Source organism: Butyrivibrio sp. MC2021, assembly GCF_000621605.1.
In the GTDB taxonomy this organism is placed as follows: Bacteria; Bacillota; Clostridia; order Lachnospirales; family Lachnospiraceae; genus Butyrivibrio.
On the sequence record NZ_JHXX01000004.1, the window covers coordinates 57,672 to 288,357 of the forward strand.

A 230,686-nucleotide genomic window follows, 5' to 3' on the forward strand; every position below is an offset into this window, starting at 1 on the left:
TAAGCCGCCCAGGCCGCCGTCATCGCCCCATCCAAGACAGGTCATGACATCACCCTGATAGAGCTTCATTGTGGCAACCTTATTGAAAGCTTCCAGCTTGGCCTTCTGCTCCATGGCGTCCTGATAGTAGCAGCCCTCTGAAGTAGTCTCGTACAGTGAGCAGGCAGCCCAGTATCTGTTGGAGTAGTCCTCAGCCTCGGGATATTCTCCGGTGTTGGAGCCCTCCGCATTTCTGAAAAGAACCTCCTTGGGATTCTCCCTGAGCCAGTCGTAGGCAAGAAGAGCCCTCTCCATGAGCTTGTCAGCATAGGCCTTGTCGTAGTCCTTGTAAATTCCGGAAGCCAGGGCAAAAACAGCTGCAATATCAGCGGTAGCCAGTGAGGAAACCGGGAACAGGAAAAGCTCGTTCTTGTCATCCTCGGGCATGATGAAATCCGCATGGTTAAAGGTTGTGACCTTGTGCCATACAGAGCCGTTTTCACGCTGCATCTTCATAAGGAAATCCAGCTCCACCTTTACCTCTGCGAGAAGATCAGGAAGCTGACCGTTGTCGCATTTTTCCTTGGGAATATCAAATTCCAGATCAAGAATATTTGGGAAAAATCTCACTGCATAGAGAAGATGTGCCACGGCAACAGCTCCTGCAGTGGAGTATCTGCCGTAGTCGCCGGCATCATGCCATCCGCCGGTAACATCCACAGGCTCTACGTCCTCCCCGTAAACAGTGGCCTTGCTCATATGGCAGGGTTCGTGATAGTATTCGCCGGCGTAGCGTCTTGCCAGGGCATCGCCGCAGCGAAGATAATAGAAGCATTTGCAAATGTCTCTTTTGAGCTTGTCAAAGCAGGCGTAGCCAACCTTAAACTCAGGCCCCTTGACGTCTCCCGCCTCAAGCCTGTAGCTGCCGGCTTCGCTCAATATAGTAAAGTCCGCAACGTAGGTATCCTCACCGGAAATATCGTCATTTCCGAAGTGCCTTGTCTTACCCTCATAGGCGGTGTCCCCGTTTTCATCCACCACCCTGAAATCCTCTGCAGGGAAGTTCAGCACCGCACGCTTAACACTCCCCGGCAGGTAACCAACCTGGTTCATGAATATCTTGTTCATAATGTTCACCCCAACTTTATAGTTTTTATCAACAGTTAGGACTATTGTACCACAAAAAAGTACCGCACACTGACGTGTACGGCACTTTCTTGTCTCATAACTTATTTCATTACTTATTTAACAACCTTGATGGTGATCTGTCTCGTGATTCCTGCGCAGTACAGGTTGTAGGATACGGTTCCCACCTCGTTGGCCTTGAACTCAAAGCTGTTGGATGTGGAGCTCTGTATCGAAATTACATTGTTGCCATCAGGAGTGTTGCTTCTGGAAATGACATTGTAAGCAGCTGTAGAGCCGTTACTTAAGTAAGCTCTGTAAGCCAGCTTACCGGTCTCACCCTTCTTGATGGTGTAGACATTGTCCTTAAATTCACCAGTATCACTGGCCTTGGTTACCTCAATACCTGTAGGAAGACTGTACTTGTAGGAAACCTCACTACTGTAGCAGGTTACGCCGTTGTGGCTGTACTTAACTCTGATCTTGTAGTTACGCTCCTCACCTCTTCTTACATTGGTGTCGTGGTATGCATTCTTGCCGGCATTGGTCCAGCTGTCACCGCCGTTGGTGCTTACCTGAACGGTAAGGTGTGAGTGGCCCTCATCCTTGGAATTGAGCTTGTAGGAAAGTCTGATTCCCGGCTCTGAGTAGGAAGCACTTACGTTGGTTACAGGCAGAGGAACATTCCTTACTCTTCCTGTATAAGCGAAGTTGATACTTGAACTACCGTCTGATGCACCCTGGATCAGATAGAAGTAATAGCTTCCGATATCAACTGTACTGTCGATAAAGGCCTTGTTGGCTTCACTCTTACCGTTTGTTGTAATGGTTTTTACATACTTCCAGTTGTAGCCGTCATATCCTGCCTTTGTTATAATGGCTTTCCATTCATCCTCTGATATCTTTGCAATATACTCTTCAAACTCTTCGTAGGTCTTGTATTTATCGGAAAATTCTTCATATATCTCAGTAAGATCCGGCTTCATATCATTAGTAAGTTTCTTGGTGCTGCTGTCCACTTCAAGTCTGAATACTCTGTAGTACTTGATGTTCTTAACCTGCTTGAAGCTGACTCTGATCTGCTCAAGGGCCTCATTGGCTGCCTTGAAGTTAGCGATCTGAGTATAAAGAGCGGATGCTTTTCCCCTAACCTCATCGGAAATGTACGGGATATAAATAGTGTTGTCCTTCTTGGCTGTGGCAACATCATAAATAGGACGTACATAGTAGTAATAATTTGTATCTATCTTGAGGTTCTTGGTGTCCTTATAAGAAATAACCTTTACTGTCTTCTTATTATTCTCATCCTCATCCGACAACTGAAGCTGATATTTCTTTGCCTTTTTAATGCCTATCTTGGCTATGAGCTCATCACCGGTCTGTCCTGCTGATTTTCTCTCAGCGCCGTTGATGGACTTAGTACCTCTGTAGAGCCAGTACTGCTTTACACAGTCATCTGCAAGCCAGGCAAGCTGGATCATGTTGGGACCGGAATCTGATGTCACAAGGCCCTGAACCACGTTCATCTCAGGCACGATCAGTTCGCCCTTGCTCCATCCACCGGGTGTATTCTTTTTGGTGGCGATAGGTCTTACGGCATAGTAAGTCATTTTTTCCGGAACGAAGTTGTTGTAGAACATTGCAAACATTCTTATGGTTGAGTAATTCTCATTCTCAAGGGTACATTCCATAAGAGAGGCACTTCCCAGAGGATAATTCTTCACCTTCTTATAGGTTCCGTTGGCGGCATTGCACTTAAGAAGCTCAAAGGACTTGATATTGGAGATATCCTTATCGGTAACAAAATAGATAAGTCCGTCCTTTGCGCAGACTTCAGTGTTGGTGTCGTGAACATATATCTCTGAAGCAGGATCTATGTTCTCTCCGTTAATGTAATCGTTAATATGCTTGTTGGCTCTTTCAAGGTTCTTGGCATTGCCATTCTTGGCATCGGTTGCATCATAGTAAACACCTGCGGTGGTCATGATAAAGCAATTGTTGGGGCCGGCCTTGCAGGAACGAACATTGGAAGGCGCAGAAACAACCCTAAGTCCGTTTACAAAAGTAACTACCTGAATACGTCCGAAATACTTATTTCCCAGAGTACAACTGGGCTCATCCAGTGTGTATGACAGCTTAACGCACTGAGGCATCTGGGTCTTACTGATAAGGAAATCACCCTCACAGTGTTCTTCATTAAAGCCCTCTTCTACAGGATAAGCTGTGTTCCAGGCCTCCTGGAATCCGTCGGGAGCCTTGGCTGCATCATATTCCTTGTTCTTGGATGCGATCTCCAGCATGTACACCTGGTTCACATCCGCTCTTTTGATCATGGTAAAATCGAAATCTCCGGTGATATCGCCACTCTGGATCTGAAGGAAATAGGGCGCTGCGCAGGTTACAAAACTATCCTTTACTGCTCCTGCAGCATCCAGACAATCAAGACGGTAGATAAGTGAATCCTTCTCGGTATCAACTTTCTTAAGGGTTACAGATTTACCCTTCTTAGGTCCCCAAAGTTCTTTTGCCTTATAACCGGTGGGCTCTGAAGCATCCGGTGTAAGGTGATAAAGCTTATACTGCTTATATTCCTTCTGCTCAGGTTTATTCTTGGTATCCGGAGCCCAGCTGATCTTAACTGATGTAAGATTCTTCTGGACAACGGCCTTCATCTTGATTCCTGTATATCCGTCCTTCCAGGTGCCATCATACTCAGAGATGGGATCTGTAGAAGGAAGGTTAACCTCGATCATATCAGCCTTTGTATACTTTGGATTGTCGTGCTCGTCAGTTTCAATTTCGCCTTCCTCAGTATAAACAGGAGTATAACCAAGGATCTTGAAACGGTAATACTCGATCTCTGAGGTCTCGTCATCCTCATAGTAATCTGATCTGCCAAGCCACAGAACATAGTCTGAAGTCTGATTGACAAAATCCTTGTTTTTTGCGGAATCATAAGCTACGGCCAGATCAGCGCTCTTGCCGGGAGCAATCTCTGTTCCAAGGACATAGAGATTACCGGCAGCGCTAACATCGGCATAAACCAGGGCAGCATAGAGATAATCCGCATCTGTATTGCCCTTTGCATTATTGGTTACACTGACATGGTCAGCAAAGCGCTTAATTGTGTACTCTGTCTCGGCAATGGGAGTCTCGCCATAGGCAGGAACTCCTACAAAGCCCTTCTCCTGAAGAGCCTTAAGAGCTATCTCTGTCTCATCCTCTGTGGGAAGCTCTACCTCTCCGTCGCCATCAATGACATCGCTGTCAAGGCCGTCCACCAGGGACTGAACCTGCTCCAATGTCAGTTCATCTCCGTCTTCCTCCTCATCGGAATAATCCTCCTCAAGGAATTCGTCCTCTGAGTCGTCCGGAACATCTTCTTCCCCCTCATAGTCCTCGTCAAACTCATAGTCGTCATCGTCGAAGACCTCAAATTCCTGGTCGAAGTCGGTATCTACCTTGCCAAACTCCGCTGCCAAAACTCGGACAGGGTCTCCGGACAGCATGAACAACGCCAGTAAAATAGCGGTCATGCGCAGGAAAATACTATGTTTCTTCTTACTACTCATCATTTCTCCCTCCTCATACTTGTGTACAGCCGCTCACCGTCTATGGTCAGCGGAAGATGAATTAATTGTACAATATTTCGTATGCGCAAATGAAATAAAAATGCAGAGTTTAGAAAGATTTAATAATAGGACATAAAAACACCCCGTGGTGCCTGGCACCGACGGGGTGTTAATGAACATTATTCAGTAATTTTGAAGCGTGCTGAAAGAGTTGTTATCTGATCGCAGTAATAAGGGCCCTTTGGAGTATCCTCCAGGAAGACATTGATCTCAATCTCTGTTCCCGGAAGAGGTCTTTCTGTGGGCTCAACCAGATCTCCTGCCCCTACTTCGGTTCCATCCTCCAAAACAGTGTCATTTACGTAGTAATAGTAGCAATGCTCGCCCTCAAGATATGCTACATCCTTGTTAAAGCCGACAGAAACAGGAATGTCTCCATCAGTGATCCTGTACTTGGAATAGAAGTAGCCGTCGCGGCCATTCTTCTTGTAGCGGACATCCTTAACCACAAGATTCAGATCATTGGCATTTCCCTTGAAGATTGTAAAGGTATCGCCCTTTATTGTTCCCTTGAAGTTGCCGGTACCCTTGACCATAACGGTGGGCGCCTTGGGATCCTGATAGGATGCTACCCTTCTGTTGTTCTTGAATCTGAGGGTATAATCCACACCTTCCTGAAGAAGGAGCTCTCCGTACTGTCCGAAGGTTACATCAACCCTTGGCACTATCCCTGCCTTGCTGTATTTTGCAGCATATGCACGTACCCCAAAGTGGTTTCTTGAATCCTTTTTGATATCGTAAGGCTTGATGGTAAAGGTCTTTCTGATCTGACCGCAGCAGCCGTTGATTCCGGTAAATACAATGCTGTACTTGCCTGCATCCTTGGCGTCCAAATAACTTACTGAATAGTCGCCGTTGCCATCAAAATTCTCTTCTGCAAGGACTGTTTTGCCCTGCTTTTCGTTTTTGTAGAGTGTGACCTTATCCCAGCCCTGATCCAGTTTTTTGTCAGCGGGATTGAACAGGTCCTCAATGGTCACATAGTAACCTGTGTACTCGATTTCTGAGGAAAGACCTGCTACCACAGCCTTGGAAATATCGTAGCCGGTAACCTCAAAGGTGCAGTACTTAACTCCGGCGTACTCTCCCAATCCCTCGAGACATACCTTGTGAGTTCCTACTTCCTTGTAGTTCTTATCAGAGTAAATAAACGCATAATCTTTTCCGTAAAAGAGCTCTTTTCCCTTGAAGAAAACATGTCCCCTGGGATTCTTGTCCCCTGTGTTGTCCAAAAGCTCTTCCATGAAGTTTTCGTCTCCAACCTCTTCATAAGGAATCTTCAGGGCATTGCCCTTGCTGTCTCCCAGCTTGAAGAAGGAAGCATTTTTACTGTTTGTAAAGTCCGCAACATCAATAAACCTGGCATCACGCTCCCCTTCGAAGTTGCTGTTTTCTAAGGCCCTGACAATAATATTATAGGTGGCACCCGCTTCTGAAAGGATCTCCTTGGAAGGATTCTCTACCGCAACAACCCCATCCTCGGTGTTCTTATAATACATATATTCAAAGTCTTTTCCGGCCTTAAGGGCAGTTCCGTTGAAGAATAAAGCCGGATGAATTGAGCTAAGTCTTGTCTTCTTTTTCTTATCAACAGTAAGGAATACTTCGTCATCGAACTCGGCCAGTTCGAGGTCTGCTTTAGCAATGGAAAAAGAGAACTCGGCCTTGGCAGAAGCATAATCACCCTTTCCGGTAATAACAGCTGATGCCTTACCCTGGGATGCATTTACGTTGTTCTTATAGGTGAGGCTGTAGTCTCTGCCCTCTATAAGAAGCTTGTTTTTGCAATAAACCATAGGTATCCCATTAATAGTGACGGGCTCACCAGTATAAATATATGCGCCACTCTCAAGAGCGGCAGACTCTGTATAAACATTGTAATCTACAAAATACCATACGCCCATGGGAATATTGGCAGGATCATCCTCAAACAGTTCCATTATATAGCCGTCGTTGATATCGCCCCAGTCATCAAGAGGCTCCTCATCAGGCTCATATCCCGGAGGAACTATTTTAAGATCCTGAGAATAAAATATGTATGAATCATCGGTTTCTACAAGGAGTGTATATTCCACGTAGGTAACCTCATCCACAGGTTCGTAAGTAAAGGTACTGTCAACAACCTCATTTCTGCCCTCGTCAGCAGAGACAGCGTCAAAACCTACCTTGTCTCTGTAAAGGTCGTAAGCTATGGCGCCGGGCTGGGGTTCCCACTTGATATAAACACTGTTGTTAGCGGCAACCTCAAAATATACCTGATCATCATTTATCTCGCCGTACATAACTGTACTGCCCTTTACTCCGTCAACCGTAACAGAGATATTGGTTTGACCAAGACCTGTAAAGGTTACAATGCCGTCCTGGTCAACGGTAGCCACAGCCTCATTGCTGCTCTCCCACGTAACGTTTCCGGGAACATAGTCCTCGGGGTCAAGGACATAGCTGCAACGGCACTTTCTGATCTTGTTTTCGAAGTAAACCTGATCAATGACGATATCTACCTGCCTGAGCTTATTTATAACGTAAACATCAAAGCTTTCGGTCTTGCCGTTTGCTGTCTCAAGAGTTATGGTTGCATTGCCCTCTGAAACGCCTGTTACTATGCGACCTGAAACTGAAGCAATCTCAGGATCGGAGCTGGTGATCTTAACAGGGCTCTTTGCTGCGGAGATAGGATAAACAGTGTAGTCTATCTTGAAATTCTCTTCGATACCAAGATTTACTCCCATCTCATCCACATTTTCAAGTATGATGCACTGGGGCTCTGTCTCCTCTTTTACCACATTGTCGGTGTAAGCCTTGATCTTGAGGTTGTCTGTCATGGAACTCCATGCGCCGTCCTCATAGCAGAAGCTCTGGCCCTCTTCAGCCATTATTGAAAGGAAGCTTCCCTCGTTAAAATCAATCTCACCGCCGGTGGATAAGTCGTAAGCTACGCCGTCGAAGGTTGTGGTAACCACAACAGCGAAGGTCTCACCGGGCTTAAGGAAAATGTCCTTATTAAGGTCAATGGTGTAGCGGCCTGCGAAGGTTGTTTTGCCTGTAACTGTGTCTTCCTTTACACCGGACTCAGGGTTGGAAGGATCTTTCAGATCTCTGTATACCTCAACGGTGTAATCGGTGTTCTCATCCAGGATGAATACTGATACAGCCTTGAGGGTCTCGCCCTCCTCAGCATTCTTTGCGTGAGCGGTGAAAACGTTGGCTCCCTTATTTACGCAGTTCATTCCATTAAAAAGGAAGCCGTCGTACTGATAGTTGTTGTCATAATCGTCGGCGGTGGTAACCTCTGCGCCGTAGATCTGCTCTCCCAGGGATGCTTCGTAATAAGACATCCAGAAATAGCCTGAGTAGTCGGGGTGCTCGATGTCTCCCTCATCTGCCCAGCTGTTTCTTACAAGGAAAGCACCGTCCTTGGGAGGTGTAATAACGAAGTTCTCCTTGGAATAGTTGTCATCCCAGCCCACCACAACAACTTCGTGGTTGACGGAAACGGACTCCGGATTGTAATAGGCGCCGGTCTCTTCATTGTAGGTGGCCTCAGCCACATCGGAAGAATAACCGTCTGTGGCACCAAAGCTGATGTCCGCAGCTCCGTACTCCATAACCATCTTCTTTAAGGGATTGAGATAAGCGGGATTCTTGAAAGTAAGGAACTTATCTCTGTTAAGGTCTGTAATATAGTAGTTCTTTACATGAGCCACATCATCATAAGCGAGATTGTCCCTGATTCCGTAGCTGTTTACCAAGGGTGCGTAGCTGTAGGGCACAAGCTCCTCTGCGGCAGCTCCGCGCCAGCTTGTCATGATGTCAAGGCCAACGATACCGTCTCCGCCGTAGTTCAGTGACTCGTAAGGGTCAATGCCTGAGAAGTAGTCTCCGTCAGTGCCTCCCAGGGGATCCACCACGCTGTGATAGTAAAAATATGCCAGATGCAGCTCAGAAAAGTCGGGATCCGGAATGAGTCCTGACTTTAACATGTTGATCTCAAGAAGACCCATAGATGCATGAGCCCAGCAGGTGCCGTAGTTGCCCTGATTGCGAAGTGGAGGAAGAAGCGGTGTTACGTACTTGGCAGGGAATTCTTCGGAAAAGAATGCCTCGTCATCATCTCCCCCTCTGTCAGTGATGTTAAACTTCATAGCGCTTCTGTGACCGGTGGCATGCATTGTGCCTCCGGTCTGGGGCTGCGCTTCTTCAGGTCCTTCCTCCTGCGCCTGTTCCTCTGATTCCTCCTCAGGCTCCTCCTGCACTTCTTCCTGCGCAAGTTCAGCTTCTTCAGAAACATCCTCTGTTTCGTCTTCGGAAAAAATCAGTTCTTCCTCTTCCTGTTCAAGAAAGAGTTCTTCCCCATCCGTGGCAAACGCTGTTGCAGCGTTTGTTGCGACAATTACCCCACTTAGTATTGCCGCCAATACTCTTTTTTTCATACTTTTTCTGCCTTTCTCCAAATTTTATCTGCACCTTCAATATTCCGCTTATTGACTACAATTGTCAAATGTAGATTTAATTGACGAATAACACCTGAAATGGGACGAATAGCAGGTGACAAAGAAGTTCAAATACAGCGATGAAGTGAAGATGTTTGATCTATACAAGGAGTTTGGAAAGAAAGGACATCCGGAGCCCTATTACAGCCTGGAGACCGGCAAGGGCACTACCGTTTATTCACTTTCTTCAGTAAATACCAAGGCAAACGGCAAGGGTAAAAAGTACCTTCTTACCAAGGGCTATTCCAAGCTCTCCACAGGAGCAAGCCCAAGCGAGTACCTGAATGTGGTAAACCTTGACCTCTACTGCCAGTGGGGCAAGACCCAGTACTACTCAATCTCCTACGATTGCAAGGGTGGAAGCCTCAAAAATCCGGTTTACGCCTACAGCTCAGCCAAGTCACTGACACTGCCAAAGCCCACCAGGGCCGACTACAAGTTCACCGGCTGGAAGCCAAGCAAGAAAGTATCAACCGCTACTGTAGTCACCAAGGGAACCTCCACCACCATCAAAAAAGGCAGTGAAGGAAATCTCGAATTCGAGGCAACCTGGGAAGCAGTTAAGAAAAAGAAATAATTAACAGCATGAAAAAGGGCTGCGCACCAATCAGTGCGCAGCCCCATTCTTATTTAGTCGAATTTTTCGAACTTGCTAATCTTGAACTTAAGTGTAGCTTTTCCGCCATACTCTCCGATACCCTGGATCATAACCTGGGCTGTGCCGGACTTGATGTTCTTCTTGTAACCAACGATTACAAAGTCCTTACCAAGAGTAAGTCCTGTGAAGTCATCAGCGGTGAGCTTAACTGCTCTTCCGGTATAATACTTATCTTTTACCTTGATCTGCTTAGCAGAGATAGCCTTCTTATTAACATTGTAGCCGGGAAGGGTAATTCCCTCTTCGCCAAAGTCATAGGTTCCCTCTGTGCCGTTTGTGATAGTTACAGCAAGAACACCATCTTCTCCAACAGCTGAAGCATAGGTGTATTTAAAGTCCTTACCTTCTGTGAGCTTTGCTCCGGTTACGCCGTCGCATACAACAGGAACCTTCTTGCCGTCAGCCTTATCTGCGCTCTTAACGTCTACAGGAATTGTATAAACGTTATTTGTAGTATTGGGTACTACCTTGAACTTGGCAGTAGCCTTGCCGTAGTTTTTACCTTTTCCTATGATGTTGAGTTCGCCGGTATCGCCGACCTTCTTGTTGTTACTGTAGGATACAGTATATTCAATGCCTTCTCTTAACAGCTTATCATAAAATCTGTAAAGTCTGAAGTTCTCAACTACCGCTCCGCCTGCCATGTAAGGAACTTCAATCATGTCCTCATCAGCAGCGTTTTTGTTGTATACTTCGTCGTTGAGTAATGCTCTGTACTCATATCCGCCAAAGTCGCTTACAGGTCTTATCTTGATATTCTTGATAATACTGCCCTCATAGATTCCTCTTCCTCTGAAGGTAATCGCCAATGTTCCGGGTTCAACCCTGCCATTAGTAGAATAATAATAGTCACTACTATCAAGTGTATTTGCAAAATCATCGAAATCCATTTCCAGTTCTTCTACCACTTCAGACAGAGACCAAGTACTTCCGGAATATGGTACTTCCGCACCATCAAGTGCTTTAAACGCATCAGGAAGCGGTAGTCCTTTAATTGTAAATTTCTGATATGCAGTTCCAACTACTCTCTTGTCACCAATCTTGCTATCTGCATTCTTTGGATATACATATAACCATCCGGTTCCTGCATTGGTGTTATAGTAAGAATAACTAAACTGGCTTGTGAAAGCTTCGTCTGTGGAACTAAGGGTTGTCTTTCCATAGGAAACTGTGAAGGCAGGTGTAGGATATTTGAGAATGCCGTCAACCTTTTCTATGGCATTGTTCTTTTCAGTAATTTTAACCTTAAGCTGGCTTGCAAATATAGTGTCATTCTTTTCATAAACTGAAATATAAATGCCTCTCTCACCCTGGAAGTATGAATTCTCAGTTGGTATAACCTTCCATTGATAGGATCCCGGTACCTTATAAGCCTGTCCAAACTGTAAATTATCTCCACCCTCAGGTGCTGAAACAAGCTCAATCTTATACTGATTCTTTTTAACCTTCTTGCCATTCAGTTTCAGAGTAATCGTAGACTTGCCGCCAACATACTGATAGCTGGAATTAAGAGATAGGCTTGTACTGGTAATGTTTGCTTTGCTGATTTCGAAGTAATAAGTTTCTGTAAATTTGTTAGCATACTGGCCCTTGCCCTTAAGGGTTACAGATGCTTCTTTACCCGGAAGCTTATTGTTAGCATATTTTACTGTATAATCAGTTCCTTCAACAAGAAGTACTCTGTCATTTCCGGTATACCAATATGCTTTCAGCGAAGGAAATGTAATAGCACTTCCTGTATATACACGATCATAGATGTTATATACAAGAAGACCTCTCTCTACAACATTTTCAGCCTGGTCTATGTCCTCAATTTCAATTTCTTGGTCATCAGCCTGCTTTATAACAGCTATTTTTGTTGAAAATTCCTGTCCTGCATAGGTCACTTTTGCAGTGTAGAGCGTTACTTTACCCTTTTCTTCAGCTGTAATATCTGTTGTTGAGATTTCCTTCTCCTCATAGCAAATGGTACAACGCATTGTTAATTCTGCCTCAGTATAATGATCATACCAATTCCAATATGCCTCTACCCAATTGTGCTCATGATCTGCCTGCTCTTCAAAGACAGCTTTAACTGCTATATAAATATCATCCTCAATATCAGTAATATCACTTCTAAGCTTAAGAACATTAGCCTCTTCACCTGTACCAAATCCGAAGTAATTTCTATATGTTCCATAAACTTCCCATCCTTCAAAGTCATAACCTTCCTTTGTAACTGTTACGCCTGAAAGATCTTTAACTACTGTTCCGGCTTTTCCGTCAACTTCTAATATTTCAGATTCAGCCAGCTCAGGAGTTGCTGTTCCACCGTCTAAACGATACTCCATAAATACAGGATATGTGGTAGCAACAGGTGTTTCAGCCTCAAGAGTAAGTCCTGTAAGACCATAAACCAAAGTCTCTGTGGAATCATCTGAATAGGTGAACTTTACAGTAACCTTCTGTGTATCCTTATCGGTAACCTTAAGAACAATGTTTCTGTCCTCGTCAAGAGTTACCAGATGATCGGGATCCTCAAAAGCCTTGCTGGGATTGATTCCTACTTCAACCTTGGCAGCATTGGGATCATCAGCCTTAAGAACAAGATAATATCCGGTCTGGAGTTCAGGATCGCTGCTAAATGTTGTCCAGTCCTTAACATACTTAAGGGTACCTGTGATAGTTCCATCAGCAGTCTCTGTAGGAGCTGTTACAACAACATCACTATACTGAAGATCGCTTGTTACCAAGTCAAAGACTACCTTAGCCTGGTCCTCAGCTGCCACTGTGATATTTTTCTCGATAGGCTCTGCAGGGTCAGTAGCTGACTTCAGAGTAAGACCTGAAATATCATAGGTAAGAAGAGTGAAATTATCATCATCATATGTGAATAAGATGTTAACCTTCTGAGTCTCTATATCAGAAACCTTAAGGACTATATTTCTGTCAGCATCAAGCTCTACAAGGCGATCAGGTTCCTCAAAGGTCTTACTGGGATTGATTCCTACTTGAATCTTGGTAGCTGCAGGATCATCAGCCTTAAGAACAAGGTAGTATCCGCTCTGTTCATCTTCCTTGCTGCTAAAGCCTGTATAACCCTCAACTGGTAAAAGAGTACCTTCGATTTTGCCATTAGCAGAATCTGTGGGTGCTGTTATCACGATATCCTCCTGGAGCTCGCTTACCAGTTTGCCAAGAACATCCGTGGTAGCAGCCTCAGGCTCAACTACCAGATTTGCTCCAGGAACAGGAGCCTCACCGGGGTCCTCCTCCAAAAGCAGAGCCTCATCGGTCTCTTCCAGTAGCTCTGCTACTTCGCTCACCGCATCTTCTTCCTGAAACAGCACCTCTGATGCATAAACCGGGAATGCTGATGTGATAGTCAGTGCTGCTGAAAGCGTTACCCCAAGCAGCTTGCAAAACACTTTACTTCTCATATTCATCTTCTCCTTTCACGGAATATCGATTGCATATTCTCTATTATATGATACTCTCATTTATGACCGATTGTCATCATATAATGTACGCAATTTTGATATTTTAAATACCTATACAATATTAGTTCGAATTTAATTTCAGCCAAAATGGTATTATCCGTTACATGGGAGAAGTTTAATAAATACTTTATATTTTATTTACTTAATTAATTTTCCGTTTTCATCGAAGGTATATTTTTTGCCCCACTTGGTGATTGTGGCGGATCTGACCATATTTCCTTCCTTATCGAAATAGTGTCTTCCATCCTCCAGGTCCACAAACTTGGACTTCACCATGTGGCCCTTGACGTCGAAGTAAAGGGTTCTGTCCTCCACAGTTACAAGGGTAGAAACTGCCTCCACCCCGTTCTCGTCAAAATAGTAGGTGGAGAGCCATTTGTTCATGAAGCCCTTTACCATATGATACTGACTGTCAAAGAAATAGCTCTTTCCGTCGATCTCTATAAAGGAGTTCTTGAGAGCCTTGTGGTTATCCTTGAAGAAATAGGTTTCATCATCCACGGTGATAAAGCCTGTGCCGTAGCTGCCATCCTCATAGATGTAGTAGAGGGCGCCCCACTTCTTTACAAGTCTTCCTGCAGGCTCTATGGGCTCTATTCCCAAGGCCTCTTCCTTAGAATAAAATCCTGTGGTAGATGAGGTTGTGAAGTAAACCTTGGTAGTGCTTTCCAGCTCTTTATCTCCCAGCTGTGAAGAGCCCATTCTGTTAAAGATGAGCTTCAGCTCTCCGTTATTTATGGCCTCTGTGGGAACATCGGTGTAGTACCAGCCGTCCTCGCCGCTGTACATGCGGGTTCCGGGCCAGGTGCCGATGCAGTTGTTGTAGGCTCCGTCATAGGACCAGGCGTAGGCTGCAACCTTGCCCCAGTTGTTCTCGTCATAGTAGTAGATCCTGGTGACTTCGGTTCCCTCAGGATAAGCGGGGATTATCTCCTCGGGCTCTGCGTTAAGGGCCTCTTCCTTGCTTCCGAAGATTCTGTCGTCGTAAACGTATCTGTGATTGATGTCAGGGATCTTCAGGTCTGAGGTCTGTGCTCCTTTTCCCCCGTTATTGAAGATAATGTTAAAATCAGCTCCGGGAGCCGCAGGAATAGTGATCTCCCACCAGCCGTCACCCTCGTCTGTGCAAGGGATTCCGGGCCACTCACCTGTGTTGTAGGCGCCCCAGGTGTAGGTGTAGACGGTATCCCACTTATCCTTATTATAGAAATGAACTGTGGTGCTGTCAGCGGAGATACCACGGGCCTCCTCAGCCTCTTTCTTGGAAGCGAATCTTGTTACCTGAAGAGATCCGCCGGGCTGCTCTGCATTGAGGGCCACATATACTTTTTCATCATCAATCTTGATATCCTGGGTCTGGGTTCCGTTGTAGTTAAAGATCACATTGTAGCCGCCCTCATGGTCCTTAGGAAGCTTAAGGTCAGCTCTGTACCAGTAATCTCCTTCGTTAACGGCTGCCTGTCCGGGCCAGCCTCCGAAGAGCTGATCGCCGCCGTCAAGCCAAGCGTAGCAGTTGACGTTCTCCCAGAGATCTGTGTTAAAGAAGTATACTGATACAACCTTAACTCCCAGGGCATCCAGAACTTCCTCTTTTGAACCGTAACATCCGTTCAAAGAAGGGTGAAAATAAGGCTCATCATACCAGTGACGGTAGTCGTAAAGATAGATTGCTGAGCAATCATCCAAGTTTTCGGCATTACAGAAGTTGATATCATATGCAGCTGCAGGAATATTAAATCTGTACCAGCCATCCCCTTCACTGACGCCATTAATGAGATGCTCTGAGGCAGCATAGAATACTCTGGCTGTGATTTCCTTCCAACCATAAGCATTGTAAAAATGGCAGATTGAGTAGTCCACATCAGACTTTTCTGTAAGAACTACTACTGACTCAGGCTGAAGCATTCCGCTGATGACACCGTCTTCAACAACGAATACGTCTCCTGTTCCTTCCACCTGATTTACATAGCTTCCGTCGGGAAGTCTTGTCTCCCCTTTTATATTGATAACATTGGATGAATTATTCACAAGAACTGCGCCGTCAGCAGCATCTGCGCCGGCGTCAAGTCTCTCGATCATGAGGACATGCTTGTCGCCGTCGGGATTGGAGAGGTACTCCTCCTTGCCTGCCATGGCGGTTCTGAACTTGTTAACAGCTGCCACTGCGGGGTCCTTGTACAGGTCGTTGCCGGCTGCTCCAAGGATGTTGTTACCGAAGGGCTCAGAAGCTGAGCTTCCGTCGGGTCTTGAGAAGAACAGCGGGGTTCCGCTCTTTCTTGCGGCGATGATGGCCCAGCCAAGGACTGTGTCGCGGTCATCGATCACTGCGTAGCTCTTGTCATTGATGTAGTTGTCGTGGGACTCAACCCAGGTAACGAGCTTGTTCTCGTCGGCCTTGTAATCCCCTTCGTCGTAGATTTTGTAGCTGAGAATATTGGAAGTGGAAAAATTGTCATTTGAAAGGGCTGATCTGATGGAGCTGCCGTAATTGCTGGCTGTGGTGCCTCCGATGTACTGCTGATAAGCGGCAAATCTGTCCATATCCCCCTGAAGAACTTCACCGTATACAAAAAGGTTGTCATAGTCCTTTCTGCCGGTCTCTGCAGCGTACTGATCCAGTGCTGCAGTCATGTTGGGATAAAAATTGTTTCTGTCCTCTTCTCCCTCATAAGAAGCAGGCACGCCATCATCGGGAAGGGCGATGTGCTTGGCGGTATCGATTCTGAAACCGTCAGCGCCGCAGTTGATGCAGTCCTCCAGATATGCGTAGAAATAGTTCTGGAAATCAGGGTTCTCTGTATCTACGTCGTAGAGTCCCCCCATGGCGTTGTAGGTTACGCTGACACGGTCATTGTAATTAACGCCGTCTCTGTAGCCTTTATGAAAAAGCTTATCCCAGCCACCTGCAGCATCGATGAGGCTCTGAGATATCTGGTCATCTGTAGGTGTTGTGTGGTTGGGCAAAATATCAACGATGACGCCGATGCCGTATTTGTCAGCTTCGTCGCACATAGCCTTGAACTCTTCTCTGGTGCCCAGCTGGTAGTTGCCGATCTTCCAGTCTGTGGGCTGGTAGTGGTAATACCACATGCCGTCGGTTCCGTTGAGGGTTCCGTCCAGGGAAAGTGCGTCGTGAGTGCTGAGGCACTCATTTATAGGTGATGTCTGAACTGCGGTAAATCCTGCCTCCGCAATGGCAGCCATATTCTCTTTGATGGTGTTAAAGTCCCAGCAGAAAGCATGCAAAATAGCTCCGTCGTGGATGGATGCTCTGTTTACATCGGGGCTGTCGTTTATTTCTTCAAGTTCATGATACTGAGATTCAAGAGCATCCTCTTTAGTGCCCTGAAGCTCTGCCTCAAGCTCCGGTTCTTCCTCAATTTCCGTGGCCTGTTCAAGTACTATCTCCTGTACCTGCTCCTGCTCAAGGGCCAACTCCTGAGCCTGTGCGCTAAGCGAAGTCCCGGTTCCCCCAAGGATCAAAGAAAGACTAAGCCCAGCGGCAAGAATTCGTTTTAATCCGCCAATACCTTTAAACATTGTTTCCTCCCTTTTAGAAAATGTGGTTATTTTTAACAATTAAAGTATAGTTCGGTAACGTTTCCAGTGTCAATTGTGCATAATTATAGTCTTTGGAAAACGTTTTTTGTGGAAAATTTATATAATCGAAAATGGCTACCGGTCATAAATGTATGTCTATTCCCCACTTGTTCTGTGAATTGTGCTTTTTTAGTAACAAATAAATGGATATTTGTGGTATCTTATATCCTTACACTGCTATTTGTTGTAGCATTTTGAGATTTTTGCTCAGAGTCTACGATATTATCTTGATATACATTGTTTCATTTGAGGAGGGTGCTATGAAAGATACTCCATTGGCGAAATATTTACGAATGCTTAGAGACAGCCATGCTCTCAAGCAGGATGACATAGCCAAACAGCTGGGAATAACCCGGGGGACCTATTCCCACTACGAGAACGGAAGGCTCACGCCTCCTGCAGATGCGTTATACAAGTTATCTTCTATCTATCATGTCTCGCTGGATCAGCTGGTAAGACTTTCCATGGAGAAAGATGGGGAGGAACTGATGAAGTTCCATTCGTCGGAGTTTGTGGAAAGTGATGATGATATCAAATTTAATTCTGATGCTCTTTACAATAACTTTCTGACCGAGTGTGCAGATATGTCGAAGGATGAGCTGGCGAAGTGGGTCACCATTGAAGACCGGGAGCTCCTCCACTACTATCATCGCCTATCCGGCCGTGACAAACGGATCGTGAAGTTCTTCCTGAAGGCCGTTGCAATCATGAAGTGATGGTCTTAGGACGAGTGTACCGGGGGAGGCTTCGGCGCACCATGAGAGGATGGAAAATATTCGCATCGTCCGAGTCCGGGCTCACCTATCGGACGATGCACCATGGTAAAATGCAAATATACTCGCATCAGCCCCACCGGTGATTTAGGGCGCTTCATCTGTCCAGAGGTCCTCATTTCACGTTGCTCAAAACACTCGGCCCTCTGGCCATCTGAAGCGCTCCTAAATCATCCGCTGTTCCTGAATGTCTCGCAATTTACATTTCCCCATGGCACATCGCCCGATATGTAAGCCCTCACTGGCAAGCGTAGTTCTTTTCATCCTCCCACGGCACGCCAAAGCCTCCCCCGGTACACTCTGTGCTATGGCAACCTTTCATGAATTACAATGGCTTTTTGCATTATCTGCGTGGCTCCCTTTGTCACGGCTTCCCACTCCAAGCCCGGCTCGCAGAGTCCGGTGAGGGGCGAAGACATAGGCACACATTATGTATTCTGAATTGCTTATGGGGGTGAAAAATCAGGAAAATAGGATAAGAATGCAGATTTCAAGTGGTTTTATCCTACTTTTTTTCTTGAGAAGTAGGATAAGATCAATAGTTTTGCACTATCTTATCCTATAATTTTTCAAAAAACACTTCAAAGCACACAGCAATACACGTATTAACGATAAAATATAGGATAAGACGAACCATTCTGGTGCATCTTATCCTATTTTGCTTGCAGAAAGTGAATTCATCGCCCCACTTCGCCGGTGCGATGAAGAACCCATATTTCAGTTCCTTGGAGGAGGCCGGGGTGCAGGGGCAGAGCCCTTGCAGAAAACAAGTCTCAGCCATAGAGTGAGTGGAGTGTCCCACCTGCGTACAATAGATGAGCGATAACGGGTCAACCTGAATTATGTCTCAGTTCCCCGTTATCGGCATGATGTGTGCTCGCAGGTGGGCAAGGATGTCAAGAGGATCGTGGAATACCGCAGCAGCTCGCTCAATAGCTTAAACTGGTTCAAATCAATGACTGCGAGCTGCGAGGATATGCCGCGAAAGCCTCTTTACAGCCGCAGAACAAAACGCCTCCTGGCCAAATGAGACAACAGAAACGGTTCTTGATGACTCACTTTTCCCTTTTCATACATCAAAGATTTTTAATGATATTTCTATAGAAATCCATATAATCAATGGCTCCGGTGTCGGGGTCGTAGTAGAAGTTGAAGGACCCTTCCGGAACGCGATAAACACGCTTGCCGGTCACGAGTTTTCCGTCTTTAAGGCAAAAATACAATGTAATCCGTGCTCCGGTAGAGGGGTCAACGTAAGTGGAGGTGCAGTCGCCGCTCAGGGGCTTGCCTGTGGATGCGTCCATGAACTTACCCAGCTTCATGTTATTATCCCAGGAAAATGTCATTGTGCATTTTATAGAGTAGGAACCTCTGTTATTAAGGGTATAGGTCTCCCAAGCCATGCTTCCGGCCTCGGTGGCTGCGGTGTAGTACCAGTCTTTTCCTTCTCTTCTGAAGGGTGACAGATCCTCAAGGCAAACACCATGCTTTACATGAACCAAACTCTCGCCCCGGTCCATGGTTCCTTCAAATACAGAGCCGTCGTCGTTCACATAGATGGGAAGGTTGTAATCCTCAAGCTCCCCTGTGTATCTGATGGGGGAGTATATACAGTGCTGGGACTGGTATCTCTCCATTACCGCCAGATCAGCCTTTGGAAGTCTTGAGAAGTCGCTGACCTCATATGCCTTTGTGCTGTCCTTTACAGGCTCACCACCTTGCATTACATAAATCTTCTTACCCTTCTTAACCAAAAAGGTTTTATTTGCATACGCAGATCTCTTGTAGTAGCAAAGTCCGTCGCTTTCCACATAGGTAAATACATCAACATCCTTTGAAATAAGCTTCTGGTTAATAACACCAGTAGTCAAATTTCCGTTTTTACCGATAAAGTAATAGCTTGCCCCAAGGGTAAAGGCTCTTCCTGAAACCTTTTTGCCATTCTCGTATTTAAAGCCCCCAAGGCTTCCATCCTTTTTATAGGTAACAAAAGCTGTTAAGTCATCATCAAGAGTCACCTCTGTAAGGGCTGTGCTCTCCTTGCCGTCCTTGCCGTAGTAGTACCACTTTTTAGAGGAGCATCTGATAACGTTCTTAAGCTGATAGCCTGTGGAAGGATCATAGTAGCTGCCATCTATCCTTCCGGTGGCGATGCTTCCGTCGGCTTTCCTGTAAATTGTCTCTCCCTCTTCTGATACAACGCCTTCCTCAAGTAGTTTTGCCACTCCGGCGCCGTCTGTAACGTAGGCCTTGCCATCTACGACATATTTACTGTTTCTTACCAGAAAGCCTTCATGTAAATACGGGTTCCTGGTCTCTCTGTTTGCAAAGCAGAGCTCTGCCTTTTTTCCGGTGGTGACAACATTTCCCGCGGAATCGAGAACTATATCGCCATTTTTATCAAGCTTGGGAACAGGCACGGTTGCTATTCCTGTTACTGCGCAGGCATCATCAGGAGAAAAATACAAATATGCCCCTGACATTATGACAGATCCACCGCTAAAGCTTGTACGCAGCAATCCCTCTTCAGGAATCCTGAACCATCCGCTCGTTACCGCGCTGCCTTCTCCGATAAGATAGCATTTTTCATCCACAATCATTACAAAAGGAGGGGTAAGATTAAAGACTTTATTGTAATGGGCCGGCTCTCCCTGGAAATAAAGGTATTTCTTGCCATCAACAGTCTTTAAGCCGTTAAGAAGGGTTCCGTCGGTATCAAAAGCAAAATCCTTATAGGCAGCACCCTCCGGTGTAGTAAGGAACTTCTCAACTTCAGCATCATTGGTAAGAACAAAATGATCCTCCGGCCCCTTGATCTCCGGATTCTCATAATTACTATGGTTTACCACGTGCTTCACAAAATTATCTGAATAATCGTTAACTCTCAGACAGCAATAACTGTCAAAGGAGTATCTCTTTCCCTTGGGATATTGCTTGGTCTTGATGAAAACATCGCCCTTGGCCAGCTCACCGGAGTTGTTCAGCACATAGTAGTAGCTGTGCTGAAATTTATTATAGAAAAATCCTTTCTTTGTCACCATGACTCCGTTCAGGATAAAGCATGTAGTTCCGTCCTTCTTCCTATAAATACCTTCATAGGACTGCTGGTAAACAGTGCTGTTATTTGCACCGGACTCCCCGAAAAGATAGTACTTGCTGCCAATTTTGGTCAGACCGGTGACCAATTCTCCGTTCTTGTCCAGGTAGTACATTTTATTTTTTTCTACAATCTCGCGGGGATAATATATCCAGCAGGAGGTAAGCATCTTTTTACGATCTGCATCAGCAAAGAAGCATCTGCCTTCCTCCGGCTTATTGGGATTCTTGTTAAGAAGATACGCCTGAGCTGCCTCGGTCTTACCATTCTTCTTTGCAGCGTAATAGAAAATCTGCGTTTCGTCCTCTACACTGCTAATAGAATAATCCTCATTGAACCTGTAGTATTTTCCGTCTATGATCAGGTACCTATCGCTATAAAGAAGTGGTCCTTCCTCTGAGGCATAGTAGGACTTGCCATTAAGGCTAAAGCCCTTGCCCTTTAAAATGACACCTTTTTTATCCGCATAGTAATAGTTATTGTTATAAGAAAAAATGGTGTTGTATCTGATAAGGCCGTAGGATTTGGCATCGGACAGTGCGTAGTATTCCTTTCCCTCCACCGCAAACATGCCGGTCTTAAGGATTCCGGACACAGGGTCGCAGTATCTTGCGCTCTTTGCATTTTTGGAGGTGGCAAAAAAGCCGTCTTCATCAAAATAGATAAAGCCGGTGCACATATAGCCGTCTTTGAAATAATAGAAATTCTCACCGATATGGGCCACGTTGTCGGTAAGGGGATTGCCGTCGTCGTCCTTGGCTTCTCCCTTGGCATTTTCGTAGGTCCATTTATTCTTTTTGAGTATCCAGCTTCCCTTGGCGGAGGCTGCATATAAGGCGGGATTTGCGATCATCCCGGTAAAGATTGTATCCTCTTCGAGGATTTCCTCTGAAACGCTGTTATCAACTGAGGCTTCATCTGCGGCTTCTTCAATAACTTCTTCCACCACTTCCTCAGAAACCTCTTCCTCAACATCAATTACTTCCTCAGAAGCATCCTCAGAAACTTCCTCAGAAGCCTCTTCTGTAACAGACTCTTCTTCAATGAGCATCTCTTCCTCAAAAGAGAGCTCCTCCGCAGCATAGCTCGTTCCCCCAAATGCCACACTGCCCGCGGCAACAGTGATTGCCGTGATCATGGCTAAAACTCTTTTTTTCATACTTCCTACCCTTTTAATTCGTGAATTTCAAAAATAAAGCAACGAAATTATACTATCAAACCGGCATAAAATAAAGCCAAAAATAAAGGTGAGACAGCAACTGCTGTCCCACCTGGCATTAACTTATTCTGCGGGATAAATACTGAATACTTCCTTGGCGCTTCCTGTGAAACTTCCCTTACCTTTGATCACTACTGTAGGGGACTTCTTGTCCTCAGGATCACCGTCCTTCACCTTCTTGTTGTTCTTGTAGGAAACTGTGTAATCAACGCCTTCCACCAGCTGCTCTGATTCTCCGTTGGCATTGGTGAAGTATACCTTTACAGCGGGCTTGGCCCCTTTCTTATTGTACTCGGCATCCTCCACCTCAATACTGATGCGGCCTGCCTCGTCATTTCCGATGTTGTAGGGAGTTACCTTGAAGGTTACCACCTTGCTTCCAACGATATTGGACTCTCCCTCCATACCCACGATGCGGATCTTGTGGGTTCCTGCTTTGGTATAGTCATACTCCATATGCTCTATGGAATAATCCTCACCGTAAACAAGGGCTTTTTTCTGATAATATACAACGGCGGTGCCATCCTCAAAGAAAGCTGAAAGGTCAGCCTCGGTGCCGATTACGCCGTAGCCAATCTTGAGGGCCTTGCGTTTTGCATCTCCCATGGAGAGCTTGGATGCGGAAATGATCTCCTTGGGGTTCACAACCTTAACGGTCACAAACTGCAGGGTATTATCTGTAAAATTGCTGTCCTCAAGGGCATCAACCCAGATGTAGTAATCAGTGTCTGCTTCCTTAAGGGCTGTCTTGGAAGGCTCTTCAATCTCTCCCTCCGGGCCCTCATAGCGCAAAACATAGTCTTTTCCTGCCTTGAGGGTCTTGCCCATATAGGTCACCTTAACCTTGATGCTGCTGAGCTTCTTATTTCCCTTGGATACGGGAATTACGGTCTCGGAAGCGATATAGGCTGCCTCCAGTGTGGCTTTTTCTATGTTAAAATAGAAAGTCTTTCTGCAGTTATATGCGCCTTTTCCCTTGATGAAGAATGAAGGCATAACCTCATCATAATTGGCTGAAATGTTGTTTTTGTAAGTTACTGTATAATCACTGTCCGCAAGTCTGTCTTTTGCATAGTATACAGAGATATCGTCGTTAAAAGTGATCTTGCTGCCGGTATAGGTTGCTGCATAGCCAAGGGTGGTCTCCGCCTCAGAGTCTGTGATGATCTCCTCATCCACCACGTACCAGATTCCTGTAGGCACATTGGAGGGATCATACTCAAAGCGTTCCATAATGAACTCATCGGTTATGTCACCCCAGTTATCATTTATATCTATTACATCTATATCTTCTTCCTCGTCCCCGGTCTCAGGATCAGGGTCAGGAGTCGGTTCCGGCTCGGGCTCAGGAGTAGGTTCCGGCTCGGGCTCAGGAGTAGGTTCAGGGTCAGTCTCAGGGTCGGTCTCAGGGTCAGGCTCCGGAGTGGGAGTCGGCTCAGGGTCAGGCTCCGGTGTTGGTTCAGGCTCGGGCTCTGGCTGAACATCTATATCAGCGTCATCGGTAAAGGCCTTGATCCTGAAGTTGTCCTCGAACTCCTGATAGTAAGACTCAAAATACATGATATAGCTCTCGCCTTCATGGGCAATGGTCTGGCAATAATCGCTGCTCCAGCTGGCATCAAACACAAGTCCGGAAGCATCAAGAGAAACAACTACCGCGAACTTGGTGCCTGCAGGCAGGGTAACGCTGTTTTTCAAAGGAACGGTGACATATCCCGCAAGTCCGGTGGTTCCTGTGGTTGTGGCCTCAGAAACCAGGGTTCCGCTGTTGGGCTTGTCCACAACGTCCTTATAAATCCTGATTGTATAGCCGGTATTCTCGGCCATTGACTGGAAAGCAACTGCCTTTAATACTTCGTAGTTACTTCCGGAATGGGTTGTGAAAACATTGGCTCCGGCGTTTGTATATCCGTAGGCACCGTTGAAAAAGCCGTCGTACTGATAGTTGTTATCATAGTTGTCCACTGTGGTAGCCTTGACACCATAGACATTGTTGTCAATGGAGGGCTCGTAGTAGGACATCCAGAAATAGCCTGCGTAGTCAAGGTCAGAAAGACTTCCGCTTGAGGCCCAGCTGTTTCTTATAAGAAAGGCTCCGTCACCGGGGGCTTTTTTTGCAAAATTCTCCTTGGGGAAATTGTCATCCCAGCCCACTACCACAACAGCATGGTTGGGCTGAATATAGGAAGAATTGTAATAGCTGTCATAGGTGTCACTGTAGATCTTGGTGTTCTTGGCAGCCTGAAGACTGTTCTCAGCGCCAAAGCAGATGCCTGCGGCGCCGTTCTCAGTTACAAGCTTCTTCAGGATGTTAAGATATGAAATATCACCGGTGGATCTGAATCTGTCGAAGTCCGCCCGGGAAGTATAGGAATCCTCAATATGGAAAGAATCATTGTAGGCCAGATCCTCGGAAAGGCCTGTCTTGATGATCTTGGAAGCTGATGAGTAAGGAACCAGAGTCTCATCTGCCACTCCAGTCCACTTATGAAGGGTGGTAAAGCCCTGCTCAAAGTTGCCGCCTTCGTTAAAGAAGTTGTAGCCTCTGTTCCTCATTGAATAGTCCCCCTCTGTTCCTTCCAGGGGATCCAAAGCGGTATTATAGGCAAAATATGCAAGATGAAGCTCTGAAAGATCGGGATCTGCGGAAAGTCCCTGCTTCATAAGAGATATCTCGGTGAGGGCTATTGTGGAAAAAGCCCAGCAGGTTCCATAATTTCCCTGGTTACGAAGATCAGGGAGATTGCGGTTTATATAGTATGAAGGATATGTTTCCTGAAAAACTGCATCCTCGTAGTCGTCACTTCTTATTACTTCATAGTCCATGCCCGCCGGGTTAAGTCCTGTGGCATAGATGATATCCTTTGCTTCCTCAGAAGGGGTCTCTTCCACCTCTTCAAAATCTGCCTGGGCGATGTCCTCAACTTCCTCTTCAGGCTCTTCCTCAAGCTCTTCCCCGGAGGCGATCTCAGCCTCCATCAGGATCTCATCGGTGTCATTTTCAAGAAATGCCTCGCCATCCGTTGCAAAAGCAGTTCCCGCATTAGAAAATACCATGGCACCGCTCAAAATCACTGCTAAAAATCTCTTATTCATACGCAAATTTCCCTTTCCAAACAATTTCCTTATTAGGTCCGTCTAAACCAAAAATTGAAGGCCGCATTTGCCACAATCATAACCGAAACCTCTTTTTTTCCTGTGAATTAATCATTAAAAACCTATAAAATAAGCCCTTTTCAGGGACTTTATTTCACGGATATTTTTGCAAATGAATTTATACTTCAAAAAAAGTGCCGGGCTTAATACCCGGCACTGAAAACATCTTATTTATAGATTGTAAAAGTCTTTTTGAAGGTTCCCTTGAACTGTCCCTTGCCCTTTATAACCACTGTGGGAGGATTCTTGTCCTTGGAGGTGGCCACCTTCTTGTTGTTCTTATAGGTGATGGTGTAATCAACACCCTTTTGCAGAGTCACCTTCTTGCCGTCGAGGCCAACGAAGTAAACAGTTGTTTCAGGCTTGGCGCCGTTCTTATTGTACTTTGCGCTCTTAACGGTCACTGTAAATCTGCCGCCCTTATTGGCTGCGATGTCAAAGGGCACAACCTTAAAGGTAAGGGTCTTGGTTCCCGCATACTTTCCGGAACTTCCGATGCACTCGATGCGGATCCTGTGGACTCCGATGGAGGAATAGTCGCTGTCGATGAGCTCCACCTTGTAGTCCTTATTGTATCTCAGGACTTCCTTCTTGTAATAGACATTGGCGATGCCCTGGGAAAGAAGTGTCTTAACATCGGTTCCGGAGTAGATCTCGCAGTAGCCAACCTTCAGCTTTTTCCCGGGTTCTGAGCCCAGAGTGAGCTTGGAGACAGCCACAGTCTCCTTGGGATTTATTACCATGACCTTGACGGTCTGGCCCAGCTTTCCTGTAAAGCTGCTGCCGGGAGCTGCCACAATGTTTATGCTATAGGTGGTTCCCGCCTTGGTGAGACCTTCCTTGGAGGGGGTCGCCACCGTTCCCACTGAGGATGAATACTCCAGGTCATAGTCCTTTCCTGCCTTCAGTGTCCTTCCGTTCCAGACAAGCTTTGGCTTAACGCCACTTAACTTCTTATCTCCCTTAGCCACGGTCACCACCGGCTCCGAGGTCAGCTTTGCCGCCGTCAGGGATACCTTTTTTATGGCAAAAAAGAAGGTCTTTTTAACAGGGTTCTTATCCTTGGTCTTGATGGTAAAAGAAGGCCTTGTGCTGTCGTCATAGGCAGCGGAAATGTTGTTGGCGTAGGTAATGGAATAGTCTGATTTTCCAAGCTTCTTTTTACCGTTGTATACTGCAATATTTCCGGTATAGGAGATCTTCTCTCCGGTGTAGCTTGCGCTGTAGCCTATGTATGAAGAACTTTTCTGAAGGAGGACATTTTTACCTATCACATACCATACGTCATTGGGGACGTTATAGGCTGAGTTGTTAAAATACTCCTTGATAAAGCTGTCTTTTATATCACCCCAGTCATTGTTGCCGGGATCGTCATCATAGATAGGAACAGGTTCCGGTTCCGGCTCAGGCTCAGGCTCCGGAGTTGGCTCGGGCGCAGGTGTGGGGGTAGGGTCAGGATTGGAGGCTGATACATTATTGGTATAGGCCTTGATCCTGAAATTGTTGGTGAGCTCGTTCCACTTTTCATTTCTGTAAACATAACTCTCACCTTTGTGTCCAACGATCTCAAAGCTGTTTCCGGAGTGGCTGAGATCCATTATAAGGGTGGGCTCACTCAGAGTGACAACCACCGCAAATTTGCTGTTTTCCTTAAGGCTCACAGGCTTGGTCAATGTAACTGTGTGATAACCTGAAAACTCCGCAGTCCCCTTGGTGGTGGATGCAGAGACCAGGGTTCCCGAATCCGGAATGTCTTTTACATCGGTATAAACTTCTATGGTATAGCCGATCTGTTCACCCATGGAGTAAAAGGAAACGGCCTTCAGCTGCTCACTGCCGCTCTTATTGGCGTGGGCTGTGAAAATATTGGCACCCTTGGATACCTGGCTGTAGTAGCCGTAGGTAAAGCCGTCATACTGATAGTTGTTGTCGTAGTTGTTGGCCTTCCCCACCTTCACGCCGTAAAAGTACTGATAAATGCTGGGCTCGTAATAGGACATCCAGAAATATCCGCTGTAGTCCTTGTTATCCAGGTCTCCGGTACTGCTCCAGCTGTTTCTTATAAGAAAGGCTCCGTTTCCGGGAGCTGTGGTAGCAAAGTGCTCCTTGGGAAAATTGTCGTCCCAGCCCACTATGACAACGGCGTGGTTGACACTGATATTGCCGGGATTATAGTAGCTCTTGTAGGTCTCGTTATATATCTTATTGGCAACGACAGCCTTCATGCTGTTCTCGGCGCCATAGCTCATGCCTGCTGCCCCGTAGTCGGTGATAAGCTTCTTGATGGGATTCAGGAAGCTGACATTTTTGCTGCTCCTGAAGGACTTAAGGTCCGCTGTGACCTCATAGAAGCCCTCAATATGGACCTGATCCTTGTAGGCCAGAGATGAAGACAGTCCCTTGGTCACGGCCTCGGAAGCCATGGAATAGGGCACGCTGCTCTCACTGGCGGCGCCGGTCCATTTCTGCAGGGTCAAAAAAGCTGTGTCGTAGTTGCCGCCGGCATCAAGAAGCCCTGCGGTTCTGTTCCTTATATAGTCCCCTTCTGTTCCTCCCAGGGGGTCCACCACTGAATTGTAGGCGAAATAAGCCAGATGAAGCTCTGACAGATCGGGACTTGAATAATAGCCCCTTTTCATAAGATTTATCTCAGCAAGGGCTGTGGTCGCAAAGGCCCAGCAGGTGCCGTAGGGACTCTGATTTCTAAGGGGCGGGAGCTTTTTGTTGATATAGCTGGATGGATAAGACTCCTGGAACATGGCCTCATCATCATAATCTCCCCGGAGGATCTCATGCTCCGTCTCAGGAACCTCATAGCCTGTCGGAAAAACAGTGTCCTCTGTCACTTCAAAATCCGAATCATAATCTGTGTCTGAATCAATGTCCGGCTCAGAAACCGGCTCCTCAGAAGATTCTTCCTCCTGAATGAGAAGCTCCTCATAGGGCTCCTCTTCCTCGGTATCCTCTTCGCTTTCCTGAAGGATGAGCTCTTCCCCGTCAAGCTCCTCCCCGGCCGCTAAACTCGTAAATCCTGTTCCCATGCTGCCAACAGCAATTGAGGCTGCCATCAGCACAGTAATTAGTCTTTTCTTCATACCTTCTCCTGTTTATAAGCTGTTTTTACTCTTAAAGCACAACATGTAAAAAATTATACTATGCAATTGAATTTAGCGCAATAAAGTTTCAGGCACCTTAGAATCCTAAAGTGCCTGAAGAAAAATATTACTTTGTTATATCAAAATTCTCTTTTGCTGTACCTGTAAAGCTGCCCTTCCCCTTGATGAGAACTGTAGGTGCCTTCTTGGCATTCTTGCCGGCAACCTTCTTGTTGTTCTTGTAAGAGATAGTGTAATCAACACCCTTTACAAGCTCCATTGTCTTTCCATCCAGGCCCTTGAAAGTTACTACAGTTCCCGGAATAGCACCCTTTGAAGAATACTTGGCAGGATTAACTTTGATAGTAATTCGTCCGTCAGGATCTTCTCCGATGTTATAAGGAAGTACCTTGAAGGTCAGGGTCTTACTACCACAGTACTCGCCCTTACCAATAATGCGGACTTTGTGGATTCCAACAGTGGTGTAGTCGCTCTCAACAAGCTCAACAGTGTAGTCCTTGTTATATACAAGAACTGCCTTCTTGTTAAATACAAAAGCCTTATTCCTAAATAAGGTCTTAACATCAGTATTGGGACCGATATCACCAAAGTCAAACTGAAGGGCCTTGCCGCTATCATTGCCAAGCTTGAAGTTTGCTGCGGTCACATACTGTTTTGAAGCGATGACCTTAACGGTTACCTTGGTTGAAAGCTCAGCAACCTTGAAGTTACCGTCTTCTAAGGCCTTAACGGAGATGTAGTACTCTTGTCCTGCCTCGTTAAGTACTGTCTTGGCAGGGTCTTCAACTACTGATTTGCTCTTATCTCTGTAGATCAGCTCGTAGTCCTTGCCGGCCTTCAGTGTCTTGCCCTTATAGCTTACCTTGGGCTTGATGCTTCCAAGCTTCTTTTTGCCTGCTGTCACAGGAATAACTGTCTCTGAATCAATGCTTGCCCCTGAGAAATCAGCCTGCTTGATTGTGAAGTTAAAGGATCTCTTGGTCTTGGAGATCTTGCTGGTGCTGATGGTTACTGTAGGAACGCCGGTTGCTGCCAGGTTGGCGTTAACATTTCCCTTGTAGCTGATCTTGTAATCCTTTTTCCTGATAAGCTTGTAATTGTTGTAGTAAACATCGATCCTGTCGTCAAAGGTGATCTTGTCTCCCGTGAAGGTAGCGCTGTATTTCAGGACGTCAGTATCATAATCTGCAATTACCTGCTTATTTACTACATACCAGAAATCATAAGGAATCTCGTCGGGGTTACCGAAGTATTTCTGCAGATCAGGGTCTGTTACATCTCCCCATCCGTCGGCATCATCTGTGTCGGTTCCTCTGGGCTCTACGGTTACATCATAGGAATAGTCACGGTAGGACTCTTCACCAAAATTGGCCTCAATTCTGAGGATGTAGTTAACTTTCTTGTCCTTACTTACAGGATTCTCATAAAAATATGTATCAGTAAAGGAGAGTGATACATCGCTGCCGTTGTCCTTATTGGTTGCAGTATAGATCAGTTCCTGATCACCGGTTGCTCTATAGAGCTTATAGCCTTTAGCTCTGGGGCTCTTTTTCCAACTAACCGTTACCTTACCAAGGGACTGCTCCAGCTCCACATTGGGGATAACCTCATAGGCAAGGTCTCCTGAAATGCCGTCTATAGTCAGGCCTACGGAAACATCTCCCACATCTATGAATTTAACGAGACCGTTCTGATCTATGGTAGCCACGGTTGTATCGGAGCTGAACCATTTTTTGGATATGGGCACATAGTCGTAAGGACTTGTGATGTAAAAGAGCTGAGCCCATCCTGCGCCTCTGTCACTCTCATGAACTGTGACTCTCTGGAGCTTCTCCCTTGTGGGAAGCTTGAGGTAGAAGAATCCGCCGAACTGGTTCTTGTTAATGATAGCATAGAAACCGTAAAATACTGTTTCTCCGGCATATTCATCTTTGTTCTTGTAAAAATCGTCTGTATATGTGTAGGTGCTCTGACCGTTGCTGGTGATCTTGGCGATCTGCTGCTGTTCATACTCAACGGATCTGATGAGGATATATTCAGTAGCTCTGTTTACCGCATTCCATTGGAAGTGAACAGTGCCGTCGCCGTCTACGGTGTATTTTACATAATCATCCGGAAGGTTTTTTCTGAGATATAACTCTCCGGTCTTTCCGTCTACAGTGGCCTTGATGTATGTGTAGCCGTAATTCTTAAAGGTAACAATTCCGGAATTGTCTACTGTAGCGGTAGTTGTATCAGTACTGCTCCACTTAATGGCTGACTTTGGAACATAGTCAGAGGGGGTATAGGAAACCTGGACCTGTACTCTGCCGTCTGACAGCTCTTTTTTGGTAAGTTTAACCTCTTTAAGTGTAGGGTCCGGATCCGGCTCGGGCTCCGGTGTAGGTGACGGATCATCTCCGCCGGAGGATACGTTATTGGTGTAGGCCTTGATCTTGAAATTGCTATCAAGGGCCTGCCAGCTGCTTCCTGTGTAATAATAGCTTTCTCCCGAATTGGCAGTTACCTTATAGCCTGAACCTGAACAAGATTTATCAAAGGCAAGACCATCGCTTGTAAGAGAAACAACAACCGCAAATTTGGTTCCTGCGGTGAGGTTTACAGCTTTTTTCAGCGGAACTGTAATGTATCCGGCATAGGGAATGGTTCCGGAGGTGGTAGCCTCGGAAACAAGGGTTCCGGTACCCGGGGTGCTCTTTACATTCTTGTAAATCTGAACAGTATAGCTGGTATTGAAGGCCAGAGACATGAATGAAACAGCTTTTAATGTCTCCCCTTTGCTTCCGCCTGACGCATGGGCAGTGAACACATTTGCGCCCTTGATACCTGATCTGATTGCACTCAGGTTATCGGACATATATCCGTCATACTGGTAGTTGTTATCATAGTTCTTATTGGTATTAGCCTTTACAGCATAAACATATGGATGAATTGAAGGCTCGTAATATGACATCCAGAAGTATCCGGTATAATCAAGGTTGGAAGTGCTTCCTTTGGTTGTCCAGCTGTTTCTTATAAGGAATGCGCCGTTTCCCGGAGCTGTTGTTGCAAAATCATATTTTGAAAAATTATCATCCCAACCAACAATAACAACTGCATGATTGGTATCGATTTTGCTGGGATTGTAATAACTGCAATATTTCTGGCTGTAAATCTTGTCATTTACAACACCCTGCATACTGTTAACGGCACCAAAGGAGATTCCGACAGCACCGTATTCTTTGACCATCTTTTTGATAGCATCAAGATATGACACATTCTTGGTGCTTCTGAAGGTATCAAAATCGATATTGCTCATGTATAAGCTCTCAACATGGGCCACATCATCATAGGCAAGAGAAGTGCTAAGTCCTGACTTCAGTGCAGTCTTGGCATTGCTGTAAGGAACCTTGGACTCGCTGGCAGCTCCTGTCCACTTCTGATAGGTGTCAAAGGCTGTAATATAGCTTCCGCCTTTGTCCAGGAGATCACTGCTTCTGTTGGAAATATAGTCGCCCTCTGTTCCCTTCAGAGGGTCAACAACTGAATTGTATGCGAAATACGCAAGATGGAGCTCGGACAGATCAGGATTCTTGATTATCCCGGTCTTCATAAGGTTGATCTCCATAAGTGAATTGGATGCGAAGGCCCAGCAGGTTCCGTAAGGATACTGGTCTCTGAGGGCAGGCAGATTCTGGTTTATATACTTGCTCTCATAGGTTGCTTCAAACTCCGCTTCATCATGTTCATTTCCCTCGATAAGAGTGAAATTGGTGTCGGAAAGATCAAGACCTGTAGGAAATATAGTATCTTCTACTGTCTCAGATACCTCTGAAGGATCCTCGGCAGGAGCCTCTTCAGACTCTTCCGGATCAGGAATCTCAAGCTCAATGTCGATCTCTTCCTGAGCATCTTCAGAATCTTCGGCATCTTCGATAAATAATTCTGTCTCTTCGGAAGCATCCTCACTGCCGTCGCCGGCATCAAGGAATTCATCCTCAGACATCTCGAGAACAATTTCTTCCCCACGACTGTTCTCGGCGAAGCTCTCACCTTCGGTGGCAAGAGCCGTCATGGAACCTGATACCATCATGATTCCACTTAGAAACAAAGCCAACAATCTTTTTTTCATATCATACTTCTCCCTAATTTTTACTAGCTTCGAAATTTTAACACATTTTTATGGAGAATTATAGTAATAAAATTGTGAAATGAGCGTGAACTTTTCGCCGATTTAGGGGTTGAAAATAGCCAGGTATTTCAATGCTTTGAAACACCTGGCTCTATGATTATCTTACGGGTCTTGGAACGATCTTGAAGGTAACTACCTTCATGCCTCCGAAGCCCTTTTCGGGATTGCCCCAGAGGATTACACTGGCGGTTCCCTTGGAACTATTTTTTGTGTAGGTAAAATCCATTATATCGAAGGAGTCTTTATCAAAGCCCTCCTTGTTCTTGGCTGTGAAGGTGATGTCATCCTTGGAAATGGTGACCGCATCTCCGGTGTAAACCTGATCTGCCACCTTGAAGGTAATATCCTTACCGATATGCTTTTTGCTGTCATAAACGCCGTAGTCAGCATGGATCAACGTACCGCTGTAGGCATTTATTCCGGTGACGGTGGCCATGATCTTGGCTCCCGGTGCCGGGGCTTCGCTGTCAGTGATCTCAATGCCTGTATCCGCCCCTGTGTCCGGATCGCAGCGGGTATACTTTATGTTCTTGTCATAGTCCTTGCCGGCCACCAGCTTCTTACCGCTTATGTCGTAGATGTTCACCGGTGATTTCCACTTGCCGGGCTTGGGATTATATACCACGTCATCCGCATATACCAGCACCCCGATCCTGGCCTGGATTTTTGCTGCCACAATGGAGAAGAAGGCTTTCTTTTTGCCCGAATAATTTCCTTTTCCCGTGATGGTCACTGTGGGAGCCTTCTTGTCATCTCCCGAATATGTAAATAACTGATCGTTACCGGTCACCTTATAGGTGTAGTCGATGCCCTCTGTGAGTTCATTTTCTCCCAGGGTTACCGTAAACTCCGGTATAACTCCGCCCTTTACATAGGGCTCAACGCCCTTGTCACCGCCTTTTTTGAAGGAAACAACAGCTTTCTCAAGGCTGGCGGCGGTGATGGTATAGGTCTTCTTGGAAAAGCCGCTGTATTTTCCAAGACCTGATACCATAACAATGGCTTTGCCCTTGGCAATATTGTTTAGATAAGTAAGCTCATAGTCGGTGCCCTCTGTCAGCACACTACCTGCGCCTTTGGATGCCCTTACGGTTACTGCTGGCTTATGAGCTGTTCCGTCATAGGTAAAAGAGCTCTGGGAAAGGGTGATGTCTGCTTTGCTGAGGCTTATGCCTGTTATCTTGTAGGAGAGGGTCTTACTTCCTGTGAAGCCGCCGATTCCTGTTACTGTGACAAAAGCGGTTCCTATCTCAAGGTTGTCCCGGTGAATGAGCTTGTAGTCCCTACCTTCTGTAAGGATGATCTTGCCGCTCTTAACCACAACCTCCGGGATTATCTCTTTGCCTGTGTACTCATAGCTCTTACCCACAGTGACCTTGCACTTGGATATAGGTGACAGGTCGTTTCTTGCTATGGTCTGAACAAGGCTTATGGTGCCTGCAAAATTCCCTCCCTCTATGGCCTTGATGACCACGGTGTTCTGTCCGGCCTTTAAGTAGTCACCGGACTCAGAGTCGGGATATGCATATTCGAAATCTTTGCCTGCCTTAAGGGCTTTTTTGCCAAACTTTACAACAGGGGCCGCATGCTGGATCTTGCCGTTGGCTGTGAGGTAAAGTCCTGCGTTGTCCACAGTCACATCGCTGTCAGAAAGGCTCTTTGGAAGGATTCTGAAGGATGCTGTGGTGGTGCCTGAGAAATTGCCCTTTCCCTTGACGGTAACTGTGGGAGCAAGGCTCTCAGTAAAGCCCTTGTCTCCTGCTGATAAGGCGTAGGCCAGTTTGTTGTTCTTGTATTTTATCGTATAGTCTTTTCCCTGGGTAAGGAGCTTGTCTCCAAGGAAAACCCGGACTGCGGGCTTAACTGCCTTGCCGGTGTAGGTCAGGTCTTCTATGGGAAGAATGGTGAACTCTCCTGCCACGGCCTCCTTGTAGCCCGCGTAGAGGATGAAGTCATCTCCCATTACGGATCTTGTAAGCAATGTGCTCTCTGAAACCTTGTTGCCGGTGCAGTCCTTGCCGGTGTACCAGCCAAGGAAAACATGGCCCTCGTAGGAAGGCTCAGGAAGTTTTCCGATGGTCAGTCCGTATATTCCGAAAATGGAATCAGGGTCAGTGTCAAGTTTTGTGCCTCCCTGATAATCCAGTTTTATGTCGGCGGAAAGAATTGTTATCTGCCTGTCAGCGGTAAAGCCGTCCACTTCAACGCTTATCTTGGTGGTTCCGACCTTTTTTCCGGTGACGGTGACAGAGTCTCCGGAGGAAGAAAGCTGCAGGGAAACCGCTTCAGGATCCTCGGCATTCCAGCTGTAGCCGCCCTTAACATCGCTCTTTTTCGGGGATACAACTGCATTAAAAGTTGTGCTCTCTCCAAGGTAGATCTCCTGGTCCTCAGGGATTACAGTAACACCTGTTATTGGTGTAAAGGTGGTAACTCTGCAGGTTGCGGTCTTGGACATGCACTTGGCTGTGACGGTGGCAACGCCGGATCCGACAGCTGTTATCCTGGCGGTGTTAAGGCCTGTGGCTTCAACCTTTACCACGGTCTCGTCGGAGCTGGTCCAGGTGACGGTCTTGTCATCGCAGGTCTTCTCCGGGTTGTAGGTGACGGTGAGGATGTCGGAATCGCCGTTATTAAGGTTGGCAGTGGACTTATCCAGGGTGATGGATTTGATGACTGCGGTGTGATCCCAGTCTGCCACCAGGTAGTACATGAAGGTATCCCAGACGTAGTTGGCGAATGTCTCTGTTATGAACTCGCCGGCGTAGCTATTGGCAAACTGTACTACGTTGTACTCATCCACCATTACAACAAAGGGAGAATAATAACCACCGTAATATTTAAAGGCCTCGGTGGAATCCTGGTTAAAGGATGCAAATCTTATGGATGAGCCGAAATTATTGGCCTTTATATATTTCTTTACCGCGTCTGCATCACTGTTTACATCAATGGCGTAGACCTCGATCTTTTTATTCTTAAGGACCTTGTGCTTCTCCAGAGATTTCAGCATCTGGGCGGGATATTTGGAGGTATTGCTTTCACCGTAGTGGTAAAAGAGCATGATCTTGGGAATTCCGCTATCAACATCCACGGTGGAGAGCATGGGTTCTCCGTCAATGGAGTTAAAGGAATATTCTTTATTCTCCTTTTCAAGGCCGGCTGTGGTCATGCCCCAGTTGTACAGTGAAATGGGGTGCTTTTTCTGGAAAGCGGCGGTATTGTACTCCTTATCCCTGGGGTGATCCAGGAATTCTATGTCGTTCTCAAGGAATCTCTCCCAGGTGGTGTCGTTGTTGTACCAAGGTCTTTCGGGGTCTGTGCCGTTCCTGACCTTTACGATATTCCAGGCGTGGTTGATCTTCATGCCCACAATGTATTTGGAAGCCACACCGGCTTCTCTTGTAAGGCGCAGGAAAGCTGTGGAATAGCCCTGACATACGCATTTTCCCCTGACCAGAGCAGCATAGGTGCCGTGACAGCCGTAGGTGTTGTCATCGGTGTAGGTAATGGTTTTCCTCAGGTAGTCATCGATCCTTTTTACCTTCTCATAATCGGAAAGAGAGGAGTTTGTGAGGTCAAGGTCCTTTTTGATATCAGCAACCTTGCTGTTTACCTGCTTCTCCTCATTTGCGGGATTGCTGTAGGAAGCGTACATGAAGGTGATGGTGATGTTCCAGGTAGAGCCGTAGCCTTTTCCCGATGCATTGTAACCGATGAGGTTACCCTTGATGTAGTCGCCGCCGGTGGGGTCTGTCTCATTTGAGTCCACCAGAGCTTGCTGCACAAGGCCTTTGGGATTAAAACTGGAATCGGTGTAGGAGTATGAGGTCTCCCTTCTTTTCATAGCTTCCTTGACGTCAGAGGCGGAGGCAGTGAACTCCGCACCATCATTATCGGCGGCTTCCTGTGCAGCCTCCGTGAGCTCGTACTCATTTTCAAAGAAGTACCGAACATCATCCTCTGTATAGGTGCCTTCGTAGCCGGGAGCCACATAGAATTCAAGGGCTTCCTTGGCAGGGTCCTCAGGATTCTCCTCTTCGATAAGGATTTCCTCTTCGGTGGTGCTATCTTCCCCGGGTTCCTGGGATTCCTCATCCCGGATCAGGATCTCTTCGGTTTCTTCAGCGGGTTCCTCATCATAGTCCTCAAGGACCGCCTCGGATGCCTCGACGGAAGCTTCCTCTGTGGCTTCAGTCAGCTCCATGGCCTTTGAAGTTGTGGGAAACATTGTGACTGCTGTGAGAATGGCAAGACCTGCAGACAGCAATCTTTTGGAATAAGACTTTCGCATACTCTTCTCCTCATAATGTTTGATTTATATTTTTAGACTGCAATTTATCTGAACTTAAGGTAGGGCACAATTTCTCCTGCGGCAAAGCCGGCTTCGTAGTCAGCCTTTGAGGTGGCTGTCCTGGCACTGTTGATGCCGATGCGGACAAAGGCGCAGCCGGAGGGTATCTCCACGGTTCTTTCCGTGAAACCGTTCCACTCGTTGACCTTGGATAAAAGGTTTCCGGCGCTGTCAAAAAGATAGATATAGTGAATGGCCTGGGTGCCCATGGAGCCGCTTCTGGATAGCTGTACATAGAAGTCCGATGCTCCCTGGGGAACGGGGATGTTGCCGGAGCCGTCGGTGGAAAGAAGTATGGTTCCCCAGTGTTTGTCCTCCTTTATGGCCCCTGTTTTCTGGTCAATGGTCTTGTAAAGGAAATTTGCAGCGTTAAAAACTATCTCGGTGCCGCTGGAGGTGTAGGCCCGGGGATGTGTAATGGCATCCACCATATCCCGGTTGCAGGTAAGGGCCTTTCTGTCCACAATGGCATAGTTGCTGCCGTTGTCCCAGTATATGCACTTAAGGCCGTGGGCCGTGGCTCTGGCGATATAGTTGGAGGCATGGACGCCTCTGAACTGGGCCGGAGAATACTTGGTATTGCTGCCCCACTCTCCGATGACGATGCCGGTTCCGATCTTTTTGGAAAAATTCTCAAGGCCGGAAAAGATATTTTCGATGGCCTGGTCATACTGCTGGGAATAACAGTGCACTGTCACCAGGAGTCTGTCGCTGACGCTGTCCCTGGGAAGGACGAAGCTGGTCAGGAAGTCACCGCTGTTTTTATCAAGAAGGGTGGGAACCATCAGGACTCTGTCGGCGTTATTGCCACCGGTGCTCCTTACGGTGTCCACAAAGATCTGGTTCATCTCATTGACCTGCTCTGCGGCTTTTTTGCCGTACTGCCAGGACTTGGCGATGTTGTCCACTTCGTTGTAGCTCTCGAAAATGAGTCTGTAATCGGAGCCTGCAAAATAGGTGGCGATCTCACGCCAGAGGGCTGCCGAATCGGCTTTTACCTGATTGAATTCGCTGTCGGATACTCCCGCACGGATGATTGAGCCGTCGTGATGGGTGTCCAGGAAGACGTAGAGATTGTCAGCGAGGCAATAGTCCACCACCTCTTTTACCCTGGCAAGCCACTCCTGTCTCACATGGAGGGTGCCGTTTTCGTCCCTGTAGCTGTGGTTATACCAGGTCACAGGAACTCTTATGGTATTAAAGCCAAGGGATGCCACGTAGTCGATGAGCTGCTGGGTGACCCTGGGCTGTCCCCAGATGGTCTCCTGGCTGAGGTTGGGCTCTCCTGCCTTGACGGACTTGGCGTGGTGGGCGTCAAGAGAATTGCCCAGGTTCCAGCCTACTCCGATGGCGGCGTGGATCTCACGGGCTGTGGGCCCGGCGGCTTTGGTTTCAATGGGATTGGTTATGAATAAGCTTGCGACAATTATGGATATCGCAAGTAATACAGACATTAGTTTACGCATAGATCTCCCCCCGAAGTGCGAACTGTAACACTTATATCATATCACTAATGCGTATATTATTGCACCGTTTGGTAGAGAATTATCGTATAGTTTGAATGGTATCCTGAGAAATAAAAAATGTATTAAAAGATATTTTTTGTATTATTTTATATTGAAGTATATTTATAATATCGTACAATAATATTAGTGATACCCACAATATCACTAAAGATGACTATCAAAAGTCAATCTTTCACAACACATACGAAGCCGGATGACTGTCCCGTCATCCGGCTTCATTCTTTTGTTTTATATTTTTATGTATGATTTTAGGCTCTTCATTGCACAGGCCAAGTGGTAAGAGCCATGAGTACTGCTCCTTGACCCCAAGGATAATTTCCATATGTCTGGTAGTGGACTCCGAAATCATCACAAGAACTTAATGCTGCTGTAACGATTCCCTTGGGTGAGTTCTCAAGCATTGAGTGCTGCGCTTTGAGGATGGCTTCCCGGACGGGAGTTTCGTCCTCGAAGATGCCGGCATTGAGGCCCTGCTCCAGGGCGTAGGTGATCATTCCGGTGGCGGACATATCGATGTGTCCCTCCACAGCCTGGAGCTGCCAGCTAAAGCCGCCGTCCTCCCTCTGATATTCGATGGCCTTAAAAGCCAGCTCCCTGTACCAGTTAAGGAGCTCTCCCCGAAGGCCTATCTTCTCACTGAGATACACCACCGTCTCAGAAAGCCCCAGCATCAGCCAGCCATAGGCTCTGCCCCAGCCAAGAAGACCTTTCTTCTCGCTTCTGTAGGCATCCTTGCCGAAGTCATTGGCCCTTTCCTCTAAGAGCTCGTAGCCGTGGTAATTAAGGCCTGACTTTTTGTCCATGCCGTAGAGCTTGAAGCAGCGAACCTGCTTCACAGCCCTATCAAGATACTCCGTATCTCCCACAAACAATGATGAATAGGCGGCATAGAACATGCTCACCTGTCCGATTCCGTCCGCAAAGATATTGGTGCTTCTCTCTCCGTTGTAGATTATGGCCCCTTCAGAATCCCTGGGAGCCTTTTCAAGATAAGCTGAGATACGATCCGCAGCCTTTTTATACTTCTCCTCCCCGGTGAGCTTATAGAGCCTTACAAAGGCCACTCCCGCCAGGGCGTCGTCCACAAAATCAAGCTTTCCCTGATACTTTTCCATCCACAGCTGAGTGTGGGCGTTCAGGGCATGAAGGATAGCATCCCTCACCTGGATATATTTCTTATCCTCCTCGGATGCATCCTCAGCTGCTGCCTTCTTCTCGCACCAGGCCGCTGCCTCCGAAAGGCCCAGCATCAACATTCCCGCAGGCCAGAACAGCGGGTCCTTGGTCCTTACGGATCTGCCCAGGGCCTTTTTAACCACATCCTTGGCAGCCTGCTTCGGAGACACCACCATGATGTCCCCCAGCTCCCTTGCGGATTCATGTATTATCTTTTTGATTCTGTCATCTCTTGTCATAACTATGCCTCTAAACTATCACTTTCCGGCAAATCTCTGCTTTATCTTGCCCCAGAGATACTGAAATTCCGGACTTCTTCCGTACAGGATAAAATAGCTGCCGTTAAACACCACTGTAATTATCATGGCCATAAGAATAACGGTTCCGATATTCAATGTAGCCAGCACCTTCTCGCTGATCAGCATGCAAATTCCAAGAACCACCACCATACTGCAGAGGTACTCCAGAGTCTCAATAAAGTACCTTCCTGCACTCTTGTCAAAGCAGGCTTTATAAATAATGATGGGCTTGGTGATATTGGCAATAAGTCCTGAAACCACGGTTCCGATATATACGCCGGTGATTCCAAGGGGAGTCTGCACCAGTGTGATAGAGATCACCAGATTGACAAAGCCCTGGAAAAGAGCCAGATACTTGTCCTGCTCAAATACTCCCGCCGCTGTCTTGTAATTACTGAGGACAATTCTGTCCCCCTTAAAATAATAATCCGTCAAAAAGCAGTAAACCGCCGCCGGGGCCAGTATCCAGTTATCTCCAAGCCACACTCTGATAAGAGGTGTCAGGAGCACCATAAAGCCCACTGCGGAAAAACCGTATACCCAGGAGGCAAAGAAGCGGTAGACCTTGAACATCTCATACTGCTTCTCCCGGGACTCCGTGGCGATAAGATTGCCAAAGCCTGAGATAACCGAGTTAAAAATGATATTAACAAAATTGGAAACCGTGCTGACGATCATGTTGTAGTTGTCCACAACTCCCGCCATGGCCACCTCGATAAAGGATGAGATGATAAGAGCGTCGGTCTGAAGTCTTGCCACATCTCCCACCTTGTGGAAAACCAGGGCCTTGGTCTTACTCCATACGGTGTCGCTCTCCTCTTTTGACAGAGGCTGAATGTCCTTTTCCTTAAGGTAAGGATAGAGCTTGTCCAGATACCCGGATACAAAGATCTTCTGTATGAGCTGAAGGACCGCGTCCGTTATCAGGAAAAGATAGAAGTTTCCTGTGGTCAGCACCACGATTATCTGGCAGAACACCACAGCGATCTTGGTTATGGTGTTGATATTGGTCTGAATGTAATTCTTTTGCTCAGCATTGATAAGACTGTACTTGTAGGCCACAAAATAGCTGCTGACGGTATTAAACAAAAAGATCAGATAGTACAGGATCATGTCCTGCTTGGTGATGTTTCCGGGCTTTTTTACCAGATATTCCAAAAAGGGAATAAGGGCGATTCCGATGCCCGCCACCACCATGGCAATTATGTGGTAGGCCTTCCTGTAGAGCTGCATGTAGGACTTGATCTTTTCCCGCTCCCCCCGGGCCACGGGGCCGTAGAGGCTGAAGTTCAAGGCCGTGCCGATACCCAGCTCCGCCATGTTCAGAATGGACAGAACGTTGGTGTAAAGGCTGTTGATTCCCAGCAGCTGCTCGCTGAGGCGCATGATAAAAATGGTACGCAAAATAAACGACATAAGCGCCGTTGCTATCTGGCCCACGTAGCCAAAGGCTATATTTCTTGCTGCCTGTTTGGTTCTTCCCATTTATCTTAACACCTCTAGATTATATTTCCTTTTTCGTCGATAAGTACCCAACCCTTCCAGTAATCATGCATGGTTCCTGCTTCCACAGGCTGGTTGTTTCTCATCTTGAAGGTTCTTACCATGATCTTGTCGGGCCTCTGATTGAGCCTTGCTCCCCAGAAGCTGAAGGTGGAGTTGGCGCAAATATTGCCCTGGCAGTGGTTCATGAGACGGATGTCCTGAAGGCTGTCCTTGCCGGTGTTCCAGTCCACGATCGTGTACCTGGATTGGTCGGAAAAATGCTCCCTGGCATACTCATGGTCACTGGTAAAAATGTAAAAATGCGTATCCGGATACTTGTCGGTAAAATACTTCATGGCGCTGTCGTAATACTCATCTGTGGCGATATTTCCAAGGATCTTGAAATTCACGGGATCCAGGTAATCGCCGCGCCTGATGTGAACGCTGACGGAGTGCTCTTTCTCCATTTTCTCCATGAGCTCCTGGTTCTTCTTTTCAAGCTCAGGATTGGAATGCTCTGGATATTCAAAGAGATTGCAAAGGTCCCCCATGATATCGTCATAGTACTTCTGGCAGGCAAAATAGCCGGTGATGTACTTGTTGTCCATGTCAAAGATCTCGGGATGATACATCTCGCTCTCGGAAAAGACGTTGGGATTGTCGCTTTTTCTAAGGCCCAGCTTTTTGAGGACTTTGCCTGTGACCTTCCGGAAGGCATTCCTCTTAAGAAAAGCCTCCTTCTCCTCCGGCTTACATTCCACATAGGGGAGGTTCTTAAAAAGGGCCAGCTCAAACTCCCTGGGAGCCAGCATATTCTTTTGTATATCCGCAGCAAACCAGGACAGGTCAAGCCTTACCCCGTCGGGATGGATCTTAAGAAGCTTCCTGTAAAGGGCGTACTGCTGCATCTGATTGCCCAGGCCGCCTGCTATCTGAATTATCAGCATATCTCTCCTCCAAAAAAGTTCAGGCCATGCGTTTGTAGGCCTCTGTCAAAGCCATGGGATTACTGAGCTCCTGAACCGGAAGCACATATCCCTCGTAGTCCCCGTAAAGGTCCTTGGCTATGCCCCTGCTCTTGACGGAATAGCCTATGACCAGTGTCTTTACGCCGCTGCTGTAGGCGGCTATGGTGCTGTGGGTTCTTGCCCCCACAAAGAAATTACATTGGGAAATAAAGCCCTTGAGCTCCTCAGCGGGAGCATCCTCCAAAAGCACCACTCTTCCGGTGCTGTAAAAGGCGTCATAGAGCTCCTTTAACGGCTTTCTGTCATCATTGTTGGCCCATACCACGTGGGGAACCAGAGCAATGTTGTTATCTGTATTATCAAGGACATACTTTATAAGATTCCTGTAGCACTCCATGGTGATTCCGGGCTTGGACTCCCTCTGCTGAACCATGGGGCTTAGGTTGATGCCCACCATCTTGCCGGGGATGAAGTTCTCGGGATATCTTCCGGGAAGCTCTGTCTCCAGTTCAAAAGCCGGGTCCTTTCTAAGAACCAGTCTGTCCTCTGAGATTCCTGCGCCGCGAAGAGCCTCATAGGTAATGGACTCCCTGGCATATATCTTTTCAAAGCCCTGAAGGTCCTCCACAAGCTTTTTATCCTTGAGAGAAGAAGGCTCGATGGAACAGCCCCAGAGCACGGTCTCAAAGCCCTTTTTCCTGAATACTCTGTCAGAGAGGATGAGATCAGGAACCATCTCGGGATAGCAGTAGTTGTCGCCGCCGATGGAAATAGCCAGGGGCCTCACAGTCTCCTGGTCGTAGGCCTTCAGTTCCTTAAACACGGGAGCAAAGCGATATCTCAGGAATGACTCCCAGTCCTTGGTCAGCATTCTCCAGCCGTAGAGGGCCACATGGGTAAAAAAGTGCCTGTCGATGTGGTTCTCTTCCACAATGACGCAAAGTCCTCTCTCCTCCAGCTCCTTCAGGGAATATCTCCTGTCCTCGGCCAGGCTGTTGGTCACCAGGATAACGGGAAAAGCAGTGCAGGCCCCGGGGCAGCCCATCTCTTTCCTGAGTCTGTAGATCATCTTCAGGGTGCTGTTGGCGATGGCCTCGCAGCCGTGGTTGCCGCTTCCCGCGTGCATATACATGATTATCGGTCTGTTAAGATTCAAATTCTCCATAATACTCAGGCTCCCTTATGTCTTGCATAGAGCCTTAAATAAAGCTCCGGACTTATTCTGAAAACAATTACCTTAAGCTTGTGGGAAAAAGGAAGGGAAGCAAAGGTTCCTCTCCTCTTAAGGGCGTGGTTTATCTGCTGCCTTGACATGTCGATTGCCCTGGCGGCAAGGTCCTTGTCCACCTGCCCCTCTCCTGCAACGGCCACCTTTCCCACCACCAGAAAAGCTGTAAGGATCTGGCATACGCTCAAGGTCACCAGGGTGTAGGGAGAGATGTACTCCTGCACGGAAAGAATCCTATCCTCCGCCATCTGCCAGCAGGTTATCTGGTCAAGAAAGCTTTCTTTGAAGGCCCTGTTCATGGCCCCCTCCGCGTTATCTGTATAGATGTAATCCCCCTCGGGGATGCATCTGATGTCTCTTCTCTTTTCTCTGGAGATGGCAAAATCCAGAAGGAACAAAAGGTCCTCTCCTATGGTCATTCCCTCGGGAAAACGGATATTTCCCTCCCTCAGGGCTTCAAGGCTAAAGAGCTTGCCCCAAACATGGGTGTTGGCGTTCATGATAGAATTCTCAAGATACTGAAAACCGCTGATCCTGGTGGAACATTCATAGCTTTTGGTCTCATCGATAAGGGATGTGCCCTCATCGGCGTGCTTAAGCATATTTTCAAGAAAGCCCTCTTTCACCTCGTCATCAGAGTCCACAAATACAACGAATCTGCCTGTGGCTCTGTCGATTCCTGTGTTTCTTGCGCAGGACACACCGCGGTTTTCGGTGTGAATGACCACAAGGCCGTGCTTTGCAGCCAGCTCGTCCGCCAGCTCAGCGCTTCCGTCGGTGGAACCGTCGTCCACAAGGATGATCTCGGTCTCCCCCTCTTCAATGTATTTCTGTTTTAAACAAGATAAGACACACCTCTCCAGTGTGCCTTTTGCCTGATAAACAGGGATTATTATGCTGAATAAAACTTCTTTCTTATCTCCCATCAATACTCAGTCCAGTCCTCTCTCTCTACTCCTGAAACCGTATCCAGGTGGAAGTGGGTGGAATAAAACATATTGATCCAGTAGTGCCAGTCCTCCTCAATATCGGAGACATAGGCCATGGTGTATCTGTTATCCCACTCAGGGCGAAGCCTGGGGGCAAAAACGTCCACTTCCCCGGCATCCGCCATCTGCTGAAGATATGTATTTCTCTCGTCAAACTCTCTCTTGATCCTGGCAAGGTTGGCTCCCTGCTGGATATAGGTGAATATAAAGAACACAAGGCCCAGAATTACAATTCCCGAAAAGGCCGCCTCAGTGAGCTTGCTGACTATGGATTCCCTTCCCTCTGCGGTGATGAGATCTGTCACAGTAACAAGGCCCTGACAGGCCGCAACCATAAGGAAAATGCTGGCTCCGTAATAGGAACGAAGCTCTGAACTGGGCACCATGATAAGTGCGTAGCAGGTTGCAAAAAACAGCACTGTAAAAAGTATGATGCTCTTACTCTTTTCCCAGAATCCGGCAATGCTTCCGGTGAGGTAAAAGATGATGGTAAGGCTCAGTATAACCACTGCAAGAAGCACAAGGTAGTTGTTCTTGATGTTCAGGGTTATCTTAAGGAATCTGGCCACCATAGCCATGAGTCCTGTGTGCTCCTCCTCCAAGACATCCAGTCTTCCGTAGTTGCCGGGGGATAAAAGGAGCATGATAAATCCGATAAAGGTTCCCGCAAGACCGCTGACCATGGGACCTGTCAGGAAAGAAAAGCTCTTTTTGTTCTCGAAGAAATAATAGCCTATGATGATGAGCTCAAAGAGGATAAGGCCTCCTGAGGTGTTCTCGTTGCACCAGCCCGCCAGGATTCCCAGAAGGAGCATGCCGATGATCCGGGGAATGCCGCCGGAAATCTTTTTCCTGAAAAGGGTCAGAAAACTCATGATGATGGTGGTTGTGAAAAGGTAATTGCAAGCTCCGGACTCCCAGAAAACGGTGTTACTGATGGCGGGTTCAAAGAGCCACAAAAGAAGGGTTATCAGGGCAAAAAGCCTTACGTCGTACTCTTTTTTGCCCCGGACATTGGCATAGATAAGAAGGGCCATGGCAGTGAAGGTCAGGGCTGCCGCCACATTGAAGGTAGCCTTGGTGCCGGTAAAGAAGAATATCCTCAGGATAAAATGGGCTACGCTTCTGCCGGTGTGGTCCATGTAATGGGCATACTCCTGGGCGAAGAGGTCAAAAAAGCTCTTTGCCTCCGCCACCGCATCTCCGTAAACAATGTCGTCGGACATGTAGGGTGTCAGAAACTCATAGATCATAACCCCCAGGGCAGTAAGTGCCGCCAATATGTAAAAAAGTCTTTTTCTGACATTTTGTGTCATTGGATTTCCTCGTCTATTCCAGCTCCTCTAATAAGGGCCCACATGTAAACGCCGATGACCGGCAGAAGGAAATTCCTTCCGATGTAGACTGAAACAAAGGTAGCTTCAATAACAGTATAAACCGACAGGGACACAAGTAAAGCCACTGTCATAAGGTCTTTCTTTCTGCAGCAGATGTAGATAAATACCAGCACCAGGATGCAGATAACAGCTGCCGGGATGATTCCGTACCAGTAATAGAGCCTCACCCAGCCCATGTCGAAGTACTCGGTGCTGAGTCTGTCGGAAAAGAGCTTCCAGGTCTCCAGGGAGCCCGCATGTCTCTCATTGGCTCTGTAGAGGTTGTGGATCCTGTTGTTAAGAAGTTCATCAAGTCTGGTGATAAACTTCTCCGTCCTGGTCTTGTTAAAATATCTGGGAAGCTCGCTGATTGAGGCTGCCCAGCAGGAAAAGGCCACGCAGGCTATAGGGGTTACAATACCTGCCAGAATATAGGTGGCTGCCCATTTCTTAAGAGGCTTGGCATATCTGGCGATCACTGTCATGAAAACCGTTGCCAGGCCGATGATAAGGCTGGTCCTGGAAGCCGTGATCATATACAGTCCGCCGTTTATAAGAAGAAGCACCAGGAACTGCCAGAGTCCTGCCTTTCTTCCGTAGATCCAGAGCCACATAAGCATCAGAGCGTAGGCACATCCGTACAGTGTGTTGGGATGTCCGAAGCCGAAGACGTATCTAAGCTCATGACCGCCCTCTCTTCCAAAATCCGCCACCATGCTGATGTCACCCATGATTCCTGTGACAGACAAAAGAACGATAAGGGCAAAGCCCGCAAGGCTTACATCAAACATAAATCTCACGGCCTTCCTAAGGTCTATATCAGAGGTTGCCATGGCAAAGGTTGAAAAGCGAAGAAGCTCGTTCCTTCCGCTGATTCGATAACACATAAAGGTAAAGCCCCAGACCAGAAGGATAATGGCCCATTCCTTTTTGTCATGCTTTCTGATAAGCACTGACACAAAAGTCAGAAGGAAGGTGAGTCTGAAGACGTGGCTCTCCATGGAAAAGGTCAGCTCGCTCTTTTCCGCGATCATAAGAACCACCTCCACCAGAAGGGCCAGGTCAAACAGGAACCTGCCTATCTTGATTCTGTTGCTCTCTGTAAAATACTGATTAAAAACGTCCTTTGCGGTTCTCTTATTTATTCCCATGGCTGATGATCCTTAAAATCTTGTGATATGCCTTCCTGCAAAATCTTCCAACTGTGATGTCAAATCTATGGGTAAAACGGGAAAAAGCGGTTATAGGAGGCATAACAAGGTATTCCAGCTCTCCCAGATGCTCTCTTACGTAGTCGGGATAGGAATCGTCGATCTCAACCCTCTCGAATCTGCCGTCCCTGTCGAAAATATCCCTGCCAAGCACCAGCTTGTCCATGGTCTCCGCCAGGATCTCCCTGTCGTTGTACTCCTGATGGGCTGCTGCCTTGATCTTGTCTCCAATCCTCTTGATGGGATTGGTCTCGTGATAGCCTCCCATGTATCCGAAGTGCCAGCCTCCGTCAGCCACTCTGACGGACCTCTTGTCGCAAACGGAAATAAGGTCCCTGAGCCTTACAATTCCCTCCTTGGGAATGTTCTGAAGGGAGGTGATCTTGGTTCCCAGCCACTTTCTGTTCTCTCCCTTGAAATCCGGGAAATCTCCGGTTATGGAAAGGATATTGCCGGACTTCTCCTCCATATTGAGGAAGGCGTAGAAGTTGCGCTGAGCCAGGTGATAGACCTTTGTCTTGTCAAAATTATTGATGATCTCCTGAAGAACCTTGGGATTGGGGATCTCGTCGCAGTCCCCGAAGATAATGATGTCGTCCTCGGTGGCCCCTGCCTGGCGAAGCCCCTTAAGAAGATAGTTCTTCTGGAAATAGTCTCTTTCGTGGGTTGTGACATCCTTGGGTGTATCCGTCACCACCATGTATTCGATCTTATCAAGGTAGTCCCTGAAAAGGTGTTTGTGTTTCTCAAAGCACAGCTCTTTTTCCACACCGGAAAAGGTCATGGTGGCCTCCTCTATGATGAACTTGTCAACATAGGGATCCAAGACACTGAGCCTCATTTTCAATATATCAACTTCGTTAAAAAAAGGTATGCAATCGTAAACCATAAGCGTCCTGCTATTATTACTTTCTTCTGATGATGCGTTTCACTGCCTGTCGGAATCTGTTGCTCCTGCTGGATGAAAGGAGCTTTTTCAGGGGCTGACTGTCCTTCATAAGGGCATGTACAAAAACATCCTCCTCGGGAGCCCAGTCAGGAAGCGCCCCAAAAGCGTACTGTTTATAAAAGGGATCCTCCAGCATGGCTGTCAGCTCTCTTTTGATGACAGCACCGGAAAGCCTTGAATAAATGAGCTTGGATACGCTGATGCAGCAGGTGAGGGTCTTTCTCTCATCGATTATCTCTTTATACTCATCTCCTGACCACCTGCGGGCGAAAGATTCAAAGGCGCTCCAGGCCCTTGCCTGATTCTCCAGGGCTTCACTGTGATAGGTGCCAGTAAGCCCCTCACTGTTCTCTCTGTAATAATATAAAATCCTGTCCAAAAAAGCTATGGAAACAGCCAAATCCAGGATCTGGGCTGTCTGAAGAAGGTCCTCTCCGTGATTCAAAAGTTCCTCAGGGCCTGCCCCGGAATCCTCCTGATCGATTATCCTCTTCACCAGTGTGCCGCTGAGAGCCTTGTTCCACAGGGCATTGAGAGAATCGTTCCTCTGCATGATCTCATAAAAGTCGTTCTTATCCTGATAGACCTTGTTCTCCTCAAAGGGAAAATCGAAGAGTCTTTTATCCCTGTTATCGTAGGATGCTGCGTTGTAGAGGATCACATCCGCTCTTTTCCCCCTGTCATGGAAAAAGGATATGTAGTCCTCAAGCTCTGAAAAAAGATCCTCGGAGATACCATCATCCACATCAAAAAATACCAGATAATCTCCGGTGGCGGCTCTCATGCCCTCACGCCTTGCATTGTAGGCTCCTATCTTTCCGAAATGAAGGGCACTGACAAACTCGTAGTCACCGGCGTATCTGTCACAGATAATGGCCGAATCGTCCTCTGAGCCGTTCTCCACAAGAATGACCTCAGGAGAAGTCTCCATATCCTGTGACTGCTCCAGAATATGACTCATCAACTCATCTATATATTTTTCACCATTGTGCACCGGCACAATGACGGAAAACTTCACATTCATGTAATGTTATGCTCCTCTTTCCACTTCCTGGTTCTTCTCCAGAAAAGAAGCGGTCTGATCATCATCTTAAGTCGTTTCTTGGGACTGTAGAATCTGGGATAGTTCTCATTTTCTCCCCACCATTTGTGGAAGACAAAGGGCTCTACGCCCTTGTTCTCGGGAAGAGGATGCTCTCGTCCGAACTGAACTGCCAGTTCAAAGGGCGCCCATCTGATGCCCTCTTTTTCCATGTCGTTCTTCAGATGACAGCAGATAAAGATATCCTCGTTGTAGAAGCCGTCGTAGACCTTCTCCCACTTGCAGTTATGAACCTTGGGATATTCCATAAGGCGCTTGGACCTGATGGATACGGAATTGCCCACACGGCAGATGTTACCTGCTTTGTCTCTGTAGGCGTAGTCGTTCTTTGGGAGGGGCCAGGGGGATCCGATGTAGTCATAGTCCAGGAACTCATCCCTCCAGTTCTCGGGATGGATAACGAATCCGTCGGCGTGAACTATCAGGGCAAAGTCAGTCCTGATGTGGTCTCCCAGCTCGTAGGTCATCTTATAATTAAATTTGTCTATGCCATCCAATATGTCTGTGTGGCTGTATCTGATGCCCTTCGGAAGATAAAAGGGCTTCTTGTGGGTTATAAGCACCGCATCTCCGAATTCAATGTCCCTCATGCTGTACTTCATAGCCTGCACAGTCTCATATATATCCACACTGGTCATGGCCACAAGGGTGACCCTTGGAAGCTTAAGTTTCTTCTCTTTTCCCATCTATAAATATCACTCTTAGATCTCTAAATTCATACATGAAATACTTTTATAAGTCCGGTTCTGCGCTCTAAGCTGCGCCATATCTTCTTGCCCATATAGACTGCATAGAGGTAGGAGGCACGGATCTTCTGGAAAAAGCTCCTGACCTTGCCCGGGTGCTTGTTAAGTCTCTTGTAGGTTGCTGATTTGGCCTTGTACTCTTCCAGCTCAGCCCTGCACTCCTCAGGGGTAAAAAGCCTTCCTTTTTTGTCCATATAGTTAAAGCAGCTGTAGATATTCTGCTCTGAAGCCCAGAATCCATCGGATACGTTATGTCTTGCCCAGTATTTGGGAGCGATGGCATACTGAAGCTCATCACTGGTAAGGGCAGGAAATACAGCAAAGGATGAGTTGGACAGCAGCAGATATCTGGCATTCTTCAGGGTCACATAGTCCTTGCCGATATCATTTCGTACAGCCTTAACCTCAGGAAGGATCTTGTGTGCAGCCTCCACATCGTCGGTAACCGCAAGGAATTCCATATCGGGTCTTATCTTACGCATGTTTCTTATGCCGTTTACCCAGTACTTCCTGTCAAGCCACAGCTCAGGGGAATTGGAATAATCGCCGCAGCGAAGATGAATGATACAGAGATTATCCCTGGTAAATTCGTGGGAATCATACTCAGGCTTCACCTTGAGCCAGTCCTTGATCTCATCCCTGTATTTTTCAAAATAGGCCTCTGCCTGAAGGTTGCCGTAAAGAAGGGTGTTATCCTCCATATCCTTGAACCTGGGGTCCACGCCGCTGACATAGGCTCCGTGCTCCATATCGTGGTCGGAGCTGCCTATATACAGTCTGTTGTCATTGTCCTCAAATATCTTGAAGTTCTTCTTGTCTTCTTCAGTTATCTCTTTTCCCAGGTCAATGTCCATAAAATACATTCCGCTGGTGGAGTGCATGTTATTGGCCAAGGCCTTGGGATTACAGATTCCGAACTCGTAGCCGTGGTCCTTGGCTGCGGCTCTTGTGGCCACATACCAGAAAAGCTGATTGCCCAGTCCGAATCCATGTAAAAACTCTGTTCCTATCATAATCTTTCACCCGATAAATCCGTAGTTACTGCCACTCAGTGCACTATCATTCTGCCCTCAAGGCTGGTCTGATTGATCTTCTCATCCTTAACCTCATAGATGATGTCGCACTTCTCAATGGTGTTAAGTCTGTGGGCAATGATGACCATGGTCTTCTTGCCGTGGAAGCCGTTGATGGCCTCCATAACCGCTGCCTCGGTCTCGTTATCAAGAGCCGATGTAGCCTCGTCAAATACCAGAATCTCAGGGTTGTGATAAAGAGCTCTGGCAATACCGATCCTCTGTCTCTGTCCGCCGGAGAGTCTCACACCTCTGTCACCGATCTTGGTGTCCAGTCCCTCGGGAAGAGATCTTACGAAGTCAGCCAGCTGGGCCTCCTCCATAACCTTCCAGATTCTGTCGTCATCAATCTGGTCCGCATCGATACCAAAGGCGATGTTCTCTCTGATGGACTCGTCCACAAGATAGATGGACTGAGGAATATATCCGATCTGGGCAAGCCAGGACTCGTAGTTACTGAAAATGTTGCTGCCGTCGCAGAGGATATCTCCGCTCTGAACATGCAAAAGTCCAAGAAGAATATCAACAATGGTAGACTTGCCGGCACCGGAAGGTCCCATGATTCCCACAGATTTGCCCTTGGGAACCACCATGTTGGCCTTGGTAAAAATGTTGATCTCGGCATCAGGATAAGCAAAGGTAATATCCTTAAGCTCGATCTTGTCCTCAAGATGAAGAGCAGGGCCAGCGATAGCAGCTCTCTCCGCTCTCATGGCCTTGTCAGTCTTCATGGATTCTGTGAGATTATCATATACATAATCCAGTGAATACTGGTTATAAGCAATCTCTGTCATATAGGTGTTAATGCGGTTGGCGGAAGGCATGATTCGCATTGCCGCCAGACCAAAGGCTGTGAACTGAGGGATAAGAAGAGTAGCATCTCCGCCCCTCCAGACATATAGCAGGATGTACAGAATAACCGTAACCATGAACACTGTCTCGATCATAAGCCTTGGAACAGAGTTGAGCACAGCATAGTCTCTTGCTATGTTGGCGCCAATCTTGCCCTGTTCGTAATAATTTCTGATAAAAAAGTCCTGTCTGTTAAGAACCTTAACATCCTTAAGTCCGTAAATGGCCTGAAGTCTCCATTTGGCAATTCTGGACTGGGTCTCCTGATTCTGTCTGCCGATATCATTGAGCCTTGGCTTTAAGCCCTTGATGCTGATCAAGGTCATAACAAGAAGCACCGCAATCATAAGGATTGTCATCTGCCAGTTTACGAATAAAAGAACTGTACCAAGTGACACCGAAACCACCAGCTCTGTTGACAGAGAAAGCAGTGCCAGCATCAGTGAAAATACTCTGGGAATATCACTGTCCGTAATTCTGAAAACTGTGGGGATATCTGCCCCAAGGTAGTCCTCGTAAGGCCTGTTAAGGAACTCTCTCATGACACGGCTTATCATGTCATTTCTTGCTCTTGCCACAAAGGTATTCTGTCTGTGGATAAGGAAAAGCAGATACAGGTTCTTTACCACAAAAAGGATCACCATCAATAAAAGAAGTGCTATGGAAATCTTTCTGTCATCGGTAAGTCCCAGGGTCTGAATCAGGATCTGCAGCTTTTCATGATCTTTAATGAATTTATGCAATGTTTCAGGGACAATGATGGTAGAAACCACAGGAAGCATGGCTGTAACGCTCAGAGTCTCGAAAACACCGCCGATCAGAATAAGAACCGCCAAAACAGCCAGCTGTCCTCTCTGCTTCTTATCAAAAATATAATTAATCTTAGAAAAAAGGCTGACCTTGCCAGCCTTCTTCTCATTTACTTCATTGTTCATATTCAATCCTTTTATATCGCTATCTTAGTCATCCTGTCTGTGTAGATATCATCCATATCCCTATTATTGATCCACTTCTCGGGGACGATGACCATCTTATCCGGTGTGTCGTTGAGCCATGCTGCCCACCAGCTGAAGGAGGAGTTGGCACAGATGTGATGCTTGCAGGAGCTCATAAGGAGCATCTCAGCGATGTCTGTGTTCTCGTTCTCATCCAGTTCAACCACAAAGAAGTTGGGGCCTCTGAAGTGGCTCTTGCACCATTCCTTGTCGTCGGTAAAGATAAAGAATACCGCGCAGGGATACTTGGCCCTGATCCTGTCTATGGCGCCTTTGTAATATTTCTCGGTGCAGAGATTGTGAATGTGGTTGTGCTCCGCATCGATATAGTCTGTTCTTCTGATGTGAAGGCTCACGGACTCGCAGCACTCGATCTGCTGAAGGGTTGCCCAGCTGGCTGAGTCTGTCATAACCTCCTGGGGTCTCTTCTGGAAGTCGTTATGAAGCTGGCTGATGACACGCTCGTCTCTGAAATACTTGTCGCTCTGCCAATAGCCCACAAGATAGGCGTCGTTCAGTTCCAGAATATCCGGATTAAACTTGCCGGACTCCTCATCTATTCTGAAGGTCTTCCTGCCGGTGAGTTTCCTCCTGATACGGCTGAAGATGTCCATCCTGGAATCTGTTATCTTAACCACTTCCTCCTTGGTGGCCTTCTCATATTCAATACCGAATCTCTGCAAAACCGGGATCCTGAGCTTATCATCCACAAAGCCGGTGACGTCGTCGATCTTGACTTCTTTCCCCCTGATTTGCAGTTCTTTATAAAGAGCATACTGGAACATCTGATTGCCCAGTCCGCCCTTAAGCTGAATTATTATCATGTTATCCGCCCCTCAAAAAAACTCAAAGTGATGCATTGTTATTCTTTCGCCATATTAGTATAACTTAAAATGCGCATATTCTCAATCATCCACAACTTCGTACCAGATTTCATGGGCAATGTTGTAGTCTATTTCCTCTTTAGCCTGCTCCAGAGCTTCATTGTACAGGCTATAGGCCTTGTCCCAGGAACGGTACTTAGCATCATTTCTGTGGTCTTTGGTAAGTACTCCTGTAGCCACAAAATGCTCGGAGAGATAATTCTCAAACCACTCTGTAACCTTGTCAGCTCCCACCGCATTGGTGTGGGTTCCGTAGTCCCTGAAGTCTCTCGCAAAATCCAGACCCATTTCATCAGCGTAGCTGTTCATATCAAGAAAATCGTAGCCGTAGCCTTCGATTATGTCCGCCAGATAATTGATCTTTTCCTGCTCATCCTCCCTGACGTTGTAGGGGGCGATGACAAAAAGGGCCTTTAAGTTCTTGCCCTTCAGGTAATCAAGAAGGTCACGAAGGTAGGCCTCCTGCTCCGCAGGCATGGGGATGCGCTCCTTTGAAAGATAAAAATCTGTTCTCTCCACGGGACCCACGGTGGACAGGGGAACAAAGCCCTTGAGGTCGTCGGGATATGCGTAAAACGCAGTCCTAAGCTGGGACCAGAGGGCCAGTGTCTTCCAGTTGGAGTGATACTTGAATATGTCAAAATAATAGGTAAGACGCTCTTCCTTGTCCTCAACCATGGCATTTATGGTCTTTATCCTGTTTACAGAGTACTTCATGTTGTCCGTAACTTCCCTGGTGTGGGCCATATTGCCCAGAAGGTCCTCATCCGCAGCGGTCCACATCCTCATATCGAAGATAAAAAGATCCGGGGACTGGCTCTTTAAGGCTTCCTCCACCAGATACTTTGTGGCCACGGGTCTTTGCATATTTGAAGATAAGGGATACATGGCAATTCCCATGTCCCCATAGATCTTGGGCGTAGCAAAGCAGGGGTACACCGGGCTGGAGCCGATAAGTACCGCATCGATGGTGTTGTTCTTTTCCGCATAAAAACCTACAAATCTGTCCTTCACATCACCGTTGGTGCGGATGGCGTAGGTCACATGCACAAGAAGAAAAAGAACAAGTGCCAAAAATATTAAAATCTTACAGGTTTGTTTTTTATTCATTCCACATCCCTATATCATCAAAAATCTTTGTAAATAAACTCTGCTGCACTATAGCCCGGGCCGTACTTGGCAAGAAGGATCACGTAGAACAAAAATCCCACATAGAGGATCCATCTGATAACAACGGGCCTTTCTGCGATAAGCATTCTCACATTTTTCTTTTCTCCGGCCTCTTCCATTCTGTAGTTCAGAACAGAGACGCAGATAAGGATTGCCATGGAGACAATAACTATTCCCCATTCGATAATATCAAGTCCCAGATTCAGAAGACTTCCGTCCACAAGGATTCCGGGATTAAATACAGATACGCTTTCCTTCAGCATTCTGAGGGCGTGGGGGACATTGTCGGACCTGAAGAACAGGTCTCCTATAAGCACCAGGAAGAAGGTCCTGACAACTCTCACTCTGTCAGCGAATTTACTCTTTAGATCAATATGCATTTTGTCCGCAAAAAGCCATGTAAAAAGCGGCAGTGTAAGCTCTCCGATGACGATATAAGTCCAGTGAAGAAGGCCGGAACCGATGACATATTTGAACTCGCCGCCGTGCCACATACCTACGCAGAACCAGAGAATAAACATGGCCACATAGGTGGTGTACTGCTTGCCCTTCTTTTTGCCGATCTTGTTCTTAAGAAGCTTTCCAAGGGATGTGATGGGCTTGGAGCGAAGAAGGGGATAAAAAACGTTATCCTTCATCCAGCTGCCCAGGGTGATATGCCAGCGTCTCCAGTACTCGCTTATGTTCTTAGCAAAAAACGGAGTTCTGAAGTTCTCCGGAAGGATGATGCCAAAGCACTCGGAAAGACCGATGACGATGTCCATACAGCCGGAGAAATTGGTGTAGAGCTGGAATGCAAAGCACAGGGTTCCGAGCCAGATATAGGCTCCCTGATACTGAGTATCGTTGCCATAGATGGTATTAACCACAGTGGCAAGCCTTTCGGAAATAACCAGCTCCTTGAAAAAGCCCCAGAGCATGCGCTGCATTCCGAAGGTGATATTCTTATAGTCCAGAGGATGGTACTCAAAAAACTGCTCTCCGTCCTCTCTTGTTTTCATAATGGGGCCTGAGATCATAAGAGGAAAATACATGCCGTAAAGGGCTGTCTTAAGAAAAGAGCCCTGTGCCTTGCCTATTCCGTTGTAGACCTCGATGAAATATCCCAGAAGAATAAAGGTATAAAAAGAAAGTCCCAGGGGAGTAAGTAAGCTTCCTCCCGCTGTGAGCTTCAGATATTTAAGTATGATAAGAACTCCTAAAAGGAGCGTGAGCTCGGTGCCAAGAATAATGCGCCTCTTTACCAGCTCTTTTTCCCCGGTCCCTGACAGGATCCGAAGAAGCAGCCAGGTGACGAAGGAAGCCGCCACCGGGTACAGTATCAAAGCCCCGTTGCCGGACAGCAGATAATAGGCTACGCTGGCCGCAAGAAGCACTACCCACTGTCCCTTTTTCTTGGTAAAGACAGGGACCAGGTAATATAAAATTAAAACCAGTGCAAAAAAGCACAGGAATTTAAAGCTTGTAATTCCCATAAAACCTCAATTATCCAATATACTCATCCTGATACCACTGCTGGAACATCAGTATATACCAGATCTCAATCCTGTATATACCACGGTCGGTGAAGTCCTTCCAGATGCGTTCCACCACGTCGGGATCAAGGATTCCCTGGGCCTTTACCTTATTCTTTTCTATAAGGTTCTCTGCCCATTCTCTGACTCCGGGATCCAGGAGCCATTTCTGTATCGGTATGGAAAAGCCCTTCTTGGGTCTCTCCATCATTTCCCTGGGAACATAGCGATAGAGCACGTCCCTAAGGACCTTTTTACCCACCTTGCCCTCTCTTAAGAGCTCCACAGGAAGGGTCCAGGCAAATTCCACCACATCCTTGTCCAGCATGGGCACACGGGTCTCCAGGGACACTGCCATGGCAGTTCTGTCCACCTTCACAAGAATGTCGTCGGGGTGATAGACCAGCATATCCATAAGCATGGTCTCGTGGTTAACTTCCTTCAGGTAATCGTTGGGAAGGGTTGTATAAACGTAGGGAAGGGTTCCCTTGGTAAGGGCAATGGTCTTGGTGATGGGGTCCGTCTCATGCTCCATGCGATGGATGTCACGGGGGCCCTTGGCTCCAAGAAGTGTTCCCTTTATCCTGTAAACGTCCTTTTTAGCCAGTGGAGAGTGCAGAACTATGGCACTGGCGGGCTTTCTGATAAAGTAGGGGATGTTTCTCATTTTTCCCCAGATCCTGTCGATGGACTCGTAGGAGGTATAGCCGCAAAAGAGCTCATCTCCCCCGTCTCCTGAAAGAGAAACCGTCACATGGTCCCTTGTCATCTTACTTACAAGGTAAGTGGGGATCTGTGAAGAATCCGCAAAGGGCTCTCCGAACATGCCTGAAAGCTTGGGGATGACCGCCTTGGCATCGCTCTCTGTGATATAGAGCTCAGTGTGCTCTGTGCCCAAGTGGGCCGCTATCTCCTTGGCATAAACTGCCTCGTTGTACTCCTTATCCTCCATGCCGATGGTGAAGGTACGAACCTTGCCTGGAGCCAGGGACTGCATCAAAGATACGACGGTGCTGGAATCAATGCCCGCAGAAAGGAAAGCTCCAACCGGAACATCAGCAACCATCTGTCCCTTTATGGACTCCTTGAGAAGTCTCTCAAGTTCATCGGCAGCCTCTGCAGCATTTCCCTTAAAGAGGTTGTCCTGTCCTTTTTTGGCCACCTCCATCATGGACCAGTAGGTGGTCTTTTTTGTCTCAAAGCTGTCGATATCCACCGTGAGGATGGTTCCGGGCTCAAGCTTGTTTATGCCCTTATATATGGAATAGGGCGCAGGGATATATCCTTCTGTAAAATAGATATCCAGCACCTCAGTGTTTATGGCATTGTCAAAGCCCTCGATGACGCGAAGGCAACCGATATCGGAAGCAAAAGCAAAGCCTCCTGCCACCATGCCGTAGTAAAGGGGCTTTTCTCCCACTCTGTCACGGGAGAGGGTTACGGTGTTCTTCTCCTTGTCATAGACAGCGATGGCGAACATTCCCTTGCAGAGGGAAATGGCCTTCTTTGCGCCGAAGTGCTCAATGGCTTCAAGGAGGATCTCTGTGTCGGAGGTTCCTCTGTAGTTTTCCTTAAAACCTGCATCCTCAAGGGCCTTTTTAACCTCGCCGCTGTTATAGATCTCGCCGTTATAAACGATCACATTTTTCCCGGAATGGGATACCATGGGCTGTGCACCGTTCTTGGAAAGGTCCACAATAGAAAGGCGCCTGTGTCCAAGCGCCACTTTGTTGTCTTCACTTATAAAAATACCGCCATCATCGGGGCCTCTGTGGAGCATACGCTCATTCATCCTGTGAATGTTTGCCCTGGCGTCGCCCTTATAGCGAAGAAGTCCTGCAATTCCGCACATAAAAAACCTCTGTCCTGTAATATGGTCAAATCAATCTCATTTTCAAAGATTGTACCATACTTGGGGGCTATTCAGAAAGGTACACGTTAATTAACCTTAATTACGTGATTCTTATTCTCATAGCCGTCCTTAATATCAAGCCTGTAGGTCCTGTTGCCCTCATTATCCTCCCAGACCATCTCAAAGCCCTGAAGGCTGTAGAAATCTTTAACCATCTTGTTCTTGGCTGTAGGATAATAGTAACCGAATATTTTATCTATGCCGCGGGCCTTAGCCTCGGAAACAAGGCAGTCCATCATGGCAAACTCCATATCTCTCTTAAGCACTCTGCAGCTCATAAGCCACAGGTCGATGTGGAGCTGATCTTCCCTCTGCTTGGCAACCACCAGGGATACGATTCCGTTGTCGCCGAACTTATCCTTAAGTCTGCCGTAAAGGGTAATATTGGCCGCATCATTCGCTGTCTTCTCGATATCATCCGCAGAATAGCGCTTGGTGGTCAGGTTGAACTGATTGCTCTTGTTGGTGAGCTGCGCAATTCTCGGGATATACATCTCCTCGAAGGGCTTAATCTCAGCCTCCATCTCAAGGCTCTTTAGATATTCGCTGTAATCCGCAAAGCTCTCCTGTAATTTGGCCCTCTCTTTGTTGGCCATATACATCTCATTTCTCTTTCTGTCGTCCTCGGAAATGGATGTGGTCTCGAAATATCCGCCGTGATCAAGAATGCGGATGTAGTGCTCGGGACTGTCGAGAGCAGGAACCGCAGCGCCCGGGATCTGACCGGAGACGATCTCCCTCTCTGCGGGATTGTCGTCCACAAAAACCAAAGACTCCGGCAGGAGGCTCAGCTCTGCGGCAATTTTTTTCATATTTTCGCTCTTGGGCTCCCAGTTGGCCTTGATGGCTACGAAGTCATCGGGCTTAAGGACGCCGTCGGGGTGGTTGAGGCCCGCCAGAGCGTTCTCTTCCTCATTTTTGGAATCCACGGTGAGGATAATTCCCAGGTCCTTCTGAAGCTTCAGATACTGCTGGAATTCGTAGTATACCTGACCCAGGTTGGTCTCCTGTCCGATCTCGATGCCGTCCACGCCGTCATCTCCCACGATGCCGCCCCAGAGGGTGTTATCAAGGTCAAGAACCAGACCCTTTTTATTCTTGCCATAAATAGATTTGATTATATTGGCAATATTAAAGCTAAGATACGGAATGGCTGGTATGCACAGAGCATACTTGTACATATGCCAGGCCAGAGGATCCGACCAGGCATCCAGTCCGTAGCAGGAGGAAAGGTAGTTGATATCGTTGATGTAAAAGCTGATTCCCTCCTTCTCAGCGCTTCTTGCGTATTCATAAAACTTCTCGTTAAGTCTTGTTATAAAAGAAAGTCTTCCGTGAATGTCGAAGCTGTCCCTGTTTCCCATGATTCTGAAAAAGGGCGCCTCGAAGTTGTTCTGGATGATGGGACAGTGATAAAGTTCCGTGAGCTTTTTCCACATGGTCTCAAAGTGCTGATAGGTGGCGGAAAGCTTGCTCTCCACAGCCTCAGTGCTGTCATCCATAACGGGATAGTCCGTGATATTTCTATTACTGGTGTGAATATAGATTATGTCGGGATTAAAAGATGAAAGCTCCGGGCCCGGGAACATGGCATCCTGAAAATACTGGCCATACTCGGACTCGTAGAACTCAGGCTCTATACCGTAGTTCAGTAAAAAGAGCTCCAGGATCCTGATGACATCATGGGTGGTGGAGCCTCCGAGAACCGCGATCTTTTTGTGGATGCGGCTGGTGCCGTCCGCAAGAAGAGCCTTCTTGATGGTCTTGGACTTTTTTAATATATAGTTATTGTCAAAGGGATATTCTAATTCTTTCATCCTTTATTCCTTTTAATTCATAAGCATATCGAAATAATTTTTCCACTGAATGTAGGTGGCCTCGGGATTATAAAGATCCTGGACCGCGGTGGCATTTTTGCCAAGCTTGTCCGCATATTCCCTGTCATCAAGGAGCTTCTTGATAGCGGCCTTCATGGCATCCTTGTCCTTGATGGGAACGAGAAGACCGTTAACTCCGTTGGTTATAAGATCTGCGGGACCGCCGCAGGGACAATCGGTGGAGATGCAGGGAAGTCCCAGGGACATGGCCTCAATAAGGGAGTTGGGCATACCCTCCTGACTTGATGCCAGGACGTAAATGGCAGCCTTCTCTATGTGCTCAGCCACGTGGGATACGTTGCCCTTGAATTCCAGGCTCTCGTCGAGACGAAGCTCAGCGGAAAGCCTCTGGAGCTTGAGCCTGTCGGGGCCGTCTCCGTAGATGATGAGCTTGTAGTCCTTGTAGCCTTCCTTTTTGAGCTCTGCAAAGGCCTCCATGACCATGGCCTGATTCTTGTTCTCATCAAGCCTTCCCACCATCACTATTCTCTTTTCCCGCTCACCCATGAACCTCTTTCTTATAAAAGAGGGATTGATGGCGTTGGGAAGTATGATGCATTTCTTTTGAATAAATCTCGGGAACTTGGCTCTGGCCCCCTTGGACTGAACCACGATTCCCGCAGCCTTGCCGAAGGTGGAAAGCATGCCTGCCTTCAGGGCTGTGGTGTCATATTCCATATCCGGGTCTGCCCTTACTGATACCACCACCTTGTAGCCTTCCTTGGTGGCTGTGGACAGGGCCATAATATTGTTCTTTCCGATAAAGCTGAGGATAAGGTCCGGATCAAGCTCCTTCCAGATCTCCTCCAGCTTTCTGTGGCGAAGAGACAGGTTCTTGATTCGTCCCTGCTGCTCGGATTTAAGAAGGGCTGAAAAGACTCTTTTTATGCCGTCCTTCTCACCGCCCTCCGGGTCAACCCAGGCGGGATTTTCCTCGGTATCTGCCACCAGCACGGCGTTGTCTGCGCCGGCGGGAACTCTCTTCCAGGCAGCGTGCTTGACCTCGTACTCCTCCGCCGCCAGATATGTGGTAACAAGGGTCACCTGATATCCGGACTCAAAAAAGAAGTCCGCGAGATTCACCATGACTCTCTCGGCGCCGCCCTTTTGCAGGGAGCCTATATACATTGCAATGTGTTTTTTTCCGGTTTTTTCGTTCTGCATTATATAATCACATTTCCGTTGCTGATGTTGATGTTGACGCCGTTTAAGTAGTTGCTGTCCTCAGATAACAAAAAGCAGATGGAAGGCACCACGTCATCCACTGTGGCATTTCTGCTCTCGGGGCTCTCCCCGGCAGCCATCTCGATTATCCTTGGATCTATTTCGCTCAAAAGCCTGGTTTCTATCATTGAAGGTGAAACCGAATTGATATTTATAAGCTTGCCCTCATTGTCTGCGGCCAGCTGTCTGATAACACCGTGAAGCATTGATTTTACCATGGTGTATTCCAGCATGGAGCGTGGGGGCTTTCCCAGTACCACGGAGGATAAGACCGCCACCACCTTGTTGTGGTCCTTTCTCTTGACCATGGCAGGTAAAAAGGCCTTCAGGATCTGCACAAAGGAATAAACCTGGATCTTGAGATTTCTCTCAAGGTGCTCCTGATCGTAATCCTTAAGCCTTGTATAGTGGAGCTTGTCCGCAGGAAGATGCACGATGTGGGTGGGAATGAGGTCCTCATCCTTAAGGGTCTTGATAAGACTTCCTACCTCTTCGTCACTGGTAAAATCAGCCTTAATAAGCCTTGCGGTATTGCCATCTTTTAGCTCAAGCTCCTTTAGAGAAGCGTCGGAGCTGTTGTAGTGAAGGCAGAATACGCTGTTTTCATATTGGTCATTGAGCTTTTTAACCAGAGCAAGCCCCAGATCGGAGGATGCCCCCAGTATTAAAAATGTCTTGTTTGAATTCATTCAAGAAACCCCGCTAAAATCTTGGCCTTTCCAACCTTGGTGCCATCCTGATTGACTATTTTTGCAGACACCTCGATAACCCTGGTGCTCTCATATTTTACTTTGACAAAGCCGGAAACCGTGAGCTCATCCCCCACAAAAACCGGCGCATGAAAAGAAGACTCCACGCTGTGAAGTATACAGTTTCTGCCGGGGAGATAAACTCCCGCAAGCCTTGAGTAAAAGGAGGCTGTGAGCATGCCGTATACCACTCTGTCCCTGAAGCCCTTGTCTGTCGCAAAAGTGCTGTCCCTGTGAAGGGGATTGTCATCTCCGGATATTTCCAGAAATTTATCCATCATCTCGTCTGTTACCGCAGCCTTAAACTCAGCCCTGGTATAGTTTTCCGGATCATCCTTTTTGGAGACGATATCGTCAAATGTGAAAGTATTCATATCCCCGCCTTATTCAAGATTGCTGAGGATGATGTCCACCATCTCGCCAACGTTCTTCATCTCAACGATCTGGCCCATGGAGAACTTTATGTCAAACTCTTCCTCAATGGCGTTCACCAGATTGATATGCTCCAGTGAATCCCAGTCGTCGATATCAGCTGCTGTGGTCTCCTCATCAACTGTGATATCCTCATCATCAAAAACATCTCTGAATACTTCGTTTACTCTCTCGAAAACTTCTTCTCTTGTCATAATTACTCCTTAATGATAAAAGTTGTACCACTGCTGGAAAATGAAGAAGGACCAGGCAATCTTGCTGTAGTTGGCTCCCGTTGCGGGGCCTCCGTCTCCCTTAACCACGTAGTTATTTATAAATTTGGAAACATACTCGGCATCAAAGATACCCTGTTTTTTCAAAAATGCGGTGCTGCTGAAATCAAGAAGCTGCTCCTTCAAGGGGCCTCTGAGCCACTGATCCATGGGAACTCCAAAACCGGTCTTTGGTCTGTCCAGGAGCTCTCTGGGGATATAGTCATAGGTGATATCCTTGAGGATATGCTTTTTGTCACCCTTGAAATACTTGTACTTGTGAGGGATTCTGAAGGAATACTCCATTACCTCTGTATCCATGATAGGGCATCTGTTCTCCAGGGAATACTTCATGGAGGCTCTGTCCATCTTCACCAGGATGTCCTCGGGAAGATAGGTGTCCATATCAAGAAGCATGCGCCTGATCTGGAAATTGCTCACACCGTAGCTGCTCTCAATGGGATAAAGAGTAGGTGCGATGCTGCTGCCATTATTTAAGTCCATTCCAAAGAACTCCTCGGCAGTCATGGAGACATCCAAGGTCTCATCTCCCGTAATAAAGGCATGGGAGGATCTGACATACCCCTCCGATACCAGCTGGGTCTTGGTCTCCGGGTCTCTGTTCTTGGCCACAACCTTTACTCTGAAGGGCATCTTATCAAGGAGCTTTCCTCCCCCCACAGGGATCTGGCCAAGGCCGTAGGCTATGGCTCCCGGGATCTCCAGCTTCTGGGCAAGGCCCACGTTGTCATATACGTTGTAACCGCAGAAGAACTCATCTCCGCCGTCTCCCGACAGGGCTACGGTCACATCCTTTTTTGCCAGCTTGCTGACCAGCATGGAAGGAATCTGTGAGTTGTCCGCGAAGGGTTCGTCATAGTACTGAGGAATGCTTGAAACCAGTTCAAACATCTCCTTCTCTGAAATATAAAGCTCTGTATGGTCGGTGCCAAGGTGCTGTGCCACCTCCTTGGCGTACTGGGCCTCGTTGTACTGAGGAACGTCAAAGCCGATGCAGAAGGTCTTAACAGGCTGCTCAGAGTGCTCCTGGGCAATGGCTGTAACCAGTGAGGAATCGTAGCCTCCGGAGAGGAAGGTTCCCAGGGGAACGTCCGCGATCATTCTGTCTGCCACAGACTTCTTAAGTCTCTCCTTAAGGCCCTCTTTGGCCTCCTCATAGCTCTTTACAGGGTCTGCACTCTTTTCACTGTAGACCTTTTTGATGTCCCAGTATTTCCATTTCTTAATCTGACCGTTATTAAACTTAAGGATGCCGCCGGCCTCCAGCTTGTACACATCCCTGAAGATGGTGTCGGGAGCTGCGATATACTGCTGATACAAAAATCTGGGGATCAGCTGTCTTCTGATCTCTCCCTTAAAGCCCGGGCACTTCATAATGGGCTTAAGCTCTGAGGCAAAGACGATATTCTCGCCGTCTATCCAGTAAAAAAGCGGCTTCTTGCCGATACGGTCTCTTATAAGATAAACATCCTGAGTATCCCTGTCGTAGATGGCAATGGCGAACATTCCGTGAATGTGGTCCACCATATCAATGCCCCATTTAAGGTAAGCCGCCAGGATAACCTCTGTATCGCAGGTGGACTTGTAGGGATAATCCGAAAGCTCCTTTTTGAGCTCCAGGAAGTTATAAACTTCTCCGTTAAAAGTAATACTCAGCCTTCCGTCAGCGGAATGCATGGGCTGATGTCCCAGGGGAGATAAGTCCTGAATGGAAAGACGTCTCTGGGCAAAGCCGATGGCATAGCCCTCCTTTCCCTCGTAGATCTCCACGCCGGCATCATTGGGGCCACGGTGATACATGGTATCATTCATGACCTTCAGTTCTTCTTCTGTTATTCTCTTTTTAGATATAAATCCGCAAATTCCGCACATTTAAGGCACGTTCTCCAGTTGTTTATTCAAGAGGAAGCTTATCGAAGTTGTCACGAAGAGGGCCGAAATCCTTGCACTCGTTGTCTATTGAATCAAGAAGCTCCACATACTTCTCATTGATAAGGGTCTTATAGTTCTCCATATTGTCATAGCCCTTCTTGGTCCAGGCGAAGGGATGGGTCAGGATCTGAATCTTCTTGTGGGACTTGATGGTCTCCTCATCGGGATAGCCGTAGCGCCAGATGTGGTTTGCATCGGACATGTACTTGATCTCCAGCTGTGACTCCGGTGTAGCCTTGGGATCAAAGGAGAAAAACTCGTCCTGATAAGCGTTCAGTATTCCGGGAAGCTTGATATTCTCTGCAAGAACGTCCGGTGAGGGTCTGTGAATAGAAAAAGAATTGATCTGGAATCCCAGCATATTGCTGAGCATATCCATCTCCTGCTTGATCCTCTCTCTTACAAGCTTCATATCGGTCATGCCGTTAAGGGCAAAGTGAAGACCGATGTGCTGGCCTCTCTCATGCATGTCGGTCAAGATATCCCTGTTTTTCCTGGAAAGGATGTTGTAGGAATTGTTGGTCCACTGGAAAAAGAAGGTGGATCTGAAGTCCATGCTCTCCTCAACCTTGGAAAGGGCATAGGCTCTCTCTACGGAATACTCAACGTCATGACGCATGATGATAAAAGAATCCCTGGTAAGAGCCTCCTCATAGGTGGCATAAAGGCCGGTATCCTTGATGGCTCTAAGTATTTCTCTGTAATCGTTATATGAAAACATGTGTTACTCCTTATTTCTTACCCTTAGCTGCGATGACCTTCTCCAGGTAATCTCTCCACTGAACAAATACAGCATCGCCGTTGGTTATCTCTTCTATTCTGGCAGCCTCTTTACCAAGTCTTGCAGCCAGCTCCTTGTCCTCTATAAGTCTGCAAAGGCCTGCTGCCAGTGCATCCTCGTCCTTGATGGGAACCAGAAGTCCGTTCTTTTCATTCTCCATAACGGTCCTGGGTCCGCCGCAGGGACAATCCGTGGCCACACAGGGCATTCCCATGGCCATGGCCTCCAGAAGGGAATTGGGAAGTCCCTCCCAGTCTGAAGAAAAGGCATATACCTCTCCCTTGGGAATCTCCTTCTCCAGTTCGTCGCTGCCTCCCATCAGAAGGATGTAATCCTCTGCGTGGTTGTCGGCAATTATCTTATCCAGGATCTCCTTGGTTCCGTCAAAGGAATCCGGGCCGTAGATCTTGAGCTTGTAATCCGGGTGCTTCTCATGAACCTTGATAAAGGCTCTGCAGAGCATGGGCTGATTCTTGAAGTCCACAAGCCTTGCGTGATGCACCACAGTCTTTTCCTTGACCTCGGGGTGTGTGACTCCGAAGTACTTGGGGTTAACCGGGTTAAGTATTATGGTGGAGTTATCCTGCAGATAGGGCTTGAAAAACTCCTTCTGGCCGGTGGTCTGGAATACGCAGCCCGCAGCCTTGGGGAACAGCCACTTGATCTGTACCTTGTCGGAAAAAGCATCGTAATGTCCCACCGGGTCTGTTCTGATGGATATTACCACCGGAACATCGCTGTTACCTGCTGCCATCAGAGCTCTGTAATTGGCTCTCTGGGCAAAGGCTATAAGAACATCCGGGTGATAGGTCTTTACGAACTCCTTGAGATACTTAACTCTCAGGAAAAACTTGGTTATTCTGTTTTTCTTTTCATCTTCTGCCCTGAGTCCCACGTGAACTCTTGTAACCTCAGGCAGGAGCTTGAATTCGTTCTCATCCTCCCATTCGGTGGCCACATAAACCTTGTAGCCCTCCTTGGAAAACTGATTGGCGAGGTTGGAAACTACTCTCTCGGCGCCGCCCTGAACCAGGCAGTTTAAGTGAAATGCTATTGTCTTCATTTAGATAAGGATGTCTCCTGTTTTTACTTCTCTGGTGCTCTCAAACTTGTCGATAAGAAGGGAACCGTCCACGGTCCTTACCACAAGCTTGCCGTCAAATATATCAACCACTTCTCCCGGTGCAAAAGCGGAGAAATTGATCATCTCGTCAAAGGGGTGGGCCTGCCAGATGGTGACTTTGTTGTCCTCACTTTCCTCGTTTACATAGCAAAAAGCCCCGGGGAACGGAGCAGCCACGCCTCTTATAAGGTTGTAGATGTTTCTGGTCCTCTCCTTGAAGTCAACCTTTCCATCTGCAGCCGTACGTTTATTGTACCATGAATCGTAATCTTTTGAATCGGTACGGATGGTTATCTTACCGGTTTCCATATAGGTGGTAAGAAGCTTTTTTATCAGATTCTTGGAACAGATCATGTTCTTGTACTGAGCTGTTCTGATGTCGTCGTGCTCGTTGATCTGGAACATCTCTGTGGCAAAAACATTGGGACTGTCCGCATGTTCGTCGTATTTGAAGAGATTCAGGTTAAATCTGGTATCTCCCAGGATCATGGACCAGTTAAGGGGTGAGCGTCCTCTTCCGAAGGGAAGGTATCCGCAGTTGCCGTGGAAGCCGAAGATTCCCTGGGAAAAGGCATCCAGAACCTCCTTGGGGATAAGCCTCTGCCAGCCCATTACAAGGCCCAGGTCAAAGGTGTTCTCTGAAATGAACTTCTTTGTCTTCTCATCATTGAGGAAATAGCTGTCCGCCTCATGGACAGGGATCCCATATTTCTCAGTAAGGAAGGAAAGTCCCTTAAAGCCTGAAACCTGGTTGTGCTCAAGGACCTTGGGGGCAATGGTGATAACAAGATCAACCTTGCAGATCTCCTTCTCGATAAAATCAATAATATTTTCTGAGGTGTCTTTAACACCGAATACAACTACCTTATAGTGCATTACTCATACCTCTTTAATATCTCATGGATACTGTCTTTATATTTGTCAGGGGCATAAAAAAGCGCTCTGGATGCGGCCTTTTCGGAATACTTAGCCGCCAGCTCCTTATCCCTGATAAGCCTTAATATCTGCTGTGCCAGGATCTCCTCCTCCGGTGTCACATGGGTTATGTCCATATCGACCTGCTCTCCCATGTCGGGAACAAGGATTCCGTACTCCCCGAGAACCGGCTCTGTTACGCTGCTGCCGTTGGGCTTTCTGGTTATAAGCTCCTGATACTGTTCATCAGATAAAAGAATCTCTCTGGGTCCTGTCTTGCAGTCCGCAGAAATAACAGGCTTGTTGAGGGCCAGGGCCTCCAAAACCGCATTGGGAAAGCCCTCGTGGTTGGAGCTGCAGACATAGATGTCAGATCCTGAAACGTAGGCGAAGGGGTTCTTACGAAGTCCAGGGAATGCGGCCTTATCGGCAATTCCCATTTCCTCTGCCATCTTCTTGTAGGCTGACCAGTCACCGGAGCCAAAGATCTGAAGTCTTGCCTTTGGGTACTCCTTCTGAACAAGGTTAAAAGCCTTCACCAGATGCCAGTTGCCCTTGATGTAATCATTTCTTCCCATGTTGGAAATAATGATGATATCGCTGTCCTTTTCCTTCTCAGCGGCAAAGGGTGCGTCCTCCACGGGCTGAGCGCCCTTGGTCCGGATCTCATTTACATCAAGAGGATTGTATATATATGTGCTCTTGTCATAGTTATAGTCGGATTTAAGCTGCCTCAGGATCTCCTTGGAGCAGGAGAGGACCTGATCGGACTTTTTGCAAAAAAGTCTTACCTGCCTGGGCTTTTCCATATCGGTCTGGCAGCGAAGTCCTGTCAGGACTCTGCCGGGGCCGCCGGACAAAACATTGGAATAATTGGCGCTTCCAAAGCTGTAGGCTATGTCGCAGTTAAGTTCTTTTTTTACTTTCTTTATCTTGTTTGCACGTTTGAATACGTTTAAAACCTTCTTCACAAGGCCCTTTTCCGAAGGGACATTTATGTCGATGACATTGAGTCCCGTGACATCATAGTTGATATCCTTGGAGGAAAAGATAACGATATAAACGTTGTAAAACTCCTGCATGAGGCGGGCTGTGGTGACGCAGACCCTCTCAAAGCCGCCCTGATGAAGCATCGGGCACAGGAGGAGTAAATTTTTCTTGTCGCTCATAGTTTACCTTTCAGTCATAAGGAAGTTCTGCTCTCACATGCGAGCATGTGAGCCAGAACGAAGAAGCTCACTAAGCTCGAAAGGACCTCGCTAAGTAATCATAAGGTAGTTCTGCTCTCACATGCGAGCATGTGAGCCAGAACGAAGAAGCTCACTAAGCTCGAAAAGACCTCGCTAAGTAATCATAAGGTAGTTCTGCTCTCACATGCAAGCATGTGAGCCTGAACGAAGAAGCTCACTAAGCTCGAAAGGACCTCGCTAAGTGATCTTCTTCAAAAATGCCCATGTTCGTAGAAATACTCCAATTCCTTCGCCTGAGTCTTAACATCAAAGCCGGCGCTTCGAAGCTTGCCGATGATGTACTTGGAGGACTGCTGTCTGTCTCCGATGGAGTACTCGATGCGGCGATGCATTCTTGTAGGAATCTTCTCATCCGCAGCCTGCTTTGCAAACTGCATCCTGTCTTCCTCTGACATGGTATTTAAGGTTTCAAAACCGGTGCCTTCATCAAGAAGGTCCATATCCGGTGTATCATCTGTTTCAAATATGCTCTCTCTGCGCTCTCCGGTGATGGCGGTGAGGGTCTGATTGAGCTTGATCTCCTCCAAAAGAGGCTCTGAGCCGTAGTCCTCATGAAGCATGAGATCGTCCAGGATCTTTCTGGCCCAGTCTCTGGCCTCGGACTTGATGCTCATCATGGAAACCAGCTCCGTCACATTTACCTCAGGGGTTACGGAGTCGGACACAAGGCACTGCAGGCCTGCTGCCTGGGCCTCCACAACGCTGCCGGGAAGTCCCTCGTATCTTGAAGGGAAGCAGAAGTAGTCCATGGCCTGATAATAGTCGCTGGCGTTACTCTTATTTCCCGCAAAAATACATCTGTCGTAGATATGGAGCTTCTGAGCCAGCTTCTCCATCTCATCCATCAAAGGGCCATTGCCCAGCATAAGGAGCCTGATCCTCATGCCGTGGAGAATACTGTATTGGTTAAGGTCGTCGTTATCAAGAAGACGACACACATTGGCAAAAACGTTCAGAAGGAACTCGTGGTTCTTGGCATAGCGGAAGCTTCCCACGTGACCGATGACGAGAGCATTGGATACTCCCAGCTCCTGCCTGATCCTGTTCCTCTTTTCCTCATCATAAGCAAAATGTCCCAGGTCCACAGCGTTGGGGACAATGCGGACATTGCCGATATCCATGAGGTGCTTGCCGAATACGGAATATCCGGCTTCTCTTGAGCAGGCGAAGTTCCAGTCTGTGGAGCCTTCCCTCTGAAGAGGGGTTCTGAGGATCCTGGTGGCCAGGCCCTTGACTCCCGCATCCACTCCGGCGCTTCTGGCGTGGGCTATGCAGATGGGAACTCCGGACTTTCTGGCAATAGGAAGATAAATGGCTGCGGTGCTGGTCATATGGCCCTGAACCACCTTCCACTCGCCCTCGTGCTCCTTGAAGAAGCGCTTGATGGCGGCCTTGTAGTCCTTCATATTTGTGCCCACAAATTTAGGGAGGCAGAATATTCTCCCTCCGAGTTTTGTTACGCTATTATCAAAATAGTCCGGCTCCCTGACTGCCATGAGTTCATCTGAAGTCGGACTCTTTTTTCCTGTCTTTTCAGGCGAGTAGTGTACCAGAAAATCGAACTGGATCTTGTCACGATTCATGTTGCGGTAAAGATCCATTATGCGGCATTCGGCACCTCCGACGCCCAGTCCCCCTAAGACATGGAGTATTCGAATCTGTCCATATCCGTATTCCATATTTCCTCGCTTTATTACTTCTTGATCTTTTTTCTGACCTGCATCAGGGTAAATTTACCCTTGGCCAGAGCATATTCTTTAATGTCCCCGGTAAGTGTCCTGGGACTTACATCCATTTTTTTGTACTCCGAATAAGATACCACCTCTGCCTTGTCAAAAAGCTTCTCGAAGTTCTCGAAATCACTGTCGTCCATGGTATTGGTGTGATAGACAAAGGTAACAAGGCCCTCGCTCTTATCCGCAAGGCTCTTGCTCTTACTGATTGAGATAGGATAAAAGGTCATTCCGTCCTTCTCATAGGGGCCGCTTCCGAAGCCGTCGGTGATCTTGTCAAAACCGTTCTTCTTAAGGGCCTTCAGGGTATTGTAATCAAAGGAATGTGAGGGGGCCATGAAAATATCCGTGGGAATGTCATTGGCCCTGAATATCCTTCTTCCCTCTCTGATGAGATAGTCCTGATCCTCAAGGGAAAGTCCCGCAAACTCCGACTTATTTCCGATGGGGAAATTGCCCGCCTTTTTGGTGGTGTAAAGGTGGTTAACTCCGTGCATGGCAATAGTCCAGCCATCCTTGCGGAGTTCCTTCACATAGTTCCAGAAGTCCTTACGGGGCAGGTCTATCTTTAGTTTTTTATCCTTGTTGTCGGGAACCACTCCTATAAGGGGCTTAACTCCGTGCTTATCAAGGATTTCCTTGAAGCGCAGGAATTTGGCCCAGTCCATATCAGGAGTGATGTCATCAATTCTGATTGCTACTCTCATATTCTATCCCACTACGCTATGATGATATTTCCATGACTTTGAATCCCTATATCACTACTCTATGATGATATACGGATTGCTCCACTTGCGTTCCCGCAATCCTGCAAGGATTCGAAAATCGGTATGCTCATTTCATTCGCATCCCTTTTTTTCTCATCCTTGTTCGGTCTTCAAGGTCATGTAAATTATCATGCGAGCATGAAATTTCCATGACTTTGAATCCCTATATCATCATAAATTTTCTTTATACCAGTCAATGGCCAGTTTGATGCCAGCTTGGAAGTCATAGGAAGGATCGTAGCCAAGGTTGGTTCTGGCCTTGGTGATGTCTGCGTTGGAGTCTCTGATGTCTCCGGCTCTCGGAGGTCCAAAGATAGGCTCAACGTCCATTCCAAGGGCATCTGTAAGGTGATGGTAAACGTCGATGAGGAACTCTCTTCCGCCGGCACCGATGTTGTATGCCTCTCCTGCTGCCTCTGAAGAAGCAAGGCAGGCGCGAAGGTTGCCCTCGATAACGTTGTCTACATAAGTGAAATCTCTGGACTGCTTGCCGTCGCCGTTGATGGTGGGTGTCTCACCGTTCATGAGCTGGCGAAGGAACTTGGGGATAACAGCGGCATAGGCGCCGTTGGGATCCTGTCTTCTTCCGAATACGTTGAAGTATCTCAGTCCGTAGGTGTCGAGGCCGTAGAGCTTCTTGTAAAGCTTGCCGTACTCCTCGTCAGTCTTCTTGGTAAGGGCATAGGGTGAAAGTACATTGCCCTCCTGGCCTTCCCTCTTGGGAAGAGTGGTGGAATCGCCGTAAACAGAGGAGCTGGAAGCATAAACGAACTTTTTAACACCGTTCTGTCTTGAAGCCTCCATCATGTTGAGGGTTCCTCTGATGTTGATCTCCTCGTATAAAAGAGGCATCTCGATACTTCTGGGAACTGAACCCCAGGCTGCCTCGTTAAGTACATAGTCTACACCCTTGGTGGCTTCCATGCAGGCATCCAGGTCTCTGATGTCCTTCTCGATGAAAGTGAACTTAGGGTTGCTCATAAAAGGCTGAATGTTCTCGATGTGGCCTGTGGACAGGTTGTCCATACATCTAACGGTGTAGCCCATATCAAGAAGTGCCTCACAAATGTTGGAACCGATGAAACCTGCTCCGCCTGTTACAAGGAACACGCTTCCTTCGGGAAATTTTAAATCTTTATATGCCATAAATACTCCTTTTAAAAATATGATATACGGATTGCTCCACTGCGTTCTCGCAATCCTACAACCATTCGGAAATCGATCCGCTCATTTCAATCGCGTATCTTTTTTCCTCATGTTTGTTCGGTCTTCAAGGTCATGTAAATTATCATGCAAGCATGAAATTTTCATGACTTTGAATCCCTATATCATATTACAGTCTCCAATAGTCAAATCCATCTGTGTTGTAATCGTTCATATCATAGATGCCCTTAAGGTCCATGAATACCTTGGTCTTATGGGCAGGGTTAAAGAACTTGGCAATGTCTGCAGGCTTGTAGCTCTTGAACTCCTCATGAGCAACTGCAACGATAACAGCATCCATATCCTTAACAGACTCAAGGGAATCAAATTCAATGCCGTAAAGTCTCTTAGCCTCATCTGAATCAGCCTCAGGATCTACAACCACAGGCTTAATTCTGTACTCACCAAGCTCGTTGTAGATATCGATAACCTTGGTGTTTCTGGTGTCAGGGCAGTTCTCCTTGAAGGTGAAGCCGAGGATAGCAACCTTGGCATTCTTAACAGGGATATCTGCTGCGATAAGATTCTTAACCAGTGACTCAGCGATATATTTGCCCATATCATCATTGATACGTCTGCCGGAGAGGATGATCTGTGAGTGATAGCCCAGCTCCTCTGCCTTGTAGGTAAGATAGTAAGGGTCAACACCGATGCAGTGTCCGCCAACCAGGCCCGGGAAGAACTTCAGGAAGTTCCACTTGGTTCCTGCTGCCTCAAGAACACTCTTGGTGTCGATGTCCATCTTGTGGAAGATCATGGACAGCTCGTTCATGAAAGCGATATTGATATCACGCTGTGAATTCTCGATAACCTTGGCAGCCTCTGCAACCTTGATGGACTGTGCCTTGTAAACACCTGCAAGGGCAACCAGCTCATAAACCTTGGCAACGGTCTCAAGGGTCTCCTCATCCATACCTGAAACGATCTTGGTGATGGTGTCCAGTCTGTGAACCTTGTCACCGGGGTTGATACGCTCAGGTGAGTAACCAACCTTGAAATCTACGCCGCACTTAAGACCTGACTCCTTCTCAAGGATAGGAACACAGATGTCCTCTGTAACTCCGGGATATACTGTTGACTCATAAACAACTACACTGCCCTTGGTAAGGTATTTTCCAAGGGTACGGCTTGCGCCCTCAACAGGAGTAAGATCAGGAGTGTGATCGTCGTTAACGGGAGTAGGAACAGCAACAACGTGGAATTTGCACTCACGAAGCTTCTCAGGATCTGCTGTAAACTCTACAGAAGTCTCCTTAATGGCGTCGTCGCCAACCTCTCTGGTGGGATCGATTCCCTTCTTGTACAGATCAACCTTGGCTGCGTTGAAATCGTATCCTACAACCTTGATCTTTTTTGCAAAAGCAACTGCGATAGGCATTCCTACATATCCGAGACCTACCAGTGAAAGTTTCTCTTCGCCCGCAAGGAGCTTCTCATATAAATCCATTGTCATCCTCCAAAATGAATCATTTATTGTTCAAAATATTTTTAATTTCATTAATATACTTCAATATTATACTACGCCTGTCAAACTTCTGCTCAACATGGCTGCGAGCCGCTCTGCCCATGGCTTTCCGGCCGGCCTCATCGATCTTCATGAATTTCTCCAAAGCCTCTGTGAGAGCCTTCTCGTCCCTGGATTTAAAAAGTATTCCGGATACCCCGTCATTAACTATTTCCCTGCATCCGGGAATGTTGGATGCGATTACGGGTCTTCCGGTGGCCGCTGCCTCCATAAGGACATTGCTCATACCCTCGTGGTAGGAGGGGTGAACTATGGCATCCGCCTCTTTTATATAGGGATGGATATCCTTGGCAAAGGGGATCATCTTGAAGATGCCCTGTTTCTCGGCCTCGGCAATCTTGTCTCCGAAATCGTCGTCGCAGTAGCCCACGGCTGAGAAGGAAACCTTATTGCCATAGCACTCATGAAGAGCTCTTGCAGCGGCGAGATACTCATCGGTGCCCTTTTCCTTCATGATTCTGCCGATATAAAGGAATCTGGTGACATCATCCGAATGTCCCGGGTACTCCTCAAAGGTGTGCTTCTCCAGGTTGACTCCGGAGCCGCTTACGGTCACATGCTTTTTTGCCCTGATGCCGTGTTCCTCAAAGATCCGCCTGTTCTCATCATTCTGGAAAAAGAGACAGCTGCACTTTTTAAGGGATACCTTGTACATAAAGACTATGAGCTTTAGCAGCATCCCGCCCCTCTCAAAGGTGGAGCCAAGGCCTGTGATGGTGGCCACATAGGGTATCTTAAGGCTCCTGCAGACGTATCCGCCGTAGATATTGGGCTTAATGGTATAGCAAAGAACTATGTCCGGTTTCTCTTTTTTCAGCAGCTTTTTATAAGCGCGAACAAGCGCCATATCCTGTACAGGATTGACGCCTCTTCTGTTTATATCCGTATGTATTACTCTGCAGCCTTCCTGCTGCAGCTCTTTTACCTTCAAATCATCCGGCAGGGAGAGGACCACTTCAAAGCCCTCCGCCATGAGCCCCGTCAGAAGCTCATTTCGAAAGTCGTATATTCCGCTGGATGAATTGGCAAGTATCAGTGCCTTGGGCATATCATTCCCCTTCCAGGTTGCACTCGCATCTGATGGCAACCTCGTTGTATTTCATCATGTAGACACCTTCCCTGTAATCCCCGATGGTAACAGGGTTATCCAGGCCCTGAAGGTTACGAAGGATCTGCTTGGGGAAGTTCACGCCGCACTCGTAGGCATGGGGGTAACCGCCGCCGAATCTGGGATTGACCTCGGACAGGTACCACTCTCCTGTGGTCTCGTCGTGGAAAAAGTCTATGTCGATCATTCCTCTGTAGCCCACATCCTGAACAAATGTGGCAATCTGATCAAAGAGGACCTCATCCTTGACGGACACGGATTTATCGGTTTCTCCCGCACGCATCTTTATCTTTTTCTTAAGGAAAATGGATGTGCACTTGCCGGAGATAAGATCGATATATACGTCAGCGCCGTACTCCTGGCCCCTCATGTATTCCTGGATCATAAGTCCGTCGGACTCAAGGAAAAGAGCCTTCAGCATCTCCATGGTGTTGACCTTGTTGATGTTGATGGAAGCGCTGCCCTTGACAGGCTTAACAAAAACAGGGAAGTCCACCTCGCCGATCTCCCTGGCAGCCTCGAACTCCTCGATGCTGAGGTAACATTTGGCGGTGGGCACACCGAGCTTGGTGAGCATGTCGTACATGGCATGCTTATCAAGGCTAGTCTCACAGAGCTCATAGGAGGATACGATGGGTGTTATTCCCTCCTTGGCGAATCTGTCATAGTTCTTGGCAAGAAGAGAAAGCTCCGGATCTATCAGGGAAAAGACTCCCTGGATATTCTCTTTTTTGCAGATATCAATGACCTTGTCCATATAGTTGGGATCATCGATTCTGGGGACAATATAGCACTTGTCCGCATCATAAATGGCAGGCCCTAAGTTGGAGCAGTCCGTCGCTATGACCCTGCCGGCCATCTCCCTTTTAAAATACTGCACAACCTTGTTTCTTGTGCCTGCGCTTAAGATCAGAATGTTCATCATTTTCCCCCTATCATGTTCAGATCATCGAAAAACAGCGGTGTTCCGCCGGTGTGGATAAAAAGTATATTCTTATTCTGAAGGCCCTTGGCCTTAATGTATTCCTTCATTCCGTAGAATGCCTTGCCGGTGTAGGTGGAGTCCAGAGGCATTCCGTTTAATATCATCTGTTTCTTTATAATCTCCGTGACAGCCTCGTCGCTCTTGCCGTAGCCATCGCTGATGTAGTCGTCCAGGAATACGGTTTTTTCCTGAATCTCCTCCTCGGAGAAGTCTCTTTTTTCCTCGGAAAGGTAATCCCTGATGCTATCAAGGACCACGTCCCTTCCTCTGGGGTTCTTTCTGCCGATGCTGATTCCAACTATATTTCTGTCATCCCCCGCCAGGAGCTGGCCGCAGACAAGGCCTGCGTGGGTGGTTCCGGTGCCGGAGGCAAAAAAGATATAGTCAAAGTGCAGGTTCTCCTGCTGCTCAAACCGGATTATCTCATCATAGCAGTCCACATAGGCTCTGGTGCCCAGGTTGCCGTGGCCCCCGCCCTGTATGAAATAGGGGTTATAGCCCTCGCTCCTTAGCCTTTGCAATTCCTTTTCTATTGTATCATGGACTTCTTCCACAGGAACAGTTATGATTTTCGCCCCGAAAACCTCCATGAGGATACTATTGTAGGTGGTCTCGGAAACCTCTGTGGGGCCGATTATCAGGCAGGGAATGCCGCGAGCGGCCGCCATGTTGGCGATGACTCTGCAGTGGTTGGAATGGCTGCTGCCATAGGTCATCACGTAGTCGTAGCCCCCATTATCTATCTCTTCAAAAAAGTAATAGGCCTTTCTTGCCTTGTTTCCGCCAAAGGAGTAGGGGATGAAGTCTTCTCTTTTTACATAGAGATTGTTGGAGCTGTCATCTAATAGCTTAACTATTGGCGTCATTTTGCTTTTTTCTGTACTCATCAAAGTCCTCCAGAGCATTCAGTACAACCTGATCATGGGAAAACAGGGTCTTAATTGTATCAATCACCACCTTCACGTCGGTAAGGAAAGATAAATGCTCCACATAATATACGTCGTATTCAAACTTCTTTTCCCAGGAGATGGCGTTGCGGCCGTGGGCCTGGGCATATCCGGTAAGGCCCGGTCTTACGCTGTGGCGAAGGCGCTCCCTGTCGTTGTAGTAGGGAAGGTATTTCACCAGAAGGGGCCTGGGGCCTATGAAGCTCATGTCACCTTTCAGGATATTGATAAACTCCGGAAGCTCATCCAGACTGGTCTTCCTGAGAAGGAGTCCGAACTTGGTGAGTCTTATCTCGTCGGGAAGAAGGTTGCCGTTTTCGTCCTTCTCATCGGTCATAGTCCTGAACTTGAACATATGGAAAATCTTCTCATCCTTGCCGGGGCGGGCCTGCTTGAAGATTATGGGGCTTCCCAGCTTGACTCTTACCAATATGGCCACGATGGCATAGAGCCAGCAGAACAGTATAAGAATTGTCAGAGATAATAAAATGTCCAGAAATCTTTTTATGAATTTGGAATAGAGTGTTTGTTTTTTCATGAGTAGTTCTCCAAATCGCTGTGGATTCTTACAAATTCTTCAAATCTCGGTAACGCAAGGCTTACAAAGCCATGGCCGGTGGCGGTGATAACACCCTTTCTCTTGAGTCTGTCCCTGTATACGGAGAACTGCGGAGTTGTCATTCCCAGCTTCTCCCGGATCTTTCCAACATTGGTCTCCCCGGTAGCCGCCATCACACAGGTCACATTTTTATCTGTTTCAGACAGTTCAGACCATATTTTTGAATATACATACTCTTCAAGATATTGGTCGTAATCAAAAAGCACCTCATCGATGTTTTTATCCCCACGTTCCCACAAAAGATACCCCAGAACCTGGAACGCAAAAGAGTACCCCTTGGTGAGCCTGGCCATATATTCAGCCTGATCACTTTTAAGTTCAAAAACTTTTTTATAATGAGCCACCACAGCAGTATAGTTAAGCGGTTCCAAAACCACTTTAGGCGCTCTATAAAGAAACGTCAGGGACTTCTCATTCTGCAGATCATAAAGATTATCATAAAGTCCTGTCATTATAAGATAAACATTAAAATCACGTCTCAAATAAATCTGAAAAGCAGCAGCAAAGACCTTGAGGTTGGCATTATTGGTCACCTCATCCACCGTTATCAGAAGCCTTTTACCAGCCTTAGTAATATGTTCCAACATCCTGCCTACCGCAACTTCTATGTCCGTTATGGGAGCAGCATTTTCTATGGATACTCCGAAGCCAAGAGCGGAAAAATCAAGTTTCGCCTTAAGAAAAAGAGCATGGAGCTGAGGAATCGCATAAAGATTCGCAGCAAGGCTCTGGAGCATATCCCTTTCAGGACTCAGCTCCACCACGATCCAGTCCTTCTCTTTTCTTAATTTCTCAGCAATATCTGTCATCATAACAGTCTTGCCGCATCCTCTTACCCCTGTGAGCATATACACATGGTTGGAGGGCACCTCCGCCTTGAAGGTGTCCAGTATCTGATTGGTCTGTGTAATTCTTGATATGTACTGTGTCGGCGTTGTTCCGAAGGATATGCTGAATGGATTCTGCATGTAGTTCCCCTTTTATATATCTTTATATTTGAAAAATGCTTTTATATTTCTTTATATTTCAAAGCCTCTTTTATATTCTTTTATATTTCTTTATATATAATAATAAAACAGGAAAATAATGTAGTCAAATGAGTCAATTGAAAAAATGTAGTATTATTTATTCATGGAAAACATTTCAAAACCTTCAAAAAAAACACTAAATATACTTATCATTGCTGCCATTGTATGCCTGATAGCCGCCTCAGTGGCTGTTATCCGCCTGCAAAAAAGCTCCGTACAGAGCAATCTTTCTGAGTACCCTCAGGATGAACTGGTGATCGTTAATCTGGCTGTAGGGAAGGCAGATGCTGCGTTCCTTAGCTATGACGGTTCTCTTGGCATGATAGATACGGGGACAAAAGAGTCCTATTACAGGATAAAAAAATTCATGGATGAGAATGCTCAAACTTCCATGGATTATCTGATAATCACCCATTATGACAAAGATCATGTGGGGGGCGCAGTGTCGCTTCTTCAGGAATATGAAGTTGAAAAGATATATCTCCCGGACTATGTTAGTTCCAAAAGCGGTTATGGAGATATTATGGAAGCGGTAAAAGGCAGAGATGATGTGGTATTTGTATCTTCGGAGGAGCAGATATCTGTGGGTGATATGACCATTCAGATTATTCCTCCATCGGATCCCGCCGAACTTTCTGAAGATGATGACAACATGGATAACGACTTAAGTCTCCTGTGCAGGGTTAATTTCAGAAGTAAGAAATTCCTCTTCACCGGAGACATAGAAAAAGACAGAATCAAGCAGCTGAAGAATGATGGCATCGACCTTACAGCTGATTGGATCAAGATTCCGCATCATGGGGGCTATGAGGATAATAGCAAGAAGCTCCTAAATCTCGTATCTCCCAAATATTCCGTCATCAGTACCGGCTCCGAAAGGCCCGCAGATGCGGAGCTTCTGACGCTCTTAGCAGAAATGGGCATAAAAAATTTCTCCACCACCAAAGGTGATGTTGTCACCCTTTGCGATGGAGAAAAAATTGATGTAAGTGTGCGTTGACTCATTCAAAACACTTCTTAATAACTTCGATAATAACATCCTGCTGTTCAGGAGTCATCTTATTATCTGATGGTAAGCAGAGGCCTCGATCGAAGATATCCATACCTACATCAGGCACAGCGCCCTCATCGATATAGGCGTTACTTCTGGCTCTTCCCTGGCCACCGGCGGTGATAAAGGGATTGTTTCTGTAAATTGGCTGCATATGCATGGGCTTCCAGATGGGGCGGCCCTCTGCGTTGATGGCAGCTATTTTCTCAAGGATCTCTGTGGGACAGCTCTTGCCGGGCTCGGTCACATAGAGAACATCCCTCTCACCTCTCACCTGCTTGCACATGGCGTCCTTGTCAATGATAAGACAGCTCAGCCAGTAGTTGGGCTCTGAGGTCTCAAAATCTATAGGATTCATGCTTACAGGAAGACCCTTAAGTCCTTCCTTGTATCTCTCATAAATAGCTTTCTTCTGGGCTATATGCTCATTGAGGTAAGGAATCTGGCCTCTTACAACTCCCGCGATAACATTGCTCATACGGTAGTTAAAGCCCAGCTCCTCGTGCTGATACCAGGGAGCATCCTCTCTTGCCTGGGTGGACCACTTGCGGACCTTGTGGGCATCCTCCAGGTTGTCTGTAAGGAACATTCCGCCGGCGGAACCGGTGATGATCTTGTTTCCGTTAAAGGAGATGATGCTGTAATCTCCGAAGTTTCCTGTCTGCTTGCCCTTATAGGTGGCGCCAAGGGATTCTGCGGCATCCTCCACGATAAGAGCTCCGTGCTCATCGCAGATCCTGCGAAGCTCATCTATCTTGCCGGGGGTTCCATAAAGGTGAGCCACCACCAGGATCTTCACCCCAGGATAGATCTCAAAGGCCTTCTCAAGGGCCCTGGGATCCATGTTCCAGGTGTCATACTCGGTATCGATAAATACTGCTTCGCCGCCTTCGTAGGCCACAGGATTAACTGTAGCATCAAAGGTCATGTCGGAGCAGAATACTTTTTTGCCCTCAAGGCTTCCGTGACCTGCCGCCGGCTTGCCGTAGAGTCTCTCCCCTGCCAGCTTGATTGCCAGGTGAAGAGCTGCGGTTCCTGAGGAAAGAGCCACCGCATCCTTGCAGCCGATAAGCTGCGCGATCTGCGTCTCTGCTTCATTTATGTTGGCACCTACGGTACTCATCCAGTTGGTGTCGTAAGCTTCCTGAATGTATTTGATCTCGTCTCCGTGCATTGTGGGAGATGAGAGCCAGACTTTTTTCTCAAAAGGTTTGATTTCCATAACTATACCTCTTTATCTGTCGTCGGAGTTGATCCTCTCCGCCGCCTGATTCAATGCTTCTTTTCTCTCTCTTGTCATGATATATCTGTGGACATCGGGATGGTAGGTCTCAACAATCTCCTGAACCAGTGTCCTGATCTCGGGGGATTCCTCCCTGGCTGCCACATTGAGCTTCTCCAGCTGGGAGAAAAATCTCATCTCGTCCAGCTCAATGGGCTTGCCGATGTGGATCATCCTGTTGGCGGTATCCTGCAGTCCCTCTTCGTCCATCAGCATCTCTTCGTAAAGCTTCTCTCCGGGACGAAGTCCTGTGAACTCGATCCTGATGTCCTCACCAACCTTATAGCCGGAAAGCTTGATAAGGTTCTCCGCAAGATCCAGGATCTTGACGGGCTCGCCCATATCCAGAACGAAGATCTCTCCGCCCTTGGCGAAGGCTCCCGCCTGAAGCACCAGTGAAACGGCCTCAGTGATGGTCATGAAATAACGGATGATATTGGGGTCTGTTACAGTAACAGGGCCTCCTGCCGCTATCTGCTTTTTGAAAAGAGGAATAACCGAGCCGTTGGAGCCAAGAACGTTACCGAATCTGACTGCCACGAACTCTGTCTCATAATGCTTGTTAAAGGTCTGAACGATCATCTCACAGATACGCTTGCTGGCTCCCATGATATTGGTAGGGTTAACCGCTTTGTCTGTGGAGATCATAACGAATTTCTTACAACCGTTGTTGGCTGCTGCCAGGGCGGTCTTCCAGGTGCCAAATACGTTGTTCTTGATGGCTTCTCCCGGGCTGTCCTCCATAAGAGGCACATGCTTGTGGGCAGCTGCGTGATAAACGATGTCCGGCTTGTACTCTGCGAAAATATTGTTGATCCTGCGGGTATTTCTGACAGAAGCGATAAGCACTATCAGATTCAGGTCCTTGAATTTGGCCTTAAGCTCCTGCTGAATATCGTAGGCGTTGTTCTCATAGATATCCAGAATGATAAGCTTGGCTGGCTTGTGGGATGCTATCTGACGGCACAGCTCGGAACCGATGGATCCGCCGCCTCCCGTTACCATAACAACCTTGTCCTTCACATAGCCTGCGATGGAATTGATGTCTACCGCGATAGGGTCTCTTCCCAGAAGGTCCTCTACCTCAACGTCACGAAGTCTTGATACATTGACCTCGCCGTTAACCAGCTGATACATTCCCGGCAGGGAACGAAGCTTACAGTCTGTATCTTTACAGATATCAAGGAGCTTTTTCATCTCCGCCCTTGAAACTGAAGGAATAGCCACGATTATCTCATCGATGTCATAGAGGTCGGCGCACTCAACGATCCTGTCTCTGCCGCCCACAACTCTGATTCCCTGGATGTACTTGCCCCACTTGTTGGAATCATCATCGATGATGCATTTGATGGACATGGTGGAATAGTTGCTGGTGATGATCTCCTTGATAATGATATTGGCAGCCTCGCCGGCTCCGATGATCATTACGGCCTTGGAGTTATTCCTGTTCTCGGCTCTGTGCTTCTGGCTCCTCAGGAACCTGTAGGAGAATCTGCTGACGAAGATAAAGCTGATCAGGAAAAAGGCATACAGGAAATAGTAACTCTGGGGCACCGGCTGGGTGTGGGACTTAAAGAACTGGAGTCCTATGGCATTGATAACACCGGAGAGCACACAGGCCATTACCAGGTTCTGCATCTCCCTTTCTCCCGCGTAGGCCCAGAGACTGTCATAGAGTCTGAAGGCGTAAAAGACCGCCAGAGTGATTATGATGTTTATAGGCAAAAATTTGGTTACAGGATCCAGGAAATGATCCGGGATCTCGGAAAAGTTAAAGTTGTATCTCAAAAGGATCGCAAGATAACTGGCCACGATAACACTGATGATATCGTAAATGATAAGTCCGGTTCGCCTGTAAAGTTTTGCGTAGTTAAAAGGTTCTTTTTTCATCAATCTTTCGCTTCCTTAAAGGTAAGTCCTGCAAATGCAAGCATAAGTGCCACGGTCATGGGGTTGCAAAACTGGAACACCCACTCGGATATTCCCGCAAAGGCAAAGGCCATAACAACGGCGAAAATTAAAAGAAGAATAGGGTTCTGTCTGCAATTCTTTCTGTAAAGCTTCACTCCCAGAACCGCAGCGGCTATAAGCAGCACCATAAACAGAATGCCCACAGGAATTCCGTGGTCGTAGGCCACCTGCATATAGGTGTTGTGAGCGTGTACCGCAATCTCTCCATTGGGAAGAAGGGCTCCCATCTCATCGTGGCCTGTCAGGTTGAGCTCCTTTGCATAGGCCTTGAAAATGGTGATTCTTCCGTTGGATATCATATCAAGCCGTGACTCGGTGTCAACATAGCCGTTCATTTCTTCGCTGAGCATATGGGCCTCAGCCCTTGTAAAGCCGGCGGATGCCAGAAGATGCTCCTGGCCTGTCTCATCCACTTTTCCCTGATCATCGTAGTAGTACTCCTCATTACTCTGATCAATAGGGAAACCGTAGTGATCGTAATAGGGATTGCCGTCCTCGTCATAGTTGTTCTTATCCACAGGATAGTGATAATCTCCCAGGTCAACTCCCAGGATCTTTTCACCGAACAGCCCCGCAAATCTCTCAACACACATAAAGTTGGTGCTGTTCCAGTCCGCTCCTCCCCTTACAAGGACGTCCGTATCATCGATGAGATAAATGGTGGGCCTTGCAACTATGGTAGGCAGGATCCTCTGGAGGGTAAAGGCTCCGGGGAAGCAGATAATTGCTGCTGCCGCCATGACACCTATGATCCTGAAAAACTGTTTTTTATGAACGGAAACGGTTACCAGGATAACCGCGATAACTGTCACTGCAATGGACAAAATAGCTGTCCTTGAAACCGTAAATACTGCATAGGAAAGGATCCATCCGAATAAAACGATCTCTTTCCAGGCGGATTTGAATAAGAGGACCACTCCGCACTTTTTGGGCATTGCCACGATCTTGGCCACCAGCATAACCGTTGCCACAGCGGCCATAAGGGCCAGATACTCGGCAGTTACGGTTACTGTATGGAAAATGAAAGCGAATCTTCCGCTGACAAAGCCTGCAAAATACCTGTGAAGCAGTGAAAATCCAAGGGATAACAGGAAGTTCACCATAAGGCCTCCCGCCAGGATCTTGTACCAGTTCTTCTTGCCCTGCCAGCCTGCGATCCTGAGGTACAGGCAGATAAAGGTAACGGACATGGCAACGCCCCACCATCTGGTGTTTCTGAAAATGATGATGGAAGCCATAAATACAAGAAGAAGGATTCCGAAGGCTGTAATTACGCTTCTGCTTGAATCATGCTCTGTAATGTGAAGAAACCTTTTCCTAAGGAGCATGGCAGCTCTTCTGATGAGGCTTATCACCACAAAGCCCCCAAGTATCACTATGATGATGCCGTATTTAAGGGCCATGTTGTGAAGGTCGTACTCCTTCTCGGTGTCAGCAAGGCTGTGAAGTCCGTAGTATCTGACTCCCGCGATCACTGATGCTGCAAGCCACAACAGGTTCGGAATATTGAAGGCCTCTCTGAAGGTAAAGGTAAGAAGCATCGTGAGGATCAGCCAGATTACCATCCTTCTCTCGGAGAGGGTGTGATAAATGTCGTAAAGGTCATTCATGTATGCGCAGGCATACCAGAGGGACATGGCGATGGTGAACATCATAAGACAGCTCTTGGGTCTGTCGCTGCCCTCTATGGTCTGCCAGAAGGATACTCCCATGCTGTGCCTTACCACGTTGTGGTTGATGGCGTAGAAGCCTATCCCTGCGCAGACGATAAGTCCTATCTCATAAAAAATGATATCTATGGGCCTTGAATCAAAGATCCTGAGGGGGAATACCATGATCATCAAAGTAAGGAAAACAATGGCATTCAAAGGATTCGCCACATATTTGACAGTCTTGCCCACAGTAAGAAGACTGTTCTTCTCAGGATTAAGCTTAAAGAATATTCTCTCTGCAATAATGAGAACCGCTGCCACAGCCGCCAGGATTCCTATGTACATAAGGGATCTGCTCCTGGACATGGGCACCTTGTAATTGTAAAAGCAGGAAATATGCCTTCCGGGAATCTCATTCCAGTGGGTGTAAAGACTTCCCACGTACTCCGGGTTTTCGGGGATATCCTCAAAGCCAAGATTGTACTTGGATCTGCAGCCCTCGAACAGGAGATAGTACTCTTTTCCCGGCTCCACATCCAGCTCCATGGGAACATTGACGTAATCGGGGAGCTGATAATCCGCGGTGTCCACCAGAACTCTCAAAAGCTCGGTGTGCTCTTCGTTCCTGACAGCCACACTGAGATATCTGCCCTCTGTCATCTCGGAGACGTACACATCCACTGACTTCAGCCTGTCATATCTGGTGATGAACTTCTGAACAGCGTTGTCCTCGAAGTTGACGGTGATGCTCTCATCCAGAAGATTCCCCCCGGGAGAATACTCGAAGGTATCGGCAAAAATCCTCAGGGGCCATATGGTCATTATGCAAATAAGTGTAAGCAATAGAATTATCACTTCTATTGCGGTCTTTCGGTTAATTATATGTCTCATTTATTCTCTACCCAACGTAACATTTGAGCCTAAAAAGCCATCATTATATGTTAACATACCTGGTTTCTATTATCAAACAGCCTGAACCCTGCGGTTACACAGAAGAACCGGCAGACAGAGCCAGAGGTAAACCACATATCTCACAAGATAGGTGGGACCCAGCAGCACCGTCAAAAAGGTCAGCATCACCGGAAGAAAGGGAATGATTCCCTTGAAATCACCGCGGTAAAGCCTGTAAAACAGCACGAAAAGATAGATAAGCAGCATCAGTCCCGGTGAAAAGAAAAGGTACAGAACCGGTGCATCATCATGGAAGGTGCCGATGGACAGATATCTGTAGAGCCTGTCAATCACAGGGATAAAGCTGTGCCTCTCTCCCGGCTGCTCCACCTCGTAGCCAAAGTAGGAGGAGGTGTCATAGGTGAAGGTGAACATGGATGTTCCCTTATAAACATTGATATTGGCCGGAGGATAGAAATATCCGTAGGAGGTAAGAAGCCAGGCATTTACGTATACCATGGGATGCTTCTTAAAGAGCCTGAGCCAAAGGCCGAAGAACTCACCCTTGTGCTGCTCATAATATTCGTTGTCAAAACCCACTTTTACCAGATCGGAGACACGGCCGGTATAGGTATCAAGATTCTCAGAAGGGATAAATGCGGTCAAAAGGGCTATGTCCTCCCGGGACATAGATTCCCTGTCATACTTGTAGACCCTTGCCATCTGCATGATGGGCACCGTCAGCATCTCCTGATGGTGGGTTCCCTCAGAGGAAAAGGCTGCTGTGAGAATGCTGTTAAACACCAGGTAGAGGGCCACCGGAATCACCAGCACTGCTGAGAGCTTTCCAAAGAGCTTTTTGGCATCCACATGCTTTTTGAGGTACAAGAGCCCCAAGGGCACAAATACAAGGTAGGCGTAAAAGCCGTTGTGCCTGAAGCAGGGCATAAGAAATGCTGTGATAACAAGGGCTGCGGGCTTTACCTTTCCGGCCATGAAAGCTGCGGGATCATCCGTAAGCTCACAAAGAAGCACCACCAGTAACAGGAGCAGTGCCGAGAACAGCCCGTCCTTGGAGGAGCACAGGGTGTACATGACTATTGTGGGGAAAAGGCCGTAGCATAAGATCCAGAGAATCCTGCTGTTTTTCCCTACGCCTCTCTTTTTCAGGTACATGATGGTATAGGCGAAAATCGCAGTGATGATCAGCATCTGAATGACGATATAGGTAAAAATGCCCAGGTTCCAGGAGCCTGTCACCTTGTGAACAAGGGCAATAGTGCCTCCCAAAAGAAGCACGTGCAGCAGGGGATGATGGGTCGTAAAGGTTCTGGTAAGGACCTCATTGAGCTCATCCTGGGCGTCATAGACAAAAAAGCCCGGGAACTCAGCCAGAAGAACCGGAAGGTTAAGAAGATTCAAAACAGCCCAGGTAAGAAGGAAATCCGCCATGGATGGCTTATCCGTAACCTCGATCCCCTGAGCCTCTTTTACCACGTTGGTCCTAAAAAGGCCAAAGAGCTTGGCTCCCTGCCTCTGGGCGTCGTACCCCCGCCATACATAGCGGGTATCTATGGTTATGATGATCATCATGGTCAGCATGATGAGCATGGCGTTGCTGTCGGAGATGTTGACAGAATCCGCCATTTCCAGCTGATAGCCGAACACCAGAAAAACTCCCGATAAAACGCCAAATAAGCCTGACATAAGCCAGGCTAAAATTGTATTTTTATCTATTGTGCTGTTATTCCCCAAACTTTTTTCAGGCCTCTTCATCTCTGGTTGTCTCACGTATTACATACTGAGGGTTCTTGTTCTGTGCAATATAAACTCTTCCCACGTATTCCCCGATCATTCCCAGCATCAGCATGATCATTCCCCCGATGAACATAATGGCGCTCATAAGAGCGGAAAAGCCCACGGGAACAGCGGGATTAACAAATTTCTTGATTACTGTATAAATGCCGTAGAGGATGCCCACAATAGCCAGACACACGCCGGACATGGTGGCGATGCGAAGGGGCTTGATGCTGAAGGCGGTAAAGCCGTTGATCCAGAGAGCCAGGAGCTTGGCAAAGGTATAGCCGCTCTGCCCCACTTCTCTTTTTCTGTGGGTTACATCCACGTTGACGATATTTTTGGTGGTTCGAAGCACCAGTCCGATAACGTAAGGGTAGGAGCTCTCATAGCTGAGCATCTCATCCACAACGAATCTCCTGGCGATGAAATAACTTGATACAAAAAGGTCTCTGGGCTTACCAAGCATCACGCTGGCCATCCACTCATTCATGGCGGTGCCGAAGTTTCTGAAAAGGCTGTGCTGCTTGTTGGCGTATCTGGCATAGGCCACATCAGCTCCGTTAACCACTGCTTCCACCAGCTTGTCTGCCTCGTCTGCGGGAGTCTGGCCGTCGTCGTCAAGACAGATCACATACTCACCCTTGCTGGCCCTAAGTCCCGCCATAAGAGCGGCGTGCTGGCCGAAGTTCTTGGCGAAATTGATGCCGGTGAGCACCTCTGCCTTGGGGCCGCTGCAGAGCTCCTTGATCTTGTCCCAGGTATGGTCGGGAGATCCGTCATTTACCAGGATTATCTCGTAGGTATAGCCCTTTAATTTATCTTTTTTCATGGTTGCTGCTATCTCATCTATAACGCCCTCGATGGTTTTCTCGGACCTATAGCATGGGATAACATAGCTTATAAGGTTCTTAATCATATTTTTACAAAATCCTCTCCATCAATATCATATCACTTTTTTCGCCATCACTGCACTCCACCATAGGGAGGTCCTGACACTTGACGAATCCGCCGTACTCATAGCTCTTTCTGGCGGCGATATTGGAGGTAAAGACGCGAAGGATCAACCTTTTTATCCCAAGCTCATCCCTGGCGTAGTCTGTGGCCAATGCTGCAGTCTCGTTGCCATAGCCCTTGCCGGTGGCATCATCCTCTCCGATAAAGATGCCGTATTCAGCCTCGGTCCTTGTATCATCCAGATATCTGAAATACACGCTGCCTACCGGCCTGAAGTTATTCTTCGCTTCGCAGATGATAAGCTGCACCACTTCACCGGTATCCACCTTGGTCCGAAGCCAGTTGGTGTGGATCTCATTTGTAAAATGTTCTCTGTATATGAAATTGTTTCTTACTCTGTCGTTGTTGCGCCAGCTCACCACCAGCTCCGTGTCCCCATCGGTTATGGGGCGAAGAGCCACCAGTTTGCCTGCTGTCACAAACTCTTTTTCCAAACTGTCACTCATTTATATCACTCTTTTCTGACCTGATAGATTCCGAATACATCCTCGATGACATCCAGGCGGGTTACGACAACCTGCTGTCCCTTATCTGCATAGTAGCTGACGATCCAGTCCGTGTCCGTATCCATGTTCTGAACGAAGTACACGCCCTCTGACAAAAGAGCTTCTTCCATGGAGGAAAAACCTCTGGCTGAAAGCTTACTGTGGCTTATGGGACTCTTACTTGCCCAGCCTCCCAGCAGATCATGGTTGTAGCCTCTGTTATCCACCTTTTCAAACATCTTCTCGGAATAGGTAGCCTCATCTTTTCCGGTAACAGTGGCATAGGAGACGCTTGTATAAACATCTATCAGATAATAGTTCTCGCTGTTTTCTTTCATGTAATCATTAAGGGCCTCATAGCGGGAAAGAGAAGCCTCTCTTCTTACCAGCTCAGTCCTGACCACGTATGCCTGAAAAGGTGTGCCCATCAAAGCCAGCACCGCCGTCACAGCCACAGTGCCAAGAAGCATCCTGTTGACTCCGGTCTCAGTGCGGTGAACACAGACGTTGTAGAGTCTGAACAGTGACAGTATCATGGCTGTCAGAATCATGATCTCCGTCAGATACAGCGGATGAGTGATCCTTATGGGATCCCTTCCTCTGAAAAGAATGTACATCCAGAGGGTGGTTCTGCAGGCGAACAACAGCCCCAGCAGCAAAAGTGACTTAAGCACCTTACGGATATCCCACCTAAGGGCCACAACACAGCTGATAAAGGTGATGATATACAAAACCAGGGTCACCAGATTCCAGGGATAATCCGTCATAGGATATTCATAGCCCTTGGGAGCTGATATGTGATAGAGCCTGTAGAAATAAAGCTTTGCTGCCTGAGCCAGCCTTGAGGACATGGATGCATCCTCTGTCCTTATGGTTCCGGCGTAATCAGCTATTTTTCCCATCATGGCAGCATCGATGCTGTCATCCAGACCAAAATTGTAATTCTCCAAAAGCTTCTGAGAGCTCTCGGAAAGACCTATGCTGTCATAGAAATCCTTATTTTCTGCATAATCAGGTATGCTCTGGAAATCGTAGAGCTCCGTCCTGTTGTCAAAAAACTTCACGAACTCCTTCCACTGGGAAGAGGAATAGGCAATCTTATTCAGGGCAAGGCAAACCAGAAGCCCTGCCACTATGCCGATCACAAGATTCAGGTATTTGATAAACATATTCCTTTTTTCTTTGTAATCAGAGGGCTGACCTGTCTTTTCCTTCTCAGAATCCAGTTCGAAGCACACGAATACCCACTTCATAAGTATGGAAACCAGGATCATGGGCAGGATCAGAAGCAGCATCTCACTTCTGATGGTGAAGGCCACTCCGATAAGAAGGATCGGGATCATATAGGGGCTTCCCTCTCCCTTTTTCTTGGAAAGGATAAGGAAAGCTGCGGTGGCCGCCAGAAGTCCGCTGGTCACAGTGTACTGAACATAGAGAAAATGCGGGAAAAACAGCCCCAGCATAATGCCCAGCTCCAGGAACAGGAAAATGAGTTTCTTTTTAAATTCCAGGTTGGAAAGCTTCAGGACATCGGCGGTTCGCTTGATAACCATGGCAAAACAGCCGTACTGAGCTGCACATAAAAAGATGCCGTACCAGGAGAGGGATCTGACCACTCTGTAAAGCAGAGAGATCAAAGCGCCTATGGGGTATAGCATCTGAATATTGTGTCCCTCCGGAGTGCCGGTATAGCTTCCGGAGAGAATATCCTTTATAAGACAATCGTCATTTAAGTCAAAATAATAATCACCAATAAGACCTGCAGCTATGATGACGCAGGCTATTAGCACGGCCGTAACTATGAAGTTATCGCTCTTTCGTGTTGTGGCCATAATATTCCCCTTTTATCAGGTGAACTTGTAGTATTCCTTTACTCTCATAACTACTTCGTCAAGGTCCTCATCTGTGAGCTTGTAGTACATAGGAAGACGAAGCAGTCTCTCGCTCTCCCTGGTGGTGTACTTATCCTCACCTCTGAACTCACTGTACATAAGTCCTGCCTTGGAGGAATGAAGCGGAATGTAATGAGAAGCAGGCAGAATATCATTGCTCTCAAGGTACTTAATAAGTCCTCTTCTCTCCTCGAAGTCCTTACACTTGATGTAGAACATGTGAGCATTGTGCTGGCAGTAGTCAGGAACAAAGGGAAGCTCGATAAGTCCCTTCTCCTCAAGAGGCTTAAATGCCTCAAAGTATCTGTTCCAGTGGTTCATACGGTCATTGTTGATCTCGTCAGCCATCTGAAGCTGCGCATAGAGATAAGCAGCGTTCATGTCGCTGGGAAGATAGGATGAACCGGGCATGATCCAGCTGTATTTATCAACCTTGCCAAGCTTGTAAAGGGTTCTGTTGGTACCCTTTTCTCTGATGATGATGGCGTCGTCCACATAGGTCTCATCCCTAAGAAGAAGCGCTCCGCCCTCACCCATACTGTAATTCTTGGTCTCATGGAAGCTGTAGTTACCGAAATCGCCGATGGCTCCGAGAGCCTTGCCCTTATAGGTGGACATTACGCCCTGGGCTGCGTCCTCGATAACAACCAGATTGTGTCTCTTGGCGATATCAAGAATGGTATCCATCTCACAGCCTACGCCTGCGTAGTGAACAGGAACGATGGCTCTGGTCTTGGGTGTGATGGCCTGCTCGATAAGGTTCTCATCGATGTTCATGGTATCAGGTCTGATGTCCACAAAAACCACCTTGGCACCGCGAAGAACAAAGGCATTGGCAGTGGAAACAAAGGTGTAGGAAGGCATGATGACCTCGTCACCCTCCTTGATTCCCGCAAGGATAGCTGCCATCTCGGTGGCGTGGGTGCAGGAGGTGGTAAGAAGAGCCTTCTTAACTCCTGTCTTTTTCTCTATCCATTCGTTATCAAGGGCTGTATACTTGCCGTCGCCGCAGATCTTCTGATTCTCGACGCACTCCTTGATGTAATCAAATTCTTTTCCCGTATAAGGTGGAACATTAAAATTAATGCGCATATATTCTCCTTAATCCTTCTTCCTGAAAACGATCAGCTTGCTGATTACATAATTGAGAACTATTACAATAAAGGTCGCTGCAAGCTTGACAGGCATTGAAGGCAAGCCCAGCAGGGTGATGAAAATGTAGATCAGAAGATCCTCAACAACCAGTGTAAAAAGTCTTCCTGCAGTAAAGGAACCTGCCTGCTTTAAAAAATCCTGTTTGGTCTCAACATGTCCGTCAAATACCCAGGTTCTGTTGGTGAAGAACTGGAAAGCCACGCAAATAACCCAGTCAATGGTGTTGTTCAGGACCGCATTGAGATGCATGACACTGTCCATGAACCAGAACAGGAAAATGCTGAGAAAGAAAGCCAGTCCTCCAAAGAACAGGTACATAAGGCCTTCCTTGTGCTTGGTATAAAAAGGTTCAAAGATATTCAGCACAGGAAGAGACATGATCCTGTCAAAAATATCCTTCTTCTTGGTTGTATTCTCCATAATATATCTCTTTTACTCCTCATTATAACTTGCGAAGATCAAAAATCTATCGCTTTCGAAGACTTTATTATAATCGTGATTGTCAATAAAGTCCATTAAATCATCATATTTGTGAGTATTCGTGCCTTCTCCCGTGCCCTCTTTTCCGATAATGACAGTGGGAGTCTCCCCGGCATCGGACAGCTTTTTAAGGGCTTCACCAAAGAAAGCAGAGCCGTAGCTGTCAAGGTCAGGCCAGGTGGTATCGATGGCGGGCTCCAAGTCAAATATATAAGAAAGGCCCGGAACATTGCCATAGAGGAGAACCTTGTCATCCTGAAGACCGTTATCATCAATAGCCGCCTTAAGCTCATTCAGAGTCTCGGCGTTGTAGGTGGTGGTCACCATGGATGATACCTTTGGAATGTCCGCTCTTGCATCCCTCACGGTCCCGTCAGCTCCGTCGTAGAAGGAGAAGTTGATATGGAACAGTGCGCCCTGTATCACCAACACTATAATAACAGTTGTCACAAAACTCTGCCACGGGAAGTGATAGTCTTCGTCTCCCGCCCTCTGCATCATTCTCCTGAAGAGCCAGAGGATAATCGGTGCTATCAAAAACATGTTGTTCATGATAGGGAAGGTATAGTTGTTGCTTCCAAGGGGTGTAACCAGGATCAGCATCAGCGCCGCAAAGGCCAGAGTCTGCTCCTGCCTGCTGCCGTTTAAGATACCAAGAGATCCTATAACGCAAAAGATTATTCCTGTTATGATAAACATCATGGCAGCCTGAAACATGCTGTCGTAATAGTAGTAGTTCCTGGTGAAGACGCCCTTGGCGAAGTAGTAGCGAACCAGTACAAGAAGGCCGCCTATGTAAAGAAGCTTCTTGATCCAGACGTATTTCCCCACAAGGAAAAGGAACATGATAACACCGGCTACTATACAGGGAATCACAATAAGCATGTGGATAACACTTGTGAGGTATGCCTCTGCGATGGCTCCCAGCATTCCGCCGGAGGTGTAGTCCGAAGCTCCCTCGGTCATTCCAAAGAGTCTGGCTATACCGTTTATGTACTCCGAAGGGCCATAGGCCATACAGATGCCAAGAAAGACTATGCCAAAGCCGGATACATAGCCGGCGATACAGACAAGGGTCTTCTTAAAGACCTCTGCAAACCTATCTTTTGTTATGAATCCGTAGAACCAAAGGATCAGTATCAGTGCTGCCTCCGCCAGATTGGGGAATCGCACCATTACGTTCATTCCAAGAAATACACCTGCTATGAACAGGTAGAGAGCCTGTCTCTCCAGAGCAAAGAGCCCTGCTATCAGGAAGATGGTTCCCAGGGTGAGAAACAGGTATGTCAGGTAGTTGTAGAGTATCGCTCTTGGTGAAAAGCATATGCTCTCTGCAATGAACTCACCAATGAAGATCATCCATCCGGGCATGAATCTCTTGAGGAAGTAATAGGAGATCAATGCCATAGCGGAGGTTATAAAACTGCAGTAGATGTTGAAGCCCAGCATGGTTCCGGCTCCGGGAAGAAGCATCAGAAACTCACCCAGCTTGTTACTTAAGAAAGTCGAAAAGAGCCACATTCCGTTTACACTGCCCAGATACTGGTAATTACCAAGGCTGTAGGTGGTGTCTGTGACGTCCAGACCTGCATTGGCCCCCAGCAGCGGAAACAGCAACAGTATCACCGGAAACACCCAGGTCTCCAGTGGCGCCTGATATTTTTTCAGATTATAAAAATAGCTCCTGATATTTTTCAGCATAGCTCCTCGTCCCACTGTCTGATTTTCTTAAAGAGTGCTGTATCCTTCAGAACTCTTCCCACATAGTCAAAGATCATCTTTCTGATCCAGTCCACAAATACGCCGGCTGCGAATACCACCAGAACACATCTGAGCTGGTGCCATGCAAATAAAAGCACGCTGTCCTTGGGCACCTCTCCGAAGATATGCTCAAGCCACCACAGCCATCTGCCTGCGATCTCAATATGCATGTGCAGAAGATAGACTCCGAAGGTAAAGGGAGCCACAAAACGCACGCAATCAGCAAATCTGTTTTCCCTCATGCGATAGAACCTGAAGAAGGAGAAAAGTCCCAGGGAGCCTGTAAGTGTAAAGATAAAGTTAAGATCCAGCGGAACTCCTGCATAATATGTGAGGCCGCCTCTTAACAGATTCACATAGTAGAGTCCTATGCTCATGGCAGCGATAAGAAGCGATGATACCACAAAAACACCGACACTTCTGGCCGCATCATAAAAGAGCACCACATCATATTTTCTGATATAACCAGAGATGAGATAAAGGACCAAAAACCATCCGTAGTCATAACCATGATGGTCTGTGACAAACATTACGGGAACAAAGCTTTTGACAATGGAAAACCAGATAAGGAGCCCGATGATCACTGTCTTGAGCTGCTTTCTTGTAAGGTTTTCTATGGCTGCGTTCATAACAGGAGCCATGACGTACATGATGACATAGGCTGTTACGAACCAGTAATGCTCAGAAGAAATGGGGAAAAGATACTGTACCAGCTTGTATGCTGAATCCCCGGAATCAACGGTGTAGGTTCCCACCAGCATCATAGCCAGTGAGATGAGTATTGTATAAAAGTAAACCTGACAGATAAGAGAGATTATGCGGCTGGGCTTAACCTTGCCCTTGGACAGGAAAAAACCGCTTAAAAGCACATAGGTATTAAGCCCTGTTATGGCCAAGGACTCAATGATAGTGGCATAGATCTTTACGCCGGAAGCCGGAAGTCCCAGCTCCAGCAGTACCTCTGCATGAGAATTGTAGTGAAGGCAAAGGATCATGATCATTGCCACGATCCTCAAAAGCTCAAAACTTGCATTTCTCTTTTTAACTGTTTTCTCCCCGGTATCTGCCATATTTCCTCCGCTGTCAATTTGATAGTCTGTTATCTTTCAACTACAGCCTTAGTATCTGCAACTCTGTAGACCATATCGCACTTTTCGATGGTCTGAAGTCTGTGAGCAATGATGATAAGAGTCTTTCTGCCGTGGAGCTTGTTGATGGACTCCATGATGGCGCTCTCTGTCTCGTTATCAAGGGCTGAGGTTGCCTCGTCCAGAACCAGCACTTCAGGGTCCTCAAAAAGGGCTCTTGCAATACCGATTCTCTGTCTCTGTCCGCCGGAGAGTCTGATTCCGCGCTCTCCAATGGCTGTATCAAGGCCTTCCGGAAGGCTTCTTACGAACTCATCAAGAGATGCCTCCTTAAGGGCCTGCCAAACCTTGTTATCGTCTATATCTTCGTCGGCGTAGCCAAAGGCCACGTTTTTCCTGATGGTTGAATCCACCATGAAAATAGTCTGAGGGATGTAGCCTATGTTCTTAAGCCATCCCTGATAATGCTCTGAAACATCAACACCGTCCGCCAGGATCTTGCCGCTCTCGGGCTTCAGAAGTCCAAGAAGCACGTCCACAATGGTGGTCTTGCCGGCACCGGAGGTTCCCACGATACCAACGCTCTTTCCCACAGGAATGCTCATGTTGGCCTTTTCAAGAATATACTTGTCGGTGTTGGGATACTTGTAGGAAATGTCCACCATATCGATAGTCTTGGTCACAGGAAGCTTCTCAACATTTATCTTCTTGCGGTAATCACCGTCGTTGTAGTTAACGGTGGAGTCATTGATCTCATTCTGAAGGTTGTCGCTGACATTCATAAGGAAGGGCTCAAAATATGCTATGGATGTCAGGTAGTTGTTGATCCTGTTGGCGCTGGGAAGAAGTCTTGCCGCAGCCGCTGCCATAACGGTAAGCTGAGCCACAAGGTCAGAGAGATTCTGGCCTCCTGCCATAACGATAAGCATATATCCGATCATTCCGGCGATGGCAATGGTCTCGATAAGGAGCCTCGGGGTGGAATTGTAAAGGCCGTATTTCTGCACAGCATTTACATAACCTGCACCGCAGTCCGCATAGCCGCTGATGAAGTAGTTTTCCTTGTTGGCGATCTTGATCTCTTTTATACCTGTAACAGACTCATCGATCCACTTGTAAAGACCGCTGTAGTAGTCCTGATTCTCCTGTCCTGCCTTGACCATTACAGGCTTTATCTTGAACTTGATAATAAGAAGGACCACCACCAGAAGCGAGGCAATACTGATGGTCATCACCGCATCCTGACTAAGGAGAATGCCCACAAGACAGATAAATACAATGATCTCACTGATAAGCTGCAAAGAGCTCAGGATCAGTCCGTACATGTTATTTACGTCAGAGGTGATATTTCTCTGGATAATGCTGGTGTCTGCTCCAAGGTAGTACTCGTAGGGCCTCTCCATGAAGTTGATCATCATACGTCTTGAGGTTGCAAACTGATTGGTGTAAACAAAACGAAGCTGTACCACGTTCATGAAGTACAGGAAAATGTTTTTTACCACAAATACCAGTATGAGAGCCACCATTATAACTGCTGCCAGCTGTGTAGCGCTGTTTAAATGAAGGGTGTTGTAGATAAAGGAGAGGTATTTGTTGCTCTCAACCTTCGCCGGGTCCAAAACCACCGCCATTACCGGTGCTATCATGGCAATACCCAGGGCTTCCAACATTCCTCCGATGAGCATCAGTATCACGATGCCCACCATCTGTTTTTTCTGTCTGCCATCCAGCAGCAGCATTAGTTTCTTGTAAATCTTACGCATTGAACACTAACCTTTCAGGTGTTTCTTAATCTGTAATTGCCTCGTTCTGTCTGTGGATCTCGGGAGCCTCATAGATATCCATGAAATCATCCCCAAGATACAGCTTTTCCTTGGCAAACTTAATTGAATCAGTAACGGTATAGACGGACACAACTCTGTCGAACTCCAGTCCCTCTATGAGGTTCAGCATCTCCATGGGGAAAGAGCCGTCCAATATAACCGCATCGCTGAAAATATTATTATACTCCAAAAGATCTCTCGGGTGCTGCTTGATAAGGACAATGGCCTTCTGACCGTCAATAGTCCCGTAATCTCTTATGATATCCTCAAAAATTCTCTTTCTTGTATCCAGGTCGCAGAGGGGTTCTGACAAAACAAGCAGTGTGGGAAGCCCCTTTTTAGCCTGGGAAAGCTTATCCTTTAGCTTGTCCATATCCTCCACAAAAAGCTCCAGCAGGAGCTCTTTTTCCCTTGAAGTAAGGCGGTCTGTCAGCTTTTTTCTGGGAAGCTCCACATACTTGGGGCAGGGATACTGCAATACGGAGATGTCGTTGACCTCCATGTCGATGCAGTATTTGCCGTAGCCGTTCTGGATAAAGATAAGGCCCAGCTCGGCCATCCCGGCTTTTATCTTAAAATGTCCCCTGTTGTCATATCTTGCGGTGTCATAGTATCTTATACAGTCAAGGCCGTCCTCTACTGCGTGATAGCGGATCTTCTTATAACTAAGGTAATAGCCGATAGGGTCGGAATCGCAGAACACATAGATGTCCTTGTACTTACTGAAATCCAAGGGTACATACTGCTCCTGTAACTTGCCGAACTTTTTGCAGAAGCGGATTCTCTTAAACATGTTGAGAGCGATGTTACCGGAATCCTCCTTAAGAGGCTTCAGCTCAGGGAAAAAGGTGTCCTCTTTCTCGTCGTATTCGTAGACCTCATCAAATATGGGGGATTTCTTTGCTCTTTCCACCATGGAGCCGAACTTGTTGGACATTTTGGAAAGAACCAGGGTGGCTCCCCCCTGTGCCCCCAGGTAAAACTCCTTGAGGCAGGCTATATACACATGGTAAAAGGTGTGACAAACATAAACTCTATCGTACATTCAAAACTTCCTTATTTGTGACTCCGAAGTCCTCTGTAGAACCACAGGAGTCTGTAGTATAAATAGAAAAACAGATGTGATTTCATCTGATATCTTATGAGCTTCTTCTCCTCGGGATGAACCTTCTCCTGATAGTATCTGTTATTCTGAAACTCCGGGAAGGTGGCCCTCATCTCTGCGGCGAGCCTTCTGGCAAACCTGTAGCTGCCTCTGAAACGGCTGCTTCTTGGCATGACCGAGAACAGGGTGTTGATATAAAATAACACTGTAAACTGGTACTCTATCTCCGGTTTGTACTCCTCATAGTAGCCGTTATCTTTGGCTTCCTTAACGATGAGTCTTCCGGCTGTCATACGGTCCTCCATGTTCTTGCGGGATATGGAATGAACCGTTGAAGTGTTGTGCTGATAATAAAAATACAGTGGTTCCTGAATGTACTCAAAGTGTCTGCTCCTGAGCATCCAGGTGTTACTTATGGCATTGTCCTCATAGAAAATGTCCTCGGGAAAGATATCAAGCTTTGTCTTTGAACAGGGAATGTAGTCCCCCAGGATCAGCTCTCTCCTATAGACCTTGACCACAAGACTTCCGGTCTCCAAAAGAAGCTTCTGATACCGCTCTTTATTCATAACACCGGTTTGTTCAAAGTTGTTGTTGTGAACTATCTGTCCCACTTTGAAGCTGTGCTCGTCAGTGAAGCAGTAGTCGCAGCCCACCATGTCGGCCCCTGTCTCCTCAGCCTTGTTAAGAAGCCTGTTGTAGTAATCGGGCACGATCCAGTCATCGGAATCGATAAAGCCCAGCCACTCTCCCCTGGCTATGGCAAGGCCTAAGTTCTTGGCTCCGCCCTGATGGTGGTTTACCTTGGAATGAAGGGCTATGAATCTGTCGGGATACTTCTCTGCGAAGCTTCGCAGTATCTCCAGGGAGTTATCCGTGGAGCAGTCATCCACTGCGATTATCTCATACTTTCCGTTATCAAGTTTCTGGTTTACCAGGCTGTTAAGGCAATACTCCAGCTTGCCCTCGGAAGCCATATTGTAAACAGGCACTATAATGCTAAGCCTTATCATATCATCTCCACGATAGCGGCTGCTATCTTTTCTGCGCCCTTGCCATCTATGATGCCGCGGGCCTTGTCACTCATTCTCTGTCTGAAGCCGGGATTATCCACCGCTGCGGTTCCCCAGGTAACTATCTTCTGGATAAGACGTCTGTCATCTCTTACATCCCCTGCGTACTTGGCAGCTCCAAGCTCATCAAAGACCTTGACGAACTGAACCTGATTGTCAGCCATGGCATAAACCACGGTGGGAACTCCGATGGCGCAGAGCTCATACAGGGTGGTTCCTCCCGCTGAAACAGCGAAGTCACACTTTTTCATGATCTGTGCCATGTTGCCGGGATTGAAATGAAGAGTTATGGCGGCGTTACGGTCTGCCATGTCCTCCAGCTCTTTTACATAATCCTCTTCGAAAAGCGGGCCCACGATAACCTCGCAGGTCATGCCGGTAAAGTCCAGCACATCCCTGCAGGGACTGTTTTCATCAAAATATATCTCATTGAGGATATCCCTTATGATGCGATAGGGATCAGTGCCACCCGCTGATAGAAATAACTTTTTGGCATGACTGTGTATCTTGTAATCCGTGCAGCCAAACTGCCTTCTAAGGGGCGCATACTGCCCTCCCAAAAGCTGCACCTTGGCGCTGTAGAAATCCTCAGGCACTTTAAGGTCATAATTTACTATAAAATCCACGTCGTAGTCAAATTTGTAGAGGTCGTCTATATAGCCCAGCTTCGTGTTAAGGCCCAGCTCCTTTATAAGAGAGCGCAGCTCACTGAAGTACTCCTCCGTCACAAAATAGGAATCGATCAGGAAGAAGTCCGGTTTTTCCTCGTCCATGAGGACCCTCAGGGCCTCCATGTCCTGTAAAGGCTGTGAATACTTGGTGTGAAGGATGATGGAATCGTACTCATCTCCGCCCTCTTTCGAGAGCTCGTGCAAAGTATGATCACTGTCGTCATCGGACAAAATGTAGGTGACCTCGCACCCCTTTTGCATAAGCTCATAGGCGATGGTCATGCATCTTCTTATGTGTCCTGTGGCGATAGCGCCGTTTCCGTTTGCTTTAATCCAGATCTTCTTAGCCATTTTCTCACCTCGTAGTCTAAATCCAACTGTTAACTATGGTTAATTACCTGAAATCCTCTGCCTTAAGGGGCTCTCCTCTAAAGAGGTCGTGGGCCGCCTTCTTTCCAAGGCAGTTATCTATTTCCACAGGGGGAAGTCCCTCTCCCTGCTGGGGTCTTATGGATCTGATGTTTTCATTTGTGAGGGTCTCCCCCTCTTTTATGTCCTGTACTATGAAAAGAGATCTTGCTCCCTCTCTCTCCTTCTCCTGTCCGGGAGTCAGCTTGTACTCACTGCTTCCAAGAGCTTTCTCGGTGATACGGACGTTTTTGACCATATCCGCGAACTCCTCCGGCTCCATGGAAAAGGCTCCGTCGGCACCGCCGTCTGCTCTTCGAAGAGTCAGGTGCTTCTCTATCATCTTTGCTCCCAGGGCAACTGCTGCTACGGGAACAGTCCAGCCCATGGTGTGGTCGGAAAGCCCAATGATACAGCCGTATTCCTTGGCCAGGGTGGGTATCATGTTCAGGTTCACATCCTCATAGGGTGTGGGATAAGCGGAGACGCACTTAAGAAGTACGATGTCCCTGTTGCCCTCACCTATGCAGGCTTCGATGGCATTTCTAATATCATCCTCACGGGCTACGCCGGTGGCAAAGATCATGGGTCTTTTCTTGGCGGCGCAGAGCCTTATGAAGGGTATGTCTGTTATCTCGTAGGAAGCGATCTTGATGGCGGGCATGTTCATCTTTTCCACGAAATCAAGGGATGTGGCCTCAAAGGGTGTGGAAAAGCAGTCAAGGCCCAGCTTGTTGGCTTCCTCCATGAGCTTTGGCTGCCAGTCCCAGGGGGTGTAGGCCTCCTGATAGAGCTTGTAGAGAGTCTTGCCGTCCCAGAGGGTTCCGCCGTCAATCTGGAAATAGCTCTTGTCGCAGTCGATGGTCATGGTGTCGGCGGTGTAGGTCTGAAGCTTCACGGCGTCGGCGCCGGCTTCCTTGGCGGCATGGATGATCTCAACGGCTCTGTTGAAATCGTTGTTGTGGTTGCCGCTCATCTCCGCAACGATGTATACAGGGCTGTCCTTACCCACGGAGCGGTTTCCTATCTTTATGGAATTGTTAAGGTTGTAATCAGGCATTTCAAATCTCCTCAACAAAGTTGTTCATCATGTATTCCGCATTGGTCCAGGGCTTTCTTGCGGTGAAAAGGGTGTTGTCACTCTTTTTGACATAAACCGCAGGGAAGTAGTGGATAAACAGCGGGTTAAGGCAGAGGGTGTAACCACCTGCGTTGGTATAGACCACCCTGTCTCCTATATTAAGTGCGGCCTCATCTGTAACTTCAAAGAGTCTGTCGTACTCCATACAGGTGGCTCCGCAGATCATCTGGGTTGCAATCTCAGGTCTCTCGGAGGCGGGCTGACCCTTGTGCTCAAATCTGTGGGGATACCAGCGCCTTGTGACCTGGGGATTCAGGTTCACTCTGCTTCCGTCGGTGACGATGTAGGTGTGTTCTCTTACCTTCTTCACATCAATAACGCTTGTCACAAAATTAAAGGATGAGGAAACCAGTGATACTCCCGGTTCCATAACAAGCTTTGTCTTATCCGGTGAAAAGCCCTTTGAAAGAACCTCTGCTATGGCGGGAACGTAGTCCCTGAAGTCGGGCTTGTCTGCAACTCCGCCGTAGTAGCCGCCTCCCATATCAACGTACTCAAGGTCCAGTTCAAACTCTCCGGCTGCGGATACAGCTATCTCGGCCAGTGCTCTGTAGGCGTTGACGGATCTGGACTTGGTGGAGGAATGAAGGTGAAGGCCCGCAATCTTAACTCCGGTCATGGCTTTAAGTCTGTCTATAACCTTGCCCAGCTCGCCGTTTTCGTAGCAGTAGCCAAAGCGGCTGCCCTCCTCGTCCGCAAGGACCTCCTGGGGAAGTCTTGCCACCATGTCGTAGTTGACACGAAGTCCTACCCTGAAGATTCTGTCGGGGTGTTTACCGGTGAGTTCTTCCAGCCAGTCCGGCTCATAGGTGGAATCCATATTTACAATGCCCCCGCCGAGAAGAACCTTCTCAAAGGTGGCTCTGTCCTTGATGGGGCCGTTATATATGATGTGGTCTGTGGTATAGCCCAGTTTCAGGGCCAGCTCACATTCCATATCGGATACTACTTCAGCATAGAAGCCCTTGCCCTTAAGGTGTGTAAGGAGCCAGGGAAGGGAATTGGTCTTCACGGAAAAAGAACAGATGTAATTGTTCCAGCTTCCTTCCAGGGCGTTCTTAAGCATATCCACATCTCTGTCCAGGAGCTTCTCGTCAATGCGGTAGTAGGGTGTTGGAAGCTTGTCATCGTCAAAGGCCTGTGCCACTGATGCTGCTTCCTGAGCCTTCAGCTCCTGAAGGCGTCTGTACTTGATCTCCGCCATTCGGAAGTCTTCCATGGTGTCGATATCCTGAACCTCGTCCTCTGTCAGGATGACGTGAACCATATCCTCTGTATCCGTTGTGCCCTCTCTGAAGAAAGCATCTGTTCTGCAAGCATAGAACTGACCGCTGTCGTGGTAGAGCTTCTCAAGGTCCTGGGACCTGGTGGCAGCAAACTCAGGGTGCTTACGAACCAATCGGCCGTTTTCTATAATAAAGCCCCTCTGGGGAGGGTAGGAAAATGCAACTACAGGTGTTACGGATTCGTGTTCCTTCAAAAGCTCCATGGCCTGTCTTAATCTATCGGCCGTTATGAAAGGAGCTGTGGGATAGAGACAGCAGAAGGTGTCAAAGTCTCTGCCCTTGTCCCTATACATGTTAAGAACCTCTGCTATTACTTCATCAGTTGTGGCGTAGTCCCCGGCGGTATCCTGGGATCTTCTGAAGGGAACCGCTGCGCCGGCGGCCTGTGCCACCTCTGCTATGCGGTCATCATCTGTGGATACCATGACCTCGTCAAAGACGCCGCTGTCCAAAGCAGCTCTGATGGAGTACTCTATGATGGGCCTTCCGCAGAATTCCTTGATGTTCTTGCCGGGAATCCTCTTGCTTCCGCCTCTTGCTGTGATAATGGCAACAGAGCTCATTATGCTTTCTCCTCGATTTCAAACTCTTGTAATATTTCGCGCGCTATTTTATCCAGTTCTGCCTTGGTGGCTGCCTCTATACAGAAGTAGCCCCTTCCCATGATGGAAGCGCCGTTGGTGACTTTGCCCAGGATATCTCCCGGTTTGATATTGCAGTTCCAGGCCACAACAGGGTATCTGCCACTGAGGTCAAAGCCCTCAGGAACGCTGTTCACTCTCACGTTCTCAAAGTCAAAGTATCTGATCATCATAGCCTTGGAAGCTGTGGGCTCAAAGGATGCTTTAAGGCCCAGCGCCGGTACCGCCAGCTTCAGGAACTCAGCCACTTCATCCACACCGCTGGCCATGGGGGTAAAGAGATTATGAAGGTTATGGCCGGAGGGTCTGGCAGAGGTTTCTATGATGAATGGATTGCCGTTGTTATCTTTTATGATATCCGCATGGATAAGGTTGTTTTCAAAACCAAGTGTTTCCCCAACCTTCTGCATGAAGGTCCGGAGCTTCTCAAAGAAGTCCTTGTTTTCGGAAGTCTCTGTTATGGAATAATATCCCACGCACTCGCAGTATGGAGGCGGGGTGTTCTCTTTCCCGCGAAGAAGGATCAGGTAGAACCTGCCGTCCACGAAGGCTCCGTCAAGGCCAAACTCAGGGCCGGGGATACAGGTCTCTATAACGTAGTCCTCGTCAAAGGGAAGGCTGTTAAGGAAGCCTGATTGGAGCTCCTCCCCACTGTTGTAAATCTCAACCCCTCTGCTGCCGGAGCCGAATCTTGGCTTAACCACCACGGGATAAACGGTGTTAAGCTCATTGGCGTAAAGGCAGGTCTCTCCCGCAGGAACCAGGTAAAGCTCGCAGGGGCGGAGGCCCTTTTCCGAAAGGACTCTGTGGAACTCGTATTTGTCGGTGCAAAGGGCTGATGCTCTTGCTGAAACGCCGGTGAGGCCGTAGGTGTCGTTGATGACTCCGGTGGTGGTAAGGTATCTTCCGATGGGAACGGGAATGATAACATCCGGTTTGTTCTCATCAAGGATGGCTTTGACCTGTTCCGGGTCACGGATGTCCACCACGAAGGACTTGTCGGCTGCCGGGAGGCCTGGGGCCTCAGGGTTGCCGTCTAAGGCTACTACTTCAAAGCCAAGTTCCTTGGCTTTGCTTATTCCGTATATTGATTCTGAGCTTGCACCTATTACTGCTGCTCTCATATTGTGTCTCCCTTAAATTTATTGGTTACCCGAAATTCTTAATATATTATAGGCATGCCAAAGACAATTGTAAAACCTGAGTGCTTTAGCGGGCAGTTAGTGTGTTGGCCGGGCGGAAGGTACATTGCACGGTGATTTACTTCAGAGCGTAGCTGCTCCACATGTCCTCCACGAAAAGAGGGGCCATCTCTGAAAGGTTGTCACAGCTGTTTAGTAAGTTATCGAAGGCCTCCATCTGCATAGGGTCGTCGGCGGCGTATAAGGTTATTTCGGAGGCGCCGGTGATCTCGGGTTCTGTCAGGGGCTCCAGGTTTTCTTCGTCCATGTAGAAGACTCTGTCGTAGGAAAGGAGCTCGTCCGTAAGGCGCCAGACGTTCTGAGGTGTGGCGGGATTGAACATTACCACTGCCACGGCGTCTGAATGTCCGGAGGCGTAGGCTATCTTCTCGGGGTCCTCTTTGTAGAGGAACAGTACGTTGTTATCCAAGGTCAGGCCCTTAAGGATCAGGATCACAAAAAAGGCAGAAACCACCATTACCAGGCTTCTTTTCTTGTTCCCGTTTCCAAAGCTCTCAATTCTGGAAAAGACCATATACACATCCCAGATAAGGATTGCTCCGATAAGGCCGTAAACCGGCATCTCATATCTGTTGGAGGCAGCCCCCACAAGGAGCGCTGTCTTGGCTGTCAAAAGGAAGTACACCGCTGTTGCGATGACCGGAGCCAGGATCTCAGGTCTCGGGGACTGATATCTCTGCCTGTGTCCAGTGGCAGCTTCTCTTCCTCTTCGAAGGTTTAAGTACATGGTTCCCATAAGAAGCAGGGTTATTATGATCAAAAGGCATTTGCCGAATACAAAATCATTCAGAAGGCCCATAAAGAAGGACAGTCTCATCCAGGTATTTCCCAGGTCAAAGAGTCCCCCTGCAGCTTCCGAGCCTCTGTAACCGCCAAACATATGACGAATACTTGAAGGGTAGGTAAGAACCGCAAGGCCAAGAGCCATGACGTTACATCCCGCATAGATAAAAGCCTTTTTAAAATCAAATCTTGAAAAGGCAAGCCACAGGAATGTAAAGGCTCCGATGCCTGCCCAGAAGTACAGATAAAAATACTGAATCAGGAATCCAAAATATGAAACCAATACTATGGGTCCCCAGAGCACAGCCCAGGAAATCATCTTCTCTCTTGAGATGCCCTTCTTTTCTCCCTTGGCAGAAATACTGTCATAGCTTAAGCTTCCGGCAGCCTTCATCTTTTTTATAAAACAAATATGTACCAGAGCACAGGCAAAAACCGCTGCGGTAAGCCATGCATACATGCGGATGAGCATGTTGCAGGATATGGTCATGGGATTCACCCCATAAAAAGCCAGGGCCAGAACCTCCACCAAAAGCGGCGCCTCCAGCTCCTCCAAAATGCGATACAAAAGCCAGAATGAAATGCAAAAAGCTGTCAGATTGGCAATAAGTCCCGACCACTTGCTGAAAACTCCCGGCGTCAGGCTGCAGATAGTATGGAAAATCCAGTAATAGAGCGGCGGATGTACATCCCAGGACTGAACCAGCTTCACCAGTCCGTAGTTAAAGCCCTCTCCCTTTTTTACGGAGAACTCATCAAGAATGGTCTGTCTGTCCTGCCACTGTCTGTCGGGCTGATAAAGCCCCAGGGTCCTGTTACTGGAAAAATAGGTATAATACTCATCCTCATGAAACCCCGACTTCTGGAAACCGAAGTAGAGGCTCACTATAACGCTGATCACAAAGATCAGCCATACATATACTTTTTTCATGGTCATAAGCCCCTTACCCTGGCGTGAAGCCATCTCACCAGCCTGGGAGCCGGCGCAAGGATCTGAAGATATACTCTGTCTCTTTTGGATAAATGGGGATTGTTTCTTATTTTGCCAAGGTTCTTCCTGACGTAGGAAACAACCTCCCTGTAAAACTTATTGTTCCGGGTCATTTTGCTGACCGGGATATGTAAAAGATAATCAAGCCTCTGATAATAACCGAATCTCTCAGCCACGGGCACCAGGTCCGGATATTCCTTTTTTACCAGGTCAAGAGCCACATCGGAGTTTCTCACAATGTCCGTAAATACTGAGGGGAAGTAATCCTTATCCTCGGCTTTCTTCCTGGAGTTGGAACCCAGGCGGTAAAAAACGTGATAGCCAACGTGAGGCAGTATCACCAGCTTATTTATCCTTGGAAGCACATGGATCATAAGGTAAAAATCCTCATTGAGCTCCCCTTCGGGAAATCTCATGTCTCCCAGTGCGCTTTTTTTGGTGAGCTTGGTGCAAAATGAAGCATCCCCTGTGTGCATAAGAAGGGTTGCAAGGTGCTCCTTGGGGGAGATCTCCAGCTCTTTTTCCGGAACAGTAATAACATCCGGGAGCCTGCTGCCGTCCTCGCAGATCTCGTCCCTTCCTATCTGAACCATGTCCGCGCCGGTGCGAATTGCAGCCTCTGCAAGCCTTGAATACATCTTGGGATCAATGAAATCATCGCTGTCCACAAAGCCAAGATACTCTCCGGAAGCCTTGGAAATCCCAAGGTTCCTGGCGCTGCTGGATCCGCCGTTTTTCTGATGATATACGGTCACATTGGAAAAACGCGCTGCCAGCTCATCCGCCACAGCTCCTGTTCCGTCGGTGGAGCCGTCGTCCACAACGATTATCTCAAGAAGCTCCGCCGGATAGTCCGAAGAAGCCACTGATTCCACGCACTTGGGAAGCAGTTTTTCTATGTTATATGCAGGTATGATAACCGAAATTTTCGTTTTAAACTCCGCCATTTATAACTCCCAATCCAACTCTTACTTAACCTTTTTCCTTGTAACTCCCGGTGCGGGAACCACTGTCTCCGGCTGCATCTGTGTGTACAGATCGTAGCCCAGGAAGATGATGATAACCAGCATTGCCACTGTGAGGGGCCACAAAATTGTAACCGTTGAGCCAAAGAGATATCTTGTGTAGGTGATCATGGTTATCACCTGAAGAGCCGCGCAAACAGGCATCTTTTTGTAATTAAGAAGACCGTAGACAACAGCCAAAACCTCCGGAATATATCCGTATCTCTCGTGCATAACAGGAAGACAGAAGCAGCAGAGCTCCGCGGTAAAAATGGTCAGGGTCAGCATGTATCTTGGTGTGATCTTAAATTCTTTTTTGTAAATATAATAAGCAAGGAGACCGAAGATCATCAGTGTGCAGGCAGTGCCGCCCCTTATAAGGAGCTTTCTTGTGGGAACCGCCAGGTCAGAGGTGATGATGGTGTAGATGCTGGGGTAGTTCATGGAAAGCCTTGAGAACATAGCAACCTGATTGCCGTAGATTCCCAGCAGGTCTCCCCAGGTTCTTCCGGCGATGGCCGCAGGCACCATGGCAAGGACGTAGATCACCGGTATCCAGAAGATGTATCTGATCTTAATCTTATTTTTTAACCACATGATAATGATAAAGGGCATGAAGAAAATGGCCTGCTGCTTGAAACTGTAGGCGATGGCCAGATAGATAAAGGTTCTCTGATCGTGCTCCTTGAGGGCATGATAGAAGGATAAAAGAATAAATGCAGTGTAGATGGAATCGTTCTGTCCCCAGGCGGCGCTGTTAAGGGCCACGGTGGGAAGAAACATGACGGCTGCATAGGACATCACTGCCTTGTTCACGTTCCCATCAGTCACATGGAAAGTGATCCTCATAACAGTGACAGCGCAGATGTAATCAAAGATCACGGATACTGTCTTTACCAGGTACATATCGCTGATGCTGCCGCCGATATAGTGCAGGATAACGATGATGTACTGGAACATGCAGTTATAGTCAAAGGTGCTGGCATCGCTGACTCCGGGCTTGATTCCCAGGTAGGCAAAGCCCCCTGCCGCATGACACTCCTTCATCCAGTCGGCGAAAGCGGTCTTGTAATCCCCTGACACGATGTCATAGAGGGAAAGCCTGAAAAACAGGCCGATGCAGGTAAGAATCATCAGAAACAGGGCGTCGATCATCCTGATGGTAAAGTTCCCCACCTTATATTCTTCATTTAAAAAATTGTCGATAGCTCTCATAATATCCTCATCACTCCAAAACATTTCTTTCCTGAAGGGTTCTGGCAAATCCGGCGGGTTTGAGCACCGGAGCGGGACTCATGGGGCCCTCTGCGGGAAACTGCGTTTTTCCTTCAGTCAGATAGCCTTTGCAAAAGTCCACAAAGCGGGAAGCCGCATTCTGTGCGTTCCAGAGCTTGTTTATGGATTCCTTTGCGTTTTGGCCATATTCAGCTATTTTATCATTATTCTCAAAAAGGTAAAGGACGTTCCTCTCAAAGTCAGCATAGGAGCCGTTTTCGTAGATTCGTCCGTTATGTCCGTGTTCAATAAGGAAGGGAACCGCACCGGCTTCCCCGGAGGCCACCACTGCGCAGCCGCAGCCCATGGCTTCGTTCACCACTGCTCCCCAGCCCTCTAAATAATTGCTGGTAAAAAGAAATACGTCAGCCTCTCTCATATGCTCAAGTACCTTGGCGGGCTTCATGCCTCCCGTAAGGGTGACCTTTCCCTCAAGGCCCATGTGCCTTACTCTCTCGGAGAGAGTTCCTGAGAGTCTTCCGTCTCCGATTATCTCCATAGTAAAATCATAGCCCTTTTTATGAAGGGTCTCTGCCACCTTAAGAGCAAATTCCGGGTGCTTGAGGTCAATAAGACGCCCTGCCCAGCATATCCTTATGGATCTTCCGGATATAGTTACAGGGGTCTTCTGTCCGAAGGCATCCATGTCATCCTCAACAGCCCCGGTCTCAGGGAAATATCCCCATTTCAGCATCTTATCCGGATAGCAGCGGATCAGATTAAAATCCGATGCCACATAGGCTCCCGCACAGAGAAGGAACACGGGAAGATTTCTGTAAACATAGTGCTCAGCCTTCTTTTTCTTAAGGCCTCTGGGGCTTATGGCCTTCCACTGCCCCTCCCGGTAAATCCTCTCGCTTACTCTGAAGGAGAGTCTCCCGGAGGAAAGGCGCTTTTTTTCCAGATCCTCGATAAGTCCCTCTGACCAGCCAAAGATGGTGACATCACTCTCGATGATCAGCCTCTCGCAGGTCTCTCTGTCCTTGTAGAGCTCATGGACAAAGGGATAGTCGCTTACATTGACGCCCCAGCCCATGCTGAGCCTCTTTTCCTCCATGGGCATGACCTGGATAAAGTGAAAATCCACATCCTCTCCAAAGCCAGCCATGGCCCTGCAAAAGGGCAGCTGGTGGTGATTTATGTAGTTGGATACGAAAGTTACGACCATTTGTCTTAAGCCTCGTTAATCTCTCTGTAGATCTCAATGAGTCTCTTATAGTTACTGTCGGGGTCATGGGTCAAAAGAGCATGATTTCTGGCGTTTTCTCCGTAGAGTCCGGAGATCACAGGCTCATCCCAAATCTGAAGAATGCCCTTGGCAAGGCTGCTTGGATCGGCCTTTTCAAAAAGGATTCCGTCCCGGCCGTCATCCAGCATGGAGGGGATTCCGCCCACTCTTGCGGCCACCACGGGGGTTCCAAGGAGCATGGCTTCTCCCAGGGAATTGGGAGAATTCTCCACCACGGAGGCGCAGACAAATACGCTGCTTTTAAGGAGTCTGTCTCTCATGTCCTCCTCTGACAACATCCCCAGCATGGTGACATTTTTCTTAAGTCTCTGCCTTCTGATAAGGCTTCTTATATACTTGCCGTAGGCGCTGGCCCTCATGAAATAGGGATACTTGCTCTGACCTTTGCCTATTATGTTATTCCCTGCCACATAGAGATGGGCGTCGGGATATTTTTCCAGAATTTCAGGCATGGCCTGAAGCATGAAGTGAAAGCCCTTTAATGGGTAATCCCCCTGGGAAAGGAAGATGCTGTGGTCCTCAACCTGTGCTTCATCCCTGGTGACTCCGTAGAAACCCGGGCGCATGGTCTCATTTAAGTGAAAATACCTGGCCTCGGGGTTTATCTTGGCGGTCTCTTCCTTATCAAATCTTGTTCTTCCTGTGATATTGCCGGTAAGCCTGATGGCCTCCTTCTCGTGCTCAGCCCTTGCTCTGTACTTCTCCTGCTGCTGAATAAGGCTGTCATTTTTGATCCTGTCTCTGAAGGTAACGGTGTTCTGAACCTCCTCAGGGATGTCCGCCATATACTCCTTAGCTATGACTCCGCAGATCCCCTGGATTCCGAGAAGGGCCTTCGCAGGATTGCCAAAGGCTCTCAGCATGGCCAGTGAGTGGGGAAACTCTGTACCGAAGATATGCACCACATCCGGCTTAAAATCATCCAGGATCTGATGGAAGCGGTTCTCCACTATGCCGTCATAGTTCTCCGGATGAGCCAGATCCTCAGTGAAGCCGTAGTAGGTGATACCATCTATAACCTCTTTGGAGGAGGCGATATCCCCCTCGCCCGGAAAAGCGATGGCCAGCTCCAAAGCATCTTCAGAAGCCAGGCCGTCACTGTTTTTTATTCTCTCAAGACATCCCGTAAGCCAGCCTTCCCTCACGGAAAAGGGCAGGTCATGGGCCTTGGCGTAGGCGGGAAGCATGATGTTACAAAGCCACAATATCTTCAAAGCTTACTTCTCCTTTTTTGACGAGCGAATCCTGTAAACAGCGTTCTTGATGCCATTGTAGGCTCCGGCGGTAACCTTGTTTTCTGCAAGGAAGGTCCTGACAGGAGCCAGGGTAGCATACCGCAGAAAATCGTACTTTCTTATCTGGGCTGCCGGAAGGTAGATTGCGATTATCTCTTTGCGTTCCTTCTCGGAAACCTTCTTGTGGATGGCGGAATAGCCTCCGCCCTCGTAGTTGGCTATGATCATGGGAATATAGACAGTCTCTGCCTTGTCCCTGTAAAAGCATCTGAGGAACTGCTCGTAGTCAGCTCTCACCTTGTACTTCAGCTCAAAGGGGTTGTGATATATGAGCCTCTCATCATAGAAACAGGCCTGGTGTGAAGGCAGGTTCCTGTAGCAGGCGTGGTCGTCGATCTTGGGATTGGAAGGAACCCTCTGACCTGTGGTGACCTCAAATATATCTCCGTAAAAGATGGTGGGCACCGTGGTTCCTGCGGCCTTAAGCTTGCCCTCAATGGCATCGTGGACATTTTTCAGAACGTCCTTATCCCTGAAGGTGTCTCCGCAGTTAAGGAAGAACACGTAGGAGGGGCTCTCTCCGGCCTTCAGGACCTTGATTTCCTTACTGCCGTCCTTATCCCTGGCCCTAGCATCTGTCACCATGCCCTCAAGATAGGATGCCGCAATGTTCATGGCGTGATAGATGCCATTGTCGCAGCTCTCGATGAGGGTTATGGCTCCGGGCCTGTCCTGACCCTTGGGGGCAACATCATACTTCGCCTTAAGCTTCTCAATGGAACCGTCGGTACTGAGGCCGTCCTTCACCAGAATGCGATAGTCGGTAAAACTCTGGGAGGTGATGCTCTCTATGGTCTCAAGGAGCTTGTCCCCTGCATTATATGTAACTGTTATTATGGTAAAAAATGGCTTTTTCATAACTGTATTCTGATCAATAGCCCCTTTCTGAAAGTGTCATAGGCATCTCGTGGAACAAAAACGTCTGGTATGGCAAAACCCTCACTCCGTCATTGGCTGCGCCTCTCATGTACATTGCAAAATACAGAAGGCATACAATAACGCTCGCTACTGTTATCAGCTGTCTCTTCTTGTCATCCTTCACCTTCAGTATCAGGGCCGGCACAAAAAGAATGTGTGTTACCGTAAGGTAGTAGCCTATTCTGGAGATGATGGGAAGGAATGATCCGAAGATGTACAGGGCCAGCGCCATGTTGTTGCACCAGAAATAGAAGCTGTAGGTCCTGTTGTCCTTGATAACATCTCTGTAAAGATAAAGGGAGAATGCCAGCACAGCGGCGCATCTGACTATGTTGACAACGCTGGTCCCGCCGGAGAGATACTCCGTATCCTTGTAGGAAGGATAGAGAATGATGACGATCTTAAGATACAGGTCCTGCAAAAACAAGCAGGATATGCAGAAAGCCCCTGCCAGAAGCATCATCCACTTCTTCCAGGGAAGCATCGCCAGAATGTAGAGAGGAAGCACCACCAGAATGGATTTATGGAAAAGAGCTCCCACCAGGATCATCAGAAGGAACCTGGGGAAATCTCCCTTAAGTACGTAGCGAATGGAATAGAGAGCCATTCCAAGAGCAAGGTAATATCTCACGGTGCTGATGGACTGGAAATAGTAGCCCAGGAGCATGAACATCATGAAGCTGAAGGTGAACCACTCGCTCTGCTGCCACATGCCCTTGATGAAGAACCACAGGGTGAAGAATGCGAAGACCGCAAACACCAGAATGTAGTTCTCAAAGCCGCAGAGATAATAAATAGCATATGTTACCGCATTAAAACCGGCCTCAGTGGGTACATAGGCGTGGCTGTACACCAGGTGCATGAACTCCACATACTTGGCGTAGTCATTTCCCACATTGAGACGAAGGGCCGATACAGCAAAAAGAGCCGTGAAAATCACGAAGATGGCAATCAGATTCACCATATCCTGTCTTGTCATCCCCTGATACACAGCTAAAAGTCTGCCTGTATTTACTTGTCTTTTTCGCACCAGCAGCGCCAGTGAAAGGCACAGCAGTGTAAGAATAAGATAAACAGCCATTTACACCTTCTTCAGGGTCCTTCCGTGCCTTACTCCCTTGTTAAGGAGAGAATAGCACTTCCAAAACCCGATTTCTCTGCACATCTCATCTCTGTTTTTGTATAAAAATCTAAAGCCCCAGATGAAGGCTGTTTTTCCGTAAAGGAAATGATACAGCACTCCTCTGTCATAGAAAAACTTTTCATTATAGCCCTGAAACCAGGTGGACTGCCCTGTGGCCAGCTCATGGCCGATGTCAACGGTGGTCCTGTAGACGGATACCCCGGCCTTTAACAGGTCATGTAAAAAGAGGCTGTCCTCACCGTTCATATAGGGAGCTCCCCCGCCGAACAAAAGGGAGTATCTAACACCGCTCTCCGCTATCTTCTGCCTTCTTCCGCAGATGGCATAGGCGGGATATCTTCCGTAGTTGTACCAGGAGACTTTCTTATAATCCTCATTGTGGTAGGTCTCCCTGCCGGGTTGCTGCTGAACGTTAAAAAGAAGAACGTCCGCCTCCGGGTGTGCATCAAACTCCGCCAGCACTCTGTCTGCATAGCCTGAGTCGTAGACTATATCGTCATCTCCGAACTGGATTATCTCAGCGGAGCTGTTGTCAAAGGCGGTGTTACGGGAAAGTCCCACTCCCTTGGCATGCATGGTCACAGCCTTTACATTATGGCCGCCACTGGTGAAGGTCGCTGTCTCAGTCTCGCCTGTGGTGTCCGTAAGCTGGTTTACGATCACCGCATCCGTCTGAATATGAAGATTGTCTGCAAGGGCCTTGGGGTCCTTGTTTACTGCCGAAATAAGTATCTCTAATCTGCTCATAAGGAACGCACCTTATTTAAGTCTGTAGTATGTTTTCAAAAAGCTCAGGTCTGCCCTTGTGAGAACAATGCCCACTATTTTGCAGCCGTGCTTTTTGAGCTGAGCTATGGTATGCTCCACCATGCTGCCGCATCTCTTGCCGTAGGGAACCGCCAGGATAACGCCGTCGCAGGTGGCTATCTTTCTGTAGTTGTCGAGAACCTTGCCGGGAATAGATATGGCTCTCATGGTGCTGATGGCCTCGGGGCACTTGTTTCCAAGGGCCTTCTTAAGGCTCTCCAGGTCCTCCTCTGAGTGCTTCTCATCACGAATACTGTCCGCGGAAACAAATAAAAGATCCGTCGCCCCCTCTGTAAGGCTCTTGGCGGTGGCTATAAGATCCACCTTAAAGACATCCTCTGCGGAAGTTCCCTTGTCCTCACCTTTAAATACAACACCAAGGATAGGGTATCCGCATCTCTCCTCACAGTCCTCAGGCACATATACCGCATCATCCAGGGCATCCATAAGAAAGAGTGCCATGACAGCTCCGATGATTCCCAGAACCAGTCCGAACATGGCAGCCACGAAGCTCCTGTCGGTGTAGGTCACCAGCTGAGGCTCCTCTGTGTTCAGAAGCTTGATGGAATCGAAGGCCTCGTTGGTCTTTCCGTAGGATTCAAGGGATGCGATAACAGCTGTTGTTATTGCACCTGTAAGGTCCCTGTCGTTATCTTTTACCGTAACAAGCAGTACTCTTACGTCGGAGGGGATTTCCGCTGTTATGTCATTTACAACCTGCTGTCCGGAAATGTTCTCATCCAGCCCCTCCAGGATCTTGTCCAGGACTTCATCAGAGGACATAAGACTGCTCCAGGTGAAGGCATTGTAATGGTCCACCAGTGTGCCTGCATTCTCATCATAGGCAAACTTGATATAGAACTGGGATCTGGTCTGATAGCTTTTGGCAGGACCAAAGGTCACAGTGACCAGGGTATATATTCCGAGGGCAATGAGCGCTCCTATGACTCCGGCCAGAGGTACAAGCCATATTTTCTTAAGGAGCCGAAGGTAAAAGCTCCGCAAATTCAGTTTTTCATTCATATGTCCCTTGTCAGTCCTCTCTCTAGCCATCCCCATAGCCCCCAACTTAATTTTTCTGTGCTGTAGTCTGGTTCTCATCTACACCCTCGGTGCTGTCCGGGGTGAAGAGAATCTTAAGAGTAAGAAGCATCAGCTTGATATCAAGCCATACTGAATAGTTCTCGATGTAGGTAAGATCAAGCTTGAGCTTGTCATAAGGAGTTGTGTTGTACTTGCCGTAAACCTGGGCGTAGCCTGCAAGGCCGGCCTTAACCTTCATTCTGAAGGCAAACTCAGGCATCTCCTCAAGGTACTGCTTGATGATCTCCGGTCTCTCGGGTCTTGGTCCGATGAAGGCCATATCTCCCACCAGGATGTTAAAGAGCTGTGGAAGCTCGTCGATTCTGCAGGCTCTGATGAACTTACCGATAGGAGTGATCCTGGAGTCGTTCTTCTGGGCAAGTCTTGCCACTCCGTCCTTTTCCGCATCAACTCTCATGCTGCGGAACTTCATGATCTTGAACTCCCTCTGATCCTTGGTGCAGCGAACCTGCTTGTAGAGCACGGGACCGTGATCATAGAGCTTGATGATAATTGCTGTTATCAGCATGATAGGTGAAGTCAGAATGATCAGAACCAGTGAAAGCACAATATCGATAAGTCTCTTGATGGCTCTCTGCTCGATCTTGATGGAATACTCCCTGAGAAGAAGAACGGGAGTATCGAAAAGATGAAGCTGGGTGGAGCCCTTTAAGAGAACATCTGTTATCTTCGGCATAACGTAGATACGGATGTTACGGCCGTAGCAGTACTTCACAAGGCCGTTTCTGAACTGGCTGGGAACGTCCCAGATGATAACTCCGTCGTACTTTCCGAGGCACTCCTCGTAGACCTTGTCGATGCCCTCGGAGATATTCATGTATTTAGCAATATGGAATTTGTCTTTTCTTGAATTGAACTTGCGGATAATGTCGTCCACCGAGTAAACTCCGCTGACAAGAAGGAGCTCCCTGGGCGGGAATATGGCCCGGTATATGGCATTGGTGACATAGGCCCAGATAAAGGAGATCACCAGCTGAATCACCAGTATCTCCAGCATGGGAACCACGGGTACCAGCCAGTTTCTCAAAAGGGCGATCTGGAAATAAGAAATAACATTAACCATCAGCAGGGAGAAAATCTGCGCAAAGAACACATCAAAAGGCTTGAGATAGCCTATTTTAAGCCCGCCGTAGGTATTTGAAAAGAAAAGCAGCATTATAAAATAGATGGCCAGAATAAGCAGGTGACCTCTGAAATACAGCTTCAGACCGTTTCCGAGATTGTAACCGTCGACACTGTAACGGGGTCCGGAAACGATAGGATAATATGTGTTAAACCAAAACCAGGCATAGACTGCAGTCTGCATGCCAAGCCCAACAAAACCCAAAATTAGAATCAGGATTCTCTTAATAGACTCCATGTGTTTCATATAAAATCCCCTTTATGGATCAGATTCTTCGAAGGGTTGCTCTCACAGCCCATCCCCCAAAGTAAAACAAAGCTTCAGGCACGGAAAGATCCGCGATATTCCTGTATAAAAACCAGATTCTCTGTATTGCCACAAGCTTGTTGGATGAAAGAGACTTCTTGGGCCTTCTGTAGATGGCCAGATTCTCGTCCATTCCGTAGGCCACAAAGCCGCTCTTAAGTATCCTCCACCAGGTGGCGGTGTCCTCACTGGGAACCTGTGACATGTGAATCATCTCGATATCAATTTTTTCCGTATCGAACATTACGGTGGTGGTAAAAATAACGGTGCGGGACAGAGCCTTCCTGTAGGTGAGCTTCTTGGGGGCATGTACGATCTTCCCCGTGGGATTGGCCTCTTCGTCACCGAATTCATAGGAGTGAAAAGAGAAGGCGCATCCGGTCTTCTCCATGAAGGCCACCTGCTTCTCTAATTTCTCCGGCTTCCAGATGTCGTCGGCATCAAGGAAAGCGATATATCTTCCGGAGGATGCTCCTATTCCGGCGTTCCTTGCTGCTGCCGGTCCCCCGTTAACTTTTTTCCTGATAAGTTTGATTCTTTTCCCCTGGGCTGCAATAAGCTTCTCGATAAGATCCGCACTGCCGTCGGTGGAGGCGTCGTCCACCAGGATCAGCTCCCAGTCCTTGTAGGTCTGGGCTCCCACCATCTGAATGGTCTTCGAGATGTAGCTCGCAGCATTATAGACCGGTACGATAATGCTTACCATTACAACTCCTCTTTGATAATGAACATAGGTCTCTTCTTGACTTCAAGATAGGTCTTGGACAGGTACTGTCCCAAAATTCCCAGACAGAACAGCTGCACGCCGCTGACCAGGGAAATGATGCAGATGGTGGAGGCCCAGCCCACTGTATTGTTGGGGTCTCCGAACACCAGCTGTCTCACTACGATGAATATGATAAAAATAAATGCCAGCACGCAGAAGAGCACTCCGAATATAGAAGCCATGGCAAGGGGCGCCGTTGAGAAGGCCACGATGCCGTCAAGAGCATAGATAAAGAGCTTCCAGAAGGACCACTTGGTCTCTCCCTTCTTTCTCTCGATGTTCTCAAACTCCAGCCACTTGGTATTAAAGCCGACCCAGCCGAAGATTCCCTTGGAGAAACGGTTGTACTCCTCCAGTGAAAGGATGGACTCCACGAACTGTCTGGTCATAAGTCTGTAATCTCTTGCTCCGTCTACGATGTCGGCGTTGGACATCTTGTTGATGAGCTTGTAAAACTGTCTTGCGAAAAATGATCTGATGGGGGGCTCGCCCTTGCGGTCCACACGTCTTGTGGCTACGCTGTCATAGCCCTCATCCACAATGGCTCTGTACATCTCCGGTAAAAGAGCCGGCGGATCCTGGAGGTCGCAGTCCATGATGACCACGTAGTCTCCCTTGGACCTCTGAAGTCCCGCATACATTCCGGCCTCCTTGCCGAAGTTCCTGGAAAAGTTGATGAGATGAACTCTCTCGTCCTTTTCATGGAGCTTTTTAACCTCGGCCACGGTGTTATCCCTGGAGCCGTCGTTGACAAAGATCATCTCTATCTCCACGTCCTGCTCATGAAAATACTTCTCATTCTTCATGAGTTCCACGTAAAAGTCCGCTATATTCTCCTGCTCGTTGTAGCAGGGCACGATCACACTGAGTAACTTCATTACTGTTGGTTTCTCCTAAAAATGCTTAAATTTGCGCATAGTAACGCAATCCTAACAAACATTTTACACTTATCCGCCGGTTCTTTCAACATACGAAGAAGTCAGGCACTTCTTATGTCCCAAAGTGCCTGACTTCATAATAAGCCAAATGAATATGTTTAATTGCTTACAGCCCTTCAACCAGCTTGATCTTCAGGGTCTTGCGGCCTCCGTATTCTCCAAGTCCGCGGATCACAACCGTGGCTGTCTTTCCGGCTTTGTCGACCTTGACGGACTCCACGGCGTATTCAACCTTAGGTACCAGGGTTCTGGTGCTTCCGTCAGCCTTGATGGTCACAACCAGATCCTCAGCCAGGATATCATTGTAATATAGAGAAATCTTTTTGGCTCCCGCCAGTGAAACAGCGCATTTGGAGATATCCTTGCCAGGTGCATAGATCCGGTAGGTTCCTGCAATAAGCTGAATCTCCGTGGCTGCATAGGAACTCTTTTCCCCCGAGGATACTGAGCAGCTGACCCTGATAACGGTTCCCGGAAGAGGTCTGTCGGTCTTTTGAACCGCTTCTCCCGCTGCCCTGGTGGTTCCGTCAGCCATCTTTGCTTCCTCTGGGTAGGTGTAGACGAAGTCCTTTCCCGAGCCTGCTTCCAGGTCCTTATTTTTGCCGATGCTTACGCGCTTTCCGCCCTCCATAAGCTTTGGAATAACAAGGAAGTATCCGTCAGATCCCTTTTCCCTGTAGACCACATCAGAGGCTGAAACCTCGATGTCCTGGACATTTCCGCGGTAAATGGTGAAGCCGTTACTCTTTGTGCTTCCCTTGTAGTTACCGATGCCCTTTACGGTCACATAGGCCGCATCCTTATCGTTCTTGTTGCATATCTTCTTGTTGTTACTGTAGGTCAGGGTGTAATCAACGCCCTCCACCAGCGACCTTCCGCCTCCGGTTCCGAAGGTCACCTCCACCTTAGGCTGGGCGCCGGCCTTACTGTATCTTGCGGACATGACCTGAATATTGAACAGGTCCTTACTGTCCTTTTTGATATCATAGGGCTTAACATTTAATGTTTTCTTAAGAACACCGCAGCAGCCGTTGATTCCCCGGAAGGTTACAGTGTACTTTCCAACCTCCTTGCAGCCCTCAAGCTCAACGATGTAGTCGCCCTTGTTGTCTTCGTCCTGAGGCTCAAGCTTTACCTTGCCTCCTGCCATCTTATAAAGGGTAACTCCGGTCCAGTCTCCTTCAAGCTTCCTGTCACCGGGATTAAAGAAATCGTCGATGGTCAGCTCTCTGCCCTGATACTCTGCATTTGTCAAAAGACCTGCCACCTTGGCCTTGGAAATGTCGTAGCCCTCCACAACAATGGTGGCCGTCTTGCTTCCCACATAGCCGTCGCCTCTTCCCGTAACCACAAAGGTGTGGGTTCCGGCCTTTTTATATTCGGCTATGGTTCCTTCCAGAGTATAATCCTCGTCGTACTTGAGCTCTTTTCCCTTGTAGAAGACATAGGCGGAAGCCTTCTTGCCCTCTGAGTTGTCAAAGAGCTCCTTCAGAGCGTGATAGCCTTCCGGCACGTCCTCGTAAGCCATCTTAAGGGGCTTTCCGTTTGCATCTCCCACCACGAAATCCACAGCATTTACTGTCTTGGCGGGGTCATAGGTCTCAATGTCGATGGCATGATATTCTCCGGTGAAATTCTTTTTATCCGCAGCCTTTATCACTGCGGTATAGGATTCTCCGGCTCCCGTCAGGATCACATTGGAAGGATCCTGTACCGGTACATCCTCTTCATCTATGTACTGATAATAGACCACGTCGTAGTCCGTTCCGGCCTTAAGGGTCCTGCCGCCATAGGTCACCGTGGGAACAATGGATGAGAGCTTGGTTTTTTTGGTGATGTCCACGCCAATCTCCGGCTCCGAGGTAATCTTTGTTCCATCAAGTTCTGCTCTGGCTATGGCAAAAAAGAAGGTGGCAGAGCCGTTAAATCCGCCTTTTCCCGTGACAGTGACAGATGCTCCCGCAACGCCTTCACCGGTGGCATTCACATTATTTTTGTGGGAAAGAGTATAATCTTTTCCCTCTGTAAGCAGATGATTTCCGCAGTAAACAGACATGTAGGGGCCAAGTACCACCGGATCTCCCGTGTACTGTGCCGCGCCCTCCAGGACTCCGCCCTTTAGGTAAACCTTACCGTCGATTGCGTACCACACACCTGTGGGAATGCTGTAATAATCCTCCTCAAACTGCTCTCTCAGATCGGGATCCTTCACGTCGCCCCAATCGCTCACAAGGAGCTGTTCAGGCTCTTCGCCTATGGGATAAATCTTAGCTTTAAGCTCCAGCGGAACCTCATATTCTCCCACCTGCATACCGATGGTATATTCAGCAGAAGTAACACCGGCGTCAGGATTCTTGGCATAATAGTCATCAACATACTCGGATATTCCATCCTTTGCATCAAATTCTGCAAGGGATTCATCTCCTCTGTAAATCGTATATTTTGAGATCTTCACCTTTGGTGTCCACTTAAGGACTACGGTATTGTCTTTTTTGACCTCTATAAGGGCCTCGTCAGAAGGATATCTTCCGTACAGCCCAATAGAATCCTTTACGCCGTCCAGCTTTACGGTAATGAATGCTACTCCAACGTCGTTGAAGGTAAGAATGCCGTTTTTATCCACAGAAATAACATCGGGATCACTGCTGGAATACTCCGGCTCATCCTCAGGCACATAGTCCTCAGGATCTGTTTCGACAATGGTCATCATCTTCATCTTGCCGTCCTTATAATAGCTGCTGCCCAGGTTCAGAAACAGATCTTTCAGCTTTTTGGATACTGTCACATCAAAGGAGGCCTCCAGGCCATTCTCCGTAGCCACTGTGATATGGGCTGCGCCGCTCTTAAGGCCTATAACAAAGCCGTCTTCCACCTTTGCAACCTTGGGATCTGAGCTGGTCCAGGTCACTTTTTCATGGGCCATGGAAAGGGGAAGAACGGAATAGTTCACCTTGAATCTTTCGTCAATTCCTATTTCCAGTCCCTCTTTCGGGATATTGTTAAGCCTGATGCTCTCGGGAACTGATTCGTCTCCGAGAACGTTGTCGGTGTAGGCCTTTATCTTGAGGTTGTGGGGCATGGTCTCCCATTTTCCGTCTTCATAGCTAAAGCTTTCGCCTTCATGGGCAGATATGCTTAAGGCAATACCGTCAGCCCAGTCTACTTCATTATCTGTGGACAACTCGTAGCAAAGTCCGTTGAACTCACAGGTAACCACCACCGAGAAGGTTGTTCCCGGTGCCAGAAAAACATCGTCATTAAGGGGAATTGTATAGCATCCGCTGAAGGTATTCCTTCCTGTTACAGTGGCGGAATCCTCTCTTGTACCGGATTCAGGATCCATGGGGTCCTTCAGGTCCGTATAAACCTCCACGGTATAATCGGTGTCTTCATCCATGAACATCACGGAAACAGCCCTTAAGACCTCACCGTCCTTGGCATCTGCGGCATGGGCCGTAAAAATATTGGCGCCCTTTTTGACAGCTTCGTAGCCATTAGCGGGCATATAATCATACTGATAGCTGTTGTTGTAATTCTTAGCGGTGGTGGCCTTTACTGCAAAGAAAGAATCTACCAGAGAAGGCTCATAGTAGGACATCCAGAAATATCCGTCGTAGGCAAGCTCATCCACAGAACCCTCCTCGGACCAGCTGTTCCTGATGAGAAAAGCTCCATCCCCGGGGGCTTTGGTGGCAAAGTTCTCCTTGGGGAAATTGTCATCCCAGCCAACGGCCACTACTCCATGGTTCCTGGGCACCTTATTGGGGTTATAATATGCGCCGGTCTCAGCGTTAAAGATTTTTTCGTTTACTACGGCAGCCATGCTGTTGACGGCACCAAAGCTGACGCCTACAGCGCCCTGCTCATAGATAAGCTTTTTTACCGGATTAAGATATGAGAGCCTGTGGGTCTCACGGAACCAGTCAAGTCTTGCCTCAGCCAGGTAATAATCCTGCAGGTGACTAATGTCCTCCCTGGCATTGGAATCGTTGATACCATAGGCCTGTATCATCGGAGCCGTTTCATAGGGCATAAGGCTCTCATCCGCAGCGCCTACCCAGCTGGTCATCATATTCATGGCGAAAAAAAAGTTTCCGCCGAAGTCCAGGGCCTCATAGGAGTCCCGGCAACGCATGTAGTCACCCTCGGTTCCGCCCAGGGGATCAAGGACCGTATGCAAGAAAAATACGGAAAGATGAAGCTCAGACAGATCCGGAGCCTCCATGATACCTTCCTTCATAAGATTTATTTCCATTAGTCCCAAGCTGGCAAAGGCCCAACAGGTTCCGTAGGGACTCTGGTCCCGGAGGGAAGGCAGTTTCTCCGTAATATATTTAGCCGGCATCTCCTCATAAAAAGAAGCATCCTCCTCATCTACTCTGTGGCCGATCTTGAGCTCCGGCTCCGGAATATAACCGGTGGGGAAGATCCTGTCCTCAGGCTCCTCAGGAACAGGCATTTCGCCCTCTTCCCCATCCGAAGTATCCTCCAAAACAGGTTCAGCCTCGTCGGCCTCTTCCTTCTCAAGCTCAACAGCTTCGGCGCTTTCGATGTCGTCGATGCTCTCTAAAGTTTCAGTATTCACGATACTTTCAATACTTTCCATAACCGCTTCATCCGCCGCAAACGCCGGAATAGCCGCTGTCATGGACATAACAGAACTAAGTATTATTGCAAGGATTCTTTTTTTCATTTCTACTACCTCTCAACCGAAAGAAAGTCCCACGCTACAGATTAATCCTATAGTTTAGCAGCCTAAAATACTATTAAATAACGATAAAATTTTCACGGCGCATTCCCTACTTTTCCATGTCACAATATGTATAATGAAAGGGGAGGTAGGCTAATGTGCGGAAGATATTATTACAGCGATAAGACAAACTATGAAGTAGAAGAGGATCTGGAATTAGAGAAAGGCACTATGTCCATGAAAACCGGGGACGTAACTCCGGCCATGAACGCAGTGGTGCTGCTTCCGGATAAAAGAGATGCAGGAAGGATAATATTGCCTGCAGAGATGTTCTGGGGGCTTACGGGCAAGGATAGAAAACTGGTGATAAATGCCAGAGCCGAATCTGTTTTTGATAAGCCAATGTTCTCCGGCAACATGGAGAGCCGGCGCTGTATCATGCCCGCTGCCGGCTTCTACGAATGGGATAAAGACAAGAATAAAGTAACTTTCTTTAGAAAAGATAAAAGGCCTGTATACCTGGCGGGGTTCTACAGCCTTTCCGATAATAAAGATTCCTTTGTGATCCTGACAACTGCCGCCAACGAATACATGATTTCCGTCCACGACCGCATGCCGGTCATGATCGAGAAAGAGCACGTCAAAGACTGGCTCTATGACACTGAAAAAGCGAAAAAGCTGCTGGCTATGCCAATGCCGCAGCTGGACAGTAGCAGGGAGTATGAGCAGTTGATCTTATTTTAGGATGAGTTGAAAGTTGTGGTGATATTGATACTTCAGCTACCAATTTCTACCCTGAGCGGGAATGAAGTCAAGCTCCCGGCGCCGTCCGTACTCAATCAACAAATAATGTCCTGTATTCTCCCGGGGACATACCCTTGTCCTCGTGGAAGACACGATTGAAGCTGGGGATGCTCTGGAATCCGGACAGCATCGCCACCTCGGTCATGGACATATTTTTGTGGGAAAGCAGCTCCGTGGCCTTCTCTAACCGGATCATATTCAGCCACTTACTGTAATTCATCCCCGTAATATTCTTAAAAATTCTGGAAAAATAGTCTCTGCTGATGCCTGCCATCTGGGCCATAGCCCCCTGGGACAGGTCATCGGCAGTGAGATTGTTCTTGATGTAATCCGTCACCAGCACCATCCTGCGCATGACGTCATCCTCGTAGGGATTGTGGGTCTCAAGGCTCAGCTCCCCGGCGAATTCCTCCCTGTTCTCATCAAGGACCTTCATAAATTCCATCAGCAGCATACAGCACTCCAGCTCTCTGTTGGTCTGGCCTGTGTAAAAGATCTCCTTCATCTTAAGGACGATGGCCTTTAACTTTTTTACCAGCTCAGGATGGCTGTTGACGCAGATAACATGAAGATTCCTGTATATATGCATGATCCTCTGAAGGTCAAAAAGAGAATTCACAAAGGCGTTGCTGAACTGTATAACCAGGGCATCTCTGCGGTTCGCATCAATTACGGCATGGGTCTCCATGGGCCACACCAGGACAAAATCATCCTCAACAAGGCTGTATGTATTGCGGTTGATCCTGTAGAGGTTGGTCTCCCCGGGGCCCACCAGGATTATCTCCCCGTAGGAGTGCCAATGCATCTGATAACTGCGCTCCTTGTTACCGGTGTACATATTGAAAGCGCTTCGATTGTCAAAGTCATATCGCTCGTATTTGCTGTAATCCATCTGGTCTTCCCTTCGTTTTACATGCTTGCTCTGTAGATCTCCAGCATTGCAGCCTCATCCAGAACTCTGGCTGAGCCCTTCTTGCCGCCTACGCCGATGGCACACTTTCTGGCCATGGTCTGAAGGTCCTCGTCGGTGGGCTTTATTCCCAGTTCTCTTAAATTGGTGGGCATATCAATGCTTCTGAAGAAATCCTCTGTGGCCTCGATACCGCAAAGAGCAATCTCTTCGTCTGAACCTCTGTCCTCAACCTCCATAACGTTAAGGGCATATTTCTTAAATCTTGGAAGGCAATTCTTGTATACGTATCTTGCCCAGCTGCCCCAGATTGCTGCAAGGCCTGCGCCGTGGGCCACATCAAAAAGGCCTCCCAGCTCGTGCTCCAGCTTGTGGGGCATCCAGTCGCCGCCATTGTTGCCGCAGCCTGTAAGGCCGTTGTGGGAAAGACTTCCTGCCCACATAACCTCAGCTCTGGCATCATAATTCTTGGGATCCTTCTTGAGGATAAGTGCGTTCTTTTTTACGGTGCGAAGGAGGCCCTCTGCCATAGCATCGGTGATCTCCATATTGCCGCCGTTTGTAAAATATCTCTCCATGGTATGCATCATGATATCGGTACAGCCGCAGGCTGTCTGATAATCCGGCAGTGTCATGGTAAGCTCCGGATTGAGGATCGCGAACTTGGGCCTGCAAAGATCGCTGTTATAGCCTCTCTTAAGAAGTCCCTCCTCCTTGGTGATAACTGAGGAATCACTCATCTCGCTGCCTGTGGCTGCAAGGGTGAGGATTACTCCGAGAGGAAGGCTTGCATTGGCTTTTTTCTTTCCATCATAGAGCTCCCAGACATCCCCTTCGTTGGCAACGCCGTAGCCGATGGCCTTGGCTGAGTCGATGGCGCTTCCGCCGCCCACTGCCAGAAGGAAGTCTACTTTCTCTTTTTTGCAAAGCTCGATGCCCTCATATACAAGGCTCAGATGAGGGTTGGGAACAGCGCCTCCAAGTTCCAGGTAGCTGATGCCCGCCTGATCCAGTTTGTCTTTTACCTGCTGAAGAAGTCCCGAGCGGACAACACTTCCTCCGCCGTAGTGGATAAGGACCTTGGTCCCGCCGAACTCTTTTACCAGATCTGCCACCTGCTCCTGTGTATTTTTACCGAAGATAACCTTGGTTGGGGTATAGTATTTAAAATCAAACATAGTGCTGTTCTCCTTTCGCATGAGCGGTTAAAAGCTGTAATCATAATTTTATCATTTTTTGACCTGAGAAAAAAATTATATGTAAACGTCAATACAACCAATAGTCCGAAGTCATATCTGTGCAAAACAGCGAAAAATACGCAGAAATCCTTGGTTTTCTTGACATAATGCTACCTATTCCTTTACGATTTAATGGTATTTGGGGAATACAATACCCTGTGGGTATGTAGAATAAAAAAAATAAAGGAGAGAAGGTATGAAAGGTTTTGCTATGCTCAAAATCGGCGAAGTAGGCTGGATTGAGAAGGAGCGCCCTGTATGTGGCCCCCTTGATGCGATCTGTAAGCCACTTGCCATCGCAATCTGTACTTCCGACGTGCACACCGTTTGGGAGGGTGCCGTTGGTGATCGTCACAACATGATCCTTGGACACGAGGGCTGCGCTGAAGTTGTTGAGGTCGGCTCAGAGGTTAAGGATTTCAAACCCGGTGATAAGGTTCTCGTTCCAGCTATCACTCCGGACTGGAACTCTCTTGAGGCACAGGCAGGCTTCTCAATGCACTCAAACGGAATGCTTGCAGGCTGGAAGTTCTCCAACTTCAAGGATGGTCTTGATTCCGAATTCTTCCACGTAAATGATGCAGATGGTAACCTTGCTCACATGCCTGAGGGAATGAGCCTTGAGGATGCTTGTATGCTTTCTGACATGGTTCCTACAGGTTTCCACGGTGTTGAGCTGGCAGACATCCAGTTCGGTGACACTGTTCTTGTAATCGGTATCGGACCTGTTGGTCTTATGTCTGTTGCAGGCGCTCACATGCGTGGTGCTTCCCGTATCCTTGCAGTAGGAACACGTCCTACCTGCGTTGAGGCTGCTAAGTTCTACGGCGCTGACGAGTTCATCAGCTACAAGAACGGAACCATCGAGGATCAGGTTCTCGAGCTGACAGGCGGCAAGGGCGTTGACCGTGTTGTTATGGCAGGCGGCGATGTAAGAACCTTCGAGTCAGCTGTTAAGTCCCTTAAGGCCGGCGGAAAGATCGGTAACGTTAACTACCTTGGAAGCGGCGACTACATCACAATCCCTCGTGTAGAGTGGGGCGTAGGTATGGGTCACAAGCAGATCAACGGTGGTCTTATGCCCGGCGGACGTCTCCGTATGGAGAAGCTCGGTGCTCTTGTTTCATCAGGTAAGCTTGATGTTAGCAAGCTTTCAACACATGTATTCCACGGCTGGGAGCACATCCCGGAGGCTCTTCAGCTCATGAAGGACAAGCCTGCTGATCTTATCAAGCCTGTTGTTATCCTTGATAACCAGCCATAATCTGTTTTTGAATTAAATAAAATGCTGCGGGTGCCAAAAGAACATTTTGACACCCGCTAATTCTGTTAAGGAAAGTTTTGTTTCAATGAATATTCTTATCGTATCCGGCTTTTTGGGAGCCGGCAAAACCACTTTTATCAAAGAACTCATCCGCCGCACCGGCGTAAGACCGGTGATTCTGGAAAACGAATACGGCGATAACAGCATAGATGCCGCAGAACTGCGGGGAACTACCTCCCAGGGCGGCGAGAAAAAACTCGAGATCCTGGAATTCATGGAGGGCTGCGTATGCTGCACCATGAAGGACAGCTTCGTAAATTCGGTCCTCACTATTTTTTCCGGTCTTTCTCCGGAGTATCTGATCATAGAACCCACAGGAGTGGGCAGACTCAGCAATATCATCGGGAACCTGACGCCCCTTCTTCACGGAAACATCACTCTGTTAAAGCCCATGGTGGTTGTAACCCCAAGGAGCTATCGTGAAAATATGGAAAAATGGGGCGAGCTGTACAGGGACCAGGTGTCCTCCGCAGGAACCGTGATCTTTTCAAAATGTGAAAATGAATCCCCCGAGATTCTGGCAGAAACCGAGGCAGCCATAAGAAAGATCAATCCGGAGGCAGAGATCATAAGCAATCATTACAGCACTCAGGGTGATGACTTTTGGCGCTCCTGCTTTTCCCTTACTGCGGAAAACAAAGGAATCGAGGGAGCGAAGTCACAGGCAGATTCCTCAGCTGATGATTTCACCCAGCTGACTCTCAATAATGTGACCCTTAGCAACCCTTCCCAGCTTATAGTCCTTTTGGAGGACTGTCTCAGGGGAGAAATGGGCCTTGTGGCCAGGGCCAAGGGCACTATGACTGCAGGGGGCGAAACCCTTCGTTTTGACCTGGCAGACGGGCTGTACTGCGTCACAGACTCCGATCAGACCGAGAATCAGTGCGTCTTTATCGGAAAATATCTGGACAAAGAAAAACTCCGCAAGAGGCTTGGATGCCTTCTTGCGGAGAGAAAAGTCTCCCTGGGTCGGGAATATGTTAAACGTAATTAAAACTCACCAAGCTTTTTGAAGCTGAGCTTCTTGTCGCCGGTAGTAGTTTCAACGTAGCCAAGACGCTCTTTGTAATCTTCCTCTGTCATTTCTTCCCAGTTCTCTTCGTCGTAGGATACGAACCATTTGGTGGCTGTAGCATCGGTCTCATCTGTCTTGAGGCTGAACTGCTGGAACAGCTCTGTGGAATTGGGGAGAAGGTCATAGGTTGAAACCACGCTTACTCCTGCGCTCTCAGAGGTATATCTGGTAAGAATGGAGCCGTAGAGCTTGTAATAATCTCTGAAATATCCTGTCGCAACGTGGGCAGGAGCTCCGTCAATGCTTCCGAAGATATCATAGATCTCTCCGGTTTCCATATCTCCGATAACCATCTCATCCACACCGTCAAGGTTAAAGTCTGAATAAGCAATTCCCATGGTCTCCATAGGATCCTTTGCCTCATCCTCCTGGGTGATGGCGTAATATACAGGGCTTAAATCCTCTGCTTCAAGTACATCTGCATTGGTTGCATTTTTGATAAGCTCAGCCACTTTTTTGGACAGATCTCCGTAGATCTCCTCGCCCTTGCAGCCGCCTCCGTCTACGTAATTTCCGCCGGTCTCTGACTGAACTGTTGCTGCGATCTCTCTTGCTCTGTCGTAAAGAGCTGCGAAGGCAGCGGGTTCTTCCTTTTCATAATCCCACTGGATCTCGGAAGGGAACTCTAAAAGCACATGATAAAGGGTTCCGTCGGCGTCGGTGAGCTGTCCGATCTTGGTTCTCATACCGCCGTACTCCTCATAGCTTTTTGCAGTGCTAACGCCGAAGGCGAAACCGCCAAAGCCTGCTTCATGGCTCTCCTTCTCATAGATATTGATCTCGCCCTCATAGTCCTTGGCAACATAGGTGCCTGCCAGCTCTGAAGGCATTGTGATGGAGAAAAAGCCGTTGGATAACTTTCCGTTCTCATCGGGAGTGATCTCTGTTCCAACCTCAACCCCCACTTCTCCGGACTCCGGCGCAGCTGTTTCAGGCTCAGCCTGGGCCACAGCCTCTTCCTCAACAGCTTCCACAACCTCTTCTACTGCCTCACTTACTTCCTCGGCAGGAGCAGACTCTTTGCCGCAGCCCGCCATAACTACAGCGGCGCCGAGGATTGTCATTAACAATACTCTCTTTTTCATAATTGTTTCCTCCTCAAAAAAATACTATATCAATGATAGCAGAAAAATGTACCGAGTTATGTCAACTTAAACGTTTTAATAATCTTTTTATTCTTTCTATAAATTGTCAACAATCTAATTGCATTTGATTTTATTTATGTTATAATCACCTACAATATAGGAGGTAATACAAATGAGCAACTTTTTTGAACTTGTAAAAAGCAGACGAAGCGTCAGAACCTTTGACGGCAATATGCCCGCACAGACTGTGATTGACGAGCTTAAGTCCTTTGGTGAAAATATAGTTAATCCTTACGAAATTCCGGTGAGATTTGAGTTCCTTGATGCAGATAAAAATAAGCTCATTTTTATGTAAAACACGACAAGGGCTACATCACAGCGGATTATGACCTTCAGAAGATCGATGTGGGAATAGCTCTCTACAACTTCGAACAGGAGCTTTTGGAGGAAGGAAGGACTCCTAAACTGGATATATCCGATCCCGGAATCAAAACTCCCGATTCAGTGGACTATGTAGCAACTTATAGATGGTAACACCTGAAAAAAGGGCCTGTCCGAAATGGACAGGTCCTTTTTGCTGCTTATTCTTCTTTATCTTTTTCAGTATCTTCCGTCACGTCAAAGGTAACAACTCTGGTCTTTTTGCTTCCGTCGTTAGCTTTAACAGTGAAATTGACCTTTCCTGTATTGCGGATATATACAGGATACTTAATGAAATTTCCTCCATCTATTTCATCAAGGTCGCCATTTCCGGGGCTGGCAATTTTCGGATTGTTGCTTTCTATTGTCATAAGACCTGTGGTGAAGAACTCCGGACCGTCCACTGCTATATAAATATATACAATGCCCAAATAATCTTCTCCTCTGTCATCGGGAATAGATACTTCAGCACTGACATTCTTTTTATACCAATCGCTGATTATTTCCTCATTAAATTTTATGGCGACACCTATCTCTTTTACCGGACTCACTACGAAAATATCGGTGCTGCCGGAGATCTTGCTTCCATCTGTAGCCGTGGCTTTCACAACCAGTCTGCTTCCCTTGAAGGCCTTGCCATAACCTGTTTCAAGGCTCTCCATAACCTTTCCGTAGTTTTTGCGCACGGTGACCTTACCGGTCTTACTTACAGAAGCAGCCTTTGCCTCCTTAACATAGTTTGTTACATCCCTGGGCTCTTCTTCGCCCTCAAAGAATGCCTCTACTCCATAGTCCCAGGTCACCTTGGTGATGGAAGGCTTTCCGTAGGTATTTCCTGCGGTTGCCGTAAATTCGGCGCTCTTTCCGATGGCCACAAACTGCTGCCTGTTCTTGGAGTTTACATGTATCTCTGATACAGGAGCAATGGTCTTTACTGTTATGCTGGTCTTCTTCTTGGAGCCGTCAACCGTTGTCCAGGTGATCTTGGCTGTTCCGGGTGTGGATCCGGCCCTGATATACCATTTCTTAAGAGTAGTGTCAAAAGTAGCATAGGCAACACCGGATTTGTTACTGGAAACCACAAGCTCTGAGATATCTGCACCATAATCCGGCTCAACAGTATTGGTAAGAACAACTTCAATCTGATTTTCCTTAACCTCTGTCTCCAGAATATCCTGATTGAAAAGACGAACAGAGCTTACTACGCCGGCCTTATTGACCTTTTGAGCATATATAGCCTTATCCGGGTTACCGGGAAGAGTTGCTACTACTTTCTGTATAGGCTTCTTTACCTTTACAGGGCCTACATATCCAAATTTACCGGATTCATCACCTTTTACTTTTGCAATCACATAGAATGAAGTGTCAGAATAAACTGACTTGTCTATTTTCAGCTTACCGGTCTTGGAGTTAAGTGTAACGCCCTTTATATTGAGTTCATTCAAAGAGCTGTCAACCATGCTCCACTCAAAGCCTTTGGCGGCATAATTTGCCGGGGTTGTGACGGCTGTATAGCTTACGGTCTTACCTGCGGCAACATAGTTTGGTCCGTAAACTTTTATTGTTGTAAGAGGATCATTACTTTCAACTTTGATCTTCTTTATGGTGGTCACCTTACCTACGGTGCCCTGGGGGCTGGCATAAACAGCCTTAAAGGTGAACTCTTTTCCGGGCAGTACTCCGTCTTCAATAAGTTTAGCCCCAGTAATTGCTGCAGGAGCATAATATCCATAGGTTCCTGCCGTAAGAACCTCATTTTTAAATCCGGGATTCTTTCCGTTTACAGTATAAGCTACGGTGAAGGCATGGCCGTTCTCCGGTTCAACGATATAGATATAATCGTCCTTTGAAAGGATTGCACCTTCCTGAAGGGGCACAACCTCTGAACTTCCTGATCTTTTAAGATAAACAGCAGGAGCTGCAATTTCTTTAATCTTAGTTGTATTGGGCATCATGGCTGCCACGTTGACAATGCCGGCTCCTATGCCTTTCTCTTTTGTCTTGATGGCATTGTTCTTAAGTATAGCCTCCATATCCTTGGGGCTTGTATATCCTTCAGCACTCATGTAGAGGGCGCAGGCTCCGGATACAACAGGTGAAGCCATGGATGTTCCGTTCCATACTGCGTACCAGTCGTGATGATCTGTCTCAGCGGTTTTCTTTGTATCCAGATCATGGTCATGACCATTCCAGGTTGAGTAAATGGCTGAACCGGGAGCTGCGATATCAGCCCAATCACCGTAGCTGGAGAAATCCGACCTGCGACCGTCTCTGTCTATGGCTGCAACGCCTATAACATAATCATAGGCTGCAGGGAAGAAATATGAATTAGTTGCTTCGTTACCCATGGATGCAATGACTGTTACTCCGGCATCATACGCATGTTTACATGCATCCTTCAGAGCTACGTTATATTCAGGGCCTCCAAGGCTCATATTGATGATCTCAGCTTTTCTTGCGTAGGTATTTTCTTTCTCATCCCAGCCGGCAACATAGTTGACTGCCTTTGCAATAGTGGCATCATCAGCCTCATCTTTATTGTCTTCATATTTGAAAACAGGTATTCCGAGAATGCTTACATTGGGAGCCATTCCCACACCACCGACACCATTGATTGCGGCGCCGATAATTCCGGCCACATGAGTTCCATGTCCGGATACGTCTCTCCACTCAGGATAGATACCCGTGTACTGGCTGACGGTTCTCTTCTGGCCCTCTGCCTTAAAATCTTCATGGTCAACATCGACACCTGTATCAATAACTGCAACTGTTATATTTTCCTTACCCATGGTTGTGCCCCAGGCTTCGTAGGTTCCAACCATATCGTGCATCCACTGATAGCCTTCTCTGTCAGATCCTTCCCCATCAGGCTCAAAGGCATCCTTTTGCATGAAGTGATATCTTGGGAAAATAGCAGGATCTGTAAGCTTTGCTGCATAATAAGACCATTCTGAAGGAGGTGCAGCTGCCATAAGCTCTGCATCATCGCTGTCATCTTCGACAACTTCACAGTCTATAGGATCTTCCATTGTAACAAAATGGTTAGGGCTTACAGGCGGAAGTGCCAGTGTGGGATCCGCGCCAAATGCAACAGCCTCTGCCACAGTGAGCTCAGGATCTGTAATACGGGCCTTGGCTACGCCATAGGAAAAGTCCACCAGCTCCGCATTATATGCTGCAGCCACCTGCTCAGCGTATTCCTCACTGTCTGCGCTGTAGATGATCACTCCATCTTCATAGTCCTCGCCGGGAACCTTATCATCCAGCATATTTGAGAGCATGTCACGAGCTTCAAGCTTGTTCTCCATTTCCTCTTCCGAGGGGATATAACCCTCAGGCATGCCGCAAAGTCCGTCAGGCAGCTCATCTTCAAAGGCCTCGGGCTCATAATAAGACGTCTCGTCTTCCAAAATCAGTTCATCGGCTTCCCCGCTAATCTCTTCAGGGGCTTCCTCAGCTGAATCCTCAAGGATATCCAGGTCAGCTTCTTCCAAAAACTGTTCCTCTTCAAAGAACTCCCCTGCAGCTGCTTCCTCTTCAAGGAATACTTCCTGAGCCGCAGCCACATTGCCGCTTGATAAGATCAAGGCAGCGCTAAGACCAAGTGCCATAACTCTCTTAAAATCCGCTTTTCTCCTCATTATCCCTCTCCTTTATACTGTCATAAAAAAGCATGTTGCTCGCAACATGCTCGCGCCGAGCGCGGTTGCATTTATGCAACATATACCTTACGCGCGATGTGCAGATCACTTGGCGAGGTTTTTTCGAGCCTAGTGAAATGTCATACACAGTAGTGCGCATCCATAGCGGCGCGTTTAATGTTTCAATAGGAAATTCAGAGGAATTTCCTATTGAAACATTAAAAGTGTCAGGTATGCCCTGACACTTAATTATCCTTATGAAATCAAGACGATCCAGGATCATCTGAACTCACATACAATATAAGTCTCCCCGTTATCACTGTAATAATATGCAATTCCTACAGATGAAAAAGTCTCCCTCATCACGTTGGCTTTATGGGTGGGACTGAGCATCCACGCGAGAACCACGTTCTCGGGCTTTTGCTGGTTGGAGTTAACTGCGTGGGCAAGATTTTCGCCGTTGGTGGAGCTGGAAACTGTGTACCAGGCTTTTCCGTTGGGTCTTATGTGGGAAAACCTTGTGGAACACTCTACCGCTCTTACTGCTGCGATGTCTGAAAGTGTGTCGTCTACCGTGAAGCTTGGAAGTCCGGCTGCGCTTCTTTCTGCGTTCATATAAGCCAGAACATCATCAGGGTTGGTGGCCTTTACCTTCATCGGGTTCAGCATTGCTGTCCCCATCAACAGTATCAACAAAAACTTGAAAACTTTTTTCATAAAGTATCCCCCCTTCAAAACAAAAGGCGTTAACTCGTATAACTATGATACTTTATTTCGAACAAGAAAGCTCTCAAATACAGGCGTTTTAAGCCATCTTTAAGTAAAGTTTTAGAATTGAAACAATATTTTTAGAAACTTTTTATCATTCACCTATGGACATTATTCCATCATGTATATTTTTCCCAATAAATGTAATTTCGTTAGAAACATCATGGGTGGCCGATGGAAACGGTTCATAGCCGGTCTGATCGCCGCTGGTGGGGTAATAGAAGGTAAAGCCGTCCACTTCACAGGTTGTAACCTCATAGGTGCCATAGTCCTGCTGGGTCAGAAGATATGCAGGGTTAAATCTTGCCACATCCTCTTTTACCAGCATGGCTCCCTTGTAGAACAGCCATACACATATAACCGCCACGAAACCGCGTAAGATCCAGGTGGTAATGCTCTTACCAAGCCTGTTATAGATAATTAAGAAAACTCTGCCCAGCACAATAGCCGCCGTCATCCAGATATAGACAACGCCGTATCTCACCAATGGTGCGCTGAAAAGCCAGAATAGCAGACAGATTATCATTGTACCGCCGATGGTCAGAAAATCAGCGATATTTACCATACTTCTGTGACTCATGACAAAGACCTTGGAATCCCCGAATTTCTCTCCCATGCTGCTCTTGTTTCTCACAAAAGCTATAAGGAAATAAACGAAGATGGCGATGTAGAGCGCAATTGCCACAACATCAAGGATGATCATGAGCTTGCTGATGCCGGTGATCTTTCCAAACCACTCGGGAAGCCACTGGGTTAGAGCCACATTGCCGTACTTGGCAACATCATTGTAGCCTCTTCCGAAGGTCTTGATCTCAAGGGCGTCATACTGGGCAAGGCCCTTGGGAATCTTCCAGGAACAGTTGAAAAGATCTATAAAAGTAACAGGATACAGTATCCATCCGGAAATTACTATATTTCTCAGAAAGAAGGGCAGCGCAATAATGACCGCCAGCAGAACTGACAGCCCAACGGCCTTGCTGTTCTTGTCGTTCTTATTATGGAGCAGCTTGTAAATAGGTACAACGGACAAAAGAAGCATAGGAGCCGCAGAGAGCTTGACGGTAACCGCAAAGACTCCCAAAAGTGACAGCAGGATATAGGGCAGCACAGACTTCTCATGTCTTACATTCATATCCAGCCAGTGGATCACCACATAAAACACAATGGTGGAAAGGAAGTAATCTGAGGCCGGTGACACAATCTCGTCGAACACGGTAAAAAGATAGTAAATGGCCGCAAGTCTGGCGAAATCCGAAAGAACGGGATGTCCCCTTCTTGCGATATTCTTAAGGTCCAGGCACTGCCAGGCCAGTATCAGGGCAAAAAAGCCCGCCATCACATGATATGACTTTCCTCCCAGAAAGCTCATGCTGTAAAGGGCAGACAAAGGGAAGGCAGCACTGTTGTAGGCAAGTCTTACGTGAAGATTGCCAAGGCCTTTCACTATGCCATAGTCCTCTATCCAGTGGATAGCCTGTGCATGATAAAGATCGGAATCATAGTGCATGATGCCATGGCTGGTGCCATAGGCAAACAGCAGAAAAATAAGAAAATAGTAGAGTCCGTTCCTGTCCACGGTAAAAATGTGGCCGGAATGAAACAGATCATCAAGAAGCTCATCCCTATAGTACACCGCGATACATGCGCAGATGCCTATAAGAAGAAGGTTGGCCGAAAGGCCGATGCCTCCGAAGAGGCTAAGGATCTGGGCATAGACAGTAACCAGTACTATGCCGCAGACAATATTGCTCTCTTTATAGTGGTTTACATAAGCCTTGGCAGTCTTATCCTTGGACTTTTGTTTTTTCATACAGTCCCATGACGCTATGAAATGTAAGAATCCAAAACCGGTAATGTATGTGGTGATGATGACATACACCCAGATAAGTAACACTGCTACCATGCTAAAACCCCCGTAAAGTAAATAATTACAATACCTTTTAACCGATAATATTGCAGGTGATAAATCCTATAAGAATTCCAAGCAGGGCTCCGAAGAGAACCTGAAGAGGAGTATGTCCCACAAATTCCTTGAGCTGCTGCTCAGGGGAAATATTCCTGTCCATCTGCTTGAACCAGTCCATCATATTGTTGATGACCTTGGCCTGTTTGCCGGTCTCTCTTCTGACACCCATGGCATCATGCATTGTGATAAGAGCCACAACGCCGGCTATGGCAAATTCAAAGGTGTCAGCTCCAAAGTTAAGGGCTGTGGCTGTAACAAGGGCCATAACCGTGGCAGAGTGAGAGCTGGGCATGCCGCCGTCTCCCAAAAGTCTCTCGGGATTGAAGTGCTTGTTAACAGCAATATATATGATGGTCTTCAAAATCTGGGCGGTGAGCCAGCCGAAAAATGCCGCTATAAGAATCTCATTGCTCAGAATTTCATTAATAAACTTCATAAAAACCTCATTTCAGGTGCATTACAACAGTTCCTTAAGGTAATCCTCAATGGCATCATGCCAGTCTGCAAACATGAAATCAGATGTAAGCTTGAACATATAGTTCTCAAGAATGCTGTATGCAGGACGAGGAGCTGCCTGAGTGTTCTTGGCAAGATACTCCGCGGTGGTCACATGATTAACTTTGGTCTTCTTGCCTGCCAGTCTGAAGATTTCCTCAGTAAAGTCAGCCCAGTTGGTATCTCCCTCGCAGGTGGCATGGAATACGCCGTAGTTCTCTGTGGGAAGAAGATAATGGATAGCCTTGGCCAGCTCCTTGGTGCTGGTAGGTGTTCCCAGCTGATCCTTAACAACGCTTACTTCGTCATACTTCTCGGAAAGTCCCAGCATGGTCTTAACGAAGTTCTTGCCGTCGCCATAGAGCCATGCGGTTCTGAGGATAAAGAAGTCCTTGGCGAACTGTTTTACCATCTCTTCACCGGCCAGCTTGGTCTTACCGTAAACGCTGACAGGGCCGGTCTGGTCAAACTCGATATAGGGCTTGGTGCCGTTTCCGTCAAAAACATAATCTGTGGATACGTGAACCAGCTTTGCTCCTACTTCTGTAGCGGCAATAGCAAGGTTTCTGGGGCCGATGGCGTTGATCTTGTAGGAAAGATCGATATCGCTCTCCTGCTTGTCCACTGCGGTATAAGCTGCGCAGTTGATGATGGCTGCAGGCTTAACCTCTTTTGTCAGAGCCAGCACAGCGTCAACGCTGGTGATATCAAGGGGAGTAATACCCTCTCCCTGAAAAACATCTGTATTTACAAGCTCATATCCGCCTGCTGCCAAAAGTTCCTTGTTGATAGCTCTTCCAAGCTGTCCGTTACATCCGGTTACAATTATCTTTTCCATTTTTATTCTCCAAAAAAAAAAACTATATCAATATGACCTAAAAGCGGACGGCATTTCTACCGTCCGCTATATAATGCCTTTTTATGATCAATCAGCATATGTTGTTCCGTTAACCTCGAACTTAGAGAATGATCCGCCCTTCTCCTGAATAACGAAGATCATTGTCTTACCTGTGTTAAGGGTTATCTCCTGGCCGTTGTCATCGAAGTAAGTTGTAGGTGCGTAGTCATCACTCTTGGACCAGGTAATGTGGATCATCTTGCCCTTGGTGATATAGTAGCCGTCTCTTGTGGAGTCGTGCATCTGATAAGCAAGATATCCGTTGTCATCACGAACCTCGTGGTAGGTTCTCTGGATGATAACATTTGAAAATGCAAGCTGCTCACCGGTGAGAGCATCTACCTGCTTGTTGCCGTAAAGAGTCTTGAGATATACCTCTTTCTCGGGATCATAGGTAAGTGCTGACTTGGTAACAGGGAAAGAGCTTGCCATGTTGATCTCTGTGGCATCAACAGCGTCAGGATAATCAGCCAGTGTGTTGGGGCTTGTGTAACCTGTGAAGTTGAAGTGTGCCTGACCCTCGAACTTGTCTCTGTGGGTCTTGGAGAAGCCTGCCTTCTCTATAGCTGAAGTTACATGAGATGCATCTGTGAAGGCTGTGTGCTCTGAAGTGCTTCCCTCAGGAATTCTGAAGAATGCGCCGTAGTCAGAACCCATAACACCGCCGACACCGTTGAGGTTGTCAACATCATCTCTTGTAAGAATAGTCTTAACATAAAGCTCCGGTCCGCCGTAGTGAACAATGATCGGATCGTACTCAAGAGCTGCATATACAAAGTAATCACGGATACTTCTGATATTACCGATCTGGGAAAGTCCCTCCCAGTTCTCCAGGATACCCATCTGACGGCTCATGCTGCCCTCTTCCATGATCTCATAGAAAACAGCTACATTGCTGAGTCCGTACTGTGGCTGTGCCTCCTTGTTGATAGGGTACATAACAGCCAGTGGTCTGTTCTCGTTGACAGCTTCGTCAACCCACTCGTTGGTGAAGTAGCTGCGAACCATGCCCTCTGCCGGAGGAGCATCCTCATCGATGACCTCTTCCTCTACGGAAGCCTCCTCTGCAGGAGTCTCAACTACCTCCTGAATATCCTCAAGTTTCTCAATACTAAGTCCTGTAACTGCAGCCTCATCATCGCTTCCGCAGCCGACAAGTGACGCAGTTAAAAGACCTGCAAGTAACAGTGTCTTAACTCTTTTCATAACCCAAAAATTCCTCTCTAAAAAAAATGCCTAACAGATTTTAACACAAGGCGACTTATTCGCCAAGTCCATTCTCGATAGCCTCAACCAGAGCGGCCAGAGCCTCCTCTTCGTCGATTCCTTCGCATTTGAACTCCAGCTCATCACCACACTTAATGCATGCCCCCAATACACTAAGTACGCTCTTGGCGTTGGCTGTATTCTCACCATAACTGAATGTAATGTGTGACTTGTAATTCATAGCCACTTTGCACAAGTTCCCAGCAGGACGAAGGTGAAGTCCGGTGGGATTGGATATAACCACTTTTTGACTTACCATTTAGAGCATAACCTCCTCAATCAGCTTAGCCAGTTTCTTTGCTTCCTCTTCTATCTGTTCCTGATCCTTGCCCTCGATCATAACTCTGACAAGGGGCTCTGTGCCTGACGGTCTGATAAGAACTCGGCCGTCTCCCGCGAACTTCTTCTCAAGTTCTTCGATAGCACCTGCTATTTCAGGATACTCCATGTATGCATCCTTCTTGTGGGTAGGTACATGGGCGTTTACAAGGGCCTGAGGCATAACCTGCATTATTGATGCCAGCTCTGAAAGAGGCTTGCCTGTATCCACCATGACCTCAAGAAGATGAAGGGCTGAAAGAAGTCCGTCTCCTGTGGTGTTCTCGTCAAGGAAAATAATGTGTCCTGACTGCTCACCGCCAAGATTGGCTCCGATCTCCTTCATGTGCTCAAGAACGTATCTGTCGCCGACCTTGGTCTTGTCGATCTGAATACCCTCTCTCTCGGCCATCTTGAAGAAGCCCAGGTTACTCATAACAGTTGCTACGATTGTATTCTTGGCAAGCTTACCCTTGTTCTTCATATGCTTGCCTACGATTGCCATGATCTCGTCGCCGTCAACCATCTTGCCGTTCTCATCCACAGCCAGGAATCTGTCTGCGTCTCCGTCAAAAGCAAGACCAATGGCAGCCTTCTCGGTTACTACTCTTCCCTTAAGCTCTTCCATGTGTGTGGAACCACAGTTAGCATTGATATTGGTTCCGTCAGGATTGTTGTGGATAACCACAACATCTGCACCAAGCTGTCTGATGGCCTCTACGGAAGTATAGGAGGATGCGCCCTCTGCGCAGTCCATAACAATCTTCATTCCTCTGAGGTTGATATCAACGGTGTTAAGGTTGTGGTTGATATACTCCTCTTTTGCATCGGTGCGGACCTTGATCCTGCCGACTCCGGCGCCGGTGGGCATCTTAACCCCCTCCATATTGTTTCTGATAAGGGCCTCGATCTCGTCCTCCAGCTCGTCGGGAAGCTTGAAGCCGTTGCCGTCAAAGAACTTGATTCCGTTGAATTCCATAGGGTTGTGGGATGCAGAGATAACAACTCCGGCATCTACCCTGTACTTCTGAGTAAGGTAAGCCACTCCCGGTGTGGGGATGACACCAACATTAACTACATCTGCTCCGACGGAACAAGCTCCTGCCATAAGGGCACTTGCCAACATATCTCCGGAAAGTCTGGTATCGCAGCCAACCATGATGGTGGGTCTGTGATTAACCTCTTTAGAAAGGACATAGGCTCCGGCCTGTCCAAGCTGCATCGCAAGAAGTGGTGTGAGTTCATCGTTTGCAACACCTCTTACGCCGTCTGTTCCAAATAATCTGCTCATTTTAAAACCTCTTATAATCTGAATAAATTAGTCTTTTTTCTCAACCTTGACATATACTTCCACAGGAGTCTTAACTGTGACGCCGTCAGGAAGTACCCAGTCAACAGCCGCACTGTATGTGCCCTCTGAGAGATGATCCAGATTGTTGTTCTGGATGACCTTCTCCACATCCACGGTACCGTTGAGATCTGATTCATCAAGGGTATCAAGTGTAGCCTTAAGTCCCTGAAGTGTCAAGGACACTGTGTTATATTCTGAGTCATCAACTTCTATGTTGAAGCCCTCAACCTGATTCTTGAGCCCCACGTGGCCTATGTCCACATCAAGGGTCTTGGTGGCAATCGCCTCCACATAAACCACTACGGATGCCATGCCGTTATAATCGTCATCTGCAAGGGTCACACCGTTTGGAAGATACTTGGAAACATCCACGGATGCATTCAGGTTGCCGGTGAAGCCTGTTACGTCCACCGCTTCATCATCGATTCTGATCTCATTTATGCCTGCAAGGGTACTGCTTCTGCCGGCGATGAGAACCTCGGTAGGATTCTTCTCTACTCTTCCGGTCAGCATATGGCCTGTGGCGGGCTCGCCCTTAACCACAAAGTTAAGAGGCACATACTTGGTCTCATAGATAACTACGTTGACTCTGACCGTCTTGATGTTCATGGAAACAGAAGTGCTGTCGATAGTATCGCCGTTGGCATCATAAAGAACGATGTCCGCGTCGGTTCCGATATTGGAGGTGAATCCCGTCACATCTACGTCAACAGCGGCATATTTGACGCTGCCTACAACAGATTCGGGACCGCTGATCCTGATCATGTTCTGCTCGGTGGAAACATCACCTATAACATAACCGTCCGTGAGAGTTCCTGAGGTGGTGGCTGAAAGAGCAAGGGACTTGGAGGCCTTCCTCTCAACGCTGAGCTTCACCACTGAAGAACTGGGGGTTATGCTCTCAATCTTGTCATAATATTTGTTGGTAATAACCTGAATACTAACTGTATTCAGACTGGACAGATCCTGAAGATCCGCTGTAGCCACGATGTTGTTCTGGTTCAGGGAATCGATTATGGATCTTGGGGCAAAAATGGTAACACTGCTGATGGTGTCACTGCCGTCCAGTACTGTGTACACCTGGCCCTGATCTGTAATAAGGTTGGTGTTCTTAAGTGTAACCGGAATGTTGGTATAGCGGACTGAAGTCACGGGATCATTGATATTGGTGATCAAAAACCACACTATTACGGCGAAGATCAGTGAAGCCAGCTTAAGTCCCCAATTGGCCGTCAATTTTTTCATTTCTTCACCTTGGCCTTTCTGGCAAAATGCTTCACCGGAGCTTCTATTGTTCGCTTGTTCTGAATGTAGCGCAGGCGCTCTCTGAGTCTGTCACTGTCCACAGCTCTCTCAAGCTCGCCCTCGTAGGCTACGCTTATCTTACCTGTTTCTTCGGAAACAATGATGGTCAGGGAATCTGTAGCCTCGGATACGCCCACACCGGCACGGTGTCTTGTTCCCAGCTCTTTTCCAATGCCCATATTGTCTGAAAGGGGCAGATAGCAGGTGGCGGAGGTGATCCTGTCTCCGCGGATGATAACAGCTCCGTCGTGAAGAGGAGTGTTGTGCTCAAAAATATTGATAAGGAGCTGACTGGTGACGATACCGTCCACGTCAATTCCTGTGCGCTCGTACTCAGTAAGGGGATGGCTCTGCTCGATGACTATAAGAGCACCGGTTCTTACCTTGGCCATCTCTACACAGGCCCTTGTTATCTCGTTAAGGGTCTTGTCTGAAAATCTGCCCTCTGTCTTGGGATCACCCAGGGCAAGAATGTTGGCAAAAAACTTTTTCCTTCCCAGTTCCTCCAGGGCCTTACGAAGCTCCGGCTGCAGGATGACAACCATGGCCGTAAATGCGATACCGAAGGCTCTTCCAACGATCCAGAGGATGGTGGACATATTGAACAGAGCTGCAATAAGTATAAACACAAGAATAACTATGATCCCCTTCAGGAGAGACCATAGTCTGGTGTTCTTCGCCCATACCAGGATATGGTAAACCAGAAATGCGATGATAAAAATCTCAACGAAATCCGGCCACCTCATCTGCGGCATGTGCAGCGTTGTTCTGTTAAAATCAAATAACGATTCTATTGGTTGCATTATAGTTCCTTATCTGCGTCTCTGGTTAGCTTTGTTGATCTTCTTGACTCTTCTCTCGGGAGCTGAAAGTGTAACCTTGGGAACTGCCTTGACGTAGTAGTAATACTCGTCATCCTCGAACTGAACCTTCTCGGTCCTGGTGTAGTCGAGGTTGAAGGCGAAGAACTCAACCACCAGCATAAGCAGGGCTGAAACGAGAGTTCCCACGATAACTCCGAAGAGTGAAATCTGAGCCTCTGTCACCAGATCTCCCACAAGGGTACTGATGATGAGACAAACAGAACCTGCTGCGATGGCGATCTTCCATGCATTGTCAATGGAGGTTCTGCGGATGATATAAACCACAATAAGTGTAACGGCGAAGGCTCCGATCATAACGATCATGGTCTTGTTGCCGGTGATTCCGGTAATAACGGACTGGAACTGGCTTGCTGCCTCCTCAACACCCTCGATTCCGAGAGATGCTGCGTTTCCTGAGAAAAATACGATCATGTAAGCAATGATAAGACCGAAGGAAACGGATACCACTGAGGTGGGGCCTCCAAGAAGTCCCATGGCAAGGGGCATCACATAAGGCAGATGCAGGAAATACATAATGGGAGTCAAAAGTACAGCCAGTGTATCCTTAGGTGAAAATCTGAAATACAGCAGAAACATCAGAAGGAATACAATTACTGCAATCAGGGCACTCTGGGCAGAGACGGAATACAGATGTCCCACAATGAAAACGGCTGAAACCACCACGATAAAGTTGGGTGGAAGTATAGCACAAAGAAGTGCTGCCATAAGAACGATAGCAATGTTGGTAAGAGCATTCATATATCCGAGCTTATTATTGATCATTGCTATTGAAATAAGTGCAAGAAGGAACTTCCATATATAGGTCAGGTAAGTTTCATTTTTCTGATAAAATCTTATGATATACTGCTTAATCTCTAGTAACGCTGTCATCTTCTCTATCCTTTTCGTACATTCTCGCTAATTTTTTTAAGTCTCCATAATATGCCTTCATACTCTTGCGCATTTTAGAATACCGATAGGAATAAATGACATATGATGCAAGAGAATACACGCCAACAAGCAGGAGGTAATATATAAGTAACCTCCTGCCTACAGCCAGTAAATTTTCTGTATTATAGATGTTCGCCAGCACATCGGCGAAGTTAAAAAGCACGTAGCTACCAATGAAGATAAAAAACACCACCGTGGCACTGATCACTGATTTAAGAACGTTGAGTCCCACGTAATCACTCCTGAAATAGGAGTTGATGGCGTTATTCTTCTTACCCTCACGGTCTACAAATGCAGCCATTTTGGTCATCAAAATGACTCTTTCCTCATTTAACATTGCAGCTCCTTAGGTATCCAGGAAGCGCATTCCGGCCTTCTTCTCCTGCTTAACCGGCTGCTGAAGTGCAGGCTTGGGCTTGGCAAAGGTATCGTTAAGATTGTTGGCCATGCTTGTCTTACACTTAGCACAGAATCTTCCTGTTTGTATAAGTTCACCGCAGTTCTCACACGTAAGCTGGAGTGGAGAATCCTTGGAGAACATAAGTCTCTCTTCACGGATCCATGTCTGGATCTGCTTGGTTGTAACCTGATTATCCTCAGAAATCTGTCTCAGGCTGGCTCTGGGATTTTCCTCAATGTACGCCTTAACCTTTTGGAAATCATCTTCAAGGGCCTTTTTGCAAGGCTCACAAATAGGCTGGCCTGCTACATAATTAAACATTTTTCCGCATCTTGCACAATTCCGTAAGTTCATAAAGCTTGACCTCCATATATTTTAAGTAGTTTGCCCGATGGAGAGTGTCAGAAAGTATATTTTCTCACATCCTGCCATCCGAAACTCATGGGCGATCTCATCAATGGTACTTCCAGTTGTATAGATGTCATCAATAATCAGTATGCACTTAAATTTTACATCATTTTGGCCTATAATAAAAGCCTTTTTCAAATTATTGCGGCGGTCCCGGGCGCTGAGTTCCTTCATTGGACGGGTATTTGAGATTCTCTTTATAATATTTTCATATTCTTTTATGCCAAGATTTCGAGAAATTTCCCTTGCAAAAATCTCCGCCTGATTGTAGCCTCGTTTGTTTTTCTTGCCCTCATACATGGGCACGGGAATCACCGCTTCTATCCCCAGTTTCTTGAGTTTTTTCCCAAGAAGCCTCGAGGCCTCTTTTGCATAAAAATGCGCATATTCCTGCCGGCCCTTGTATTTGAACCTGTAGACTGAAGAAGCTATGCTTCTGTATTCAAACACCGAAAAGCCCCTGGTGTACTCGTGGGCCACGGTGCTGCAGTCCCTGCAAAAGGCCTCCTGCTGCCCCTCACCCTGCAAAGGCTTGCCGCATTTAAGACAGGTGGGACCTTTGACGTATTTTATTTTCTTATGACACTTGGGATGTATGAGCCTGCCTGTAACGATCTTCCCGTCAAAGAACTCCACGGGGTTAACGATGCGGTCGCAGATGGGACAGCGCCGCGGATAGATCAGAGATAGTGCCTCCTCATATATCCTTTCTAACTTTCTGATATCTATGGTAAAAAAATTCCTTCCAAATTCTTTTTAACTAAATCAGTCCGCGAAGACTTCATGGATTCTCTCCCGAAGTCCCGTGTAACGGCAAAGCTGCTGCTCATTGTCCACCATCTCCGTCAGGGTCTGCCTGCTGCCCAGGATACATACGGTGCTGCGGGCTCTGGTTATTCCTGTGTAAAGAAGGTTTCTGTTAAGGAGCATCCTGGGGCCACCCAGTATGGGCATGATTACCGCCGGATACTCACTTCCCTGGGACTTGTGGATGGTGATGGCATAGGACAGCTCGATCTCGTCCAGTTCAAAGAACTGATATCTCACAAGCCTGTGCTCGTCGTATTCAACGGTAAGATCCTGGGAAAATTCGTTGATCTCCTTGATGATTCCCATGTCGCCGTTGAAGATTCCCATGCCGGAATCCACCTCGGTGTTGAACTTACCAAGGACTTTCCACTGGGCCTGATAATTGTTCTTTATCTGCATGACCTTGTCTCCCTCGCGGAAGGTCACATCCCCGGCCACGTGCTCCTTTTTGCTCTTATCCGGAGGATTCAGGTACTCCTGCAGGATGCTGTTGAGCTGAATGGCACCCAGGGGCCCTTTTCTCATGGGGGTCAGCACCTGGATGTCATAAGGCGTGGCATCAACGTAGCCCGGGAGCTTGTCCCTGATCAGCTGCACCATATGCTTGTAGACCACGTTGGCATCGCTTCTTTCCAGGAAAAAGAAGTCCTTGCTCTTATTATCAAGAACAGGCTGCTCTCCGTTGTGGATCCTGTGGGCGTTCATAACGATGTCGCTCTCCTCAGCCTGTCTGAAGATCTTCTGCAAAATAATGGTGGGGAACCTGCCGCTCTTTATCAGGTCCGAGAGAACCTGTCCCGGTCCTACGCTGGGAAGCTGGGAGCTGTCACCTACCAGGATAAGATGGGTTCCGGGCACCAGAGCCTTAAGCAGGGCATAAAAAAGGTGGATATCCACCATGGACATCTCGTCGATAATGATGGCATCGGCCTCCAGGGGGTTATCCCTGTTTCTTTCAAAGTGGACACCCCTTCCCTCCTTGTCATCATCCATGGACTGGCCGGAGACTTCAAGAAGTCTGTGGATAGTCCTGGCTTCGTAGCCTGTGGCCTCAGTCATACGCTTGGCAGCGCGGCCCGTGGGGGCTGCCAGCATGATATCAAGACCCTGGCTGGCGTAATAGCTGATGATGGTATTGATGGTGGTGGTCTTACCTGTGCCGGGGCCTCCGGTGATTATGACGATACCGTTGGAGATGCTCTTAACAACGGCCTCTCTCTGAAGATCATCCAGCTCAATGCCTCTTTTTTTCTCTATCTCCAGGATGCTCTTTTTATAATTTTCTTCCTCTGCGGCGGTGACGGTCTCAGCCAGATTAAGGTCATGAAGCATCACTGCGCAGCCCTGCTCCTCATAGAAATAGCCGGAGGCAAAGACCTGTCCCTCACCCTTGATGACAAGCTTTTTATCCATCATAAGATTGTATATCTGGGTACGGACCATGCCCTCGTCCAGGGCGAATTCTTCGCCGGAGGAAAGAAGCTCTATGGTCTTACTTATAAGCTCATCAAGGGGAAGATAGGTATTGCCGTCAAGAGAACCCTGCAAAAGGGCATACATGATAGCTGATTTGATGCGGTACTCGGAATCTACTCTGATGCCCACCTTGGCTGCGATCTCATCGGCAGTCTTAAAACCGATGCCACTGATGTCATCCGCCAGCTGGTAGGGGTTCTCCATGAGGATGGAGTAGATCCTGGCGCCGTAATTATTATAGATTTTAACCGCCATGGTGTTGGTGATGCCGTACTTCTGAAGGAAGATCATGGCATCACGCATTTCCTTTTTCTCGGCCATCTGCATGGCGATGTCTATGGCTTTTTTCTCACTGATACCCTTGACCTCCTCAAGGCGCTCCGGTTCCTCCTCGATGATCCTGAAGGTGTCCTCCCCGAACTTCTTGACGATCCTGGCCGCCAGGGCTTCACCGATGCCCTTGATGGCGCCGGAGCCCAGGTATCTCTGCATGGACACGGCGTCGTCGGGAACGACGATCTTGTAGCTTGTGACCTTGAGCTGAACGCCGTAAACCTTGTGGTTCACCATTACGCCCTCTACCTCCAGGGCATCTCCCACGTCCACGTCCTTGAAATTGCCCACGCAGGTCAGGTCCTCCTCGTCGGTGATAAGGTTCAGGACACCATAGCCGGTATCAGATGATTTATATATAAAATGTTCTACGAATCCTTTGATTATTTCTTTCTCATTTTCCATGGTGAACATTATAGCATAGATTGTCGAATAAAAAGCAAAAAGAAAGCCTCCGAATAATCGGAAGCTCTCCTGTAATCATCATCTTTAATTTACTATTGTTCGTCGGGGATGTTGTAGGTCCGTTTCAGGTTCTCGTAAAGCATGGCGGCAAAGCCGTTACTCTGCATATCCGCTGAGGTTGCGCACAGATCCTGAAGGGTCTGATCCTTGAAGTAGTCCACCAGTGTTTCTGTACTCTGGTCGCCTCTCTCGGGCTTCATGGCATCTACGGATTTCTGCATCTCCTTGAACATCTGCTCAAGGAAGTAGGCCTCGAAGCTCTTGCAGGCCTCCCACAGCTCTGAGTCCGTGGACTGGGCAGAGGTGTTCTGGATTTTGCTCTTTATGGCCTGAGTACTGGCATTTTTGCTTTCCTCCATGGCATATTCGGTTAGCGCCTGGGCACCAAGTCCGGTGATATCAAGTCCTGCCATATTTTACTCCCCTCATTATCTATTACCTCTTCAGCTGATTAGCTGTCTGCATCATCTCGTCTGTGGTCTGGATCGCTGTTGAATTCATTTCATAGGCTCTCTGGGCAACGATGAGGTTAACCATCTCTGTTGCTACGTTTACGTTGGAGCCTTCAAGATAGCCCTGGACTATCTCACTCTTTTTAATGTCGTCAGCCTCTTCCTCGAGAATTGCTTCTCCACTGGCCGCAGTCTCTTTCCAGGCCGCGCTTCCTACTCTCTCAAGTCCTTCTCTGTTTCTGAACTGCCAGATACCGATCTTCATCCCCTGATCCTGTGGGACGCCCTGATCATCGGGATAGTAGATGGAACCGTCACCGCCGATGGTAATTCTGCTGGCGATGGCTCCCGGCATCTCGATCTGTTCTCCATCAGTGCTAAGAACGAGATTTCCTTCAGCTGTTGTGAGCACCAGTGTGTCTCCTCCTGTCTCCTGAAGAGCCCAGGTAAAGTTACCGTTTCTGGTGTATAGCTGGGTTTCACCGTCGGCATCAAGATAACTGAAGAAGCCGTCACCGCTGAGTGCCACAGCTGCCGGATTATCGCTGGTCTGGAATGAGCCCTGGGAAAAATACTGATTGATGGATGACGTACGTACTCCAAGTCCCACCTGGGAATTAGTAGGCTTTGGAGTTCCGTTGGCCGTACTTGTCACGGTCTGTAACTCCTGGTATAGAAGAGACTTGAACTGAGCGCCCTGAGCCTTGTAGCCCGTGGTGTTGACGTTCGCCAGGTTGTTGGCGATAGTATCAACATTTGTCTGCTGAGCGTTCATTCCTGTAGCTGCTGACCATAAGCTTCGTACCATAGCAAGTACCTCCCTCTTACTTTTTTATCGGCAGATATTTGCACTTAAATTATAAAAAGATTATTAAAAATGAAATCTTCTTACAGCTTGCCCAGCTGGTTAACTGCTATATCAAGGGTCTCGTCCACTGTGGTGATCATTCTCTGGTTGGTATCGTAGTTTCTCTGAACCGCGATCATGGTAACCATCTCATCCACAACGGATACGTTGGACTGCTCCAAAAATCCCGCATAGATCTGGCCTGTGGCGTCGATCTGCTCCGCCTGGTCCGTGGCGATATACATATTTTCCCCGTAGTGCTCTAAGGTGTCATAGCTGAACCTTCCGTCGGGATAAATGGTCTTGGCAAAATCAAAGCGTCCGATGGTTGCCACCACTGCTCCGTCCTGGATAAGCTCGCCTCTGGTATTTATATCAACGTCTAAATCGGGATTGATCTGGATATGCTGACCGTCCTGATCAAGGACAAAGTCGCCGTCCTGAGTAACAAGAACGCCCTCGGAAGTGAGGGTGAAGTCACCGTCTCTGGTGTACATGATCTGGGTGACATTGGGAATATCTATCTCGATGTTCTTGGCCTTGTTGGTGTACTCGATTCCAAAGAAACCGTAGCCGCCTATGGCAAGGTCAAAGGTGTTGCCTGTCTCCCTCATGGGGCCTTCTGTCCAGTCAACATAGCCTTCACCAATTTTTACACCGGGATTAATAACGCCCAGCCTACGAGCTGTAAGCGGGGCGTCAGTATAATCTTTAATTTTGAGCGCAAGCTGATCATTGAAAGACTGTGAAGTTGCGCCTTCCTTTTTGTAACCGTTGGTATTGGCATTGGCCAGATTGTTGGTGAGCACATCCATTCTGTGCTGTTCATTGATCATACCTGTGTAAGCAGTGTAGAGACCTTTTACCATGCAATTGTCCTCATGCCGTCCATAGCCTTTTTGCCTGTTCGGTCCGTGAACAGTGTGCGGATTTCTTAATCCTCGTGGTAGCCCGCAATGAACTCCACGTAACGGCCGGTTCCGATAGCCACCGCTGTCATAGGATCCTCAGCAGTCATGGTATTGATACCGGTCTTGGAATATATAAGATCCTCAAGGCCACGAAGAAGTGCTCCACCACCTGTGAGAACGATACCTCTCTCGGCGATATCTGATGAAAGCTCCGGAGGTGTGCTCTCCAGAACGCTGTGGATAGCCTCAATGATCTGAGATGTGGGCTCCTTCAGCGCCTCTTCTGTCTCCTCTGAGGAAACTCTTACTGTCTTGGGAAGTCCTGAAAGAAGGTTTCTTCCTCTGACATCAAGGTAGTCGTTCTCAGCTCTTGGATAAGCTGTACCGATCTTGATCTTGATATCCTCTGCTGTACGAGGTCCGATGAGAAGGTTGTGCTTCTTTCTCATATATCTGACAATAGCCTCGTCGAAGTCATCACCTGCCACCTTAACTGAGGTGCTCTCTACGGTGGAACCCAGGGAAATAACTGCGATATCAGATGTACCGCCGCCTATATCAACGATCATGTTGCCGCAGGGCTTGGTGATATCGATTCCTGCACCGATAGCTGCTGCGATAGGCTCCTCTATGGTCTTAACCTCTCTGGCTCCGCAAAGTCTTGTTGCATCCTCAACGGCCTTCTTCTCAACCTCTGTGGCACCTGAAGGTACACATACGGCGATGAAGGGCTTGCGGTGGATCCTGCGTCCGATGGCCTTCTTGATAAAGTAGCGCATCATCTGCTCTGTGATCTTGTAATTGGAAATAACGCCCTGTCTAAGGGGTCTTACTGCTACAATATTGCCGGGAGTACGGCCAAGCATCAGTCTTGCATCCTCACCGATAGCCTTTATCTCCTCAGTGTCTCTGTCATAAGCTACTACTGAGGGCTCCTTCAATACAACTCCCTTGCCTCTGATATAAACAAGTACGGAAGCTGTTCCCAAATCGATTCCAATATCTGCGTACTGCATAATTAACGAATGCCCCTTTCAAAATCAAACAAAAACGTCTATAAACTCCGATAGAGCATAGGCGTGGATAATAAAATTTACAATATCATATGCATTATAAACTAAATTATCGCATTTTTAAAGGGGTGACATTCCCTCTTTTATATTATCGGTCACTTTTCTCTCAATATTTAGAGTAAAAATGGTAATCACTTAAGCATCTTTTTGATGTAGGCGCCGGTAAAGGACTTCTTGCACTTGGCCACGGTCTCGGGGGTGCCCTGTACTACCACGGTTCCGCCCTTGGAGCCGCCCTCGGGGCCCATGTCGATGATGTAGTCACCGGTCTTGATAACGTCAAGGTTGTGCTCGATGACGATTACGGTGTTGCCCTGCTCCACCAGCTTGTGCATGATCTTAACCAGCTTCTGGACATCCGCAAAGTGAAGTCCTGTGGTGGGCTCATCCAGGATGTAGACAGTCTTGCCGGTGCCTACCTTGGAAAGCTCTGTGGCAAGCTTGATTCTCTGGGCCTCACCGCCGGAGAGCTCTGTACTGGGCTGACCAAGCTTTACATAGCCAAGGCCCACATCATAGAGGGTCTGGATCTTGCGCTTGATGGTCTTGACGTTCTCAAAGAAGGTCAGGGCCTCCTCAACGGTCATATCAAGGACGTCGTAGATGCTCTTACCCTTGTACTTGACCTCCAGGGTCTCGTGGTTGTAGCGCTTGCCGCCGCAGACCTCGCAGGGTACATATACGTCAGGTAAAAAGTGCATCTCGATCTTGATGATTCCGTCACCGCCGCAGGCTTCGCAGCGTCCGCCCTTGACGTTGAAAGAGAAACGTCCCTTCTTGTAGCCCCTGGTCTTGGCATCGGGCGTGCCCGCAAAGAGATCTCTTATCATGTCAAAGACACCGGTGTAGGTGGCGGGGTTAGACCTTGGGGTTCTTCCGATGGGGGACTGGTCAATGGCGATGACCTTGTCCACCTGGTCTATACCCTCTATATTCTTGTGCTTGCCGGGGATGAGTCTTGCTCTGTTAAGGTCCCTGGCAAGGCGCTTGTATACTATCTCATTTACCAGTGAGCTCTTGCCGGAGCCAGAAACACCGGTAACTATGGTCATAACTCCGATGGGGATCTCCACATCGATATTCTTGAGGTTGTTCTCCTGGGCTCCGATGACCTTAAGCCACCCCTTGGGCTCTCTGCGCTCGGAGGGAACCTCGATCTTGAGCTTGCCGGAGAGGTACTGTCCTGTGATGGACTCTTTTACCTTCATGATTTCCTCGGCGGTACCGCAGGCCACGATCTTGCCTCCGTGGGAGCCGGCACCGGGGCCAACGTCCACGATGTAGTCCGCTTCCCTCATGGTATCCTCGTCGTGCTCAACCACAATGAGGGTGTTACCCAGGTCGCGAAGGTTCTTCAGAGTGTTAAGGAGCTTGTCGTTATCCCTCTGGTGAAGACCGATACTGGGCTCATCCAGGATATAGCACACTCCGCAAAGACCGGAACCTATCTGGGTTGCCAGTCTGATTCTCTGGGCTTCGCCGCCGGAGAGAGTTCCTGTGGCTCTTGAAAGAGAAAGGTAATCAAGTCCTACATCCACAAGGAAGCCTACTCTTGCCCTTATCTCCTTGAGAACCTGGGAGCCGATCATCTCCTGCTGGGGAGTGAGCTTCAGCTCCTCAAGATATGTGGAAAGCTCATCTATGGACATGGATGTGATCTCATAGATGTTCTTGTTATCAACTGTAACCGCCAGGGCTTCCTTCTTAAGTCTCTGGCCTCCGCAGAGGGCGCAGGGAGTAAATCTCATGTACTGCTCGTACTCTGCCTTGGCGGACTCAGAGAAGGTCTCCTTGTAGCGCTGCTCAACGTTCTTGATAAGACCGTCGAACTTGATGGGGTAATCTCCCTCGCCGCGCTGGCCCTTGTAGTGGACCATAACGGTTCTGTCGGAGCCGTGGATAAGCATGTGTCTGATATCCTCGGGAAGGTCCTGATAGGGAGTATCAAGGCTGAACTTATACTCTTTTGCCAGGTGCTTCAGAACTGCGTTGGAGAAACTGCCGTCCTTGTTGGAGGACTGCCAGCCCATGACCACGATACAGCCGTCGTTAAGGGACAGGGACTTATCCGGGATCATGAGGTCCTCGTCAAACTCCATCTTGTAGCCAAGGCCGAAGCAGTCCGGACAGGCTCCGAAGGGGTTGTTGAAAGAGAAGCTCCTGGGCTCGATCTCAGGAATACTGACACCGCAGTCCGGGCAGGCGAAGTTCTGGCTAAAGCTCAGCTCCTCTCCATCCACAACGTCCACCAGAAGAAGGCCCTCGGCCAGTGCCAGGGCGTTCTCCACGGAGTCAGTAAGTCGTCTCCTTAAGTTCTCGTTGTCCTCATGGACCACGATACGGTCTACGATTATCTCTATGCTATGCTTGATGTTCTTATCAAGCTTGATTTCTTCCTCGGTGAGCTCGTACTGGCTGCCGTCGATGCGGGCTCTGACGTAGCCTGCGCGCTTAGCTCTGTCCAGGGTCTTGGCGTGTTCACCCTTTTTACCCCTGACAACGGGAGCAAGGATCTGGAGCTTGGTGCCCTCTCCCAGAGCTATGATTTGGTCGCACATCTCATCCACGGTCTGGCGTCTGATCTCACGGCCGCAGTTGGGGCAGTGAGGGATACCGATCCTGGCATAAAGAAGTCTGAAGTGGTCGTAGATCTCAGTGACGGTGCCCACGGTGGATCTGGGGTTCTTGTTGGTGGATTTCTGGTCGATGGAAATAGTGGGGGAAAGTCCCTCAATGCGCTCAACGTTGGGCTTATCCATCTGTCCTAAGAACATTCTCGCGTAGGAGGACAGTGACTCCATGTACCTGCGCTGTCCCTCGGCAAAAATGGTATCGAAAGCCAGAGAGGACTTGCCGGAGCCGGAAAGGCCGGTGAAAACGGTCAGAGTCTCCCTGGGGATCTTCACATTAACATTTTTAAGGTTATGTTCATTGGCACCACGGACCCTGATGTAGTCATGGATGTCAGAGGGAAGAATCCTCTTGGTGGTGGTGTTCTTTTTGGTCATATTGGTCTTCTTTTCAGCCATACTGATTCCTTTCGGGTTATTTGCCCTCGGTCATTTCGTTATATACTTTCTTAAGCTCTATCATCTTGTCACGAAGCTCTGCCGCAGTCTCGAAATCCAGCTCTGTGGCGGCTTTCTTCATCTTCTTCTGAACCTGAGCGATGAGCTTCTCCAGCTCTTCCTCGTTCATGGATTCAGGATCCTTTTCGAATTTAACCTCTTCCTTGGCAACGGCCTTGGTGACTGCGATAAGGTCACGGACCGCCTTCTTGATGGTCTGAGGGGTGATGCCATGCTCCTCGTTGTATTTCTGCTGGATCTTGCGTCGTCTGGCGGTCTCGTCGATGGCCTTCTGCATGGAGTCGGTCATGTTGTCGGCGTACATGATGACGCGGCCCTCTGCGTTACGGGCAGCTCGGCCTATGGTCTGGATAAGGGAGGTCTCGGAACGAAGGAAGCCCTCTTTATCCGCATCAAGGATAGCCACAAGAGAAATCTCCGGGATATCCAGTCCCTCTCTAAGGAGGTTGATTCCAACGAGAACGTCAAAAACATCAAGTCTCATATCCCTGATGATCTCTGATCTCTCCAGAGTATCTATATCTGAATGGAGATACTTAACACGGACTCCTGACTCCGCCAGGTATTCCGTGAGGTCCTCCGCCATGCGCTTGGTAAGGGTGGTGATAAGAACCTTGTTCTTCTTGTCCACCTCGGTTCTGATCTCCCCAAGGAGGTCATCTATCTGGCCCTCAACGGGGCGCACATCCACCTCGGGATCAAGAAGTCCCGTGGGTCTGATAACCTGCTCAGTGCGAAGAAGCTCATGCTCCTCCTCATATTTGCCCGGTGTGGCTGAGCAGAACAGCATCTGATCAATATGCCCCTCGAATTCCTCGAAGTTAAGAGGCCTGTTGTCCAGGGCCGAGGGAAGTCTGAAGCCGTAGTCCACCAGGGTCAGCTTCCTGCTCCTGTCGCCGTGGTACATGGCTCCTATCTGGGGGATGGTCATATGGGACTCATCCACGATAATAAGAAAGTCTCTGTCAAAGAAGTCAAGGAGGGTCAGGGGCGGCTCTCCCGGAGGCATGAAGTTAAGATGCCTTGAGTAGTTCTCGATTCCGGAACAGAAGCCGGTCTCTCTCATCATCTCCACATCGAAGTTGGTCCTCTCGGAAATTCTCTGGGCCTCGATAAGCCTGTCCTCTCCCTTAAAGAACTTGATCTGCTCCTCCAGCTCCTTCTCGATATTGTCGCAGGCAGCGTTGATTTTTTCCTGGGGAACAACGTAATGGGAGGCGGGGTAGATCATGACGTGGGTCAGCTCGTGCCTTACCTTGGCGGTGACGGGCTCGATCTCTGTGATCCTGTCGATCTCATCTCCGAAGAACTCTACTCTGATCAGGTAATCATCGGCGTTGGCAGGGAAAATCTCCACTGTGTCGCCGCGAACTCTGAAGTTGCAGCGGTCCAGCTCCAGGTCGTTTCTCATGTACTGGATGGCCACCAGGTCCTTCAGCAGGTCATCCCTGTCCTTCTGCATGCCGGGACGAAGGGATATGGACATGCCCTTGAATTCCTCAGGGCTACCAAGGCCGTAGATGCAGGATACGCTGGCCACAACGATGACGTCGTTCCTCTCGGAAAGGGAGGCTGTGGCAGAGAGACGGAGCTTATCGATCTCGTCATTGATAGATGAATCCTTGGCAATATAAGTATCAGTCTGGGGCACGTAGGCCTCAGGCTGGTAATAATCGTAGTAACTGACAAAATATTCCACGGCGTTCTCGGGGAAAAATTCCTTGAACTCGCCGTAGAGCTGAGCTGCCAGGGTCTTGTTATGGGATATGATCAGAGTGGGCTTATTCAGCGCCGCAATGACATTGGCCATGGTAAAGGTCTTACCGGAGCCGGTGACACCCAGCAGGGTCTCGAACTGATTGCCGGCCTTGAAGCCCTCCACCAGTTCCTTTATAGCCTGGGGCTGATCCCCGGTAGGCTTAAATTCTGAACTCAGTTTGAAATCCATTTATCTGGTCCCTCAAAAAGAAAACTGCAATTTAACTGTTGCAGACTAGTATAACACACTTTCATTCGTCCCGCAAACATTTGTTCGCCATTATAAAAATTCACAATTTATTTACTTATCAGTTTTCAACTCCTTCAATATGGCAAGCTCTTTTCTTTCTATCTCCTTCTGATCTTTACTTTTTTTCCGGAAAATGCAATTCCAAGTTTCAAAATAGTAGTTATTCCATCATCCAGCATCTCCATGTCATATTTTTTTTCATCTATCTGAGCAAGTGCTTCTTCTGATAATGCTTCCAATTCGTTGTCATTTAAGCCTTTATCCGACTTTAGCTCCATGATGATACCGGGATATTTCCTGTTATGTGGAAAAAGACTTATGTCATATCTTCCATCACCGGATTCTCTATTGGACTTAATCTTATACTGATTGTCCATCAGGGCTATTAAGCCAAGCACCAAACCATGATAAAATCCCTCTGCTCCGGAGTCATAGAAGCTTATGCTTTTATTCATGTAGTCTGTGATTCCATCCTGGAGTTTAGCAAAATCCGATGCATACAGGCTTTCGGCTATTTTGTCAGCTGTGGTGATTCCCACCGCACCAATTTCAACAAGATGTGAGAGTATTTCATTTTTGTAAACAGCAGCGATTTCCCTATTGGGAATTGCAACCTCACAGAGCCATGAACCATCGCCTTGCAATTCCTTCTTAGTAGGCTTTAAATATCCTGCGACAAGAAGAATACTGTATATATTGGCAGGATTTTCTGTAAGAGACCGATACACAACATTTTGATTGATCTTTGCAATGACACGCTCTCCCTGTAAAAGGGCGGACAATTTCTCCGTGACATCCTCAGTGGCACCTTTCAGCACATCATCCAACACTTCATTTTTCCCCGTATTTATCCAATAAGCCTGAGGCAGACAACCTTTGGACAGATAATTGATCACTGACCAGGGATTATATATCTCTCTGGATCCAAACATATAGCCATCATACCAGTCGCCCAGCTCAGTTTCTTTATCTGACACACCGTAATAAGCCAGCATCTCTTTGATCTCAGGTTTTGTAAATCCAAAAAAGCTATCGTATTCTTCATCCATGACTGTATTTACAGCCAGATTGTTCAAACCGCTGAAAATGCTTTCCTGTGCAATCCTCAAAATGCCTGTTAAAAATCCGTATGAGAGATTACGGTTGTCTTTAAACGCGCCTGAGAAGAAATTGCGCATAAATCCAATAATCTCATCATAGAATTCCTTGGAGTAGCCTTCCTGTATGGGGGTATCGTACTCATCAATGATTATAATAGGCGCTACACCATAATGTTCACCCAGCATCTTTGAGAGCTTTTGAAGTGATGATGACAACTCGACTTCATTTACATTTCCGGAAAGAACTTTTTCAAAATACTCTTTTTCGTACTTTTCAAGCCTACTGCTTTTCCTAAGTACTGTATGTCTGCCATATTCGTCCTGTATAAGCTCTGATATTTTAGCAAAAGTAGCCTCCCAGGAGTCAAATTTTACATCCTTAAAAGTCAGAAAAATCACAGGATATTTTCCCTGATGATTCTTATACTTTTGATCACATTTCCATATGGCGGTATCTTCGAAATATTTCGCAGTATCTTCGTCCGATATTTCAAAGAAAACTCTAAGCATATCCATATTCATGGTTTTGCCAAAACGCCTGGGTCTGGTAAATAGAGATACCAATGCCTTTTTATCCAGAAAATCACGGATTAGCAGGGTCTTATCAACATAATAGTACTCAGACTTTGCACGGATGTAATCAGATATGCCAATAGGAAGCGGTTTCTTTTCTTTTTGAGAAACAGTCTTTATATACTTCCCGCTGACAACACGGCCATCTTCCGGTTTTGTAGCATCATCCGGTATTATCCAGTCTCTGCCTATTTTTTTGGCCCCTTTGACTTTGCCTTCCTTGCACAACTTGTTTACAGCACGTATTGTAATTCCCCATTCTGACGCTTTTTCCCTGCATTTTGACATAATTAATATCTCCTTTTTGCGAAAACAATTATGTTTTCAGGAATATTATATCAATTATCACGAACTATATCAATCACGCATCAATAAAGTTCGTTACCATTCACAGTTTTGTGCGCTGGGGAATGGGCACGGGGCACAAAATTGTGAATGGTAACCTCTCTCACAGGTTCACCGAGTCGTAGGTGTAGACCAGGTCCTGCTCAATGATGAAGTCTTCCTCGGTGAAGTCGTTGGAAGCGGCCTCCTTGCCCAGGAGCCTTGTGGTGCACATAGCGGCGGTCACCTCGCCCAGGATGGGCTCCTCGGGGGCTTTCCTGCAGTCATTGAGATATGTACCCAGGCCGAATATAAGTAATGATGCGAAAAACACCAGAATAAATGTATATACAAAGATTATCATTATCCGTTCTCTCCAAATTCTGCGGTTATAAATCCGTCTATTCTTGCTTTGACGTTGTTCATTCTCTCCATGAAGGCAGGGAACTTCTCCTCAATTTGAATAATGGTCTCTTCCCTTACTTCTCCTGCCATCATGGTGGCGGAGGCTATAACGAAGGCTGCTGCGGCTGAAGCCACAGACATTTTTATTATCCTGCCGATTGTTCTTAGTCTCTTTCTTGTGGGATAGGTTTCAAGGGCTTTGGCCACCTCAGTGACGTTTTCAAATCTATCCTCTCTGTCGGGCCTTGTGCACTTATCTATGATGCGAAGAAGCTCCGGGGATACGCCCTTTACTCCATGGCTCTTGAATCCTGCCACCGCCTCCTCGTCCCTGGGATCCACTCCGGAAAGAAGCTGCAGCATGGTCATTCCAAGACAGTAGATATCTGTTCTTGTATCGGTCTGCCCCAGGTTACCGTACTGCTCCGGGGCAGCATAGCCCATGGTTCCGAGGTTGGTGGTATCCCTCTTTTCACTTTTCTTGTAAACTCTTGCGGTGCCGAAATCTATAAGGGATATCTGTCCCTTGGGGCCTATGATGACATTGGAGGGTTTTAAGTCCCTGTAGATCACGGGGACCTTACCTGAATGGAGGTAACCAAGAATATCTATAAGAAAAAGAGCTGTATCCACGGCTTCTTTTTCGGTAAAAAGACCTTTTTTAATTATTCGCTTTTCTGCGCTGATGCCGGGGAAATGCTGAAGAACTATGTAGTCCTCGCCGGCCTCTATAAGCTTTGGAATCCCGGGATGATCAAGGCTCCTCAATATATCCGCCTCGTTTTGCATGCTCTTTTTGGCAAGAGCAAAGCTGCCGGAATCTGTCTGCTTAAGCTGTTTTACTGTGACCCTTCGGCCACTTTTCATATCCTTTGCAAGATATGCAATACTGTTCCCACCCTCACCAAGAACCTTAATTGTTTTGTACCCTTTAGTGTTCATGGCGTTCCTCATTACTACTTTTTTTATATCATTAAAACTCTAAGCACATAGCCGCAATGGATATGTTATCCTGCTCGTCTCTGGTCATGGCCAGATCTATGAGCTTCCTGCCCTGGTCCATCATGTCCTCGTCCGTGAGGCACATCTGGGGACAGAGCTTGGCATAGAGCTCTTTTCCTGTGATGGTTCTCCAAAGGCCGTCGGTGCAGGCGATAACAGTGGTGTTTGTGTCGAAAGCCCCCTTTCCAACTTGAGGCTCTGGCAGGGAGTGGGTCCCTACACACTGTAACAAAACACTTCTCTTATCCTCGTCAATGTCCTCCGGGTCTGTGACTTCTCCCGTATCAATCAGACGTTGGGCAAGACTTTGATCCTTGGTCAGCTGCACCGCTTCCTGTCCTTTGGTGAAATAAATTCTGGAATCTCCTATGTTCATGAACATATACTGCCTTCCTACCTGAAGGAGGGCCGCAAAGGTGGTTCCAAGGTTGATACTTCTGTGCTTTCCGTATCTCCTTATCTCTCCGTTTACTCTGGCCAACATCCTGTTCCAGGAGATCTCTACAGTTTCCCAGAATTTTTCCCTACTCATTCCTGTCATCAGCACCAGTTCCTCGTGGAACCAGGTCTCCAGGGCTCTGATAACCTTACAACTGGCCACCTCTCCCTTGGACAGGCCCCCCATTCCGTCGCAGACGGCTATAAGGGCTATTCTTCCCAGATTTTTTGAATTTGCCACCTTCACAAGCGCAGCATCCTGATTGATTCTGCGGCAAGGACCGGCATCCGTACAAATACATGCCTTAACGTTCATACAAAAATCCTTCCTTCCAAAATCCTTCAAACACATTCAAATTCCAAAGTGGGAATTGCTGCCCGAAATGGGCTGTGAATAAAATGAAATAGGACTGTGTCTTCCTGACACAGTCCCAAATTTTAAACTATAAGTTATCAGTTGTCAATAAGTTTTTTCATGACCTCGATGCCCTTCTCCAGCTGGTTATCCACCTTGTCTTCACCGGCTGCAGCCTCGGCATCATACTCGATCTCCACATCGGGATCAATACCGATTCCGTGGATATTAACACCGTTTGGTGTGTAGTAGCTGCTGACTGTAAGCTTGACAGCAGTGCCGTCCTTGAGGTTGATGATCCTCTGAACGATTCCCTTGCCGTAAGTTGTTGTTCCCACGAGGGTTGCCTTCTCGTAATCCTTAAGGGCTCCTGCCAGGATCTCTGAAGCGCTGGCGGAATACTTATTTACCAGAACCACCACGGGAATATCTATCTCATGCTTGCCGTCGCAGTCATAGTTCTCTCTGTATCCGTCCCTGTCCATGGTGTAAACGATATGTCCCTTGGGAAGGAGCTGACGGGCAATGTCGCAGACCGTTGAAAGGTTTCCGCCGGGGTTACTTCTAAGGTCGATGATAAGTCCCTTGATATCGTTACCCCTGAGCTCTGCCATGCCCTCCACGAACTGGTCGTAGGTTACATCATCAAACTCTGTGATCTGAAGATATCCGATGCCGTCATCCAGAAGCTTGGTATTAACGGTGGGAACCTCGATCTGGGCTCTTGTTACGTCTATCTCAAGATTGTCACTGCTTGTTCCTCTGATAAGTGTCAGGTGGACAAAAGTGCCCTCCTCACCCTTTATCATCTTGACAACCTCCTCCAGGGTAAGGCCCTGAGTGGAGTTCTTGTCTACCTCATAGATGATGTCATCGATGGCAAGACCTGCGCTCTCTGCCGGGGTTCCCGGGATAACGCCTGCTATTCTCGGCATTCCGATGGTATTGTCAAGACTCACATACGCACCGATTCCGTAGTAAACGCCCTGGGTATCGCTCATGAGCTTCACCAGTTCTTCCTCGGTGTAGTATACGGAGTAGGGATCTCCGAGAGAATCAAGAAGTCCCTTGTAAAGTCCGTTCTTTTCATCCTCTATATCAACATCTGTCTTGTAATAGTTGTCATTGATGGTCTTCTCAAGAAGGTTGATCTTGTTCAGGGTGGTCTCATCCAGGAGCTGTCCCTGGGATGCGCCCGTCGCCTGCTTCCTGAAGCTTGATGCGGTGTTCAGAAAAACATAAGTGCCCACCAGCACAATGCATGCGCACAAAAATCCCACCAAAAGACCGCCTACAAACTTGCGGCCGCCGTTATCCTGCGGGGGTGTAACCGGGGGAGTAACAGGGGGAATGTAGCCTGGCTGCTGGTACTGATACTGCTGGTACTGCTGGGGCTGCATCTGTGGCTGCTGGGGCGGTATCTGCTGCCCCTGCTGCTGTTGCTGTATAAAAAGTGGGTTATCTTTGTTGTAATTGTTGCTAAGACCGTTATTGCTATCCAATTTCTTCTTTTCTCCTTGTGTTGCTTGAGTTTACTCCGTGATACACGGATTGTATGAGGATATTATACTCCGTGATACACGGATTGCTCCGTACTTCGTACTCTCGCAATCCTACAGCCATTCGGAAATCGCCATACTCCCTGAAGGTCGTATGTCTTTTTTCCTCATGTCTGTTAGGTTCGCAAGGTCATTAAAAACTCTGTGCAAGCACAGTTTTTTATGACTTTGCTTCCCTGTATCACTCACTTAAGATAGTTCCAAGGACTCACATAGGCACCATTTAAACGGACGCCGAAGTGAAGGTGGTTACCTGTGGAGCGTCCTGTGGTGCCGACTGCGGCAATCTTGGTGCCTGCAGTGACGTCCTGTCCTTTGGAAACGTAAAGGGCAGAGCAGTGCATATAGATGGTGTAAAGGCCTGCGCCGTGGTTGATCATGATGTAGTTACCCATGGATGCCTCGTAGGAGGCTGCCACAACAGTGCCCTGATATGCGGCCAGGATCGGACTTCCCGAGGGAGCCGCCAGGTCTATACCGTTATGCATCTTCTCAATTCCCAGGGTGGGATGCATACGCATTCCGTAGTTGTCGGAAATTCTGGTGTACTTGGGGCATGGCCAGGTGAACATGCCGCCGTCATAGGTATATCTGCTGTAAAGAGCCGCCTTGTCAGCCTCGACTTCCCTTTCCAGGGCCGCGATGGCTGCGTTCTCAGCCTTGATCTGGGCTTCGTATTCAGCGATGGCTGCTTCCTTGTTGCTGATATCGGCGTTGACCGAATTCAGCTCCTGACTCTTTGCATTCAAAAGGGACTCGAGATTGGCCTGCTCCTCTTCACAGGAAGCCTTCATGGTATCCAGAGTCTCTTTTTCCTCCTCAAGAGCCTCCTTGGTAACACGGATAAGCTCTGTGGTTGCAATATATTCGTTGAGCTTGTTTCTGTCGTACTCGGACAGCATCTCGATGTACTCAGCCTTGTTCAGCATGTCCGCAAAGGAGCCGGACTCAATGAGAAGCTCCACATAGATGGTGTTGCCCTTCTCATACATGAACTTGATACGCTTCTTCATGGCCTCGTACTGGTTCTGCTGAGTCTCTTCCGCCTCCTGCAGTTCCCTGGTGGTCTCCTCTATCTGAGCCTCTTTCTCGGTGATCTGCTCAATAAGGGAGTCTATCTTGGCCTGAATGTCAGTGAGGGAATTGTCTATCTCCCTGATATAGGCATTGAGGTTGGATTTGCTGGTCTCAAGCTGTTTCTTGAGCTTTTCAAGGTCTGTCTTTGCATTCTTAAGGTTGTCACGCTCTTTTTTAGCATTGGAGATCTGATTCTCCTTCTGCTTGATACTCTCCTCTGTAACCGTTGCATGGGAGGTAAAGCCCGTGCCTACCACCGCCGTAAGAAGCACCAGAACCATGAAAAGATGCAGTATTCTTTTCTTGTGTCTTCTAAAAAGTGTCATCATACATGCAGATGCTTTCTTACAGTAATGAAACTTCCGAAAAATCCGATGCCGATACCGATGATCAGTGAGATCGGTGTAAGGTTGGCAAAGATGCCGTTAACAGGCAGGAAGTTCAGCAATGTGCTCAGCATGGTAAATCTGGAGATAACGTATTCTATGGCGTGAATATATACAAAATAAATGATCACCAGAGGGATCAGGGATCCGATGATACCGATAAGGATACCCTCAACCACGAAGGGGGCTCTGACAAAAAAGTCAGTGGCGCCGATATACTTCATGATGTTGATCTCATCTTTTCTCACAGAAATACCCATGGTTACGGTGTTGCTGATAAGGAAAATCGAAACCAGCAAAAGAATAAGGATGATTCCTGCAGAAACATAGGCGATCAGCTTGTTGACACCGCTAAGGGTTGTGGCTGTGACCTCGGAACGGTTGACCTCACGGACCACGGTGATGGACTCGATGTAGGTAACCAGGGCCTGCTGCATGGATACGTCGTTCAGGTAGATCTGAAGGTTGGCTGAATCTGCCAGGGGGTTCTCAGTGAAGCCGTCGGCGTACTCACCAAGGTATTCCTCCTTGAAGCCCTCCCAGGCTGCATCGGCGGATACATACTCAATCTCTCTTACTTCAGATCTTTTTTCCAGGTCGCTCTTAACCGCAAGGATCTGGTCCTCGCTGGTTCCCTCGTTGAAGAAGACAGTTACGGATACGCCCTCCTCAGCAGTCTTGACCACGTTCTGGAAATTGGTAATGATTGCGTAAAACATTCCGAAAAGGAAAAGGCAGGCACTGATGGTGGCCACAGAAGCCAGTGTGTACCATTTATTCCTTCCCAGATTCTTGAAACCTTGTCCTATGGTGTAAAAGAAGCTACTAATCCTCATCGATGTACATACCCTCTTCCTCGTCCTCTATGATGACGCCTTTCTTCATGGTGATAACTCTCTTTTTCATGGCATTAACGATCTCTCTGTTGTGGGTAACCACAATGACTGTAGTGCCATTTTCGTTTATCTGCTCCATGAGCTTCATGATTTCCCAGGAATTGTTGGGGTCAAGGTTTCCTGTGGGCTCGTCTGCCAAAAGGATCGCAGGCTTATTAACCAGAGCTCTTGCCAGGGCAACTCTCTGCTGCTCACCACCGGATAACTGACTTATTTTATTTTTGTACTTGCCGGCAAGGTTCACCGTTGCCAGTATTGATGGGACATTTCTCTTGATCTGACTGCCCGGAACCTGAACGATCCTCTGGGCAAAAGCTACGTTTTCGTAGACATTTCTGTCCTTGAGAAGACGGAAGTCCTGGAACACAATGCCGAGATTCCTTCTGAATTTGGGAATCTTCCTGTGTTTGATCCTCCTGAGATTGTAGCCGAGAACTGTGATCTCTCCGTCGGTAGGCACAAGCTCACGAAGAAGGAGCTTGATCAGTGTGGATTTACCTGATCCGCTGTCGCCTACTATAAAAACAAATTCACCCCTCTTGATATGAAGGGTGACTCCGTTTAAGGCAGGGGCGCCCGTAGAATAAGATTTGGTCACGTTTTCAAGCGTGATAACCTCATCCTCGGGTATCTGCCTGGTATTCTTTCTTTTCCTATACGTTCTTTCCATAAATCTCCCCCGTTGTGATAAACACTGCCATGTGTCTCACAAGAATATTTCCTTTCATAACCTCCGCCGCTTCGCTACATCTAATAATGATACGCGGCCTGACAATTTCTTAGGTGAATCTCTCCATGTACTTCATGTATCTGACAACCATCAGAGCGATCTTGAAGGTGATGGCATCATCGAACACTCTCAGGTCAAGGCCTGTGCTCTTCTGAAGCTTGTCCAGTCTGTAAACAAGAGTGTTTCTGTGGATGAAGAGCTGTCTCGAAGTCTCTGAAACGTTAAGGCTGTTCTCAAAGAACTTGTCGATGGTGGTAAGAGTCTCCTGGTCGAAATCATCAGGGTTTCTGCCCCCGAAAATTTCCTTGATAAACATCTTGCAAAGAGGGATCGGCAACTGGTAGATAAGTCTGCCTATGCCCAGCTCACTGTAGCAGATAACCTTCCGTTCATCGAAGAATATCTTGCCTACATCAAGGGCCATCTTGGCCTCCTTGAAGGAGCGGCTGACCTCCTTGATCTCGCCAACTACGGTACCGTAGGCGATCCGCACTCCCGTAAGTCCTTCCTTCTCAAGCAATGCCAGCATCTCCTCTGCGGCCTTGCTGATGTCGCCGGACTTGCCGAAGTCGCTTACGTCCTTGACCACTATGACGTTGTCCTCATCAACCTCGGTGACGAAGTCATTGCCGTTGCCGAAATGGGTTCTGGTGAGCTCCAGTGCGTTGTTGTCCCGTCCGTTCTCGGACTCGATTATCATGGCAACACGCTTGGCATCGGTCTGTATGTGCAGCTTTTTGGCTCTGCTGTAGATATCAACCAAAAGCAGGTTGTCCAGAAGCAGGTTCTTGATGAAGTTGTCCTTGTCGAATCTCTCCTTGTAAGCCACTAAAAGGCTCTGGATCTGATACGCGATCATCTTGCCCAGCATGTAGGTGTTCTCACCGCTGCCGGTGCAGATGAGTATATATTCAAGCTGCTGCTCATCATAGATCTTGAAATACTGGTATCCTTGAATTTCCTGGGAATCGGCAGGTGATGAGACAAAGTCTCGGGCCACTGCGGAAACATTTCCCATATCTGTTGAGGTGCATGCAACTTCCTTGCCGTCAAGATCTAATACGCAAAGGTCCACATGCGCAATGGTCTTAAGTCCATCAATGGTATTCTGGAGAATCTGATTGGAAATCATCTTTCACTCTTTCTGTAGTCGCCATAGTACTACTAATTTTAAAAACTATAGCTATTTTAATATAAATACACAAAAAAATCCACCTTTATCAAGGCCTTTTTTGTTTATTTTTCATTTTTCCTCGTCAAAACTACCAAAAACGAACTGGACTTTTTGGTATCATGGTTGATTTGCCGATATAAAGTTTTATAAAAATAAGTCGATATATATTTAGATAAGGAATAGTCTGTTCCCGCCCAATGCGGAGTACAAGGAGGTGCTTATGGATATTCCTGCTTTATCAATGGCACTTGCTCAGAATCAGATATTGAATGACTTTGGTGTTGCCATGCTCTCAAAGAGCCTGGACAACATGGAAAGTGCAGGGGCTGCAATGGTGAAAACCATCGATTCCGCTCCGGCACCATCTCTTGATCCAAACCTTGGAAACAATATTGACATCAGAATCTGAGTAAAAAATCGGAATGAAGCCGCCAAATTTTAGTTTTGGCGGCTTCATTTTGCGTTATTTCTTCTCTATGGAGTTTTCTTTGATTTGTATGAGTCCCTGCTTGAGAAGTCTTCCTACGGCTCTCTTGAACTCATTTTTGCTCATGCCGGTCTTTTCACGGATAAGCTCCGGGGATGCCTTGTCGGTAAAAGGGATCTTGCCTCCCTGCTTGTCCATCATGGCCATGAGCTTGTCTGCGTCGGTGTCCATCTGAAGGTAAGCCTTTTCACGAAGGCTGAGGTTCAGACGGCCGTCCTCTTTTACGGAAACGACTCTTGCCTGGATGCTGTCACCGATCTGGATATTGCCGTAGAGCTCTTTCTTAGGGATAAGAGCTGAGTAGATGTCGTCAACGGCAACGAAGGCGCCGAAGTTATCGCTCATCTCGTATACGGTGCCCATAACCTTGTCATCCTTGCCGTAGGGGCTCTCATTTTTGAGATAAGGATAAACGTTCATGGTGACACAGAGGCGGCTGCTCTTGTCGGTATAAAGAGCGCAGAGAACATCATCTCCCTTGTGGACCTTTCTGGTCTGCTCCCTGAAGGGTAAAAGTACGTCCTTTTCCAGGCCCCAGTCCATGAAAGCACCGATCTTGCCGGTGTCCTTGACCCTGAGGACTCTCACATCACCAAGCATGATCTTGGGCTGGGTGGTGGTGGCGATAAGCCTGTCGTCAGAATCCTTGTAAATAAAAACTTCTATCTCTGAGCCAACCTTTGCATCGGCAGGAACCTGCTTTCTGGGAAGGAGAACTCTGTCTGCCTCCTTGCCGGGCTCTGCCAGGTAAACTCCGAAGTCTACTGTCTTAACTACTGTAAGTGTCTGTTTTGTTCCGATTAGAATCATTGTCTTCCGTCCTTTCGTTGGTAGCATGTCCCCATACATGCTGTTAGTTGTTGCTTTTTTCAATTATATCTTAATGATTTCCCGTTGTTTTTTCAACGAGTTTGATCAATTAGATTTGAGCTCTACTATGGAGTAGGGTTTGCCCTCTGCATTGTTGAGACTGATGGTGTAAACCGGTGCATCCTTGTCCCCGCTGATGACCATTACAGGGCAGATTATATCCCCAAGCCTTGCCTGCATGCGGTATTCGGCTCTCATGGAGGCGATGGCCATGTTCTTATCCGGGAGGCAGTCCTTGGCCATTCTGATGTACTGGCCGTTGTTGACGTGGTCGTTGGTGTCGAGATGGTAAGTCTTGACGGTTATCTCCTCAAAGGTTCTTGTCTCTCCCTCAGAAGGAACTGCAATCTTGCGGTCTGCGTAGTTCATGGGGAGCTTCTCTCCGGTTGGATATGCCTCGATCATCTCCTTGGTAACTCTTGAAGGAATCTTTTTCTCAAAGTCAAAAAGTGTCCAGATGGAGTTGGCCACTGCAAGGCGCTGGCCGTCCTTGGTATCCATGAAGAAGTTTCTGAAGCCGAACATGCCCTTGATCTCATAGGGAATAGTGCCAATTACCACTTCTTCCCCAAGCTTTGGAAATCTCGCAACCTCAATCTGCCAGCAATTAAGCACCCAGGCAATATGTCTCTCCTTGAGATACGCCATGTTAGCAGGCCCATCCTCAGTCTGGAAGGTTGAGCAATCCTGGAAGTAATTGATGAGGGACTCTAATGTTAGGAGGCCGTTTTTGTCTACTTCGCTGTATCTGATACGAGAATTGAATGAATACATGGCTGTGCCTTTCTGGGTATTGGCTACCCGGATGTATCTTGGCGGTTCACGGTGCAGCCTCGAGCCGGAACTCCATCGCCCTCCACACCTCCGGGCAGTAAAAAAGCGAGATTGAAAGAATCCAATCTCGCTTGAAGAGCTGGGCTAGTAGGATTCGAACCTACGTAATGACGGAGTCAGAGTCCGTTGCCTTACCGCTTGGCGATAGCCCACCGACAAGATTGTATTATACGCACCTCTTTCATTAATTGCAAGTACTTTTTTCAAAAATTTTCAATTTTTTTATATTCAAATTATTAGTTTCCAAAAACCGTGGGACAGCAAGGCTTCTCCCCGCTGTCCCACGAAAAAGTTTTATAAAAAATTTATCCCTCAAATAAAAGATCTGCATATGTAGGGAATGGCCAGTCAGTCTTGGCAACCAGCATCTCAAGAGCATCGGCCGGGGCTCTGAGGTCGTCCATAACAGGGCGAACGTGGTCTTTGTAGTAGAAGGCCTTCTTTCTCTGATCTGCGATCTTTCCGGCCTTGGCTTCTTCTGCGCCCAGCTTGTCCAGAGCTTTTTTCATCTTGGTGAGGTTGTCCTGGATCTCTTTGAGTTCCTGAACCTCAACAGATGCATCAACGCCTGCAGCCTTGATCTCATTTACATCCTTGGCAAGGCGTCCTGCGTACTTCATAACCGCAGGAATGATCTGCTTGGAAGCCATGTCGATCATGGTGAGAGCCTCGATATTGATGGTCTTGGCATAGTTCTCGAAGATAATCTCCTGTCTTGACTCAAGCTCTGTCTTGGTGAATACACCGAATCTCTCGAAAAGCTCAATAGCCTTCTTGGAGGTAAGGGTATCGGCAGCCTCGATGGTGGACTTGATATTGGGAAGTCCTCTTCTCTCAGCCTCTTTTTTCCAATCATCGGAGTATCCGTCGCCGTTGAAGATGATTCTCTGGTGCTTGGTGAGATACTTCTTAACAAGGTCATGTACAGCCATATCGAAGTCATCAGCCTTCTCAAGGATATCTGCAGCCTCGCAGAAAGCCTCTGCCACGATGGTATTAAGAGTGGTGTTGGAACTTGCCATGGAATCGGAAGAACCAACCATTCTGAACTCGAACTTGTTTCCTGTAAATGCAAAGGGTGATGTACGGTTTCTGTCTGTGGCGTCCTTCTCGAACTGAGGAAGGGTTGATACGCCGGTCTTGAGCTTGCCGCCCTTCTTGCTGGACCTGGCCTCACCGGTCTCGATGAGCTGTCTTACAACGTCCTCAAGCTGCTCTCCAAGGAAAACAGAGATGATGGCCGGAGGTGCCTCGTCGGCTCCAAGTCTGTGGTCGTTACCTACATCGGCAGCGCTCTGCCTCAGGAGATCTGCGTGGGTGTCAACGGCCTTAAGGATGCAGGCCAGTACAAAAAGGAACTGAACATTCTTATTAGGTGTATCACCGGGATCAAGGAGGTTCACTCCGTCGTCGGTGCAAAGAGACCAGTTGTCATGCTTACCTGAGCCATTAACGCCGGCAAAGGGCTTCTCGTGAAGAAGGCATCTCATGTTGTGATGCTCAGCCACGCGCTTCATGGTCTCCATAATGATCTGATTGTGGTCTACTGCGATATTGGCAGTCTCATAGATGGGTGCAAGCTCATGCTGTCCGGGAGCAACCTCGTTGTGCTGAGTCTTGTCGGGAACTCCGAGCTTCCAAAGCTCCTTGTTGAGATCCTTCATAAACTCGCCCACGTTCTCACGGATAACTCCGAAGTAGTGATCCTCCATCTCCTGGCCCTTGGGAGGCATAGCTCCGAAAAGAGTTCTTCCTGTGAAGATGATGTCCTCACGCTTCATGGACTTGTCCCAGTCGATAAGGAAATATTCCTGCTCAGGGCCTACGGATACGTTGACCTTGGTAGCACGATCATTTCCGAAAAGTTTTACGATACGAAGAGCCTGCTTATTTACAGCCTCCATTGAACGAAGAAGCGGTGTCTTTTTATCCAGGGCTTCTCCTGTATATGAACAGAATGCAGTGGGAATGCAAAGAGTAACTCCCGCGCCGGATTCCTTAAGGAAAGCCGGGGAAGTGATATCCCAGGTTGTATAACCTCTCGCCTCGAAGGTAGCGCGAAGTCCGCCTGATGGGAAGGAGGACGCATCCGGCTCGCCCTTGATCAGCTCTTTTCCGGAAAAAGATGTGATCATCTTTCCGTCCTTGTCGGGACTTCCGATAAAGGCATCATGCTTCTCAGCAGTGATTCCTGTCAGTGGCTGAAACCAGTGTGTGTAGTGTGTGGCACCGTGCTCAACGGCCCAGTTCTTCATGGCGTTGGCCACCACGTCGGCACTTCCCTTGGAAAGCTCGCCGCCTCCCTCGATTACGCTTACAACTTCTTTGTAAACATTCTTGGGAAGACGTTCTCTCATCTTCTCGATGGTAAAGACGTTCTCACCAAAGATCTCTTCTACGTTAAGTCTCTCTCCCATTATGCACCCCTTTGTACAAATGATATTTTAAATTTTCCGTTACAGTGTACAACACTTACTCTTTGGATTCAATTCGTAAAATGTCATATTTTTCAGCGGGTTCTGAAAGCTCCACATAGATAATCTGCTTAGAATGAGGGCAGGACTCCACACTCTCACCCTCTTCGTTGTACATTGCCTTAACGGTAACCTGCACATCGGTGCCGTCGGGCTTCATGATCTCGATATGATCTCCGACACAGAACTTGTTTCTCTGCTCTATCTTTGCATAACCTCTGTTATCGATCTCTCCGACGATACCAAGGTATATGTATTCGTTAACATAGGTGTTGTTATCATAAATCTGAGTCTCTTCACTGGGCTTGCCAAAGTAAAAGCCTGTGGTGAACTGACGGTAGGTACATCTGGAGATCTGGTCCTTGTACCAGGACATGTTCTCTCTGTACTTCTCCTCGGACTCAAAATAATCGTCGATTGCTTTTCTGTAGGTTCTGGCAACGGTGGCAACATAGAGGGCTGTCTTCATTCTTCCCTCGATCTTGCAGCTGTCAACGCCGGCATCCACAAGCTCGGGGATGTGGTCTATCATGCACAGATCCTTGGAGTTGAAGATGTAGGTTCCTCTGTCATTCTCATAGACGGGAAGATACTCTCCGGGGCGCTGCTCCTCCACAACCGCGTACTTCCATCTGCAGGGATGGGTGCAGGCTCCCTTGTTGGCATCTCTTCCGGTGAAGTAGTTGGAAAGAAGGCATCTTCCGGAGTAGGAGATACACATAGCTCCGTGGATGAAGCACTCCATTTCAAGATCATCCGGTATTTTTGAAGTGATCTCTTTTATCTCGTTGAGAGAGAGCTCTCTTGCGGCAACAACTCTCTTGGCGCCCAGCTGGTGCCAGAAGTTGTAGGTTTCATAATTGGTGTTATTGGCCTGGGTTGATACGTGGATGTCGATCTCAGGGCAGATCCTTCTGGCCTTCATGAAGATTCCGGGATCCGCGATGATGAGGGCGTCGGGCTTAAGCTCCTTCAGCTCATGAAGGTACTTCTCAACGCCGTCCAGGTCATAGTTGTGGGCAAGGATGTTCACGGTCACATGAACCTTAACTCCGTGCTCATGGGCAAAAGCGATTCCTTCCTTCATCTCCTCAGGGCTGAAGTTCTTGGCCTTGGCGCGAAGTCCGAAGGCGTCACCGCCGATATAAACTGCGTCAGCGCCAAAGATAACGGCTGTTTTTAGCACCTCAAGGCTGCTGGCAGGTATAAGTAACTCAGGTTTTTTCATAATAATCTCTCCTTTACAGTTTCACGGACAGTGTCATTCCGTCTCCCACCGTAAGTATCACTGTATTTAATGCGTCATTGTGCTTCAGCTCATAGAGGTACTCCCTCATCCTGGCGTGGATGGTCCTATCCCTTCTTGTCACCGCAAATCTTGACTCGATGACATCGCCGTCCTGAAGCACGTTGTCGGACACCAGAAGGCCTCCTTTATTGAGGATTCTCAGGCAGTCCGGCAAAAAGTTGATGTACTGGCCCTTGGCTGCGTCCATAAAAATAAAATCATACCCCTGAGGCAGAGTCTTTAAGATCTCCAGTGCATCCCCCTCCAGAAGTGTGATTTTCTTGTTTTTGTCGTATTTATCAAAGTTGGCTCTGGCTACAGGGATCCTCTTTTCATACTTCTCAATGGTGGTTATCTTGGTGTCAGCCCCCGAATACTCCGCCATCAAAAGTGCGGAGAAACCGACAGCACATCCCACCTCCAGTATGTTCACGGGTCTTGCCTGTGCCATTAAAAACTTAAGAAGTGCCTGTGTATCCTTGCGGATAATAGGCACCTCATCCTTAATCGCTATTCTCTCAAGCTCATCAAGATAGGGCGCATTTCCTGCGTCCAGGGAATTGATGAAGGCTTTCATTCTATCCTGTTCAACCACCGTTTGAATCCTCTGTCTCTTTGGCCCCATCACCGGAATCGGCATCATCTCCCTCTTCACCTTCTCCCGCTGCGGACATTATCCTGAGCATCTCCTCGGGAGTCATGGCGGTACTAAGCTCGTAGGTTCCGGCCTTCTCCTTGCCGTGATACTCTGATAACAGTTCCTGGAAAAAGAAGAGGTTTCTGTCGGTGATAAGTCCCACATCCGCCAGCTTCTTGCCGATGTCAGTTGCTCCGTCGCTTCTTCCGATGGTCACCGTCACTGTTCTGCCGGTGCCGGAAGATACGCTTGTCTGATTAAAAATATGATAGCCGTAGTCGTAGCCGACCTTGGCATATTTCATGATCATCATGGCAATGACTACTATAAATACCACTTTGACAATGGTATCAAGAAGTCCGAGGCCGATTTTCTTAATGCTCATTTCTTTGTTCCCCTAGTCCGGACACCCGCGAAGCTAAAGTCTATCAATAGTTGGTGTCCATGATTATAGGCATTATCATAGGTCTTCTCTTGGTCTTTTTCCAGATGTAATCGCTGAGAACGTCCTTAACAATGCTCTTAAGCTTGCTCCAGTCGGTGATGCCCTTATCAAGAGCCTCTGTGACCTCATCAAGCACAAGATCCGTAGCATCCTCTATAAGCTTGTCGGACTCTCTTACGTATACGAAGCCCCTGGATACGATTGTAGGGCCGGAAATAAGCTGTCCGCTGTCCTGATCGATGCCGAATACAACTATCACAATACCATCTGCAGCCAGGTGCTGTCTATCCCTAAGTACGATATTTCCTACGTCGCCTACGCCGAGACCGTCAACAAGGATGGCTCCCACGGGAACCTTGCCCTTGACCTTGGCGCTGTTTTCATCCAGCTCAAGAACATCGCCGGAGTGAAGGATAAAGATGTTCTCCTTGGGAATTCCAAGCTCCTTGGCAATGCTTCTCTGGGCCATAAGGTGTCTGTACTCGCCGTGAACCGGGATGGAGTACTTGGGCTTAACCAGTGTGTAAATGAGCTTGATGTCCTCGCGGCAGGCATGTCCTGAAACATGTACATCCTGGAAGATAACGTCCGCGCCCTTCATCTGAAGCTCGTTGATGATATTGGTAACAGCCTTCTCATTACCGGGAATGGGATGGGATGAAAAGATAACTGTGTCTCCGGCACCGATGGTGATCTTGCGGTGCTGTGAGTTAGCCATCCTGCTGAGGGCAGCCATGGACTCACCCTGGCTTCCTGTGGTAATGATAACTGTCTTGTTATCGGGATAGTTCTTCAGCTCATCGATATCGATAAGAGTGTTCTCAGGGATCTGGATACACTCAAGTTTCTGGGCGATATCAATGATGCTGACCATACTGCGTCCTTCCACCACAACCTTTCTGCCGCACTTGTGGGCAGTGTTGATGATCTGCTGAACACGATCAACGTTGGATGCGAAGGTAGCAACTATGATACGGGAATTCTCATGCTCATCAAAAAGAGTGTTGAGGGCTCTTCCTACTGTTTTCTCAGAAGGAGTAAAGCCGGGTCTCTCTGCGTTGGTAGAATCGCACATGATGGCGAGAACGCCCTTTTTACCGATCTCAGCAAATCTCTGAAGATCGATGGGATCCCCGTAAACAGGGGTATAGTCAACCTTAAAGTCACCGGTGTGTACCACGGTTCCTGCAGGTGAATAGATAGCAAGAGCTGCGGCATCAACGATGGAATGGTTGGTTCTGATAAATTCTACGCGGAACTGTCCAAGATTGATGGACTGTCCGAACTTAACAACCTTTCTCCTGGTAGCCTTAAGAAGGTTGTGCTCCTCAAGTTTGTGCTCGATGATACCCATGGTAAGGCGGGTAGCATAAACAGGCACGTTGAGCTCATGTAAAACGTAAGGAAGCGCACCGATATGGTCCTCGTGGCCGTGAGTGATCACGAAACCCTTGACCTTGTCGATGTTATCCTGAAGATATGTGATGTCCGGGATAACCAGGTCGATTCCCAGCATCTCATCCTCCGGGAATGACAGACCGCAGTCCACCACAATAATACTGTCTTCATATCTGAAGGCAGTGATGTTCATTCCAATCTGCTCAAGACCACCCAATGGGATGATCTGCAGCTTGGATGCATTTTCAATTTTCTTTTTAGCCAAATTCTTTCCTCCATTTGTATAGGCGGAGGGCATAGAAGCAGATATAAACCTATTCCCCGTTAGATATCTAAATCTATACCGTCCTCAGAAAGCAGCTTGCGAAATACACCTGCGACAGCTTCCAGCTCCAGGTCATCGTCTACGATAACGTATACTGCTTCCTCATCTTTAATATCGGAGTCGTCGCGAAGTATAAGCGCCTCTCCGTCACCATCTTCTTCATCTGTTACGAGAAGATATGTTTTCGCCCCAATAATAGTCTGTTCCAGGCAAAAAAATTCTACTGACTCTTCTCCATCCGGACTAAATACAATCTTTTCCAAAATTATTTCTCCTTGCTGTTATCAAGATAATCCTGAAGTATGATCTGGGCTGCAATCATATCCACATATTCCTTGCGGTCCTTGCCCCTGATGCCAACCTCATCCATTATCTCGTCAGCCTCAACAGTGGTGAGACGCTCGTCCCACATGATAACAGGTATACCTGTTCTGCGCTCGATCTTGTCCTTGAACTCAAGGCTGAGTTTTGAGCGCTCTGAATCAGACTGATCCATATTCAGGGGGAGACCCAAAACAATCTTCTCCACACCGTACTCAAGGATCAGTTCCTCAATACGCGCAAGTGTCCTGCGCAGCTTGTTCTCTTCTTTTCTACGGATGATCTCCCTGGCCTGGGCTGTCAGCAAAAGCTCGTCACTGATGGCGACGCCCACAGTCCTGGAACCGTAGTCAAGTCCCATAATACGCATTAAATCAGTCTCTCTTACCCCAATCGTTGTTCTTGATGTACTCGGTAAGCATCTCCTCAACGAGCTCGTCACGTTCAACCTTCATAATAAGGCTGCGGGCACCCTTGTGGCTTGTGATATAGGTGGGGTCTCCGGACATGATATATCCAACAATCTGGTTAACCGGATTGTATCCCTTCTCCATGAGGGCATCATAAACAACAGAAAGAACCTTCTTTACTCCGGTCTCCGGTTCAACCTCAACCTTGAAAAATTGGGTGTTTCCTAAATCCTGCTCTGCCATATTGTCTCTACCTTTCATAATTGTATTTTGTAAGGTCCCATGACCTTATGTTCGTAAGCGCATATATATTAATATTACACTAAGGTAATTAAATAAGCAATGTATCAGAATTTAGAAAGCCTGTGGGCACTACTGTGGTGATCTCGCCGGTGACGGCCCCTGCTGCGAAAGGTGAATCCAGAGGAACCGCAACTTTCACATATCTGTCGCTGTGTCCTGTCATGTATCTGCGGCCCTTGATCTCCTCTTCATCCTCCCAGAGGATCTCAAGCTTTTCTCCGATGAAACTGTTTCTGTAGCTCTCGGACTGGGTTCCTGTCATATGTAAAAGAACATCGCTTCGCTCGCTCTTTTGTCTGTCAGTGAGCTGGTCCTTCATGCCTGCGGCAACGGTGCCCTTTCTGGGGGAATATTTGAATACATGCATCTCGTAAAAAGAGATGTCCTCGCAGAACTTTCTGCACTCTTCGAATTCCTCGGGGGTCTCCCCGGGGAAGCCCACGATAACATCGGTGGTGATGGCGGGTCTGTCAAAATATTTCCTGAGGATATCCACGGACTGTCTGTACTCGGCAGCGGTATAGTGGCGGTTCATTCTCTTAAGAACGCTGTCACAGCCGCTCTGGAGGGACAGGTGGAAATGAGGGCAGAGCTTGTCCACCATGGAAAGTCTCTTCACATTTTCCTCAGTCATGATCCTGGGTTCGATGGAACTGAGTCTTATTCTTCTGATACCCGCGATCTCATTGATGTGCTCAATAAGGCTTATGAGCTGTGGCTCTTTTGTATCGAAATCAAGTCCATAGGAGCCCACATGGATTCCTGTAAGAACGACCTCCTTGCAGCCCTTCTGAACAAGGCCCTTGATCTCCGCCAGGATCTCCTGTTCCTGCCTGCTGCGGACTCTTCCTCTGGCATAGGGGATTACGCAGTAGGAGCAAAACTGGTTGCAGCCGTCCTGGATCTTGATGTAAGCCCTGGTGTGCTCGGGAAGCTCTGAAAGGAACATACTCTCGTACTCATTGGTGTGATTGATATCAATGATGGAGGCTCCTCCAAGGGTCTTATCTGTGACATCTGCATTTCTTGCGGCCAGGAACTCATTCAGGATATCTACGATCTCGCCCTTCTTGTTATTACCAACGGCAAGGTCAATGCTGTCGTCCTTTTTGACACCGTCAATTCCGGTCTCAACGTAGCAGCCCACAGCCACAACCACAGCCTCGGGATTTTCCTTTTTGGCTTTGTGGAGCATCTGTCTTGATTTCCTGTCGGCGATATTGGTAACGGTACAGGTGTTGATGATATAGATGTCAGCCTTTTCCGAAAAAGGCACGATAACTGCCCCCGCTTCTTTCAAGCGTTGTGACATAACATCCATTTCATAGCCATTTACCTTACACCCCAGGTTGTGTAATGCAATTTTCTGATTATTAACGTTATTAAACATATGGTATTTCTTTCCCAATCGGTCAATTTTGTCATTGACTTTTGTACTTAAGCCGTTTTATTATAAAGAAAAGAAGGAGGTATTTGCGCAATGAAGACCGTAAAAATTTCTTTAAATTCTATTGATAAGGTTAAATCTTTTGTAAACGATATTACGAAGTTTGATTATGATTTCGATCTCGTTTCCGGAAGATACGTTATCGACGCAAAGTCTATCATGGGAATTTTCTCACTCGATCTTTCCAAGCCTATCGATCTGAACATCCATGCAGAAGACGGCGCAGATGAGGTTCTCGAAATTTTGAAGCCTTACATGATCTAATCCTTGGATTAGATCCATTTTAAAAAGATATTATAGACCATCGGCCTAGGCCGGTGGTCTTTTATTTTGTCTTAAAGTTCTATTATCTCGTCTGTATCAATAGCTGTCTGAACCAGCTCATCGATCTTCTCCGCAAGAAGCTCCTCATGTCTTCTGATAACATCAGCCCTTGGCTTGGTCACAGGGTGCTTTGCCACAAAGATTGTGCAGCAGTCCTCGTAAGGAAGGATTGAAGTCTCGTAGGCATCTATCTTTAACGAAATATCAACGATGTCCTGCTTGTCGAAAGCGATAAGAGGTCTGTAAACAGGCATGTCCTGAACAACCTCGCCGGTGCACATAAGTGAAGGCATGGTCTGGGATGCCACCTGTCCGATGCTCTCTCCGGTTACAAGGCCCATGCAGCCTGACTTGTTGGCAAGAATATCTGCGATCCTCATCATGTATCTTCTCATGATGATGGTGAGCTCGTCGTGGGGGCAGGTCTCATAGATGTACATCTGAATATCTGTAAAGTTGATAACGTGGAGCTTGACGCTTCCTGTGTACTTGGAGATGACCTTGGCCAGGTCCACAACCTTCTGCTTGGCCTTCTCACTGGTGTAAGGGGGAGCGTTGAAATAAACAGCCTCGATATCAACACCTCTCTTGGCGATCATATAACCGGCAACGGGAGAGTCGATTCCTCCTGACAAAAGAAGCATTGCCTTTCCGGCAGTTCCGATGGGCATTCCGCCGGGTCCGGGAATAACCTCGGAAAAGATGTTGAGTTTTTCCCTGATCTCTACGTTGATAAGGATCTCGGGATCGTGAACGTCAACCTTCATCTCAGGGTAAGCATCCAGGATCTTTCCGCCCAGAGCTGCTGCCATCTCCATGGAATCAAGAGGATAGCTCTTGTCCACACGGCGGCATTTCACCTTGAAGGTCTTGTTTTTGTCGGGATATACTCCCGCTATGAAATCGATAACCGCCCGGGCTGTTCCATCCAGATCAGGAAGGTGGTTCTCATTATCTCTCTTAATGGTCACCGCAGGGCAGATTCCTGTTACGCCGAATACGGTCTGGATAGCCTCAACGGTCTCATCGAAGTCGAAGTCCTCCGCCTCGATATATACTCGTCCCGCAACCTTGGAGATGAAAAAGTCTCCGTCGCACTTGGCAAGAACTCTCTTAAGCTGCTTAACAAGGGCATCCTCGAAAAGGTATCTGTTTTTGCCCTTAAGGCCGATCTCGGCGTACTTGATAATAAAAGCATGGTACTGCATATTCTAATCCTCTTATCTAAACATTGGTCAATGGATCATCAGTGTCTGTAAAATTTCCTCATGGCCTCCACCTGGGAACACAGGGTATCCAGGAGAAGGTCTATCTCCTCCCTGGTGGTCATGAATGACATACTAATACGAATCGTGGATTCAAGCAAGTCTTTTTCAAGGCCGATGGACTTGAGAGTGCCTGAAATGTGCGGGTTATTGGAGGCGCAGGCGCTTCCGGCTGAGACATACACGCCCTTGCTGCTGAGCATGTTAAGAACGGTCTCAGCTGCCAGGCCTCTGATGGATACGCTGACAATATGGGGGGCTCCCTCTCTTACCGCAGGGCCGTTGATCTTGATGTCGTTTACTCTCTCCTCCAGGGATTTTACAAGGTACTCCTTGAGCTCATAGAGCTTCTCCTTGTCCTCCTTGAGGTGCTGATCACAAATCCGGGCAGCCAGGGCCATTCCTGCGATTCCGGGAACATTCTCCGTGCCGGATCTCATACCCTTCTGCTGGCCTCCGCCGTAGTTGATGGCCACAATCTTGGTACCTTTTTTGATATATAAAAATCCGATGCCCTTGGGGCCGTGGATCTTGTGGCTTGATACAGCAAGAAGATCGATGTTCATCTTCCTGGGTCTGATGAGGAGCTTGCCGTAGGCCTGGACCGCATCCACGTGGAAGTAGATATCGGGATTAAAGGCCTTGATGATGGCTCCCGCCTCTTCGATGGGCTGAACTGAGCCGATCTCATTGTTTACAAACATCATGGAAACCAGGATGGTATCGGGACGCAGGGCATTTTTCAGATCCTCAAGGCTGATCACCCCTTCTTCATTAACGGGAAGGTATGTGATTTCAAAGCCCTCTTTTTCCAAAAAGCCGCAGGTCTCATATACCGCCGGATGCTCGATGCAGGTGGTGATGATATGCTTGCCACGCCACTTATTGGCTCTGGCTACACCTATAATGGCTGTGTTGTCGGACTCTGTTCCGCCGGAGGTGAAAACTATCTCCTGAGGGTCGCACTTAAGAGTACTTGCGATGGTTTCTCTGGCTTCCCTTACTCTGTCTGATGCCACCAGGCCCATGTGATGAACGCTGGAGGGGTTTCCGTATTCTTCTGTCATGACTTTAACCACAAGAGCTGCGACTTCATCAAAAACTCTTGTGGTGGCTGAATTGTCTAAATATGCTTCCATTGTACTAATCTTTCTATCTGTTAAAAGTTACCTGTGATGAATGTCATCCCTCAAGATGATACATCAGCCAGGAAATAATTGTAAATCCCGCTGTTTCGGTTCTGAGGATCCTCTTACCAAGGGTGATGGGCTTAATGCCGTTTTCCATGCAAAGGTCGATCTCCTGCTCAGAGAAGCCTCCCTCGGGACCGATGAATACTGCGATGCTCTCTCCGGGCTTAATGCCTTCGATGAGCTTTTTGGTCTCATCCATGTGCTCCGCGTTCTCGTAGGGAATGAGCTTGATGTCCATATCCTTACAGAACTCCACGGCCTGCTTCATGGTCATGGGCATGGTCACTTCCGGTATGATGGCCCTCTTACTCTGCTTGGCTGCGGCCTCGGATATGGCCTGCCAGCGCTTTATTTTGCTCTCCGCCTTCTTTTCATCCAGCTTTACCACGCAGCGCTTGGTGGACATGGGGATAATCTGATAAGCCCCCAGCTCCACAGCCTTCTGAATGATGAGCTCCATCTTGTCCACCTTGGGAAGTCCCTGGAAAAGATAGATCTTAGAGGGCAGCTCGTTCCCCACTTCTTCTACAAAGCAGAGGTTTCCGATAACGCTGATTTCATCTATGGATTCTATCTCGTAAAAGAACTCTTTTCCCTCGGCGTCGTCCCTGATGCTGACGGAGAACTGCTCTCCTATCTTCATGCGAAGGACATTGGCTATATGATTGTAATCAGCTCCTGTGATCTCTACCTTCTTGTAGTCCGGTGTGAGCTGACTGTTTTCCACAAAGAAATGATACATCAGTTTTTCCTCGAAGTGATGGATACCCAGTCTCCCTGATGGTGGATCTCAAGGATCTCAAGACCCGCATCAAGATGTGCCTTCTTAACCTCTTCTTCCTTGGTGTTGATGATTCCGGAGGTGATGTAGATACCGCCGGTCTTGAGCCGAGCCAGGATCACAGGGGTCAGGGGCACCAGGACATTGGCAAGGATGTTGGCAACAACGATGTCGTATTTGTCATAGCCTACCTTGTCCTGAACGGACTTATCATCGATGATATTTCCGATCATCATGTCGAACTTGTCGGCAGAAATGCCGTTGTTCTCCATATTCTCAGCAACTGCGGGAACCGCACATTTATCAAGGTCTGTGCCCACAGCGTGCTTGGCGCCGAACATAAGGGCCAGAATGGAAAGAACGCCGCTGCCGGTTCCGACATCGAGAAGCTCAGTCTCGGGTGTTACATACTTCTTGAGCATTCTGATGCAGAGCTGTGTGGTCTCGTGCATACCTGTTCCAAAGGCTGTTCCGGGATCGATATGAAGTACCATGGAGGCTCTGTCCATATCCTCCTGATTCTCCTTCTCCCAGGAAGGAATAACAAGAATGTCATCTATATAGAACTTATGGAAATACTGTTTCCAGTTGTTGATCCAGTCGATGTCCTCTGTAACGTCAACGGAGATGGTTCCGTCGCCTATATCGGAGAACTCCTTGAGCTCATCCAGTTTCAGACGGATCTCCGTCTTCATCTCCTCAGGGCTCTTTCTGGTCTTAACGTACTCACCGTTTTCATCGGGAACTTCTACGGTAAGCATATTTTCATCATCTATTTCAAGGAAAAAGTTAAGGTATGCAACGCCGCTCTCGATGCCGTTATCCATCTCATCGGGCTCAAGCTCGGGAGCATCAATGAACATCTGCTCCTTGTCCTGGGCTGTCAGGGGCGCATTATCTTCAATCTGAGCTCCCTCGAGGCCTATATCCTCCAGGTAGCTGATAATTATATCCTCTGATTCTTCATTGGTTCTTACTCTGAAACGCATCCATTTCATAGTCTCATTTCCTCTCTCAGTGCTATGAACAACAAAAACCGTAGCCAGAAGCTAGTTCTGACTACGGAAGTATAACATATTAATTCATTTTTTCCAAAACAAATTTTCGTTAATTATTTACTGAAAAAGCCCTTCTTCTTTTTGCCGCCGCCGGATCCGTCTGAAGGACCCTTGTCATCGCTTCCTAAGATGCGATCTGCAGCTGTAAGAGAATCGCCGGTCTTTTCATCAAACTGCTTAAGAAGTTCCTTGGCTTCCTTGGAGATCTTCTCAGGAACCTGAACTACCAGTGTTACGTAGTGGTCACCCCTTACTTCCTTATCACGAAGGGAAGGAACGCCCTTGCTGCGAAGTCTTACTCTGGTGTCGGTCTGGGTTCCGGGCTTAACGTCATAGGCAACCTTGCCGTCTACAGTGTCGATGATAACTGTTCCGCCGAGGGTTGCAATAGCAAAGGACATGGGAACTACAGAGTAGATGTCGTAGCCCTCTCTCTGGAAAATAGGATGATCGGAAACGATAACCTCCACAAGAAGGTCTCCTCTTGGTCCGCCGTTAACACCGGGCTCACCCTTATCTCTGATCCTTACGCTCTGGCCGTTGTCGATTCCGGCAGGAATGGAAACCTTGATCTTCTTCCTGCTGGCTATATAGCCTGTTCCGTGACAGTCTGTACACTTATCCTTGATAACCTTACCGGTTCCGCCGCAATCAGGACAGGTCTGAACGTTTCTCACAGTTCCGAAGAAGGACTGCTGTGTATAAACGATCTGTCCCTTACCACCGCACTTGGAGCAGGTCTGGGCCTGGGTTCCGGGCTTGGCTCCTGTTCCGTGACAGGTAGGACATGGATCCTTAATGGTAAGTTCCAGCTCCTTCTCACAGCCAAATACGGCCTCAAGGAAGGTTATCCTGACACTGGCACGAAGATTGGCTCCCTTGGAGGGGCCGCTTCTGGCGCCGCCGCGGGATCTGCCGCCACCGAAGAAATCACCGAAAATATCACCAAAGATATCTCCAAAGTCTGCGCCGTTAAAGTCGAAGCCACCGAATCCGCCGGCTCCGCCACCCTCAAAGGCTGCATGTCCGAACTGGTCATACTGACGCTTCTTCTCAGGATCTGAAAGTACGGCGTAAGCCTCTGAAGCCTCCTTGAATTTGTCAGCTGCAGACTGGTCTCCGGGATTCATATCCGGATGATACTTCTTGGCCAGGACTCTGTATGCTTTTTTAATCTCATCCTCTGACGCGCTCTTGCTAACGCCCAGGACCTCGTAATAATCACGCTTCTGTTCAGCCATATTACTCCTATCTATATATGAAAAGGCTTACTGCCTTACACTCCGAATAGCCAGACGGAAAAACCTCCGCCTGGCTACCCATCATTTATGCATTAAACTTCTCTGTAATCGCCGTCAACTACGTTGTCATCGTTTGAAGATGAACCTGCAGAAGCACCACCCATATCAGGGCCTGCTGCACCGCCCATGTTAGGGCCTGCTGCACCGCCCATGTTAGGGCCTGCGCCTGCTGCTCCCTGAGCGTTCTCATACATCTTTGCAAAGAGTGCCTGAGCATCGTTCATGAGCTTCTCCTTCTGGCTCTTAAGAGAATCGATCTCTGAGTCTGAAAGCTCCTTATCCTTGGTCTGCTCAAGAGTCTCCTTGAGAGCCTTGATATCATCTTCTACAGTCTGCTTCTGGGAAGCGTCGATCTTGTCGCCTACATCCTGAAGTGCCTTCTCTGTCTGGAATACGAAGGAGTCTGCATCGTTGCGGGCATCGATGCCTTCCTTACGCTTCTTGTCCTGAGCCTCATACTCCTGAGCCTCTTTTACAGCCTTGTCGATATCCTCGTCAGACATGTTGGAACCGGCTGTGATTGTGATGTGCTGCTCCTTGCCTGTGCCAAGGTCCTTAGCTGATACATTAACGATACCGTTGGCATCGATATCGAAGGTAACCTCGATCTGAGGAACTCCTCTCATTGCCGGAGGGATTCCGTCAAGTCTGAACTGTCCGAGGGACTTGTTATCCTTCGCGAACTGTCTCTCACCCTGGAGAACGTTGATATCTACTGCTGTCTGGTTATCTGCAGCTGTTGAGAATACCTGGCTCTTCTTGGTAGGGATAGTTGTATTTCTCTCGATAAGTCTTGTAGCAACACCACCCATGGTCTCGATTGAAAGTGAAAGAGGTGTTACGTCAAGAAGAAGGATATCGCCTGCGCCGGCATCGCCTGCAAGCTTACCACCCTGGATTGAAGCACCGATAGCTACGCACTCATCAGGGTTAAGGCTCTTGGAAGGCTCGTGGCCTGTGAGCTGTTTAACCTTCTCTACTACGCAGGGAACACGTGTTGAACCACCAACAAGGAGAACCTTGCCAAGGTCTGCGTTTGTAAGACCTGCGTCCTTCATAGCGTTCTGTACAGGGATAGCTGTCTTCTCAACAAGGTCGTGGATAAGCTCCTCGAACTTAGCCCTTGTAAGGTCTACATCGAAGTGCTTAGGGCCATCAGCGCCTGCTGAAATGAAAGGAAGGTTGATGTTGGTTGTGGTTGAAGAAGAAAGTTCCTTCTTAGCCTTCTCAGCAGCTTCCTTAAGTCTCTGCATAGCCATCTTGTCGCCAGAAAGGTCTACGCCCTCTTTATTCTTGAAATCCTGAACCATCCAGTTGATGATTGCCTGGTCGAAGTCATCACCACCGAGGTGTGTATCACCGTTGGTTGAAAGAACCTCGATAACACCGTCACCGATCTCAATGATTGATACATCGAATGTACCACCACCAAGGTCGTAAACCATGATCTTCTGCTCTTTCTCGTTATCAAGTCCGTATGCAAGAGCTGCAGCTGTGGGCTCGTTGATGATTCTCTTAACCTCAAGACCTGCGATCTTACCTGCATCCTTGGTTGCCTGACGCTGAGCGTCATTGAAGTATGCGGGAACTGTGATAACTGCCTCTGTAACTTTTTCGCCGAGATACTGTTCTGCATCAGCCTTCAGCTTCTGAAGGATCATAGCTGAGATCTGCTGAGGAGAATATTTCTTTCCATCAATTGTACGACCACGGTCTGTACCCATGTCTCTCTTAATTGATGCGATTGTGTTGTCTGCGTTGGTAACAGCCTGACGCTTAGCAGGCTCACCTACGATTCTCTCACCATTCTTGGTGAAGGCTACGATTGAAGGTGTTGTTCTTGCGCCCTCTGCGTTAGCGATAACAGTGGGCTTACCACCTTCCATAACTGCTACGCAGCTATTGGTTGTACCAAGATCGATACCGATAATCTTACTCATATTCTTTTCCTCCGTTTTATTCTCAAAATATTTAACAAAACTCTATATTTACTGATTAACTGCTACCATGCTGTGTCTGAGCACGGTGTCATGGAACATATAGCCCTTTTGAAGTTCCTGTGCAACTACACCGGATTCGAACTCCTCACTCTGTGCCTGCATTACTGCGTTGTGAAGGTTGGGATCGAATTCCTTACCCACAGCTTCAATAGGGGTAACTCCAAGATCCTCCATCTGCTTCATAAGCTGCTTGTAGATCTTGTTCATGCCGTCTGCAAAAGCTCCGTCCTTCTCATCCTCGGGAACTGCTGCAAGACCTCTCTCGAAATTATCTATAACGGGAAGGAGCTTCTCAAGGACACTTCCCTGGCCCTGCTCAAACATCTGGGCCTTCTCCTTGTCTGTTCTCTTCCTGAAGTTATCGAACTCTGCCATCTGTCTTACGACTCTGTCGTTAAGCTCGTCAACTTTTTCCTGAAGGGGGTTCTTTTTCTCTTTCTTACCAAAGAGTCCCTTTTTCTTGGCTTCCTCGGTGCCTTCCAGCTCTACGTCAGGCTCTGCACCCTCGGCCTTCTCTTCCTGCTTGGGAGCCTTCTCATCGGCCTTATCTTCTGCCTTGGCCTCTGCCTTGGCCTCTGTCTTGGTCTCTGTCTTGGTCTCTGTCTTGGTCTCAGCCTTCTCAGCGGCTTCCTCCTCAAGTTCTTCCATGATGTTCTCGAGAACCTCTTTCTCCTTCTCGCTCACGTTTTTCTTCTTATCGCTCAATTACTCTTACCTCCTAAATCAAAAAACTGATATATCTCAAACACTGCTCTAGCTCTTCTTGTAAAGATCATCAAGAGCATGTCTCATATTCTTAAGTGTGGTAATAACCTTGTCGTAATCCATACGCTTGGGTCCGATGATTCCTACGGTGCCCTTCATTCCGTCGCCAAGCTCATAGGTGGCTGTTACAACGCTGCAATCCTTCATGGCCTGTACGGGGGTCTCATTGCCGATATAAACCTGAATACCGGTCTCCTCAGCCTCATTGGCCAGGGTGCCCTCAACGATACTGGAAAGATCTCTTGTATCCTCAAAGGTACTGATGAGCTCGCTGGCCTTGGCATTGTCCGTAAGCTCGGGATACTTGAAAATGTTCATGGTACCGCTGGTGTAGATCTGAAGGTCCTCATCCGCTGTGATGGACTCGGCTGCGGCATCTATCACGTTGCCTATGATCTCGCTGTGTATGCCGGCCTCCTGCTTAACCGCAGCTATAAGACCGAGGTTGATATCCTCAACAGCAAGACCGTCCAGTCTGGTGTTCATAAGGATGTTGAGCTTGAGCATCGTGGCGTCATCCAGAACCTCTTCCACAGGAATGATCTTGTTCTTGATAACGTTGCCCTCAATAACGATGGTGGCCAGAAGATGCTCATCATCCACCTTGGAGATCTGGATGAATTTCAGCTTGTTCTTACGAATCTGTGGAGCGGAGATCATGGTGGCATAGTTGGTATCTACGGCCAGGGTCTTGGCAACCTGTTTCAGCAGGTTCTCAAGCTTCTCCTCTTTATCAAGGAGCATCTCCTTCATGTTCTCAACTTCCTGTTCCTTATCCCTGAGCATCTCATCTACATATACTCTGTAGCCCTGATCCGAAGGGATACGTCCTGCTGAAGTATGGGGCTGTAAAATAAGTCCCATCTCCTCGAGATCCGCCATCTCATTCCTGATGGTGGCTGAGCTGAGGTTCAAGTCCGTATACTTGGAAATAGTACGGCTGCCCACCGGCTCTCCGGTCTCTAAGTAGTTCTTGACTATGGCATGAAGTATGGTTCGTTTTCTCTCATCCAGTTCCAAATCGTTCACCTTCCTCAGTATTTTGCGCACAAATTCATTGGCAGGCATATCTTCTTTTTGAGTGTTAGCACTCACATGATATGAGTGCTAACATCTTCTGTATCATAAATTATCACTATGGGGTATCAATGTCAACCATCAAAATATAAAAAAAGAAGAAAAAGGCCTGCCCCGGATATCCGAGGCAGGCCCTGATCTTAAAATTTTATTAAATTAGAAGATTCCAAGAATTTTCTTAACAGTTACAAACTTAACGTTTGACTCGTTAGAGTAAACAGTCTCTTCACCCTGTACCTGGTAAGCAACAACTTTGTAGTAATAAGTTACCTTATTCTCTACATCTGCGTCTCTGTAATCTCTGCCCTGTACGTCAGCGATCTGTACGAACTCTCCGGTCTTACCTTCTCTGCGGAATACAAGGAAGCCGTCAGCGTTCTCATCCTTGGTCCAGTGTACTCTTACACCAAGAATTGACTGGTTTACGTACTCAAGCTCAGGATCAACAATATTGCCTTTTCCAACTACGAAGCTGTCCTCTAATACTGCATCCTCAAGAAGAACTTCTGCGTCGTTGTTAAGAGTTACAACCTTGGTTCTGATAACAGACTCCTGTGCTACAAGTCCCTTAGCTACGTTAAATGTAAGTGTTAAAACAGTCTTGTTGGCTGTTACTGCCTTATCGCCAACAAATGCGATTGAAAGACCCTTGAGGTCGCCCTCTGTGTAGTCCTTATTTACATCGCTCTCTTTGAAAACCTGGTTAACAGTGCTCTTTTCAAGTTCAAATACAGCGGGATCGTATACAACTGCGATCTGTCCGTCTGTTACTTTTGCATTCTCAAGCTTGAGCTTATATACAACCTTCTGGTTGTCCGGCTTGCCGCTTAACTCGGTTACTGTACGAACCGGTGCTGCGTCTGCAGCCTTTACGGATTTAGCAGGCATTCCGGCAAAAAGAACGATTGCTGTCAAAGCTGCAACAGCTGCTCTTTTAAATAATTTATTCATTAATTAGATCCTCCTATTTCCTCGGCTACTCCGATTTCTTCAAGAGCGGCATCCTCAGATGAATCCAGTGTATCGTCTACTACTGAATCTTCACCATCTTCTCCGCCATAATCCCTTACTGTAATCCAAACAGTTGCTGTAAGGTTTTTGCCGTTTTCATCTGTTGCTTTTGTAGAGACAAGAATTGTGCATCTACCTTCCTTAAGTGCAGTAACAGTTCCGTTAGAACTTACTGTTGCCACAAGCTCGTTAGAGCTCATGAACTCAACTCCATCATAACCTTCTTCAAGGTTCTCAGGGCCTACAGTAGTCTTAATAAGCGCTCTGTCTCCAACCTCAAGGTCAAGTTCCTCAACATCTGTTGTAAGGCTTGTAGGATACTTGGTTGTCTCAGGCTCTTCTACAGGCTCTTCTTTCTCAGGTAATGTGAATGTGTAAAGTGAGCTGTTAAGAGCATAGTCGTAAAGCTCGATGTAGAAGGAGCTACTTCCTTCAGGAACCTTAACTGTAACAACCTTCTCTTCACCCTTAACGGTCTGGTCAACAGCATATCTGCCATCAACGTATCCTGATGCATCAAGAGTAAGGATAGCAGCTGTGTATCTGTTGTCCTGAACTGTAAGGTCTGCTGTGCCGTCTTCGTTGAGAACTGCATCTACGATTTCAGGTTCTGTGTTATCTACAGCAAGTGAATAGCTGATGCTAAGACCCTTGCCTGTAAGTGTGTTGATATCTTCAACGTCATCATAATAGCTGGGAACTGCTGTGAGCTTAACTTCTACTTCTGTGTCATCAGGAAGAACGTTGCCTTCAGCGTCTGTAGCGCCCCAAAGGAGTTCCTGAGTCTGAAGGGAATTCTGCCATGCACCCTGGTATGTGAATGCTGCATAGTTCTCAAGCTCTTCATGTGAATAGTAAACTTCACCGGTCTTCTTATCCTTGATCTCAGCTACTACTCTGTTAGCATTTCTGATAAGTGTGTAGTAGAATCCGCCGAGAACTGTTCCGTTTGTTCCGCTGAGTGCGGTTCTGTCAGGAATGTACTCTGCATCATCTGCAACAAGGTTAGGAAGGAGGTAGTACTCATTATCCTCATCCATCTCGCCGTAAGGGAAGAATGAAATGAAGTTGGTCTCCTCAAGACCTGTGTAAAGGTAAGAATTCTTAGAGTACTCGTCGTCGAATCTTCCCTGATAGAAATCATAATCTTCGAACATGGAAGAATCGCCCCAGTTTCCGTAGAAAGCAAGGAAAGGAACTGAAAGGTCTACAGCACCCTTAGCATAGATGAATCCATCTACATACATACCGTTCTCGAACTGTGCAAGATACTTCTTGTCAGCAGCTGAAAGGTTGATTGAAACATTAACCTTGGCAGCGTCCTTAACCTCTACTGCTCTGAGGTTAACATCAGCAACTTTTTCGCCGCCCTTAAGGAACTGCTTACCAAAGAGGAATACGTCCTTGGTATTAACTGCTCCGTCATTGTTGAAGTCGAACTCATCCTGGAATGCTACAAGGCCGGGAACCTCTACTGAGCCGTTAACAGCCTGAAGGAATGTAAGACGGTCCTTCTTGTTAACCTTGCCGTCGCCGTTAAGGTCATATACAAGAACAGTATTGTCAGCTGTAAGTGATACAGCAGGGTTGAGCTTGTGTGAAGATCCAGCAAAATATCTGAGATTCTGGTATGCATAAATCTGCTCTGTAAGAACTGTAGAATCAAGTACATAGTACTGAGGCTCTTCTGTAAGGTTGTAAAGATCGAATGAGAAGTTGTACTCACCGCTCTTTGAAGGGTCATCTCCAAGAACAACCTTAACCTTACCGTCGTTGCCTTCCTTGTCACCAACAAGTGCATAAACAGGTGATGTTACTGCATTGTATACGTTGGCAAGACCTGCACCCTGTGATCTTGGTGAATACTCAAGACCTGAAGGATCGTTGTCCTCGTAAAGAGGTACAGCTGTTGCCATAAGAAGTGACTGTGCAAGAGTACGAACAGATAATCCTGTCTTCTCAGCAAGTCCGTTCTCTCTGATGTACTGCTCAACAAGGGCACTCTGACCTGAAACTGAAGGAGCTGCCATTGAAGTTCCGCTCATAAGTCCATACTCGCCGTTGTCTATTGTTGAGTAGATGTTTCCGCCGGGAGCTGTGATCTCAGGCTTAAGATCAAGAGTTGCAGGAACACCGTAGGATGAGAAGGTGCTCATTGTGTAACCGTCAGCTGCGTTGTAGTTGGTTCCTACATTACCTGCAACAGAGATAACACCTGTGTAAACGCCATCAGCAACCTTTTCTCCCTGCTCTGCAACTGCAAGGCCTTCTGCCTGTGTGATGGAAACAGCAGGGATAACAGCTGTGCTTCCCTGAAGTGTCATGTTGATTGTGCCTGCCTGGTTGTTGTAGACAACAACACCGATAGCGCCGGCTGCCTCAGCATTCATCTGCTTCTCACCGAAAGTGATGGTACCGCGGGAAACAAATACGATCTTGCCTTCTACATCAACGCCTTCGTAGTCAGTCTTTTCACCCTTTGCTTCAAGGTATACGAAAGGATACTCTGTTCCGTTCTGATCTGCTGATGTGTCAAGAGTCTTGAACTTAGGAGCAAGTGTATCATTACCGTCTGCGTAGAAGATCTTAGCGCCGTCTGCTGTAGCAAAGTAGTTAGCTGTCATACCGCTGTTAACAGCACTTGCTACTGTAAGAGCGTTGTAATAAGATCCGGGAGATCCTACTGTATCCTGGTTAACATCCTTGGAAAGGTTAACACCGAGCTGGGAATCATCTGCCCAACGTCCTGAGTTACCTGCTGAGATGGAAACAACAGTGCTTGTTCCCTCAAGCTTCTCAAAGATGTCGTTAACATATGTCTCAGAGTCTGCAGAATAACCTGCAACTGCCGAACCAAGTGAAAGGTTAACAACGTCAGCCTTAAGACGAAGAGCGTCCTCGATGGCTGCCATGTAATCGTCTGTGTAAGCTCCACCGTTGGTTCCGAAAACCTTCATGGTGATGAGCTGTGCGTCAGGAGCGATACCAACAACGCCTACTGCCTGCTGTGAGAAGCCTGTCTCAGCTGCTGCATTTGGAACATAAGCGTTAGCTGTAGCGATACCTGATACGTGTGTACCGTGGTCACCCTCTTCATCATTGTCATGTGTGATGTCGAGGTTCTTATCTACGTAGTTGTAAGCGAAAGCAACCTTGTCATTAACAAAGAGCTGCTCTCCTGTAAGACCTTCGCTGTCCTTGGAAGCATTGAGGCTAGGAAGAACGGTTTCGATCTCTTCTGCTGTAAGAAGGTTGTAATCTTCTACAGTCTTGCCGGCCTTCTCTGCTGTCTCAGCAAGGTGAGCATCAAATGCAGCACCGTCAAAAGAAGGATGATCTGAATCGATACCTGTATCGATAACGGCAATTCTTGTGCCTGCTCCGGTGTAGCCTGTAGCCCATGTTGAATAGCTGCCAACCATGTCGCCGGATGTGATTGTCATAGGATCAGCTGTTACCTGAGGCTCATACTCCTGAGCAACATAAACGGCAGCAACACCGTCAACAAGCTTGATCTTCTCGATATCCTTGTAAGCAACGTCTGCTGATACAGCGTTGGTTACGATTGAAAGATTGAAGTTAACATCAAGCTCCTCTCCCTCAAGAGCTTCCTCTTCGATCTTCTCAACAGTAGCTTCCTGCTCACTGACGATATTCTCGGAAAGTGTCACGGCCTCAGCCTCTGTCAGCTCGGCTGTATCAAAGCCTGCGTCAAGAACGCTGTCTCCCTCCATGACAATGATAACTCTGGTCTGCTCATCGGGATCCTGCTTAGCTGCTTCTACATCAGCTGCAGCTTCCCCATTTAATAAATCGGCAGTCTTCTCGAGGCCAACCTCTGCAGGATCTACCTTTTCATACGCAGGAACTTCTTCGAGTTCCACTTCTTCGCTGAGGTCTTCTGTAAGCTCTTCGCTTAAAAGCTCTTCAGCGCCGTCTCCTGAAGCGGCTGATGCTGTAATAGCAGGTGATAATGCAAGTGATGCACTAAGGATTACAGCCAGCGTCTTTTCAGGGCACATTTTTTTCTTCATACACTTTCTCCTCCGTCGTTAGTATAGTAGTACTTTATAAAAATGCATCGTTGTCGGTGCAGCTTTATACGATGGTATTGGGGTGATGAGCCTCCATCACCTTGATTCTCTTAATAATAGGAAGATCCTGTATCTGTCTGAGCTGGAATGGGGATACTACGGCCACTGCCGCATGACCTGTCACATCGAACCTGGAAACCTGTAAAATATCTCCTGAAAGAGCCTCTCTCTCAATTCTCTCAACTCCTTCTTCGATGGTGACATCGTCTGAAAAGACAATGTATATACGCTGTGGAACAGTCTCTGAAGTACCGTTCTGATCATCGAGCCTGAGCTTCCTGTTGTCCAAAAAGTTACCGGAGGGTTTTCTCCCCGGGAGCTTCTCAAATGAAGCCTTGCTCATATACGCACCTCCAAAATACTCTTTTCTGAACTTTCCCACATAATGCCTCAAATAGGTTAGCAAATTATAGTGAATTATCTGAAAAATCCTCAACCGGTTTAAAGCGTTGGCCTTTTACCACTTCTATGTGCTAAAGCGTTTTGAGTGCATTTTCCCCACATGGAGAAAGTTATATTTAAGTTTAAGTTTGACATGGTCCAATGTCAAGAGTTTTCTAAAGAAAATATAAACAAAGTATAATACTATTAAAAAACGCAAAAAAACAGGCAGCCATGGGTAAAAAACCAATGACTGCCTTTGTCATATGCATTATAATCAGTGCGATTAAAGATCGTAGCTGCCCTGAACCTTGTTGTCCATTACGAAGTAAACCTTGTTCTCTTCAGGCTTAACATAAAGGTTGATCTTCTTAACAGCCTCTGCGTCGCCGCCCATATCGTACTGGAACTTGTTCTTTGCGTTCTGGATAAGATCTGCATAGGATACAGCTCTGTCACCATACTGAAGAACGATGTTGGTCTTAACCTCAGCTGCCTTAGGAGCTGCTTCCTTCTTGGCTGCAGGCTTCTTAGCTGCAGGCTTCTTAGCTGCGGGCTTCTTGGCTGCTGCCTTGGTCTCCTTCTTAGGCTCTGCCTTCTTGGCAGGTGCTGCCTTCTTAGCTGCAGGCTTCTTAGCTGCTGCTGCCTTCTTAGCCGGTGCTGCCTTAGTCTCTTTCTTCTCAGCCTTAGCAGGCTCTGCCTTCACTTCGGGTTTCTTGGCTGCCGGAGCAACTGCAGGCTTTACGATGCTATCTGTCTTCTTAATCTCTGCCATTTTTTGTTCTCCTCCTCATAAAATCGCAATTGATTTCTATAGCTCGCTAAAACAATAAAGTGATTACGAAATAGAGTTTACACTCATTAAGCCGCATTGTCAACGCATCCGTCGATAAAAATAATCAACACCCCCAAGAGCCATGGGCTTTTTCAATCTTCACTCTCAAGCTTTCCTATAAATAAAGCGCTGTAGAACTCCTTGATGGTTGCGGAAATCAGGAATCCTCCGCATATGTCGGTGATCCAGTGAACTCCGGCCACTATTCTTCCCAGTACAGCCACCAGCATCACGATATTTGCAAAGCCTACAAAGACTTTGCGGAGCTTCTCCTTGTCTCCGCTGATGAATACTGAGGACTTGCCGGAGGCTGTATCCTTGAGATACTTGCCTGTGCCGTCAAAGATCTTTTTCCAGAAAAGAGATGCTGTTGACATGATGGTGCAGACAACCAGGGTGTGAGTTGATGGGAATGATGCCTCAAGCTCAGTCTCCCCGGGCATGATCACAGGTCTGTAGTTAAGGGGCACCTTGTCAAAAAAGACATATAAAACCATAACAACTACATATACAATAGCAAGGCCGTAGATCTTCTTATCAACCTTGGCAAAGCTCTTGCTCTTTAGAAGCTGCATAAGTCCCAGAACCGCAAAGCCTGCTGCCACAAGGATAGCAATAAGCATGGCCACATCTGTGATCTTGTCGAATAAGGGATTGTAGGGGAAGCGAGCGGCGAATTTGCCGTTGATTCCGGAAAATCCCACAACTGAACCGTTGGGTCCGATGGGTGCCTTGTCCACTGTAAGAACAAGGACTGTGTAAATGAGGGTTACAATAAGGTAAATAAAGGCGCTTTTGATCCCCTCAGCGCCGATGCTGATTTTGTACTCTTTTTTCATACTGTTAAATCTCCTAATTACTTTTTGTACTCTTTTTCTACAAATTCCCTAAGCCTTACCATGGCACGCTCAACCTTCTCGGTGTCGATGCAGTAAGCCATACGGAAGTAGCCCGGTGCACCGAAGCCGTCGGCGGGAACAAAGATAAGGTCGTAGTCCTTGGCTTTTTTGCAGAACTCCACAGAGCTCTCCTCCAGGGCCTTGGGCATGATGTAGAAGGTTCCGCCGGGCTTAACAATGGTGAAGCCCAGGTCAACCAGGGTATCGTAGATGATGTTCATATTGGTCTCATAAACAGACAGGTCCGCTGTCATGCCGCATACCTTGGCAACAGCCTGCTGAATGATTGAAGGAGGACAGTTGTGTCCTGTGCCTCTTGAGATCTGGCCGCACATGGGAACGATGAACTCTGCTCCCTCACAGGCGGGGTTAACGGCAACATAGCCGATTCTTTCTCCGGGAAGGGACAGTGACTTGGAGAAGGAATAGCAGCTAAGGGTGTGGTCATAGAATTTGGATACGTAAGGGGCATCCGCACCCTTGAACACGATCTCTCTGTAGGGTTCGTCTGAGAGAAGGAAAATGGTGTGTCCGAACTCTTTTGACTTGGCTGTGAGAATATCTGCCAGCTTCTTCAGGGTCTCTGTGGAATAAGCGATTCCGGAAGGATTGTTGGGTGTGTTGATAAGAACCGCAGCAGTCTTTTCGGAAATCATCTCCTCGAACTTCCCGAAGTTGATCTGGAAGGAGGTGAAATCAGCAGGAACAAGGCTCAGCTCAAGGCCTGCGCCGTTGATGTAAGGTCTGTACTCAGGGAAAAATGGCGCAAAGGCGATAACCTCATCTCCGGGCTTGGTCACAGCGCGAACTGCATGGGAAATAGCGCCTGCTGCACCGGTTGTAGGGAAAATGTGCTCAGGGCCGTAGTTCATGCCAAAGCGCTCGTTAAGGGACTTGGCAATGGCCTCCTTGAACATGGGGTTACCAAGACTTGGTGTGTAGCCGTGAAGAGTCATGGTGTCCTCTTCCTGAAGGAGTCTTATCATCTCATCGGTAAACTCCTTGGGCACTTCAACGCTGGGGTTACCAAGGCTGAAATCAAATACGTTCTCATAGCCCACTTCTTTTCCCCTGGCAGTGGCATATTCTGACAGTTCTCTGATAACAGACTTAGCTGAAAGCATGTCTTTATACTGCTGATTTATCATAACGATCCTCCTGGAAAAACTATTTTCCTGTTATTTTACTATAGTATAGTAACGGATTAAAGTACTTTCTGATATATAATTTCCAATGGACCCGGGTCCATTTCTCCGTCACACCAGCAGCTGCTGCATTTTCTCAACAATGCTCTCGGTGTCGGTAAGAAGCTGAGCAGCGGCCTTCTCGGGGCTGCCTTCTTTTTTGTATTTGTAGATAAATACCGGAGTTCCGGCGCTGTGGAACTGCATGGAGCCCTTGTAGCCGGCGATGAATCCGGGGATCTTGCCGGGATCTATCTTGGCGGCGGGGCTTATCTTAAGCTCTATACTTCCGTCTCCGCCCTTGATCTCCAGAAGGTACAGGGCATGGGCTCTGGTACGAAGAAGGGATATACGAAGAAGATTCGTTACAGTCTCGGGCACCTCTCCGAATCTGTCCATAAGCTCGTCCCTCATGTCGTCACACTCGCCCTGATTCTCTAGGCTGGCGATTCTCTTGTATATCTCCAGCTTCTGCTCTTCGTTCATAATATAAGTATCCGGAATGAAGGCACTGACATCCAGGTCGATACTGGTGTGGATGTCCTCAAGAACATACTCTGAGCTTCCTTCGGTGTCGTCGTTCTTTTTGTGGCGCACCGCTTCACCCAGCATCTTGCAGTAGAGGTCGTAGCCTACAGCCTGCATGTGTCCTGACTGCTTCCTTCCAAGAAGGCTTCCGGCGCCGCGGATCTCCAGGTCTCTCATGGCGATCTTGAAGCCGCTTCCCAGGTCTGTGAACTCACGGATAGCAGAAAGTCGCTTTTCCGCGATCTCTTTTAACATCTTGTCCTTCTTATACATAAGGAAGGCATAGGCTGTCCTGTTGGATCTTCCTACGCGGCCCCTGAGCTGATAGAGCTGGGAAAGCCCCATTTTATCTGAGTCGTGAATGATCATGGTGTTAACATTGGGGATGTCCAGACCGGTCTCGATGATGGTGGTGGACACCAGCACGTCGATGGTTCCGTCGATGAAATCGTACATGATACGCTCCAGCTCCGACTCCTTCATCTGGCCATGGGCAAAGGCCACGTTGGCCTCCGGCACCAGCTTCTGGATCTGGGCCGCCACGTCAGCGATGTTATTTACTCTGTTGTATACATAGTAAACCTGTCCGTTTCTGGAAAGCTCTCTTACGATGGCCTCACGGACAAGCTCGTCATTGTATTCCATTACATAGGTCTGGATCGGGATTCTGTCGTTGGGAGCTTCCTCCAGAACGCTCATCTCCCTGATGCCCACCAGTGACATATGAAGGGTTCGCGGGATAGGGGTAGCTGACAGGGTCAGAACGTCCACGCTCTCCTTCATGGTCTTTATCTTTTCCTTGTGGGTTACGCCAAAGCGCTGCTCCTCGTCCACGATAAGGAGTCCCAGATCTTTGTACTGCACGTCCTTGGAAAGGATCCTGTGGGTTCCGATGACGATGTCCACCAGGCCCTTCTTCAGGTCAGTTACAGTCTTTTTCTGCTCACCGGGAGTTCTGAATCTGGACATAAGGTCCACCCTCACCGGGAAGTTTCTCATTCTCTCGGAAAAAGTGTTGTAGTGCTGCTGCGCCAGGATAGTGGTGGGAACCAGCACTGCCACCTGCTTTCCGTCCTGGAGAGCCTTGAAGGCCGCACGGATTGCGATCTCTGTTTTGCCAAAGCCAACGTCGCCGCAGATAAGTCTGTCCATAATTCTCGGGGACTCCATATCCCTCTTGGTGTCCTCGATGGCGGTGAGCTGATCCTCTGTCTCCTGATAGGGAAAAGCGTCCTCGAACTCCTGCTGCCAGACGGTGTCCTTGCTGAATTCGTAGCCTGCGGTCTGCTGCCTCTTGGCGTAGAGCTCCACCAGGTCCTGGGCCACTTCTTCGACGGCGGCCTTGACCTTGCTCTTGGTGTGGGACCAGTCGCCGCTTCCCAGCTTGTTGAGCTTGGGCTTGTGGGTGGTCTCGTCGTCTCCGCCGGAGGCGTATTTCTGAATAACGGAAAGGCCTGTGGCCAGCACGTAGAGATTGCCGCCACCGCCGTACTCGATCTTGATGTAATCCTTCACCACATGGTCGGATTCGATCTTCTCGATTCCTCGGTAGATTCCAAGGCCGTGGTCCTCGTGAACCACGTAGTCGCCTATCTTAAGGTCAGCGAAATCAGAGATCTTCTCGCCCTGATACTGACTCTTTTTCTTCTTGCGCTTTTTGACATGTTCTGTAAAAATGTCGCTCTCAGCGATAACTGCAAACTTGATCTCGGGATACTCAAAGCCCTTGAGGATCCTGCCGTAGTAGGTCATGATCTCGCCGCTCTGAAGGGTCCTTCCGGGATCCTCGCTGTAAAAGGCTGAGACCATATTGTCCCGAAGGTCCTCTACGATACGCTTGGCCCTGGTTCTTGAGCCGGACAGAATAAGGACTCTGTAGCCCTTTTTACTATAATTCTTAAGGTCGTTTACAAGGGCATCGAAGCTGTTGTTGTAGGCTGCGATACTTCTGGCGCTGATGTCCACGCTCTTTTCCGGCTCAAAGGCATTCTGGGCCTTGGGCATCTGAAGGGCGGAGATCAGAACTCTCCTGCCATTGCCCATTCTGGCGATACAGTTGTCCACGCTGTAAAGAAGATCCATCTGTCCCGGAAGAACATAGCCCTTCTCAGCTCTGTGGGTCATGCTCTCCCGAAACTCCATCTCAACAGCCATGGCGTGCTCAAGAACGCGCTGGGGTTCATCTATGAAAATGCAGCTCTTTCCCTTGGGGAACAGCTCCTGCATTGTAACGGTGTCTTCGTAAAAATATCTGATGTAGCTCTCAAGGTTAACGGCGGAGTGGAGCTCTAAAAGCTGCTCCTTGAGTTCGTCCACGTTGGTCTTTAGCTGGTGGGCTTCCTTGGTCTTAAACTCTGCCCTGAGCTTTTTTACCATCTCCTCGGACTCGTCCTCGATCCTCTTAAGTCCCTCGTGGAGGCGCTTCTCCCCCATGATGATCTCGGAGGCGGGGTAGATCTCGATGGATTCCAGCTTCTCCAGGGAGCGCTGGGACAGGATGTCAAAGCTTCTGATGGACTGGATCTCATCTCCCCAGAGCTCGATTCTGTAGGGGTTATCCTCGGTCAGGTCAAAAACATCCACGATGTCGCCGCGGATTGAGAATTCCCCGGGGCCCTCTACCTGATAGTTTCTGACATAGCCCATCTCAACCAGCTTTTTGCCGATCTCTATCTCGTCGATGGGTCTGTGCTTATCCAGGGGAAGGATATGCTTTTTGATTACTTCCGGCTGGATCTGGGGTGCCATCAGAGCTGAGAATGTGGTGACCACGGTGACGGGACGCCCCTCGAGAAGGCGCCTCATACAGCGGATCCTCTGGCGGACTATCTCGTTGGAATGAACGTCTGCCTGGTAAAAGATAAGGTCCTTTGCGGGGTAGACTGTGACATTCTTGTCGTAAAACTTGTAGTCCTCGTAGATCTCTTTTGCCCGAAGGTCTGAGTAAGTGACAATAATCCTGTACTTAAAATCAGCGCCCAGGCCATCGATGAAGTGGAGCTTCTGTGAGTCCACACAACCGGTGACCTCCGCGCAGGCAAAGGGCTTTTCCAGATATTTATTTATTTCCTCAAACTGAGGAAGCTCGTGTAAGGGAGTTGAAATCGCTCTCATTCTTATTCTTTCTTGCCATTAAACTTGTTCATGGCAGAGTCAACGCCGTTTTCCATTATCTCAACAACCGCGTCTGCTGCACGGCTTACGGATTCCTTCATTGTGACAGCATCCTCGCCCTGGAAGTGACCCAGGACCCAGTCCACCATGTCGTATTCCTTGGGCTTTTTGCCGACGCCCACTCTTACGCGGCTAAAGTCGCTGTGTCCCAGCTGGGCGATGATATTCTTAAGACCGTTGTGGCCTCCGTGACTTCCCTTGGGACGGATGCGAAGGTTACCCACATCCAGCTCCACGTCGTCGGAAATGACGATGAGCTCTGAGGCGGAGTCCACCTTGAAATAGTCACATAAGGGGCGGATCGCTTCGCCGCTGAGGTTCATATATGTTAAGGGTTTTACGAGAATAACCCTGTTGTTACCGATTCTTCCTTTTCCGAAGGCGGCCTTGAACTTGGTCTCTGTAAGGCCGATATTGTACTTGTCTGAAAGGGCGTCTATGGTGTCGAAGCCCACGTTATGGCGGGTTCCGAAATATTTCTTTTCAGGGTTACCCAGTCCTGCGATAATAAACATTCTTCCTGTTTCCTCTTCCTTTTCTTTTACAAAAATACCCCTGATAAATTTAAACATTTTCCCTCCCGATTGCAAGCGCACAAAAACACAGGGGGCTTAGAATATAAGCCCCCTGAATTATACTTTTTCCCAATATATGTCTTAAGAAGCAAATTACTCAGCTGCAGGAGCAGCCTCTCCATCTGCGGTCTCCTCAACGTCAGCCTCTTTATCAAAGGCTTCAAGAATGGTGTCCTGTAAAACCTTACGCATATCTGAATTGATTGGGTGCGCAATATCACGATACTCACCATCTGCAGACTTCTTGCTGGGCATTGCGATGAACAATCCCCTCTCGCCCTCAATCACCTTGATATCATGAACAACGAATTCATTATCAAATGTAACTGATACCACTGCACGCATTTTTCCCTGCTTTGCAACTTTTCTGACACGAACATCTGTAATCTTCATTTTTTAACCCCCTCTTGGTTAAGAATTAAAGTGTCGTTATCGGGTTACTTTATTAAGTTTATTATAATACTTTTTTACGATATTTTACATACCAATATATTTTTATTATGATTATGCCTGACTTTGAATCCCTATATCATAATACATATCTCTCATTGTTCTCCACAACGATCTTGATGCCGTTATCCTCTTTGTAGTAGGAGTTGGCCTGGATGGTGCCGTGGCTCTCTACGATACAGTTCTCGATATGTGTATTGTCCCCTATATACACATCATTGAGGATAATGGAGTTCTTGATGTAGCAGTTGTTGCCGATGAAGGCTCCTTTGAATATCACGGAGTCCTCAATGGTTCCGTTGATGATACATCCGCTGGAGATAAGGCTGTTTTTAACGTTAACCCCCACGTTATATTTAGCCGGCGGAAGATCTACTACCTTGGTGTAGATTCCCGGATACTCTCTGAAGAAGTACTGTCTCACCTCGGGCTTGAGGAAGTCCATGTTGGTTCTGTAGTAGTCCTCCACGGAAGCGATGTTGTTCCAGTATTCCTTGATCTTGTATCCGTAGATGCGCTTCATATCCTTGTATCTCACAAGAATGTCTCTAACGAAGTCGTATCTCTCTTCCTCTTCAGCTCTCTCGATGAGCTCGATGAGCTGTCTCCTTCTGATTACATAGATACCGCAGGAAATGGTGTTGGATCTTGATACAACAGGTTTTTCCTCGAATTCTTCGATACGGCTCTCCTCATTCATGCGGATAGTTCCGAATCTCTCGGTATCGATGTCTGCCGGCATGTCCTTGCAAACCACGGTGATGTCGGCCTGTTTCTGAATATGGTACTCAAGGAGTTTGGCGTAGTCCATCTTGTATACGCAGTCACCGGAAGTGATGATAACGTAGGGCTCGTGGCAACTCCTAAGGAAATCAAGATTCTGTGCAATGGCATCCGCTGTTCCTCTGTACCAGAGGTTTCCTGATGCCTTAACCGCAGGGGTGAATACGTAGAGACCACCCTGCTTACGTCCGAAGTCCCACCACTTGGATGATGAAAGGTGAGTGTTAAGACTTCCTGCATTGTACTGTGTGAATACGGCAACTGTCTGGATATGTGAGTTGGTCATGTTGCTAAGGGCAAAGTCGATACTTCTGTAAAAACCTGCCACAGGCATAGCACAAACGGCTCTTCTCTTGGACAACTCCAACATTCTGCTACTGCTGCCACCTGCTAAAATAATGCCAATCGCCCTCATGTCAATCACCTGCCTTATCTAATGTTCTGCCGCTGTCGAGAATGCCGTCTTGGTAATCCTCCAGGGTAGTAATTCCGGAAATCATGGTATTCTTACCGACCTTAACATCATTGGGAATAACAGATTTCTCACCGATAGTGCAGAGACCTTCACAATAAATTCCGGGCTTGGTCTCGTTGGGCTTCTCTTCAAAAGCACCAAGGGTTACGCCGCTTCCGATCTTGGCCTTCTCAGCGATGATGGCCTTCTCGATGGAGCAGCCCTCGCCGACCTCAGTCTCATTCATAATGATGGAATGGGAAACCACTGTATCTTTTCCGATCTTGACACCGGGTCCGATTACGGAGTTATAAACCTTACCGTAGATCTCGCAGCCCTCTCCTACGATACTGCGCTCAATGGCACTGTCAGGTCCCATGTACTGAGGCGGCTGAACATCGCTGGCGGTGTAGATCTTCCAATATTCCTCATAAAGATTGAACTCGGGAACGATGTCGATGAGCTCCATATTGGCTTCCCAATAAGAAGTAAGTGTTCCGACATCCTTCCAGTATCCGTCAAATTCGTAGGCGTAAAGAGACTGACCCTGCTCCTTGCAGTAAGGAATGATATGCTTACCGAAGTCAAGGCCTGCCTGATTTCTATTTTTGATAAGAGCGTCCTTAAGAGCCTTCCAGCTAAAGATATAAATACCCATAGATGCAAGGTTGCTGCGGGGATGCTCAGGCTTCTCCTCAAAGTCGATGATGCGCTTGTTCTCATCGGTGATCATGATACCGAATCTGCTGGCCTCCTCCATGGGAACAGGCATAACAGCAATGGTAGCATCAGCGCCGCTGGACTTGTGGAAGTCAAGCATTGTCTCATAATCCATCTTATAAATGTGGTCTCCGGAAAGGATAAGCACATAGTCAGGATTATAGCTCTCCATATACTCTAAGTTCTGGTAAATAGCATTGGCTGTACCGGTATACCATTCACTGTTGGCACTCTTCTCGTATGGAGGAAGAACTGTTACACCTCCGAAGTTACGATCGAGATCCCACGGAATACCTATGCCAATGTGAGAATTAAGTCTGAGTGGTCGATACTGTGTAAGGACTCCGACAGTGTCCACTCCTGAATTGATACAATTACTAAGCGGGAAATCAATTATTCTGTATTTCCCACCAAATGAGACTGCCGGCTTAGCCATCTTGGCTGTCAGCACTCCCAATCTGCTGCCCTGGCCCCCTGCCAAGAGCATGGCGATCATTTCTTTCTTTATCATGTTCCACCTCGTTGCTACTTTGTCGTCCGAAACCGCGAAAACGACAATTTTCTGATCTCCAGCCATGATTAAAGCAGACTAAATATAAACTCCACCCTCGAAAAAGCCGGAATTCAATTACATTTTCCGCCCCTCGTAACCATGTCACAGAAAACCGCTTTTTTCCTATAGAAAAGTATATCATAAAGAAAGTACTAAAAAAACATAATATAGCGCTTAAATTAATAAGTTTTATCAGATTTTTTCAACGTAAACGTTTAAGCAGGGCGGGTTACCTCCCGGGGGATGGTGTTTGAGATGGGAAAATACACATTATTCGCAGGAGTTTAGTCCGGGATATCTGGCGGGGATTCATCGCTTTATGGAAGAATGCAAATTCTTCGCATCTTCAAGTCCGGGCTTGCCTGCTGAGGGTGCTGCACCATGGTGAAATATAAATTATTCGCATCGTTCCCAACGGTGAGTTAGGGCACTTCATCTGTCCAGACGGTCTCATTTCACGTTGCTCAGAACACTCGACCGTCTGGCCATCTGAAGCGCTCCTAACTCATCCGCTGTGCCCGAATGTCTCGCAATTTACATTTCCCCATGGCACATCCCCCTCAGCAGGCAAGCCCTCACCGGAGACCGAAGATTTTTTTCATACTCCCAGGGCGCGCTAAATCTCCCGCCAGATATCCCTCATTTAACTCAGGAGATAATTTGTATTTTCTCCATGACACACAATATCCACCCGGGAGGTAAGTCCATAACGAGAGAGATGGGGATTTTGGTTTCCCGGAAAGGTGATGGATTGAAGAGGGTATGTAATTACATGGATAAACAAATTTCAGTTCCTTGGAGGAGGCCGGGGTGCAGGGGCGGAACCCATGCAAAAGCTGCGCCGAAACGGTCTTTTCTTTTGTTCGGAAACTTATTCCTCGTTTGCTTTCTTCCAACCGCAGTGTTATACTTTGTCTTGCAGTTCCGCTTCTAGGAACTATAAATATCTGTACACATCTAGGATTCACTGGCATTCGCCGAACTGATTCCAAATGACAGACAACATTTTTTAAGTATGGAGGAAATGACTTGAACGAAAAAAAGAACGGGCCTAAGAAATTAAGCTACAAAGATGCTACGGGGGAGATTAAGTATACGCTAAAAAGCGATATCGTCTTTCACTACACACTGCAAAGATCAGAGAAGGCGCTTCTCGGACTAGTATGTGCCCTAAGGGGAATAAAACCAGAAGAAGTAAAAAGCATCCATGTCGAGAATCCTATTGACCTCAATAACATATCTAAAGAGACAATTATTCTTTGCTAAAAGAAACTGTCCTTTACTGTATCACGGACCAAGACCTGATTATAGATGCCGAGCCGGAATTCTACGCCCACTATAAACTACTTAATGCAAAAAATCATATAGCTTACTCTGACATGATTGGCATAAACGTGCTAAACTTAAAGTACATAAATTTTGCAACACAAGAAGATATAGATAATGGACTTGTCTATTGGGCTAAGTTGTTTATGGCAGACACCTGGGAAGAGCTCCAAAGCCTGATTATAGGTCATATTGACATGGAGGAGGTGGCAAATTTGATCTTAGAGCTTAATACAGATAATCAAGCAAAAGAGATTCTCGAAGGACAGCGCAGATACAGAGAACAGATGGCCACTCAATATGCTGTAGGCCGCATGGATGCTCAGAAAGAATATGAAGGAACGATTGACCAACTGCAGGAAGAGCTTGATAAAAAAGACGCAACAATAGAAAATCTGAAATCCGAGCTCTCTCAGCATGATAAGGATCAGATAGAAAAAATGCTCAAGAAAGGCAAAACTCCTGAAGCAATAGTTGAGTTTTGTGATTATCCCATGGAACTTGTGTTGGATGTGAAAAAAGAGATTGACGGGAAATAAATAGAAATGATCAGAGCCTTCGGTGCGATGCATCGGAGGCGTTTTTTGTGGTGAGAACAGTATGGCAGGTTCTCAATGACTCATTAGGGACGGTTCTCAGTGGGGCTATGACTAGCAAATCATATTCTGATCAAGCACTTCGCGTCATGACTCAATGAGAACCGTCCCTAATGGGGCAATTGAGAACCGGATGGGACAACAAGAACAGCACAATGAATAATCCAACTGAGGCAGATTGGATCTGACCCCGTTAACAAATTGTGAACAACATAGAATAGCGCCGGTCAGTACAGTTCACAGTTTGTTGATGGGGACAGTTGCCCCTTGGCGGCAGTTCTTGACTCATTGGGGACGGTTCTCAATGGGGCTAATGTCCCCAGCCTCGCAGGTCACAGTTTGATGACGGGGCCCCCAATTGGTTCATTGGGCACAAAAAAGTCCGCCGTACCGGGGAGCCGGCACGGCGGGCTGAACTTTTAGATATTAGCTATTTAATTGTTTTACTATGCAGTTTTATCAAGGCTTCTCAAAGATAATTGCTGTTGGAGTATTATTTGTTGAGTTATCATTATCAGGATCTTTGAATACTACCTGAATCTGAGCACCTACAGGAATAGCAGAATCTCCAGTTGCATTCCAAACTGAACCCTTAACTGTAACAGCCTTACCCTTAAAAGTTGCAACACCATTAGACACATCAGCAAAAGTACCTGACGAAGATGCCCTATACTGAATCTTCTCAATATCATTTGCAAAAGTGATTACAGAACTAGCTGTACCGTTAATTGTCAACTTACCACCTTTGTCAGGTCCAATCTTTCCATTGAATGAGCCATAAGCAGCTGCTGTCTGATCAAGTGTTGCATTTGTAACTGTATAAGCATCATTTGTTACATAATTTACAGAAGCAGCCTGAGCAGTCTGTCCACTACCAGCCTTAGGTGCCCAAGACCATGTAAGAGTTAACTTAGGAGCCTGAGCTTCAGTTGCTGCATGTGAAACTCCTCCTAATACAGAAATCGGAACTGCCTGGAATGTTGATCCAGCCTTCTCAGCATACTCATACTTTTTAGTCTTTGTATTATAAACTATAGTATACTCATTAGGTGCTTTATCTGCTGCAACTACTGTAGTAACGCCTGTCGAAGCATTAGTAATCTGAGTTGTTACTCCACCTACTTTAAGTCCAAGATAAAGCGCTGCATCATCTGGATCAGCTAAGAGTGTATTACCATGAGTCGCAGCTGTAGTATCACCAAGAGTTATAGGATCAGAAGTAGCAGCTGTTGCAACAGCCTTTACAGTTACATCAAGATCTTTTATTGTACTCTTATTGATGAAATAAACAGTATCGCTTTCATTTGCATATCCATTAGCAGTCTTGAAATATACATAGGTATCATTCTTAGGCTGTGTCCATGCTGTTCCAAGTCTTGCACCGTTTGTAGTCTTCAGCATTTCCTGAGGATCCATAATAAATGCAAATGTAGTAGCTGTAGTTGTAGGAAGTACTACCTTGGTAACACTTGTATTAACATAACCTTCTGCAGCGCCCTGACCTTCAACCGCTGTGCCTGCGCCTGTGTCGGCCTCTGTGGCATCAGCTGCAAATGCTGTTACTGTGCTTCCAAATACCATTGTTGCTGCAAGTAAAACTGCTAAAAATCTGTTTGTTCTCATAAAAGAAATCCTCCTTGATTTTATATCTCTTCCGCCTCATCATGAGTCGGTAGTTACTTTTGTTAAGAATCAATGTTGATTGTTACTCCGACGTTTACCGTGCTTAGAGTTTTCTGGTTTTCGTCAACTAGATGGTACACCATTGTGCAGTTATAACTCCCGGCACTAAGTTTCTTATCCAGTTTAATTTGATCCAGCTCACCTCCTAACGGAATTACAGGAGACTGGTATATCGGGTTCTCTTCGTCGTCTTCCAGGAAGATGTCAAAGTAGACATCATTACTGTTCCCACTGTCATTGGCGACATAAGCATCATCCGATACGGAATCCCCAGTTGCAAAGTGCCAAACATTGTTCATGGTTGCTGTGAAGTATCCCGGAGGAGTATATTCTTGTGTGAACAAATCTTCAGTGACTTCTTCTACATTCTCCTCTGTTAGGACGACACTTCGTTTTCCTTCAGTTGCTTCCTCCTTTTTGTCTTTTCTCCCGGTAGTGAGTAAGACGATAACGGTAACCAAAAGGATGATAATTACCACTATCCCAGCAAAGATAAGAGCCTTACCGGCTACTGGAGAGTTGCCCTTTTTTTCTGTCTCGTTAGACATTGATGTATCCTCCGACATTAGTATGTATTTCTAGCTATCAGTTATATCGGCATTTCTTTTTAAAACTTTAGAGGTAGCATCAAACTTTATTCAGTTTTTAGAATTTCTTATGTGCACACTTTATCTCCGTTGGTAACCGCATTGTAGCACCCATTTATAAACTAAAAATAAACTAGTAATAAAAAGAATGGATATTCGGTCATTTTTAATTGCTTTATTTCACACATATTGCTTAAAAATGAAATTTTATTAAGACGCCATCCCCCGGAAGGCCGCAGAAAAGGCGTAGCTACGCGGTTTTCGTAGCTACGCCCTATATAGACTATCCTTATGCCTGCTTCCTCTGAAGCTCTCTGATATCACTGGAATTCTTCTGAATTGCCAGCTTCATAACCTCTATATCGGTTATGGCAGAATCAAATCTGTCTGCGCTCTCTGTGTACCTCCTGGAAGTATCCAGATAGCACTGCTCGATGGTACTGAGTCTTGGAATTACGTTGTTTTCCATCTGGCCAACCTTGATCACCCGTACATCCTGTTCAAGGTTATCCAGTCTTGGAACCACATTGTTCTCCAACATGTCAACCTTGACAACCTTCATATCCTGTTCAAGGTTATCCAGTCTTGGAATCACATTGTTCTCCAGCATATCAACCTTGACAACCTTCATATCCTGCTCGAGGTTATCAAGTCTCTTATCAATGCTTTCAAATCTCTTGTCAATAGTATCGAACCGCTTAGAAAACAGTCCTTCTATTGCATTTAAATCTTCTTTTGTTAAAAACATTTTTCGTCATGCAAAATTATGATACCACACCTCAACCGAAAATCTCAATCTCAAAATTCCCCCGCAAAATTCATTACTGCAGCAGCGACAGCACGCCCTGATTGGTCTGATTGGCCTGGGCTAGCATCATCTGGCCGGCCTGCATAAGGATGTTTCTGTTGGAGTAGTCCACCATCTCCGAGGCCATCTCCGTATCCCTGATGGTACTCTCGGCGTCCTGGGTGTTCTCTGTTACATTTTCCAGGTTTCTGACGGTGTGCTCCAGCCTGTTCTGGTAAGCACCCAGGTTGGATCTTTCTCTGGAATTAAGCTCGATAGCATTTTTAACACACTCAATTCCCCTGAGGGCGCCGTCGCCGGTCCTGTCCTCCACATTCACATCCCAGAGTTCCAGGGTACTGCAATTGACGGGATTGATGCTGAGCATCATCTCATTATCGGTCTCTGAGCCCACCTGCAGGATTAGCTCCAGGGGCCCTGCATATTCCATATAGAAGTTACCCTCTTCGTCTCCGCTTCCTCTGTATTGAACGGACACAGAGCCGGTCTGCTCCACGTTGTTCCTCATGAGGGCATTGGCGATATCCTTGTAGACACTGGATTTGGATATGGGATAAGGATGGTCGACGGTTCCGTACTGAATCGGTTCCTCCCCCTCTCCCGGCTGCGTTACGGGGGCTCCGTCCACGGCGTAGTAGACGGTCTGACCGCCCTCCTGACGGGATAAAATATCTCCGCTTTGAAGGGGCGTTATAGAATAACAGGCGAGATCATCATTACTGGTGGCGGCCCTGAGGCTCTCTCCGGTAATTCCGGACCAGGGAAGATCCGGCATATTGGGAGTAACCCATTCCTGAGGAATGCCGTTAAGCACTTTTAACTCATTAAAAGTAGTTGTGGCCCCGGTTCTGTCTATTTCCACCTGAAGCTCATTTATCTCGCTCTGTATATAGGATCTGTCTTCAAAGGTGAGGGTATCGTTGGCGGCCTTGACGCAGAGCTCGTTCATTCTCTGGAGCATCTCATGAACCTCATTCATGGCTCCCTCTGCGGACTGCAGCAGGGAAATTCCGTCCTGGGCATTGTCCGTAGCCTGAGTAAGCCCGCGCACCTGCCGTCTCATCTTCTCGGATATGGCAAGGCCCGCAGCGTCGTCCGCAGCTCTGTTTATCCTGTACCCCGAAGATAATTTTTCAGATGCCCGTTTCTGGTCACGTACATTTATATTCAGCATTCTGTTCGCATTCATGGCGAGTAGACTGTGCTGTACGACCATCCTTTTCCCTCACATAAAAAAGTACATAGTTACATTTCTTATATCGGCATAAGTCACCATATTTTTGACATATATATAATAAGTAATATAATGATGTAGGTGTCAAAATATTAATAAGAAGAATCGAGAAAACTATTATGAATATATATATTTCAGGAATATCCGGAACCGGCATGGGACCTTTGGCTTTGATGGCAAGAAAGGCCGGAATCAATGTGTACGGCTCCGACAGAAGTCTTGGAGCAATTGCCAAGGAACTTGAAAATGCCGGTATCGAGTACCAGGTGGGCCCTCAGGACGGAACATATTTTTCTGAAAAAATAGATACTGTCGGAATTGACTGGTTCATTTACACTTCAGCACTTCCCCAGGATCATCCTGAGCTTCTGATGGCAAAAGAGCGTGGAATCAAGGTATCCAAGCGTGATGAGCTCATCGCGAAGCTGGTAAAAGAGCTTGACCTTAAAATGGTGGCTGTAGCAGGAACCCACGGCAAAACAACCACTACCTCAATGCTGGTCTGGGCCATAGACAAGCTCAGGGACGAGAGCGGTAACAGACTCCTGCCCTCTTCATATCTGGTGGGAACCATTCTTTCTTTTGCCCCATCCGGATCTTACAAAGAGGGCGATAAGTTCTTTATATATGAAGCGGATGAGTACGACAGGAATTTCCTTCATTTCCATCCATGGGTCAGCCTTATAACCTATGTGTCCTACGATCATCCTGATATTTACAAGACAAGAAAAGATTACGAAGAGGCCTTCATACAGTTTGAGGAGCAGTCTCAGAACGTGATCTTTGCTACAAAAGAGGCATCTCTCCATGGCGTAGATGTCCTTAAAGCAGGAGGAAAAGAGCCTCAGATCATCCCTGAGATCGACAAGCGGATCACTCTTTCCGGAAGTCCCAGAAGAGAGGATGCCACCAGTGCATTTTTTGCCCTGAAAGAAATGCTCCGTCACTGCGGCCAGGAGGTTTCGGACGAGAAAATAATTGAAGTTTTAAATTCATTCCCCGGCGTAAGACGCAGATTCGAGCGTGTAAGTGAAGGCTTTTATTCAGATTATGCCCACCATCCGGAGGAGGTAAAAGCTACTATAGATATAGCTTCTGAAGAGGCAGGAAAGCTCGGCAAAAAAGGCGTTGTTGTAGTTTACCAGCCCCATCAGAACACCCGTCAGCACGAGGTCAGAGCCCTGTACAAGGATGCCTTTGACAAGGCGGACAGGATCTACTGGCTTCCTACCTTCCTTACAAGAGAAGATGAATCCCTTCCCGTGATCACGCCCAAGGAGTTCATAGCTGATTTAAATGTTAAAGATAAGGCCTTTGTGGCAGAGCTTGATGATGACCTTGCAGAAAAGATCAAAGCAGATCACAGCGAAGGCTACCTTGTCATTCTTCTGACTGCGGGACCTGCAGATGCCTGGTTCAGAAAAACTTTTGCGGAGTAAAAAAAAATTCCTTTTGCTAAATTGCACTAAGGGAACTTTGTTGATAACACCGGGAGCCGGAGATGTGGTTAAAATCGGGGATGAACTCCCCCGCAGGAAATACTTTTCCACTTTTCCACTTTTAATATCAGTTTTATGTTAATCCTTTGATGTGGATAACAGCCATCATTTGTGGGTAAACGTTTTCGTAAAGATTTCCCACTGTTGATGGCTGTTTCATTTTTTCCTGATAAAATAATCCACGTTATCCACATTATCCACAAAGTTATGTGTATAAGGGAACCCAGACGGGGCCTGAAATATCTTCGTTACTTTTGTCCATATCATCTCAAAAATCACCATGCTATAATCTGAATTGTTCCGAAAAACATAAGAAAAATTTTAGACTTTTAATAAATGAGCTTATGGTTTTGGATAAACATGCGAAGTAGGTGATTAAGTTTATGATGGGGCGAGTTTCAATCAGTCATTCTTTAGGGGAGGATTCAACAAATGTATCAAACATCTTTATCGACGAATACATGCAAGACGCAAACGATGCGCAGATTAAGATCTACCTCTATCTGCTGCGGATGATGAGTGCGAATTTATCCACCAGCGTATCCGCATTGGCCGATAAATTCAATCATACAGAAAAAGACGTTATCCGTTCTTTAAAATATTGGGAAAAAAAGGGACTCATCAGCCTTGAGTATGATGCATCCCAGAACCTTACAGGAATCCATATGGAGGATATCACTTCCCAGAGGAATCTGGCCAGAAGGAAGGAAGATACAGTTTTACGTGCCCTTCCACCGGTTACTCCTGCCAGGGAACAGAGCAAGATCACTTCCATCGCTGCTCCTGCCAAGCCCAATTATTCGGTGGCTATGCTCAGATCCTTTAAACAGTCTGAGGGCCAGGGCCTTTTGTTTATTGCAGAGCAGTATTTCGGAAGAACTCTTAATCCGACAGAGATTTCTACTATTTATTACATACATGATGAGCTTAAATTTTCAGATGAACTTTTGGACTATCTGATGCAGTACTGTGTCGATAATCATAAAACTGACTTCCGTTACATGGAAAAAGTTGCCATCAACTGGAGTCAGGAAGGCATCACAACGCTAAAACAGGCTCGTGCGGAAAACTACAAACATGACAGTGACATCATCACTATCATGAAAGCACTTGGTTTGGAGAACAATCCTACTGATAAGGAAGTGTCCTACATCAACAAGTGGCGCGGGGAGTTGGGATTTACGATGGATATCATTCAGGAAGCCTGCGATCGTACTGTTTTAGCAACTCAGAAGAACCGCCTGCGTTACTGCGACGGTATTCTTAAGAGCTGGCATGAAAAAAATGTTTTATCCAGGGAGGATATAGCCAGATTAGATGCCAATTTTACCGCAGATCTTAAACAAAAGAGATCTAAGGCTTCTAATTCCATCGATAATAAAGCTCGTTACGGCGAATCATCTATTCGCCTTGGCGGAGTTCAGAACCGTTTCAATCAGTTCGAGCAGAACACCTATGATTTTGCCGAGCTGGAGGAGAAGCTTCTGGACAACTGATCGATTGCCTGTCTGTTGCCATAAGCGGCAGATGACAATCTTCTACTCCTGGTCAATTGGGGAATTGGCAAAGGGGCATTACAGCACTTTAGCCCTGTACTTTGGCTTAGCGGCGGCGTTTTCGCCTTCCCTGATACACGTACAGGGCTACATTTGTGCAATGACGTATCACACTACTCTACTCTTATGAAGGAGGAACTTTTTCATGGCACTGACCAATGCTCAATATGACGAGATCATGCATGAATACGAGGAAAGAAGGGCTCTCCACAGGTCAGAACTGGAGGACCGTCAGCGTCAGGTCTACGAAAATGTTCCGGGCTACAAGGAACTGGAGGACGAATCCGCCAGCGCCAGTGTACGCTTTGGCAAAAGACTTTTATCCGGCGAGAAACTGGATCGAAATATACTGAAAAATCAGTTGGCTGAGCTGGCCAGGCAGAAACAGCTTCTTTTGACGGAGGCACAGTTTGCTTCCGATTATCTGGAGATGGGTTACACCTGTCCCGACTGCAAGGACACGGGCTACATCGGCAATGATAAATGCCACTGCTTCAAGCAGAAGATCATCGATGTGCTCTACGACAAGTCCAATCTCAAGGCCCTGGCAAGACAGGCCAATTTCAAGCTTTTATCAGATAAATATTATCAGGGAGAAGATCTTAAGCGCTTCCTTGGAGCCAAGAAGGCTGCTGAAGATTTTATAAATAGTTTCAAGGACCACTACCAAAATCTATTTATTTATGGTACAGTGGGTACTGGCAAATCGTTCCTGTCTGTTTGTGTTGCCAATGAGCTCCTGAAACGTGGGAACTCGGTGATATATTTCAGCTCATCAGGTCTGTTTCAGCTTCTGGCTGACAATGCTTTCAGTTCAAATAAAAAGATGGACAGGCAGAGCACCTATGATGACATCTATGGGTGCGACCTGCTGGTGATCGATGATCTTGGAACGGAGCTGACCAACTCCTTTGTTGCAACGGAGCTTTTTTCCTGCATCAATGAGCGTGATCTCCGGAAAAAGAGCACTATCATCACCACCAATCTTTCCCTTGAGCAGCTGCAGGCCGCTTATTCGGACCGCATTTTCTCAAGGATCACCAGCAACTACAGGCTTCTTAAGCTATCAGGCCAGGATATAAGAAAATTAAAAAAACTTGCCCAAAAAGAAAGTGAGGTTTTGCAGTAATGCCAAGAAGAGAAGAGAAACGTAATCTGGAGACCATTCCTGTCGGTTCCCTGGGTATCATCCCTTTAAAGGGTGTAAGGTCACTGGCCGATAAGGTCGATTACTATCTCGTTAAATGGAGAGCAGAACGAGAAAACGAGCACAAAGGAAGCCTGGCTTTTACAGGTTATGAGCGTCCTTCCTATATCTTAGACGCTGAGGTGCCTAGATTCGGTACCGGTGAGGCCAAGGGTGTTATCAAGGCTTCTGTAAGAGGTGATGACCTCTATCTGCTGGTAGATGTTTGTAACTACTCTCAGACCTATTCTTTATTTGGTCAGGAAAATCATATGTCTCCTGATGATCACTATCAGGATCTCAAAAGAATCATTGCAGCTGTAGGCGGTAAGGCCAGAAGAATCACAGTTATCATGCCTTTCCTCTACGAGTCAAGACAGCACAAGAGAAGTTCAAGAGAATCTCTTGACTGCGCTATCGCTCTTCAGGAGCTAGTGAACATGGGTGTAGACAATATCATCACCTTCGATGCTCACGATCCGAGAGTTCAGAATGCTATTCCTCTTAACGGTTTTGAGACCGTTCGTACTACATATCAGTTTATTAAGGCTCTTCTTCGCAACGTGGATGATCTGAAGATCGATTCAGACAACATGATGGTTATCAGCCCGGATGAGGGCGGAATGGGCCGTGCTATATATCTTGCCAGCGTACTTGGCCTCGATGTGGGAATGTTCTACAAGAGACGTGACTACACACAGGTTGTGGATGGCAGAAATCCTATCGTATCTCACGAGTTCCTGGGCTCCAGTGTTGAGGGCAAGTCAGTTATCATCGTTGACGATATGATCTCATCAGGAGAGAGTCTCCTGGATGTTGCCAAGGCTCTTAAGGACAGGAAGGCCGAGAGAATCTACGCATTCTCAACCTTTGGTCTTTTCACCAGCGGTCTTGAGCAGTTTGATAAGGCCTATGAAGAGGGCGTTATCGACAGAATCCTTACAACCAACCTGATCTACCAGACTCCGGAGCTGCTTTCAAGGGAGTGGTATATCAGCTGTGATATGAGTAAGTATATTGCTTACCTTATTGATACACTTAACCATGATGCTTCTATCAGTGATCTGCTTAACCCTGTGGAGCGTATCAACAGTATTATTGAGCGTTACAATTCGGGAGAACTCAAGGCTTCCCTTGAGGCTGAGAAGAAGGGTTGAGATAGAGGACGGAATCTTGCGGGGCAAGCCTGGACAGGCCGGCGGAACGAAAGTTTACTCGCATCACCCTACTCCTTGATTTTCTAAGCAAAAAAAATACCGGGAAAGAAAGCTTTCACGTTGTTCAGAACAGCTTTCTTTCCCGGATTTTTTTTGCTCTGCAGCAGAATCCCATGCTCCGTCCTATTACTGTTCGTTCTTCTTGAGTTCTGTGTAGAGAGCGGCACAAGTGTTGAAATAGTAAGGATTTGTATAGAAAATTGCCAGGATTCCGCAGGTAAGTGCAGAAAGGATGAACCAGCCGAGGAATGAGAGATCCAGCACAAATGCTTTCCACTTGTAGCCTGTCATCATCTGGCGTGATTTGGTAATAACCTCTGTAGCTGAAAGCTCAGGATAATCCTTAAGGATGTAAGGAACCATTCTGTAGGAATAGGACTTTACGATGCCCGGAATAACGAAGAGACATGACCACAGGGTAATGAAGAGGTCACGTAAAAACAGTGTGATGAATACGCGACCGTATTCATTGAAGCCTTCTTTGATAACTGAAAGTGGTGTTGTGTTGTCTTCTACGTTCAGGCGGAAGAATCTGAAACATCCAACGTTGAGAGGGTTAAATACAAAAATTCTTAATATGAATGCTACTACACTGATGATCAGGAGTGCAGCCAATATTGCCATGGTGATGATCATGATCTGATCAGGATCCAGATTGGCTGTTGCTTCAGTAAGCTCTGCACTGTAGGAATCGGTGCTTGTTCTGCAGCTGACTGCGGTTCCTGCTCCGAAGAGAGACATGATAATGCCTGCAATTACGCTGTTCTTGTAGTTGGCTTTCATTGCAGATTTTCCCTGGTACTTTAAATCACTGTTTGTCCACATATCTTTTTTCCATCCTCCTCTATTTGTGAAATTTAATAGTTGTTATCATTATAACACATACAAATACACAAATTAAGGTGATATGTGGAATGATTAGCCACCCGGGAGGACATAGAAAGGGCGATAGGTACAGTAGTGACGGTTCTTGGATGAATATCTTAAAAAAGGGTTGTGATGTCCATGAGTTTGTCGATTCGGGCGTAGAGTTTTTTTCTAAGTTCCTCGTCGGGTTCTGTGAGGTCGGGAACCATGATGACGTTGCAGCCTGCAAGGTAGGCGCTGATGACGCCGTTGGGGGAATCCTCCACGGCGAAGGTCTCCTTGGGGTCAAGGCCCAGCTGCTGGCAGGCGTAAGCATATATGTCCGGAGCGGGCTTTCCCTGCTTTACCATATCTGAGCAGATGATCCTGTCGAAGTGATCGAAAAGGCCCAGCTTGGTGAGATAGCCTTTTGTCCTCTCATATTCATTGGCTGTGGCGATACAGGTGAGGATACCATGCTCCCGGAGCCAGGTGAGAATCTCCACTGCACCGGGCTTAAGGGGTATTCCGTTCTCTTTTATAATATCGGCCACCAGGCCTCTTCTATACTCTCTTACCTCATGATAGTCGAAGTCCTCTCCAAAGAGTTCCTTGAATCTCTTGGGTGCAAAGGGCCTTCCCAGAGAGCGAAACTCCAGGGGCATCCAGGGCTCGCACTTGTAGCCGAAATGCTCCAGGGCCTGTGGCCATGCCTTCTGGTAATATTTTTCTGTGTCTGTAAGGGTTCCGTCTAAGTCGAAAATTACTGCTTTTATGCTCATAACTCGTAATACTCCGCGTTTATATACTTTGTATCATCCTCAAAGGCTGAGGGCTCGGTGTGGGTCTCGTTTACTTCCACAGTGTTTCCGCCTCCGAAAATACTTGTAAACAGTGACTTCATTGTGTCAGATCCGATGAATGCAACGTCTGAGGAAACAGCACTTACCGCTCCCTTTTGCTCATCGCTGCAGGTAACCTTGGCGCAGTCCCTGATCTTGAGCCTTTCTCTGATGAGCTCAGCGGGAATGTCTTTCGCGATCTTAAGAAGAGCGCAGTCTCTGATAAGTATACCATCTGCTGCCGCTTCAAGGGTTACTCTGTCAAGGTTGGCAATCGGCATATCTTCCATTACGATGCCCTCAGCGACAACGATTTTTTTGTAGGAAGCCTTGATCTCGTTAAGTCTTGGCACACATTCCTGATTGGTGACCAGCTCGCCCTCCACAACAAGGGATTCAAGCCTGTTTAGTGCACTCATATTTGCAGAAGAAATATGGGCATTTCCTATTATATACAGATTGGTTCCGTAGGTGTTAACATACTGGTCGTCGATCTCGTTCTCATCCTCAACGATAACCCTGCAGTTATCGGGGATCTCCACGATCTCCGCCTCAATGTTAAAAAGAGGAAGAGCTGCATCAAGGTGACTCTTTCTGATGTAAATCTTATCTGTTGAAAACTTCACGTTCTTTTCAGCAAGCTTGTTAAAATTGGTCTCCGGGTCATTGTCATAGATAAAAGTGGCTGCAAAATATCCGGTATTTTCCGGTGCTCTCATAGGAAAATACTTATCAAGCTTATATCTGTTTGCGAGGAGTACATAGTCATCGGGATATGCCTTAGTCATGCCGTTTATGGAAAGTCCCGGGAAAGGCAGCATTGCTGCAATGCTCTTGGGGCAAAGGATGATTCCGTTGACGGTTATGCGGCAGTACTTTTTCAAAACCTCTTGGGAACCGGGGGCTATCTTCAGCATTCCATTGACGGAGATAGCGGTACCCTCTGCCACGGTTGAATTGGGCGAAATCTCATATACACCGTTGATGGTCTGGGTCATGTTGCCTGGAGCTTCGCCGATGTCCTTGCTCCTAACCTCCTCAGCCTTTATATTAAAGGGAAGTCTGTTGAGGATTTCTTTACTTCTGTCATCAACGATAAGGTTCTCTGTATAAATTCTGATACTGGAAAACTCCTTGTAGTTGTCTTCGTTAATTCTTCTTGCGTCACAGGTTTCACAGTTGATTCTGAGTTTCATGTTTTTCCCCTTTCAAACGTATGTATTCATATTATTTTTTTCCTTAAATGTTCTCTTGCCTCGTGGAGTTTGCTCCTGACCGTTCCGGCGGGAAGCCCCAGCATCTCTCCTATCTGTTTGGAGGAAAAGCCCTCCACATGCCTTAGGATCAGTAGCTTAGCCTCAAGAACGTCCATGGTCCTAAGCACCTCAAGGATCTCTTTTTCCGAATACTTATCATAGAAGTTCTGCTGTATGGGCAGTTCCTCGGAGTCTGTCATCTCGCCCTGAAGGCACTCGTTTTTTCTTTTCCTCACGGTGTCGATAAAAACGTTCTTGATGGTGCGGTAGAGCCAGGCTCTTTTCTGAGGAAATGACAGGCCCTCAATCTCGTCGTAATGGTCGATGGCACGTAGGAAGCCTTCCTGAACCATCTCCTTTGCCATATCCTCGTCCTGAGTCATGATGCAGCACCACTTGAGCAGCTCGGTATTTAGTTGTTTATACAAGTCGGTAATTTCCTGCTCCATTTTGTTCCCCCTGCGGTGTCAGCCCCCGGTTAATTGCTGCTCGCGTTGCCACGCTATCATACTCACAATTATATAACGATTCCAATCGGTACCACGAGTGAAAATACGTATTTTTCCTAAGCGCTAACTGAACCAGATACAAATTAACCATAATTATCCTCCAACGATCTAAAACTATCCATAATCATTTGTTACTGTTCAAAAGCGCTTTCTGTATATATAACGTTTGAAAAAAGAAAAGTGTTGGAAATATTTTAAAAAATTTTCCAACACTTTTGTCATGTATTACAGTTCCTTCTCATAGCACAGGAAATCCTGATCGTACATAAAGCACTCCCCAACCACGTTGAATCCAAAGGTGGCATAGCAGCGGATTGCCTTGATGTTGTGCTTGTTAACCAGGAAATGAATTCCCTTGTAGCCGCGTCTTTTCAGCTCTTCCATTCCGAACCGGAGCATTATGCGGCCAAGGCCCCTACTCTGCTCATCCGAAAGCACTGCCAGTCTGGCAAGCTCGCTTGAGGGATTAAGATTCGGGTTCCAGCATTCAAGGGCGTCCACGTCCGGATCCTCCTCAAGGGAGATGGCGGCGTGGATCCTGCCGTCTATTTTAAGGACATACAGCGCATCTCTGGACAGGTCGAAGTCTATGGTCTGGTTGGACGGATAGTCCTCATCCCAGGGGCAGAACTCGCGGCCCTTCTGCATGTCATACAGGGCAAGGATCTCAGCTCTGTCGTTTTCCGTGGCAAGAATAATCTTATAGTCCTTCATTAGTTGTCTCCATGAATATCTTTATAATACTTGCTGTCTGTAGTTGCATTAAAACCGTCAAGGAAATATTCCTTTGGCATATATTGTTCATAATCAAGATCCATAAAGTAATTGCAGAAGATCTGCTCAGCATAGATAATCCGGCCCTCGCCGTCTGTCAGCGCATAGACAAAGCCGTTGTAGGAATCCGCATTTACCGCGAGCAGCTGATAAGTTTTTTCCTCCTCCACGTCGTAATAGCCGGTGTATTCGGTGGATTCATAGGCCTTCAGCCTTTTTACCTCCGCATCATACTCTGACGGTGTATAGTCAACCACAAGGTATCCCAGATACTGGGCATCCCAGGGGTTGTAGTAGACCATCTTGAAATCCTCCACCTTCATGGAGTCAGTGATCTTCTCAGGCCATATGGTCTCATCCATGCCCCACTTGGTCCACTGAGTATCCACGCCCTCCTGATATGCTCCGTTGGAGAAGTTCATATATTCGTTGTAATGGGAAACATCGTCGTACTCTTCAATTGGCGACAGCCCCACCATAACCATGAGGATTCCAACAATAACAGTCATTACGATAACACGCCAGAATGCTACGGCTAGGCCTATAATAGTCGCGAGCTTAATGCTGCGGACAAGCTTCTTGTTCTTCACTATCTTTTCCAGAAGTCCTGTCACATATAAGGTAACAACCGACATTATAACCAGCGCTATAAATGTAACAAACAGGACTCCTTTGTTTATCTTGTTTGAAGCAATCCCAATCGTCTGTAATCCTATGGATGCAAGCAACACCAGAACTCCGATGAAGCTTATGATCTGCATCCTGCGAAGGAGCTTACTCTTTTCCTCATTGGCATAATCCGCCATCTTGGTGGCCACTTCCCTTACTTCCTTATCCATCATCTCGCTTTTTCTCTCCCCTTCAATAATCTCTCTGACATCAACTCCGTAGAAATCTGCGATCTCCACCAGCAGCGATATATCCGGAAGATTGCTCCCGGTCTCCCACCTTGAAATGGATCTGGTGCTCACATTAAAAACCTGTGCCAGCTGCTGTTGTGTCATCTGTTTCTCATGCCTTAGTTCTCTCAAAAATCTGCCTGACTTTTGCTGATCCAAATGTGTTTTCCTCCTCTTCCTTAGGATATACCAAGTGTAAAAAAGTCCTCCGCCAAATACAACGACACAAAGCGAGAAATGCCCATATTTAGCCACCGGACACGGTATGTCCGGTAGGATTTAGACTTATGAATAACATAGCTCAATATGATGACACGGGTCTCAAGGTCATAACACTTATCATGCAAGCACTCTTTCTTTTTATTTATAAACCTTTCTCATACTAAAGCCGACGGTGATGATAAGTCAAGGGGAGTCAGCTGGGACGGTTTCGCATTGCACTTTTTATGCCTTTTGCTTATACTTCAATTGTGAACAATTTAAGGAGGTCGGTTACAAATGAAGAAATTTAGTGAAATTGAATATCATCGTCCGGATATCGAGGCGCTTAAAAAGGCAGTAGAAGATGCTGCAGCCAAGATTCGCGATGCCAAGAGCTACCAGGAGGTCAAAGACGCTTACTTTGCTCTTCAGGAGCGTGAAGAAGCCGATGAAACCATGTATACCGTGGCTCACATCCGCAACACCGTCAATATGAAGGATGAGTTTTACGACAAGGAACTCCAGTGGCTTCAGGAGGCATTTGCCGGGACTATTCCTCAGTACAATGCCTTTGCAAAAGCACTGACAGGATCACAGTTCAGGCCCCAGTTCGAGGAAGAATTCGGTGCACAGCTCCTTAGAAAGCTAGATGCTTCTCTGCTGACAAGCGATGAAAAGATCATTCCCGAGACTATACGCTGCGAGCAGCTTAGTCAGGAATATAGCAAAACAGCAGCCGGTGCAACCACCGACTTCAGAGGTGAAGAATGTAATTTCTATGGACTTCTTAAGCACATGCAGAGCACAGACCGCGCAGAGCGTAAGGAAGCCTTTGAAGCCTGGGCTGCCCTCTATGAAAAAATAAGCCCTGAGCTTGAGGCACAGTACGCAGAGCTGGTTAAGCTCCGCAACGAGATGGCTCTGAAAATGGGCTTTAACAACTATACCGAGATGGCTTACGTCAATAGAAACCGCTTCGATTATAAAGCGGAAGATGCAGCCAAATTCCGTGAGCAGGTCAGAGAGATAATCACTCCGGCGGTTGCTAAGCTGCGCAAGATCCAGCAGGAAAAGCTGGGCGTTGATAAGCTTTTCTACTATGATGAAGAGCTTATTTTCCCCGATGGAAATGCTACACCGATCGGAACCACACAGGAGCTCATTGATAAGGCCCAGAAGATGTACACAGAGATGAGTGCCGAGACCGGGGAGTTCTTTGATTTTATGAAAAAATATGAGCTCTTTGATCTGGAGACCAGACCAGGCAAGCACATGGGCGGCTATATGACCTCTATGTCCCTTTTCAAGGCTCCTTTCATCTTCAGCAATTTCAACGGAACCTCAGCGGATGTGGACGTTCTTACCCATGAGGCAGGTCATGCATTCCAGGGATATCTCGCCCTGAGATCCATTGATGTAGATGCACTTAGAGGCTCAACAGCAGAGATAAACGAGATTCATTCCATGTCAATGGAACACTTCGCTTACCCCTGGATGGAGCTGTTCTTTGAGGAAAATACAGAGAAGTATGTTACTTCACATCTTCTTGGAGCCCTCTGCACAATTCCTTATCTGGTAAGTGTTGATGAATTCCAGCACGAGGTTTATGCTCATCCTGAATATACAGCAGCTGACTGGAAAAGAACCTGGCGTGAGATTGAGCAGAAATACATGCCCTGGCGTGATTATGATGGAAATGAATTCCTGGAGGCCGGTGGTTTCTGGATGCAGAAGCAGCACATCTTCCTCTATCCTTTCTACTACATCGAATATGCCATGTCACAGATCTGTGCATTCCAGTACTATGGTCGCATGAAAGAGGACAGAAAGAAGGCCTGGGAGGATTATCTTCGTCTTTGCCGCGCAGGCGGAACCAAGGGCTACTTGGAGCTTCTTAAGATCGGAAATCTCTTAAGTCCCTTCGATGCCGGAACAGTTGAAAAGAGTACTGCTCATGTGATTGAGGAGTTGTCAAAGCGTTATACGGTTTAATACAAAGAGGTCCAGTCCCCATCAAAACTCTGGGGACTGGCCTTTTTTTTATTCCTTTATTGTGAAGGTCACCTTCTTAGTGCCTGCATAATCACCTTTTCCAGTGATCACAATACTTGCTTTTCCGGGTAAAACATTGTCGAAATATTCAAGGGTATAATCCGTTCCCTCCATAAGAGTCTTCTTGCCATATTTCACGGTCAGGTTGTCAATCCTGATTTCCTCGCCGGTGTGGGTTCTGGCCTTGATGGCAGACACCTTCGCATTTTTCATCAGGAGCTTGTCTGTTATTACAGCATCGATGGTCAGTTTGTCTGTAGCCAGATAGTTTCCTTTTCCTTCCACAAAAACCTTGTGGGTGCCAACCTCTGTAAAGTCATCCTCTGCAGAGGAGCTGAGGATGAAATCCCTGTTTTTCTTAAGGGTTATCTTCTTGTCGTTTCTGTATATAACCAGAGAAGGCTTAACCTTGATGCGATTTCCTGTATATCGATAAAAATAAGTATTCTCAAAAGCCATTTTGTATTCCACACCGTCTGCGGTGATACTTCCCTTTTTAGCAAGCTCCGTAAGATTCAGTGGTTCGATAACAAAATCAACCTTAAGTTTTCCCTTATTCTCCTTTGCCAATTTAGTTCTAAGCTTACCCTTAAGAGTCACGGTAACGCTGGCGGTTCCTGCCTTTACATTGTTCTTGTACTTAACGGTATAATCCTTTTTGACTCTGAGAAGCTTCTTGTAATCATATACATGAAGCGCTGAGAGTTTTTTCGCTTTTCCATTGTAAACAAGGCTCTGGCTGCTTCCCGCACACCAGATTCCTTCAGGAACATCCGCCGGTGACTTAAAGCCCTGCTCCTTAATATCTTCCTCTGTGACATCTCCCCAGTCATCCTCGGGAACATCATCTCCCTCTTCGGGAGCCTTGGTCCACTTGGCATATATCTTAACGTCTTTAAATACTCTTTTGCCAAAAACATATTTGGTTTTAAAGGTGGAATCCGCATACCAGCCCTCAAGCACATGGCCGTCATAGCTGATCTTCGGCTCTGTTACGTAGCTTCCGAAGGCGACCTTCTGATTCTCCAGAGTCTTGTCACAGTTGGTGACGAACCTGACTGTCATATAATCCGGCTCACCTTCAGGGATGAATGTGGCAGTTGTTTTACCGAGCTCATCAATGCCGTCATACCAGCCTTTGTTGTTTACAGGAAAATAGATATTGAATTTCTTATATGTAATTTTGTCAATATTGGTAATATAGTCCCCGTAAAAATGTACCTCTACGTCCTCGGGCCATAAAGAAAAGAGTGAGGAGTAAACTATATTGATATCACTAATGTTTTTATATACATACAAACTCTTTGTTATAGAGGGGCAACAGGTTGTTTCTGCTGTAACTACGGTCTTTGGCAAAACAAAGGTCTCGACTCTTGTTCCGCTGAAAGCGTTCTCTTTAATGGTTTTTACCCCGGTTCCAATATCGATGGTCTTAATCTCGCCGCAATCGCAAAACGCTGCATAACCAATAGTCTTGGCCTTATCCCCAAACTTCAGGTTTCCAATATCGCAGGATCCAAACGCACACTTTCCGATGTAATCTGCATTTAGTTCAAGATTTTCAAATTCAGAGAAACTGGCTGCAAAAAAGCTATCCTGTCCAATGGTTTTTGCATTCTTTATGGCAGCGGCGATTCCTTTTACTTCCTTTGCAAAAAGCAGCTCTGCAAATGCGAAGTCCCCTACGCTTTCAAAGCTTGTTCCATCTTCAATGGTTATGGAGTCTATGCTGGTAATGGCATAAAAAACATATTTTCCAACAGTTTTGACTGTTTTTGGAATGGAGAATCTCCTTAAATTGCTGGTTTGAGCAAAGCTGTAATCTCCAATATGTGTTACTCCGTTTTCTATCTCAACTTCTCTTATTTCGCGGCCAAGCTCTCTCCATGGCGCAGCATTGGATATTGAGTAATCAGTCATGGCTCCACTGCCGGAAATAACAAGCTTCTTGCTATCCTTGTAGTTAGTGCTGTCTACCAGTTCCCATATGACATTCTCGCCGCACTTATTATTTATTTCTCTGTTAAGGGAATAAAAAGGAATGCTTCCTTCCTGATCGGGATAAGGCCACATGAAAGCGTTGGTGAATTCCCTTGTGTATTCATCTGTCCAGCCTGAGCCTCCGTAATATACGCAGGAGCCCAGTACGTAAGCTCCCCCATGAACTTTGGGATCACATATCTTAGGTGCATCGCCTAAAAATATCACCTTGGAAAAGCGGCTGCAGGCAAGAGCTGACATATCAAATTCTTCCAGAGAAGCCGGAAAAGTTATACTTTTCGCTCCATCTATGACACCGCAAAAAGCAAAAGCACCAACAGATTTAATGCCTTTTCCTATTGTAATGTTCGCTATGAACGGATGATCATAAAAGGCATAGTCGCCTATTCGCGTAATCTCATCACCGATCACCAGCTTAAAGTCGCGGTGACTGCATGCATCAGCCCAGGGGGCAGGTTCGTCCTTTGTATAGTCCTTTATATCTCCGGATCCGGAAATTGTAAGGATTCCTCTCTCAAAGGTCCAGGTGGCATTCTCTCCGCAGGTGCCACTGGTTGCAGGTTTATCAGTTGACTCGTCCAAAAGACTTGCATCCTCTGATAAAGCGGAAGTTTCTTCCTCCAGAATGATTTCTTCTGAAGGCTCTTTGATTGAATTATCTTCTATTGTTATTTCTTCCGGGGAATACTCTTCCGAATAATCAGACTCCTCAGCGCCATATGGCTCTGCTGCACTTACAGAGGGCAGTGCAAGCCCATTATCAAACAGTAACGCCGCGCCAAGAATAAGCGCAGCTATCCTTACATTTTTTCCCATTTTTCATACTCCTCACAATACTTTTTTGACACATATCTATGATATACGAATTGCTCAGCAAGTGCTACGGCTTCATATATTTTATCCCGGCATCGGCAAACTAAGAACCCCTTTACTCTCCAAAAACATCAAAGCAAAAACCACCAGCCATCCACCTATAATAATTCCCAATATCACCTTTATAGCAATATCCCGCCTTAGATCATAAAATTTCACCTTTCCCAGGCCAATTAGAAGCACCCATATCCCGACAACAACATAGATAAGAGGAAATAACTGAAAAAATAAAACTCCGGTTTCTATACATCCCCCAAATACAAAGCATCCCACAAAAATAAACAAAACACCTACAACACGGAGCTTAAATCCAGCATTCCAATCAATGTATGCAGAATTCCATACACCTGGACGATAGAAAAAACCATTGTTCATCAGATAGTGTTCTATAATGGAATACAACTTTTGAGCATCATAGTTGATATTAGGATAATCCTTCGCATCAACCTTTTTTCTCCAAGGCAGATTATCCGAAGCCGAAACCGAATACACGGTTTTCGTTTGCGTACTCGTCGGTGGAGTATAATCATAACGCTGTGCTGTCATTTCGCCACCGCAAAAGGTCTTGTTTTTTCGAAGCTTGTACTTCACAGAAAAAGATCGAAGTTTCTTTTCATCCACATTCTGAGGCACCTCTTGTACCTTCCAGTGTCCAATAACCGTATTCCCTTTTACTTCTACAACAAATGGGTATTCCTCAGAGTTTAAATCCCTAACAATTGCCTCTTTTAATTCTTCACGTTCCATTATCGTGACTCCAACATTTTTCTTTTTATTATCTGGAAATAATCATTATTTTTCTTCCACAAGCGTTTCTTTTCCATCATTCGTATAAATAATCAGAACATAAAAAACACAGCAAATGTCAGAGGCCAGTCCCCATTAAAACTCTGGGGACTGGCCTTTTCTATGCATTAAAATCCAAGAGTATCATTCACAAGGATAACGTGGATCCTGTCTGCATGTCTTGAATAGCGGGTTGTCAAAAACTGACAGCAGATGGTGTCAGGTGACTTGCAGTCCATGCACTTTCCTGTCTTGCTGCAGGGTGTGGCAAGGCCGAAACGCTGTGCGTTGATGGGAGCTGCCACATTGCGTGCCCTCTTCATGGCACCGTCAAGGTCACCGCAGACCTTGTTCATGCCTACGATGAAAAGAACCTTCTTAGGTCCCTGGCAGATCATGGAAACACGATTGGAATTGCCGTCGATATTTACAAGAATGCCGTCATCGGTCATGGCATTACAGCTGGAAAGGAAGAAATCGGCATCGTAGCCTGCCAGCATTGCTGCTCTTTTTTCCTCTGGAGTCTTGGCTGTATCTCTGTCAATGAAATTGTAGTTGCCCTTCTTTACAGCTTCCACAAGGCCAATCTCATGAGCACTCATAGCTCCGCCCATGGTAACGCTGCTGCCCTCAGGAATGATCTCCAGTGCTATCTTAAGAGCCTCCTCTTTGGTGGCTGCGTAGTAGCCTGTCATATTTCTGGACTTAAGCCCCTCGATTGTCTTTTGTGCCAGCAGTTCATTTCTCTTGGTAATGTTCTCGTTCATGCCTATCCCTCCTACCTTTCACAACATGTTTATCCTTTGGGATTCACCCCATATTTCTTCATCAGCTGCTTCATAAAGAGCGGCTGAATAATGAATATAATTACATAGCCCACAATAAAGCAGATCACCAGGGAGCTGAGGAACATGGGCAAAAAGCTTATCTGCGCCATGCCGCCGCTCTGTCTCATGGCGTTTCTGTAGGCCAGAATAACCATGACAAGAGTTATTATGGGAGTATAAATGCAATTGGATATAAGGCTCTCTAGGAGTCTTGCGGGAAGTGATCCCCGCTGCAGTTTAAATCTTCTGCAGGCCCCTGCTCCCAGCTTGCCCATGGGAATCAAAAATCCAATAGCAAAACTGATAATCGTACTTATCACAAAGCTCAGCAGAAATCCTACTATGGAAAAGCTTCCGGAATTCTTCATCCCGATGAGATTTCCCACCAGTGACATACAACAGCTCATGACCAGGCCCATTCTGATGCTCATGCCCATTGCAACTTTCTTCATGCTTTTTTCCATGCTCAACCTCCTTTAGGTCAAATCAAACATCAGATTCCCTTAAAGCTCATGGTAAATGTCAGCTTCTCATCACTGGGAATAAGGAACTCGGGATGTGTCTTGGCGCCCCAGCTGTCATCTCCGGCGATACCCATCTGGCACAGGCTGCAGCGTACCACTGTCTTGCAGTAGCGGGGCAGCTCGTAAGGATGTCTTGCCTCCTCCAGCTCTCCCGGTGTGTAAGGCAATGCGCTGAAATTCATGGTATCGGGAGCTTCGAATAACAGTCCTCTTCCCTTGTTGTTCAGGATCTTGGCCCATCTTACTCCGGTCCTGTTGCCGGTCTCCTGAGGCACAAGATAGTGCTCCATCATGTCCTCTACCTTGTCGCGGTAGATGCCCAGCTTCGCGCCGCGGTTTCTGTCTATATAGTTCTCTGCAGGCCCCTTGCCGTAGTACTCAACCCTGTCAAAATCAGCATCAAATTTAAAGAGCATACCGAACTCAGGCATGGGGCTGAGACCCTTGACGCCTTCATATTCCTCTTTTATCCAGACTCTTCCATCCCCTGTGACCGTGTAGGTAAGAATCACTGAAGAAGCCGGAACTGTAGGAAGATAGTGCTTGAAGGTAAGGCTCACGCTGTTTTCCTTAACATCCACAACAGGATACCTGCCCTGATCCTCTGTACCGTTGGCATAGCCTGTGCTCTCCTCCACAATGGGTGCAGCGATGGCATAGGCGCTTGCCAGCTTCCACTGGGCATAGCGCTGAGGCATTCTGTTTCCGTTGTCGTTATCCACGGGAGCTCTCCAGAAGTTAGCCTTGGGCATCTCCTTTATCAGCTCTCTTCCCGCATATCTGTAGGAAGTGATATTGCCCTGATCCCTGTTAAAGAGGACCTCGAAATGATTGCCCTTAACTCCGTAGTTATAAAGTCCCTGAACGAACTTCACGCCGCCGCAGGTAACAAAGGTTGAAGCAGCTCTTCTGAATACGCCCTGTCCAAAGGCCACCTCATGGCCCCTCTCCGCCCAGAGGGTATCATCGCGAAGTCTGAAGGAAACAGTAACCGCATACTCCTCAAGAGGGAAGGGTCCATTCTCATCAAAGTTTCCCATATCCACCACTGAAAGCTTCTCAATAACAGCCTCCGGCAGCTCGAACTCTTTTTCAGACATAGGCTCAACGTCAGTAGCCATGCGCTTTTCTATGATCTTCTTTCCGTCCTTTTCCAAAAGAACGAAGCAGTCGAATTCACTGGTGTTGGTGAAAAGAGAGTTATTGATAACCTTAACCTTGTCGCTCTCCACCTCTACTCTTATATTCTGATAGTTGTACTTAACCTCCTGCATCTTGGCATAGGGGCGTCTCTCTCCGTCCACGATGCCGTTTCCGCTGAAGTTGTAATCGCAGGGTCTCTCACCGTGATCTCCGCCATATGCCTGATAGTCCTCACCAAAGCGGTTCTTTTCACGGATGGACTGATCCACGTAGTCCCAGATAAAGCCGCCCTGGTACCTGGGCTCTCTCTCTGTGAGATCCGTGTATTTGAACATTCCGCCGCAGGAGTTGGCCATGGCATGGGTATACTCGCAGCAGATATAGGGCTTGTCGTCGTGCTCCTTAAGGAACTTCTCAATGCTGGCAACCGAAGGATACATCTGGCTTTCCATGTCACTGGTATCGTTGTAGGTCCTGTCGTGGCAGATGCCCTCATAGTGTACAAGCCTGTCGGGGTCAAGCTTTCTGAAAAGCTGACTCATCTCATAGGGCACCTTGCCGCCATGGGATTCATTACCGATGGACCAGATAAGCACTGAAGGATGGTTCTTGTCCAGCTGATAAGTTGAGTTAATTCTGTCAAGAAGAGCTGCCATGCAGTTCTCCCTGCTGCCGGGAAGACGCTTGCCCTTGGCTCCCTCATTGCCGTACAGAGACCAGGTGCCGTGGGTCTCCATGTTGTTCTCGGCGATCATGTACAGGCCGTAGATGTCGCAGAGCTCATAGATATAGGCAGAGTTCTGATAATGGCTGGTCCTGATGGCATTGATGTTGTTCTTTTTCATGGTGATGATATCACCCAGGGTCTCCTCTTTGGACACAACTCTTCCGGTCTCGCAGGAAAATTCGTGCCTGTTGACACCCTTGAACACAATGCGCTTGCCGTTTATAAGCATAAGGCCATCCTTCATCTCGAATCTGCGGAAGCCCACATTCTGGCGGATAACCTCGCAGACATTGCCCTCGGAATCCTTTACCTTAAGAACAAGCTGATAGAGCTGAGGATCCTCGGCGCTCCATAGCTGAGGCTCTAAAACCTCCTCTTTTACCACCTGCCGGCCGCTGCCCTTCACAGTGCCCCTGATCATGGGGTGATTGTTTCTGTATAAAACATAATCGGTGTCGCCTTCAGCATCCCCAAAGTCCAGGGTAACCTCCAGCTCAGCCTTGGAAAAATCATCATTTAAAAGAGTGCGAACCTTGAAATCCTCAAGATGTGCCGCAGGAATGAGCTTCAGATAAACATCCCTGTAGATTCCGGAGAATCTGAAGAAGTCCTGGTCCTCAAACCAGCTGCCGCTGGTCCACTTAAATACCTGAACCGCCAGCTTGTTGGTGCCGGCCTTAAGATATTTTGTCAGATTAAACTCTGAAGGAGTAAAGGTATCCTCGCTGTAGCCCACATATTCTCCGTTGAGCCACAGTGAATAGCCGCTCTCAACGCCGTCAAATACCACGTGAACCTGCTGTCCCTCCCAGCCCTGGGGGAGATTAAAGTACTTCACATAGCTTCCCACAGGATTGAACTCCTCAGGAACCTGCCCCAGCTCTATATCCTCGTGGCCATCCCAGGGATACTGGACATTGATATAGGCGGGAATGTCATAGCCCTCCATCTGAATATGGGCAGGAACTCTTATATCATCAAAATAGCTGCAGTCATAATCCTCTTTTTCAAAGCCCGGAACCACAGCGCGGTAATTCCTGGCATAGTGGAACTTCCAGAGTCCATTCAGTGAAAGCCTGAGAGATGAGCTTCCCCCCTGGATCTCATCCTCGCTGCCGTATGCCACAAAATCAGCATGCTGTGGCAACACATTATCCTTAAAAATCTCAGGATCCTTCACCATGTCAAAGGTAAAATTCTTCATACTGTAACCCTCCATAAAAAAATGAAACTATCGCCCGTTTCTTATATATGTCACAAAATGATTGCCGTTCTCTGAAAAAAGTTTATCCGAATCATTCATTCCATATTTGTAAACCTGTCCTGTCAGTGGGTTCATAAGGACAGTGTTAAGATCGTTGAAGCCGATGATAAGAACCGCTGTGCCATCGTTGAGCATGGCCATTACAGGCAGGTCCTGATTCACATAGTAGAGCATCGCTGACATGGGGCAGCCGTCCAGGTCAAGGACAGTCACATCCGGCAGGGACTCCTGAAGGATCGAAGTCACGGATTCGCCGCTATCCAGCATGGCATCTACATTTCTGTTTATTCCCTCAAACTGCAGTATCATATCAAGGCAGACCACTGTAGGATCTGTAGCCATCATATTCTCATAGTTCTCAGCATTTCTTGTGATGGCCATGATCTGGTTGGAGCGAAGGAGATTGCCCTTTATCCAGACATACTTGTTGCTGTCGTTGGTCACTGTGCCGGGGGCATCCGTTGCCACCTTCACCGCCTCTGCGGGATCGGTGAAGATTCCCTCAATGCCAAGAAGTCCATGAACATAGTAAAAAGGCTGACTCTCTCTGTCTCTTCCGTTGTTCAGCTCCACAGTCCTTGTGCCCTCGTACAGAGTCTGATTGGGGGTAAGTACCCTGAGATTCTTGACCTTGATCTCGTTCTTGGCACTTATCTGGACGATCTTTTCAAAAACATCCACAGATACGGCATTGACGGAATTGCTTCCCTTCTCTACCTTCAGGGTGCTCATGATCTGATCGTCATAGGTTGAAACATACTCGCCGTTATCATCCTTCACAACTCTGGTGAGCCTGATCTGATTGTCAGCGATGCTTACCC

Annotated in this window: 173 protein-coding genes, 1 tRNA gene and 1 pseudogene (2 of these 175 only partly in view); 17 read left to right on the top strand and 158 right to left on the bottom strand. The window is 47.4% G+C overall.

Annotated elements, in window-relative coordinates:
- The 3 genes from T359_RS0109855 to T359_RS0109865 all read right to left on the bottom strand — a co-directional run.
- Nucleotides 1–1,107: the 5' portion of a glycoside hydrolase family 9 protein gene (locus tag T359_RS0109855; protein ID WP_035784194.1), read on the bottom strand. It extends 531 nt beyond the left edge of the window; 1,107 of the gene's 1,638 nt are visible here — the first part of the coding sequence; it begins with the start codon at nt 1,105–1,107; its stop codon lies off the left edge, out of view.
- A 113-nt stretch (nt 1,108–1,220) separates the two neighbouring features.
- Nucleotides 1,221–4,679: a hypothetical protein gene (locus T359_RS0109860; protein ID WP_155840085.1), complete on the bottom strand. Its 3,459-nt coding sequence runs from the start codon at nt 4,677–4,679 to the stop codon at nt 1,221–1,223.
- A gap of 176 nt (nt 4,680–4,855) precedes the next feature.
- Nucleotides 4,856–9,166: a lectin like domain-containing protein gene (locus T359_RS0109865; protein ID WP_026517335.1), complete on the bottom strand. Its 4,311-nt coding sequence runs from the start codon at nt 9,164–9,166 to the stop codon at nt 4,856–4,858.
- 115 nt (nt 9,167–9,281) lie between these two features.
- On the opposite strand from T359_RS0109865, the gene T359_RS0109870 reads away from it, so the two are divergent.
- Nucleotides 9,282–9,803 carry an InlB B-repeat-containing protein gene (locus tag T359_RS0109870; RefSeq protein WP_026517336.1) on the top strand — a complete coding sequence of 174 codons (522 nt, stop codon included), beginning with the start codon at nt 9,282–9,284 and terminating at the stop codon, nt 9,801–9,803.
- Between the two features lie 53 nt (nt 9,804–9,856).
- Here the strand turns inward: T359_RS0109870 and T359_RS22790 are convergent, their stop codons facing one another.
- Both T359_RS22790 and T359_RS21575 read right to left on the bottom strand, forming a co-directional pair.
- Nucleotides 9,857–13,303 carry a hypothetical protein gene (locus tag T359_RS22790; protein WP_051545226.1) on the bottom strand — a complete coding sequence of 1,149 codons (3,447 nt, stop codon included), beginning with the start codon at nt 13,301–13,303 and terminating at the stop codon, nt 9,857–9,859.
- Between the two features lie 198 nt (nt 13,304–13,501).
- Nucleotides 13,502–16,903: a starch-binding protein gene (locus tag T359_RS21575; RefSeq protein ID WP_051545228.1), complete on the bottom strand. Its 3,402-nt coding sequence runs from the start codon at nt 16,901–16,903 to the stop codon at nt 13,502–13,504.
- A gap of 320 nt (nt 16,904–17,223) precedes the next feature.
- On the opposite strand from T359_RS21575, the gene T359_RS21580 reads away from it, so the two are divergent.
- Entirely contained in the window at nt 17,224–17,679 is a 456-nt protein-coding gene (locus tag T359_RS21580; protein ID WP_051545231.1) for a helix-turn-helix domain-containing protein, read from the top strand.
- Nucleotides 17,680–18,812: 1,133 nt separating this feature from the next.
- Here T359_RS21580 and T359_RS0109890 read toward each other — a convergent pair.
- From T359_RS0109890 to T359_RS0110090, 41 genes are all read right to left on the bottom strand, one after another.
- Nucleotides 18,813–21,992: a hypothetical protein gene (locus T359_RS0109890; protein ID WP_026517337.1), complete on the bottom strand. Its 3,180-nt coding sequence runs from the start codon at nt 21,990–21,992 to the stop codon at nt 18,813–18,815.
- Nucleotides 21,993–22,115: 123 nt separating this feature from the next.
- The gene (locus T359_RS0109895; RefSeq protein ID WP_026517338.1) at nt 22,116–25,148 is read right to left on the bottom strand and encodes a lectin like domain-containing protein; all 3,033 of its coding nucleotides are present in this window, start codon (nt 25,146–25,148) and stop codon (nt 22,116–22,118) included.
- A gap of 227 nt (nt 25,149–25,375) precedes the next feature.
- Nucleotides 25,376–28,303, bottom strand: a complete 2,928-nt coding sequence (locus T359_RS22795) for a lectin like domain-containing protein (RefSeq protein WP_026517339.1) — start codon at nt 28,301–28,303, stop codon at nt 25,376–25,378.
- Nucleotides 28,304–28,430: 127 nt separating this feature from the next.
- A complete protein-coding gene (locus tag T359_RS0109905; RefSeq protein ID WP_035784197.1) occupies nt 28,431–32,435 on the bottom strand; it encodes a lectin like domain-containing protein in 4,005 nt (1,334 codons plus the stop codon).
- Nucleotides 32,436–32,592: 157 nt separating this feature from the next.
- On the bottom strand, nt 32,593–36,786 hold the full coding sequence (locus tag T359_RS0109910; RefSeq protein WP_026517341.1) for a transglutaminase domain-containing protein: 4,194 nt from the start codon (nt 36,784–36,786) through the stop codon (nt 32,593–32,595).
- 44 nt (nt 36,787–36,830) lie between these two features.
- Nucleotides 36,831–38,312, bottom strand: coding sequence for a glycoside hydrolase family 5 protein (locus T359_RS0109915; protein ID WP_081795538.1), 1,482 nt, complete (start codon nt 38,310–38,312; stop codon nt 36,831–36,833).
- A gap of 317 nt (nt 38,313–38,629) precedes the next feature.
- A complete protein-coding gene (locus T359_RS0109920) occupies nt 38,630–39,787 on the bottom strand; it encodes a glycoside hydrolase family 88 protein (protein WP_026517343.1) in 1,158 nt (385 codons plus the stop codon).
- Between the two features lie 18 nt (nt 39,788–39,805).
- Nucleotides 39,806–41,332 (bottom strand): lipopolysaccharide biosynthesis protein, encoded by a 1,527-nt coding sequence (locus tag T359_RS0109925; RefSeq protein ID WP_026517344.1) that lies wholly within the window; start codon nt 41,330–41,332, stop codon nt 39,806–39,808.
- 14 nt (nt 41,333–41,346) lie between these two features.
- Entirely contained in the window at nt 41,347–42,279 is a 933-nt protein-coding gene (locus tag T359_RS0109930) for an alpha-1,2-fucosyltransferase (protein ID WP_026517345.1), read from the bottom strand.
- Nucleotides 42,280–42,298: 19 nt separating this feature from the next.
- Nucleotides 42,299–43,465 (bottom strand): polysaccharide pyruvyl transferase family protein, encoded by a 1,167-nt coding sequence (locus T359_RS19980; protein WP_035784199.1) that lies wholly within the window; start codon nt 43,463–43,465, stop codon nt 42,299–42,301.
- A gap of 5 nt (nt 43,466–43,470) precedes the next feature.
- Nucleotides 43,471–44,454, bottom strand: a complete 984-nt coding sequence (locus T359_RS0109940) for a glycosyltransferase family 2 protein (protein WP_026517346.1) — start codon at nt 44,452–44,454, stop codon at nt 43,471–43,473.
- Nucleotides 44,454–45,833: a DUF3329 domain-containing protein gene (locus tag T359_RS0109945; protein WP_026517347.1), complete on the bottom strand. Its 1,380-nt coding sequence runs from the start codon at nt 45,831–45,833 to the stop codon at nt 44,454–44,456. Before T359_RS0109945 ends, T359_RS0109940 begins: the two co-directional genes overlap by 1 nt.
- Nucleotides 45,830–47,044, bottom strand: coding sequence for a hypothetical protein (locus tag T359_RS0109950; protein ID WP_026517348.1), 1,215 nt, complete (start codon nt 47,042–47,044; stop codon nt 45,830–45,832). Before T359_RS0109950 ends, T359_RS0109945 begins: the two co-directional genes overlap by 4 nt.
- A complete protein-coding gene (locus tag T359_RS0109955; RefSeq protein WP_026517349.1) occupies nt 47,031–47,993 on the bottom strand; it encodes a glycosyl transferase GT17 family protein in 963 nt (320 codons plus the stop codon). Before T359_RS0109955 ends, T359_RS0109950 begins: the two co-directional genes overlap by 14 nt.
- A 16-nt stretch (nt 47,994–48,009) precedes the next feature.
- Nucleotides 48,010–49,077 carry a glycosyltransferase family 2 protein gene (locus T359_RS21585; RefSeq protein WP_026517350.1) on the bottom strand — a complete coding sequence of 356 codons (1,068 nt, stop codon included), beginning with the start codon at nt 49,075–49,077 and terminating at the stop codon, nt 48,010–48,012.
- Nucleotides 49,074–49,841 carry a DUF5672 family protein gene (locus tag T359_RS19990; RefSeq protein ID WP_242839077.1) on the bottom strand — a complete coding sequence of 256 codons (768 nt, stop codon included), beginning with the start codon at nt 49,839–49,841 and terminating at the stop codon, nt 49,074–49,076. Before T359_RS19990 ends, T359_RS21585 begins: the two co-directional genes overlap by 4 nt.
- Before the next feature lie 29 nt (nt 49,842–49,870).
- On the bottom strand, nt 49,871–50,914 hold the full coding sequence (locus T359_RS0109970; protein WP_026517351.1) for a glycosyl transferase: 1,044 nt from the start codon (nt 50,912–50,914) through the stop codon (nt 49,871–49,873).
- 35 nt (nt 50,915–50,949) lie between these two features.
- Nucleotides 50,950–52,761 (bottom strand): ABC transporter ATP-binding protein, encoded by a 1,812-nt coding sequence (locus T359_RS0109975; protein WP_026517352.1) that lies wholly within the window; start codon nt 52,759–52,761, stop codon nt 50,950–50,952.
- 11 nt (nt 52,762–52,772) lie between these two features.
- Nucleotides 52,773–53,645, bottom strand: a complete 873-nt coding sequence (locus T359_RS0109980; protein ID WP_026517353.1) for an alpha-1,2-fucosyltransferase — start codon at nt 53,643–53,645, stop codon at nt 52,773–52,775.
- An 81-nt stretch (nt 53,646–53,726) separates the two neighbouring features.
- The gene (locus tag T359_RS0109985; RefSeq protein WP_026517354.1) at nt 53,727–54,815 is read right to left on the bottom strand and encodes an SGNH/GDSL hydrolase family protein; all 1,089 of its coding nucleotides are present in this window, start codon (nt 54,813–54,815) and stop codon (nt 53,727–53,729) included.
- Nucleotides 54,816–54,832: 17 nt separating this feature from the next.
- Nucleotides 54,833–56,350, bottom strand: coding sequence for an MBOAT family O-acyltransferase (locus tag T359_RS0109990; protein WP_026517355.1), 1,518 nt, complete (start codon nt 56,348–56,350; stop codon nt 54,833–54,835).
- 10 nt (nt 56,351–56,360) lie between these two features.
- Nucleotides 56,361–58,241, bottom strand: coding sequence for an asparagine synthase (glutamine-hydrolyzing) (asnB, locus tag T359_RS0109995; protein ID WP_026517356.1), 1,881 nt, complete (start codon nt 58,239–58,241; stop codon nt 56,361–56,363).
- An 86-nt stretch (nt 58,242–58,327) separates the two neighbouring features.
- Nucleotides 58,328–60,118 (bottom strand): HAD-IIIC family phosphatase, encoded by a 1,791-nt coding sequence (locus tag T359_RS0110000; protein ID WP_026517357.1) that lies wholly within the window; start codon nt 60,116–60,118, stop codon nt 58,328–58,330.
- Between the two features lie 12 nt (nt 60,119–60,130).
- On the bottom strand, nt 60,131–61,342 hold the full coding sequence (locus T359_RS0110005; RefSeq protein ID WP_035784201.1) for a glycosyltransferase: 1,212 nt from the start codon (nt 61,340–61,342) through the stop codon (nt 60,131–60,133).
- Nucleotides 61,342–62,091, bottom strand: coding sequence for an SDR family oxidoreductase (locus T359_RS0110010; RefSeq protein ID WP_026517359.1), 750 nt, complete (start codon nt 62,089–62,091; stop codon nt 61,342–61,344). Before T359_RS0110010 ends, T359_RS0110005 begins: the two co-directional genes overlap by 1 nt.
- Complete coding sequence (locus T359_RS0110015; RefSeq protein WP_026517360.1) at nt 62,088–62,525, bottom strand: MaoC/PaaZ C-terminal domain-containing protein; 438 nt, start codon at nt 62,523–62,525, stop codon at nt 62,088–62,090. Before T359_RS0110015 ends, T359_RS0110010 begins: the two co-directional genes overlap by 4 nt.
- 9 nt (nt 62,526–62,534) lie before the next feature.
- Complete coding sequence (locus tag T359_RS0110020) at nt 62,535–62,777, bottom strand: acyl carrier protein (protein WP_026517361.1); 243 nt, start codon at nt 62,775–62,777, stop codon at nt 62,535–62,537.
- A gap of 9 nt (nt 62,778–62,786) precedes the next feature.
- A complete protein-coding gene (gene asnB / locus T359_RS0110025; RefSeq protein ID WP_026517362.1) occupies nt 62,787–64,727 on the bottom strand; it encodes an asparagine synthase (glutamine-hydrolyzing) in 1,941 nt (646 codons plus the stop codon).
- Between the two features lie 22 nt (nt 64,728–64,749).
- Nucleotides 64,750–65,508, bottom strand: coding sequence for a hypothetical protein (locus tag T359_RS0110030; RefSeq protein ID WP_026517363.1), 759 nt, complete (start codon nt 65,506–65,508; stop codon nt 64,750–64,752).
- Between the two features lie 10 nt (nt 65,509–65,518).
- The gene (locus T359_RS0110035) at nt 65,519–66,631 is read right to left on the bottom strand and encodes a glycosyltransferase (protein WP_026517364.1); all 1,113 of its coding nucleotides are present in this window, start codon (nt 66,629–66,631) and stop codon (nt 65,519–65,521) included.
- On the bottom strand, nt 66,632–67,567 hold the full coding sequence (locus T359_RS0110040; RefSeq protein WP_026517365.1) for a methionyl-tRNA formyltransferase: 936 nt from the start codon (nt 67,565–67,567) through the stop codon (nt 66,632–66,634). It lies immediately after the preceding gene.
- Nucleotides 67,567–68,775 carry a glycosyltransferase gene (locus tag T359_RS0110045; RefSeq protein ID WP_026517366.1) on the bottom strand — a complete coding sequence of 403 codons (1,209 nt, stop codon included), beginning with the start codon at nt 68,773–68,775 and terminating at the stop codon, nt 67,567–67,569. Before T359_RS0110045 ends, T359_RS0110040 begins: the two co-directional genes overlap by 1 nt.
- A gap of 272 nt (nt 68,776–69,047) precedes the next feature.
- Nucleotides 69,048–70,535, bottom strand: coding sequence for a glycosyltransferase (locus T359_RS19995; protein ID WP_081795539.1), 1,488 nt, complete (start codon nt 70,533–70,535; stop codon nt 69,048–69,050).
- Nucleotides 70,536–70,549: 14 nt separating this feature from the next.
- A complete protein-coding gene (locus tag T359_RS0110055; protein ID WP_026517367.1) occupies nt 70,550–71,296 on the bottom strand; it encodes a DUF2334 domain-containing protein in 747 nt (248 codons plus the stop codon).
- Between the two features lie 231 nt (nt 71,297–71,527).
- Entirely contained in the window at nt 71,528–72,502 is a 975-nt protein-coding gene (locus tag T359_RS0110060; RefSeq protein ID WP_026517368.1) for an SDR family oxidoreductase, read from the bottom strand.
- Between the two features lie 187 nt (nt 72,503–72,689).
- Nucleotides 72,690–74,006 carry a nucleotide sugar dehydrogenase gene (locus T359_RS0110065; protein WP_026517369.1) on the bottom strand — a complete coding sequence of 439 codons (1,317 nt, stop codon included), beginning with the start codon at nt 74,004–74,006 and terminating at the stop codon, nt 72,690–72,692.
- Nucleotides 74,007–74,025: 19 nt separating this feature from the next.
- Nucleotides 74,026–75,132, bottom strand: coding sequence for a glycosyltransferase family 4 protein (locus T359_RS0110070; protein WP_026517370.1), 1,107 nt, complete (start codon nt 75,130–75,132; stop codon nt 74,026–74,028).
- 1 nt (nt 75,133) lies between these two features.
- The gene (locus T359_RS0110075; RefSeq protein ID WP_026517371.1) at nt 75,134–76,114 is read right to left on the bottom strand and encodes an ATP-grasp domain-containing protein; all 981 of its coding nucleotides are present in this window, start codon (nt 76,112–76,114) and stop codon (nt 75,134–75,136) included.
- Complete coding sequence (locus tag T359_RS0110080) at nt 76,114–77,064, bottom strand: 1-aminocyclopropane-1-carboxylate deaminase/D-cysteine desulfhydrase (protein ID WP_035784206.1); 951 nt, start codon at nt 77,062–77,064, stop codon at nt 76,114–76,116. Before T359_RS0110080 ends, T359_RS0110075 begins: the two co-directional genes overlap by 1 nt.
- Complete coding sequence (locus tag T359_RS0110085) at nt 77,027–77,662, bottom strand: sugar transferase (protein WP_026517373.1); 636 nt, start codon at nt 77,660–77,662, stop codon at nt 77,027–77,029. Before T359_RS0110085 ends, T359_RS0110080 begins: the two co-directional genes overlap by 38 nt.
- A complete protein-coding gene (locus tag T359_RS0110090; protein WP_026517374.1) occupies nt 77,659–78,711 on the bottom strand; it encodes an ATP-binding protein in 1,053 nt (350 codons plus the stop codon). Before T359_RS0110090 ends, T359_RS0110085 begins: the two co-directional genes overlap by 4 nt.
- A gap of 163 nt (nt 78,712–78,874) precedes the next feature.
- Here T359_RS0110090 and T359_RS0110095 point away from each other — a divergent pair, with 163 nt between their 5' ends.
- Nucleotides 78,875–79,771, top strand: coding sequence for a ComEC/Rec2 family competence protein (locus T359_RS0110095; protein WP_026517375.1), 897 nt, complete (start codon nt 78,875–78,877; stop codon nt 79,769–79,771).
- 1 nt (nt 79,772) lies between these two features.
- Here the strand turns inward: T359_RS0110095 and T359_RS0110100 are convergent, their stop codons facing one another.
- From T359_RS0110100 to T359_RS0110255, 31 genes are all read right to left on the bottom strand, one after another.
- Entirely contained in the window at nt 79,773–81,044 is a 1,272-nt protein-coding gene (locus tag T359_RS0110100; protein ID WP_026517376.1) for a DegT/DnrJ/EryC1/StrS family aminotransferase, read from the bottom strand.
- Nucleotides 81,045–81,056: 12 nt separating this feature from the next.
- Complete coding sequence (locus T359_RS0110105; protein ID WP_026517377.1) at nt 81,057–82,994, bottom strand: polysaccharide biosynthesis protein; 1,938 nt, start codon at nt 82,992–82,994, stop codon at nt 81,057–81,059.
- Nucleotides 82,994–85,618 carry an O-antigen ligase family protein gene (locus T359_RS0110110; RefSeq protein ID WP_155840087.1) on the bottom strand — a complete coding sequence of 875 codons (2,625 nt, stop codon included), beginning with the start codon at nt 85,616–85,618 and terminating at the stop codon, nt 82,994–82,996. Before T359_RS0110110 ends, T359_RS0110105 begins: the two co-directional genes overlap by 1 nt.
- 72 nt (nt 85,619–85,690) lie before the next feature.
- Nucleotides 85,691–87,373: a DUF6020 family protein gene (locus tag T359_RS0110115; RefSeq protein WP_155840089.1), complete on the bottom strand. Its 1,683-nt coding sequence runs from the start codon at nt 87,371–87,373 to the stop codon at nt 85,691–85,693.
- A gap of 7 nt (nt 87,374–87,380) precedes the next feature.
- Nucleotides 87,381–88,334, bottom strand: a complete 954-nt coding sequence (locus T359_RS0110120) for a glycosyltransferase family 2 protein (protein ID WP_026517380.1) — start codon at nt 88,332–88,334, stop codon at nt 87,381–87,383.
- Between the two features lie 4 nt (nt 88,335–88,338).
- A complete protein-coding gene (locus tag T359_RS0110125) occupies nt 88,339–88,878 on the bottom strand; it encodes a GNAT family N-acetyltransferase (protein WP_026517381.1) in 540 nt (179 codons plus the stop codon).
- A 5-nt stretch (nt 88,879–88,883) separates the two neighbouring features.
- Nucleotides 88,884–90,749, bottom strand: coding sequence for a hypothetical protein (locus tag T359_RS0110130; protein ID WP_026517382.1), 1,866 nt, complete (start codon nt 90,747–90,749; stop codon nt 88,884–88,886).
- Between the two features lie 15 nt (nt 90,750–90,764).
- A complete protein-coding gene (gene rffA / locus T359_RS0110135; RefSeq protein WP_026517383.1) occupies nt 90,765–91,901 on the bottom strand; it encodes a dTDP-4-amino-4,6-dideoxygalactose transaminase in 1,137 nt (378 codons plus the stop codon).
- 9 nt (nt 91,902–91,910) lie between these two features.
- Nucleotides 91,911–92,384 carry a GtrA family protein gene (locus tag T359_RS0110140; RefSeq protein ID WP_026517384.1) on the bottom strand — a complete coding sequence of 158 codons (474 nt, stop codon included), beginning with the start codon at nt 92,382–92,384 and terminating at the stop codon, nt 91,911–91,913.
- 12 nt (nt 92,385–92,396) lie between these two features.
- Entirely contained in the window at nt 92,397–94,145 is a 1,749-nt protein-coding gene (locus tag T359_RS0110145; protein WP_026517385.1) for a hypothetical protein, read from the bottom strand.
- On the bottom strand, nt 94,139–95,275 hold the full coding sequence (locus tag T359_RS0110150; RefSeq protein ID WP_026517386.1) for an acyltransferase: 1,137 nt from the start codon (nt 95,273–95,275) through the stop codon (nt 94,139–94,141). Before T359_RS0110150 ends, T359_RS0110145 begins: the two co-directional genes overlap by 7 nt.
- 29 nt (nt 95,276–95,304) lie before the next feature.
- Nucleotides 95,305–97,056: an ABC transporter ATP-binding protein gene (locus T359_RS0110155; RefSeq protein ID WP_026517387.1), complete on the bottom strand. Its 1,752-nt coding sequence runs from the start codon at nt 97,054–97,056 to the stop codon at nt 95,305–95,307.
- 25 nt (nt 97,057–97,081) lie between these two features.
- A complete protein-coding gene (locus tag T359_RS0110160) occupies nt 97,082–98,161 on the bottom strand; it encodes a glycosyltransferase family 52 (protein WP_026517388.1) in 1,080 nt (359 codons plus the stop codon).
- An 11-nt stretch (nt 98,162–98,172) separates the two neighbouring features.
- Nucleotides 98,173–99,234, bottom strand: a complete 1,062-nt coding sequence (locus tag T359_RS0110165; protein ID WP_242839078.1) for a glycosyltransferase — start codon at nt 99,232–99,234, stop codon at nt 98,173–98,175.
- A complete protein-coding gene (locus tag T359_RS0110170) occupies nt 99,231–100,316 on the bottom strand; it encodes a PseG/SpsG family protein (protein ID WP_026517390.1) in 1,086 nt (361 codons plus the stop codon). Before T359_RS0110170 ends, T359_RS0110165 begins: the two co-directional genes overlap by 4 nt.
- A gap of 43 nt (nt 100,317–100,359) precedes the next feature.
- Nucleotides 100,360–101,433: a pseudaminic acid synthase gene (gene pseI / locus T359_RS0110175; RefSeq protein ID WP_035784208.1), complete on the bottom strand. Its 1,074-nt coding sequence runs from the start codon at nt 101,431–101,433 to the stop codon at nt 100,360–100,362.
- Nucleotide 101,434: 1 nt separating this feature from the next.
- Nucleotides 101,435–103,363 carry a pseudaminic acid cytidylyltransferase gene (gene pseF, locus T359_RS23285; protein ID WP_081795540.1) on the bottom strand — a complete coding sequence of 643 codons (1,929 nt, stop codon included), beginning with the start codon at nt 103,361–103,363 and terminating at the stop codon, nt 101,435–101,437.
- Entirely contained in the window at nt 103,363–104,565 is a 1,203-nt protein-coding gene (locus T359_RS0110190; RefSeq protein ID WP_026517392.1) for an ATP-grasp domain-containing protein, read from the bottom strand. The genes pseF and T359_RS0110190 overlap by 1 nt, the downstream gene beginning before the upstream one ends.
- A 136-nt stretch (nt 104,566–104,701) precedes the next feature.
- Nucleotides 104,702–106,357 (bottom strand): hypothetical protein, encoded by a 1,656-nt coding sequence (locus T359_RS0110195; RefSeq protein WP_035784213.1) that lies wholly within the window; start codon nt 106,355–106,357, stop codon nt 104,702–104,704.
- Nucleotides 106,358–106,359: 2 nt separating this feature from the next.
- Entirely contained in the window at nt 106,360–107,364 is a 1,005-nt protein-coding gene (locus tag T359_RS0110200) for a glycosyltransferase family 2 protein (RefSeq protein ID WP_026517394.1), read from the bottom strand.
- A gap of 21 nt (nt 107,365–107,385) precedes the next feature.
- Nucleotides 107,386–108,636: a hypothetical protein gene (locus tag T359_RS0110205; protein WP_155840091.1), complete on the bottom strand. Its 1,251-nt coding sequence runs from the start codon at nt 108,634–108,636 to the stop codon at nt 107,386–107,388.
- 10 nt (nt 108,637–108,646) lie between these two features.
- Nucleotides 108,647–109,864 carry a glycosyltransferase family 4 protein gene (locus tag T359_RS0110210; RefSeq protein WP_026517396.1) on the bottom strand — a complete coding sequence of 406 codons (1,218 nt, stop codon included), beginning with the start codon at nt 109,862–109,864 and terminating at the stop codon, nt 108,647–108,649.
- Between the two features lie 5 nt (nt 109,865–109,869).
- Nucleotides 109,870–111,159 (bottom strand): glycosyltransferase family 4 protein, encoded by a 1,290-nt coding sequence (locus T359_RS0110215; RefSeq protein WP_026517397.1) that lies wholly within the window; start codon nt 111,157–111,159, stop codon nt 109,870–109,872.
- 3 nt (nt 111,160–111,162) lie between these two features.
- The gene (locus T359_RS0110220; protein ID WP_026517398.1) at nt 111,163–112,098 is read right to left on the bottom strand and encodes a glycosyltransferase; all 936 of its coding nucleotides are present in this window, start codon (nt 112,096–112,098) and stop codon (nt 111,163–111,165) included.
- A 13-nt stretch (nt 112,099–112,111) separates the two neighbouring features.
- On the bottom strand, nt 112,112–113,239 hold the full coding sequence (locus tag T359_RS0110225; protein ID WP_026517399.1) for an EpsG family protein: 1,128 nt from the start codon (nt 113,237–113,239) through the stop codon (nt 112,112–112,114).
- Nucleotides 113,240–114,049 (bottom strand): glycosyltransferase family A protein, encoded by an 810-nt coding sequence (locus tag T359_RS0110230; RefSeq protein WP_026517400.1) that lies wholly within the window; start codon nt 114,047–114,049, stop codon nt 113,240–113,242.
- Between the two features lie 12 nt (nt 114,050–114,061).
- Nucleotides 114,062–115,162 carry a hypothetical protein gene (locus T359_RS0110235; protein WP_026517401.1) on the bottom strand — a complete coding sequence of 367 codons (1,101 nt, stop codon included), beginning with the start codon at nt 115,160–115,162 and terminating at the stop codon, nt 114,062–114,064.
- Nucleotides 115,163–115,178: 16 nt separating this feature from the next.
- Nucleotides 115,179–116,582: a sugar transferase gene (locus T359_RS0110240; protein WP_026517402.1), complete on the bottom strand. Its 1,404-nt coding sequence runs from the start codon at nt 116,580–116,582 to the stop codon at nt 115,179–115,181.
- Nucleotides 116,583–116,601: 19 nt separating this feature from the next.
- Nucleotides 116,602–117,348, bottom strand: coding sequence for a glycosyltransferase family 2 protein (locus tag T359_RS0110245; RefSeq protein WP_026517403.1), 747 nt, complete (start codon nt 117,346–117,348; stop codon nt 116,602–116,604).
- Nucleotides 117,348–118,286 carry a glycosyltransferase family 2 protein gene (locus T359_RS0110250; RefSeq protein ID WP_026517404.1) on the bottom strand — a complete coding sequence of 313 codons (939 nt, stop codon included), beginning with the start codon at nt 118,284–118,286 and terminating at the stop codon, nt 117,348–117,350. Before T359_RS0110250 ends, T359_RS0110245 begins: the two co-directional genes overlap by 1 nt.
- 166 nt (nt 118,287–118,452) lie before the next feature.
- A complete protein-coding gene (locus tag T359_RS0110255; protein ID WP_026517405.1) occupies nt 118,453–123,039 on the bottom strand; it encodes a lectin like domain-containing protein in 4,587 nt (1,528 codons plus the stop codon).
- Nucleotides 123,040–123,192: 153 nt separating this feature from the next.
- On the opposite strand from T359_RS0110255, the gene T359_RS0110260 reads away from it, so the two are divergent.
- Complete coding sequence (locus tag T359_RS0110260; RefSeq protein WP_026517406.1) at nt 123,193–123,780, top strand: SOS response-associated peptidase; 588 nt, start codon at nt 123,193–123,195, stop codon at nt 123,778–123,780.
- A gap of 91 nt (nt 123,781–123,871) precedes the next feature.
- On the opposite strand, the gene T359_RS21590 is transcribed toward T359_RS0110260, so the two are convergent.
- Both T359_RS21590 and T359_RS0110270 read right to left on the bottom strand, forming a co-directional pair.
- Complete coding sequence (locus T359_RS21590; protein WP_026517407.1) at nt 123,872–124,732, bottom strand: AraC family transcriptional regulator; 861 nt, start codon at nt 124,730–124,732, stop codon at nt 123,872–123,874.
- A 17-nt stretch (nt 124,733–124,749) separates the two neighbouring features.
- The gene (locus tag T359_RS0110270) at nt 124,750–125,928 is read right to left on the bottom strand and encodes an iron-containing alcohol dehydrogenase (protein WP_026517408.1); all 1,179 of its coding nucleotides are present in this window, start codon (nt 125,926–125,928) and stop codon (nt 124,750–124,752) included.
- Nucleotides 125,929–126,184: 256 nt separating this feature from the next.
- Here T359_RS0110270 and T359_RS0110275 point away from each other — a divergent pair, with 256 nt between their 5' ends.
- Complete coding sequence (locus T359_RS0110275) at nt 126,185–127,252, top strand: NAD(P)-dependent alcohol dehydrogenase (RefSeq protein ID WP_026517409.1); 1,068 nt, start codon at nt 126,185–126,187, stop codon at nt 127,250–127,252.
- A gap of 85 nt (nt 127,253–127,337) precedes the next feature.
- Nucleotides 127,338–128,306 carry a GTP-binding protein gene (locus tag T359_RS0110280; protein ID WP_026517410.1) on the top strand — a complete coding sequence of 323 codons (969 nt, stop codon included), beginning with the start codon at nt 127,338–127,340 and terminating at the stop codon, nt 128,304–128,306.
- Here T359_RS0110280 and T359_RS0110285 read toward each other — a convergent pair.
- Nucleotides 128,303–129,472, bottom strand: a complete 1,170-nt coding sequence (locus tag T359_RS0110285) for a hypothetical protein (RefSeq protein WP_026517411.1) — start codon at nt 129,470–129,472, stop codon at nt 128,303–128,305. The two genes, T359_RS0110280 and T359_RS0110285, sit on opposite strands and share 4 nt — an antisense overlap.
- Before the next feature lie 172 nt (nt 129,473–129,644).
- On the opposite strand from T359_RS0110285, the gene T359_RS0110290 reads away from it, so the two are divergent.
- Together T359_RS0110290 and T359_RS23190 are read left to right on the top strand one after the other, a co-directional pair.
- Nucleotides 129,645–129,827: a hypothetical protein gene (locus T359_RS0110290; RefSeq protein WP_026517412.1), complete on the top strand. Its 183-nt coding sequence runs from the start codon at nt 129,645–129,647 to the stop codon at nt 129,825–129,827.
- A 50-nt stretch (nt 129,828–129,877) separates the two neighbouring features.
- Nucleotides 129,878–130,006 carry a hypothetical protein gene (locus tag T359_RS23190; protein ID WP_256374482.1) on the top strand — a complete coding sequence of 43 codons (129 nt, stop codon included), beginning with the start codon at nt 129,878–129,880 and terminating at the stop codon, nt 130,004–130,006.
- Between the two features lie 47 nt (nt 130,007–130,053).
- Here T359_RS23190 and T359_RS0110300 read toward each other — a convergent pair whose 3' ends face one another.
- The 31 genes and pseudogenes from T359_RS0110300 to T359_RS0110450 all read right to left on the bottom strand — a co-directional run bounded on the left by T359_RS0110300 (nt 130,054) and on the right by T359_RS0110450 (nt 165,963).
- On the bottom strand, nt 130,054–133,533 hold the full coding sequence (locus T359_RS0110300; RefSeq protein ID WP_026517413.1) for a S8 family peptidase: 3,480 nt from the start codon (nt 133,531–133,533) through the stop codon (nt 130,054–130,056).
- 279 nt (nt 133,534–133,812) lie between these two features.
- The gene (locus T359_RS0110310; RefSeq protein WP_026517415.1) at nt 133,813–134,250 is read right to left on the bottom strand and encodes a CAP domain-containing protein; all 438 of its coding nucleotides are present in this window, start codon (nt 134,248–134,250) and stop codon (nt 133,813–133,815) included.
- Nucleotides 134,251–134,395: 145 nt separating this feature from the next.
- Complete coding sequence (locus T359_RS0110315) at nt 134,396–136,204, bottom strand: LIC_10190 family membrane protein (protein WP_026517416.1); 1,809 nt, start codon at nt 136,202–136,204, stop codon at nt 134,396–134,398.
- A gap of 37 nt (nt 136,205–136,241) precedes the next feature.
- Nucleotides 136,242–136,703, bottom strand: coding sequence for a divergent PAP2 family protein (locus tag T359_RS0110320; protein ID WP_026517417.1), 462 nt, complete (start codon nt 136,701–136,703; stop codon nt 136,242–136,244).
- 21 nt (nt 136,704–136,724) lie between these two features.
- The gene (gene rfbD, locus T359_RS0110325; protein WP_026517418.1) at nt 136,725–137,600 is read right to left on the bottom strand and encodes a dTDP-4-dehydrorhamnose reductase; all 876 of its coding nucleotides are present in this window, start codon (nt 137,598–137,600) and stop codon (nt 136,725–136,727) included.
- An 87-nt stretch (nt 137,601–137,687) separates the two neighbouring features.
- Entirely contained in the window at nt 137,688–138,866 is a 1,179-nt protein-coding gene (locus T359_RS0110330) for a DUF3048 domain-containing protein (RefSeq protein WP_026517419.1), read from the bottom strand.
- 55 nt (nt 138,867–138,921) lie between these two features.
- On the bottom strand, nt 138,922–139,185 hold the full coding sequence (locus tag T359_RS0110335) for an HPr family phosphocarrier protein (RefSeq protein WP_026517420.1): 264 nt from the start codon (nt 139,183–139,185) through the stop codon (nt 138,922–138,924).
- A complete protein-coding gene (gene glmM, locus T359_RS0110340; protein WP_026517421.1) occupies nt 139,186–140,535 on the bottom strand; it encodes a phosphoglucosamine mutase in 1,350 nt (449 codons plus the stop codon).
- A gap of 27 nt (nt 140,536–140,562) precedes the next feature.
- The gene (locus T359_RS0110345; protein WP_026517422.1) at nt 140,563–141,840 is read right to left on the bottom strand and encodes a CdaR family protein; all 1,278 of its coding nucleotides are present in this window, start codon (nt 141,838–141,840) and stop codon (nt 140,563–140,565) included.
- The gene (gene cdaA, locus T359_RS0110350) at nt 141,837–142,703 is read right to left on the bottom strand and encodes a diadenylate cyclase CdaA (RefSeq protein ID WP_026517423.1); all 867 of its coding nucleotides are present in this window, start codon (nt 142,701–142,703) and stop codon (nt 141,837–141,839) included. Before cdaA ends, T359_RS0110345 begins: the two co-directional genes overlap by 4 nt.
- A gap of 9 nt (nt 142,704–142,712) precedes the next feature.
- On the bottom strand, nt 142,713–143,654 hold the full coding sequence (locus T359_RS0110355; RefSeq protein WP_026517424.1) for a hypothetical protein: 942 nt from the start codon (nt 143,652–143,654) through the stop codon (nt 142,713–142,715).
- A complete protein-coding gene (locus T359_RS0110360; RefSeq protein ID WP_026517425.1) occupies nt 143,632–144,051 on the bottom strand; it encodes a hypothetical protein in 420 nt (139 codons plus the stop codon). The genes T359_RS0110355 and T359_RS0110360 overlap by 23 nt, the downstream gene beginning before the upstream one ends.
- Nucleotides 144,052–144,060: 9 nt before the next feature.
- The gene (locus T359_RS0110365; protein ID WP_026517426.1) at nt 144,061–144,468 is read right to left on the bottom strand and encodes a flagellar protein; all 408 of its coding nucleotides are present in this window, start codon (nt 144,466–144,468) and stop codon (nt 144,061–144,063) included.
- A gap of 21 nt (nt 144,469–144,489) precedes the next feature.
- The gene (locus T359_RS0110370) at nt 144,490–144,972 is read right to left on the bottom strand and encodes a ComF family protein (RefSeq protein WP_197027088.1); all 483 of its coding nucleotides are present in this window, start codon (nt 144,970–144,972) and stop codon (nt 144,490–144,492) included.
- A gap of 45 nt (nt 144,973–145,017) precedes the next feature.
- Nucleotides 145,018–145,251, bottom strand: a pseudogene (locus T359_RS23465) (double zinc ribbon domain-containing protein); the annotation flags it as partial.
- 36 nt (nt 145,252–145,287) lie between these two features.
- On the bottom strand, nt 145,288–147,546 hold the full coding sequence (recD2, locus tag T359_RS0110375; RefSeq protein ID WP_330370184.1) for an SF1B family DNA helicase RecD2: 2,259 nt from the start codon (nt 147,544–147,546) through the stop codon (nt 145,288–145,290).
- A 92-nt stretch (nt 147,547–147,638) separates the two neighbouring features.
- Nucleotides 147,639–148,019, bottom strand: coding sequence for a hypothetical protein (locus tag T359_RS0110380; RefSeq protein ID WP_026517429.1), 381 nt, complete (start codon nt 148,017–148,019; stop codon nt 147,639–147,641).
- Nucleotides 148,020–148,041: 22 nt separating this feature from the next.
- On the bottom strand, nt 148,042–148,866 hold the full coding sequence (locus T359_RS0110385; protein WP_026517430.1) for a flagellar hook-basal body protein: 825 nt from the start codon (nt 148,864–148,866) through the stop codon (nt 148,042–148,044).
- Between the two features lie 80 nt (nt 148,867–148,946).
- Entirely contained in the window at nt 148,947–149,774 is an 828-nt protein-coding gene (locus tag T359_RS0110390) for a flagellar hook-basal body protein (protein ID WP_026517431.1), read from the bottom strand.
- A 65-nt stretch (nt 149,775–149,839) separates the two neighbouring features.
- Complete coding sequence (locus T359_RS0110395; protein ID WP_022778642.1) at nt 149,840–150,832, bottom strand: rod shape-determining protein; 993 nt, start codon at nt 150,830–150,832, stop codon at nt 149,840–149,842.
- Between the two features lie 188 nt (nt 150,833–151,020).
- Nucleotides 151,021–153,897: an excinuclease ABC subunit UvrA gene (gene uvrA, locus T359_RS0110400; protein WP_051545274.1), complete on the bottom strand. Its 2,877-nt coding sequence runs from the start codon at nt 153,895–153,897 to the stop codon at nt 151,021–151,023.
- 37 nt (nt 153,898–153,934) lie between these two features.
- Nucleotides 153,935–155,926, bottom strand: a complete 1,992-nt coding sequence (gene uvrB, locus T359_RS0110405; RefSeq protein ID WP_026517433.1) for an excinuclease ABC subunit UvrB — start codon at nt 155,924–155,926, stop codon at nt 153,935–153,937.
- 158 nt (nt 155,927–156,084) lie between these two features.
- Nucleotides 156,085–157,947 (bottom strand): AAA family ATPase, encoded by a 1,863-nt coding sequence (locus T359_RS0110410; RefSeq protein WP_026517434.1) that lies wholly within the window; start codon nt 157,945–157,947, stop codon nt 156,085–156,087.
- 160 nt (nt 157,948–158,107) lie between these two features.
- Nucleotides 158,108–158,347, bottom strand: coding sequence for a hypothetical protein (locus T359_RS0110415; RefSeq protein WP_026517435.1), 240 nt, complete (start codon nt 158,345–158,347; stop codon nt 158,108–158,110).
- A complete protein-coding gene (locus T359_RS20015) occupies nt 158,347–159,330 on the bottom strand; it encodes a serine/threonine protein kinase (protein ID WP_051545240.1) in 984 nt (327 codons plus the stop codon). The genes T359_RS0110415 and T359_RS20015 overlap by 1 nt, the downstream gene beginning before the upstream one ends.
- Nucleotides 159,331–159,361: 31 nt before the next feature.
- Nucleotides 159,362–160,144 (bottom strand): PP2C family protein-serine/threonine phosphatase, encoded by a 783-nt coding sequence (locus T359_RS0110425; protein WP_026517436.1) that lies wholly within the window; start codon nt 160,142–160,144, stop codon nt 159,362–159,364.
- Between the two features lie 137 nt (nt 160,145–160,281).
- Nucleotides 160,282–161,685 carry a S41 family peptidase gene (locus tag T359_RS20020; RefSeq protein ID WP_242839079.1) on the bottom strand — a complete coding sequence of 468 codons (1,404 nt, stop codon included), beginning with the start codon at nt 161,683–161,685 and terminating at the stop codon, nt 160,282–160,284.
- Nucleotides 161,686–161,927: 242 nt separating this feature from the next.
- On the bottom strand, nt 161,928–163,148 hold the full coding sequence (locus T359_RS0110435; RefSeq protein ID WP_026517437.1) for a murein hydrolase activator EnvC family protein: 1,221 nt from the start codon (nt 163,146–163,148) through the stop codon (nt 161,928–161,930).
- Nucleotides 163,145–164,041, bottom strand: a complete 897-nt coding sequence (gene ftsX / locus T359_RS0110440) for a permease-like cell division protein FtsX (RefSeq protein ID WP_026517438.1) — start codon at nt 164,039–164,041, stop codon at nt 163,145–163,147. The genes T359_RS0110435 and ftsX overlap by 4 nt, the downstream gene beginning before the upstream one ends.
- Nucleotides 164,031–164,771 carry a cell division ATP-binding protein FtsE gene (gene ftsE / locus T359_RS0110445; RefSeq protein ID WP_051545242.1) on the bottom strand — a complete coding sequence of 247 codons (741 nt, stop codon included), beginning with the start codon at nt 164,769–164,771 and terminating at the stop codon, nt 164,031–164,033. The genes ftsX and ftsE overlap by 11 nt, the downstream gene beginning before the upstream one ends.
- Before the next feature lie 109 nt (nt 164,772–164,880).
- Nucleotides 164,881–165,963: a PucR family transcriptional regulator gene (locus tag T359_RS0110450; protein ID WP_026517440.1), complete on the bottom strand. Its 1,083-nt coding sequence runs from the start codon at nt 165,961–165,963 to the stop codon at nt 164,881–164,883.
- 262 nt (nt 165,964–166,225) lie between these two features.
- Between T359_RS0110450 and T359_RS0110455 the strand changes: the two genes are divergently transcribed.
- The gene (locus T359_RS0110455) at nt 166,226–166,414 is read left to right on the top strand and encodes a YjfB family protein (protein WP_026517441.1); all 189 of its coding nucleotides are present in this window, start codon (nt 166,226–166,228) and stop codon (nt 166,412–166,414) included.
- Nucleotides 166,415–166,468: 54 nt separating this feature from the next.
- Here the strand turns inward: T359_RS0110455 and T359_RS0110460 are convergent, their stop codons facing one another.
- The 12 genes from T359_RS0110460 to mtaB all read right to left on the bottom strand — a co-directional run bounded on the left by T359_RS0110460 (nt 166,469) and on the right by mtaB (nt 177,187).
- Nucleotides 166,469–167,302, bottom strand: coding sequence for a CvfB family protein (locus T359_RS0110460; protein ID WP_026517442.1), 834 nt, complete (start codon nt 167,300–167,302; stop codon nt 166,469–166,471).
- Nucleotides 167,303–167,407: 105 nt separating this feature from the next.
- Nucleotides 167,408–168,136, bottom strand: coding sequence for an acyl-[acyl-carrier-protein] thioesterase (locus T359_RS0110465; protein WP_026517443.1), 729 nt, complete (start codon nt 168,134–168,136; stop codon nt 167,408–167,410).
- Between the two features lie 139 nt (nt 168,137–168,275).
- A tRNA-Gln gene (locus T359_RS0110470) sits at nt 168,276–168,348 on the bottom strand.
- 153 nt (nt 168,349–168,501) lie between these two features.
- Nucleotides 168,502–170,613 carry a glutamine synthetase III family protein gene (locus T359_RS0110475; protein ID WP_026517444.1) on the bottom strand — a complete coding sequence of 704 codons (2,112 nt, stop codon included), beginning with the start codon at nt 170,611–170,613 and terminating at the stop codon, nt 168,502–168,504.
- Nucleotides 170,614–170,668: 55 nt separating this feature from the next.
- The gene (locus tag T359_RS0110480) at nt 170,669–171,898 is read right to left on the bottom strand and encodes a peptidase U32 family protein (protein WP_026517445.1); all 1,230 of its coding nucleotides are present in this window, start codon (nt 171,896–171,898) and stop codon (nt 170,669–170,671) included.
- A gap of 13 nt (nt 171,899–171,911) precedes the next feature.
- Nucleotides 171,912–172,553: an O-methyltransferase gene (locus tag T359_RS0110485; RefSeq protein WP_026517446.1), complete on the bottom strand. Its 642-nt coding sequence runs from the start codon at nt 172,551–172,553 to the stop codon at nt 171,912–171,914.
- Nucleotides 172,546–172,980: a hypothetical protein gene (locus T359_RS20025; RefSeq protein WP_051545245.1), complete on the bottom strand. Its 435-nt coding sequence runs from the start codon at nt 172,978–172,980 to the stop codon at nt 172,546–172,548. Before T359_RS20025 ends, T359_RS0110485 begins: the two co-directional genes overlap by 8 nt.
- 43 nt (nt 172,981–173,023) lie before the next feature.
- Nucleotides 173,024–174,736, bottom strand: coding sequence for a ribonuclease J (locus tag T359_RS0110495; RefSeq protein WP_051545248.1), 1,713 nt, complete (start codon nt 174,734–174,736; stop codon nt 173,024–173,026).
- A gap of 26 nt (nt 174,737–174,762) precedes the next feature.
- The gene (locus tag T359_RS0110500) at nt 174,763–175,026 is read right to left on the bottom strand and encodes a DUF1292 domain-containing protein (RefSeq protein WP_026517448.1); all 264 of its coding nucleotides are present in this window, start codon (nt 175,024–175,026) and stop codon (nt 174,763–174,765) included.
- A gap of 2 nt (nt 175,027–175,028) precedes the next feature.
- A complete protein-coding gene (gene ruvX / locus T359_RS0110505) occupies nt 175,029–175,454 on the bottom strand; it encodes a Holliday junction resolvase RuvX (protein WP_026517449.1) in 426 nt (141 codons plus the stop codon).
- Nucleotides 175,455–175,458: 4 nt separating this feature from the next.
- Nucleotides 175,459–175,737 carry an IreB family regulatory phosphoprotein gene (locus T359_RS0110510; protein WP_026517450.1) on the bottom strand — a complete coding sequence of 93 codons (279 nt, stop codon included), beginning with the start codon at nt 175,735–175,737 and terminating at the stop codon, nt 175,459–175,461.
- A gap of 88 nt (nt 175,738–175,825) precedes the next feature.
- Nucleotides 175,826–177,187 (bottom strand): tRNA (N(6)-L-threonylcarbamoyladenosine(37)-C(2))-methylthiotransferase MtaB, encoded by a 1,362-nt coding sequence (gene mtaB / locus T359_RS0110515; RefSeq protein WP_026517451.1) that lies wholly within the window; start codon nt 177,185–177,187, stop codon nt 175,826–175,828.
- A 90-nt stretch (nt 177,188–177,277) separates the two neighbouring features.
- Here mtaB and T359_RS0110520 point away from each other — a divergent pair, with 90 nt between their 5' ends.
- On the top strand, nt 177,278–177,508 hold the full coding sequence (locus T359_RS0110520; protein WP_013282005.1) for an HPr family phosphocarrier protein: 231 nt from the start codon (nt 177,278–177,280) through the stop codon (nt 177,506–177,508).
- A gap of 71 nt (nt 177,509–177,579) precedes the next feature.
- On the opposite strand, the gene thiI is transcribed toward T359_RS0110520, so the two are convergent.
- From thiI to T359_RS0110615, 19 genes are all read right to left on the bottom strand, one after another.
- Entirely contained in the window at nt 177,580–178,776 is a 1,197-nt protein-coding gene (gene thiI / locus T359_RS0110525) for a tRNA uracil 4-sulfurtransferase ThiI (RefSeq protein WP_026517452.1), read from the bottom strand.
- 38 nt (nt 178,777–178,814) lie between these two features.
- Nucleotides 178,815–179,972 carry a cysteine desulfurase family protein gene (locus T359_RS0110530; protein WP_026517453.1) on the bottom strand — a complete coding sequence of 386 codons (1,158 nt, stop codon included), beginning with the start codon at nt 179,970–179,972 and terminating at the stop codon, nt 178,815–178,817.
- Between the two features lie 43 nt (nt 179,973–180,015).
- A complete protein-coding gene (locus T359_RS0110535) occupies nt 180,016–180,768 on the bottom strand; it encodes an RsmE family RNA methyltransferase (RefSeq protein ID WP_026517454.1) in 753 nt (250 codons plus the stop codon).
- The gene (prmA, locus tag T359_RS0110540; RefSeq protein WP_026517455.1) at nt 180,768–181,805 is read right to left on the bottom strand and encodes a 50S ribosomal protein L11 methyltransferase; all 1,038 of its coding nucleotides are present in this window, start codon (nt 181,803–181,805) and stop codon (nt 180,768–180,770) included. The genes T359_RS0110535 and prmA overlap by 1 nt, the downstream gene beginning before the upstream one ends.
- Nucleotides 181,806–181,918: 113 nt before the next feature.
- A complete protein-coding gene (gene dnaJ, locus T359_RS0110545) occupies nt 181,919–183,106 on the bottom strand; it encodes a molecular chaperone DnaJ (protein WP_026517456.1) in 1,188 nt (395 codons plus the stop codon).
- Nucleotides 183,107–183,198: 92 nt separating this feature from the next.
- On the bottom strand, nt 183,199–185,106 hold the full coding sequence (gene dnaK, locus T359_RS0110550; protein ID WP_026517457.1) for a molecular chaperone DnaK: 1,908 nt from the start codon (nt 185,104–185,106) through the stop codon (nt 183,199–183,201).
- Between the two features lie 48 nt (nt 185,107–185,154).
- On the bottom strand, nt 185,155–185,814 hold the full coding sequence (grpE, locus tag T359_RS0110555; protein WP_051545278.1) for a nucleotide exchange factor GrpE: 660 nt from the start codon (nt 185,812–185,814) through the stop codon (nt 185,155–185,157).
- 105 nt (nt 185,815–185,919) lie between these two features.
- Complete coding sequence (gene hrcA, locus T359_RS0110560) at nt 185,920–186,999, bottom strand: heat-inducible transcriptional repressor HrcA (RefSeq protein WP_051545250.1); 1,080 nt, start codon at nt 186,997–186,999, stop codon at nt 185,920–185,922.
- Between the two features lie 165 nt (nt 187,000–187,164).
- Entirely contained in the window at nt 187,165–187,959 is a 795-nt protein-coding gene (locus tag T359_RS0110565) for a hypothetical protein (RefSeq protein WP_026517460.1), read from the bottom strand.
- A complete protein-coding gene (locus T359_RS20030; RefSeq protein ID WP_035784253.1) occupies nt 187,959–192,053 on the bottom strand; it encodes a S8 family serine peptidase in 4,095 nt (1,364 codons plus the stop codon). The genes T359_RS0110565 and T359_RS20030 overlap by 1 nt, the downstream gene beginning before the upstream one ends.
- 64 nt (nt 192,054–192,117) lie before the next feature.
- Nucleotides 192,118–192,456 (bottom strand): hypothetical protein, encoded by a 339-nt coding sequence (locus tag T359_RS0110575; RefSeq protein ID WP_026517461.1) that lies wholly within the window; start codon nt 192,454–192,456, stop codon nt 192,118–192,120.
- A 324-nt stretch (nt 192,457–192,780) separates the two neighbouring features.
- A complete protein-coding gene (locus tag T359_RS22800) occupies nt 192,781–193,269 on the bottom strand; it encodes a DUF6465 family protein (protein ID WP_026517462.1) in 489 nt (162 codons plus the stop codon).
- A 152-nt stretch (nt 193,270–193,421) separates the two neighbouring features.
- Nucleotides 193,422–194,168, bottom strand: a complete 747-nt coding sequence (locus T359_RS0110585; protein ID WP_026517463.1) for a phosphatase PAP2 family protein — start codon at nt 194,166–194,168, stop codon at nt 193,422–193,424.
- 17 nt (nt 194,169–194,185) lie between these two features.
- Nucleotides 194,186–195,376: a pyridoxal phosphate-dependent aminotransferase gene (locus T359_RS0110590; RefSeq protein ID WP_026517464.1), complete on the bottom strand. Its 1,191-nt coding sequence runs from the start codon at nt 195,374–195,376 to the stop codon at nt 194,186–194,188.
- 108 nt (nt 195,377–195,484) lie between these two features.
- Nucleotides 195,485–199,054 carry a transcription-repair coupling factor gene (gene mfd / locus T359_RS0110595; RefSeq protein ID WP_026517465.1) on the bottom strand — a complete coding sequence of 1,190 codons (3,570 nt, stop codon included), beginning with the start codon at nt 199,052–199,054 and terminating at the stop codon, nt 195,485–195,487.
- 2 nt (nt 199,055–199,056) lie between these two features.
- Nucleotides 199,057–199,629, bottom strand: coding sequence for an aminoacyl-tRNA hydrolase (pth, locus tag T359_RS0110600; RefSeq protein ID WP_026517466.1), 573 nt, complete (start codon nt 199,627–199,629; stop codon nt 199,057–199,059).
- Between the two features lie 153 nt (nt 199,630–199,782).
- On the bottom strand, nt 199,783–200,082 hold the full coding sequence (gene spoVG, locus T359_RS0110605) for a septation regulator SpoVG (RefSeq protein ID WP_022778889.1): 300 nt from the start codon (nt 200,080–200,082) through the stop codon (nt 199,783–199,785).
- Nucleotides 200,083–200,218: 136 nt separating this feature from the next.
- Nucleotides 200,219–201,337, bottom strand: a complete 1,119-nt coding sequence (gene glgD / locus T359_RS0110610) for a glucose-1-phosphate adenylyltransferase subunit GlgD (protein WP_026517467.1) — start codon at nt 201,335–201,337, stop codon at nt 200,219–200,221.
- Nucleotide 201,338: 1 nt separating this feature from the next.
- Nucleotides 201,339–202,607, bottom strand: coding sequence for a glucose-1-phosphate adenylyltransferase (locus tag T359_RS0110615; protein ID WP_026517468.1), 1,269 nt, complete (start codon nt 202,605–202,607; stop codon nt 201,339–201,341).
- A gap of 1,071 nt (nt 202,608–203,678) precedes the next feature.
- On the opposite strand from T359_RS0110615, the gene T359_RS0110625 reads away from it, so the two are divergent.
- Nucleotides 203,679–203,915: a hypothetical protein gene (locus tag T359_RS0110625; protein WP_026517470.1), complete on the top strand. Its 237-nt coding sequence runs from the start codon at nt 203,679–203,681 to the stop codon at nt 203,913–203,915.
- A complete protein-coding gene (locus tag T359_RS0110630; protein WP_026517471.1) occupies nt 203,909–204,514 on the top strand; it encodes a hypothetical protein in 606 nt (201 codons plus the stop codon). The genes T359_RS0110625 and T359_RS0110630 overlap by 7 nt, the downstream gene beginning before the upstream one ends.
- A gap of 516 nt (nt 204,515–205,030) precedes the next feature.
- On the opposite strand, the gene T359_RS0110635 is transcribed toward T359_RS0110630, so the two are convergent.
- The 4 genes from T359_RS0110635 to T359_RS23225 form a co-directional block, all read right to left on the bottom strand.
- Nucleotides 205,031–206,194, bottom strand: coding sequence for a hypothetical protein (locus T359_RS0110635; protein ID WP_026517472.1), 1,164 nt, complete (start codon nt 206,192–206,194; stop codon nt 205,031–205,033).
- A gap of 62 nt (nt 206,195–206,256) precedes the next feature.
- On the bottom strand, nt 206,257–206,802 hold the full coding sequence (locus tag T359_RS0110640; protein WP_026517473.1) for a hypothetical protein: 546 nt from the start codon (nt 206,800–206,802) through the stop codon (nt 206,257–206,259).
- Between the two features lie 328 nt (nt 206,803–207,130).
- Nucleotides 207,131–207,589: a hypothetical protein gene (locus T359_RS0110645; protein ID WP_026517474.1), complete on the bottom strand. Its 459-nt coding sequence runs from the start codon at nt 207,587–207,589 to the stop codon at nt 207,131–207,133.
- 73 nt (nt 207,590–207,662) lie between these two features.
- Nucleotides 207,663–208,865 carry a flagellin N-terminal helical domain-containing protein gene (locus T359_RS23225; protein WP_026517475.1) on the bottom strand — a complete coding sequence of 401 codons (1,203 nt, stop codon included), beginning with the start codon at nt 208,863–208,865 and terminating at the stop codon, nt 207,663–207,665.
- A gap of 137 nt (nt 208,866–209,002) precedes the next feature.
- On the opposite strand from T359_RS23225, the gene T359_RS0110655 reads away from it, so the two are divergent.
- From T359_RS0110655 to T359_RS0110670, 4 genes are all read left to right on the top strand, one after another.
- Entirely contained in the window at nt 209,003–210,322 is a 1,320-nt protein-coding gene (locus tag T359_RS0110655; protein ID WP_026517476.1) for a Mur ligase domain-containing protein, read from the top strand.
- Between the two features lie 443 nt (nt 210,323–210,765).
- Nucleotides 210,766–211,878: a DnaD domain protein gene (locus T359_RS0110660; protein ID WP_242839080.1), complete on the top strand. Its 1,113-nt coding sequence runs from the start codon at nt 210,766–210,768 to the stop codon at nt 211,876–211,878.
- A gap of 205 nt (nt 211,879–212,083) precedes the next feature.
- Nucleotides 212,084–213,067 (top strand): ATP-binding protein, encoded by a 984-nt coding sequence (locus T359_RS0110665; RefSeq protein ID WP_026517478.1) that lies wholly within the window; start codon nt 212,084–212,086, stop codon nt 213,065–213,067.
- Entirely contained in the window at nt 213,067–214,281 is a 1,215-nt protein-coding gene (locus T359_RS0110670) for a ribose-phosphate pyrophosphokinase (RefSeq protein ID WP_026517479.1), read from the top strand. Before T359_RS0110665 ends, T359_RS0110670 begins: the two co-directional genes overlap by 1 nt.
- 186 nt (nt 214,282–214,467) lie before the next feature.
- On the opposite strand, the gene T359_RS0110675 is transcribed toward T359_RS0110670, so the two are convergent.
- The 6 genes from T359_RS0110675 to T359_RS21595 form a co-directional block, all read right to left on the bottom strand.
- Nucleotides 214,468–215,166, bottom strand: coding sequence for a DUF975 family protein (locus T359_RS0110675; protein ID WP_026517480.1), 699 nt, complete (start codon nt 215,164–215,166; stop codon nt 214,468–214,470).
- A gap of 158 nt (nt 215,167–215,324) precedes the next feature.
- Entirely contained in the window at nt 215,325–215,969 is a 645-nt protein-coding gene (locus T359_RS0110680) for an HAD family hydrolase (protein ID WP_026517481.1), read from the bottom strand.
- Complete coding sequence (locus T359_RS0110685; protein ID WP_026517482.1) at nt 215,966–217,225, bottom strand: hypothetical protein; 1,260 nt, start codon at nt 217,223–217,225, stop codon at nt 215,966–215,968. Before T359_RS0110685 ends, T359_RS0110680 begins: the two co-directional genes overlap by 4 nt.
- A 26-nt stretch (nt 217,226–217,251) precedes the next feature.
- The gene (locus tag T359_RS0110690) at nt 217,252–217,734 is read right to left on the bottom strand and encodes an RNA polymerase sigma factor (protein WP_026517483.1); all 483 of its coding nucleotides are present in this window, start codon (nt 217,732–217,734) and stop codon (nt 217,252–217,254) included.
- A gap of 285 nt (nt 217,735–218,019) precedes the next feature.
- Nucleotides 218,020–218,508 carry a GNAT family N-acetyltransferase gene (locus T359_RS0110695; RefSeq protein ID WP_026517484.1) on the bottom strand — a complete coding sequence of 163 codons (489 nt, stop codon included), beginning with the start codon at nt 218,506–218,508 and terminating at the stop codon, nt 218,020–218,022.
- Nucleotides 218,508–219,626 (bottom strand): helix-turn-helix domain-containing protein, encoded by a 1,119-nt coding sequence (locus tag T359_RS21595; RefSeq protein WP_081795544.1) that lies wholly within the window; start codon nt 219,624–219,626, stop codon nt 218,508–218,510. The genes T359_RS0110695 and T359_RS21595 overlap by 1 nt, the downstream gene beginning before the upstream one ends.
- 339 nt (nt 219,627–219,965) lie before the next feature.
- On the opposite strand from T359_RS21595, the gene T359_RS20040 reads away from it, so the two are divergent.
- Entirely contained in the window at nt 219,966–221,660 is a 1,695-nt protein-coding gene (locus T359_RS20040) for a M3 family oligoendopeptidase (protein WP_035784217.1), read from the top strand.
- 48 nt (nt 221,661–221,708) lie between these two features.
- Here the strand turns inward: T359_RS20040 and T359_RS0110710 are convergent, their stop codons facing one another.
- From T359_RS0110710 to T359_RS0110735, 6 genes are all read right to left on the bottom strand, one after another.
- The gene (locus T359_RS0110710; protein WP_026517485.1) at nt 221,709–224,537 is read right to left on the bottom strand and encodes a leucine-rich repeat domain-containing protein; all 2,829 of its coding nucleotides are present in this window, start codon (nt 224,535–224,537) and stop codon (nt 221,709–221,711) included.
- Nucleotides 224,538–224,618: 81 nt separating this feature from the next.
- Nucleotides 224,619–225,341 (bottom strand): hypothetical protein, encoded by a 723-nt coding sequence (locus tag T359_RS0110715; RefSeq protein ID WP_026517486.1) that lies wholly within the window; start codon nt 225,339–225,341, stop codon nt 224,619–224,621.
- A 167-nt stretch (nt 225,342–225,508) separates the two neighbouring features.
- Nucleotides 225,509–226,147, bottom strand: a complete 639-nt coding sequence (locus T359_RS0110720) for a lactate utilization protein (RefSeq protein WP_026517487.1) — start codon at nt 226,145–226,147, stop codon at nt 225,509–225,511.
- A gap of 29 nt (nt 226,148–226,176) precedes the next feature.
- Nucleotides 226,177–226,671, bottom strand: coding sequence for a hypothetical protein (locus tag T359_RS0110725; protein WP_051545257.1), 495 nt, complete (start codon nt 226,669–226,671; stop codon nt 226,177–226,179).
- A gap of 29 nt (nt 226,672–226,700) precedes the next feature.
- On the bottom strand, nt 226,701–229,805 hold the full coding sequence (locus T359_RS0110730; RefSeq protein WP_026517489.1) for a glycoside hydrolase family 2 TIM barrel-domain containing protein: 3,105 nt from the start codon (nt 229,803–229,805) through the stop codon (nt 226,701–226,703).
- A 27-nt stretch (nt 229,806–229,832) separates the two neighbouring features.
- A protein-coding gene (locus tag T359_RS0110735; protein ID WP_051545259.1) for a hypothetical protein crosses the window boundary here: on the bottom strand, nt 229,833–230,686 show its end. Its footprint extends 1,597 nt past the window's final position; the window shows 854 of its 2,451 coding nt (coding positions 1,598–2,451); its start codon lies off the right edge, out of view — the gene reads right to left on this strand; its stop codon occupies nt 229,833–229,835.

Excerpts from the sequence above, each read along its gene's own strand:
- T359_RS0109860 (WP_155840085.1), bottom strand. The coding sequence starts at position 4,679 with ATGATGAGTAGTAAGAAGAAACATAGTATTTTCCTGCGCATGACCGCT.
- T359_RS0109865 (WP_026517335.1), bottom strand. The coding sequence starts at position 9,166 with ATGAAAAAAAGAGTATTGGCGGCAATACTAAGTGGGGTAATTGTCGCA.
- T359_RS22790 (WP_051545226.1), bottom strand. The coding sequence starts at position 13,303 with ATGAGAAGTAAAGTGTTTTGCAAGCTGCTTGGGGTAACGCTTTCAGCA.
- T359_RS21575 (WP_051545228.1), bottom strand. The coding sequence starts at position 16,903 with ATGTTTAAAGGTATTGGCGGATTAAAACGAATTCTTGCCGCTGGGCTT.
- T359_RS21580 (WP_051545231.1), top strand. The coding sequence starts at position 17,224 with ATGAAAGATACTCCATTGGCGAAATATTTACGAATGCTTAGAGACAGC.
- T359_RS0109890 (WP_026517337.1), bottom strand. The coding sequence starts at position 21,992 with ATGAAAAAAAGAGTTTTAGCCATGATCACGGCAATCACTGTTGCCGCG.
- T359_RS0109895 (WP_026517338.1), bottom strand. The coding sequence starts at position 25,148 with ATGAATAAGAGATTTTTAGCAGTGATTTTGAGCGGTGCCATGGTATTT.
- T359_RS22795 (WP_026517339.1), bottom strand. The coding sequence starts at position 28,303 with ATGAAGAAAAGACTAATTACTGTGCTGATGGCAGCCTCAATTGCTGTT.
- T359_RS0109905 (WP_035784197.1), bottom strand. The coding sequence starts at position 32,435 with ATGAAAAAAAGATTGTTGGCTTTGTTTCTAAGTGGAATCATGATGGTA.
- T359_RS0109910 (WP_026517341.1), bottom strand. The coding sequence starts at position 36,786 with ATGCGAAAGTCTTATTCCAAAAGATTGCTGTCTGCAGGTCTTGCCATT.
- T359_RS0109915 (WP_081795538.1), bottom strand. The coding sequence starts at position 38,312 with ATGCGTAAACTAATGTCTGTATTACTTGCGATATCCATAATTGTCGCA.
- T359_RS0109920 (WP_026517343.1), bottom strand. The coding sequence starts at position 39,787 with ATGACAAGAGATGACAGAATCAAAAAGATAATACATGAATCCGCAAGG.
- T359_RS0109925 (WP_026517344.1), bottom strand. The coding sequence starts at position 41,332 with ATGGGAAGAACCAAACAGGCAGCAAGAAATATAGCCTTTGGCTACGTG.
- T359_RS0109930 (WP_026517345.1), bottom strand. The coding sequence starts at position 42,279 with ATGCTGATAATTCAGATAGCAGGCGGCCTGGGCAATCAGATGCAGCAG.
- T359_RS19980 (WP_035784199.1), bottom strand. The coding sequence starts at position 43,465 with ATGGAGAATTTGAATCTTAACAGACCGATAATCATGTATATGCACGCG.
- T359_RS0109940 (WP_026517346.1), bottom strand. The coding sequence starts at position 44,454 with ATGGGAGATAAGAAAGAAGTTTTATTCAGCATAATAATCCCTGTTTAT.
- T359_RS0109945 (WP_026517347.1), bottom strand. The coding sequence starts at position 45,833 with ATGACACAAAATGTCAGAAAAAGACTTTTTTACATATTGGCGGCACTT.
- T359_RS0109950 (WP_026517348.1), bottom strand. The coding sequence starts at position 47,044 with ATGGGAATAAATAAGAGAACCGCAAAGGACGTTTTTAATCAGTATTTT.
- T359_RS0109955 (WP_026517349.1), bottom strand. The coding sequence starts at position 47,993 with ATGGTTTACGATTGCATACCTTTTTTTAACGAAGTTGATATATTGAAA.
- T359_RS21585 (WP_026517350.1), bottom strand. The coding sequence starts at position 49,077 with ATGAATGTGAAGTTTTCCGTCATTGTGCCGGTGCACAATGGTGAAAAA.
- T359_RS19990 (WP_242839077.1), bottom strand. The coding sequence starts at position 49,841 with ATGGGAAAAGAGAAGAAACTTAAGCTTCCAAGGGTCACCCTTGTGGCC.
- T359_RS0109970 (WP_026517351.1), bottom strand. The coding sequence starts at position 50,914 with ATGATAGGAACAGAGTTTTTACATGGATTCGGACTGGGCAATCAGCTT.
- T359_RS0109975 (WP_026517352.1), bottom strand. The coding sequence starts at position 52,761 with ATGAACAATGAAGTAAATGAGAAGAAGGCTGGCAAGGTCAGCCTTTTT.
- T359_RS0109980 (WP_026517353.1), bottom strand. The coding sequence starts at position 53,645 with ATGATAATAATTCAGCTTAAGGGCGGACTGGGCAATCAGATGTTCCAG.
- T359_RS0109985 (WP_026517354.1), bottom strand. The coding sequence starts at position 54,815 with ATGAATAAAAAACAAACCTGTAAGATTTTAATATTTTTGGCACTTGTT.
- T359_RS0109990 (WP_026517355.1), bottom strand. The coding sequence starts at position 56,350 with ATGGGAATTACAAGCTTTAAATTCCTGTGCTTTTTTGCACTGGTTTTA.
- asnB (WP_026517356.1), bottom strand. The coding sequence starts at position 58,241 with ATGTGCGGAATTGCAGGACTTCTTCGCTATAAGGGCGACGCCAGGGCA.
- T359_RS0110000 (WP_026517357.1), bottom strand. The coding sequence starts at position 60,118 with ATGAAAGAATTAGAATATCCCTTTGACAATAACTATATATTAAAAAAG.
- T359_RS0110005 (WP_035784201.1), bottom strand. The coding sequence starts at position 61,342 with ATGCAGAACGAAAAAACCGGAAAAAAACACATTGCAATGTATATAGGC.
- T359_RS0110010 (WP_026517359.1), bottom strand. The coding sequence starts at position 62,091 with ATGAATTCAAACAAGACATTTTTAATACTGGGGGCATCCTCCGATCTG.
- T359_RS0110015 (WP_026517360.1), bottom strand. The coding sequence starts at position 62,525 with ATGAATACTTTCACATTTGACGATATCGTCTCCAAAAAGGATGATCCG.
- T359_RS0110020 (WP_026517361.1), bottom strand. The coding sequence starts at position 62,777 with ATGACAAGAGAAGAAGTTTTCGAGAGAGTAAACGAAGTATTCAGAGAT.
- asnB (WP_026517362.1), bottom strand. The coding sequence starts at position 64,727 with ATGTGCGGAATTTGCGGATTTATATCTAAAAAGAGAATAACAGAAGAA.
- T359_RS0110030 (WP_026517363.1), bottom strand. The coding sequence starts at position 65,508 with ATGTTTTCATATAACGATTACAGAGAAATACTTAGAGCCATCAAGGAT.
- T359_RS0110035 (WP_026517364.1), bottom strand. The coding sequence starts at position 66,631 with ATGAAGACAATAGCATTTCACTTAAACTGCCTGGTTCAGGGCGGCGCC.
- T359_RS0110040 (WP_026517365.1), bottom strand. The coding sequence starts at position 67,567 with ATGCACTATAAGGTAGTTGTATTCGGTGTTAAAGACACCTCAGAAAAT.
- T359_RS0110045 (WP_026517366.1), bottom strand. The coding sequence starts at position 68,775 with ATGAGCGACAAGAAAAATTTACTCCTCCTGTGCCCGATGCTTCATCAG.
- T359_RS19995 (WP_081795539.1), bottom strand. The coding sequence starts at position 70,535 with ATGGAATACGGATATGGACAGATTCGAATACTCCATGTCTTAGGGGGA.
- T359_RS0110055 (WP_026517367.1), bottom strand. The coding sequence starts at position 71,296 with ATGAGAGTAGCAATCAGAATTGATGACATCACTCCTGATATGGACTGG.
- T359_RS0110060 (WP_026517368.1), bottom strand. The coding sequence starts at position 72,502 with ATGGCATATAAAGATTTAAAATTTCCCGAAGGAAGCGTGTTCCTTGTA.
- T359_RS0110065 (WP_026517369.1), bottom strand. The coding sequence starts at position 74,006 with ATGGATTTATATGAGAAGCTCCTTGCGGGCGAAGAGAAACTTTCACTG.
- T359_RS0110070 (WP_026517370.1), bottom strand. The coding sequence starts at position 75,132 with ATGCCCAAGGCACTGATACTTGCCAATTCATCCAGCGGAATATACGAC.
- T359_RS0110075 (WP_026517371.1), bottom strand. The coding sequence starts at position 76,114 with ATGAACATTCTGATCTTAAGCGCAGGCACAAGAAACAAGGTTGTGCAG.
- T359_RS0110080 (WP_035784206.1), bottom strand. The coding sequence starts at position 77,064 with ATGAGTACAGAAAAAAGCAAAATGACGCCAATAGTTAAGCTATTAGAT.
- T359_RS0110085 (WP_026517373.1), bottom strand. The coding sequence starts at position 77,662 with ATGAAAAAACAAACACTCTATTCCAAATTCATAAAAAGATTTCTGGAC.
- T359_RS0110090 (WP_026517374.1), bottom strand. The coding sequence starts at position 78,711 with ATGCAGAATCCATTCAGCATATCCTTCGGAACAACGCCGACACAGTAC.
- T359_RS0110095 (WP_026517375.1), top strand. The coding sequence starts at position 78,875 with ATGGAAAACATTTCAAAACCTTCAAAAAAAACACTAAATATACTTATC.
- T359_RS0110100 (WP_026517376.1), bottom strand. The coding sequence starts at position 81,044 with ATGGAAATCAAACCTTTTGAGAAAAAAGTCTGGCTCTCATCTCCCACA.
- T359_RS0110105 (WP_026517377.1), bottom strand. The coding sequence starts at position 82,994 with ATGAAAAAAGAACCTTTTAACTACGCAAAACTTTACAGGCGAACCGGA.
- T359_RS0110110 (WP_155840087.1), bottom strand. The coding sequence starts at position 85,618 with ATGAGACATATAATTAACCGAAAGACCGCAATAGAAGTGATAATTCTA.
- T359_RS0110120 (WP_026517380.1), bottom strand. The coding sequence starts at position 88,334 with ATGATTAAGAACCTTATAAGCTATGTTATCCCATGCTATAGGTCCGAG.
- T359_RS0110125 (WP_026517381.1), bottom strand. The coding sequence starts at position 88,878 with ATGAGTGACAGTTTGGAAAAAGAGTTTGTGACAGCAGGCAAACTGGTG.
- T359_RS0110130 (WP_026517382.1), bottom strand. The coding sequence starts at position 90,749 with ATGGCCACAACACGAAAGAGCGATAACTTCATAGTTACGGCCGTGCTA.
- rffA (WP_026517383.1), bottom strand. The coding sequence starts at position 91,901 with ATGCGCATTAATTTTAATGTTCCACCTTATACGGGAAAAGAATTTGAT.
- T359_RS0110140 (WP_026517384.1), bottom strand. The coding sequence starts at position 92,384 with ATGGAGAATACAACCAAGAAGAAGGATATTTTTGACAGGATCATGTCT.
- T359_RS0110145 (WP_026517385.1), bottom strand. The coding sequence starts at position 94,145 with ATGCTGAAAAATATCAGGAGCTATTTTTATAATCTGAAAAAATATCAG.
- T359_RS0110150 (WP_026517386.1), bottom strand. The coding sequence starts at position 95,275 with ATGGCAGATACCGGGGAGAAAACAGTTAAAAAGAGAAATGCAAGTTTT.
- T359_RS0110155 (WP_026517387.1), bottom strand. The coding sequence starts at position 97,056 with ATGCGTAAGATTTACAAGAAACTAATGCTGCTGCTGGATGGCAGACAG.
- T359_RS0110160 (WP_026517388.1), bottom strand. The coding sequence starts at position 98,161 with ATGTACGATAGAGTTTATGTTTGTCACACCTTTTACCATGTGTATATA.
- T359_RS0110165 (WP_242839078.1), bottom strand. The coding sequence starts at position 99,234 with ATGATAAGGCTTAGCATTATAGTGCCTGTTTACAATATGGCTTCCGAG.
- T359_RS0110170 (WP_026517390.1), bottom strand. The coding sequence starts at position 100,316 with ATGGCTAAGAAGATCTGGATTAAAGCAAACGGAAACGGCGCTATCGCC.
- pseI (WP_035784208.1), bottom strand. The coding sequence starts at position 101,433 with ATGCCTGATTACAACCTTAACAATTCCATAAAGATAGGAAACCGCTCC.
- pseF (WP_081795540.1), bottom strand. The coding sequence starts at position 103,363 with ATGAGCTCTGTTGCCATTATCACAGCAAGAGGCGGAAGCAAGAGGATT.
- T359_RS0110190 (WP_026517392.1), bottom strand. The coding sequence starts at position 104,565 with ATGAGAGCAGCAGTAATAGGTGCAAGCTCAGAATCAATATACGGAATA.
- T359_RS0110195 (WP_035784213.1), bottom strand. The coding sequence starts at position 106,357 with ATGAAAAAAGTATATGTATGGCTGATCTTTGTGATCAGCGTTATAGTG.
- T359_RS0110200 (WP_026517394.1), bottom strand. The coding sequence starts at position 107,364 with ATGGCGGAGTTTAAAACGAAAATTTCGGTTATCATACCTGCATATAAC.
- T359_RS0110205 (WP_155840091.1), bottom strand. The coding sequence starts at position 108,636 with ATGAGAGCTATCGACAATTTTTTAAATGAAGAATATAAGGTGGGGAAC.
- T359_RS0110210 (WP_026517396.1), bottom strand. The coding sequence starts at position 109,864 with ATGGTCGTAACTTTCGTATCCAACTACATAAATCACCACCAGCTGCCC.
- T359_RS0110220 (WP_026517398.1), bottom strand. The coding sequence starts at position 112,098 with ATGAAAAAGCCATTTTTTACCATAATAACAGTTACATATAATGCAGGG.
- T359_RS0110225 (WP_026517399.1), bottom strand. The coding sequence starts at position 113,239 with ATGGCTGTTTATCTTATTCTTACACTGCTGTGCCTTTCACTGGCGCTG.
- T359_RS0110230 (WP_026517400.1), bottom strand. The coding sequence starts at position 114,049 with ATGAGCAGATTAGAGATACTTATTTCGGCAGTAAACAAGGACCCCAAG.
- T359_RS0110235 (WP_026517401.1), bottom strand. The coding sequence starts at position 115,162 with ATGGCTAGAGAGAGGACTGACAAGGGACATATGAATGAAAAACTGAAT.
- T359_RS0110240 (WP_026517402.1), bottom strand. The coding sequence starts at position 116,582 with ATGAAACACATGGAGTCTATTAAGAGAATCCTGATTCTAATTTTGGGT.
- T359_RS0110245 (WP_026517403.1), bottom strand. The coding sequence starts at position 117,348 with ATGGTAAGCATTATCGTACCGGTCTATAATGCTGCGAGCTACATCTCG.
- T359_RS0110250 (WP_026517404.1), bottom strand. The coding sequence starts at position 118,286 with ATGAAGTTACTCAGTGTGATCGTGCCCTGCTACAACGAGCAGGAGAAT.
- T359_RS0110255 (WP_026517405.1), bottom strand. The coding sequence starts at position 123,039 with ATGAAAAAAAGAATCCTTGCAATAATACTTAGTTCTGTTATGTCCATG.
- T359_RS0110260 (WP_026517406.1), top strand. The coding sequence starts at position 123,193 with ATGTGCGGAAGATATTATTACAGCGATAAGACAAACTATGAAGTAGAA.
- T359_RS21590 (WP_026517407.1), bottom strand. The coding sequence starts at position 124,732 with ATGGATTACAGCAAATACGAGCGATATGACTTTGACAATCGAAGCGCT.
- T359_RS0110270 (WP_026517408.1), bottom strand. The coding sequence starts at position 125,928 with ATGTTTGATTTTAAATACTATACCCCAACCAAGGTTATCTTCGGTAAA.
- T359_RS0110275 (WP_026517409.1), top strand. The coding sequence starts at position 126,185 with ATGAAAGGTTTTGCTATGCTCAAAATCGGCGAAGTAGGCTGGATTGAG.
- T359_RS0110280 (WP_026517410.1), top strand. The coding sequence starts at position 127,338 with ATGAATATTCTTATCGTATCCGGCTTTTTGGGAGCCGGCAAAACCACT.
- T359_RS0110285 (WP_026517411.1), bottom strand. The coding sequence starts at position 129,472 with ATGAAAAAGAGAGTATTGTTAATGACAATCCTCGGCGCCGCTGTAGTT.
- T359_RS0110290 (WP_026517412.1), top strand. The coding sequence starts at position 129,645 with ATGAGCAACTTTTTTGAACTTGTAAAAAGCAGACGAAGCGTCAGAACC.
- T359_RS0110300 (WP_026517413.1), bottom strand. The coding sequence starts at position 133,533 with ATGAGGAGAAAAGCGGATTTTAAGAGAGTTATGGCACTTGGTCTTAGC.
- T359_RS0110310 (WP_026517415.1), bottom strand. The coding sequence starts at position 134,250 with ATGAAAAAAGTTTTCAAGTTTTTGTTGATACTGTTGATGGGGACAGCA.
- T359_RS0110315 (WP_026517416.1), bottom strand. The coding sequence starts at position 136,204 with ATGGTAGCAGTGTTACTTATCTGGGTGTATGTCATCATCACCACATAC.
- T359_RS0110320 (WP_026517417.1), bottom strand. The coding sequence starts at position 136,703 with ATGAAGTTTATTAATGAAATTCTGAGCAATGAGATTCTTATAGCGGCA.
- rfbD (WP_026517418.1), bottom strand. The coding sequence starts at position 137,600 with ATGGAAAAGATAATTGTAACCGGATGTAACGGACAGCTTGGAAGAGCT.
- T359_RS0110330 (WP_026517419.1), bottom strand. The coding sequence starts at position 138,866 with ATGAAAAGAGTTAAGACACTGTTACTTGCAGGTCTTTTAACTGCGTCA.
- T359_RS0110335 (WP_026517420.1), bottom strand. The coding sequence starts at position 139,185 with ATGGTAAGTCAAAAAGTGGTTATATCCAATCCCACCGGACTTCACCTT.
- glmM (WP_026517421.1), bottom strand. The coding sequence starts at position 140,535 with ATGAGCAGATTATTTGGAACAGACGGCGTAAGAGGTGTTGCAAACGAT.
- T359_RS0110345 (WP_026517422.1), bottom strand. The coding sequence starts at position 141,840 with ATGAAAAAATTGACGGCCAATTGGGGACTTAAGCTGGCTTCACTGATC.
- cdaA (WP_026517423.1), bottom strand. The coding sequence starts at position 142,703 with ATGCAACCAATAGAATCGTTATTTGATTTTAACAGAACAACGCTGCAC.
- T359_RS0110355 (WP_026517424.1), bottom strand. The coding sequence starts at position 143,654 with ATGACAGCGTTACTAGAGATTAAGCAGTATATCATAAGATTTTATCAG.
- T359_RS0110360 (WP_026517425.1), bottom strand. The coding sequence starts at position 144,051 with ATGTTAAATGAGGAAAGAGTCATTTTGATGACCAAAATGGCTGCATTT.
- T359_RS0110365 (WP_026517426.1), bottom strand. The coding sequence starts at position 144,468 with ATGAACTTACGGAATTGTGCAAGATGCGGAAAAATGTTTAATTATGTA.
- recD2 (WP_330370184.1), bottom strand. The coding sequence starts at position 147,546 with ATGGAAAATGAGAAAGAAATAATCAAAGGATTCGTAGAACATTTTATA.
- T359_RS0110380 (WP_026517429.1), bottom strand. The coding sequence starts at position 148,019 with ATGGCAGGACTTGATATCACCGGACTTGGTGCCCAGGCGCTAACCGAA.
- T359_RS0110385 (WP_026517430.1), bottom strand. The coding sequence starts at position 148,866 with ATGGTACGAAGCTTATGGTCAGCAGCTACAGGAATGAACGCTCAGCAG.
- T359_RS0110390 (WP_026517431.1), bottom strand. The coding sequence starts at position 149,774 with ATGGTAAAAGGTCTCTACACTGCTTACACAGGTATGATCAATGAACAG.
- T359_RS0110395 (WP_022778642.1), bottom strand. The coding sequence starts at position 150,832 with ATGCAGTACGCAGATATTGGAATCGATTTGGGAACAGCTTCCGTACTT.
- uvrA (WP_051545274.1), bottom strand. The coding sequence starts at position 153,897 with ATGACCAAAAAGAACACCACCACCAAGAGGATTCTTCCCTCTGACATC.
- uvrB (WP_026517433.1), bottom strand. The coding sequence starts at position 155,926 with ATGGATTTCAAACTGAGTTCAGAATTTAAGCCTACCGGGGATCAGCCC.
- T359_RS0110410 (WP_026517434.1), bottom strand. The coding sequence starts at position 157,947 with ATGTCAAAATGCAGGGAAAAAGCGTCAGAATGGGGAATTACAATACGT.
- T359_RS0110415 (WP_026517435.1), bottom strand. The coding sequence starts at position 158,347 with ATGATAATCTTTGTATATACATTTATTCTGGTGTTTTTCGCATCATTA.
- T359_RS20015 (WP_051545240.1), bottom strand. The coding sequence starts at position 159,330 with ATGAACACTAAAGGGTACAAAACAATTAAGGTTCTTGGTGAGGGTGGG.
- T359_RS0110425 (WP_026517436.1), bottom strand. The coding sequence starts at position 160,144 with ATGAACGTTAAGGCATGTATTTGTACGGATGCCGGTCCTTGCCGCAGA.
- T359_RS0110435 (WP_026517437.1), bottom strand. The coding sequence starts at position 163,148 with ATGATGACACTTTTTAGAAGACACAAGAAAAGAATACTGCATCTTTTC.
- ftsX (WP_026517438.1), bottom strand. The coding sequence starts at position 164,041 with ATGAGGATTAGTAGCTTCTTTTACACCATAGGACAAGGTTTCAAGAAT.
- ftsE (WP_051545242.1), bottom strand. The coding sequence starts at position 164,771 with ATGGAAAGAACGTATAGGAAAAGAAAGAATACCAGGCAGATACCCGAG.
- T359_RS0110450 (WP_026517440.1), bottom strand. The coding sequence starts at position 165,963 with ATGATTTCCAATCAGATTCTCCAGAATACCATTGATGGACTTAAGACC.
- T359_RS0110455 (WP_026517441.1), top strand. The coding sequence starts at position 166,226 with ATGGATATTCCTGCTTTATCAATGGCACTTGCTCAGAATCAGATATTG.
- T359_RS0110460 (WP_026517442.1), bottom strand. The coding sequence starts at position 167,302 with ATGATTCTAATCGGAACAAAACAGACACTTACAGTAGTTAAGACAGTA.
- T359_RS0110465 (WP_026517443.1), bottom strand. The coding sequence starts at position 168,136 with ATGTATTCATTCAATTCTCGTATCAGATACAGCGAAGTAGACAAAAAC.
- T359_RS0110475 (WP_026517444.1), bottom strand. The coding sequence starts at position 170,613 with ATGGGAGAGAGACTTAACGTAGAAGAGATCTTTGGTGAGAACGTCTTT.
- T359_RS0110480 (WP_026517445.1), bottom strand. The coding sequence starts at position 171,898 with ATGAAAAAACCTGAGTTACTTATACCTGCCAGCAGCCTTGAGGTGCTA.
- T359_RS20025 (WP_051545245.1), bottom strand. The coding sequence starts at position 172,980 with ATGAGCATTAAGAAAATCGGCCTCGGACTTCTTGATACCATTGTCAAA.
- T359_RS0110495 (WP_051545248.1), bottom strand. The coding sequence starts at position 174,736 with ATGCCCTCCGCCTATACAAATGGAGGAAAGAATTTGGCTAAAAAGAAA.
- ruvX (WP_026517449.1), bottom strand. The coding sequence starts at position 175,454 with ATGCGTATTATGGGACTTGACTACGGTTCCAGGACTGTGGGCGTCGCC.
- T359_RS0110510 (WP_026517450.1), bottom strand. The coding sequence starts at position 175,737 with ATGGCAGAGCAGGATTTAGGAAACACCCAATTTTTCAAGGTTGAGGTT.
- mtaB (WP_026517451.1), bottom strand. The coding sequence starts at position 177,187 with ATGTTTAATAACGTTAATAATCAGAAAATTGCATTACACAACCTGGGG.
- T359_RS0110520 (WP_013282005.1), top strand. The coding sequence starts at position 177,278 with ATGAAGACCGTAAAAATTTCTTTAAATTCTATTGATAAGGTTAAATCT.
- thiI (WP_026517452.1), bottom strand. The coding sequence starts at position 178,776 with ATGCAGTACCATGCTTTTATTATCAAGTACGCCGAGATCGGCCTTAAG.
- T359_RS0110530 (WP_026517453.1), bottom strand. The coding sequence starts at position 179,972 with ATGGAAGCATATTTAGACAATTCAGCCACCACAAGAGTTTTTGATGAA.
- T359_RS0110535 (WP_026517454.1), bottom strand. The coding sequence starts at position 180,768 with ATGTATCATTTCTTTGTGGAAAACAGTCAGCTCACACCGGACTACAAG.
- prmA (WP_026517455.1), bottom strand. The coding sequence starts at position 181,805 with ATGAAATGGATGCGTTTCAGAGTAAGAACCAATGAAGAATCAGAGGAT.
- dnaJ (WP_026517456.1), bottom strand. The coding sequence starts at position 183,106 with ATGGCTGAACAGAAGCGTGATTATTACGAGGTCCTGGGCGTTAGCAAG.
- dnaK (WP_026517457.1), bottom strand. The coding sequence starts at position 185,106 with ATGAGTAAGATTATCGGTATCGATCTTGGTACAACCAATAGCTGCGTA.
- grpE (WP_051545278.1), bottom strand. The coding sequence starts at position 185,814 with ATGGAAGAACTTGAGGAGGAAGCCGCTGAGAAGGCTGAGACCAAGACA.
- hrcA (WP_051545250.1), bottom strand. The coding sequence starts at position 186,999 with ATGCCTGCCAATGAATTTGTGCGCAAAATACTGAGGAAGGTGAACGAT.
- T359_RS0110565 (WP_026517460.1), bottom strand. The coding sequence starts at position 187,959 with ATGAATAAATTATTTAAAAGAGCAGCTGTTGCAGCTTTGACAGCAATC.
- T359_RS20030 (WP_035784253.1), bottom strand. The coding sequence starts at position 192,053 with ATGAAGAAAAAAATGTGCCCTGAAAAGACGCTGGCTGTAATCCTTAGT.
- T359_RS0110575 (WP_026517461.1), bottom strand. The coding sequence starts at position 192,456 with ATGAGCAAGGCTTCATTTGAGAAGCTCCCGGGGAGAAAACCCTCCGGT.
- T359_RS22800 (WP_026517462.1), bottom strand. The coding sequence starts at position 193,269 with ATGGCAGAGATTAAGAAGACAGATAGCATCGTAAAGCCTGCAGTTGCT.
- T359_RS0110585 (WP_026517463.1), bottom strand. The coding sequence starts at position 194,168 with ATGAAAAAAGAGTACAAAATCAGCATCGGCGCTGAGGGGATCAAAAGC.
- T359_RS0110590 (WP_026517464.1), bottom strand. The coding sequence starts at position 195,376 with ATGATAAATCAGCAGTATAAAGACATGCTTTCAGCTAAGTCTGTTATC.
- mfd (WP_026517465.1), bottom strand. The coding sequence starts at position 199,054 with ATGAGAGCGATTTCAACTCCCTTACACGAGCTTCCTCAGTTTGAGGAA.
- pth (WP_026517466.1), bottom strand. The coding sequence starts at position 199,629 with ATGTTTATTATCGCAGGACTGGGTAACCCTGAAAAGAAATATTTCGGA.
- spoVG (WP_022778889.1), bottom strand. The coding sequence starts at position 200,082 with ATGAAGATTACAGATGTTCGTGTCAGAAAAGTTGCAAAGCAGGGAAAA.
- glgD (WP_026517467.1), bottom strand. The coding sequence starts at position 201,337 with ATGAGGGCGATTGGCATTATTTTAGCAGGTGGCAGCAGTAGCAGAATG.
- T359_RS0110615 (WP_026517468.1), bottom strand. The coding sequence starts at position 202,607 with ATGATAAAGAAAGAAATGATCGCCATGCTCTTGGCAGGGGGCCAGGGC.
- T359_RS0110635 (WP_026517472.1), bottom strand. The coding sequence starts at position 206,194 with ATGAGAACAAACAGATTTTTAGCAGTTTTACTTGCAGCAACAATGGTA.
- T359_RS0110640 (WP_026517473.1), bottom strand. The coding sequence starts at position 206,802 with ATGTCTAACGAGACAGAAAAAAAGGGCAACTCTCCAGTAGCCGGTAAG.
- T359_RS0110645 (WP_026517474.1), bottom strand. The coding sequence starts at position 207,589 with ATGTTTTTAACAAAAGAAGATTTAAATGCAATAGAAGGACTGTTTTCT.
- T359_RS23225 (WP_026517475.1), bottom strand. The coding sequence starts at position 208,865 with ATGGTCGTACAGCACAGTCTACTCGCCATGAATGCGAACAGAATGCTG.
- T359_RS0110655 (WP_026517476.1), top strand. The coding sequence starts at position 209,003 with ATGAATATATATATTTCAGGAATATCCGGAACCGGCATGGGACCTTTG.
- T359_RS0110660 (WP_242839080.1), top strand. The coding sequence starts at position 210,766 with ATGATGGGGCGAGTTTCAATCAGTCATTCTTTAGGGGAGGATTCAACA.
- T359_RS0110665 (WP_026517478.1), top strand. The coding sequence starts at position 212,084 with ATGGCACTGACCAATGCTCAATATGACGAGATCATGCATGAATACGAG.
- T359_RS0110670 (WP_026517479.1), top strand. The coding sequence starts at position 213,067 with ATGCCAAGAAGAGAAGAGAAACGTAATCTGGAGACCATTCCTGTCGGT.
- T359_RS0110675 (WP_026517480.1), bottom strand. The coding sequence starts at position 215,166 with ATGTGGACAAACAGTGATTTAAAGTACCAGGGAAAATCTGCAATGAAA.
- T359_RS0110680 (WP_026517481.1), bottom strand. The coding sequence starts at position 215,969 with ATGAGCATAAAAGCAGTAATTTTCGACTTAGACGGAACCCTTACAGAC.
- T359_RS0110685 (WP_026517482.1), bottom strand. The coding sequence starts at position 217,225 with ATGAAACTCAGAATCAACTGTGAAACCTGTGACGCAAGAAGAATTAAC.
- T359_RS0110690 (WP_026517483.1), bottom strand. The coding sequence starts at position 217,734 with ATGGAGCAGGAAATTACCGACTTGTATAAACAACTAAATACCGAGCTG.
- T359_RS0110695 (WP_026517484.1), bottom strand. The coding sequence starts at position 218,508 with ATGAAGGACTATAAGATTATTCTTGCCACGGAAAACGACAGAGCTGAG.
- T359_RS20040 (WP_035784217.1), top strand. The coding sequence starts at position 219,966 with ATGAAGAAATTTAGTGAAATTGAATATCATCGTCCGGATATCGAGGCG.
- T359_RS0110710 (WP_026517485.1), bottom strand. The coding sequence starts at position 224,537 with ATGGGAAAAAATGTAAGGATAGCTGCGCTTATTCTTGGCGCGGCGTTA.
- T359_RS0110715 (WP_026517486.1), bottom strand. The coding sequence starts at position 225,341 with ATGGAACGTGAAGAATTAAAAGAGGCAATTGTTAGGGATTTAAACTCT.
- T359_RS0110720 (WP_026517487.1), bottom strand. The coding sequence starts at position 226,147 with ATGAACGAGAACATTACCAAGAGAAATGAACTGCTGGCACAAAAGACA.
- T359_RS0110725 (WP_051545257.1), bottom strand. The coding sequence starts at position 226,671 with ATGGAAAAAAGCATGAAGAAAGTTGCAATGGGCATGAGCATCAGAATG.
- T359_RS0110730 (WP_026517489.1), bottom strand. The coding sequence starts at position 229,805 with ATGAAGAATTTTACCTTTGACATGGTGAAGGATCCTGAGATTTTTAAG.